Genomic DNA, 230,686 nt, shown 5'->3' on the forward strand with positions numbered 1-230,686 from the left:
GCCTTTGATGAATAAATTTTTTAAAATAACCCAAAAACACAGTTTAAAGCCCCATTTCAACGAATATTAGGGTATTCATAGCAGATTTATCGCTAACCAGCATCCCCATCTTATTCTTAGCTAAGGACCAAAGCAGTCCTGACAGCATATAGCTAGGCAAACTATCGAAAATCTTTGGAGTTCTTTATTACAGTAGCCGTATTACATCCATTTGCAGCAAGATCCCGATAAGTAAATAAATAGCAGCTATACTTCGTGCTACAATTATATAGGTAAACCCAACAGAAGAACTCCAGGAAATTGATAAACCAATTTCAGTACACTACAGTACTTCTTTGGATCTCCTTAGGATCTCCTTCGGATATCAATCAGATATTCACCGAAAATCAGCGAACAAGATCCAAAGGAGATCCGACCCAGGTTCTATGAACTATATAAGGAGCCTATAATAACAAGAGGAGCCAGGAAAAAGCATGCATTAAGATTATAAAAAGCAGATTAAACGCCATAAATACGCTTTTAGCCGTAAATCGGCCAATTTGAAAGCCAATAAACAAGCAGCACAAACGGTTAATTAGTAATCATTTAGTGAAAAAATGTTAAAAAATTTGCATTGTACGAAGAGCTTCGTACATTTGAATACGAAATAATTCGTAGATACCAATAAGAAAAGATATGAAACCGACAGAAAGCGAAATGGAAATTCTACAATTACTATGGAAACATGGTGAATTAAGTGTAAGAGAAGTGCACGAACAATTACTTAAAAAAGATGTCGGGTATACCAGTACGCTAAAGCTCATGCAAATCATGCTTGAAAAAGGATTAGTGCAACGAGATACCAGTTCTAAAACACATGTATATAAAGCACAAATAGAAAAAGAAGATACCCAAGGTCAATTTTTAAATAGAATGATCGAAACGGTATACAATGGAAATACAGCACGGCTAGTCATGCAGGCACTCGGGAATGAAAGAACTAGTCAAGAAGAAATAAACGAAATAAAAGATTTCTTAAAAAAACTAGAACAACAGTAATTATGGAAAATACCCTATTTACACTAATAAATGCCATAGGTTGGAGTATCCTACATTCCATATGGCAAGCCGCAATCATCTATATACTCTTGTCCATGTTAATATTGCTTTATCCAAAGCAATCGGCAAGATCTAAACATCGATTGGCTTTTATGGCTATGCTGAGCATCTTCTTAGGGTTTTGCATCAATATAAATTATTATTATACGCTCAATAAGGACTCCAACTTAGCTGAAACCATTGGAAACGAATTACAATTTGCACATTTTAGTCATTTGATCAATCAAAGTACATATATGGAGCAAGTGATGCCCTATATCGTATACCTATATACAATAGGATTGATCATTCAAGTCATCATACTATCCAACAGCTTTGTAAAACTAAAAACATTAAAATATAAAGGGCTACACCAAGCTCCAAACCCTTGGATGGAACAATTTATACGTGCAAAACAGCAAGTCGGAATAAAACGAAAAGTAAAATTCTACATCTCGGACTTAGTTTCAATCCCATTAACATTGGGTCATTTAAAACCGGTGGTTTTATTTCCAGTCGCCTATGTCAATTTAATGAGTATACAACAGGTGGAGGCCATATTGGTCCATGAATTAGCTCACATTAAAAGAAACGATTATTTAATCAATTTAATAAAAATCATTATTGAGTCCCTATTATTCTTCAATCCATTTGTATGGAAGATTTCCAGAATAATGGAAATAGAGCGAGAGCATGCCTGTGATGATATCGTTGTGAATGTCGCGCCGGCTATCACCTATGCCCATGCCTTAGTCGAATGTGAAACCTTAAGAAACAAAGTCAATAGCCCGCTCACTTTAGCAGCAAGCAATTCAAAACATCAATTATTGAATAGAATCAAAAGAATAACAAAAATGGAAAAGAAATATCTTAATGTAAAGCAACAGTTAGTTGCTATCATGGTCAGCGTATGCACCATTGTAGCGGTGTTATGGATAATACCCGTAAGAGCACAAGCACAAGAAATCATTTATGAGTGGGTGGAAAAAACACACAGCACTCCATCAACATCACCTGAAAAGGTAATAAAGATTAACAAAATAATAAAAGCGCCTAATCCACCTGCGCCCGGTCAAACTCAGGCCGCGCAAACTATGCCAGCATTAGCCCCTGTGATGGTTAGCCAACTAGACAGTTCCCAACTACCCAAGCATGTCAGAAAGCTAATGGACGATATTCAAAAAAATACCGCTGAGCTTCAGAAATATTATGAATCTCCAGCATGGAAAAACAAAATCAAAGAAATTGAACAACAATCCAAGGATATCGCAAAACAATTTGAATCAACCGAATGGAAACAAAAAGTGACCGATATGTCAAAAAGTGCCCAAGAGGTCGAAAAGTATTTTCAAAGCGACGATTGGAAAAACCAAGTAAAAGCCATTGAAAAACAAAGTCAAGAACTGCATAAGCAATTTGAATCTGAAGAATGGAAAAGCAAAATTAAAACCATTGAATCAAATGGGGAAAAACTGGAAAAATATTTTAAAAGCGAGGAGTGGATTAATAAATTAAAAAAAATTAATAAATTTGACCAATCTTCGGAATCGGCAGAATTACAAAATGAAACCGTACTTCCACAAGATTTAAACCTATAAAATCAATCAATACAGTATAAATAGATAAGACATTCCTCCCAAAGGGATCTATAAACAAATTCATTTTGTTTCGTTGTTTAGTTAAAGTGGGCTCGTTCAAGCCCACTTTTTAATTTTAAGAAGCCATGATTTCTAAGCTCGCCTTTGGGAAATAAAAGTAGAAAATACGTATTATTGTTGCACAAAAGATCAGGTACATGGAATTGATTTATTCTATCGATTTATTAGGAACAATGGTATTTGCTATTTCGGGTGCTATGGCGGCGAATAGAAATGATATTGATGTTTTTGGTGCAACCTTTATGGGTTTTGTTACCGCTATTGGTGGTGGATCGTTAAGAGATGTTTTTCTAAACATACGGCCTATTTGGGTAGCAGATGGAAACTATTTAATTGCTATTCTGGTGGGGGTATTAATCGCATTATTATTTAATAAGCGCTTAGATAATTACGCACGAACCTTATTTCTATTTGATGCTATCGGGATAGGATTTTTTACCGTGGTCGGAATACAAAAATCATTAAGTTATGAAAGCAGCGCAATCGCAGCGGTGATGTTGGGTATGTTTTCAGCTTGTATGGGAGGGGTGATACGAGATACCTTGATGAATGTAACTCCCTTAATATTACGTAAGGAAATCTATGCTTCGGCCTGTTTAGCTGGAGCAATATGCTATGTATGTTTACGAATGATTCCAATACCAGATAACGTGAACGCCATCGTAAGTGCATCCCTGGTATTCATAATCCGGTTTATATCGGTAAAATACAACCTTTACCTACCTAGCGTGGGAAAAGTAAATTAAAGCCGCTATTGGACCTATTGATAGAAATCTGATCCAGAGCTGTTACAAATTCTTTTTTTACTCGTTGAAGATCAGGTTTCACATGAACAAAATTCACATTCACTCATTTTTCTAAGATATCCAAAATTAATTGTTGTTTTTAGATTTGCCAGCATACAGTCCTGGCTATAAACGATTTATACTTAACAACAATTATTATGAAAGATGCTTCCCCACAGCCTATAGCCTCCATTACTATTCAAGGAAAAACAGTTTTAGAGGAAACCAATGAACCTGTAGCAGGAATTGCCATAGCGTGGTCATTCCAAACGTCGAGTGAGCTTTACAAACATCAAAAGCCAATCATCATTGCCGAAGGGCGTAGTAATCAGGCAGGAGAATTTAGCCTATCCTTTCATCCACAAGAAGGGCAGGAAGAAATTTCAAGACTCATCCATTGTGGCTCCTCTTGGAAATCATATATCACAGTCCTTGACAACATGTTCGAAAATGAACCTTATTTGTTGAATTTACAACAGGAGTACTTGAGTATTCCATTAAAAATAGTCTCTGAAAAAGAGTCTAAAATGGAACAAGAACTTCCTGCATTAGCAGAATTCATGATGGTAAATCGATTATGGAGTATACAAGATTTTAGGAAACAACTACTCAGTCCTTGGGAGGACAGTCCAAGTTATGATTGGGACATGCAAGACCGCATGGCTATTTTATTCCAAACCGATCAAATGCTACTGAATAAAGAAAAGCAGACGAACAATCTGCAGGAAATTCCTATAAACTTCAACCTCATAGAAATTGGCAAATGGCGTGAATCTTTTGAAGGCCCTACTTCCATTCCTGATTACGAATTTATCCCGCTGAAAAGATCAAATTTACAGCTCTACAGAGATTATTTAAGGGGAATCTGGGTGAAGGCTGCAAGATTGATGCATAAAAATCTCCCCTTTAATGGCAATTCACAGGTAAAAAAAGCGGATTTAGAAGCACAATTAAACAATCGTCTGCATCAAAATTTCAGGTATGCATTTGAAACAGAAAGCTCTAAAGCAGAATTATTAGGCCATGTCTTATCCGCGGCACTTATTGTACCTAAAGATTTAGGGGGATTTGGTAAAACTCAAGATCAGCTGCCCCCAAGACAAGTCAATCAAACATTTGAAGAATATTTAGACCAATTAATCGCATTAACTAAACAAAGTAAAAAAGAACTGTCCCAACGTTTCCGTGTTTCTTTTGAGCCAAAGGCAAATGAAAAATCTTCAGTTATCAAACTAAATATAGAAGCATTAATTGGTTTTTTGGCCGATAGTTACCAATCCGAGTTAGATCCTTTCCCTGCGAATCCACAGATTCATGAAAAACGACCTAAACCAATTATCATGGCCAATTTCCTTGGCAAAGCTCCCTTTTTTCTTCACTACAACGAATGGTTAGACCGGAGGCAACCCTTTTATGCTGAAAACTACTTTGATATCCGAAGAACCAGCCCTTATTTTGAACCCTCATTTAGACAGCTTTTTGCGACACGATTTGAAAAGAAAGATGTAAACCTAAGTAAAACACTCGATCATTTTGATGAGGTTGAACATCCAATCATCGAACAGGAAAATGGTTCAGGATCAAAAGTGGTCGCATTATTTGAACTGACAGATAAATTAAATCATGCCTTATGGCAATATGATCATGGAGATTACCGCGGATCATCGACCACCTTTTACGAACTGGAGGAAATAGCTAGAACCATTCAAAAATTTTTAATAGAAAAAGGCTGGAAGAAAAATCAATTTGCTTTTCAACCCAGGAACTATGGAATGGAATACCGGGAAATCTCCTTAGCTCAGCGCGGAAAACTTGTAACCGATGATTTGAACGGATTAAAATTGTTGGAATCCTTTTACAGTTGTCCTAAGTTTCCTCCCTATGAATATGGCGACACAACCAATGTGATGGTTAGAGAAAAGTCTATATATGAATCCTGTGCCTTATTTGTACATTGGTTGACTTATTTTAAAGAGGTTTTTGTCCCCGTCTTACGCGCTAGAATTTCTAGAAAAATAGGGGATTATGCCAGTAGCTTAAATTATCTAGCGTTTTTATCAGGCACTCATGTGGGCATCGCTAATCAGGATACGAGTGTTGAATATGCAGCGAATGAAAATTCAGCGAACTTTTACCCAACTAAAAACCTACATCACCTAAATGATTTACCCTATACGACTAGCGTAGCATACCATTACGATACGGGTAAAAAAGAATTCCAAAAGCTAAAGCCTAGCACCATATCAGATTGCGAATGGAAGGCTTTAAGGATAGAGCAGGGCCAAATTATGTTAGAGTGGGCAGAGTTATTGCAAAGAAATGATGATGAAGCTTCCAATGCACGAGCGAGAGAGTTGTTTAAGGGCGTCCTTATTTTACATGGAATCGATCCTGCTATAAGCCCTAGTTATCCACAAGAAGGAACATTTTCCCTATTTATCATCGGTTACTTTGGTAATCCAGCAATTATGGCTCAATTATCCAGGGCTTGGTATGGGCTTTACTTAATTTCTGAAGGATTAAATGTGTATGGTTGGAGTGAAGATATGGTACCTTTATTACGCTACAGTACATTAATTGACCAAGCCAAATCATTAACTGCTTTTGCAAAATCAACACAAAATGATTTTATAGCTTATACTTCGCAATTGGAACAAGCACAATTAAATCGACTTCAGGCTAGCAATTTACTGGAAAAAGCCTTAGCTACCGTTCAAATTGCCGATGAACAAATTGCTATACAGCAGCATGAAGTCAAACTGGCACAAAATCAAGTGAAAGAGGTAGAAAAATTAATTCAGAAAAAACGAGCAGAGCTACAAGATAAAGAGAGCTTTTTTGGGCAATTCAAAAGCTATTTATCTGGATTGAAAGACGTAGCAAAAAGCATGGGCGGCGATGGTAAAAAAAATCCTGTAGAAGGGCTTGCTAGTAAAATAGGTGCAGAAAAAGCCTTGGCAACCTTAGGTAGTGGTGCGATGGTGCTGGGCGGTATGGCATTATTTGCCTACGCATCCTATGTCACGATGCAAGGAATGGAGACGGCTTTTAATTCGCTAGGCTCTGAATTAAAAGCCTTGGAAAATCAAGCATTACCAGCTGCAAAGGCACAAGTTGTCATCAAACAACGCTTTGTAAAGATTGCCGAATTTCAAAAACAAATAGCTTCATCCGATTACCACTATGCGAAAACTATAAGTACGTTTCAGCAAGATCGTTTCTTAAGCGCTGAAACCTGGGGTAAATTGGCCCTACTTGCAGAACAAATGATGCTTTACTATGTAGATGCTGCTGGTAGAATGGCTTGGTTGGCAGAACGTGCATTGGCCTTTGAACAGATGCGTGAAATCCATATCATCCGTAAAAACTATATACCCAAATCATTACGAGGAATATCCGCAGCCGATGCCTTGCAAGTCGATTTATCCAGTCTGGAGATGAATAGGTTAATGGGCCTAAAATTGTCCTTACCATTCAAGCAACGAATCTCGCTTTCCCAACACTTCCCGATGGCCTTTGCAAATTTAAAAAACACTGGTTCTTGCAGCTTTTTCACGGATGAAAATTATTTAAAAAAGCGGTACCCGGGATTATATGCTTGTCGAATTCACAGTTTATCTGTTGATCTACCTTCCTTTGGAAATTCAAAATTGACAGGAACTCTTCGCAATCGAGGCTTATCCATTGTACAAAATTTAAATGATGAGGCTGTACTATTAATACGCTTCCCAGACGCTACACTATTATCAGATTTTAAGATGCAACAAGATATGGAACTGTTTGGATTACCAGGAGAAACATTATTGTCCTTTGAGGGGAGTGGATTTACCAGTTCTTGGGAATTAAATTTGAGTCAGGTGGATGAAAATCTGAATGAATTGGCCGATGTATATATAACTTTCCATGGCTGTGGTCAATATAGTGATACCCTTTTCAGTTCAACAACAATTGATCCGCTTCAAGAACAATTGAGAGCAATCAATAGCTTGGTTTCTTATTTATCTGTGGAAGATATAGCTAATTTTAGGAACGGTCTAAGCGATGAATTGATATTCAACTTTCTAAAAATTAAAGAAGATATCGCATATACCCAACGCTCTATTAGTAATATAGCCCTGGTGGTATTGGGCGAAAGCCCCGGTCAGGCAACCTTAAAAACAAGTGTGGGCAATTCAGAAATTACGGTATTGTTTGATGAGGAGGGTATAGCAGCTTCGAATAACGGTGTTTTAGCCGGTAATCAACTGGCAGAACCGCTCAATGAACTTTTAAATCAAGCCTTGGATCAAACATTCACCCTTTCTTTTGATTCCCTGGCGGCGAAAGGGATTAAAGATGTGATGCTGTATGTAGAATACAAACTCAGTTAAACAAAAAAGCCGGTTAATTTAACCGGCTTTTTACCTTATCTTTTGCGTTTAAGTTGAGGGAAACTCATTTTATAGCTCACCCTAACCTGTCCCTTCGATATATTGTCTAGCTTACCTTTCAACATGGCCTTTTTTAAGGGACTTAGTTTATCCAGGAATAATTTACCTTCAATATGATCATATTCATGCTGTACAACACGAGCAGCTAAGCCGGTAAGTGATTCTTCTTTTTCCTCAAAGTTTTCATCCAAATAATTAATGATTACGTCTTTCTTTCTAGAAACTTCTTCATTAATATGAGGTATGCTTAAGCATCCTTCAGAAAAGAGCCACTTTTCACCAGATTCTTCCACCATAATGGGATTAATAAATACTCGTTTGAAGTCCTTAGCTGTAAGGTCACCAGGTCCATCTTCATCATCTTCACCAAAAGGGGAAGCATCAATGACAAATAAACGAATGGGTAAGCCAATTTGCGGAGCTGCTAAACCCACCCCATTTGCGGCATACATGGTCTCAAACATATCCTCTATCAGTTTCTTTAATTCTGGATAATCCTCTTCAATTTCCTCGGTCTTTTGACGTAAAACCGGATCGCCATATGCTACTATAGGTAATTTCATTTAATTCTATTTTCTGTACAAAGTTATTAATTATTTTATTGCGTTCGGTATCGAACTAATTAAAGCTATTTTTGTAAGATGAAAAATGAGTCGTTGAATACATTAATTGAATTTCTCGAAAAAGAACTTGCGGCAGATGTACTCAGCATACCACATCCAAATTTCTATTACCTACAGTGTCGCAACTTAGTGTTTGACTTGGTCTACATCACACATGCACCGCCAGAAGCAAGTTATCAGATTGAAAAAAAATTGATCAGTATAGATGAAATAATTTTTCAAAGCGCAACCCAAAAAATTTACGATCGACTCAAGGTACAAGCTGGCCTAGCCAGACGCATATATGCCCGCCAAACGGTTGTTGCTAGGATAGATAAGCGAACCTCATTAAATTTTCTAGACGAATATCATGTACAACCAAGTATTCCGGGAAAATACCGGTACGGTTTATATTTCGAGGGTGAACTTTATGCCATAGCTGTTTTTAGTGGCGCAAGAATAATGAGAGAAATTTCTGACAGCCATCGATCATTTGAATTACTTCGATTTTGTCAGAAATCCAATTATATTGTTGTCGGTGGTTTATCCAAATTGCTTAAGGAATTTGCGAAAGACTTTCATCCCCAAGATATCATGACCTATGCAGATCTATCCTGGACCCAAGAATCTTCCCTGCAAAAATTAGGCTTTCAAATAAAAGGGATGCTATCAGCACAACGATTTTGGTGGGATGGAACCAAACAAGTCCCGATTAAATCGGAAGCAGAAGAGCTCGAACTTAGAACGCAACAGCCAAATGGCTATGTTATTCACAGCAATGGAAGCATAAAAATGGTGTTGGATTTATAAATCGACATTAAATTTACTATATTTAAAACTTAATCAATCGAAATTTACTTCTTATGAAACGAAAACTACGCATGGGCATGGTTGGTGGAGGAAATGACGCCTTTATAGGTGCCGTTCACCGTATAGCCGCCTTTATGGATGGTAAAATAGAATTAGTGTGCGGGACATTTAGTATAGATAGGGAAGTGTCCTTGCAATCCGGAAGAGACTTATTTGTTCCTGAAAATAGGGTTTACGAAAGTTATCAAGAGATGATTGAAGCAGAGTCCAAATTACCTGATGGTGAACGCATGGATTTTGTAACGATCGTAACTCCAAACTTTTTACACTTTGGCCCTGCAAAGTTAGCCTTAGAATCGGGATTTGATGTTGTGGTAGAAAAACCTATGACCGTATCCTTGGAAGAGGCATTGGATTTAAAAGAAACAGTAGAACGTACAGGTAAAACCTTATGTTTAACGCATACGTATTCAGGCTATCCGATGATCAAGCAAGCAAAAGCAATGGTCAAAGAAGGTCATTTTGGAAAAGTTAGAAAAATCGTGGTAGAATATCCTCAAGGTTGGTTAAGCAGAATGACGGAACGCGAAGGAAATGCAGGTGCCGCATGGCGTGCAGACCCAAAACGTTCTGGTAAATCATTGGTAATGGGTGATATTGGAACACATGCTGCACACCTTGCAGAATATGTATCTGGATTAAAAATTACGGAGTTGAGTGCAGACTTAACCACTTTTGTGGAAGGCCGCTTATTAGATGATGATGGCTCCGTATTATTACATTTTGAAAATGGTGCTAAAGGTGTATTAATGGCCTCACAAATTTCTGCAGGAGAAGAAAACGCAGTGCGTATTCGTATCTATGGAGAAAAAGGTGGTTTGGAATGGGCAAACGAAGATCCTAACAATTTAATTATTAAAATGTTAGATCAACCAAGACAATATTACCGTACTGGTAATGCATATGCGGCTCCATTTACTTTGAGCTCTTTTGCTACTCATAATACTAGGGTACCAGCAGGACATCCTGAGGGGTTATTGGAATCTTTTGCGAATATTTACAGAAATTTTGCCTTGACTGTATCTGCTAAAAGAAATGGAGAAACTCCTTCTGCAGAAGCGCAAGATTTCCCGAATGTTTACGATGGAGTAAGAGGTATGGCTTTTATTGAAACGGTCGTAAAAAGTAATGAAAGTAATGAAAAATGGACCAAGTTCGTGATTTAAACACTTTTAAAGAACTTATATCTTACATAGATCAGGCGAAGGAATCTCTTTCGCCTGATTTTGTTTTAATCATTTTAGGACCTACAGCATCTGGAAAAACAAAGCTTGCGGTTCAAGTGGCTAAAGCATTAAACGGAGAGATCATCTCCGCAGATTCTAGACAAGTCTATAAATACTTAGATATAGGAACAGGCAAAGACTTAATTGAATATCAAGATATACCTTATCACTTAATCGATATTCGAGAACCTGATGAGCTATACCAAGTAGACCAGTTTAAGGAGGATGTACAAAGCAAACTGGAAGAGATTCGAAGGCGCGAAAAATTGCCGATCATCTGTGGGGGTACTGGCTCCTACATAGAAAGCCTTTTGTTGGAGAAACCCTTGAGTGCCGTTCCTAAGCATAAAAAACTTCAAGAAGATTTAGCTCGAAAAAGTAAAGAAGCGCTGATACAAGAGATTAAGGAAATAGGAGTGCCGGAAGGAATGAGCATCGACTGGAATAACCATAAACGCCTAGTTCGCGCACTAGAAATTGTTAGATTCCTTCAATTTAACCCTTTACCTAAAGCCCATGAATGTATTGTAAGAAATTACCTAATCGTTGGTTTAAATCCGAGTTTAGCACAAAGGAGATTACGGATAGACCTAAGGTTGCAAAATCGGATGGCACAAGGCTTATTGCAAGAGGTGGAAGATTTGTTGGCCAGGGGAGTCCTTCATGAACAATTGCAATGGTTTGGTTTAGAATATAAATATGCTTCTAGCCATATATTAGGAGAATTGACCGTGGATGAGTTTCTTACAAAACTCCGAACTGAAATCCATCGTTTTGCCAAACGTCAGATGACCTACTTTAGAAAAATGGAAAAGGAAGGATTGTACATCCATTGGTTAAACAGTTGATGTTGTTTGTGTTGATGTAGGCCTAAATATAAAAACAAGCACTATTGCTAGTGCTTGAATCTAAATTAAGATACTTGATAACAACACATTATTTATTTTTAATAACTTCCTCCACCTGTAGCTTTATACAAGGCAATCAAAGCTAAACATTGTTCTAATTGATCATAAACACTTCCTATCTCTGCATTCAACAAATTTTGTTCGGAGGTCAGTACATCAATGTAATTAGTGCTTTCGCTATACTTTAACAGCTCTTTGGTAAATTCTACAGCCTTATTAAGCGCCTCTAACTGTTTTACTCTACTCAATTCTTTCGCTTTCGTGGTTTCCAAAGCGAATAAAGCATCTGAAACTTCTTTTCCTGATTGCAGGACAATTTTTTGAAACTGATAAAAAGCTTGCTGTTGTTGAGCTTCAGCTATTTTCAGTTTAGCCTTATTAACACCTTTGTTAAAGAGGGGTTGGCTCAGTCCACCTAGTATATTAGCGAAAAAAGATTCCGGACTAAACCAATTTGAAAAATCTAAACTCGAAAAACCTGCTGCAGCGGTAATCCGAAAGTTAGGATAAAATGCGGTTCTAGCGATGTTAGTCAATTCAAAAGATTGACGAAATGCAAATTCAGCTTCTTGCACATCAGGTCTGAATCGCAGTAAACTAGCGGGCAGTCCTACGGCTACTTGATCAAATGATTGACCATTCATCTGCTGAGATCGTTGAATTTTTCCAGAAGGTTTTCCTAGTAATAAACTCAACGCATTTTCTGTTTCTCGAATCTGCTTGATCACATCTGGTACTGACACTTCTACCGTATGCAAATTGGCTTCACTTTGAACAACGGCAGCTCCATTTACGATTGCTGATGCTTTCAAAGCTTTCATCGTGACAACATCGTCTTTCCTATTGTTGACGGTTTTTTTCAATACTTCTAATTGTGCATCTAAGGCAAGTAAGGAATAATAATGAACCGCGATATCCGCAATTAGTTGACTTTGGATGGCTCGTTTTGCGGCTTCGGTTTGAAGAAGCTGTGCTAACGCGGCTTTCTTAGCACTACTGAGCTTCCCCCAGATGTCTGGCTCCCAACTTGCTTGCAAGGCTAGATCGTATTGGGTAGAATTTTTTATTAATCCAAATCCTTGCGGAAATGCCAAACGAGATTGACGAACCGACAGATCCGCATTTAAATCTGGGAGGTAGGCTAGCTTACTCTGTTTAAAAGATGCTTGGGATTGGACGATTCGTTCCAAAAGAATTTTCATATCCAAGTTTGATCCAAGGGCCGTATCAATCAATGTCTGCAAGTTTTTATCTTTGAAAAATGCTTTCCAATGCAATGCAGCCATACTATTGGTGTCCGAAATAACCGTATCTCGATACAAATTATTATTTTCAATTCGGAGTGCCTGATAATCTTTGGTGACGTGACAAGCACTCAACATGAATAAAATAAAGAAGGCAAAGTATGTAAATTTGAAGTTCCTTTTCATTAGTTGTTATTTAAATTTTTCGCTGCACTGATTTCTTCAAGTCCCTCCAGTTCAAGAGCTACAGGCTTTCCGCTAAATTTTTCATGTATTCGTTGGAAAATGACAAATAGTGCTGGAATAACAAGTACCCCGAGCAATGTTCCTATTAACATCCCGCCCACAGCCGCTGTGCCTATGGATCGGTTACTTAATGCCCCTACACCAGTAGCAAACATCAAAGGGAGCAATCCGAAAATGAAGGCCAAGGAAGTCATTAGTATAGGCCTTAATCGAGCTGCTGCTCCAGAAAGTGCCGCTTGCAATAAATCCATACCTTGATTTCTTCTTTGCAATGCAAACTCGACGATCAGAATGGCATTTTTAGCCAGCAAGCCAATGAGCATGATAAGACTGATTTGTAAGAAAATATTATTATCCAATCCCGTCATTCTGGCAAACAAGAATGCTCCTGCAAGTCCAAATGGCAAGGATAATAAAACAGAAAAAGGAAGTATATAACTTTTATATTGTGCACTGAGTAGGAAATAAACAAAGATCAAACAAAGACTAAAAATTAATATGGTTTGATTTCCACTTAATATTTCTTCTCTAGTAAGTCCACTGTAATCGTAAGAAGTTGACTTTGGCAAGTTCTTACTGGCTTCTTCTTGAATGGCGCGAATGGCATCTCCAGAGCTATAACCCGGATTTGGAGCTCCATTTACCGCGGCAGAGGTATATAAATTAAATCTGTTAATAAATTCGGGTCCACTGGTTCTTTCCAATTTTACAAAGGTAGATATGGGTGCCATTTCCCCTTTATTATTGCGCACATAAATCTTCTCCAAATCCTTTTCTTCTTTACGATCTTCGGGACTGGATTGAATAAACACTTTATATTGTTTTCCGAATCGATTAAATTCCGAAGCATACATTCCTCCGAAGAAACCTTGCAAGGTTCTTAAGATGGATGTGACTTCAACCCCAGCCTCCTTGGCTAAAGGAACATTTACATTTAGTCTATATTGGGGCAAATTGTTATTGAAAGAGGTTGCTGCATACATAATTTCGGGACGTTGATGCAAGGCGGTCAAGAATTTATTTATGTTTCCTTCAAAATCGACAAAGCTACCACCTGTTTTATCCAAGAGCTGAATTTCAAATCCACTGGTATTTCCAAAGCCTTGTAAGGTAGGAGCAGGGAAGAATATGATATTTGCGCCTTTGATATGACTGGTCTTTTCAAATAATTTGGCCACTAGACTGTTTACATCCTGACCTTCCCCTTTACGGGTGTCCCAAGGTTTTAATGCGATAAAAATAGCGCCATAAGATCCTCCATTTCCACTGATTAAATTCATCCCAGAAACTGTTGCACTCACCTTAACCTCAGACATGGCTTGTGCAATACTATCAATTTGGGCTACAATTTTTTTGGTTTGTGATAGGGTACTTGCCGGTGGTAAAATAACATCCCCGAATATGGCTCCTGAATCCTCATTAGGCACAAACCCTGTTGGGGTAGTTCGCATAAAAAAGACAAGTAAACCTATAAAAAAAGCAATACTGCCTAGCGCTATCCATTTTCTGTGGATAAGAAACTTAACTGCAGCGATGTATTTTGATGTCAATGATTGAAATCCAACATTAAACGCTATAAAAAATCGCTTTAAAAAACCTCTTTTCTCCGTTTTTTCATCTGAATGGTGGGGTTTTAAAAGTAAAGCACTAAGAGCAGGGCTTAAGGTTAAAGCATTGACTGCCGAAATGATAATTGCCACGGCTAATGTAACACCAAACTGCTTATAAAATATTCCTGCTGATCCTTTAATAAAGGTTACTGGAATAAAAACTGCCGACATAATTAGTGTAATTGATATGATGGCGGTACTTATTTCGTGCATGGCAGAAATAGTTGCCTGTCGGGAAGATTTAGCTCCCTCATCGAGTTTGGCATGTACAGCCTCGACGACGACAATAGCATCATCAACCACAATTCCGATGGCAAGAACCAATGCAAAGAGTGTTAATAAATTTAGGGTATAGCCAAATAAATTTAAGAAGAAAAAAGTTCCAATAATGGCTACCGGGACTGCAATGGCTGGTATTAGCGTGGATCTAAAGTCCTGAAGAAAGATAAATACCATTAAAAACACTAGTAAAAATGCTTCAACCAAGGTTTGAACTAATTTACTTATGGATGCATTTAAAAAATTATTAGTATTGATAAAGGTATCCCATTTCACCCCTGGTGGAAAGTCTTTTTCTGCGAGGTGAAGGTACTCGATAATTTGATTGTTAATTTCATGCGCATTTGAACCTGCGGTCTGCATGACACCGCCACCTGTGGCAGGAAAGCTATTTAAGGTATTATCCAAATTATAACTCATCGCCCCAAGTTCCACTTTGGCCACATCCTTTAATCTCAAAATCTGTCCATCGGCATTTGCCTTGAGTACGATATCTTCAAATTGGGATTCTTGTTCCAATCTTCCGGTATATTTGAGTACATATTCAAATGTCTTGTTGCTATTTTCGCCAATTTTTCCAGGCGCAGCTTCAATATTTTGTTCGGCTAATGCAGCGGTAACATCCTCAGGCATCAATCCGTAGGCTGCCATGACCTCCGGTTTTAACCAGATACGCATGGAATAATCCATGATGCTCCACATCTGCACATCAGCCACCCCAGAAATACGTTTTAATTCCGGCACAATATTAATTCGCATGTAATTGTCTAGGAACTTACTGTCGTAGTCTTTGTTTTCACTGTAAATTAGAAATCCTACCAACCAGGAGTTAAGCATTTTTGTGGTGGTAATTCCGGAACGGATTACCTCAGGAGGCATGACTCCATTGGCCTTTGCAACACGGTTTTGCACATTGACAGCGGCAAGATCTGGATCAGCATCTTGTTCAAAATTTATGGTAATGACTGCTGTTCCATCGTTACTGGCTTTGGAGGTCATATAGGTCATTTTCTCTACTCCATTGATTTGCTCTTCCAATGGAATAATGACACTCTTCATCAACACTTCGGCATTTGCTCCAGGATAGCTTGCAGTTACTTGAACAGTTGGTGGTGCGATATCTGGATATTGTGAAATAGGTAAAGTCGCCAAACCCAGTAGTCCGAGAATAACAATAATGATGGAAATGACGGTAGAAAGTACCGGGTTATCTATAAATGTTTTAAGCATATAAATGTTGTTAAAAAGCCATAGCAAAGCGAGGGTAGTTATTTTGAACTACCATAATCAAAGCTACATGCATATAATTCTGTTATTTCTGACTCAATGCCTGAGTGCCTTTTGGATTTATTTTTGTTCCATCTTTAATTGCGGTTACATTCTCCGTAACAATACGATCTCCTGAACGCAATCCTTTAGTCACTAAAAAAGAATCATTGATCGGCAAATCTGCAACTTCTATGGCAACTGATTTGGATAGTCCTGCAGAGTCTACCAAGACGGCAAACTTATTGCCTTGTATTTCGTATGTAGCAGTTTCGGGAATTAAAATAGCATGATCTACAGCTCTTGCTATCCTAATAATCGCACTACTGCCGCTTCGGATTAATCCTTCAGCATTCGGAAAGACAGCGCGCATACTAATGGCACCGGTACCCGTGTTAATCAGTCCTCCCGTGGTTTCAATTGTACCCTTTTGAGGATAAAAATCTCCAGATGCTAAACGCAATTCTACCGGAGGTATGTTATTGATCGCATCATTAATGTTCTTTTTATCGCTGTCGGATATTAGGGATAGGAATTGGCTTTCCGAAAAGGAAAAATAGACATGAACTTTAGATATATCCGAAAGGATAGTGAGTGGTAATTCATTCATGCTGCTTACTAAACTTCCTATTTTGTAAGGAATGGTACCAATTACCCCAGATACGGGACTAGAAATGACCGTATACCCTAAGTTTACCTGTGCATTGTGCAATTTTGCCTTACTTTCTTCCAGTTCAGCTAACCGCGCTTGAAGTTCGAGATTTTTTGCTTCGAGCTCAAACTCACTGATAATTCCCTTTTCTACCAATGGGCTTGTTTTCTTCACATTAATATTCGCTGTATTTACCGCAGACTCTGCTCTTTTAATCGCTGCTTTAGCGGTTATTACTTCTTGTTCATACAATGGATTATTGATGCGAAAAAGTACTTGACCCTTGGAAACTTGAGCCCCTTCATCGACTAAAATTTCGGCAATATAACCATCCACTTTTGGACGTATCTCTACGTTTTGCTGACCTCTAATTGTTGCAGGATATTCAAAAAACTGTTGGGTGTCCTCCTCATATAGTTGAAGGACGGTTACATCAGCAGTAGCAATATCTGTACTAGTTTCATTTGCTTTTCCCGTACATGCCATCAAAGTGCTGGAGGAGGCAAGCAAGAAAAGATAATATAGCAGCTTGTTGTTAATTAATTTCATGGGGTTGTTTTCCGTTTAAATGTTTAATTGTAAGTATCTCTATTTAATAAACTAATATGGCGTATGGAAGGACCTTATTTGGCCAATACTACTTGATATCAAATTGACCGCTATAGTACTTCGCTACTGAGTTCATTCATGTTTCTAAAAAAATAGTATTTGTGCTCATATTTTATTTATCATTCAAAACTAATTGCTAACGGGATATTAAACCAAATAAACACTTGGTTTATTACTTTTAAATTACAATTCATGCCTAGTTGGGTATAGAGTAGGATAGATGACTTAAAAATGTCTTAAATGAAAGCTTATTTTTGTATATTAACTTATTGTGAATAATAAGCATCGATTCAGATCATGGAAAACGATAAAGCTCTAGTGGTATTAAAGAAAAAAGGGGCAATGTCAGTCATTGAATTGGCAAAAGAGCTGGGAATTACAGTCGAAGGCACACGATTCAACTTAATTAAGTTGGCCAATGAAGGATTTGTAGAATCCACTAATGAGGTAAAAGGGCGAGGTCGTCCCCAACAAGTATGGACCCTAACAAGGGCTGGACATGATCAATTTCCAGCGTCTTACAAAGAAGTGTCTATTGGATTGATTAAAAAAATACAGGATATATTTGGAGACCAAGGCATGTATGCCGTACTGGCTTCGGCAGAGGAAGAATTATTAAAAAAATATTCGGATTATATCAAAGACGGGAAAAATTTAGAAGAGCAATTGCAATTGCTGGCGGAAATTAGGAGTCAAGAAGGATATATGGCATCTGTTGAAGCAAATGATATTGGTTACTTATTTATAGAAAATCACTGTCCCATATGTGAGGCGGCAAGAGTTTGCCAAAACTTCTGTTCAGTAGAATTACAGGTTTTTCAAAGTCTATTTAAAGAGGAAGTAAGACGTACGGAGCATCTGATGAATAAAGGGCGACGATGTGTCTATCAAATTTATAAATAAAAAAGGCGACCATAGGTCGCCTTTTTTTATAATTTTATTTCTTCGTCTTTGGAATTAAAGAAATGGAATTCTGTTAAATGATAAGAACTCACTTCTTTGACTTTAATCCATTTGACGTATTTGAAAAACCACTTTAATCGTCTAGAGATGATGCCGGAAGTAATGTAGGCGGCAATATAAGGATGTACACATAGTGTAACTCCTTTTTCATTCTGCTCTAATAATATAAAGCTTAAATTATTTTCAATATCATCAAGCAATACAATACTTGATCTGATTTCACCAGTGCCATCACAAGCAGGACATTTTTCATTAGTCACAACGCTCATTTCTGGTCTTACCCGTTGCCTAGTAATTTGTACTAAACCAAATTTGCTAGGAGGGAGAATGGTATGTCTAGCGCGATCACTTGCCATACATTCCTTTAAGAAACCATATAGTTCCTTACGATTATTAGGTTTATGCATATCGATAAAATCGATGACTACAATTCCACCCATATCTCTCAACCGAAGTTGACGAGCAATTTCTTTAGCCGCTTCCTTATTTACGAGGAGGGCATTATCTTCTTGATTTTCTTTATTGGCAATACGATTGCCGCTATTTACATCGATAACGTGTAATGCTTCGGTATGTTCAATGACCAAATACGCACCACCTTGTAAATTGACAGTTTTGCCAAAAGACGCCTTAATTTGCTTTTCTACTCCATAATGGTCAAAAATAGGCTCTTTATGCTTATAAAGCTTGACTATTTTTTCCAGGTCAGGAGAAATCTCTTGGATATAAGATTTAACCTCTTCGTAAATATCCTGATCGTTTACATAGATATGTGTAAATTCATCGGTAAGAATATCGCGTAAAATGGTCGAAGCTCGATCCATTTCGCCTAATACTTTTTGAGGTGGTTCTGCTGTTTTAAGACGCTTAGTAAACAATTCCCATTTAGAAATCAGATCTAGTAAATCTTTTTGGAGTTCATCAACTCCTTTACCTTCAGAAACTGTACGAATAATAACTCCAAAATTTGCAGGTTTAATACTTTCTACAATTTTCTTCAGTCTATTCCGCTCAGAACTTCCTTTGATTTTCTTGGAAATGGATACCGCACTTGAGAAAGGTACAAGTACAACAAAGCGACCAGCAATGGATAAGTCCGAACTAAGTCTAGGCCCTTTGGTAGAGATAGGTTCTTTAGCTATCTGTACGGGCAGCAACATATTTCTACTTAAAATATCTGATATTTTTCCAGCCTTGTCAATGTCCTTTTCAAGTTTCAAACTATTGAGCAGTTTCTCTTGATAACTGCCGTTCTTTACTACTCTAGTAAGTTTTATAAGAGATTGTACCTGAGGACCAAGGTCGAGATAATGGAGAAAGGCATCTTTATCGTATCCTACATCTACGAATGCAGCATTTAATCCGGGCATGATTTTCTTTACTCTCCCTAAGTAAATATCACCTACCGCGTAATTATTGCCCGCCTGTTCTTTGTTAAGCTCAACAAGTTGTTTGTCCTGTAGTAAAGCAATAGTCACCCCTTTATCAGGGACTGAATCGATAATTAATTCCTTTACCAACAGCTACTTAAATTAAGGACGGTTGGGGACTCGCTCCGCAACCCATGTGTCCGATTAAACAAAAAACCGTTTAATGAAAAAACAATCTATGATGAATTCATCGATCATAGATTGTATCCACATAATTTTAAAAGGGATTGAATCCCTAGAAAAACTATTTTTTCTTGTGTCTATTTTTTCTTAAACGTTTTTTGCGTTTGTGAGTAGCCATTTTGTGTCGTTTTCTTTTTTTTCCGCTTGGCATAGCTTTAATGTTTTTAAATGTTAAAATAATTTGTTAATTACTTACTCAGTTCAGCGATTTGTCTATCAATGAACTGGGAGAAACTAGGATCTGTTGCTAATTCTTTCGCTTTATTAAAAGCGGCAATAGCTTCGTTCTTCATTCCTATATTTTGATAACCTGTTGCAAGAAAGAAATAAGATTCTGCATCAGGCTTTTGTTCAATCACAGTCTTAAACCGATCGATAGCACGATCAAATTGACGAGATTGTAAAGAGAATAATCCCAAGGTCTTATTCGCTTCTAAATTTTTTGGGTCTGTTTGTACAACTTCACGCAAGATAGCAATTCCTGCCATAGGATTGTTAGTTCCTGTAACCATCGCTGCACCTAATCCTGTTTTAGCATCCAAATTCGCTCCATCTAAGTCTACCGCTTTTTGATACACATCAATCGCTTTTTGATTTAACAACTGAGCCATTGTGGTATCTTGAAGGTTAGTATATGCTTTACGATATGCATTTCCTGATTTCAACCAATAATCGAATTTAGCGTCTAAATTTGCCATTTCTTCATAAAGAAAGGCTTGAGGAGCAAATTTCTCGACATCGTCCCATTTATCTGCTAATTGCTGATAAATAGAAACTTTCTCAAGTCCATCCGCTTCTTCGGCTTTTTGTTCTAATTCGGTGATTTCGTTGACAAGAGCAGGATTTAATCCTCGTTTAGCAACTTCAGAAACATCGCTAAGTTTGATTTGAGGTGTAGAAGCTTCTGTGGAAGAAGCTTCTGCATTGACATCATCTTTGGTCACCAAGCCACGGATTGGTTGCGCAACAAGAAATCCCATGATAAGAACAACTGCTAGGACAACTATAATCTGAATTTGCTTGGTTTTCTTCATGTTGATGTTTATTTTTTATTACCGTTTTTAACTTTCTCTACAAAAACTTTTGCAGGTTTAAAACTTGGAACATAGTGCTCAGGAATTATAATAGCGGTATTTTTTGAAATATTACGCGCTGTTTTCTCAGCTCTCTTTTTAACCACAAAGCTTCCAAAGCCTCTTACATAAACATTTTCGCCACCAACCATAGCGCTTTTAACAACTTTGAAGAATGCTTCAACGGTCTCTTGAACATCAACCTTCTCTAAACCTGTCTTGTTAGAGATCTCTGCAATAATTTCTGCTTTAGTCATATCTATTTTACTCTAATTAATCTAAACCCTAAGCCTATCAATCCTTTTGGGGTTGCAAAAGTATCTTTTTAAATTGAGTATTGAAAATATTTTTGCGTTTTTTTAATTAGCAACCTATTACTATTCAGCTCATTAGTAGCCGCTACCCCAAAATTACATTTAAAAAGGCTTGCAAAGCTACAATTATTTTATTGACAATCAAAGAATTAATGCCCTCCAATTGTCAAAAGTTCGGCAATTTTTTGAATATCTTCCTTTTCATGAACTGCAGAAATCACAATTCTATTTAACAAAGAACTAGTTGCTAATGGATAGGGAAAACTGGAAATTAATACCCGCTTACTAATTAAATATTGATATAAATTGGGATCTAGGGACGTGAAAACGGGAAATTTTGGGATATTTTTTAGCGGATATGAACGAATTAAGGCTTCAAATTGAAGTATATTTTGATGTAATTTGTGGTAGGCATACTCATAAATATCCCCTGCATTGACCATGGCATATAGTGCTGCAGGATTTGCCGGTGAAGCCCCAATAAATATGGGGTGATTTTTAATTTTTACGATCCGTTCTTTGTTTCCTAAAATCACGCCAGCATCTGTCCCTAAACCTTTCGCTAAAGAAGCTAATACAAGGACTTCTATATTACTTCCCATTTTACTGACATCAATAGAAACACGATCTTTTTTTAACACGCCAATTCCATGAGAATCATCTAAGATCAACAAGATCTTTTTGGAGGAATCTATCTTATTGAATACCGAAAAATCATACCTTCTTGGGGTCAAATTATCTAGTGCATTCGCGACAATAACAAACTCATCATCAAGAGATTGGTTAATCCTTTCAATCACATCATTCGCCCAGATTTCAAAGTCTTGAGTATGGTTTGGATTTTCGGTTAACCATAAAGAAGGATGGGTATCTGGAGCATAAAAAACAGGGTTATTATTTGCAAAGGTTTTAACCACCACCTGAGCCGCCAAATAACCGCTAGACAACAAGGCTGCGGAGTCAAAAAGAAAACGATTCGCTAAATATTCTTCCGCTTCATCATATATACCCAATTGAATGTTATTCGTTCTGGAAGTTCCATTATTCAATCCATAGATATCAATACCTTTTTTATATAATTCTGTGTATTGAGGATTTGTCAATAGCCCTAAATAGGCAGTTCCACCTGCAAAAAGATAATTTATATTCTCAACTGTAATAAACCGCCCCGTGGCTTGATGTAGATTTCGAAAGTTTTGCATGTACATGATCTAATTAGACAAATATAAAAAACCCTGTCGAGTATCGTTTTTCCCATTCATCTATGTTTTTTAACTACTCATCCAAAATAAATTGAATCCTTATTGGATGAATGGGATTTTTACAAAAAAAAGAAAGTTATGAAAATTACATGGAGTTTACTATTGATCTTATTTAGCCTGAACAGTTTTGGTCAAAAGGCTTATGAACAAAAAATGACCGAAGCCTTAAAGGAATGGAAAACGGGAAAAAATTTGGAAGCTATGCGCTTATTTGAAAAAATTGCAACAGACGAGCCTCAAAATTGGATACCCAAATATTACCTCGTACTCAGCGGAACGAGGGCTAGTTTCCACATGAAAGATGCTCAGAAAAAGATAGCATTAATCGATAGTTTGACAACATTACTGCCCAAAGAACCTCAAGAACAAAATGCAGAATGGCACATCTTAAGCGCCTTACTATTAACCTCTGAATTAATTTCTGATCCCATGGCCAATGGAATGAACCTAACTCCTCAAATCGTTTTTTATTATTCCAGGGCACTCGCCTTAGAACCAAATAACCCTAGAGCACTTGCAGGATTAGCAGAATTTAACTTAAATTACAAAAGATATATGGGCGGAGATACGCAAGAAGAATGTAATCAATTGAAGAAAGCGATTTTATTCTTTGATGAAGTTAATAACAAAACCCTTTTCTATCCTTCGTGGGGAAAAGAACGAGCCTTGGAATTACTAGCAACATGTAAATAACCATGAGAAAATTTTTAACAATTTTACTTCATGCCTTTTTATTAAGTTCTTGCATTTATGCGCTATTTGCACTGTATTTTCTCTTTAAAAATGGCAGCATTGAAATCGCCTTTTTCAAGTCTATAGAATCCTTTAAAGGGATCCTTTATGGAGTTACCCTTTACTTAAGCGGATCCTACACCGGTGAACTCTTGCAAAAAAATTTCCCCAAGGAAACACAGTCTTTTAAACGCCTATTTTACTACATCGTAATCACAATCATTGTAAATCCTATAATGATCTTCATCATTCATTATAGCAGCTATTCCATTTGGTACAATGCAAGTTTTAAAGAATTTATTGAACAAGAAAATTGGTTCAGGTATATTCCTTTGGTTTTGTTTTCACTCATCATTGGACTGATCTTTTACGCTATTTATTTTTACAAATACTTTAAAAACAAACAGATTAATCAACATAAACAAATTGCTGGGGAAGCCACGGCTAAATTAAGCTCCTTACAAAGTCAAATTGATCCTCACTTTTTATTTAACAGTTTAAATGTATTGATTGGATTAATCGAAGAAGATAAAACCAAAGCAATTGCTTATACCAAATCGCTGTCTTCAATTTATAGATATATATTGGAGCAGAAAAATGATGAAAAATCAAGGGTAATTGATGAACTTAAATTTGCAAAGAATTACATCAATCTTATGAAGCTACGTTTTGAGGAAGGGTTGAATTATTCCGCCAAAGAAGAGGATTTCGAAGCAAGTTTATATGTAGCTAGCCTATCTTTACAATTGTTATTAGAAAATTGCATTCAGCACAATAAAATAAATGAAGAAAGCCCACTCCATATCCAATTGTATCGTGAGACGAATTACCTTGTGGTCCAAAACAATTTACAGCTCAAAACCCTAGGTGTACAATCCACTCAGATTGGTTTAAAAAACATTAAAGAAAGGTATGCTTTTTTAACAAAAATACCTGTTCAGTATTATCAAACACCAGAATTTTTCATCGTTAAAATACCATTATTAAAAACATGAGAAGTTATAAAACCATCATTATAGAAGATGAGAAGCCTGCTGCAAGATTATTACATAGAAAGCTTACCTTATTAGGTTTTCAAGATGTTGATTTACTTCATTCCGTAGCACAAGCAAAGAAATGGTTTGAAACTCATGAGGCCCCAGCACTTATCTTTATGGATATACAGCTTTCTGACGGTTTATCCTTTGATATATTTGAAGAATTGGAGATAGAAACCAATATCATTTTCATTACCGCCTATGATGAATACACCCTGAAAGCTTTTAAATTAAATAGTGTGGATTATTTACTCAAACCTATTCTGGATGATGAACTCCAGTTCGCGGTGGAAAAATTCGAAAAATTTAACAATCCACTTCCTACCCAAGCCTTATTGGATAAGAAAACAATGCTTTTTCCAAACCAGCTACCTTATAAGTCAAGATTTACTGTCAAAATTGGCTTACAGATAAAGTTGATTGATTGCGATGAAGTGGAATGCTTCTATGCCCAAAATAAAGGAAACTACCTGTTCACAAAAAACAAAGAAGAATATCTGATTGATTATAGTTTAGAAAAATTGGAAACAGTACTTGATCCAAGGTTGTTTTTTAGAATTAGCAGAAATTACATTATACAGGTTAAGGCTATAAAAAACATCAATATTCATAGCGCTACACGCTTAAAAATTACCCTAAATCATTGCCCTTTCAATAATATCATTGTGAGCAGAGATCGGGTAAGTATATTTAAAAACTGGTTAGACTAATTAATTTAAATGGAATTTCAATGGAATATTAATAGACAACCCTGCAGTAAAACCGTCAATAGATTTAAAACCTTCCTTTATTTTTAACGAATGTCCATAGCCTGCAGAAAATTCCAACAGATTAAATAATCCGATCCCCGCCTTTGCATTCGCCGTATAAGGGGTGATCTCAGCTTTGATAAATGGCCATATCGCGACGTTATTGAGGTAATAAGTTATTCCTAATTCAGGAATAACAGTGCTTTGATTTATCATCCAAGTAAAATTGGCTCCAGCATCTATTTTCATAAATTGGGATTCATTAAGGGCGAATAGCCCCCAACCCGATGCTTTTAAAAAACTTCCTTTTTGATATTGATATCCGATAGAAGGTCCCCAAATCCAATTCTTAGAAGTTGATTTATTGCTCTGACTAAACGCCGTAAAAGTCATAGCAATAAAAAGCATGAATACAACTAAAATTCTCTTCATATTTTTAATTCATCTTTTTACAAATTACAAAAAAAGCTATTCAAATAAACTATCTAACAATCTTTATTAAGTAAAGTTTAAAACAAAATCAATTAGCTATTCTAGACCTTTTAGCTATTACCTTGTCACTTAAATAATTAATGATATTCCGCGCATATTTTCAATAATATTTCCTACCTTTAATTATCATAAAAAGATAACAAAAATGTGTTTAGAGCTAAAAAATAAACTGTTAATAAAATTTCCAACTAATCCAATTTTACTCAAATACCTACCCTACAATCATGAGAACGTGCTTTTAACTATAAATAATTCCGTTCCAGTATATTATGAAAATTATAAATTTTAACTTAAAAGAATCCGATCAACTCTACCCTTTATGTCCACATTGTAATAAAGCATTTCTATTTAGACGAATACATAGAGCTCCAATGGTCAAAGTATTATTATTCCACCTACCTTTAAAAAGATTTAAATGCAATCTTTGTAATAAATCCACGTATGTAAAAATGGAATAGAACATGACCTATTAAGGCCATCCAAATTTTCATTTGCCCAGTAAATTAATCCTTGAAGTACGCATTTAATAATATTTTGTGTATTTTAAAGCTTACCTAAATCTTGCGGAAATGAAAATTTGGTTTATTCTTTATCTACTTTGCTATTCATTTCATTCAAACCTATACGCACAGACCCCCCCTTCAGCTATCAACTTTAGCAGACAGGCAGTAGAACGATTTGTTTTTGATCATAGGCATACGCTCCCATTGGCTAAACTTGATCCCGCAAAAATTGTAGGCATGGAGACCATGCACCCTGTCACCCATTACCAAGCTGATAAAGGGTCCATTAAGTTAAATCAGCAACAAATCCAATTCGCTACAACAGCGCACGCCGAATCATCCATTTGGTTTGCAGGCTTTAATCCATTTGCTAGCTACCTTTTGGATTTTACATTCAATGCCAAAAACGCATCCTTTGGATTTGAATTTTCGAATCCTGAAAAAACAGAACAATTCTTCGTCAGTCTACTTACCCAAGAACAAGAAATCAAGGGCGTTCAATTTAGCATTAAAAACAATCAGAAAGTCCTGGTAGATAGTATCCAAAAAGTAACGAATGAGGCAGTAAAAATCTTTGAAGGAAAACTCATTGTTCAGCTATTAGGATCAGGCGTTGTCGTGTACTTACAAGAGAACGACTTGCCAAAAGTTATTGCACAATTTAATTTCAATCAATTTTTAGAATTAAGGTCCAAGCAAAGAATTCAAAAATTCCAATCAAATGTTTATAACAAAATCGAAAATGGAGAATTTGCCATTAAATCAGCCGAATCCATACTCAGCACCGGAACAGGTCTTGCCGATATACGTGCGATCACGTATGAAAACGGAGAGCCTATATTAGATCAAGGAAGGGTATGGTATACCATGACTTCTCGAGGATGGGGTCTACCACATCCCATTCAAGCGGTAATGAGTATGAGCCCGACTATTTTTGATTTAAAACTGGAAGGTATAATCGTCTTTGATCAAGGTGATGGTTTATGGCGCAACGAAGTTGCTTCTCATCTTTTTTACGATAGAAAAGAACAACTGTGGAAAGGGATTACCACAGGCTTCAGCGCTTATGCAAATCCAAAAAAAGAGAAAAAGCAGTTATTAACTATTGAAAGCAAAAAAGATCCAAGATTTGGCTTTTCTATTATGAAATCTAGTCCCTTCGGTATTATTGGAGACATCGAAGATCCCCATCTTTTATTTGATGAAGATGCCAAAAAATGGCGATTGCTAACCTGTGAAAATAAAGACGGTTATAAGGCTATTCTTTTAGAATCAGATTTTTGGAATAAGGAATTTAAAACTATAGCTGGTCCAGTCCCGTATAATTCGACTGGAACATCCATGCAACGAATCAATGGAAAACTGTATTGCTTTTCCGGCAGCTCCGATCGAAAGATCTACATTTATAGCTATCCAGATTTAAAATTATTAGGCCAATTAATGATGGATCTTCCACCTTGGGATGAAACATCAAACACGCGTGTTTGGCCAAATGTCATTGAGTTGCCGGAAGGTTATCCTAATCGATACCTTGCCTTAATGATGGATCGGCATAATTACCCCGGTATTCAAGGACCAAATTGGACCTATGGCGCATTATACTTATATTATGGAAATTAAGTATATTGTAATTTAATCATACCATTAACCTATCCGAATGAAAACTTTTAAATTAATAAGTTTACTAGTCTTAGTAATCCTTAGCACATCCCTACATGCGCAAATCAAAATTCAAGTACAATGCGATAAATCAGATTGGAATTACCTTCTAGGCGAAAAAGTCCAGTTTTCTTATCAAATTTCAGACAATGGGAAACCCGTTAAAGCAAGTAACATCAAATACCAAATTGGCGAAGAAAAGCTTACTCCTAGCAATTCCGGAACGTTAAACGAAACTTCAGGAAAATTATCAGCAGAAGGAATGTCTAAGGCTGGATTCCTACGATGCATTATTACAGCAGATGTAGACGGAAAATCTTTTAAAGGCCTAGCTACAGCCGCTTTTGAAGCTGAAAAAATACAACCAACAATACCATACCCAAGCGATTTCAATGATTTCTGGAAAAACAATATCCAAAAAGCAAGAGAAATACCATTAGATATTAAAATGGATCTTATTGCTGAAAAATCCACCAATAAAGTGAACGTTTATCATATCAGCTTTCAAAATGAGCATATTGGAAGTCGGATGTACGGGGTATTAGTGGTTCCCAAAAAAGCAGGCAAATTTCCCGCTATCTTAAATGTTCCTGGAGCTGGAACTAGACCATATGCTGGTGATTTTGGTTTTGTAGAAGAGGAAATTATTACTTTACAAATAGGTATACATGGTATTCCAGTCAATTTACCAGCGAATCTCTATACTGAAATGGCTGCTGGTCCGCTATCCGGATACCCATTTATTCATATGCATAATAAAGATCAATATTATTACAAGCGGGTGTATTTAGGCTGCGTAAAGGCTATAGACTTTATTTTTGCATTAGAACAATTCGACGGCAAGAATGTCGCTGTCAGTGGAGGTAGTCAAGGTGGTGCATTAGCGATTGTGACCGCAGCATTAGACGATAGAATTGTTACTTTAAGATCATTATACCCTGCACTTTCCGATGTTACAGGTTATTTAGCAACTAGAGCCGGAGGATGGCCTCACATTTTTGATTCCTACAATGGCCCCCATTTCAATAAGCCTGAAAATAGAGAGACTATGTCTTATTATGATGTTGTCAATTTTGCACGAAATATCAAAGTTCCTGGGCTATATTCTTGGGGATATAATGATGAAACATGTCCAGGCACTTCCATGTATGCTGCTTACAATGTAATTCAAGCCCCAAAAGAATTAAAAATCTATAAAGAAACTGGACATTTCACCGTTCCAGCACAAGGAGAAGATTATAAAACGTGGATGTTAGAAAAACTAAAACAGCCTAATAATTAGACCAAAAATAAACCACCTAGAATGAACTTATCCCATCAAGCTCCTTCTAGGTGGTTTAAAATATTCCTGCGAACTACAGGGTTAAAAGCGTCCTTTTAACTTTAAGTAATTGATCAGCAATTGTGGCCGATCTGTTTGAATCATGCTTACATGATTATTTAAATACCAATCATAAACAGTTGGATCTATCGCCGCCATTTCATCATCATGCCCTGCATTAAGCCTTGACCATAAAGAATTTACCCAAACCTGAACGCCTTGATTTCTATACCCTTCAAACTCCTTCAGAATACCCTCTTCGCCTTTTTTAATTGTAAATTCAATCGCTATCGGTTTATAGTGTTTCATATAACCTTCCAAAATCTTCAAACTTTCTGTAGATCCAGCAGCTATAATCGGCATAAAAGCAACCTCATTAAGTTGATCGCCTAATTTTGTTTTAACCTCTTCATATGGTTTCCCCGTTTTTAAGACCAGCTGATTGAGAGTACCCGTTTTCTTCGCTAGTTCATAGCATTCCCGGAAAATATCAAAGCCCTTATCAATATTTATTAAAATTTTTCCCTTACAAAGAAGCAATACTTCTTCCAAAGTAGGAATTTGATGAAAAGTTGGAATCCCTAATCCATCTTTCAATTTAAGCATCTTAAGACTATCTAAGGTCCAGTCCTTAACTTTTCCTTTGCCATTTGTCGTGCGGTCTATGGTCCCATCATGCATCAAAACGACCTGAGCATCCTTCGTCAGCTGTACATCAATTTCCACCATATCCACCCCCATTTGAATGCAATTTTCAACAGCTTGTAATGAATTCTCGGGCGCATTTCTCCAATCTCCACGGTGAGCTACCACCCAAATTTTGTCTTTAGGACTATCCTTTAGGCTTTGAATCGTATAATTCGTTGGATATTTTACCAACGCCTTCTCTTGCGCATAGGAATTCGCCGTGTAAAAGAGAAAAATAAAAAGATAGAGGATGTTTTTTGTCATGATTGTAAACTCTGTTTAAATGCCAAATCTAGTTATTGCATGTTAATTTATTTTAAAGAAATCATATCCTTAATTTAAACATTTAGAAACCTCAATGGCTTAAACATAAATGGAGCCCAATAAATTAAATTAATCAGGCTCCAATTGTCAACAACTAATTATGAAAAACTTAGAAACTATAACCCCTTAAAATACTCGGAAAAGCTTTCCCTCTCCAGGCTTAAATGTAGACTCAAATTGCTGATTACTAAGTCCGATGGAAACTTCACTTCCATTGACTTTTGAAACCTCCGATATTGATTTTTGACCATTCACCGATAAAATCAATTTCTCTTCCTTTTTTAAAGATTTATTTACCAGCATAACATACTGTTTTGATCCTTTGAGTTCTTTAAATTCAGCAATTATTAAAGAGATATCCTGATTATTTGCCTGAATCAAGCTATTATTTCCTGGTCTAGAAGTTCCTTTTGGAATCTTTTTCCCGGTATGATATACACCCGTGGTATTCAAATTAATCAATACAGGCCCTAATTGCATCAGTTCCGCATTGATTAATTTAAAAGGCTCATACAAATCAGTCTTATTTCCTTTTGTATCAACGATAGCATTTAAAAACTGTTCATGTTCACCACCCGTTGGGGTCCAATAAGTGAACCATACTGGAAATTTAATGCCATAAGCAAGATTCGTGTATGCACTATATCGCAATTCATCTGCATTCGGTCTCCTTAATCCTATCGAAGTACCTATGCTTTGCAAATAAGCAGACGTTTTAATATTATACTTTAAACCCATCCGACGAATAACATCAAGATCGTGATAGTATAAATCTTCTCTTAAAGAGTCTTGCGTCATAAATGGATAATTATCAAATGATAAATACTTCAGGTTTTTAGGGCCTACCATTTGAATCCACTTCTCCACATAATCCTTTTCATAATCAATTCTACCCAAAGCACCCGTCGCATAGCTTGGAAATAAGTTAACATGCGGAATCGTATAAGGATCGAAATCTAATGCCTTTTGATAACGGTAAGCAGCATCGGCTAATTCGGACAAAACAGGTTCATCTTTAATATAATAACCAATCGTTGATTCATACGCATTGTATTGCTTAATCATACCACTAATATCAGCATCCGAACCTTTCATTCGTTGGTCTGCAACCATCATTTTTATCCCATACTTCGCTGCCATAACCAACATAGCCGTTTTCTCTTGAGGGGAATAATGTTCTGAAATATCTTGAATAACATTTATATGCGCATCACGTATAGCCTCATAATGTCGGTCTATCGTATATTCTCTTGGTGGCGCAACGTACATTCCCAACATGAACTTTTCTAGGGTGTCTACGACATGAATTGGTTTATCTGGCACTTTATTTTCGATGGGTTCCGCAGACTTATTACAGCTAGCATGTCCAAAAGAAATCAAAACGCAACAGAGGCTATAGCCTAAGAATGAAATTAATCGCTTTCCTTTAGTTAAATTGTAAATCATAATTTTCAAAAATTACAGTTAATCGCTATTGGTATTCATTAATTTTGGAGGTAGGTAGTCCTACCTACCTACCTCCAAAAAAAATCATCTATTCAGAAATAATTTTTCTGATTTTTAAATTATCACGATCCAATACATATACCGCTCCTTGATCATCCACAGCAATACCGGTAGGCACATTAAACCTAGCTTCACCAGCAATACCATCCTTATATCCCATTGGGCCACCAGCTATGGTGCTCACCTTATTGGTGCCCGCTTCAATCATACGAATATTAGAAGCCGTCGAGGCAATGGTAGGCCCTTCAAAACGATGCCCACAACCTGCAACATAAATATTATTGTCTTTATCGACTGCTACTCCCCATGGATATTCAAAACGCGCAGCTTGACCAATTCCATCCACCCATCCATGTTCATTTTCCAAACCCGCCAAGGTCTCCACGGCTTTGGTACTAGTATTCACGCGATAGATTACCGATTTATGGTTGTCTGCAATAATTAAATTGCGGTCATTATCCATACTAATCCCTCCCGAAGCAATTGGAACACTGAGGGTATGCAATGTCATCGCTCCATTTTGCTCCAAAGCGAATATTTGGTTATTACTCACCGCAGGCAATGCACTCACCCCATATATTACCCCTGTTTCAGGATCTACTGTGATTCCTTGTGGAAATGGCACAATCCAGCCCCTCACAGTACTCACCGTACCTTGTGGATCAATTTTTCGAATCGCCCAATTCCAGCTATCTGCTACATATACATTATCCTCTGCATCCACCGCAACATCCGTAGGATGATTAAAAAGTGCCTTTGCTCCTGGACCATCCACATTCCCTTCAACGCCTGGTACCCCGGCAAACGTTGTCACTGTGCCATCAGGGCTAACTTTCCGAATACAATTATTAAAATTATCCGTGAAATATAAATTCCCTTTGGAATCAATGTCCATTCCAGCATTAACTAAAAAATTAAACGTTGCTGCAGGACTAGAACTTGCTAAGGTGCTTACGGTACGCTTTACCGCGTATATAAATTCATCCGTACTTTCCACTGTATGATCGCCAACAGTAACAGTCCATTTACCAGAACCAAGCCCTTGAGGAATCTTGACGATTATTCGACGCTGACTAGCACCCAAAACAGGGACATCCGTTCCATTTATTTGAACTTTAACCTCCGATGCATTGCTGCTAAAATTATCGCCAAACAAAGTTATTTCAGCAGATTCACTCGCTTCCATTGGAGCAAATCGATTCAAAATTATTGGCGCATTTTTATCATGAACATAATCGCTCACTACCTGTTGAAAAACCTGTTCCTCACAACTTGAAAGTGTTGCCAAAAACACGATACCTAGGATATATATCTTGAAATTTATTGTTTTCATCATTTGAATTATTAAGGGTTTAACCATTAATTATAGCCCGGATTTTGCCCTAATTGATTATTACGATTCCGTTCCGATTGAGGAATTGGAAATAAATTAAAGGCCTCATCATAAATTCGATCTTCTACACGAAAAGTCTGGTAATTAAATCCATTAGCTCCCCTAGTAATACGCATACCGTAAGCGGCATCCATCGCAGCTGAAGCAATTTCCCACCTTCTGATATCCCAAATACGGTGGCCTTCAAAGGCTAATTCAACACGACGCTCATTACGAATTCGCTCGCGCATTTGTGCTTGGTTTAATCCCTCCGATAAGGATGGCATTTGAACACGATTCCTAACCTGATTAATCGCCGTATAAACCGCGCTCGTAGGTGAACTTTGAGCTTCATTTTCGGCTTCAGCATACATTAACAAAACATCTTCATAACGCATGTAAACCCAATAATGATCCCCTGGACGATAATCAGGAGATACACTCGCATTTTCATCTATCAGTTTTCTTAAATAATATCCAGTTTGTGTTAACCCACCTTCTGCTGAGGTTAAACCATCTAATCCACCAACGAATGTTTGGATATTTTCACCCTTCCATGTACTTCCATTGTATAAAATCGATTGGTAAAAACGAGGGTCGCGCCCTACATATGGATTGTTCGCATCATAGCCTGACCCGGCTTCTTCAATTCCTTTGCCATTTGCCATTTCATAGGCATCTACCAAATTTTGTAAAGGTTGAATCCAAGCATTGCCATTCATGCTAGGTACCAGCATATTCCTCACCCATCCGGTATGATTTACGGTCGATTGATAAATTAAGTTCGAAGCAGATCGCTTATGGAATAATCCTTTATAATCAGCATCCACATCATACAATTGCATATCGATGATCGCCTTCGCTGCAGCTGCTGCCAACTCCCAATGCGTTTTTAGATTACTCGGATTGTGCAATGGGCTCGCCACAAGCAATAATGCCCTAGCTTTTATCATCATTGCAGCTCCTTTCGTTGCTCGACCAATGTTTGAGGAACTATTTACAGTTTCCAACAAAGGAACTGCCGTATCACAATCTTCAGCGATAAAGTTAGCCACCTCTTCAGCGGTATTCCTTGGAATATTTAAATCATCTGTTATCTGCAAAACACGGTCAATGATTGGAACTCCTCCGTAGCGCTTAAATAATTCCTGATAAAAAAAGGCTCTTAAAAAATAAGCTTCCCCTTTCATCCTGGTTTTTCCACTCAGTTGACTCACATTCACTGCAGGAACGTCATCAATTTTCTCAATTAGTCTATTCACCTTCCGTATCGAGGCATACAAACTGCCCCAATTGTCTATTGGGTTAAAAGTGGGTGATAATAAACCTCGAGTGTACACTTGTGGACCATTATAATAAATTACAGGACACTTCGCTTCATCCGAAGCGGCAGCATAGGTAAAACTATTTACAGGCATCCATTCAAATGGTAGTCCAGAATAGATATTAGCAAGATAGCGTTCGGTTTGAATATAATCACCAAACACTTCATCTTCAGAGATCCCTCCCGTTTCTGCTTTGTCTAAGTATTCGTTGAAATTACAGGAATACAGCAATGTAGAAAACAGTAGGTAAATAAATATATTAAATTTCTTCATGATAATGTTCAAATTAAAATCCTACTGAAAGTCCAAAATTCAAAACTCGTTGTGCAGGATAGATGGCACCAATGGTATTTCCTGCCCAATATTCTGGATCCAGCATTTTTTGTGCTCTAGTCCAGGTGTATAAGTTATTCCCGTTGGCATATACTCGAATGGAACTGAATTGAGCTTTCTTCGTTACCTGTACATTTCTGAACGTATAACCTAACTCCACATTTTTCAAACGGATATAGCTGTTGTCTTCTAAAAAGAATGAAGACATCCGGTGATTATTACTGTTTCCACCATAATGTAATGCTGGCCATGTGGCAGTTTCTGCCGTTTCAGGAGTCCATCGATTCAAATGTTCTCTCCTCACTTTTCCCCCTTCATAAAATTCCCAAGCTAAGCCGCCAACTATGGTTCTACTACTTTTAGCTGCTCCTTGGAATAAAAAGCTCATATCGAAGTTCTTCCAATTAAATCCTCCAGATATACCAAAGAACACTTCAGGGATATTACTATTCCCTATCGGCCCCATATCATTATCATTGATAACATCATCCCCATTACGATCCAGGTATTTTACATCCCCAGGAATAACACGACCAAACTGAGTAGGGCTCAAACGAACATCCATTTCATCCTTAAAAAATCCAATAGCCGTTAATCCCATGATTTGACCTAAACGTTGACCGGTAATTCGCATATAATCATGAGGCTTGCTTTCCTCATCTAAGAACCTGATGATATTTCGTGCATAAGACATATTTCCTTTCACAAAATAACTGAAGGCATTAATTGATTTACGATGCCCTAATTCAATTTCATAACCTTTATTATCCACTTTACCCAGGTTACTTGGTGGAAGATTTCCACCAGACATACCTATGATAGCTGGCACTGAAGACCGAGTAATTAAAATTCTTTCCCGCTTCTCATTGAAAAGATCTGCAGTAATGCTAAACAGGTCTCCCCATAGTTTTACTTCCAACCCAAGATTGGATTTTTTTGCAGTCTCCCAAGTTACCCCCGGATTAGCCATTGCTCCTTCATAAACCCCCTCTACACCATACAGCTGATCGCCATATAAATACCCCGCGCTCGGGTTACGAATATATTCGGAATTAAATAACCACCTTCTGCCGGTCAATTGGTCATTTCCAGTTAATCCGTAAGAGCCTCTTAATTTCAAGAAACTTAACCAGGTATTATCCTTTAAAAAGGATTCCTCTGATAAAACCCAACCTGCTGAAAACGCAGGGAATAATCCATAACGCTTATCTTTTGCAAAGTTGTCCGTGCCGTTATAGCCCGCATTCATCTCCGCAAAATATTTATTTTGGTAATTATAAGTGATCCTAGAAACAATCCCTTGGGATACAAATGGAATGGTATTTCCCAATACTTTTTGTGTGCGATTCACTAAAACTAATCCGGTTACTTCGTGTTGACCAAACTTACGTTGGTAATTCAAGGAAGCATCCATCCAAATATCTCGGTTTTGCGTATACGATGATGAAGGTGCAGATAATGGAATATCACTGCCTAAATAGGTATAGTTGCTTTCATCATCATAGTCCCCAGATCCTTTATAAACGGCCCTTCTAACTTGTTTAGATCGATTAAAATTATTTTGGAAATAACCATCAAAGGAGTAGTTTCCTTTCACAGAAAGACCTTCCGTAATAAAGTTCAATTTCCTCGTTAACGAAAGCATTCCGGATAAAGAAGAATTAAATGCCTCTCGATAACCCGTTTGGTTTAATAATCGTGCAGGATTAAGAAATAATCCATTTTCACCATAAAATCCAGTTGGATATTGTACAGGAAATGAATTAGGCGGCAGTTGATTTAACGTCCAGAACAAATCAGGAACGGAAACATTGGGATCGCGTTTATTTTCTATCGCTCCATACAAGTTCAAGCCAATACTGAAATTCTCATCGAAGTCTACATCAATATTCGAGCGGAAATTATACCGCTTAAAGTTTGACGCTGGATCGTATTGCTTATTTTTTTCCGTTTTATAAATACCGCCTTGATCGGTATAACCCACATTGACAAAATATCGCGCTAATTTACTTCCCCCACTAATATTGAAATTTGCTTGCGATTGTCTAGCGGGTTTCATCATTGCATCAAACCAATCCACATTGGGGTATTTAAGTGGATCTGAACCTGTGCGGTAAGCCTCTAGAACCAAATCGCTATAGGGAACTGTTCCCCCTGGGTTATCATTTAAATATGCCTCATTCGCTAATAATGCATACTCGTATGAGCCCAAATAATCTGGCAAACGAATGGTATTTTGTACCGCCGATTGCAGACTTGCAGAAATAGATGGAGTACCTTCTCTACCCCGGCGGGTGGTTACAATAATAACGCCATTAGCCCCTTTAACCCCATAAATAGCTGTAGCAGATGCGTCTTTTAATATCGTGATATTTTCAATTTCATTGACATCCAATAGGCCAATGGCGGCATAATCCTTCTGAACACCATCAATCGTAATTAACGGCTCAGCACCATTCACGGTCGCACGTCCACGAATTAATAATTGGGATCGATCATTCCCTGGCTCACCACTAACTTGAATAGCGGTTAATCCTGGCAACCTTCCGGCTAATGCATTTGTCACATTTGCTGTAGGACTTTGCTTTAGTTCCTTAAGTCCTATAGAAGCTGTGGAACCCGTTTGAGCAATTTTTCGTTGGGATTGACCAAATCCAAGCACCACTACTTCATCAAGATTTGCTTGCTCTGCTTGTAAAATGATATTTCCTAATTGATAGTTACTAAGCGATATTTCCTTCTCATAATACCCAACAGTTCTGAATATCAAAACTGCCGATAATGGGGCTTCTAATTTAAAACGTCCATCTTGATCGGTAGCAACCCCAATGGAAGTTCCTTTAATAAAAATCGAAACGCCTTGTAATGGATTATTGAGCGAATCGATCACTCTTCCTTCCACCAATTGTTGTTTCTCTTCCATTGCTAAGGCTGTAGAATTGGACGTTGAGGTATTTCCCACTTGCTTTTTAGCTTTGACAACAATGATTTTATCATGTATTTCAAAACCCAAGGGTTGGTTTGAAAACAATATCGTTAAGGCATCAGCAATTGCTGCATTTTTTAGGGAAACAGTAATTGGCTTTAACGATTGCAGGTCTGCTTTATTGTAAAAAAAAGTATAGCCTGTTTGTTTCTCGATACTACTAAAAACTTCTGCCAGTTTAACCTGTTTATTAGACAAACTAATCCGCTGTCCAAACACGCCCCCTGAAACTTGCATGTAAGAAATTAATAATAATACAATTATGATTTTCATCCTCATAATTAAACTGTTGATTTGTGGTTTTTGGAAGAATTGGTCAACCATATGCATAGCTTGAGGTGGGACTTTCATTTTCCCAACCTTGACCAGTAAATTAAAATTCATACTTTTGTTAGGTTTTGGTAATCAATATTGTTTACACTCAATAGACCCGATTTATCGGGTGGAGATCCAGAACGCTGCCAGATGTGTTACGACCACATCTGGTTTTGTTTTTTCTTGGACTTTCTTTTATCCTTTAGTTCTTCATAATGCCATTATTTAGTTATTAATCGGTTTTTATAATAAGTTTTCTGTTTTCCAATTCAAATGCAACTCCCGAAGATTTCAAAACCAGCAAAGCCGTTTTTAGACTTGTGCTTCGAGGAAATTTCCCCATAAATTCATACTTTTTAATTTGCGTTGGAATTTCCACTTCAATATCATACCAACGACTAAATTGCGCCAATACCTCATTCAGATCTGCACTTTCAAAATAAAACAATCCATCTTTCCATGCTGTATACTGGTCAGCAGAAACCGCTTTTACGTCAATAATATCGGAACCTTTCTGAACAAGACTTTGCTCTCCTGGAATTAATAACCTACTGCCTAAAGTTTGTGTATTTCGTATTTCTACAGAACCTTCAATTAAGGTAGTCTGAGTTACATTGGATGAATACGCATTAACATTAAATTTTGTTCCTAAAACCGCAATTTGTTGTGTCGAAGATTTCACATAAAAAGGGATTGGTTTGTTGTTTTTACTTGCCTTATTAATTTCAAAATAAGCTTCTCCATGTATGACGTTTACTTCACGATAATCCTCCGCAAAAGTTATTGGATACTGAATGGTTGTTGCTGCGTTTAACCATATTTTAGAGCCATCCGAAAGCACAACTTGAAATTCACCTCCCTTGGGTGTACTTATGGTATTAAAAATAGGCGCTTGTCCTTCTGCAACTTGGTTTTGCAAGCTGTATACAATCTCCCCTTCAGTAGTTTTCGTAATTTGAAGCCCTCCGTCAAGAACGACACTTCCTGCTTTTATGCTGTCCAGGTTCAACTGCTGTCCATTGGATAATTGTAAGATGGCTTTATTTCCCCCAGGTAGAATAGAAGCGTAGTGGTCTTCCTTCGTATATGTTTTGTTAACGCTGTACCACAGCAGACCCGAAAGACAACAGATGAGCGCTATTGAAGCCGCTATTTTTCTCCAAGTAAAAAATGGATATCGCTTCAAATCCTCTTCCTCAACCTCATCTATACGCTTTTTAATGGTTAAAAACATACGTTTTTCCAATTCCTCCTCACTGATCGCAAATTCTTTGGGTATGTGAACTTCTTCGTCTTGTTCTTGCTGATACCATGCCGATAGGATGACTTTCTCTTCTTCCGTTATGGTGCCTTTTAACCATTTAGAAGCTAATTCTACATAATATTGATCCTTATTCATAATACGGCTTTAATTATAGGTACTCAAAAAGACAGCTACCCCTTAGTCCATATTAAAAAAATAAAAATTTTATGCCGAACGACTACTTACAGCAACAGGTGAATAAATTGAGATAATCGGGTGCGCAGGTGTTTTATCGCTTTTGTAAGATGGGCTTCTACTGTTTTCTCCGCGATTCCAAGTTGATCTGATATTTCCCGATGTGAAAGTCCCAAATCTCTACTCAGATGAAAAACGAGCTTACATTTCTCCGGCAATTCCTGTACATATTTCGCCAACTCCTGCTGGAGTTCTTCGAAAGCTAAATAATCTTCTGTTCCATGATCTACTTCAGATTGGTTAACTAAAGAATTGATGAAATTGGCTGTCTTATTTTGATGTTGAAGGGATTTTAATACACGATACTTGACTGAAACTGCGAGATATTGATTTAATCCGCTTGTTATTTCCATCGATGCGCGGCGGGTCCACAAACTGAAAAAGATGTCTTGAACGATCTCTTCCGCTTCTTCCATTCGCTTCAGTTTATGGGTGGCAATGGCAAACATTTTTTTCCAATACCGCTTGTATAAAACAGCAAAAGCTTGTTCATTACTATCCTTTAATAGCAACAACAACTCTTGATCAGTTTTATCAAGCCAGTTGGACATTTGTATTAGGTTTTGTTTAGAATAAGAAAAAACAAATATGAATTATATTTTTTAGATAAACTAAAAGCTCGTCCAAAAATATTTTTTTCACTTTCATAAAAGGGCTGCCACAGGAAATAAGCAATTCGACTAAATCCATTTTTCCAATTTTACGTTCAGATATTTACGAATAGTGTCTTTCATTTTTTCAAAAAACTTTATTTTGAACCTTAGATTGGAATTGTGCTACAACTATTCAGTCCATATCTTTATATTTGAGTTAACCTAATACCTTAATCATGTTGAAAAACCTAGTAATTTTTACTTTTTTATTATTATTTGGCCATAATTTATCGGCTCAAAATAAAACAGATTCCGTTTATCTTTTTACATTCTTTAGAGGTAATGGTGAAGACGGCCTTCATCTTGCCGCCAGTAAAGATGGATTGGATTGGGAAATTTTAAAAAATGATCAATCTTTCTTAACACCAGTTTTAAGCCCCGATAAATTGATGCGAGATCCTTGTATCATAAAAGGCGGCGATGGTTTATACCACATGGTCTGGACAGTAAGTTGGACACAAAAAGGAATTGGCTATGCTAAATCTAAGGATTTAATCAATTGGTCAGAGCAGCTTTATATTCCTGTGATGGAACAAGAGGAAAATGCAAGAAATACCTGGGCTCCAGAAATTACCTACGATCCAAAAACAAAAACATATTTAATCTATTGGTCGACGACCATCACTGGTTCATTTCCAGAAACGCAAATTGAAGCTGAAAATGCATACAACCATCGGATATATTATACCAAAACCAAAGATTTCAAATCATTTGAACCAACCATGTTGCTGTATGAGCCAGGCTTTAATTGCATCGATGCGACGATAGTACCCTACAAAAACAAATGGATGATGGTAATTAAAGATGAAACACGAGAACCCGCACAAAAAAATTTAAAGCTCGCATTTGCGGATCATATGGAAGGCCCATATGGCCCTGCATCGAGTGCTATCACGGGCGATTATTGGGCTGAAGGTCCAACTGTAAATTATAAAAATGGGGAGTGGTATGTTTATTTTGACCGTTATATCGACAATTACTACGGACTTATTAAATCCAAAGATTTGAAGCAATGGGAAGACCTTACACCGCAGCTTAATTTTCCAAAAGGAATTCGTCACGGCACCATTTTTACGGTATCACAAAAAGAATATCAAAAATTAAAAGCAGTAAAACCTAATTAAAAAAAGGTTTAAAACTTGACTATTAAACGGAAAAGCAAGGCCTTTACAAGCTAATAATTCAAATTAAACCCTACAAAGAAAGGAGCTGAATCTCCTCTAAAGATTCAGCTCCTTTCATTATTAACGACGATTCAACGCTTATTTCGAGAATCTAAAATTTGCAAAATAATATATTAAATTCGGGTTCGCCGTATAGCCTGAAATAGAAGGCTCCCCTCCGATATTCATGGCGATTACTCGATTATGCCTATCTACAGAACTACTTAAATCAACTGACACATCAGTCCATTTACCTAGTTGATCATCCGCTATCCGATATTGATCTGCATTATTGGAAAACACCTCTTGTCCAAATGAACTTTCGGTATTAAATGCCCATAAATAATTCATAATACGAGGCCACAATCGTTGATATGGAGTGTACATACCACTTAAGGTCGCTTTCGATGGCATATAAACCTTAAATTTTAGGTATTTATACTCAGCAATGTTAAAACGATATTCTTTCGGTATGGTCAGCACGAAGGTGGCATTTTTACCTGTTACTGTGGCCTTAATAGCATTTTGTATATCAGTACCCGCTGGTACAGTCGCTGGGTTAAGATCAAGATCCATTGCCCAAGCATTCGAATCTTGAATCTTTCCATCCAAAAGGAAATTGCTGATAGGAATCAACGACTCCGCAGGAGTAGTCACATATTCTATAGCACCACTGGCCTCAAATGGTTTAAGTAAATGGTCAATTCCTAAGGAATTAGGAACATATTTCACCTTCTTAATGATCCCTAAATTCAACAAATCAACCATCGTTTGAGCATTGGCATTGGTGATTGGGGAAACTTTACGTATAAACGGTAAATACGGTCCTCCACCAATCGTTTTTACAATGCTATTCCGATTGTAATTTAAGGTTGTTAATGGGAATATGGTTCCACCAGTTAAATCTAATTCCTCCACATTTGAAAAATAAAACAAATCTTGTAAGGTGTTGGTATGTACAGGAAATGTTAATTTTTTAAAGGAGGAAACCGCATCCGCTGTAAATGTGGTAATTCCATTGGATTCCAATATGGCTCTTTCCGCAGGATTAAAGGTGGTTGAACCTGTAGGCATATTGATCGTCACCGGCGTTGTTAACTGTACAGAATCCAATATGGGCACGCCATTTACTTTTGGAACGACATTATACTTTAATTGAATATTAAATGGTTGGCCCGCATTCAAATTAGCCGCAAATATGCGGGGGTTCACATTTCTCTTTCCAGATACCTTAGCTCCATTTTTATCGGTATACTCATATTCTAAACTATTATAATTTAATAAAATAGAAGATAGTGCAGAGGTCCAATCCAATACCGCTGCCGAAGGAGAGGTCAATACCCTAGGCGAAGAGACCACGAGGTTGGATATATCTCCCTTTGTATATGGGATAACCGCAATAACCTGTGGAACCGATTTATTATTGTATTGATCAATCGTGTATATACGGATACGGTAAAGTTTAGGTTGCGTCAAATTTTTAACATTCACCCAAGAAACTAAGGAGTCAATAACGATTTGCTCATCATCGTACTCTACAACGGTCTTGGTTGATTTACCCATAGAAATTTGTTTGGATGGAATCCGTCCCGCCTTCATCAAATCAATTTCTACACGTTCAAAACCTATTTTACTTACTATGGTATCGTATTTTGCTGGGTAAACAACCTCATCGGCATAAGGCTCTATATTTTCATACATCCCTTTACAGGAGTATATGCTCGCAAGAATACCTATAAGAAATAAGTACCTGCTAAATTTGCTTGAATTTCTTTTCATGACTCAATGTTAATTACTTTTTCTACCATAAAGTGTGATCTCCGAAAGACAATTTGCATCCTCCAAGGTATAATTACCATTAAAACTTTTTACAGCCTCATAGCGGAACCATCGGGTCTTCTTGGTATAGGCAGGCTCATCTGGGTACATATACGCCATGTCTCCAGCCTCCCCCTTTTTCACAAATTCCAATTCACTTAACCCTAAGGGAACAACAATCTTATTTTGCGATACATATTCCCAGGTTTCAGACGCTTCATCCCAGATATACATATTGTAAACACCTACATTCTCATCACGATAATATTGGCCACGGGAAATGTTGGCTAATCCCCCTGAGTGACGCTGAACCGTGATGATTCGGCTCAATTCGTAATAATCGCCCAAATCAATGATAAAATTCCAAGGCATATTTCCATCAGCAGTTCTACCGGTTTTTCCACGGCTATTGGTGTGCATGAAATTCAAATTATCTCCTCGGTCAATGATATCATCGATTACGTACCGATTCCTTCCTTCCAAACCATTTCCAAAAGCCATCGGAATACCGCCTATGGAATCATTCGGATTAGGCAATACCCAACCTGCTTTGGGAATCTGAACATCTTCGTAAAGCGATATTTGACCTTTATCGATAGATTCTGTTATATTTCCATAAATATCTTCTACTCGAACTTTTACGGCTACTTTTTCCGATGGCGACAAAAACAAATCATTTACAAAACGACGATCTTTTTCCAAGTTGGAAGAAAATACAGATGTCAACGTTCTTGTTTCCCCATTTTGATTGAAGGTAAAATCAACATATACATTGATATTTTGTTTCAATTCATTCGTCCAATCTAAAAAGAAAGAACTAAATCCTGGTTTCACAAGCAATGAATTGGCCACCCTACTGAAGGCTGGCTCCATAGGTTTGACTTTCACATCTGTCGCTTCAGAACGATTTCCTGCCCGATCAACGGCAAATATCTGTACTGTATACTCATCTGTACTCGGTAGCCCATACACATCTAATGAATCCACAAAATAGGACGCAGAAAATGTAAATGTCTTTCCTTTCGGATTGGTATAAACGGCCTCCACATTCATTAAATCTTCATCATTAGGAAGATCATAGAAAAACCTTGCCCCACCAAATAAAGGCTTGTATTCCTTTAAGGTAATTTTGCCGGGAGCTTGGCCATCGTCACTATTGGGTTTAAATCGATCCCCCTCCTTACAGGAGCTGAATACAGTGATCGCCAATAGGATATATATAAATTTTAAATATGTTCCTTTCATAATTTTACAATTATTTCTATACAATAAATTACCAACCTGGATTTTGAATTAATTGACCATTTGTATTCATTTCATTTAAACTAATTGGCCATAAACAGTCCGTAATAGTAAATCTACGTTGTTGTTTAACTTCCAATACGAAGAATGATGTCGCATTTGTTCCCGTATGTGTCCATCCCCAAATCGGTGATGAAAATGCCGATGTTGCGCGTTTGTGTCTCCACATATCCCAAAAATGAATTCCTTCAAATGCAAATTCCACTCCTCTCTCTTGTAAAATGATATCTCTAAGCCCTTCTTTAGTCCGGTGTTTATTGACCGTTCTCGTTAAGGAAGCATCCGCCCAAATTGTTTCTACATCGGGTACCCCAGCACGCTCTCTTACTTTATTGATTTCATCATAAACCGCTTGAGTAGGTCCAGCGTATTCATTCATCGCTTCAGCTTTCATTAAATATAAATCAGCCATACGAACAATAGGGTATGGGAATTTGATGGTCCGTTGCCAAGCGCCAGATTGGGATTCAGGGTGTACAAATTTTTGTGTCCCAATACCTGTACTCAAGAAATCGGTTGTATGTTGAGACGAGTTATAGCCACCATGAGAATTTCCAAACATCATCGTATTTATACGTACGGCATGCGCTCGCCAATATCCTGCTGTTATTCCCAAGTTTGCATAAAAACGAGGCTCTCTATTCATGTACAATTTGATGGTTTCTGCTCCTGGCTGCATATATCCATTCCAATGGGTATAGGTAGGCTCTGCTTGACCAGGTGTACGAATTATTTCGTGGCGATTATTATAGTCATAAGACAAATCTTCTTCAATAGGCAATCCATTTTCCGTGTAATAGCGCTCTGCCATTTGATAAGTTGCTGCCATCCATTGCCATGAATATGCTGCGGTATTCACCACCCCGTCTCCATAACCTTCAGGAAGACGAATATTGGAAGAATGCGCTAACTCACCTTGATCGTAATAATTCAAGTTCGAATTTCCCCATACCAATTCCTTATTCCATGGATCCACAATGAGCATGCGTAAGTCGTATAATTTTTTCATGCGGTCAGGGTTCGCTGTAAATGCTGCACGATCGTAAATGAACGGCTCTTTTTCAAACTTATACAGACCCAGTCCATTGGCCTCACATAGCGCGATGGATTCATTTAAAGCATCTATGGCTTCTTTCCATTTTTCTTTATTCTCTTCCAATGGGAAAAATGGCTGTCCATCTTTATCCATAAAATCACCGAAATATTCCCGGTTTCCATTGAAAAATGGGCTTGCTCTAAAGAATAACACCCTCGCTTTAATCGCTTTAGCGGCAACCTGATCGATCTGCCCTAAATTATTTGAAGTCGCCCGTTCTGTTAAATCTGGAATAGACTCATTCATCAAGTTTAGGATATACGTAAAACACTCTTCCACCTTCGTTCTTGGCAAGAACAACTCTTCTTTGGTAGATTCAGGTGAAGCCGTTTTTTGAGGAATAACGATGGGGCCATATTGTTGTACCAATAAGAATGCAAAGTAGGCTTTCAAAAATTTAACTTGAGCTTTCCAATCCGCTTTCTCGCCTTCGGTCATATCTTTAACCCGATCAATATTCGCTAAAAACACATCCGCTTGACGGATCGCAATGTATAAAGGTTTTCCACCTTCAGATCCAGACCAAAACCCTAATTGTGGGCTAGTTTGGGATTGCAACCCGCGCATAATACGAATGGCACGTAAATTCGAATTCGTATTGTTTAAATCTAATCGACCGATCCATTCATCACCTAAAGTCCATGTAGAGACATGGGTTCGCTCATCATTAGGTAAATAACTATATACTTTAGCTAATGCATTGTATGCATCGATCTTTAAATTAAAAATATCCTCTAGCTTTAAGGTATTATCTGGAACTACATCCAGGTACTTCGTACAAGAACCCAAACATAACGTAGTTGCAAGTAAAATATATTTTAATAATTTCATTTTCTTGGTTCTTTAAATTAATACACTAATTGAATTCCGACATTAAACCGTTTATTTGGAGGATATCCTAAACCGTTTCTACCCATTTCTGGATCCCACAATTTAAAGGGTGAAGTGACAAACATGTTTTCTCCACTGAAGTAGATTCTACTTCCTTTATTCAAACCAAAACGCTTTAAATTTTTAGGACTAAATCCTAATTCCAAGGACTTCAACCGTAGGAATGATCCCTCTCTCATCCACCAAGATGATTGCTGAACATTGTTATTGATTGGATCTGTCGATAAACGTGGCCAAAATGCATGTACATTTGGATCTGTTTCACTCCAATAATCATCAGCAATCATGGATAATGCATTTCTACGATTAGCAAATGGGGCAATACCAAATGATCCTGTAGATAAATTAGACTCACTCGTCGCATTGATAAAGAAAGATACATTGCTATTTCCTTGTAAAAAGAAAGAAAAATCAAAGGCTTTGTAGCCTACAGACATACCAAAACCATATTGAATTTCTGGAACAGTAGGGAAGCCCATCGGTATACGGTCATTACTATTGATAAGACCATCACCATTAATATCCTTATACTTAATGTCTCCAGCCATGTATTCACCAAAATCTTGTCTTGGAGAGTTCAAAATCTCCGCTTCATCCACAAATAAACGCTCTGCTAATAAACCCCATTGTTGATTTAAATTATAACCACGGCGTTTCAAATACTGATCTGGGTAATCACGCTCATCCAATTCCAACAATTTATTGGTAGCAAACGTAAAGTTTGCCCGAGCTGATAACCACATATGTTCATTGAGGTTTTTCATATAGTCTAAGGATCCGTCGAATCCTTTCGAACTTGCTTTACCCACATTTCCACTTACGCTGGCTTCAAGACCTGCTGATGCGGGAAAGTTCTCCCTGTTCATATAGATTTTACTACGCACATCCTTGAAAAAATCTCCGACTAGTTTCAGCGATTCATTCATAAAGTTCATTTCAAATCCTAAATTCCATTTTTCCGATTGCTCCCACGTAATATCAGGATTCGCATATCGATTTACGGAATATCCATTATAGGAGTTCATAAAACTCGTACCCCAACGGTATAGCCCACCGCCCATGGAGATGTCGGACAAATAGAAGAAACGTGCTTCGCGACCTGCAATGGCATCATTTCCTACTAATCCCCAAGTACCTCTAAGCTTCAAGGAACTAATTGCTGGCTTCAATGGCTCGAAGAATTTTTCGTTCGACACCATCCAGCTTAACCCAATAGATGGGAAAAATCCATATCTTTTTTCACCAGTAAACTTCTCAGAACCGTTAAAACCGTAACTGGCTTCCATAAAATAACGATTGTCAAAGTCATAAGTTAAACGACCTGAATTACCCATGTTTTTTTCGGGTAGGGTTTCATAGATGTTTCCACTATTTCCCGCAGTTAATAGCTTCTCTTCCATCATGCCCACAGTCATCGCTCCCAAACTGTGCAATCCAAACTTCCGATTCCAGTTTAACCGAGCTTCAAAATAATAATGACCATTGGCATCTCTGCCTGGTAACACATTGCCTAAATAGGCTTGCCCTGATGTAGGGTTCAAAGGGTACAATTTATATTCCCCGGTAATTTGATTGTAATTTTCTAAATCATAATAAAATGGATTATAGGTTCTTCTACTTGAATACAAACTCCATGTGCTTACGGAGGCTCTACCTTGAATTTTTAAGCCTTCTGTTAGAAATCCTAAATCTTGCGATAGAGTTGCCTGTGCGACAATACTGCTCTCATTTCTATCCTCAAATCCACGAACCATTTCGGCATAAGGATTTGATTTTAAAGACCCTGTAACAAAGGTATTTCCAAACAAAACATGTTCTGTAAATTCATTGGCCGCATCAGGTTGATATACAGCAGGAAAATCAACCGGATTGCTATTCATCGTCATTCTGAAAATATTCGATGCCGATTCGTATGGCCCGGTATAGCGTTCAAATCGACCTTGAATACGGGTATCTAAGGTCGTCGTTTTCGTTAATTTGAAAATAACGTTGGAACGAATGAACAGCCGATTGATGTCAATATTATTGTTAAAATTGTTTCGATTATCCACTTTCAACAATCCTGTTTCTTTATCAAATCCGGTTGATACATAATAGGTCGCCACCTGCCCTCCTCCAGACAAATTTACATTCGCTTTGGTATTGGTCGTAGATGGATTAAATAAGGTGTTGTACCAATCTATATTGGGGAAAATCATAGGGTTTTCGCCATCTATCGTAGATTGGATCTTTTGTTGCGTGTAGTAGGATCCTAAGATTGGGTCCCTTGTCAATTGCGCTTGATTATATAATTGCATGTATTGTACACCACCAATCATATCAATCATTTTCGTTGGCATTGCGGTATTCACATCGATCCTCGCGTTCAATGCTACAGGACCTTCGCGACCAGCCTTGGTGGTCACCATGATAATACCGTTTGCTCCCCGAGCACCATACAATACCGTCGCCGATGCATCTTTCAAAATAGAAAAGCTTTCGATATCATCCGGCTGTAAACGAGCCAAGTTGTCGGTCGTGGCTTCAAATCCGTCAATCAAAATCAATGGAGAAGTTTGATAACCGAAAGTTGTAACCCCACGAATAAAAAACTGTGCGTTATCTGCACCAGGCTCTCCAGAAGTCTGATAGGAAATTACCCCTGGAATCTTTCCGGCAAATGATCCTGTTAAGTTCGACGCAGAAATCTTCAAATCTGATGCTTTGACCGTCGTAATTGCTCCGACAACACTCGTTTTCTTCTGCGTTCCGAATGCTACGACTGTTACTTCATCGATGTTGCTCCCGTCTTCATACATGAGCACATCCAGGATGTTTTTTGACCCTACGACTTGAGAGATAGGCTTATATCCAATCGCTGTAAATTGGATACTATCACCAAGGTTGGCTGATAATTGAAATTCACCATTTGCATTACTTGCTGTAATTGGAACTCTGTTTTTTAGTACGCTCACCCCTTCTATTGGCTCGCCATTAGCGGCGTTTTTCACCACTCCAGTAAGTTGCTTTTGAGCAATGGATAGAAAAGGGAACACTAAAAAAAGAAGCAAAATAAACAGCTTTTCTTTAGGTTTTTCCATAAGAGTTAGTTGTTAGGTTAAATAATAATTGTTATAAAAAGTTAAGTTGTATTAATTAAAGATATACATACTAATCAAATTTCCAACTAAAATATTTAACATAATTTAACATGTTTTAACAAATAAATTATCCAATTTTTATCCTATTATGTAATTATTAAGGAAACAATGAAATCTTCTAAGAAAAATTAATGAATAAATTTTAATAGTTCGAACAAACAAAAATTATTACTCAAAAACCTATACGTTAAAATTACATTTTCTAAAAAAATGAGAATAAATGGAAAATACGGATAACATAGGAATACAGCCTATTCCAGCGCGTCAAATATTAATTGAGCCGACAAAAAATTTTTATCTGTATAGCTGGGCCAAAATTAAATTGACGCAAATTGTAACAGGAAAACTTTGGGCAAAGCAAATTCCTGACAATACCAATTTAGTTTTCCAGAAGAAATAGGAAAATTAGAGTTTAGCAAAGAATTTTAGTTTACTTGTCATGATGAACATACACAAGCCAAATAAGGAGAATAGTGCAAAGGAATATTGTAAATTGAATAACTCAGCGACGTAACCAATTAAGGGAGGGCCTACCAGAAAACCCATAAATGATATGCTCGAAACCATGGCTATTGCCACACCTGCGGGGATACGTTCATGTCTGCCCGTTAAACTATATACCGTTGGAACATTACAAGCTACGCCTAAGCCTACCAGCATAAAGCTCACAATTCCGACATAGAAATTAGGAAATAATACCGATGCCATCATTCCGGTAAACATTAATAAACCACTTGCTTGTAAGGTTCGCTTTCGGCCAAATTTTTCGATAATCCAATCGCCAATAAAACGTCCTGAAGCCATCATAATCATGAAGGAAGTAAACCCAATCGTTATCCACTCCAAGGGTGCATGTATTACATCACTGAAATATACGCCACTCCAATCGAACATTGCACCTTCTGTGGCCATACTAAAGAAGCCAATGATTCCCAATTGAACAATAATACTATCCGGCTTAAACTTTTCCTTTTTCTCCTTCGCCTTGTTGGTCTTCGCATCTAATATCAAAAACCTTTTGTTAATGAGTATAAGGCCTATTAAGAGCACAAAAATAATGGCAAAGTGCATGATTGAGGATAATTGCAGGTTCAACGTCAATAAACCAATAAGTGATCCCGCAAATCCCCCTAAAGACCAGGCGCCATGAAAAGAGGACATAATGGATTTTCCGTATTGCTCTTCAACTAAAACCCCCTGGGTATTGATCGCAATATTGGAAATGTTACTTGCTATTCCATATACAAACAAGGCTCCACCCAGCCACCATGCATTGCTCGATAAGCCTATGAAAATTAATAAAATCGCATACGCCATCCCGGCTATAGGTAATACCAATTTACTCCCCAAACGATTAACAAGGGCAGCAGCTAAAGGCATAGTCAATAATTGACCTGCTGGAAGCATTAATAAAATAGTACCCAATTCTGCTTCAGATAAGCCTAAACCCGATTTTAAGATTGGAATTCGAGAAGCCCAAGTTGCAAAACATAGCCCTAAAGCAAAATAAAAAAAAGACACCGACAACCTTGCTTGTTTTAACTCCACGGGGATAACATTCATTTCAAGTGTCTTAGCGATTTTCATAGTGTTTTTTTGTACAAAAATAGGATAAAATAACTGCTAATTATATTAAGTTAGTGTAAATAATACACTTCTATGATTTTTCTTAATAGTAAGTAAAACTTCCTTTATCATGCATTTGTTACTAAAATATGTTGATTATAACTATTTCTTGCTTTACAATAAGCACAACATATTAAACCAATTGTTAAATTTGCGTTATCAAAAGAAAGAATCTTGACACCTGAAATTATGAATAAATCATTTTTGACCTTTGCTATTTCTATTTTAGGATATAGCGCTATGGCTCAAGTCCAGCCTACATTTCTATCCAATCCAACCTTAAGTCCTGATGCTAAAACTATTGTATTTAGCTATGAAGGGGATTTATGGCGCGTACCTAGTGCCGGAGGAACAGCTTTACGTATTACAGCGATGGACGGCAATGAAATTGCACCTCGTATCTCTCCAGATGGCAAATGGCTCGCTTTCTCCTCCAACCAAAATGGAAACATGGATGTCTATTTGACCCCTTTAGACGGAGGAGATATTAAACAAATCACGCACCATGAATCGGCTGACTTGGTAGAAAGTTGGAGTTGGGACAGCCAACAAATCTATTTTACTTCAGGAAAAGAAAATAGCATGAGTAGTTATAAAGTCAGTAGAAATGGGGGTACTGCAGCTCGCATCATCCCACATTATTTCAACTATATTCACAATATGGTCGAAACCCCACAAGGAGAACTCCTGTTTACAGACAGTTGGGAAAGTTTTTCTTCTGCCAATAGAAAACGATATAAAGGAGCATTCAATCCAGATATTAAAGGCTACAATCCGAAAACCAACAGCTTTAAAGAATATACCAGCTACGAAGGGAAAGACCTTTGGCCTACTGTAGACCGTAAGGGTACAATTTATTTTGCTTCCGATGAGGATAACGATGAATACAACCTGTACACATTAACTAATGGCAAGAAAAATGTCCTTACAAAATTCAAAGAATCCATTCGTTCACCTCAGGTTGCGGCCGATGGGCAAGCTATCATTTTTGAAAAAGGGTATCAACTATTCGTTTATGATGTCGCTAGTAAAAAAGTTAACCAGCCACAAATTACAGTGAGCAGAAATCAAGTACTAGGAAAATCTAAGGAATTTGATGTTCGTGGATCCTTGTCCAATTATGATGTATCACCAGATGGCAAAAAACTAGCTTTTGTTTCACGTGGAGAATTATTTATCTCGGATATAGATGGCAAATTTGTCCGTCAAATGCCTTCTCAAGGGGAACGCATCACTGAGGTTAAATGGCTTAAAGACAATAAAACTATTTTATTTAATCAGACTAAGGAAGGCTACTTAAATTGGTTTACAAGACCGGCAGATGGTAAGGGCGAAGTGAAAGCCCTAACGAGCGATAAAAGAAACAACCGGGATATCGCCTTTAATAAAGACCGCAGCAAAGCGGTTTACTTAAGTGGTCGTGATGAAGTTCGTCTATTGGATTTAAATAGCCTGAAAAGCAATGTCATTGTTAAGGATGAATTGTGGGCCTTTCAGAATTCTTCTCCTTCATTCTCCAATGATGGTGAATATGTATTATTTACTGCCATTCGAAATTTTGAACAAGACATCTTTGTTCACCATATTGCCAATAATAAAACAACTAACTTAACCAATACCGGCGTTTCAGAAACATCCCCCGTATTTTCAGCAGACGGTAAATACATTTTCTTTGCGAGCAATCGAACAAAACCTTCCTATCCTACAGGAATGGGTGACGCTAAAATCTATCGGATGGCCCTAGAAAACTTTGATGAGCCATACCGCATGAGCAAGTTTGACGAACTTTTTGCTGATCCAACAAAGGATCAAGACAAAACCAAAACCACGAAAGATTCTACCAATAAAAAGACTGACGACAAGAATAAAAAACCGGCAAGTCCTGCCTCAACGCCCCCAGCAGAGAAAAAGGACCTTGTAACGATTGATCTGGAAGGTCTTTCGGACCGAATCGTACAAGTTAGTCCTCAAGCAGGATCTCAATACAATCCAAAAACCTTTACAAAAGGGGAAAAATCATTTGTATTCTTCCAATCCAACCATGAAGGAAACCCCGCGGTATATAGAATAGTGTATGAGCCATTCAGTCCAATAAAAACGGAGAAGGTTACTGATGGGGGTATAGGCTTATTCAGCGAAGTCAATGGAAACGTATATTTCTTAGCTGGAGGTACATTCGTTAAATATAATGTTGATTTCAATAGACTAGACCGCGTAGATATTGGGCACAAATTTAACCGCGACTTAGACCAAGAATTCAAGCAAATGTTTTATGAAACATGGGCGAATATAGAAGAGAATTTTTACGATGAAAAATTCCATGGTTTAGATTGGGAGGCAACAAAAATCAAGTATGCAACTTATCTTCCAGGAATCAATAACCGCAGTGATCTTCGTATACTATTAAATGACATGCTGGGTGAACTCAATTCTTCCCACTTAGGTTTTAGCAGTATGGGCGCTGAAGAATCTAAAAAATTCAGTGCAACTACCAATGAGCTTGGGGTAATCTATGAAGCCAATAATCCGTACAAAGTTGCTAGAATCGTTAAAAATAGTCCTGCATCTAAAAAAGGTGTTGATTTGCAGGTTGGGGATGAAATAACGGCTATCAATGGAAATGCCATCGACAAAAACACAGATCGTGATTATTACTTTACCAATCCTTCCCTAGCAAGCGAACTCCAACTTACAGTATTGAGGGGCGGAATAGAAAAACAAGTACACATCCGTCCTCTACCGAATTTTGTTTTCAAAGATTTGCTTTATAATGAGTGGATTAAAGGAAATAGAACTAAAGTGGATGAGTGGAGTAATAACAAGATAGCCTATTCGCACATGAAAAATATGGGTGGGGCTGAGTTGCAATCCTTCTTGCTGGATATGGCAGAACAAGAAAACAATAAGCAAGGAATCATTCTAGATTTACGGTATAATACAGGTGGAAATGTGCACGATGAAGTCCTTCGGTTCTTAGCGCAACGTCCGTATTTGCAATGGCAATATCGGGGAGGACAGAAATCACCACAAAGTAATTTTGCTCCCTCTGGTAAACCAATCGTGTTATTAGTGAATGAACAATCCTTAAGCGATGCCGAAATGACTGCCGCAGGTTTCAAAGAGCTTAAACTAGGCAAAATAATTGGTACTGAAACGTATCGTTGGATCATATTTACCTCTGGTAAAGGTTTGGTAGACGGATCCTTCTACAGACTTCCTTCTTGGGGATGTTATACATTAGATGGTAAAGATTTAGAGATGACTGGAGTTGCTCCTGATATTTCCATTAAAAACACTACTGCTGACCGTATCGCCGACAAAGATCCTCAACTCGAAAGAGCTGTACAGGAGATTCTAAAAGACCTAAAGTAACCCAAGTAATGCTGGTACGTCTGGAGGACTTTGCTTTATTAAGCTCCCCCAGGCGTACTGGCATTTATTACTTAAAAGGCGTACCTCAAGCCCAATTGCACTTGGTATGGATTTCCAGAAAATCCTTTCGCACCTACGCTACCCACATTGTATTTAAACTGTTTGGTCGCTTGATCAAATCCAGAAACATTGTAAAGCGATTGACTACCTAAAGATCTGTTAATTCCTTTTTCTTTATTAAGTAAGTTTGCAAAGTTGAAGAGTTCCGCAGAAACTTCCAATCCATGCGTTTTATAGAACCTAAAGTTTTTACTTACCCGAATATCCACAGTTCCAAAGAAATCATTGATACCCGCATTTCTTGGCGCGATTTGTCCTGCATACGTACGGATCAGGTCTTTCATACTTGCACTTGCTTCAGGATTATCCAAGATCGCTTGAATACCTTGTTTAATCGCATCGGAAGTACCTGCATGATTTGGATCAAAAATATATGCTAGATCATTGTCTGAGGTTACAAAATCCCCATTGGTATTTCCACCAGATCTCAAGGTATATCTTGTACCACCTAGTCCAGTATAACGAAGTCCTACATTCACCCCATAGAAGCTCGGTAAGGTTCCATAAACCACCACCTTATGTCTAAATTGATTATCAGAATACGTGATGTTGGAAAGGTTTCTAGGATCATCTATTACAGGTTGTGATAAGGTCGCTGAGTTGGCAACATTACCATTAAAGGAAGTATTATCTTTGCTGTCATTCCAGGTATAGCTTGCCGTAATCGAGCCATCTTTGAAGTACTCGTAAGTACCATCCACAACAACAGCAAATTGATTAATTTTTCCTACACTGGTTAATTCAAGAACACGAGCTAATTTAGTTGATATGCGACTATCTTTCCAATCCGGTTGCCCATTATTCGCTGGAATTTTATCTGCCGGCACATACACTCCACGATTTCCCTCATTGGATAATTGGAAAAACGGCGTCGCTACCATATTGCGGTCTACATACGTATAATTGTTTCTAGCTAAAGTCATATAACCTGTAATTCCTAACTTCAATTTTTCCGTCAAGAATTTAGAATAGGATAGATTGGCTTTATAGATGGTTGGCACCTTCGCATCTTTACCGGTATAATTGATCGTCGGCAATTGGTACTGCGCCAAGCTCGGAATACTGTTTTTATCTTTTCTATAAGCATTAAAATCCGGAGTTGGAACAAGATTACCCCGAACATCTATGGTTGCCAAATTAGATCCGTCAAAGGTTAAATTGTTAATAATCATATAATTATTTATATCAGAGGCAAAAATACCAGCACCAAATCGCAAATAATCCGTTTGATTTTCATTAATATCCCAGGTAAATTGTAATCTAGGTTGAAGGATAAAGGATTTCAAGGCGTTGTCTGTTCGGATCCCTAATTCATCAAAAACGAGTTGATTAAATGTCGCTTTCGGATAACTTGCATAATCCATACGCAAACCTGCAGTCATTTCCATTCCTGGAGCAATCGTTTTTCTCATTTGACCATAAAGCCCAAAGTTCATAATCAATCCACGTACAGCAATATCATCCTTCAAAGGAACCTCACGGTAATAACGATAAGGTTTGAGGTTATTAAAATTATCTAAAGCTGTAATGGCATCGCCTGTATTACTAAAATGAAATCGGCCATTCACTTCCGAACCATAAATTGACTTCGAATCCGTAGCTAACACATCGAGTCCGAAGGTATATTTTGCAAAATCTGTGTCGTAAAACAAATTATTTGTCAATTGAAAAACATTGTTTTTAAAACTTTCTTGAGCAAATCGATGTCCTCCTAACTGAATGGAAGTTGCTAATTTATCGGTTTTGATATTTTCAACAATCGCTCTAGGAATATAAGGATTATTAATTTGATCGCCTTGGGTAGAATTCTGATACACATACAGGTGTTGAACTTTCAGTTCATTTGTAATTCTTGGAGAAACTGCGGTCCGCAATGTGGCTAATAGACTATTATCAAAATTCTTATCATTTCCATACGATTCCAATAAGTTAATTGCTGTATTATCCCCTAAACCTAGCGGATTATAATCGTAGGTTAAGTTATTTCGGATGGTTAATAAATTCTGTTCATTTAATTGGTAGTCTAACCTTAAAAATACCGCATCGGAAGTTCTTTTTTTGGAAATATTACCTGTTTGTTGTTGATTGGAAACCCCATATTTTGATCTTGCAATCCCCAAATACTGATCGATAGTTTGTTGATTAATTTTATATAAAATTTCATCCTTTTTGGACCGTACATCGGCAATCAATAAGGAGCGGTTATCTTGTTGTCTATCCCAAACCAAAAAATAATGCAATTTATCTTTAATAATTGGGCCACCTAACGAAAAGCCAAATTGGTAAGTCGCATAATTTCCAATCCGTTTATTCCCACGAATATCATAAGGACTAGTTAACCAATCGGTACGGCCAAAGCCAAAAACAGAACCTGTAGTGGTATTTGTTCCTGATTTCGTTGCTGCAGAAATAGTACCCCCGCCACTTCGTCCAAAAGTTACATCATATTGGTTAGTCACAACTTTAAATTCCCGAACCGCTTCCATAGATAAGGAATAAGGCGCACCTGAACGACTGGTGGTAGATCCGGATGATGTTGGGTTTTTGGCATTCATTCCGTCTATAGTAAAATTCGAGGACGAACCTAACTGACCAGAAATACTTCCGCCTCGAGCTAAAGGTGATAAATCAGTTAATGAGGAGAAGTTTCGGCCATTTACAGGCAAGGATCGGATATCTTTTGAGGAGAAGGCTGTTGCCGCACCAAAATAGTCCTTGCTGTTTTTTAAAGCATTTGCCCGAATCTCGACCGCGTCGATCTGCTGGCTATTACTGATTAGATCGATCCTAATTTTAGCCACGTCTCCTTGATTCAGATAAATCCCCTTACTGGAGCCACTACCTTTTTCCAAATGACTTGCCGTAACGGTGTAGGGACCCCCAAGCGGCAATTGTTTTACTTCAAAATTGCCTCTTTCATTGGTTACCGAACTCGTGCTAAAACCTGTAGACTCATTACGTACACGAATCGTTACTTCCGTAACCGAATTGCCTCCTTGATCTTTGATAGAACCGGCTATAGATGCCTGAACGCCCTGACCGTATCCCAATTGACTAATTAGCACATAGCCAAGAATCAAGATCATCTGCCGTTTAAATTTGTAAACGTTTATACTCATAAGCTTATTTATTTTTGTAACAAAAGTATTGCGACGATATAAACTCAATGTGCATTCCTGCTTAAACTTATGTTAATATTTGATTGAATGCTATACAGATACTTATCAATTTGTAAACAACGGATGTCATTTGTTTAATTTTTTAAAAACCTTAACCCGCTTCCCCAACGGCCTTTCATAAGCAACTAGTTATCAGGGTAAATAGAAGGGTATAATAGAATTCCGGGCATAGACTTCGCATCAATGGAGCTTCTTTGGATCTTGTTTGGATCTTGTTTGGACCTTTACAACGCATTTCCAATGGAAGTCCAAAGAAGATCCGAAGGAGATCCGCATTTAACCGATCAAGGCTTGGGTAAAATATCAAAATAAGCTAGGAAGATTAATAAAATTTAGGGCGCATAGACCAGCTGCCTATTCCATGGCTAATTTCTTTTTAACAATCCATTGATAGCCACTTGTGGAGGGAGGACATTCCTTATTGTGGGAACAAGTAATCCAAACGATGTTGTTAAAAAAAGAAAACCAGCTTTGTCGTAATTAAAGCTGGTTTTTCGCATTATAGAAATTTCTTAAATATGGCGTACAGTATTTTCAAATCATCCGGATTTAGGTTCGCTGAAGTAACGTCTTTTTGTACATAATGGTACTTAAAGCCCTTTATTGCAGCATCTAAATTTTTTATATCAAACCCAATGATTCGAAGGGCCAATTTAGGATCAAAGCCTATTGGGGGTTCTTCCAAAAGATCATCGTACCAAAAACCAAAGCCTTGGTCGGCTAATGTTTTCCAAGGAAAGCGTGAAGGGTCATTTTTACGCGTTGGGGCATAGTCCATGTGCCCAATAAAGTTGGCCTGGGGAATTTTATAGGATTCTTTGAGGTACTTAAGCAGTTGAACGAGTGCCGTAATTTGCACTTCAGGCCAAGGGTCTGTCGTTCCATTGTTATCCAACTCTATACCTATAGACGAAGAATTCAAATCGGTGTCATTCCCCCATTTTCCTGCACCTGCGTGATGTGCACGATAATAATCATTGACCATTTGCACGATTTGACCATCACGACCTATCACATAATGCGAACTAACACCCACTTTTTCATTATGAAATGTTTTAATGGTTTGTTCTGTCGATTGTTGCGCGGTATGATGAATCATCACATAATTCGGCTTACGAATTCCAAAATTAGTGGATGCTACCCATTCTTTATGATTTGCGGCTATTTTCTGAATTTGTGTTTCTATAGGTACTTGCTTATATACTTCAGCAAATTCCTTAGCCTTTTTCTTATACACTTTTTCCGTAGCAGCATACTTTCCGCCAGCACAAGCGCTAAATAATATGGCTATAGCCATATAACTGATGTAATTCTTTACCATGATATCCACCTATTGTTGTACACAAATATACCGGGATTATAGGGCGTCCACAACGAATTCTGGTCGTTCTACTCCGGGCTCTAATTCTATAATTTGCAAATTCCTAAATTCCATTAACGCGCCTTCCGCTTCTAGGCATAAATATCCTTTACGTTTGGACGCTAAACGAATGCTATTTACAAATTTACCATTAACGGCTAACTTCACCGTTCCATCTATACAAACGACGGTATATTTATTCCATTGTCCTACACCCAAACATCGATTTTCTACCGACTTACTGCGTGTCCCCCGTGGATTATCCGGTGATGCGGTCATTCCACCAGCACCAAACAGCTCTCCATGCACATAAGCAATAGGCTGCTGAACGCCGTCCTTGGCATGAATATTCACCCAATCCAGTTCCAACATTTGAACTTCCATACCCATAGGTAAACGGGATGCCGGCTCGGCTATGGCATCACACCAAACAAAAATACCGGAGTTTCCGCCTTTTTCCATATGCCTCCATTCTACATGCATAATAAAATTTTCATACATCTTTTCCGAACGGACAACACCGATAGGGTTTCCAGAATTAATTAACAAGTTTTTCTTGACTTTCCAAGTGCTATCTGACGTATTTACATCAAACCAAGTAATGGCTTTTCCTTTGCCTCGAGCGTTTAATATGGACTCATCAAAACTCTTTTCAACACCAAATTGAAAAAGCTTTTTTTGAGCAAATACAGAATGATGTTGAATCAGTAACAATAGTGCTATTAAAAAGATGTTAAAGGTTGATTTCATGGGTTTATAAATTTGTGCGTGTTCTAAGATAACAATAAAAAAATAGGAATAAAGAGTTCGCTAAAAGGGAAACCTCCAATAATTTGTTCCATTATTGGAGGTTTCTACCTCATCAAAAAGGCTATGCTTAGAAATGCAATTCCGCTAAAACCGCTCGATGATCTGTAGGCCATGGATTTATGACGATATCAGCCATTTCCTTATGCTCTCCTACAATCCACTGTTTCTTTGATTTAAAGTGCTTGGTCGTAAAAATTAAGTCAATTCGATCATGAACCTCATTGGGAATTGACCCGCCAGGAATAGATGTCCAGGTATAAGCGGGTTTTTTTTGCACATTTTTATGGTTAATACGGTAGCTATCCTGAAATCCAGCCTCCACTAACAAATAGGTACTCGGCCATTGGACTGGAAATGTTAATCGATCATCTTTTCGTTGTTGGATAGCTTTTGCTGACCAATCGTAATAACTGGGTTCATTAAAGTCTCCTAGCACAATCATAGGCAATTGTTCATGCCCCTTGCGCTCAGCTAACACCGACGCTATTTGTTTTCCTCGGGCTGCTTTTGCGGCCATTACCGCATCTGCTGCATTCAAAATCTTTCCATCGGCGATGTCGTATGGTTGATAAGGATAGGCCGGTAAATGGACATCGGCCACTATAAACTCTTTTCCGTCTAAATTAAACTTCAGCAGTTGCGATTCATCTCCGTTTAATCGTTGCATGGGATGCTTACTGATTACGGCTCTACTGCGGTCTATAATGATGCAATTCCAAGAAAGACTATCCGCCAGCTCTTGCGCTCTAGAGCTGATGCCAAATTTATGGCTCGTTTGCTCTTGAAAGGCGACAATATCGGAATTTGTTTCCCGAATCGTTCGTAATTGAGCGGCAACACTTTTAGACTTTTCGAAGCCTGAACCATCACCACCAACCCATAGATTAAAGGTTAATATTTTAAAGGAGGTTTTTGCCGCTGGCTTATTCGCCGCTGTCAAGCTGGAAGAAATGGCCATGAATAGGAGGATGAAAATACTTGATATCTGTTTCATAGGTTAAGGTTTCTGAGGGAATAAAAAGGTGCTCATCACTGCCGCATGATCGGAAGGGTATTTTTCCTTACTAGCATCAATAATGCGGGAATCAATAAGTTGAAGCCTTTTATTTTTAAGGTAAATATAGTCAATCCGATCTTGATGCACTTTCGGATGAATAGGAGACCATGTCGTCCCCGGATTTTTTACTGGATCTGGATACCGTTCCCGGTAAGTATCTCTAAATCCAAGTGAATCTAAATATAGAGATGTAGGAAATGGCATATTATAGCCGCCGTTCCGATAACGAGTTGCTTCTACATAATCCAAATGGGAGCCTGAATTGAAATCGCCACAGATAAAGACGGGAATATCTTCGCTACGCTCCAATGGAGATTTCAAGGCCTGAATAATGCCCCGCATGCTGTTCGTGTTGCCCAATTGCAGTTTCTGCCATTCCTGAATATCCATTTTCTTATTGTTTTCAATATTCGCCCAATAATCAATTGGATAATTTAACCACACACAGGCCACCGCTATGGTATCTCGTCCGAGTTGTATATAAGCATTTCCATTATTGAAGGGTTTATAAGCAGCTAAGGTCTCAATAATAGGGTACCTGCTTAAAATAGAAATATTTGTACTGCGTAGGTAAAAATAATAGCCTAATTCAGCGGCAATTTTTGCACCTGAGCCATAGGTTTCTTGCATAGCTACAATATCTGCTTTAGCATCTTTAATTAATTGAGCGATGCGCTCGTAGCCGAAAGCTTTACCGGTTTCATTTCCTCCGTGCCAAATATTGAAGCTCATGATTCTTAAGGTATCTGTAGGAGTAATAGCCTCTTTTTTAAGATATCCTTGCTGATGTTTCTCGTAATACGCCTGAATAGCTTCTTTGCTTAATAAACCTGAATATATATTCACCTCATCTATTTGACCATTAAAACTTTCCCATTCTGACAATTCCCCTCGTGTTTCCCCAGCAATTGTTAGTTGCACCTGTTGAACTGTGCCCTTTTTCAATACCCCCTCAAGGGAATATATGGCTACTTGTTGTTGGTTATAATATAAGGTAACCTCTTCTTTATTCAGATTAACGAGCATAGCCAACAAATTCCAATCCTTATGGATGGGTTGAGATTTATGACTACCTTCATAAAGGAGCTCTTTTTCCCCTTGCTGATACTTCCATGCCCAACTTTGATTTACCTGTTTCTGTATAGACCAGCTGGCTGTTGTAGAGTCCGGGTAAGTAAACAAAAGATCTATAATCGAATACCGCTCAAAGTCCGGCTCTCCTTTTACCCAACACGTTAAGGAAAAGGAATTGCCAAAAGTTGAACTTGGTAATGCAAAACTCAATGGAGTTCGTTTAGATGCGGTACGGGTTAAATTCAATGCTTGACCGACCTTCCCAGGAATGGTTCGGCTTGGGTCGAAATGCTCAAAATTTTCTGACCAAACTGGTTTTTCCTGTGCCAATACCTGATCATGAAGGATATGACAGCAAAAAACAAGTAAAATTAAATACGATCTCCAATGGATTGCCATAGGATTAGTTGTTTACCGTCCAACCATAATCCACATATTCCCAATCGAAATCATTGCCTTTCAAATTAACTTTTAAAAAGCCTTCTTCGGTGCCGTGGAAATCTCCTCCCCACCAATTCGCACTAATCGCTCCAGCAGTAATGTATTGAACCCCCTTAACTTTAATTTCTTCATAAAGATGCTGATGTCCTTGTAACACTAATTTTAAGTTATGCGCATCAAATAAGCTGCGGACTTCCTTTTGATTGACGAACGTATCTGCATCGGTATATCTGCCTTCTAAAACTGGATAATATAAGGATAAGAAAGGCACATGTGTAGCGATAATAATCGGTTGAGTTTTTGAGGTTTTCTGTAATTCTTCCTTCAACCATTGCTGTTGCTTATCACTGATGCAGTATTTTCCATCGCAGATTTCTGTACTATTTAGGACGATAAATTTCCATCCTTTATGTTCAAAGCTGTAATAGGTTTTTCCAAAAAAAGAACTAAATAATCCTGATCCGTATTCGCCATCGCTATGCCAATATCGGTCATGATTGCCAATAGTCAAATACCATTTCATCTGACTCTGTTTAATAATCTCCTGATATCGCTGATACAAGCTCATTGCTTTATCTTTCTGGTTTTCTTTCAGCGCATCTACATCTACATTATCTCCTCCGGTTAACACAAAATCTACTTTTTGTTTTTTAGCTACTCCAATAGCCTTTTCTAAGCCTTCATATGATTTTGCTTGTTCATGAGCATTCATATGCAGATCGGTAAAGAAAGCAAAAGAGAATTTTTCTTGCGCATTGGCATCAATTAAAAAGAAGCAAACTGCGAATAGTACTAGGTATTTTTTCATTTGTATATATTTTCTTATTTCCAACCAAAGGGTTGTTTCAAATTACTATTTAATAACATTTGTGTTTCCGGTATTGGGCGATAATAAAACATGGGTTCATGAAAGGTCCGAGCACGAATTTCGGTAACCATGGTCCCGCCACTGCTGCCATTTTTCAGGTAAACCCCTGCGGTACCATCAAAACGACCAATGCTATAATATACTAAATTTACTCCTAATGCGTTTTTTTCACGTACCGTAGGGATAGTCTCTCCTTCAGGAATAAGTTTGATATCTGGAATACCATCACCTGTCATATCGTAATTTCCTACGCCTTGAAAATACATCCCCTCTGGAATTTTCTCCAATAATTTACCTGCATTCCAACGCATCAGATCGTCATATCGACTATTTTCAAAAGCCATTTCTACTCTTCTTTCTCTTCGAATTTCTAAAATAACCCCGGTCAATGCTCCGGAAACCTTTGGAAAATCAGTTCTTAACTTAGCGTCTGGATTTGCATTGGCTGTTAATAAGCTCAAATCGGGCATATTTACACGTTTTCTTAACAGGTTAATGGTCTTATCCAAGTCTGCTTGCGTAAGCGTTCCTAATTCTGCTTTTGCTTCAGCATGAATCAACAATACCTCCGCGTAACGGTACACGGGAAAATCAACCCCATTTAACACCTCTTGAACAGTACTATTCACATAGCCTTTTCTTTGGTGGTAGCCTGTAAAATTTTTATTTAATCGCTGCACATAAGCGGCAGTTTCAGGAACTCGTATCCATTGTGGATATACCACCGTCTGCGCTAAACGGGGATCTCTGTTTTCAAATTCTTGAACAAAACCAAGGGTTTGATAATCGGCTTTATCCGTAAAACGACTACCGTCCTTCATCAGGTAGGATTGAATCAAATCCCTAGATGGGGATTGTTCATAGTCTCCAAAGACCACCCCATTTACATTTTGAGAGATATTTTTGGATTGATCAAAGGCATTGATTAACATGACTTCCTTATTAGCTGTTAAATCTTGCGATTCAAACAAACTGGCATAATCCTGATTGGGATTTCCCGTAGTAAATAAGCTGTATTTTGTCGATGAAATAATCGCCAGCGACGCTTCTTCCGCAAGCTTCAAAAACGGATCGGCGGTAGCTTTTAAGTTTAACTCATCATGGTATTTCCGATAGGTACCTTCATGCAACGCAATTTTTGCCTGCATCAAGCGAACCACCCATTTTCCAGGAGTTCCTGTAGGCACCGATTCGCGTACATTTTCGGACGCAAAAGCTAAATCTTCCATAATGTGGTCCAAAACTTCTTCACGCGGAGCTTGTGGATCTTTCAACTCCTCATCACTTGGATTTAGGGTATTTCCATACCATGGCACATCGGAATAACGTTTGACCATGTTGTAATAAAATATAGCTCGATAATACCTAGCAAGGCCAACATAATGATTTTTTATTTCATCGGAAACTTTGGCCTTTTGGTAGTTTTCTAGAAAGTAATTGATATTCCTTAAGCGTGACCAAGACCAGCCTGAAGTGATGGTTTGGGAGGAAGGATTTCCAACCATCATCGTTTTAAGTTCTACCGCTGCTGTCGTGGCGGCATTGTCGGTACTTTGGTCATTTAAATAACTATTCCTATTGGGCATGTCCAATAGTCCGTACATGTATAGGGCTAAATCCTCTTCGGAGTTGAAGAACACTTCTGGCGTAATTGCAGTCTGCGGATTTCTATCTAAGAAATCATCGGAACAGGCCGATGATATCAGCAGCAAACCAGAAAAGGAAATATAGAGTATGTTTTTATAGAGTTTCATGACATTCTTTTTTGATGGATTAAAAATCTAGGTTTAAACCTGCCGCAATTTTACGTTGGAAAGGATAAGCCCATGCGCTATTATCCGTGCCATTATTAATGGACTCAGGGTCTACATATTGTTTGATTTTTGAGAACTCAAAAACATTTTCCCCTGTTATAAAGAATCTTAATCGACCCATTTTCCATCGTTGCGTGATCTGTGAGGGCAAGGAATACCCGAGGGTGATGTTCTTCACCCGTAAATACGCTCCATTAAGCAGGTATTGGGTATTGGGTATTGCTAAACCCTTACCATCATTGGCATCTGCTAACCAGGATTGCAATACTGGGTAGGTAGCATCCAGATTCGCGTCGGCTAAGCCTGCTTCCAAGTAGGCTGCGGAATGCTTGGCTCTTTGTTCCTCTGAATCCGCGGTTTGACGGTAATAATCTAAGTGCCAAGGATAAATGTTTGCATAGGGCTGCTGATATGGTCCCCAAAACAGGTAATGACTCGGGTAAAAATCCCTTCTTAATACTCCTTGCAAAAAGATAGAGGCATCAAATCCGTTCCAATCCATATTTAAATTGAAACCAATACGCATTCTATCGGAGGAATTACCAATGATTTTACGATCCTTCATTTCCGACTCTGTTAGCCCTAATTCTATTTTATTGTTACCATCCAAGTCTTTGAATTTAGGCCAACCGTTGACAACACTTAATGCTCCCCAAGGAACAATAGCGGAATGATCCAACTGGTCTATTTCTTCCTGACTATGAAAAAATCCATCGCTCACTAAACCGTAAATAGTTCCAAACTCATAACCTTCAAAATAATCAGCAAGTCGACGTTGATCATTTTTAAACTTAGTGATTTTTGCTTTGGAATCGGAAAGCACCACTTTGGCATCAAAACGGAAGTTTTTATTCGCCAATTCAAATTGGTTTTTATAGGAAACCGATAGCTCCCAACCTTTGGTTCTCAAATCTGCCACATTTTGCCTCGGAGGATTGGACCCTAAAACCCCTGGCAACTCTTGCCCGGCAGTTAACATTCCTGTGGTCTCCCGAACATAGTAATCGAAGCTAGCAAAGAATTGATCATTCATCAAACCAATATCAGTTCCTACATTGACTGTTGCGGCTTTTTCCCAAGTGTAGGTTTTCGGATCTATTGTTAATGGAGGGGCCGATTGGATCACTTGAACACGATTACCATTGACTAAATAGTTGGACAATCCTGTTCCCATGGTTTGTATATATGAAAAATCTCCTACACTCTGATTTCCCAAACTACCATAGGAAGCTCTAAATTTCAAGTTGGAGAAAACCGGTTTTAACGATTCAAAAAATTGTTCTTGGGAAGCGACCCAAGAACCAGAAATGGAAGGAAAGAATCCCCACCTCGATCCTTTCGGGAATCGGGATGATCCGTCATAACGACCGGTGCCTTCCAAAATATACCGATCTAAAAAGGTATAGGTAAAACGTCCAAAAGCACTTCGGGTAGCATAGGAACTATAGCCCGAATTGATAATGGCATCTCCAGTAGTTAAACCCAAATAAGGTAAGGATGAGGAAATTAATTTATCGCGCTGAGCCGTCGTAGTATCCCATACGTACTCTTCTTGATTTCCTCCTAAGGTTAATGCGATATGGTGATCGTTTATTTGTTTATTGTAATTGGCATAAAGATTAAAAACATCGTTGCTGATTTCTCCTCGTCGATCGGAAACAAAACCATTGCCCCCTTCTTCCCGAATATCATCTGGCCCATAACCAATTTTATAGCGTTTTGTAAATTGAGGATATCGCCAATACTCTCGTTTAAAACTAGCATCCGCAGTAACCGTCAAATCTCCATTTAAAAAGGTTCCTACGGCATTAAAGATGTTCTGAAATCCGAACATCTTTTCATTCATCTTTCCGCCATCCACTAAACTTGCGGCTAAGCGACCTGCAGCATTGTTTCCCCAGGTTCCATCTGGATTTACGGCCACTTGCGTGGGTTGCAAATAGTATAGATCTGTCAAGCTTGCATTTGGACGATCCCGATTGGTTTGATAAACATTCATATTATTATCAATTTTTAACCAGGAAATTGGCGCTACAGAGAATCTTCCCCGTAAACCTTTACGTTGCCAAAAATCAGAAGCCAATTTATTTAAACCGTTTTCTTTGGTATAGTCTGCAGATAGGTAATAATTTAAAGGTCTATTGTTAATTTCTGCTCCACCAGAAAAAGTTAAGGAGTGTATGTGCGAAAAGGAAGAATTTTGTAGAAAATAATCATTCCAATTAGTATTCCCCATATATTCCCATTGGGCAGAATTATCAGGATTGATTCTGACAGAAGGTAAGGAGGGGTTCTCTGAACGCTCTTTGGCCCATTGGTAATAGGATTCGTTGAAATTGACATAATCCCAAGGTGTATTATCGGTAGCCGTTTCCAAAACACGGGAAAAGATATAAGGATCTGTCACCGCATCGGGCATTTCTGTCGGTTTTCCCCAGGCTGTATTTACGTTGTAAGTGATGGATTGTTTGCCTTGTTTCCCCGATTTAGTCGTGATCATTATAACCCCATACGTTGCCCTAGCTCCGTAAATCGCTGCAGAAGCTGCATCTCGTAATACGGTATAGGTTTCGATATCACTGGGGTTTAAGCGAATCATGTCGTAGGTGTCGGACACTGGAATACCATCGATAACGATTAGAGGTGAGCCTCCATTAATGGATGTTGTGCCTCGGATATTGATGTTTGGAATACCGCCAGGACTACCATTTCCATAAGTTATATTTAGACCAGGACTGGCTCCTTGAAGTCCTTGCATCACATTAGTGATCGGTCTTGACTCCAATTGTTTACCAGAGATCTGATCAACGGCACCTGTCACATTTATTTTCTTTTTCGTTCCATAACCAATAACGATAACTTCATCTAGATTGCTCTCATCTGCCACCATTGTTATGCGTATAGGCTCGGCCGATTGAATTTGCTGCTCCTGACTCTTATAGCCCAAGAAAGTAAATACAAGAATACTGTTTCTTGAAGCTGCAGTTAAAGAAAAATTACCCTCCTTGTCCGTAGATGTGGCTATACTGCTTCCTTTGACTTTAACACTGACCGCTTCAATTGGCTTGTTTGAAGCATCCATTACTTTTCCGCTTATCTTAAGTTCTTGGGCAGAGAGAAAAACAGGTATCAGCCAAATCATAATTAGGATTAATTGCTTGTTCAACATGCTGCATCTTGAACTTTTTTCTATTGGTTCTAAAATCATATCATAATTAATTGAATATTCATTCAAAATATAAACTTACAACTTCGATATTATTTTAAAATTACTTGTATGTAATCTTAATATTATCCTTTTTGAAGGTAAGTTTAAACGATTAGTTTATTTTGGTTACAATGTATTTCTTATTCACTAAATTATGTGATTATCTTTTGGTTTACAAAGCTTTTAACAAAAAATATATTTAATTTTAACAATTTATATAGGTTTAGTATATTTATTGAATACTCAATCAATTAATGTCAGGTTATGGGAAGAAATAGTATCAAGGACGAACGAAGAAAAGAAATCATTGAAAAGTATTATGCTGTAGCGAAAAAAGAAGGAATGGAGAATACTTCTATTGCAAAAATAGCTGCTTTTATGGACATCAATCCAAGCCTGATCATGCACTATTTCAAAACTAAAGATGACTTAAACTATGAACTGGTAGATTATATATTAAGTAAATATTTAAACATCTATCGAAGACCCCGATCATCAGGTTACGATTTAAAAGATTATTTAGTCGAATTGATTGCAAAACTATTCTCCAAAAAATGGAACGCCTTATTCAACGATAGCATATTTTACAGTTGCTATGCTTTAGGGTTTCGAGATAAAAAGATTAAAGGAAAATTTAAAGGTTTACATGATGGCCTCCGGTTTCACTTGAAGATCGTGTTGGAAGCTTGTCAGGAAGCGAAGATTATTCATATCGAATCAGCAGAAAAAACGGCCGATTTAATATATGTTTTAGTAGATGGAGCTTATTATTACTTAAGTTTAATCAGCGAAAAAGAGGAATACGACATTAAACTTAAGGAATATCGAAACTATGCCTTCCAATTATTGAATCTTCCGAAAGAAGTTTAACCTATGGGTTGGCATTCTTGCTTTTTTTCTTACGTACTAAACCATAAATAGCGATCACAACCCAAAGGCTATTGGCGGCAATATTGGGCTGATCTCCAAAATAAATGGCACTGCTAACTAAGCAAATACCACCAAACATGTTAATTAATTGATACGCGGTAGCATCAAATCTTAATACACGCATATTGAGTAATAAGAACCCCAATGTACAGGTAATTACGCCTATCCAACCAATAATGGATACGATATTTTCTTTAATAAGCATATAAATTAAAACATCTTAAAACGAATATAGCCTTTGTTTTCCAAATAGAAAACAAAGGCTATACGTACTTCTTATCAAGGAATGGATCGAAACCCTATGCTTCCGCGTAAGCTTCTATCGGAGGACATGAACAAATCAAGGTTCTATCGCCTTGCGAATCATTAACACGACCTACAGAAGGCCAGAATTTATTCATGCGCAAGTACTCAACCGGATAGGCCGCAGTTTGACGAGAATATGGTCTATCCCAATCATCACCAGTAACGGTTCTAGCGGTATGAGGAGCATGTTTCAATACATTGTCTTTTTGATCTGCTTGACCTTGCTCTACAGCAGCAATTTCCGCGCGGATGGCAATTAAAGCCTCACAAAAGCGATCTAGTTCCGCTTTCGATTCAGATTCCGTTGGTTCCACCATCAAGGTTCCAGCAACAGGGAACGATACGGTAGGCGCATGGAAACCATAATCCATTAAGCGTTTTGCAATGTCAGCAACTTCAATACCTACTTGTTTAAATGAACGACAATCTAGAATCATCTCATGGGCACAACGACCATTTGAACCAGCATACAATACCGGATAATGCTTTTCTAAATTCGCTTTAATGTAATTGGCATTTAGAATTGCATATTTCGTGGCATTGGTTAAACCTTCGCTACCCATCATCGCTATATAAGCATGAGAAATAACCAAGATGGAAGCCGAACCAAATGGAGCCGCCGAAACTGCTGATATACCTTCTTCACCAGATATTTCAACTACTTCATGGTTTGGTAAGAAAGGAACCAAATGCGCTGCAACCCCAATAGGGCCCATACCTGGACCACCTCCACCATGTGGAATACAGAAGGTCTTATGTAAATTTAAGTGACAAACGTCTGCACCAATGTAACCCGGACTTGTTAATCCTACTTGTGCATTCATATTTGCACCATCCATATAAACCTGTCCACCATTATCGTGAATAATTTGACAGATCTCTACAATAGGTTCTTCAAATACCCCATGGGTAGATGGATAAGTCACCATCAAGGAGTTTAAGTTTGCCGCATGTTCAATGGCTTTTGCTTTCAAATCTTCCACATCGATATTACCACGCTCATCACATTTTACAACCACCACTTTAAGCCCTGCCATAGAAGCAGAAGCCGGGTTAGTTCCATGTGCAGATGCAGGAATTAAACAGATATTACGATCGAAATCTCCACGGCTGTGGTGATAAGCACGAATGACCATTAATCCAGCATATTCCCCTTGCGCACCAGAGTTTGGTTGAAATGACATCTTAGCAAAGCCTGTGATTTCACATAACCAATCATTCAGCTCATTAATCAATTGCATATAGCCTGAAGTTTGATCTACAGGTGCAAATGGATGAAGACATCCGAAACGTGCCCAAGTAACAGGTACCATCTCAGTAGTCGCATTCAATTTCATTGTACATGATCCTAATGGAATCATGGAATGACATAAGGAAAGATCTTTTGCTTCTAAAGATTTAATGTAACGTAACATTTCACTTTCCGAATGGTAGCTGTTGAATATTGGATGAGTCAAGTACGCACTGGAACGTTCCAATTCTTCCGGAATAACCACTTGAAGTTTAGCTGCCAAGGCATTTAAATCAACATCGTGTGCTGTTTTTCCTTTTATCTTAGCAAATACTTTAACTATGGTTTGAATATCTTGGAAAGTAGTTGTTTCATCAATGGAAATTCCTACAATTTGATCTAAGTAGAAGAAATTAAATTCATGATTTAATGCTTCACCTTTTAAGGTGCCAATTTGATCTCCTGCATCAAAACGTAGTGTATCAAAATAAGCTTTATTATGCTGTGTATAGCCTAAGGCTTGAATAGCGGCATCCGCCAACTTGGTTAAGTCGTGAATTCTAGAAGCAATCGCTTGAATTCCTTTAGGGCCGTGATATACCGCATAAAACGATGCCATAATAGCGAGTAACGCTTGTGCAGTACAGATATTTGAGGATGCTTTATCCCGACGAATATGTTGTTCACGAGTTTGCAAAGCCATACGCAATGCGTATTCACCATTAGCATCTGTGGTTACCCCAATAATACGTCCTGGAATATTCCGTTTGAAACTATCTTTGGTGGCAAAGAATGCGGCATGGGGACCTCCAAAGCCCATAGGTACACCAAATCTTTGGGAGTTTCCAATGACCACATCGGCACCCCATTCTCCTGGAGGAGTTAATAACGCTAATGCCATTAAGTCCGTCGCTACACAAATAGTGATTTCCTTATCATGCGCATAAGCGGTAAATTCTTTATAGTCGGCAATCGTACCATCTGCTGCAGGATACTGAATAAACGCAGCAAATACGTCATCTGTTAAATTTTCTACAGCGATATCTGCAACACGTATCTCAACTCCAAAAGGTACTGCTCTCGTTTGAAGTACATCTAATGTCTGCGGAAAAATATGAGGCGTCACTAAGAAAACATGAGCATCTTTGTTTTTACGAGCACTATACAACATGAACATTCCCTCAGCAGCTGCTGTAGCCTCATCTAATAAAGAGGCATTGGCAATTTCCAATCCTGTCAAGTCCGAAACCATCGTTTGGAAATTCAACAAAGCTTGTAAACGTCCTTGAGCGATCTCTGCTTGGTATGGCGTGTACTGGGTATACCATCCTGGATTTTCAAACACATTTCGTTGAATAACTCCTGGTAATACCACATCATGGTAGCCTTGCCCGATAAAAGATTTAAAAACCTTATTCTTCTCCGCTATTTGCGCAATTTTTTCTAAATAAGCAACCTCACTCAAAGCCTTTGGCAGCTTTAAAGGTTCTTTTTTACGAATTTGAGTTGGAACGGTTTGTTGGATTAATTCTTCTAAGGAACTCACGCCTAAGGCGGTTAACATCTCCTCTACTTGTGCAGAACTTGGACCATTGTGACGGTCTTCAAATTTTTCTTGATAAAATACGTTACTCATGTTAAGTATTTGTTGTATATCTGGATACGATAAAAATCTAATACCCAAATTCTTTATTCAGTTGGTCTATTATAAATTTAGATGCGCAAAGATACGCATTTTAAGAATAATTTTAATGGAGGTAGCTAGTCCATAAATTTTTATTAGAACATCAATCGTTTGCGTGATTTTTTAAACGAACAGCAATAAAACTTTTTGAATTTTAGAAAATATGTAGAAAGCCTTGAATGGTTTTCAATTTTCAATAATGACTAATTTTAGATTAGCCCATCTCTTAAACTATTTCAAGAATTTATTATTTAACAAATTGACAATTAACTGTGAATAAAATTTTCTTTTCTACAGTTTTTAAGCAGAATAAAGCCTAGATTTTCAGTCTTAATTCATTAAAAATTAATTATTTATAAAAATATTACGCCAGCCAAAGGAGGACAAGAATCTTTCTTAATTTTGAAAGGAGCCAATCATCTTGAATTATATGCTGAGACTACACATTGATAGTGAAACCAACAAGTTGCATACTGTCCTATTAGGAATTGCGAATTCCAATGGTCCAACCCCCAAACCCGAAGAAGCCTATGATCCTAAATCCTTGAAACATATACGGGCAGGAACTTATCCGCTAGAAGAAGATATGCTTCTCGAACTGGAAGCCTTCCATCAAGTCCTTTTAAAACATCATATTAACGTATTAAGACCGGAAATAATTCCAAATCTTAATCAAATATTTACCAGGGATATTGGCTTTGTCATTGATGACTACTTTATAAAGTCGAATATACTACCTGACCGCGCACAAGAGTGGGAGGCTATTCAGGCTATTATAAGCCAGGTTCAATCGAATCAGTTGATCAACCCTCCAAGCCATGTACACATTGAAGGTGGCGATGTTTTACTCCACCATGAACACCTGTTTATAGGTACGTATACAGGCTCAGATTATTCCTTATTAAACACGGCTCGAACCAACCAACATGCGGTGGCATTTTTACAAGAATTATTCCCGCACAAGATCATTAAAGCATTTGATCTGATAAAATCCATGAAAGATCCTAAAGCAAATGCACTGCACCTGGATTGTTGTTTCCAACCCGTCGGGTCGCATTACGGCATTATTTATAAGGGTGGTTTCCGCAACGAGCAGGATTATGAATACCTAGTAGACCTATTTGGGAAAGAAAACTTATTTCATATCGATGCCACCGGCATGTACGAAATGAATTCGAATGTCTTTTCTATTTCAGATACTGTGGTCGTTAGCGAGCGACGATTTCATGCCTTAAATCAATGGCTCAGGAATCGCGGTATTTTAGTAGAGGAAATCCCGTATTATGAAATTGGTAAACAAGAAGGCTTGTTAAGGTGTTCTACATTACCATTACTAAGAGATTAAACATGCAAACAACGGATACGATTTTTATGGTTAGGCCCTTTTCCTTTCGAAGCAACGAAGAAACGGCAGTCAACAATTTTTTTCAATCACAGGAAGTAAATCAAGATAATATTGCTGACTTAGCATTGGCGGAATTTGACAATTTCACACGCTTATTGAAGAGCGCAGGCATTAAAATTATCTCCCTTCAAGATCAGGGTTTAAAAAACACGCCAGATAGTATATTCCCAAATAATGTCATTTCTTTTCAACCCAATCAGGTGATTTTATATCCTATGTTTGCCAAAAACAGACGTTTAGAACGTTCGCTGAATTACCTTGGGCAATTGGAAAACTTAGGCTATCATTTCGACAAGGTAATTGATTACAGCATTTATGAGGATCAGAATAAATTTTTGGAAGGAACAGGCGTTTTAATCCTAGACCATACGTATCGAATTGCCTATTGCGCTATTTCAGATCGATCCAATCTAGAATTATTAAACATTTATTGTGAAGATCAACAGTATAAACCCATTAGCTTTCATGCGGAACAAACTGTACATGGGAAATTATTACCTATTTACCACAGTAATGTGATGATGTCTATTGGCACAAATTTCTGTTTAATCTGCATGGAAACCATCAAATCAGAAGATGAAAAAAACATGCTGTTACAAAGCTTCAGCAATACGCGGAAAGAGGTGATTGAAATCTCTGAAGATCAAATGAATCATTTTGCAGGGAATATATTGGAAGTTAAAAACAGAGAGCAAGAACCCATAATCTGTATGAGTACTCAAGCATTTGAGTCCTTAAACGAAGAACAAATAAAACAATTAGAAAAATTTGGTGCCATCCTTCATGCTCCCCTTTATACTATTGAAAAATATGGTGGAGGAAGTGCAAGATGCATGATGGCAGAGCTATTCCACCAGTAATCTATGGATTATTGAATGTGTCAATAAAAAGCAGTAATTCTTCAAATTTCTCCTTATTCCCAAAATCTGCACTCATATTTCTTGAAATAGAGAACTCATTGGACTTATCGTCCATTGTCAACTTAAAGATATAGTCGACTCCATCAGTACAACGTGCACAAGAAGAATTCTTAAAGTTCATTAAGTTTAATGTACTTACATATTGCTTCATACGGTTAAATTTCTCTGTTGACGTTTCGCGTTTTATTAACGCTTTATTGGTTTGACAAACCAATTTTGTTGAATCTAATTGTGTATTCAAACTATCTATTTTCAGCAAAATCGTACCACACATCCCTGAATAAGTTAGCACTTCCACCTTCAATGTCGAAAGGTTCAGTTCTTCTTTATTACAAGAACTTAGTACAAATACGCAGAACAATAAAATGAACAAAGGTTTAGTCATAGCTTATAGGTTTTAATAGTTAACGAGCATAATCCTATAAGTGCGACAATGTTTTTTGCATATGTTGAGAATAATTCGTGAATTGCAATTAAAAACTATCTTTCGCTATTTCCCTACGTACCCTACTTAAGCTCTCTGGTGTGACTCCTAAATAGGAAGCAATCATCCATTGAGGAACACGCAATAGCAAGTTTGGATACAGTTTCAAAAACTCCAAGTACCTTTCTTTAGCTGTCATTCCTAGCAAGGAGTTGATTCTCCGTTGCATAAAATAAATACTTCGTTGCAATGAATTCTCATTAAAACAAGAAAAACTACGGCTCAAATTAGAGGCATTTTCAAAAAAAGGAATAGCCAAAAAGACTACGATTGATGGCTCAATGGCTTTAATATAGTAATCGGAAGGTTCATTAAAATATTGACTAGCTCGATCAGCGACAAGCCAATTTTCAGGCGCAAACTGCAGGATATGTTCACCGCCCTTTTCATCAATTGAAAAAGATTGTAATAAACCCTGTTCAACAAAAAAAACATGTTTACAGACTTCCCCAGTTCTTAATAATAGTTGATTATGCTTGAGTTCTTTAAATTCAAAATACGGAAGGAGCTGTTCAAATTCAGCTTCAGTTAAGCCTGCTTTTTCCGTATAATATCGGTAAAAGTTACTCTCATACAATTGTTTTTCCTTCATAATCGTTAATAAAGAACGGTAAATTTAAATGCTAATGGGTTAAAGTTTTTGATTAGCTCTTCCATGAAACCCTCCCCATGTTTCAAATACAAAACGGCAAAATTATCTGTCCGCTCTTGCAATCCACCATTGGGAAATAAATTATCTTTTAAGCGCTCAATTTGAATTAACGCATCTTCATGGTTGCGCTTTTCAGCCTTTAACAGTTTTTTCTCCAGGTTATTCATCGCTTTTTTCAATCTCGCTTTAACCGCTTCTGTACTTGGACCTAAACTGGGATCTATTTTATGAGTTCTTAATTTTATTCTAGCAAATATAGCATTCATCTCCATCCATTCATCTTGCAAACTTAGACGATGCTTGGTTTGACGCTTCACATATTCGTTCTTTAGGGTATTTAATGGTTTAAAAACACTCTTAAACGTCAAATCTAGTCTAAACACTTTACCTGCAACTTGATCATCGGTAATTAAGGCCGAGTTGCGCGGTATTAATAGGGGAAAGTCTACCCCATATTGATCAAAATTCGCTTTCAATTGCAGCCAATAAACAATTTCCGCACCTCCGCCAATATAGGCTAAGTTAGGCAGAATGATTTCTTGATATAAGGGCCTCATGACCACGTTTGGACTAAACCGTTCTGGATGATTACGAATCTCCTCCACTAATTCCGCAGGGGTAAAGAAGATCTGCTGGTGCAGCACCTCATACCTGCCATCCAAGGTCTGAACAATTCGTTCGCGAAACGCATCAGTCAAGTAAAAGAAATTGATCTCGCGAGCATGAACCTGGGCATTAAAACCTAGGGATTCCAGGGCTTGCGTACTTTGTTGAATTGCCGCAAAACTCTTTTGTTCCAAGATGTCTTGTTCGATGTACGAAGCAAATACTTGTTTCAACGATCGATGATCCGCATCTAGAATCAACAAACCATAATCCTTAAATAAACTGTGCACGAATGTCCGTGTTGCCTTAGCAAGTGTATATCCTTGGGAATAGGCGTCCTCTACTTTTTTTGTCAGCTCCGTCGCGATCTCCGACAGGCCGAAGGTATTACAGTATTGCCTTACCACATCCAGCATACTACTTGTATCCATGCGGCCAGTAGCCGATTTACCTTCCTCTTCCCAGGCTATTCGCTTTCCATAGACCCTCGTATGATTAATCTCCGCAAAATCATGATCCTCGGTAGCCATCCAATATACTGGAACAAAATCTTGTTCCGGAAACTTACTTTTCAAGTCCCTTGCAAGTTTAATCGCCGTAACAATCTTAAAAATAAAGTATAGAGGTCCGGTAAAAATGTTCAGCTGATGACCCGTTGTGATGGTATAAGTGCTAGGTTTGGCTAATAAGTCAATGTTATTGGATACTGCGGACGAATCTGCTAGTAAATCCCCATACTGTAAACGCAGCTGATTAACTAAAAGATCCCGATGGGCAAACTGCTGTTTAGCACCTATCAATTTGGCAAATCCTTCAAGATCTGGTCGATGACCATAGAATGGGGCCAGTTCAGGTTTATTTCCTAAATAGGCCAATAATGTTTTAGAAAAACTAAGGGTATCGTTGTATTCTATGTATGTGGCTTTCATCTACCTTTTTTAATGTTTTACAAATGTATACGCATTCAGTATACAAAATACAAAAAATTAAAAAAAGGCAGTGAACTGCCTCTTATTTGTGTGAATTATTTAACAATATGTCCGTATAAATCGAAATCTTCTGCTCGATTTACTTCTACTTGAACAAAATCGCCAATTCGAGCGTAGTCCACTTTAGCATCGAGGATAACTTCGTTATCTACTTCTGGAGAATCAAATTCCGTACGTCCTATAAAGTAATCTCCATCGATACGATCTACCAACACTTTAAAGGTCTGACCTACTTTTTCTTGATTTATTTCATAAGAAATCCCTTGCTGAACTTCCATAATTTGTTCTACCCGCTCTTGTTTTACTTCTTCTGGCACATTATCCTCCAAATTATGAGCGTGCGTTTTCTCCTCATGCGAATACGTAAAACATCCCAAACGGTCAAAACGGGTCTCTTCCACCCATTCCAACATTTCGTTGAAATCTCCTTCTGTTTCCCCAGGATAACCACATATTAAGGTCGTTCTTAAGGCTATTTCAGGAACTTTATCTCGTATTTTATTAACTAGATCTATCTGTTTTTGTTTACTTGTACCACGACGCATGGACGTCAACATGTTATCACTAATATGCTGTAAAGGCATGTCCAAGTAATTACAAATATTTGATCGCTCATTCATGACATCCAATATATCCATAGGAAAACCCGATGGATAAGCATACTGCAAACGAATCCAATCGATTCCGTCCACATCAGATAAATGCCTTAATAAATCTGATAAGTTACGCTTACCATAAATATCCAACCCGTAATAGGTTAAATCTTGCGCAATTAATATCAATTCTTTGGTGCCATTTCCTGCCAAAAACTTAGCTTCCTTTACTAAATCATCGATAGATTTTGACACATGCTTACCACGCATTAAAGGAATAGCACAGAAAGAACATGGGCGGTTACAACCTTCCGCAATTTTAAAATATGAAAAATGCGATGGCGTTGTAAGTAAACGTTCCCCTAAAAGTTCATGACGATAATCCGCACCAATGCTACTTAATAGCTCCGGAAGATCATTCGTTCCAAAAAAAGCATCTACATTGGGGATCTCGGCTTGCAATTCCGGTTTATAGCGCTCCGAAAGACAACCTGTAACAATCACTTTGTTTACCTTACCCTGATCCTTAAGTTCCGAAAATTGCAAAATAGTATCGATAGATTCTTGTTTTGCATTATCAATGAATCCACAAGTATTGATCACAATAATATCATCCGATTGAATATTTGTTGCCTCATGAACTACGTTCATATGGTTTCCTTTCAATTGACCCATCAATACTTCACTATCGTGAATATTTTTTGAGCAGCCTAATGTTACAACATTCACACGTGGCTTTCTTACAGTTGCTGCTGCTATTGTTTGCTTCGTTTTCATATATACTGTAGCCTATTTGAATAGGGAGTCTACAAATTCCTTCTTATTAAATAATTGCAAATCGCCGATTTTTTCTCCAACACCAATATACTTCACCGGTATCTTGAATTGGTCGGAAATTCCGATAACCACACCACCTTTTGCGGTACCGTCTAATTTTGTCAATGCCAAAGCATTCACATCTGTTGCTTGCGTAAATTGGGTCGCCTGCTCGATCGCATTCTGACCTGTGGAAGCATCTAATACCAACAAAATCTCATGTGGAGCATCAGGAATAACCTTTTGCATCACATTTTTAATCTTGGTAAGCTCATTCATCAAGCCCACTTTATTATGCAAACGGCCAGCTGTATCGATGATTGCAACATCATCACCATTCATTACGGCCGATTTAACCGTGTCAAAAGCTACCGAAGCGGGATCTGAACCCATCGCTTGTGCAACCACACGCACTCCTACACGCTCACCCCAAAGTTTTATTTGATCTACCGCTGCTGCCCGAAAAGTATCTGCAGCACCCAAGACCACTTGATTTCCGGCCTCCTTAAGCTGATGCGCTAGTTTTCCAATAGTCGTCGTTTTACCAACACCATTCACCCCAACCACCATGATCACATAAGGTTTCTGTTGTCCGTATTCAAAGTTCTCAAAGTCGTTGCTATTATTTTCTGCCAGCAAACCTTGAATCTCATCTTTCAACAAACGATTTAAATCATCTGTATTCAGGTATTTATCTTGTGCTACTCGCTTCTGAATTCGATCCACAATTTTCAATGTTGTCGTTACTCCAACATCGGAAGTTACTAAAACCTCCTCCAAATTGTCTAAAACATCGTCATCTATGGTAGACTTCCCAACAACAGCTTTCGTAATCTTAGAAAAAAATCCTTCTTTCGTTTTTTCCAATCCTTTATCTAGAGCTTGTTGTGATTCACCAGTCTCTTGCTTCTTCTTAAAAAAATCAAATAATCCCATGATGTTATAAATTATACTGGATAGTTAAATAAACCAAATATAAGGAAATGAGTGATACTAAAAAAGCCCTTTTGGCGATACCAAAACGGCTAATTTATGTTATTTTTAAAGAAAAACTTTAAAAAAAGGAATATCGTTCTGCTTATTTAGAAGCTTCAGCAACAACGTCTTTTACTTTATCGTTGTGTATCATACTTTCTTTGAAAGTATAAGCGCCAGTTTTTGCAGATTTAGCTGTAATAACAACTTTAGTGTATTCTTTACCACCACCTTTTTGTAATGATGCAACCGCTTTCTTTGCCATGGTATAATCTTATTTTATGGATAAAAGTATCCGTGAATGTTTTATTTAATTTCTTTATGAACAGTAACTTTTCTCAATACTGGATTGAATTTCTTCATTTCCAAACGTTCAGTTGTGTTCTTTTTGTTCTTCGTGGTAATATAACGAGACATTCCCGGAAGTCCACTTTCTTTGTGTTCAGTACACTCTAAAATTACTTGTACTCTATTTCCTTTTTTTGCCATTGCCTTTATTATTAATACCCTCACGGGTGAATTTCATGATTCTATGTTATGCTGATAAAACAGGGGCGTATCTAATAATTAAATACTTCCAGTTTTGATAAATTTATCAATAGCTGCTGTTATACCGTTTTTGTTTATTGTTTTGATAGCTGACGTAGATACTTTTAAAGTAATCCAACGATCTTCTTCAGGAATATAGAAACGTTTAGTCTGTAAATTCGGGTAAAATTTACGCTTAGTCTTAACGTTCGAGTGAGACACGTTATTTCCTTTTAATGCCGTCTTGCCTGTTAAATCACAAATTCTTGACATGATATTCTTTTTTTATTGTTGTCCTTATTTATAAAAACGTCTCCTTAGAAACGAGTGTGCAAATATCTATATTTCTTTTGGGAAATACAATAAAAATTAAGGAATTATTTTTTAATAATTGCTAGAGAGGGTAGAAGTCCACAAAAATACTGTAATTTGCATCATTATTAATACGAGTTAGCTAATAATAGTTTTCAACAATTCACAAATGAACAAATATCTAATCCGTGGAATTATCAGTATCATCCTTGCAATTGTCTTGATTTTAATATCCTACCAATTGATGAAGAATGAAAATAACAGTTACAAATTCCTCATGGCATTTGGTGTAATTGCTTTCGGCTATGGTTTCATTACCATTGTATACAGTTTCTTCCGATCCATTGATCGAAACACTATTTTAAATTTTAGAAACAAAAGAAAAAACAAGAACTAGCTATATGCTTGTCAAAACAAAAGGTATTCCCTTAAAAATCACGAATTATTCCGAAAGTAGCGTTATTGCACAGATCTATACCGCAGAATTTGGATTGCAATCCTATATGATTAATGGGGCTAAAAAACCTAAAGCTAAAATTCCATTCAATATGTTACAACCGTTTCATTTGTTGGATTTATTAGTTTATCAAAAAGAAAATGCGACTATTCAACGAATTAAAGAAGCCCATCAATATCCGGTCTTAACCTCAATTCCTTTAAACATTATAAAAAGTTCTTTGGCCTTATTTATCAATGAGGTTTTATATAAAGTCTTAAGACATCAGCATCCTGACCCTCAATTATATCATTTTTTAGAAAGTTCAATCATCTGGCTGGATGAGGCACAAGACGGCTTAGCCAATTATCACCTGATCTTTCTATTAAAGCTTAGCAACTTTCTAGGATTCCACCCGCGCGTCGAGGCTTTACCCTATTTTGATTTACAAGAAGGGCGGTTTACCAAGAGTCTTCCCCAGCATTTACAGGTCATACAAGAACCCTATAGCGGATACCTTAGAAACCTGCTGTCCTCCAACTTCAGCGACTGTAGTAACATCAAACTCCAAAAAGATGATAGGACCTACCTCTTGCAAAAAGTTATCGACTACTATAAACTGCATACCGATAATTTTAGCGATATCAATTCCTTGTATATCTTGGAGGAGATCTTTGGAAATTAAACATAAAAAAGCCCATTATTCGTAATAACGGGCTTTTCCACAATAAATATATATTGAATCTATTCTATTAGATAAGCTTTACATTTACCGCGTTAAGACCTTTGCGGCCTTGTTCAACTTCGTAAGAAACGTGGTCGTTTTCACGAACTTTGTCAACTAATCCTGAAACGTGAACAAAAATTTCGCTCTCGCCGGAATTTGGAATGATGAAACCGAAACCTTTGGCTTCATTAAAGAATTTTACTACTCCTTCTTGCATGTTATTAATTATTGTTTTTTTTAAAGGTATCAAATATTTTCTAAATATGAATTAATTATTATCATCTTGCTATTAAACAATATTCGTTTTCTTTTGTCTATCTATTTAAATTTTTTGGAAAGATTTTTGACAATTCAAATAAAATACATAAATAATATGAAAAAGATTTTATCAATTCTAGCGCTTTGTACCTTTTTACTTTCAGCCCAGGCTCAACAACAAACTATGGAAAATTCAAGAAGAATATCTACCCGTGGGTATGCAGAAAAGGAAGTAACTCCTGATATCATTTACTTATCCATCTCTTTAAAAGAATATTTCATCGATGGAAATACGAAGAAAAAAGTTCCTGTAGAAACTTTGGAAAAACAACTGTTCGATGCAGCCATCAAAAACGGCATAGAAAAAGCCGATATTACCATTCAAAATATCTACAGTTACAATTACCAAACAAAAAAGAAAAACACAGAGCTTTTGCAGTCTAGACAGTATCGTATTAAAGTCAGTAACTTAAACAAACTGAACGAAATCCTTGATGCTGTGGATGCTAAAGGATTACAAAGCACAAATATTGACGGCTACGATCACTCCAAAAAGGTAGAGATAGAGAAAGAATTGAGAAAACTAGCAGTTAAAAATGCCAGAAACAACGCAGAAATTCTAGCTGAAGCAGAAAACGAGCAATTAGGGAAAGTGATCCTTATTAATGACAATAGTTCGTTGAACTGGAACGATATCATGCCACAACCAAGAATGTATAGCATGGCTAAAACCTCAAATTTGGAAGAACAAGCCGTTGCTGATGGTATAGACTTAGACATTAAACCGATCAAACTCATTTGCAACTTAGACGCAGTCTTTGAAATCAAATAACATGACTAAAAATCACCAAATTCAAAGTGATAATATCTCAAAAGATTTTCTTTGGGTGGAACGGCTATCAAATTTACTTGATAGTCGTTTTCGCATTGGTAATTTTCGTTTCGGTTTAGATCCCATCCTCAATTTCATCCCTTTTGCCGGTCAAATAACGACTTTCTTCGTCTCTCTATGCCTCGTCATAGTCATGTACAGGAATGGCGCAAGTAGCAAGCTCGCGGTCAAAATGCTTTTGAATATAACCTGGGATGCGCTATTGGGTTCCATTCCATTATTCGGCAACATCTTCGACTTTTTTAATAAAGCCAATAACAAAAATATTAACTTATTAAAAGAACATTATTACGACAATAAACATCAAGGAAGTGCCAAAGGAATACTTTTAGTGATACTCGCAGTCTTTCTTATTTTGATTACCGCATTCATTTACCTCATGTATCTGTTAACCATTTGGCTAATACAATTCATATTTTAATAAATACAATTACCTTTGTATAATGAGTAAAAAAAGAATTTTTTCCCTATTAACTATTGCCATTCTTTTACTTGCGGTATTCACCAATCCCTCAAAAGAAAAGATGGAAAATGAATTGACCTTGAAAGCAAAGGAGATTTTAACGAATCAACTGAAGTATAAAGATAAAGATGCCTTAGATCTAGGAATGATGCTATTTGGTGACCAAGTCATCAATCAGTTTGTTCAAAACTATACCAGCACCCATAATTATTTTTTATTTTCCCTTTCTAAAATCAATTGGAATGGCGAACAGATTATCATTGGTGGAGGCGCATTCAATCAGGTGTGGATCAGTTCCAAACTCGATGAAAAGGCCGATCAATTGATCGAAGTTATTAAACAACAGTAATGCTCGAAATACTATTTGAATCAGAGGACCTCATTGCAATAAATAAGCCTCATGGCCTTTTAGTGCATCGTTCATTCATTGCTGCTGATGCCTCGGAATTTGCGCTTCAACTTTTAAAAGAACAAATTGGCAAAATGGTGTATCCTGCACACCGCATCGATCGCAAAACATCAGGTGTATTATTATTTTCGCTCAACAAGGAAATGGATAGCCTTATTCAACAAGCCTTTGCTCAAAATTTAATTCAAAAAGAATACATAGCAGTCTTAAGAGGCCATTCTCCTTTGGAAGGATCCATTGATTATCCCTTAAAAAAAGAAAATGGAACAATTCAGGAATCTCTGACACATTTTCAGACCTTAAGACATACCGAAATAGATCTTCCTTTTGGGAAACATCCCACATCCCGGTATTCCTTAGTCAAGGCAAAGCCCCAAACTGGCCGTATGCATCAGCTAAGAAGGCATTTTGCCCACATCATGCACCCCATAATCGGGGATAGACCCCATGGCTGTAATAAGCAAAACAAATTGTGGAAGGAAACCTTCGAACACGATAGCATGCTGCTTCATGCACAGCAATTGGCCTTTTTACACCCGATTACCAAAGAAGAAATACGCATACACGCCGATATACAACCTGAGTTTAAAAGAGCCTTGGAAATCCTACAAATTAAGCCTGAAGATCAATTTTAATTTCATTTTGCCCTCCTAAGAAATCGATTGCACATTATTTTGTTAACATCAACAGGATAAACCCGCTTTTACAGCGGAATTTGCTACTTTTGTATGAACTATAAATCATTGAATTAACATGAAAAATACTGCAATTACAAATGTGCATATTGCTCTTGGTGCTAAAATGGTTCCTTTCGCCGGATTTAATATGCCTGTACAATATTCAGGTATCAACGACGAACATGAAACTGTAAGAACTGGAGTGGGCATATTTGATGTGAGCCACATGGGAGAATTTATTCTTAAAGGCGAAAATGCGCTTGAACTTATCCAAAAAATTTCTTCTAACGATGCGTCGAAACTTTACGACGGAAAAGTTCAATATGGCTACATTCCCAATGAACAAGGTGGAGTTGTAGATGACTTCTTAACGTATAAAATTGATGATTTAACCTATTTATTAGTTGTTAACGCGTCCAATATAGACAAAGATTGGGACTGGATAAGTAAATACAATACTTACGGTGTAGAAATGAAGAACATCTCCGATGAAACTTCACTTTTCGCAATCCAAGGACCAAAAGCAGCCGATGCATTGCAGAGCTTAACAGATATCGACTTAGCCCCTATGGAATATTACTCGTTTAAGAAGAGTGTCTTTGCAGGTGTAGAAAATGTCTTAGTTTCTGCTACGGGTTATACTGGTGCTGGTGGTTTTGAAATTTATGTTGCCAATGAACATGCAGAACAAGTTTGGAATGCAATCATGGAAGCAGGAAAGCCTTTCGGAATTAAACCTATTGGATTAGGTGCTCGTGATACTTTACGTTTAGAAATGGGTTTCTGTTTATACGGAAATGATATTGATGATACGACTTCCCCATTAGCCGCTGGATTAGGTTGGGTAACCAAGTTTACCAAAGACTTCGTAAACTCCGCCAACTTAAAGGCTGAAAAGGAACAAGGAGTGAGTCAAAAACTAGTAGGTTTTGAAATGATCGATCGAGGTATTGCTCGTCACGATTATGAAATAGTAAACGCTGAAGGAACCATCATCGGACGTGTGACTTCAGGAACTCAATCTCCATCTCTTAAGAAATCAATTGGTCTTGGTTATGTCGATAATGCCTATAGCAAAGAAGGCACTGAACTTTTTATAAGCATCAGAAACCAACCCATCAAAGCAGTGGTTAAGAAACCACCGTTTGTTAAATAACATATCATAAAAAAAGGGCTATTTTTTAGCCCTTTTCTTTTGACTATTATCCAGCTTTTGCGCTTCATATTTTTCTCTCGCATCCCGATTTACTTGCTTTAATAAAACCACTTTTAAGTAAAGCAAAACAACAAGCAAGGCAATGGATATGCCTACAAAAAGCATATTACCACTATTATATCCTGCTAAACCACTCAACACCAAAAATACGATCCCTAAATTTAAGACGATATTTAATATAAACTTTTTTGTCATTTGTTCTTAATTTCTCTATAACCTATTACTCGTTCCCGAAGGAAGTAAAAATAAACGATTCCCGCTAAAATATTGCAGGTAATGATAAAAACGCATAGCATCAATCGTTCATAAGAAAGGATGCGATTGGACCGCATGACCTCCAATAGAACCATTACTACCCAAATCATCGAAATCACAAGTGAAATGCTTAATAGCATAGGGGCAAAGCTTACTTTGAAAAGTAACAATAAGATTGACCCTACATAAAAAATCAGACTAAACAAGAAGGCTTGTTTAGTCTGATGAAATACCTTGTTCATGAAACAAAGTTAAGGATAATATTTAGCTCAACCCTATGGGAAAATACCTAATTCTTTATAAGATTCACCAACCTTATTAATTGCGCAAATAAATGCCGCTGTACGTAAATCTTCAACCCCATCTGTCTTTTTCCAAATTTGATGTATTTCTTGGTAGGAACCAATCATGGTATCTTCCAATCCAGAATACACCAAATCCACTTCATCAGGTCCACGCAGTATAATCTTCCGTTCTAGTTTAGAAACCTGCTGATTGGTCATGGACTCAATAATATTCAAAATTTCAGCATACATGTTTTCACTAAAACGCTTTTCCAATCGACCATAGCGGACATGACTTAAATTCTTCAGCCATTCAAAATAAGAAACGGTAACTCCTCCTGCATTTAAGTATATATCAGGAATTACCAAAATTCCTTTTTTATTAAACACCTCGTCGGCATCCGGCGTAATGGGCCCATTTGCTGCCTCTCCAATAATTTTAGCTTGAATACGATCCGCATTATCGCCATTAATAACCGATTCTAAAGCCGCAGGAATTAAGATATCACAGGGATATTCCAATCCCTTGGCAGATTCTTCTATTGTGGTTGCTCCCGGAAAATTTACTATTGATCCGCTTGTTTTACGGTGCGCCACGACCTCTTCAAGATCCAAGCCTTCTTCCTTGTAAATAGCGCCTTCATATTCAATCAAGCCTACGATTATAGCGCCTGCTTCTTGAAAATACTTTGCCGCATGGTAGCCTACATTTCCCAAGCCTTGCACAATTACCTTTTTTCCTTCTATACCAACACTTAATCCTAAGGCATCCATATCTTCTTTCACCTTACAAGCCTCCCTTACACCAAAAAACACGCCCAAACCTGTTGCTTCCGTACGACCACGAACACCTCCTTGAGAGATTGGTTTCCCAGTAACACAAGCCTGTGCATTAATTTCATTCGGATTTAAGGTCGTATACGTATCTACAATCCAACTCATCTCCCGAGCACCCGTTCCATAATCTGGTGCAGGCACATCCGTACCTGGGCCTATGAAATTCTTCTTCACGAGTTCAGTAGTATACCGACGCGTAATTTTTTCCAATTCATATTCCGAATATTTCTTCGCATCAATCTTGATTCCACCCTTCGCTCCACCGAAAGGCACATTTACAATTGCACACTTGTAAGTCATTAAGGAGGCTAAAGCCATCACTTCATCCTGATCCACTTCCATACTAAAGCGAATACCCCCTTTACAAGGTAACTTATGATGAGAATGCTGTACGCGATAAGCTTCAATAACTTCTATACCATCCCCAATTTTAACAGGAAATTTAACCCTCAAAATCGAGTTACAAGCTTTAATTTGATCTAAAATACCTGGGGAGAATTGGGTGAATTTTGCCGCTTTGTCGAAGTTCCTCGCAACTCCTTGAAAAAAACTGTACGTGTTGTTGTCTTGATTGGACATAAAAATCTTTTTTATTTACAATTGGTAACCTATTGTAAAGGTAACTCTTTTATCAATTCAATAATAGCAGAGTCTTACAAAAGAAGATTTTTAATATTTTTATAATAAAAAAGCAATAACAATGGGATTATCGCAAAAAACGCAGGCGCAAATAAAAAGCTCAAATTTCTTTGAGCTTTTTATCTTGAATTGCTTAACCTAATAAACATCCATATCTTGGTCAAACTCGTCCTTCCAAGCTAAAATTCCGCCGTGAAGGTTAGAAAGATTGGTATATCCTTCTTGTTCCAACAGCATAATCGCCTGAGCACTACGCTTGCCAGAGCGGCATTGAACCACTACAGGAATGTCTTTAGAAATTTTATCTTTTTCAATAACTACTCCTGATAAAGGTATATTTAACCCATTTAAATTAGATACTTCATATTCAAAAGGTTCACGAACGTCGATTAATTGAAACTCAACATTATGATCCATCATATCTTTTAATTCGATAACACTTATTTCTTTCATGCGCTTCTTTTTATCAAATATAATTAATTTTAACCTGAAACACTGGTATACTAATTACTAAAATTGCTTAACTTTCCACAATAAGTACATGAATATGAAAAAACTTTTTATATCCTTTTTGCTATTAGGATGTTCTTTAACGATTTCTTTTGCCCAAAAGAATGAAGTGACTACTACTGAAAATATCACAAGAATCCTAAACACATTGGCCTCTGATGAGATGAAAGGTAGATCTGCATTAAGACCTGAAATCTGGAAGGCTGCAGATTTTATAGCCTCTGAATTTAAAGCCATTGGTTTAAGCCCATACGCAGACAAAGATTTCAAACAAACATTCGAAGTAGAACAAAAAAAAGAAAAGAATCAAATTGTAAAAATTGATGGAAAGTCTTTACCGGCAGAAGAATTTTTGATGCTAGGCAACCCCATCAATCCGAAAAACAAATCAGTCATCCTTTCCATTGGACCTGATGAAGATTTTTCCGTGCGATTCCGTGAAATCATGCAAAATGATTCTACAGAAGCCAAAGTACAAGTAGACCGCAAGCATGCCGCATTTTTAGCAAGATTTAAAAGAATTTATAGCAGAGATCAAATAACATTAAAAAGTGAACCAGCAAAAAGCCTAAAGTCCAAATTGTTCTATATTGCTAATGCGGGTGAAACGCCTAATGAAACCAGTCAAAAAACTTCCACATTAGATTTAAAAATGTTTAATGTGGCCGCCATATTACCCGGAAAATCTAAACCGGATGAATATGTCATTTTTTCAGCTCATTACGATCACATTGGCGTATTGCCTGCAGTAGATCAAGATTCTATCGCCAATGGGGCGGATGATGATGCCTCAGGAACAACCGCTATGATTGAATTGGCGCGCTATTATAAACAACTTAATAATAATGAAAGAACGTTAATCTTCGTTGCATTTACTGCCGAAGAAATAGGCATGTTTGGTTCTAAGTATTTTTCTAACAATATAAACCCAGAAAAAGTTGTTGCCATGATCAACATCGAAATGATTGGAAAAGATTCTAAATTTGGATTGAACAGCTTATATGTCACTGGATACGACGCTTCCAATTTGGGAAAATTAATGCAAGAAAATGTAGAAGGTACGCAGTTCACGTTCCACCCAGACCCATATAAAACACAAAACTTATTCTATCGGAGTGATAATGCCGTATTAGCCGCTTTAGGTGTACCTGCACATACTTTTTCCACCTCGCAAATAGATAAGGATCAATACTATCATACCGTAAAAGATGAGGTAAGCACCCTTGATATTCAAAACATAAAATCCAGTATTGAAGCAATTGCTAAAGGTGCGATTGGTATTGTTCAAGGAAAGCAAACACCAACACGGGTAGAAAAGTTAAGAAATTAAGTTTTTCTTCATGATGTAATCATTCAGCACATATTGGTAGTAGGGAATATCCACCGTCTCTACTACCTTAAATCCTTGTTTAAGGTAAAAATCATAGGCCTTATTCCCACGATTCACATTCAATTCCAAAACCGAGAGACCTTGACTTAATGCAAGATCCTTAGCAAATTCGATAAACTTTTTTCCCAATCCTCGACCTTGCACCTTCGGGTTTAGATATAATTTTTCAATCCGTAAAATAGGCTCTCTTACCGTAATGCCCATAAAACCTTCCGCAAGTCCTTCCAAGAAAATCAAATAAAATAACTGGCCTGTATCCATGCTCTGGAGGATGGCTTCCCTCGAATAGGATTTATCCAACATAAAATCAATTTGATCCTCGGAGATTACTCCTTGATAAGTTGGGCGCCAAATGGCTATGGCCAATTCTTGGATTAATGGAACTTCTTCTTTTTCTGCAGGACGTATCTCGATCATAGTTCTTCAGAAATTACAAGATAGTCCAACTGCTTGGCAATCTTCACAAATCCATCGGTCAAAACCTCAAAACGAGCGTCACCTAAATAATGGAGGTTGGAACCAGAAACCAAGGATTCATCCTGATTAAGGATTTCTAAGCGAAATCCTTTAGGAAGCCATTTATGATATTCTTTTTGAAATAACACCTTGCGGTTCCCTCTAAGCACATTAATTGTGAAAAGCTCAAGCCAAGGTTCCAATGCTTTAAAATCTAACTCTTGACTCAGAATATGAAGGTTAACGTTTTTCTTCTCTTGGAGGTATGTAAAAAGGGTCTGCCAATACGAGTTGCCATAATAAATTATTTCCGTATGCTCTTCCAGGTCATCAATTATAGTCTCCGAAGGGGCTAATAATACATCGACTTTAATTCCTGCGGATTGCAAAAAATCATATTGACTTGCCAAGGCAAGCAGGGTAGGACTCCACTCCAAAAGCTGTCCCAAATGCTCTGTAGATAGACTAAAATAGTCTGCTATAAATAAAGCAGGTTCTTGATTTTCTCGTATGATGTGATGGGAAGACATCCTTTATTCGGATAAACTTTGCAGGGTTATGTAAGCCATAAGTCCTATGCTGATTTCAAGCGCATTTTCATCAATATCAAAGCTTGATGTATGCACTGCTGAAGTAATTCCTTTGGATTTATTTCCAGTTCCTAAACGATAGAAACAAGCATTAATTTCTTGAGAATAATAAGCAAAATCTTCGGCAGCTGGCCATAAGTCCAAATCCAACACCTGTTCTGCGCCCAAATAGTCTACCGCACATTGACGTGCATGTTCCGTAACCTTTGGATCATTTATCAAATACGGATAGCCTTTTCTGACTTCAAAATCGCAGCTTGCACCCATACTTTCGGCGATACCAACAGCGACTTTTTGCATGCGCTCATGAGCATCAGCTCGCCAGATTTCATCAAATGTCCGAAATGTGCCTTCCAAATAAACTTCATCTGGAATTACATTCGTAGCACCATTTCCGATAATCTTCCCCCAAGATAATACCGAAGGTATTCTAGGATCAGCAAATCGGCTAACGACTTGTTGCATAGCCGTAATTATTTGTGCCGTTATAGCAATTGGATCTATATTTTGATGAGGTTGAGCCGCATGCCCTCCCTTTCCTTTCACGGTCATAAATAACTCATCACAAGAAGCCATGTATTTTCCTGAGCGAAAACCGACCTTTCCGGCTTCTATAAAAGGCATCACATGTTGTCCTATAATCGAAGAAGGAGTAGGGTTAGTCAATACGCCTTCTTTAATCATTAAAGAAGCACCTCCTGGTAAACGTTCCTCTCCCGGTTGAAAAATTAACTTAATCGTTCCTCCGAAAGTAGATTTTAGTTCATTTAAAATTTTTGCAACGCCCAATAAGGAAGAGGTATGTACATCGTGCCCGCAAGCATGCATCACGCCTGGATTTTGAGAGCCATAGGCTCGTCCTTCCACTTCTTGAATAGGCAATGCGTCCATATCTGCACGCAAAGCAATTACTTTGGAAGAAGCTAAATCACCCTTTATGATTCCAACCACACCCGTATTGGCCATGGATTCGAATGGTATCTCTAAGTCTGTCAATATTTTCTTAACAAAATCAGAGGTATTATATTCTTCAAAAGATAATTCAGGATGTTGGTGTAAAAATCGTCTATTGGTTACGGTGTCTTGAAAATAAGACTTCGCGAGATCCTGAATACGTTGTTTGATGGTTGACATGTCTTCGCTACTATTGCCAAGTCCAAACATCTTCTACAAAGACAAAAACATTGCGATAGGTTCCTCGCAACTGTCTCATATAATCTGTTGCTTGTGATCGGCTGGTGAAATCTCCTACTTTGACCCGATAATTTGGTTCTACATAATCCAAATACGCGCCTACATCTGGGTTTTGACGAATAAAACTGTTCTGCACATTCGTAGCTTCATTTCTATTCGATCCAGAAAATATTTGAACCCTAAAACCACGAACTTTCACTCGGCTTGCCCGAGATTTATCAATGGTTTTAGGCTCCAAACTCACAACCTTACTGGTTGTTGGATTTATAGCATAGTAAGCCCGGTATTCTTGTAGTAAACTTATTAAACTATCTTTTACCACTTCTACCTTACCTTCTTGCGCCTTCACGAGGGTGATGCTCAAGAAAAATAAACAGCTTACAATAAATCCTTTTTTTATCATTTCTTATCTATTTACCGTGACAGTTCTTGTATTTAAGACCTGATCCACAAGGACAAACATCATTTCTACCGACGGTTTGCTCTTTACGGATGGGCTGAGTAACTTGAGGTTCGCTCGTTTGCAAATCTTCCTCAGATACACCTGTTGGAGAACTTAACTCTTCCTTCGTTTCCTTCATTTTTACTTTAGGAGCCTCTGGACGTGCCGCTTGAATATTTTGTGGTTCTTGTTGTTGTCCAGGTATTTCACCTTTAAACAAGAAGCTCACAATATCTTTGTTCATTGCTGCCAACATTGTTTTGAACAAATTGTAGGCTTCCATTTTGTAAATAATAATTGGATCCTTTTGCTCATAAACTGCATTCTGAACCGATTGTTTTAAATCATCCATCTCACGCAAATGCTCTTTCCATGCTTCATCAATAAGCGCTAGAACAATGCCTTTTTCGAAAGATTTAAAAACTTCTTTCCCTTGAGTCTCCACGGCCTTCTTCAAATTGGTAGCAACTTGAATGCCACGAATTCCATCAGAGAAAGGAACTACGATATTTTCGATCATGCCACCGCGCTCTGCCAATACATTCGTTAATACCGGTAAGGTTTGAACCGCTATATTTTCCGCCTTGCGATGGTAATAATTAATTACTTGTTCGAATAATTTCTCCGCAAGATCATTGGCACTTAATGAAGCAAACTCTTCCTGCGTAACTTCTGGATTGATCGCAAATACACGGATCACTTCAATTTGGAACTCATCAAAAGAATTATCTTCTTTTGCTTGAATCACCACATCTTCGACTACATCATAAATAGTATTGTTCAAATCAACATCTAAACGTTCGCCAAACAACGCATTTTTACGTTTCGTGTAGATTACTGAACGCTGAGAGTTCATAACATCATCATACTCTAATAGACGCTTACGAATACCAAAGTTATTTTCCTCTACTTTGCGTTGTGCACGCTCAATAGATTTCGTCAACATGCTGTGTTGCATTACTTCACCTTCTTCAACACCCATTTTCACCATCAGGTTAGAAATCCGCTCTGATGCGAACAAACGCATTAATGGATCTTCTAGGGATACAAAGAATTGTGAAGATCCTGGATCTCCTTGACGTCCTGCACGACCTCTTAACTGACGGTCAACACGACGAGATTCATGACGTTCTGTACCAATAATCGCTAGACCTCCGGAGTTTATTACTTCTTCAGCCAATTTAATATCCGTACCACGACCCGCCATATTGGTGGCAATAGTTACCTGACCTGGACGGCCTGCCTCTGCAACAATGTCTGCCTCTTTTTGGTGAAGTTTAGCATTCAACACATTGTGTTTTATACCTCTTAACTTCAGCATACGGCTCAACAATTCAGAAATTTCAACAGATGTTGTACCTACCAATACGGGACGGCCAGCTTCTGTTAATACTTGTATTTCTTGTGCTACAGCATTATATTTTTCACGTGCAGTACGGTAAATAAAATCCTGACGGTCATTTCGTTGAATCGATTTGTTCGTCGGAATTTCTACCACATCCAATTTATAGATTTCCCACAATTCACCCGCTTCTGTAGATGCAGTACCTGTCATCCCTGACAATTTATGGTACATACGGAAATAGTTTTGTAAGGTAATGGTTGCGTATGTTTGAGTCGCATCCTCTACTTTAACATTTTCCTTCGCTTCAATTGCTTGGTGCAATCCATCTGAATACCTACGGCCATCCATAATACGACCTGTTTGTTCGTCTACAATTTTTACTTTGCCTTCATCGACAATGTATTGATCGTCACGCTCAAATAGGGTATATGCTTTTAATAATTGATTGATGGAATGAATACGTTCTGATTTCACAGAATAGTCACGCATTAATTCCTCTTTTTTAGCCGCCTTCTCTTCCAAAGGAGCTTCCATTTTTTCAATCTCAGCGATTTCTGAACCAACATCCGGTAAAATGAAGAAACTAGCATCTTCACCAGTAGCAGTGATTAGCTCAATTCCTTTTTCCGTTAATTCGACTTGGTTATTTTTTTCATCGATTACGAAAAACAATTCCGCATCTGCCTTTGGCATTTGTCGGTTTTGCTCTTGCATATAATAGTTTTCAATCTTTTGAAGTATTTGTCTATGGTTACTCTCCGAAAGATATTTGATTAATGCTTTGTTTTTAGGTAATCCACGATAAGCACGCAATAATGCTAATCCACCACCTTCAACCTCCGAATCACCTTCCGCAATCGCCTTCTTCGCTTGGTTTAGAACGGTATTGATATACGCTTTTTGCGCATTGACCAAACGCTCAATCCTTGGTTTCAACTGGTAAAACTCATGTTGGTCTCCTAAAGGAATAGGTCCTGAAATAATCAATGGGGTACGAGCATCATCAATCAATACCGAATCCACCTCATCGATCATCGCAAAATGCAGTTTTCGTTGAACCATCGATTCTTTCGTGTTGGTCATGTTATCTCTTAAATAATCAAAACCAAACTCATTGTTCGTTCCATAAACAATATCGTTCAGGTAGGCCTGTCTACGTTGGGTAGAGTTCGGTTGATATTTATCAATACAATCTACACTCATACCATGAAACTCGAATATTGGACCATTCCACTCCGAGTCACGACGTGCCAAATAATCATTCACTGTGACAATGTGAATTCCTTGACCAGACAATGCATTCAAATAAGTAGGCAATGTTCCAACCAATGTTTTACCTTCACCAGTAGACATCTCGGCAATTTTTCCTTGATGTAAAACGATACCACCTATTAATTGAACATCGTAATGAACCATGTTCCAAGTTACCTCAACCCCTGCAGCGGTCCAAGTGTTTTTCCAAAGTGCTTTATCCCCTTGTATGCTCACATTGGCTTTACGAGTCGCTAAACCGCGGTCGAAATCCGTTGCTGTAACTTCAATTTCAGTACTTGCCGTAAAACGACGTGCGGTGTCTTTTACAACAGCAAAAGCCTCTGGTAATAGTTCTAATAATATTTCCTCTAGCTTTTTATCACGATCTTTGCCTAGTTTATCAATCTTATCGTAAATGGAAGTTTTCTCTTCCATATCCTCCGTCACTTCAGCTTGCTCCTTTAAGGAACTAATTTCAGTGTCGATTTCTTGCAAAAAACTGCTAATTCTATTTTTAAACTCTAAGGTCTTCCCCCGAAGTTCATCATTGGAAAGGCTTTCTAATTTTGCATACTCAGCCTTGATTTTATCTACAATAGGTTGTACTCCTTTGATATCTCTTTCGGACTTACTACCAAATATTTTGCTTAAAAACTTTAACATAATTCTTTATTTCTCTATTCGAATGTACAATAATGACTCCAAAACCAACAAGCAGACATTTTGACATTAGTCGGGCAAATTTAATTATTACTGATGATAACTTACAGTTTCACAGTCCTTTTTTATCAATTATTTTTCTAAAAAAATATTATGCGCACTTGTTGGGATTAAGTTTAGTGCTCTTGCCTTGTCAAACAATTGATTTATAGCTTCTTTCCCTTTTTCGCCCAAGTCTATGGAATATTGATTTACATACAATTCAATATGCTTGTACATCACTTCTTCTTTCATTTCTTGTGCATGTGATCGGATATAATCCAAACCTGATTTAGGATGATCAAATGCATATGTGACGCTCTGACGAATCAATTGATTGACTAATAATTTCACTTCTTGCGGCAAAGATCGTTTTACAACGATTCCTCCCAAGGGAATAGGAGACCCGGTGGTCTTTTCCCAGAAATCACCTAAGTCCACTAATTTAAATAAACCTTTGTCTTGGTAGGTGAATCTATTTTCATGAATAATTAAGCCCACATCAATTTCATCATCCAATAATGCTTGTTCAATGGATGAAAACAGCATTTCTGTTTTATTTTGCCATTGAGGATAGGCCATTCCCAACAAGAAATTAGCGGTTGTAAATTTTCCAGGAATCCCAATCCGCAAATCATGCCAAGAGGCAGGAATATCCTGACCTGCCAAACTGCCCAATTCTGCCGCTATTGATGGGTTCTTACAAATCAATAAAGGGCCCACCCCAAATCCTAAAGCACTGCCCGCGTCCAAGAGTTCGTACGCTTCTACCGCATAAGCAAAGGCGTGGTAGCTTAATTTAGTGATTGCTAAGTCTCCACGAAAAGCTTTCGAATTTAACGTTTCTACATCGTGGTATTCCACGTGAAACTGAAGCCCTTGCGTATCAATTTTATTATGAATTAAAGCGTCAAAAATAAAGGTATCATTTGGACAAGGCGAAAACCCCAATGTTAATTCCATATTCTTCTCTATCTATTTGTTCCCTGTATTATAAGGTAATGCTTATGTTTTTAGTCAGTACCAACAAGATCATGCCTAAAAAAGCGGCTAATATGAGCCCATTTGCCAACTTATCCAAGCCTTTTTTATAACAAGACCAACAGCCAATCACATTTACTGCCGCAGCAAGTATATAAAATGCTGTGGGTTTGTCCGGAAAAAGTTGAGTGACTAAATCGGTATGTTTTGTCAAAAAATAGGCGAGTACTGGAGCGATAAGCCCTAAGCCAAAACCAATCAATAAGTTGTTTTTCATGCCTCTTTAAACTTCAAAACTCCAAGAATTCAATTCGGGTATGGCATGATGTGCCGTCATATCAAATTGCGTAGGTACAATAGATACATAACCATGTGTAATGGCAAATGCATCCGTATCTTCACCTCGATCATTGAGTTGAAATTTACCAGTCATCCAAAAATATTCTCTATTATAAGGATCTACTCGTTCGTCAAATTCTTCAAACCATTTCGCATTTGCTTGCCTACAGATTTTTAAGCCTTTTATTTCCTCTCGTATATTAGGGAAATTGACATTCAATAGGGTGTTCTTCGGCAAACCGTGTTCCAACACCTGCAAAGCGATGGCCTTAATGTATTTTCTACAATGTGAAAAATCCGCCGTATGTGAAAAATCATCCAATGAAAAACCAATGGAAGGAATGTCTTCAATAGCACCTTCCACCGCTGCTGACATGGTTCCGGAATACAAAACATTAATGGAATAATTTAATCCATGATTGATTCCTGATACACATAAATCTGGTTTTTTGCCTTTAAAAATCTTGTTGACAGCCAATTTTACACAATCCACAGGTGTGCCAGAGCATTTATACATCTCTACCCCCTCATAAATGCTGATTTTATCAAGACGCAAGGGTTTTCCTATAGTAATTGCATGCCCCATCCCGGACTGTGGACTATCCGGCGCAACAACAACCACATCACCAATCTCTTGCATTACCTCCAAAAGCACCTTTATACCTGGGGCCGTTATCCCATCATCATTTACAACCAATATGGTTGGTTTTTTCTTTGTCATGATGCTAAGTTAGTAAATTATGGTCTGAATAACAGCAAAGTTAGCCCCATGATGAATGAACTTAACATTAATATTTTGTAGTCATTACACGTTGGCGCTATGAAGCGCCTTAAAGCTCATTTTACGCAGCCTCGCCTTCGGCAGAAAATCTGACTCTTGGGGAACTACCCTGGATCTTGTTCGGACCTCATTCGGATCTTGTTCGGAAATCACCAATCAATGTCCGATGGAGATCCGAATGAGATCCATTTAAAATCCATTTATTATTGCTGATTGATAAAAAAAAGAAGGACCAGCTTAATAAATAAGCTGGTCCTCTATACTAAGATGCAATTCGTATTAGCCTAAATTATTCAGCCAATTCACTACATCTTCTCGAGTTTTTCCTAATTTTTGTTGGATCCGACCTAACAATTCTTCATCTTTTCCTTCTTCATACTTCAAATCATCATCTGTCCAGTCGGCATATTCTTGTTTAATTTTTCCCTTCCATTCGTTCCACTTCCCTTTTAAATCTAATTTATCCATCGTTAATCCTCCTTGTTAAATGTTATGTGATTTATAAGAAGAACAACGGTAGGAATAAAAGGTTTTAAAAAAATTGAAAAAAATATAAATTTATACTGCTGAAATAGGGGAATAAACCCTAAGAAGAATACAATCCTTTCTTATCAATAAAGTCAATAACCGGGTCCGGAACAAAGTATTTAATCGATTTGTTATCCTTTATCGATTGCCTAATAAATGTGGACGAAAGTTCCATAATAGGCGTGTCCGTTAAGGTCACTGAGGGATGATTTCGCAAATCCAAGGATTCATATCCAGGTCTTGGGTAAACCATAATATGATAGTCTCTTAAAATGAGTTCCGCATTTTTCCATTTCAATAAACCTTGCAAATTATCCTCGCCCATAATCAAGACAAATTCTTTCGTTGGATATTTTTCTTGCAAATAAGTCAAGGTGTCAATGGTATAGGAAGGTTGTGGCAATTTGAATTCGATATCACAGGTATTTAAGTGCAATGCACCTTCAATAGCTAAATTCACCATCTCCAATCGATCGTACATATTACCCAAGCTCTTTTTGTCTTTGAAGGGATTTTGAGGAGAGACTACAAACCAGACTTCGTCTATACTTGTATAATTAGCCATGTAATTAGCAATAATCAGGTGCCCAAGATGCACCGGATTAAATGATCCAAAGAATAAACCAATTTTACGTTTTGCCATCAACTAAGCATTCATGAAATTTAACACCAATTCTTCTGCTTCCGCACAGGCAACTTCTAAATCGTTGTTTTGTAAGACGACATCAAATTTATCAGCAAAACTTAATTCGTGGGCTGCTTTTGCAAACCGCTCTTGAAGTTTTTCTTCCGAATCGGTTCCACGTCCTGTCAAGCGTTCTTTTAACACTTCCAGGGAGGGTGGGTTCACGAAAATTGCTAAGGCTTGCTCTGGAAACTTAGATTTTAAACGTAATCCACCTACGACATCTATGTCAAAAATGACATGTTTTCCCTGACTCCATAAGCGTTCAACCTCAGACTTTAGCGTACCATAGAAAGTGCCAGAATACACTTCTTCAAATTCTATAAATTCATGTTTGGCAACCTTATGTAAGAAATCATCTTTGGATATAAAATAATAATCTACACCATCTTGCTCATTTCCTCGAGGTTGTCGGGTACTCGCAGAAATGGAAAAGGCAATTTTATCGCCATGTTTTTCAAGTAAGTTCTTTACGATCGTTGTTTTTCCTGCACCAGAAGGGGCAGAAAATATAAACAATTTACCACTCATCCTACAATACGTTTAATAGTTGTTCTTTAACTTTTTCTAATTCATCTTTCATCTTTACAACAATTTGTTGTATCTGCGCATTATTTGCTTTTGAACCTAGGGTGTTGATTTCTCTACCCATTTCTTGTGATATAAAGCCTAATTTTTTACCGTTCGAATCGGGACTACGCAACGAGTCTACAAAATAACTGCAATGACTACGTAAACGAACTTTTTCTTCGGTAATATCTAGTTTTTCAATATAAAACACGAGTTCTTGTTCAAAACGGTTCATATCGACATTTTCTTTCCCTACAGCATCTTCCATATACTGATTGATGCGTTCACGAATCAATGGAATCCGGCTGCCTTCCACCGATTCTACCTCGCTTAAGTAGGTTAAGATCAACTCTACTCGGTATTCTAAGTCTTTCTTTAGTGTTGCCCCCTCGTCCTCACGAAATTTATTAAACTGCTTGACTGCAGCATGAAAGGCTTCTACCAACACTTTGCCCTCTTCTTCATCGACCTCATCGTTATTGCTGATTACCTCCGGCATGTTCAATGCCAAATCAAATATATTTGATTTCGTTTCTCCTAGTTGCAAAGCTATTTCTTGCAATTGATGATAATACGACTTTAAAAGTTCGGCATGGATACTGGCTGCTTTGGCGGTTTGGTTCGCGTATTCAGTGCTTATTGAAATATTGACCTTTCCTCGTTCAATTAATTTGCTGCATTCTCCACGAAGGAAAAGTTCCCGGTCGGAAACAGCCTTTGGTAAACGAAGATTTAACTCTAAAAATTTAGAATTTAAGGATTTTATTTCAACGGTATATTTTACGGCAGCATTTTCAAATGTACCCATACCATAGCCAGTCATTGATTTTATCATATGCAAAGGTATAAAACTTCATTTAAAGTAAATACCCTAATTACCAATCGTGTTTAGCAATTAATACACAGAGATAAGTTTTATACGTAGCCCCCCTAGGCACCCTTACGAACCCGATGCCAATATCTTTCAACGATCCATTCCATTCATCTAAACCCAGCACATGTTTTCTATGCATAAATCCCGGCGAGCCTTTCCCTATGATAAAGGCCTGAATACCGGCAATGGCCGTTTCGTGATTTGCCGCGATGGATTCAAAATTATTTGTGGATTTGTTTTTTATCCAATCTTTATGGAGTGAATATCCCGCTTTATGAATATAATAATTGGGGCCGAATCCTTTAGGATCCACATGGTCAAAGTAATTGCGCTTAGCCATATCTAAAGCCTTCTCTTCGGCTGCTTTCGCTAAGTCCTCGTTCCAAACTAAAGGAAACTCACTGACGTTTTTAATGGATCGAAGGCCCAGCTTTCTAGCCTCTCGGTTAGGGTTTGTGCGAAATTCATTCAGGTAATGAAAGGCCTTTTTAGCTTCTTTACGATCTAGTTGTACTGATTTTTGTGCAAATAATGGATTTATCCAACATAAAGTGAATATCAATAGGTATCGCATAGGCAAGTGTTTCTTTTAAAGACTAACTTTTGGTGGAAGCGTTTAAAATTACTTGGTAATATTATTCTTTTTTTTGAGCTTGCCTTTGAAAACTTCCAACAATGGAGGAAGGAGTGATATGAAAATGATGCTGACAATCACAATGGAAAAGTTATCGTTAACCAATGGAATCTGACCAAAATAATACCCCGCAAATAAAAACAAACTGACCCATAAAAAACCGCCAACAATATTATAAATCCCAAATTTTGCATAAGCCATTTTTACCAGCCCTGCAACGAAAGGAGCAAACGTACGGACAATGGGTATAAACCGCGCATAAATTATCGTCTTAAGACCATATTTCGTGTAAAAGCTTTGGGTTTTCTCTAAATATGCAGGTTTAAATATGTTAGACTCTTTTCGAAAAACCCGCAAACCAAAATGCTTCCCAATTTCATAGTTTACAAAATCGCCTAAAATAGCCGCAAAGACTAAAATTCCCCACATAAACAGTATGTTCAATGGGGTTTCAGGTTTTGCAATTAAAGCCCCCATAGCAAATAAAACAGAGTCTCCAGGAAGAAATGGCGTAATGACTAAACCTGTTTCAGCAAAAATGATTAGGAATAAAATGAGGTAAGTCCATGTTTGATAGTCTTGGACGATGTCGATAAGGTATAAATCGATATGAAGAATGAAATCGATTACTGTTTTTAATAGTTCCATATTCCATTAAACAAAAGAAGGAAGCTTTTAGGCTTCCTTCTTTTTAAAATATTTTTCTCTGATTACTTCGATCACTGGAGGAAGTATAGAAAGTATAATAATAGCAAATATTACAATAGTAAAATTGTCTTTTACCCATGGTAAGCCACCAAAAAAGTAACCTATAAAAAGAAAAGAAGTTACCCATACAATAGCACCTATGACATTATAGGATGCAAACTTAGCGTAGGACATGTTTCCAACTCCGGCAACAAATGGTGCAAAAGTTCTTACGATAGGTACAAAACGAGCGTAAATAATCGTCTTTCCACCATATTTATCGTAAAATTTCTCGGTACGTTCCAAATATTCTTTTTTCAAAAAGGGCAGTTTGCCACTGAAGGCCTTGGGGCCAATGTATTTACCAATATGGTAATTTACCATATCTCCAATAATCCCTGCAAAAATTAACAGGATGCACATCACAAAGATGTTTAAATCTGTTTCCGGTTTTGCAATAATTGCACCTGCAGCAAATAGTAAGGAGTCTCCAGGAAGGAAAGGAGTAACAACAAGACCTGTTTCTGCAAAAATAATGAGAAATAAAATCAGGTATGTCCAAGTCTGATAATTATTGACAATTTCTACCAAATGATCATCAATATGGAGAATAAAGTCAATAATAGCGTAAATAAATTCCAATGTTCTTTTTTATTAAATATTGTTCAACATTACTGGCATAACCAACATTAAAATCTCTTCGTGATCTGCCTTGATAGCAGGTACTAATAATCCAGCACGGTTAGGCGTGCTCATTTCCAATACCACCTCTTCACAGTTTAGGTTATTTAACATTTCGACAAGGAATTTCGCATTGAAACCAATCTCCATGTCTTCGCCTTCAAATTGACAACTTAAACGTTCGTGTGCTTCATTGGAAAAATCCAAATCTTCCGCAGAGATATGTAATTCGCTGCCAGAAATTTTTAAACGAACTTGATGAGTCGTTTTATTTGCAAATATAACGACACGACGTAAGGTGTTTAAAAATAAATTGCGATCTACTGTTAGTTTATTCGGGTTTAATCGAGGAATAACCGCTTCATAATCCGGATAACGCTCATCAATTAAACGGCAAATAAGATTAATGTTACCGAATTGGAAAAAGGCATTGGTGGTATTATATTCTATTGAAACCGTCACATCATCAGATGGCAGCGAGGATTTCAATAAAGAAAGTGCTTTTTTAGGTAAAATTAAGGAGGTCGGTTTTTCAGCTCCTACATCTGTACGGCGGTAGCGAACCAATTTGTGTGCATCTGTAGCAACAAAAGTGGTACTTTGCTCAGACAACTGAACCAATACTCCAGACATTGCAGGGCGTAATTCGTCGTTGCTGACTGCAAAAATAGTTTTGTTGATTGCTTCTAATAATGTTGGTGCAGCGATGCTTACTGTAGAGATGTTATCGATCACAGGAATCTTAGGAAAGTCATCCGCATTTTCACCACTTAATTTGTATTTACCATCCCCAGCAGAAATTTCTATTGCCAAGGTGTTGATATCTACTGAAAAGGCAACGGGTTGATCCGGTAAGGTTTTCAGCGTTTCAATTAATATTTTGGATGGCATGGCTACCCTTCCTTCTTCCTTTGCTTCAATTTGCAAATTGGTCACCATGCTGGTTTGTAAATCCGTCGCAGAGATCGTCAAGATGTTATCCTTGATTTCAAAGAGAAAATTTTCCAATATTGGGAGCACGGTACTAGAGCTGGAAGCGCCACTAATCGCTTGTAATTGTTTAAGTAAAATAGAGGTGGATACTATAAATCTCATTTCCTGTTGTTAATAGATTTTATATGCAATAATACAGAAAAGAATCTAAAGTTTTATCATGCTGATGCCAGTTCGCAGTACAATGTTCAAAAGCAGTAAGTATAAATTCGTACATTTGCATGAAGAGCTATGCAGTTTAGAAAAATTATTGGCCATGAGGAGCTGAAACAACATTTATTGGATACTATTCGGGATAACCGAGTAAGTCATGCACAACTGTTTTTAGGCCCTGAGAGTTCTGGAAGTCTAGCCCTTGCCGTGGCTTATGCACAATATATAAATTGCGAGCAAAAACTTGAACAGGACAGTTGTGGTACCTGTTCTTCTTGCAATAAATACGAAAAGCTTATTCATCCGGATTTACATTTCTCCTTTCCATTTTTTGCAAAAAAAGCAGACGAAACGGCAAGCCATTACATGGATGATTGGCGGAAAACGTTTATCAATAATCCTTACTTAAACTTAAGCTATTGGCGAAGCCAGCTGGATGTTGAAAATAAGCAAGCGAACATAAATATTGCTGAGGCGCATAGCATCATAAAAAAACTGAGTTTAAAATCTTTTGAAGCAGAATATAAGGTTTTAATCATGTGGTTGCCGGAATATTTGGACAGCCAAGGGAATGCTTTATTGAAGTTAATAGAAGAACCACCAGAGAAAACCTTGTTTTTGTTGGTGGCCGAAAATCAAGACAAGATTTTAAATACCATCATCTCCAGAACCCAATTGGTCAAAGTCAATAAATTGAAGGAGGAAGATTTATTGAAATACCTCATTCATCAAAGGCATATTCCTGAAGCTAGAGCTCGAGAAATTGCATTTATTGCCGATGGGAATGTACAGTCTGCCTTGGAGCAACTGGAAGATGAAATAAATCCTAACTTTGATTTGTTAATTCGCTGGTTACGCTGTATTGTGACCGATGCCGGATTAAATATTATACAGCTCTGTGAAGAGGAGTTTAGTAAACTTGGAAGAGAGAACTTAAAGTTATTTATTGTCTATTCGATTAATATGCTTAGACAAATCGTACTTTTGAACCAAGGATTAGGCCAAATGGTGTTTTTAAAAGGTGAAGAACTGGATTTTGTGAAGAAATTCAGCGAGATCAGCAGCTTAGAAAAATTAGAAACAGCCATAGATCAGTTGGAAAAAACACATTATTCTGTGGAAAGAAACGCTAATCCTAAAATATTATTTTTAGATTTATCTTTGCAGTTAGTTTTATTATTCAAATACAATACGTTTCCTAAGGGAACTCAATATATATAAAATAGAAAATATGGGATGTGGCAGTTGCTCATCCGGTGGAGGTTGTGGAAGCAAGACACTTGGTACAGTGCCTGCTGGTTGTAATAACAACGGGACCTGTATGACCAGCGGATGTAATAAATTAGATATATACGATTGGCTTGTCGACATGGACTTGCCCTCAAATTATAAACCTTTTGATATTGTTGAAGTTCGTTTTAAAGGCTCTAGAAAAGAGTTCTTTGTAAATAGCGACAATTTGTATTTGGAAATGGGCGAAATGGTCGCTGTTGAACCAAATACAGGTGGATACGATATCGGACACATCGCGTCTACGGGTGAATTGGTTAGGCTTCAGTTAAAGAAGAATAACGTCAAAGCGGAAGATGTTGTCAAAAAAATCTACAGAAAGGTTAATGAAAATGACATCGCTAAGTATCAAATGGCGAAAGACTTGGAATGGGAAACCATGCATAGAGCAAGAAATCTTGCTTTAGAATTGGGCTTATCCATGAAGATCTCAGATGTCGATTATCAAGGTGATAAAACCAAAGCGACATTTTATTATACCGCTGAGGGTCGTGTGGATTTTCGTGAATTAATTAAACGAATGGCCGAGGCTTTCCGCATACGTATTGAAATGCGACAAATCGGGATGCGCCAGGAGGCAAGTCGTCTTGGAGGTATCGGATCCTGTGGTCGTGAGCTTTGTTGCTCTACTTGGTTGACGGACTTCAAAACGGTTTCTACATCGGCAGCCAGGTATCAGAACCTGTCTTTAAACACCTTGAAACTTGCGGGTCAATGTGGTAAATTGAAATGCTGTCTCAACTATGAACTGGATAGTTACATGGACGCATTGAAGGATATACCCAATAATGTGGATCGCATAGAAACGGAATCAGGCATAGCATACTTACAAAAAACGGATATCTTCAAAAGAATCATGTGGTTTTCTTATCCGCGTGCCGAAAGTTGGATTCCGCTGACTGTAGAACATGTTAGAGAACTTGCTGAACTAAACAGTGCTGGTAAAAAAGCACAGGATTTGACTGCGCCGGAGAAAGATGAAGAAACATCTGTTGCAATTCCAGATTATGAAAATGTGGTCGGGCAGGATAGTTTAACGCGATTGGACGACAGAAATCGTAAGAAAAAGAAAAAGAAAGTTAAAAAGCCTACTCGCGATAAAAACGATCAACAAACGGCGGTAGTTAAACAACCGTCTGCTCCAACAGCAAAGGTTAAAACGGAACAAAAAGCGCCTCAAAATAAACCTCAGGCTCCAAAACAAAAGGAGGGAGAAGGTCCTGCTGAACAAAATAAAACGAATAAAAGAAGACCTCAAAATAGAAATAGAAGGAATAATTCGAATAATAAACCAACAGAAGGAAATCCGCAATAGTTCAATTTAATCTGATTAGAAATGAAAGCTTTATTCATTTTAGGTATGAGCATAATTTTATTTGCATCTTGTGAGCAAAAGGCTTTCTATGAAGAAAATACCGTAATCCCAACCCAAAAATGGGATTACGATTTTACCCCAGAATTTGCCGTTCATATTAGCGAAAGTCAGAAATCTTATGATCTTTTTATTAATTTAAGACATACGGCATTTTATCCTTATGCCAATTGCTATGTATTACTTCGTCAAGAAGGGGCTGGACTGAAGGATACCGCAATCCGTTATGAATTAAAACTTGCAGAACTTGACGGTAAATGGACTGGTAATTCGGCAGGCAATCTTTACGAACACTCCAATTTAATTCAAGAAAATATCACGTTTCCCGATACAGGGAAATATGTATTTACGATAGAACAAAATATGCGTGATAACCCTTTAATTGGCGTTAATGATATCGGAATCAAGTTAATATCCAAATAGCGATGCAATTGTTGCGATGGTTTCTTTTTCCTTTTACCATCTTATATACCTTGATAATCTTGGTAAGAAACAAGATGTACGATATCGGTATCTTTAAATCAAAGACTTTTCCTGTTAAAACTATTGTTATCGGCAATTTAGCTATTGGTGGAACTGGCAAAAGCCCGCTAACTCAATTGCTTCTCAAGCATTTTGGAAATAAATTTCGAATAGCCACCTTAAGTCGGGGATATGGTAGAACGACCAAGGGGTTTAGACTTGTTCAATTGTCTGACCCTGTTTTAGCCGTAGGGGATGAGCCCTTACAGTTCAAAAAGAATTTTCCGAACATGACCATAGCGGTGGATGAAAATCGCGCAGAAGGCATTGAAATACTTCAAAAGGATCATGACTTAATTGTTTTAGATGATGCTTTTCAACATCGTAAAATTACAGGAAAGTGTAATATTCTAGTTTTTGATTTTACAAGCTTGCAAAAACCCATGCTTTTATTGCCTACCGGTAATTTGCGCGATACGATGAATCAAACAAAAAGAGCCGATATGGTGGTGATAAGCAAATCGCCCCACGAAATTAGCGATTTACAAAGAGTGGCTATTGCGCGGAAAATACGGCGGTATAACCCTTCTGTGAAGCTTTATTATTCGTTTATAGCATACTTAGAACCAATAGCTTTAAATAGCTTTTCTAAGCTCCCTTCCATCGATTCTGATCTACAGATACTCTTAGTTACAGGTATTGCAAACCCTCAACCTCTGCTGGATTACCTGGGAAATAAATCGACTATTCTACAACACCTCAAATTTCCGGATCATCATCTTTTTACAGAAGCTGATTATCATAGGATCATATCTGCATTTGAGGCTTACCAAAACCCGCATAAAATAATCTTGACGACAGAGAAAGATGCCCAACGTCTGGATGTCTCTAAACTCGCTTCGTATCCCCTATATTATTTACCTATTCAAACGAAAATTGAAATGGAAAATGATTTCTTTCAACACATTATTACCTGTGTTAATAAACCTTAACATAGGTTAAACTCTGCTAAACATGAGTTAGTTACGTTTTTTTTACTGATTTTTAGTGAAGATTATAAATGAACAGTATGAAAAATTTCCTTTTTACAACCATCATGTTGTGTTTGGCTATTAATTTAAGTAAAGCACAAGATAGGCCAAATCGTCAAAATATGCCTTCTCCTGAAGAAAGAGCTAAGCGTATGATTGAAAATTTAGATAAAGAATTAAAATTAACAAAGATTCAAAAAGATTCGATTACGAAATGGAGTACAAGCTTCTCGAAAGATCAGCAGGCTTTATTTTCCAATGATAAAGAATCAAGAGAAGCTAGAATGGAAAAATTTAAAGCAGTTAGAGAAAAACAAACCGCAAAGATTAAATCAATTCTTACTCCTGAACAAGCTAAAAAATACGAAGAGCTTAACAAAAAATGGGGGGAAAGAGGCCCAAAAAGAGATAGAAACTAATCTATCTGTGTAAAACATGTGAAGCATCCTAAACCGGGATGCTTTTTTTATGGGGTACATCCTTCCTTTTTAGATAAATGGTGAAACATATAGCTATACGCATGATAATTTAATTAATAATACGCTTTATAGGGTCATAGAGCCTCTTTTAATAAAAACATAAGGCCTAGAAATAGAATGTTTATCTTGTTAAGAAATGTTAAATAGTAACAAACCTGATACAAATAATACAATAAAATTAAATATCAACTGTTATTAGTGTAAAGAAAACGGAGTAATCATAAATAGTTAAACAAAATTTTAAAATCATGAAAAAGTTATTTTTAGCAGTATCCGCAGTTTTATTTTCACTAACTCTGACATTTGCACAAGACATCAATCCTGAAGAAAAAGCAAAAGCAACAGTGACGGAATGGACAAGCCAATTAAAGTTAACGGAAGAACAACAAGTTCAAGTTTATAATATTGTTTTAGAGCATAAAAAAGCAAAATTAGCAATCAAAGCAGACACTGCTCAAACAGAGGAAACTAAAAAACAACAAATTCAAGCGTTAACAGCAGATTTAGATACTAAAGTAGTAGAGCTATTGACGGAAGAACAAAAACCCTTGTATCTTAAAATCGTAGAACAACGTGAGACTAAAAAGAAAGAGCCTGAAGCAGAACCTGCGGTTCAATAATTAACAGATCTTTAAATATTCACAAGTAAAAGGGTCAACCAGCTGGTTGACCCTTTTACTTGTGAATTTATTAGTTCATAAAAAAGGAGTGCCAATGTAATGGCACTCCTTTTTTATGCTGTTTAAGATAAGTCTTTAAGAAGCTTTTAATTTCTTTTGAATATCTTGAACGTATGTTTTAAACTTCTTGTCAGTCTCTATTAAATCTTCTACTGTTTGACAAGCATATATAACTGTAGAATGGTCCCGTCCTCCAAAAAAATTACCTATTGATTTTAAAGATGATTTCGTATGGTTCTTCGCCAAGTACATTGAAATCTGTCTTGCTTGAACAATCTCTCGTTTACGTACTTTCGATTTGACCATTTCTACCGGTACTTCAAAATATTCACAAACAAGCTTTTGAATATATTCCATAGATATTTCCTTGTGCGTATTCTTTACAAAGTTCTTTAACATAGACTTTGCTAGATTCAAATCGATTTCACGCTTATTTAAGGTTGATTGCGCAAGTAATGAAACCATTGCTCCTTCTAGTTCACGTACACTGTTATCGATTTGATTGGCAACATACTCTACGACATTCTCCGGCAACTCAATACCATCGGAATACATCTTTTTCTTCAAGATTGCCATTCTAGTCTCTAAATCTGGAATCTGAATATCTGCAGATAAGCCCCATTTAAATCGACTCAACAACCGCTCCTCTAAACCAGACAAATCTTTAGGTGGTTTATCCGAAGTCAAGATAATTTGTTTTCCTGTTTGGTGTAAATGATTAAAAATATGAAAGAATATATCTTGTGTTTTTTCTTTTCCCGCGAAATTATGTACATCATCCATAATGATGACGTCCATAGCTTGATAGAAATTTACAAAGTCATTGATTGTATTATTCTTTAAAGAATCTACAAATTGTTGACAGAATTTTTCACAAGAAACATATATCACTAATTTATCGGGTAGATTACGTTTAATTTCATTACCGATTGCTTGAACCAAATGCGTTTTTCCTAATCCCACATCGCCATAAACCATCAATGGATTAAAAGAAGTACCTCCCGGTTTATTCGCTACAGCATAACCCGCTGAACGCGCTAAACGATTGCATTCTCCCTCAATAAAATTATCAAATGTATAATTTTGATTCAATTGAGGATCTACTTGCATTTTCTTTAACCCTGGAAATACAAATGGATTCTTAAAATCTTTATTGATTGCTACTGGAATTGGAATAGATTGTTTTTTACCTTCAGCACCATTACCATTAGAAGGAATATTTGTAGTATAAGGAGTATTGGCTGATGATTTTTCGACAACAATGTTATACTCTAATCTGCCTTGCTCACCCAAAAACTTCTTTACTGTTTTTCTCAGTATACCCACATAATGCTCTTCCAACCACTCATAAAAAAATAAGCTTGGCACTTGAATAGTTAAAACGTTTCCTTCAAGACGTACAGCTTTAACGGGCTCGAACCATGTTTTAAAACTTTGCGTTGGAATATTATCTTTTATTACTGAAAGACAATTTTCCCAAACACTTGTACACGTTTTTTCCATTCTTATTTTGTTAATAACTTGATAACCAATATTTGACAAAAAATCTGTTTATAACTTTTGCCTACAACGAATATGACAAAAAAAATTGAGCTAAAAAATTAAAAAATCAAAAAAAAGACAGCTTGTTGATTATTAATGTTTTAAGTGATAATTTTAAGTAAAAATAGTCAAATTATTAGCTCAAAATTATTTTATTAACAATTGAATTTAGCTCATTTTTGTAGCCTAATTTTTAAAGCAAAAATTAAGCAAGCAAAACTGATTGTGGAAAACTTTTAATAAAAAAATGGAAGCTGTATGGCTTCCATTTACTTTATATAAAGGTCTTTGACAAACCACCCATAAAGAGCAATTATCCGACCAAACTTTCTGTTTTAATTCCTTTTGTTAATTTTCGAATTTGTTGTTCGATGCCATTCGCATCATAACCACATATAGACCACAATTCTTTTTGCTCCCCATGTTCGACAATGGTATCTGGAATACCCAAACGAATAACCTGTGCTTGATACTGATGGTCACCCATAAACTCCAATATTGCTGAGCCTATACCACCGATTAAACAGCCATCCTCTACCGTAATAATTTTAGTATATTTCTTGAAAACCTCATGCAGCAACTCTTCATCCAATGGTTTAGCAAAACGTAAATCATAATGTGCTGGATGTATACCATCTTCTCGTAAATTCAATATCGCTTTACTGGCTTCATTACCTATGTGTCCAAAAGTCAATACAGCAATCTCTTCACCATCACAAATTTTTCGGCCTTTACCAATAGGAATTTCTTTGAAAGGAAGCTTCCAATCCGGCATCACACCGTTTCCTCTTGGATACCGAATGGTAAACGGACCTTTATCTAATAATTGAGCCGTGTACATTAAATTACGTAGCTCTTCTTCGTTCATTGGGGATGATACCACCATATTAGGAAGGCAACGCATAAAGGAAATGTCGTAAGCGCCGTGGTGTGTAGGTCCATCTGCTCCAACCAAACCTGCGCGATCTAAACAAAACACCACATTCAGGTTTTGCAAGGCCACGTCATGAATTACTTGATCATACCCTCGCTGCATAAAAGAGGAGTAGATATTACAGAATGGCACTAAATCTTGCGCAGCTAGGCCCGCACTGAATGTTACAGCATGCTGTTCTGCTATACCCACATCAAATGCACGATTAGGCATTGCTTTCATCATGATGTTTAATGAGGAACCACTAGGCATTGCCGGCGTAATGCCCATAATTTTATCGTTCTTTTCCGCCAACTCCACTAATGTATGTCCAAAGACATCTTGATATTTTGGTGGTTGGGGTTTATCTGGTACCGTTTTCTTAATTTCTCCCGTTATTTTATCAAACAAACCTGGTGCATGCCATTTCGTTTGATCTTTTTCCGCGAGCGCATACCCTTTACCTTTTACGGTAACTACATGCAATAATTTGGGACCATTGATGTATTTAAGATCTTCTATGGTCTTCACCAATTTATTCACATCGTGTCCATCAACAGGACCAAAATACCGGAAATTTAAGGATTCAAAAAGATTTGCGTTTTTCAGCAATGTACCTTTAATACTTTGTTCTATCTTTTTAGCCCAGCCATAAGCATTCGGACCATTCTTAGAAATTTTAGCAAGTACCGAGACTAATTCGTCACGAAAACGATTATAACTCTTTGAGGTCGTTATATTCGTTAAATATTCTTTCATAGCTCCTACATTAGGATCTATGGACATACAATTGTCGTTCAGAATAACCAATAAATTGGATTTTTCTATTCCAGCATGATTAAGCGCTTCAAAGGCCATGCCTCCAGTAAGAGCTCCATCACCGATAATAGCTACATGTTGTCGATCTTTCTCCCCTTTATATTCAGAAGCCACAGCCATACCTAAAGCTGCAGAAATAGAAGTCGATGAATGACCAACTCCGAAAGCATCATATTCACTTTCAGATCGTTTAGGAAATCCAGATAGACCACCTAATACCCTATTTGTATGAAAAAGTTCCCGTCTACCCGTAAGTATTTTATGACCATAGGCTTGATGGCCAACATCAAAAAGAATTTGATCATAAGGAGTCTTTAGTGCGTAATGTAATGCAACAGTTAATTCTACTACGCCTAAACTAGCAGCAAAATGTCCACCATTTACCGAAACAATATCAATAATATATTGCCTCAGTTCTTTACAAACCTCCTCAAGTTGTGAATCCTTCAGATTTCTTAAATCTTCCGGATACTGTATTTGCTTTAATAAGGGTCCCGCTTCTATCTGCATAACTTGAAAAATTTCCAAATGAGATACAAAGTAACAATTTATTCTTTTAACTCTAGAATATATATATACAATTTTAATTGGCTATTGTTTGCTATTTAGCCACTAAAAACCTAATTATTATGGCTATTAATACTTATTTTTGACCTGTTTTATGGAATCAGAAAATTATCAAATAAAATTGGAACAATTCGAAGGTCCCTTTGATCTTCTCTTATTCTTTATTGAACGAGATGAATTGGATATACATGAAATTCCTATTTCTAAAATTACCGTCGATTTCCTAGCGTATTTACAGCTTATGCAATCCCTCAATATTGAATTGGCTAGTGAATTTATTTTTGTAGCATCTACCCTGATGCGTATCAAAGCTAAGATGCTATTGCCTAGACCAGAATTTGATGAGCATGAAAATGAAATCGATCTTAAAAAAGAATTAGTACAAAAACTATTACTCTACAAACAATTTAAAGAAGTTTCTGAGGAACTTCGGGTCTTCGAAGAAAATAAATCCAAGCTATTTGAAAGGGGCAATATCAATTATGATTTAAAACAAGCCCATACAGGAACAAGAACACTGGAAGAAGAACTTTCTTCATTTGATCTTTACAAACTCATGTTAGTGTATGAACGGTTGATGTACAATTACAATAATCGAATTCAAGAAGTTAAACATACTGTAATTAAATATCCTTACACCATTGAGCAACAAAAAAAAGCCATTGCTGACTTAGTGGAAATTAATAATACCCTTGATTTTAATGCGATTGCTAAAAATTCTCAAAATAAAGTTCAATTTGTCTACAACTTCCTGGCGGTATTGGAAATGCTTCAGCAAAAGCTACTGAATATTCAAGTAGGCTTAGGATACAATAATTTCTGGATTGAAAAACGAGTATCCTAATTTATTTTTCCAAGGTTTTCTTTAAGCTATTTTCTTTAAGTTGATTCAAGCACGATAAGAGAAAATCATACTGCTTGCTATATTCCATCGTTCGCAACTCTTTTGTAGCCTTGAACCCAGCGACTACTGCCAATAAATCCAGATTAGCAAAACTTGCAATCAGCTCATCCAAAGATTGCCTATCCAATTCTGTGTCTACTATACCAAAGGAAATTGCCTTTTCAACATTAAAATATTCGGTATTCAAACAAAGCTGTAAAGCCTTTTTTTCAGGCATTACGCGTAATAAACCAGCCATTACTTGAAAAGGAAATAATCCCAATTCAATTTCAGGAAGTTTAAATCGAACATTCTTTCTTGCAAATACATAGGTACAACCCAAAATAAACAGAAAACCCCCAGCAATAACATCGCCTTCGACCACAGCAATACTCGGTTTATTAAATTGATCTAATAGTGCCGCTAGCGATAACTGATCCGATTCAGCCCTTTCATCTGCAGAAGACGATTCGTGGAAACCCTTTAAATCCATACCAGCACAAAAAACCTTTCCCCTAGCTTGAATGACCAATACTTTTACATCCTCATTCTGAGCTGCTTCCTTCAGTGCCTGTGCGATTTCTTCCAACATTCTAAGATTAAAAGCATTTCGCTTTTCATCCCGGTTTAAAATCAAATAATACACATGATTTTGAACTTCCGTTTTAATCAGTTTATACAGCATGGCTTATCAATTTTTGAAATTCCTTCACTAAAGGTCCAGTTTCAGCATCATCTGCTAGATTAAAATGTTTCAATAATAATTCGGAGGAAATATTACCTACCAATTCATCCTGGGCAAATGGACAGCCCCCATATCCTAGAATAGCCCCTTCAAAAGACCGACAACCCGCATCATAGGCTGCTTCTATTTTACTTAATGCCATCGCTGCTGAAGAATGAAAATGAGCACTTACATCCAACGTTGGAAAATCTTGATGAATTCGACGAAATAGTTCATTGATCTGCGTCGGGTTTGCTTCCGAAGTTGTATCGGCTATCGAAAATCTATTTACCCCCATATTTTTTAACTGATGTATCCAGGATAATACCAAGTCATAGCTCCAAGGATCCTCGTAAGGATTTCCAAAAGCCATGGAGATATATACCACTAAATGTAGTTTATTCCTCGTCGATAATACTTCTAAGATGTAGTTAAGAGTTTCAACCGCTTCAACAATACCCTTATTGGTATTTCTTTGTTGAAAGGTTTCTGATATAGAAAATGGAAAACCTACCCTATCTAGAGAATCATAAGTAACAGCAATATCCAATCCTCTTTTATTAGCAATAACTGCAGATAATTCTACGCCATCCCTTTTTATCAAGCCCTCCAAAACTTCCCCAGAATCTTTCATTTGAGGTACTGCATGTGGAGAGACAAAACTTCCAAAATCAATAGTAGAAAACAATCCAGATGCGATTAATTGGTTGATATAGGCTATTTTATTTTCCGTTGGCAACCAGGTTTTAATACCTTGTAAAGCATCCCGAGGACAATCAATTATCTTTATTTCAGAATTATTAGACATCTTTTTTTATTTCTCTTGCAATAACCATGCGTTGAATAGAACTTGTTCCTTCTCCTATAGTACATAATTTGGCATCCCTAAAAAATTTCTCTGCCGGGAAATCCTTGGTAAACCCATAGCCACCTAATATTTGCACAGCATCATTTGAAATTTCAACAGCTATTTCTGAGGCATAAAGTTTAGCCATCGCACCTTCCTTCGTAACTTTCTGATGATTATCTTTCAATGATCCCGCTTGACGAATCAGTAACTCAGCTGCATTTATTTTCGTCGCCATATCTGCTAAATTAAAACCAACCGCTTGAAAATCAAAAATTTTAGTTTTAAATTGTTCTCGTTCATTCGCATATTTTAATGCACATTCATAAGCTCCTCGGGCAATTCCTAAAGAAAGTGCCGCAATCGATATTCTTCCCCCATCCAACAATTTTAAAGCTTGAACAAAACCATCGCCTATTTCCCCTATCAGTTGGTCCTTATGAATCCTACATTGATCGAAAAACAAACTACCCGTTTCTGAAGCCCTCATGCCCAATTTATTAATCTTCCCACCTGCGGAAAATCCTGCCGTTCCTTTTTCGACGATAAACGCCGAAATACCCCTTTTATCACCTTTTTCACCTGTTCTTGCCATAACCACAGCGACATCACCAGAAATAGCATGCGTAATGAACATTTTTGATCCATTCAAAATAAAATAATCCCCATCACTTACAGCAGTCGTGCTTAATCCACCAGCATCAGACCCAGATTCCGTTTCTGTCAATCCCCAAGCACCAATCCATTCTGCAGAAGCCAGTTTTGGAAGATACTTTTGCTTTTGTTCCTCATTTGCAAATGATAAAATATGATTACTACATAAAGAATTATGTGCAGCAACAGATAAACCTATGGAACCACATACCTTAGAAATCTCATCTAGAATAGTAATATAAGCCTGATAACCCATACCGGAACCTCCATAATTTTCAGGAATAAGAATTCCCATAAATCCTTGATCTCCTAATTTTTTAAATAATTCTATAGGAAATTTTTGGGATTCATCCCATTCCATGATAAAGGGTTTGATATGCAAATGAGCGAAATCACGAGCAGTCTCTTTAATCATAGCTAATTGTTCGTCAGAGCTTACGTATAGCATAATTTAATTTTAAAATGTTTATTCTTGGGTTAGCAAATTATTTTACAAATATTATAAAAAACTAATATTATTTTATGATATTTAAAATAATTTAACAGATATAACCAATAAAATTTACATAATATTAAATTAACATGATCAACTTACTTCATGAGTATTACCAAAAATATGATCTCTTAAAACAAGGAGGAGGTTTAGATAAGTTGGAAAAACAAAAGGAAAAAGGAAAAATGACTGCCTGGGAGCGAGTAGAATACTTATTGGATTCCGATAGACCTGCTATTGAAATTGGTTCCTTCGCTGCAGATGGTCAATATGAAGAACATGGAGGCTGCCCAAATGCTGCTGTATTGGTCGTCATGGGTTATGTAAAAAATAGATTATGTATCGTAGTTTCCAATGATGCATCTGTAAAAGCAGGAGCGTGGTTTCCTATGACCTGCAAAAAAAACCTTAGAGCACAAGAAATAGCAATTGAAAATCATATTCCCATTATCTATTTAGTCGATTCTGCAGGCGTATTTCTTCCTTTGCAAGATGAAATATTTCCAGATAAAGAACATTTTGGAAGAATATTCAGAAACAATGCACATATATCCTCTTTAGGAATACCACAATTAGCTGCAATCATGGGTTCCTGCGTAGCAGGTGGAGCCTATTTACCCATCATGTCCGATTATGCCCTTATTGTAGAAGGTACTGGATCTGTTTTTCTCGCAGGTTCCTATTTGGTGAAATCATCCATTGGCGAACAAATAGATAATGAATCCTTGGGAGGTGCAACAGTACATAGTGAAATATCAGGAGTAACAGATAATAAATACCCAAACGATCCAACCTGTTTAGATGCGATTAAAAATATCGTTGATAAATTTGCTGAAAATCCTAAAATTCAATACAGTAAAATAGCTGCCCTTGAACCAGAATATCCTATTTCACAGCTATATCAGTATTTACCCGAAGATCGATTAAAACCCTATAACATGCTCGAGGTGTTAAAAAGTATTGTAGATAGGGATTCCTTAGAAGAATATAAAAAGGATTACGGAAAAACGATTATATGTGCATTAGCACGCATTGATGGATGGGCTGTAGGCATCGTGGCGAATCAAAGGGAAGTCGTAAAAGCGAAAAAGCCAGGTAATACTACTGAAATGCAAATGGGAGGGGTGATCTATTCCGATTCTGCAGATAAAGCTGCTCGATTCATTATGAACTGTAATCAACAAAAAATACCCCTTGTATTTTTCCAAGACATCACAGGATTTATGGTTGGATCACGTGCAGAACAAGGCGGAATTATTAAAGATGGTGCTAAATTAGTGAATGCTATGGCGAATTCCATCGTTCCAAAATTTACCTTTATTATTGGAAATAGTTATGGCGCTGGTAATTATGCCATGTGTGGTAAAGCTTTTGATCCAAGATTTATCTATGCTTGGCCTACTGCACAAATCGCCGTCATGAGTGGAGCATCTGCAGGAAAAACACTAGTTCAAATCCAAGAAGCTACTTTAAAATCAAAAAATATAAACCTATCACTTGAAGATAAAAACAAATTATTACAAGAAATAGAAGAAACCTATAAAAAACAATTGAGTCCTTACTATGCAGCATCTCGACTATGGGTAGATGGGGTAATTGATCCCATAGAAACTAGAAAAATCATTTCCATGGGTATTGAGGCGGCAACCCATCAGCAACACTTAGCAAAATACAATGTAGGTGTTATTCAAACCTAATCATAATTAACTTACAGTACCAATTAAAGAACATTAAGGCTTTTTACCAACTTTAACAATTCAATTGTATTATCACAACCAATTTTCTTTAATAAATTTTTACGATGAGTTCGTACCGTATGTACGGAAATGAATAATTTTTCAGCTATTTTTTCACTAGTCCAAGCTTTATCCAATAATTTTAAAATATCCTTTTCTCTTTTTGTAAATTGAATATGTTGCAAATTAGTATTCAAATAAGAAACCTGAACTTTATACACCGATTCATTTCCTACTAAATCAATAAAATGCAATTCCGATTCACCTGAAGTCTTAATCGTGCTAATATCGGTATGTTGAATGATGGTTTTTAAAACACAGCTTTCATTAATTTCATAAGCTACTGTTTGTTGTAAAACACGAATATAAGTACCATCTTTTTTCTTCAGTCGATAATCATGAACTATTTTATAATTCTTTTGCTTCCCTAATGGAAGCTTTAAACAAAAGTTCAATGCTTCTTGCTCATGACGCATGAATATATCCTTATCCTCCGGATGTATACTATTAAAAAATAAATGTATGGTGAAATCCTCAGATTGATAACCTAATACTTTTGGTAAATCCTCAGATACACTCAATATTTTAGGATCGATACAATCGAAAATAAAATAGTAGGTGTCTAATTTTAAATTTAGATTATTATTAAATGCTTTATTACCTTGAGAACTTAGGTCCTTCAATAATAAATCAGCTGAATTCAAAAAGTCCTTCCAGTCCAATGGTTAATAAAATTTTGGTTAACCAAATATAATTAAAAATCTAATCAAATATATCTGAGTTAATTTTATTACGCTTGAAAAGCGTTCCATCCTTGTGATTTTATTTCATGAACATTACCAGATTTAGAAATTAACTGCAATCCCTCATTCGCTTCAGTAATATGCCCAATTATCGTAAAGTCCAATTGATTTTTAACTTTATCGTAATCCTTTTGATCAATGGTAAATAATAGTTCATAATCTTCACCACCATTTAATGCACAAACTGTTGGGTCTAATCCAAATTCTCTAGCCGTTTCGTAAGTCATTGGATCAATAGGAATTTTTTCCTCATAAAGTTTACAACCCACTGCAGAAGCTTTGCAAATATGTATTATTTCAGAAGCTAAACCATCAGAAACATCAATCATAGCATGTGGTTGAACCTCTAAAAATGCTAATAACTCGACGATATCTTTTCTTGATTCCGGTTTTAACTGTCTTTCCACAATGTAATCCTTTCCTTCTAAATCGGGTTGAATATTCGGATTTTCCAAGTATATCTTCTTTTCCCGTTCCAATAATTGAAGACCTACGTAAGCAGCTCCTAAATCACCAGAAACACAGATTAAGTCCCCAACCTTTGCTCCCGAACGATAGGCTATTTTATGTTCTTCAGCATGACCAATACTAGTCACCGATAATACCAAACCTTGGGTAGAGGAGCTGGTATCACCACCTACAAGATCAACCTGATATTTTTCGCAAGCGATTAAAGCTCCTTCATATATTTCTTCGACTGCTTCAAGTGGAAATTTAGAAGACATGCCTATGGAGAGCGTTATTTGCGAAGCCATGGCATTCATGGCATAGATATCACTTAAATTCACTTGAACAGCTTTATACCCTAAATGTTTTAAAGGAACATACCTTAAATCAAAATGTACATTTTCAAGTAATAAATCAGTAGATATTAATGTTTTTGTATTCGAAAAATCCAATACTGCAGCATCGTCTCCGATACCTTTTATAGAACTAGCTTGCTTTAATTCAATATGTTCCGTCAAATGTTTGATTAAACCAAACTCACCTAATTCTTGTATATCTGTTCTATCTTTATTATCAAACATATTCTTCTTTTATAATCCTAGTTTAGCCGAAATATCAAGCATGCGCTCGATAGGTTTTTGGGCTCTTTGTATAATATCAGCAGGTAAATTAATTTCCGGTTGTTCAAAAAGTAAACAGTTGTATAATTTTTCCAAGGTGTTTAACTTCATGTGCGGACAATCATTACAAGCACAAAGGTTATTTGGAGGTGCTGGAATGAATGTTTTCGTTGGACTAGACTTTTGCATCTGATGTAAAATTCCAGATTCTGTAGCAACGATAAATGAATTTGCCTCATTTTCAATCGTATATTTCAACATACCTGAAGTAGATCCAATATAATCTGCTTGAGCTAAAATATGATCTTCACATTCAGGATGTGCAATGAACTTTGCCTCCGGATATTCCAATCGAAGTTGTTCAATGCGTTCTTGTGAAAAGATCTCATGAACCATACATGCTCCATTCCAAAGTACTAAATCTCGGCCCGTTTTCTTTTGTACATATGCGCCAAGATTCCGATCTGGACCAAATATAATCTTTTGATCTAGGGGTAAACTTTCTACGATTTGTACTGCATTACTGGAAGTACAAACTATATCCGACAAAGCCTTTAATTCGGCTGTACAGTTCACATAGGTAATCACCAGATGATCGGGATATTTCTCCTTAAATTTAGCAAACAAATGTGGTGGACAACTATCTGATAATGAACATCCTGCTTTTAAATCTGGTAGTAATACCTTCTTGCTAGGTGATAATATTTTTGCTGTTTCTGCCATAAAATGTACACCAGCAAAAACAATAACATCGGCATCTGTTTTCGCGGCTTGCTGCGATAATCCTAAACTATCACCGATATAATCCGCTATATCCTGAATCTCTGATTCTTGGTAATAATGCGCTAATATCACGGCATTTTTTTCTTTTTTCAGCCGCTTGATTTCATCGACCAAATCCAATGTAGGATCCACAGGGATATCGATAAAACCTTTAGCTTCTAAGTCTGTTTCAATAGTTGTATTCATCTGGATTTTCTAAATTGATATCTCAAGTTTGACTGATCGAGAATACAAAAGTAAACAAAGAAAATGAAACGAATTCCACATTCCTTTTTTTCAATAATTAATAATTCTTTTTTTAAAAAGGAATCTTATTGTTTATTAGTGTGTGGATAATGGGGATAAAATGAGAGAATTTAATTTTTTTTAGTGATTTTTGGGTATTTATTAACAAGTTATCCACAGTTGCTTATAGCTTTTATACTGATTATCAAGCTACTCTCATTTGGCCTTTTATTTTTTCCATAATTTTATGTGTATGATTTATTAGTTGGTAATTGTTAATATAGTCCTCATTTTCTCTGAAGAGATTATAGAAACTTGTGTGGAAATTGCCAAATGTGTGGAATAAAAAGAAGTTTTCAATTTTAATTAACGAGTTATTTACATGTTTTGCACATATTTTGTTAATTTGTTGGCTTATTAGTATTTAATCAAGATTTAGAATAATAGAATTACATGTTGGATAGAAAAGTAGATTTTTTAATTGTAGGGTCTGGAATTGCTGGTTTAAGTTTTGCCTTAAAGGCTGCTAAATTAGGAAAGGTCTTAATCGTGACGAAATCCAATGAAGATGAATCGAATACAAAGTATGCCCAAGGTGGAGTAGCTGTTGTGACTGATGAAACTGATAGTTTTGATAAACATATTAATGATACTTTAATTGCAGGAGATGGTTTGTGTGATACACAAATTGTGGAAAACGTGGTGAAAGAGGGTCCAGCTCGTATTGCTGAATTAATCGAGTATGGTACTTCATTTGATAAAGAAGATTCCGGAGAATATGATTTAGCGAAAGAGGGAGGACATTCCATGCATCGTATTCTTCATTATAAAGATATCACTGGTTATGAGATAGAACGTGCCTTATTGGAACGTATACATGCCGAACCTAACATTGAGATTTTAACCCATTACTTTGCGGTTGATTTAATTACCCAACATCATTTGGGTATACATGTGGATAAACGCTCGGAAAATATCAATTGCTATGGCATATATGCCTTAAATTCCCAAACTAAACAAGTCGAAAAGATTCTTTCTAAAATAACCTTAATGGCAACGGGTGGTGCTGGTCATATATACAGTAGTACCACTAATCCAACGATTGCTACTGGTGATGGTATTGCGATGGTTTACCGGGCAAAAGGTAAGGTAAGAAATATGGAATTTATCCAATTTCATCCTACTGGATTATATAATCCCCGGGAATATCCAGCATTTTTAATTTCTGAAGCGGTACGAGGCTTTGGTGGCATTCTTCGTCGTGCGAATGGTGAATCCTTTATGGAGGAATACGATGAAAGAGGATCATTAGCGCCAAGAGATATTGTGGCTCGTGCGATAGATGCTGAAATGAAGATTTCAGGTTTAGATTATGTTTACCTAGATATTACCCATCGTGCCAAGGCAGATTTATTATCGCATTTTCCTAATATCTATGAAAAATGCCTTTCCATTGGTTTAGATTTATGTAAAGATTTTATACCGGTATCACCTACCGCACATTATTTATGTGGGGGTATCTTAGTGGATGAATATGGTGCCACTACAATAAAAAATTTATACGCATGTGGAGAATGTTCTTCTACCGGACTTCATGGTGCTAATCGTTTGGCATCCAATTCTTTACTTGAAGCAGCAGTCTATGCGCACCGTATTTTTGAAAATGCGAAATTACATATTGCTGCTATTGATTTTCAAGATCATGTTCCTTCTTGGGATGATTCTAATACCCAATTATCAAATGAAGATATCCTGGTAACTCATAATTTACGTGAAACTCAAAAATTAATGAGTGATTATGTAGGTATTGTACGTTCTGATTTTCGTTTAGAGCGAGCGATGCGTCGATTAGGTTTATTGTATGAAGAGACGGAAATGTTTTATAAAAACACCAAATTATCCATTAAACTTTGTGAGCTTAGAAATGTTATTCAGGTCGCGTATTTAGTTGTTAAATCAGCCATGCAGCGTAAAGAAAGTAGGGGATTACACTATACTACGGATTATCCTAATCACTCACAAACTTTAGAAGATACTATTTTATAATTTATGGCACTGATATTACCCGTTAAAGGAGTTTATCCAAGTATACAAGAAGATTGTTTTATTGCTGATAATGCAAGTATCATTGGCGATGTGCAAATAGCGGATCATTGTTCTGTATGGTTCAATGCCGTAATTCGGGGAGATGTGAATTATATACGAATTGGTTCATATAGCAATATTCAAGATAATGTAACGATTCATGGAACTTATTTAAAAAATGGAACGGATATCGGTAACTATGTAAACGTAGGACACAATGCACTAGTTCATGGTTGTAAAATAGATGATTATGTGTTGATTGGTATGGGAGCTATTGTGATGGATAAAGCACATATTCAATCCCATGTAATTATTGCTGCTGGTGCTGTTGTATTGGAAAATACGATTTGTGAGTCTGGGTTCCTATATGCTGGCATTCCTGCAAAAAAGATTAAACCCCTCAGTGCAGATCAACTTAATTTATTGCAGCAATTACCCCATAATTATGTACTCTATAGTTCTTGGTTTAACGAGTAAATTATTTAAAGCTTACATCAATAGTTTCATTTTGTTCCCAGTTTGCACGTATAGTGAAGGTTCTATCCAAATACCATAGTCTTTCGGCCTGTACGCGCTTATAAACATCACCAGAATCCCATTTACCATTATTATTACGGTCCTCAATTATTCTTAAGCTGTATTTCGCTCCAGGATACTGAAGATAGGCTATTTTTCTAGATGCTGGAATAATACGTTTATCGTAGATTGTTTCTTTTTTCTCATCGATTAATTCAATAAGGTAATGGCTACTGTCGTTTAATCCAGTGAATGTCAGGTTAATATCGCCATAATTAGCAGCATCATTTAAAGTAAATAATGTTTTAAATTCCTTATTGCTTTCATTATATGGACCTAAAATTGCTTTTTCTTCTAATACGAGTTCGTAATTAGTTTTTGCTTTCCAATTATAGCGTACATGGTATAATTCTTTGTTGACCGAATCTTGTTGCAATTGAAAGTTTCTTTTGGATACCGAATCTTCTTTTAAGATTACTTTATTCTTATCAATGCTACTGATGGGGTAGGAGGAACTTATTTCTATGTGTTTTACACGATCTACTTTATTGCTAATATTTAGTTTAGGTACAATCGTTTGATCTGTCTTTAAGTTTCTAGCTTTTTTATAGATGATGGTATCTAGGATTTGATTTAATTCCGTTAATTCTAACTTTAAAGAATCAAAATCCAATTTTTCAAAATATAACCGAGCCGTATCTTTATTCGTGTTAAACCTTAGTAACTTTTTGCTATCATAATCTACCGGGTCGATAATCTTAATGCTGGGATCTTCTATTGGTCTATTGAATACGAGCAATAATGATCCATCTTGATCGATTTTCTTTTCTAAATTTCTATATTTCGCATTTGTACCTTTTGTATACGATAGATTGATATTGCTAATATTCTGATTTAAGAAAATACTATCATTTAAAAATCCGATCCATTCATCACCACCATTATAAATTTTATCATTATTGATGTCTTTAAGCGCATAGATTCTATACGTATCTTCTCTTAAATTATTAAACTTAAAGTTTCCAGTAGAGTCAATTGCCGAATAGTAGGAAGCCTTTTTCTTACCAAAGGTACTGTCTTTGCTCGTTGGTATTAAGATAGCTATTACGTCTTTATCTTTGGCCAAATCAAATGTTTGTGTATATCCATTACTTACTTTTCCTGAAATACTTAAGGAATCTAGTTCAGGTCCTGTAGCAAAAACATAGGTATAGTTTAATAATGGATTACCCTCATTATAATCGACCAAGCCTTTACCGAGGTTGATGGTATAGGTTGTATTGTTTTCCAAGGAATCGGGCAACAAGATATGTAGACTTTTCTTTTTGATTTTATAAGTTAAAGGCAAACTAACATCAGGAGATATGGTAAATTCTTTTTGTTGATTGGTTGTTTTAATAAACTCATCAAATGTTAAGACGATAGTTTTCTCCTTAAAATTTGTTCCCAGGTTTAATGGCGTTTCTCCCAATAGTTTAGGTGGTAAAGAATCTTTTGGACCTCCTGTAGGTTTTTGCATATTGGCACATTGGGTGAAACTCAAGCAGATTACCAAAATAATAGGAAATATAGCCCACTTTTCTTTTAATATGCTTTTTAAGCGATTTAAGCTATTTGATAATTTTTTGGAAGTTCTAATCATAAAAATAATAATTGTTTCTTATACCGCTTTATATTAAACCTTTTTTATATTTTACTAAACTATTGATATACAGTGTTTTAACTAATATGAACCATCAAAACACTAATATCTGCTGGTGATACACCTGAAATTCTTGAGGCTTGTCCCAAAGTTCTAGGTTTTACCTTTAATAATTTTTGACGGGCTTCTATGGATAATGAAATTAATGAATTATAATCAAAATCAGGATTGATTTCTTTATCCTCCATTTTTTTCATTTTATTTACGATTTCCATTTCTTTTTCAAAATAACTATCGTATTTAACTTTTATTTCTGCCTGTTCTATCGTATCAGCATCAAATTGCGTTAAGTAGTTTCTGAAATTTAAATCAGCCTCTTGTAAATCAGCTATACTTATTTGAGGTCTACTCAATATATTGAATAACCTTGTTTTTTGATTTATACTAGACGAGCCTTTTCCTTCTAAAACAAGATTCATCTCTTCTGCAGCGACCGAATTATTTTTTAAGTAATTTACAATTTGATCCGAATTTTCAATTTTCTCTTCAACGATTTTTAAACGTTCATCAGAAACCAATCCTAATTTATGCGCTATAGGGGTGAGCCTAATATCCGCATTATCTTGACGTAGCAGTAGTCTATGTTCAGCACGAGAAGTAAACATTCGATAAGGTTCTTCTGTTCCTTTCGTAACTAAATCATCAATTAAAACTCCGATATACGATTCGGATCTTTTTAATGTTAACTCATGTAAATCATTTATCCGTTGATGTGCATTAATACCAGCTACGAATCCTTGTGCTGCGGCCTCCTCATAACCGGTGGTACCATTTATTTGACCGGCAAAAAACAAGTGTTTTATACGCAATGTTTCTAATGTCAAATCCAATTGCATAGGAGGGAAGTAGTCGTATTCGATGGCGTATCCTGGTCTATACATTTTGGCTTGTTCGAAACCTGGTATTAATTGCAATGCTTTTAATTGTACATCTTCTGGAAGGGAAGTGGAAAATCCATTGACATAGATTTCTACCGTATTGAACCCTTCGGGTTCGACAAATATTTGATGACGATCTCGCTCTGCAAATCGATTGATTTTATCCTCTATGGATGGACAGTACCTTGGGCCTAAACCTTTGATTCGTCCCGTAAACATGGGAGACTTTTCGAAACCTGTTCTTAATATGTCGTGAACTTTCTCATTGGTATAGGTGATCCAACAACAGCGTTGTTCTGTTGGCATCTTTACATTGGTATAAGAAAATTTTCCTTTATTCGTATCGCCCCATTGTTCTTCCATCAGGCTATAATTTAAACTCCTTCCATCGATTCGAGGGGGAGTACCCGTTTTCATACGGCCTGATTCAAAACCCAAGGATTCCAATTGTTCAGTTAAGCCGGATACAGACTTTTCACCTGTACGACCTCCGCCAAACTTTTTCTCACCGATATGTATTACGCCATTTAAGAAAGTACCATTGGTTAGTACCACGGCATCTGCCTCTATGCGTATACCTAGTGAGGTTACCACTCCAGCTGCTCTATCGCCTTCTACAATAACTTCTTTTACGGTATCCTGCCACATATCTAAAGTAGGGATGGATTCCAATTGTAATCTCCATTCTTCAGCAAAACGCATTCGGTCGTTTTGAGTTCTTGGACTCCACATAGCCGGTCCTTTAGACAGGTTGAGCATGCGGAATTGTATAGTTGATTTATCTGCAATTATTCCAGTATATCCACCCATCGCGTCTATTTCACGAACGATTTGTCCTTTAGCTACACCACCTATGGCTGGGTTGCAACTCATTTGTGCAATTACTCCCATATTCATAGTGATCAACAAGACGGATGAACCTAAGTTTGCCGCCGCAGCTGCTGCCTCACAGCCTGCGTGTCCCGCACCAACGACAATAACATTATATCTTTTAAACATATTCTTTGTTCTGGTTTCACGTGGAACTCTTTTGGAAGTTTCACGTGAAACTATCTTACATTAATTCTGCCAAAGCAAGCCAGCGCTCAGACTTTGTTTCTAAATTGTTTTTTAATAATTCCACCTGTTCAGCGATTTTTTGTAACTCAATGTGGTCGCTGGATTCAGATAGTTTTATCGTATTTTTTTGTATCTCTAGTTCTAGATCTTCTATTTCTTTTTCTAAATTTTCAAATTCTTTTTGTTCTTTAAAACTGATCTTCTGTTTTTTCTCAACCGGTTTTGGTTCTTCGACTTTCTTTTCCGGTTTTTTATTTAAAACTTCTTGTTCTAATTTGAAATCTGCATAATTACCGTTGTAAATGATAACCTCTGCATTGCCTTTAAAAATAAATAACTGTTCAGTAAGTTTGTCTAGTAAATATCGATCGTGTGAAACTAAGATTAGGATACCTGGAAAGTTTTCTAAAAATTCTTCCAGTACATTTAATGTGTCGATGTCTAAATCATTTGATGGCTCATCGAGTATAAGAAAGTTAGGATTCGCCATGAGCACACGCATTAGCTGTAATCGTTTTCTTTCTCCACCGCTCAATTTCTGAACCATACCAAATTGTTTTTCCGGAGGAAATAAAAATTTGGTTAACAATTGGGAGGCTGTAATTACTTCTCCATTTTTCATTTCGATGTAGTCAGCTATATTCTTTACCACATCTAATACTCGTTCGTTGTTTTTAGCAGCTAATCCCTCTTGTTTATAGTAGCCATATTTTGTTGTTTCCCCAACATCGATCGTTCCTGAGGTAGGGGAGAGATGGCCCGTAATTAAGTTTAAGAACGTTGTTTTTCCACTACCATTTTTACCGGCTAAACCAATACGGTCTCCTTTTTTAAAGATGTAACTAAAATCTTCGATAATCAGTTTGTCTTGCAGTATACAAGATACCTGATCCAATTCTAATATTTTGTTTCCTTGACGGGAAACTTTAACACTTAGTTCAACCAGATCTTTTTTGCGAGGACCTTTAGATTTTTCCTCTAAGTCGTAAAACGATTCTATCCGAGCCTTTGCTTTAGTTCCTCTAGCCTGGGGTTGTCTGCGCATCCAATCTAATTCTTTTCTCCAAAGATTTCTAGCCTTATCAGCCGCTAAAATATTGTTAGCTTCGCGTTCGGCTTTTTTCTCTAGAAAATAGGCGTAGTTTCCTTTGTATAGAAACATTTGAGCCTGATCTAACTCCCTAATTTCGGTACAAATATTATCTAAGAAGTAACGGTCATGGGAAACAAGTAGAACTGTTTTTTTTCCGGTAGTCAGCAATTTTTCCAACCATTCTATGGTCTCAATATCCAAGTGGTTGGTTGGCTCATCTAATATATAAATATCAGGTTCATCAATAAGTAATTTCGCTAATGCTAATCGCTTTTTCTGACCACCACTCAATGTTGCTATAGATTGATTGAAATTGCTGATTTGAAAACGATTTAGAATCGTTTTGATATTATTTTCATATTCCCAAGCGTTCAATGCGGTCAGTTTTTCAGTGATATCTAAAAAACGTTTTGTGTCAACTTCTTGGTTTTCAATAAGTTGTTCATATTCTTTGATTAATTGCTGTTGTTCATTTTCAGCACTGAATATGAAATCATTTATCGTATTCAAATTGGAAAAATCAGGATCTTGATGTAAGTATCCTACTTTTAGGCCTTTTTCTTTTACGACCCTGCCCTTGTTAGGAACAATAATTTCAGCCAATATCTTTAATAAGGTAGATTTACCTGTTCCATTAATGCCTACTAAGGCTACTCGATCTCCTTTTTGCAATGCAAAATGTAAATCTGTAAAAAGCCATTTATCATTAAATGAATGACTAACTTGTTCTGTGCTTAAAATACTCACGTTATCGTTTTGACGTAATAATCCAAGCACAAAATTATTAAATATTTGTTAGGATGCGTTCTATTATACAAAAAGTATACAGTAAATTGACTAATATGGGCTTAATTATGCCTGTAAGAAGCAATCAGATTGAATCTGGGGATATGAACATGAAAAATGGAATGGTCTATTTCACGAATCATTTCATAGTATCCTTCCATAAAACCCATCTCACTTTTTAAATTACAACCAGAAACATATTGGTGGGTATCACCAGGCTGTAATATGGGTTGTTCTCCAACCACCCCATCACCATCTACTTGACTATGAGTACCTATGGAATCAAAGATGTTCCAATGCCGTCTAACGAGTTGTACCGTATGCTCACTCAGATTTTCAATGGTAATCCGATAGGCATACATAAAATGACCCTGATCCGGATTGGAATATTCCGATTGATAGGTGGATTCAACTGAAATCTTTACGCCTGAGGTAATCTGTGTAGTCATAGTCAGCCAAATATATTAATTGTATAATTTTGAGCAAATTTTATAGACTATTCTTTACTCGAATATAATGTTTTTCGACATAAATATTACATTAGGGTTAAAAATAAAAATTTTCGACTTTTTTCAGCAAAAGCGCTTCTTGTATTATGATGGATAGGAGGAAGTAATTTTAGCTCATAATTTCAATGTCAATTATAAATAGGTAAAAATTAGCTAGGTTTGTAAAATGGCAAAAGGTTGTTTGTATCTCATTCCTGTTCCCTTAGCTGAACATTCAGAAAAAGCTTCTTATACTTGGTTGCACCAAGACATCATTCAACAAGTAAAAGAATATATTGTTGAAAATGAAAAAACCGCAAGAAAATTTTTAAAAGAAGCTGGCTTGAAAACGCCTCAAAGTGAATTGGTTTTTCATGACTACGGAAAACACGCGAGAGAAAAATTAGATTTTAATCAGGTTTTTAAATCCATATCAGCGGGCTCAGACCTTGGGCTCATGTCGGAAGCGGGTTGTCCTGCAGTGGCAGATCCTGGGGCAGATGTTGTAGCAGAAGCACATCGAAGGGGGATACAAGTTATTCCTTTGGTAGGCCCAAGTTCCATTATGTTAGGGTTGATGGCCTCGGGCTTCAATGGACAATCCTTTGCTTTTCATGGCTATTTACCAATTGATAAAGCCGCTCGCAATAAGAAAATAAAAGAGTTAGAATCCCAAAGTACTAAAGATCAGAGTGCACATATTTTTATAGAGACGCCTTACCGCAATAACCAAATGCTTATTGATCTGATTAAAACAGGCAAACCAACGACGAAACTGTGTATTGCTTGTAATTTAACAGCGGAAGATGAATACATTTTTACCCAAACCTTAAGTATGTGGTCAAAAACGAATATAGATTTACATAAAAAACCATGTATATTTATACTTTCTGCGAGTTAATCTCCTAATGCTATTGCATGAAAATGATCAAATATGTCCTGTTAATATGCCTACTTTCCATACAAATGGTTTGGGCAAAACCACCGACCTATGTACTTGTGCATGGGGCATGGGGAGGATCATGGAGTTTTAAGCAAACAGCATTAGCCTTACAAGAAGCAGGAGCAGAAGTTTATCGGGTAAATCTTACAGGCTTAGGGGAACGTGTTCACTTGGCTAATCCACAAGTAAACTTAAGTACTCATGTTAAGGATGTCTTGAATACCATTTTATTTGATCAATTGGAGGATGTAATTTTAGTAGGTCATAGTTATGGAGGGATGGTCATTACAGCAGTTGCGGACCGTATTCCAGAACGAATACAACGATTAATCTACCTAGATGCCTTTCTTCCTGAACATGGAGAAAGCATCGATTTTTTTGTCAGTAATGGCCCCAATGCCGCACTTATGCACAGTAAGGACCAAGTATATGTGGAGCCATTTTGGGAAAAAGACAACAATTCATTTCCAAGAGATGTGCCCCATCCCTTAGCAAGTATGAAAGAAAAAGTCTCTTTAAGTAATCCGAAAAGAAAACAAATTCCGAGTACTTATATCCTAACTTATGAAAAGGATATAGAAAAAGATGATTTCTATTATTTTTACCAAAGGGCAAAATTATACCAATGGAAGACGTTGACCATGTTGGGCGATCATAACCCACAACGAAGTCAAACAAAAGAATTAGTAAGCGTGCTATTAAAAGAAAAATAAATGTCAGAAGAAATGTCCCCAGAGCTCCTAGAAGAGCTTAAACGGTTGAGTGTGTTTATATATGGAATAATTCTATTGATGTGGTTGTTATTTGCAAATAGCATACGAAAAACCCTCATGCTTATTCATAAAGACAATCAAGTGATGATACCCAATCAAGCTTGGTTTTTAGCAATTCCTTTATTTAATATGTATTGGAATTTTGAAGTGGCTAAGCGATTGTCCTATTCGTTAAATAATGAATTTTTTGATCGTAAAATTGCCGTCGAAGAAAATCCTGGGTTTTCATCGGGCATGTTATATTCTTGGGCATTTTTGGTTAGTTTCTTTCCCTTCCCCAATTTTGTGCAGCTATTGTGTTTAATCGTCGTTCTTGTTTATTTTATCCTTTATTGGATTAAAATAAACCAATTTAAAGATTTAATTGTAGAACACAATATCTGGTTAAATAATCAACAAAAAAATCAAGTAGAAGATGAAAATTAGTGAGTTAACTAATTATTTAGAAACCATAGCTCCATTAGCTTATCAAGAGAGTTACGATAATTCCGGTTTGTTGGTCGGTCATCCGAATCAAGAGATTGAGAAAGCATTAATCGCATTGGATTGTACGGAAGCGGTAATTGATGATGCGATAGCAAAGGGCTGCGATCTAGTTATTGCCCACCATCCCATTATTTTTTCAGGTTTAAAGCGATTGAATGGATCGAATTATATCGAACGTACGATTCTTAAGGCTATAAAAAATGATATTGCAATCTATGCGATACATACGAATTTGGACAATATTTATGGGGGAGTTAGTTCTAAAATCGCTGAACGTTTGGGACTGCTGCAACATGCAGTACTAAAACCGAAGAAGAACTTGCTTAAAAAACTGGTTGTTTTTGTTCCTAGAGCACATGTAGAAGCGGTAAGAAGCGCACTCTTTGATGCCGGGGCCGGATCAGTGGGTGCTTATGATGAGTGTTCTTATAATACAGCGGGCTACGGTACTTTTAGACCATTGGCAGGAGCGAACCCGAGCATTGGTGAAATAGGTGTTCAAGAGCGCGTAGAAGAAACTAAAATAGAAGTCATTTTCCCTTCCAACCTAGAACGCAAACTTATTTTGGCACTGTATGCCTCCCATCCTTATGAGGAGGTAGCCTATGACCTGATTAGCTTGGAAAACAGCCATGCTCAAGTTGGATCAGGTGCTATTGGGAATCTGCAGTCGCCCATGCAAGAACAAGATTTCTTAGCCTTGTTAAAAGATAAACTAAAAGTTAATGTCATTCGACACAGCAAATTATTTAATAAACCAATCCAACGGGTTGCCGTATGTGGTGGGGCAGGTGGATTTTTATTAGCCGACGCTAAGCGATCTGGAGCGGATATATTCATTACGGCCGATTATAAATATCATGAATTCTTTGATGCTGAGGAGGATATTATCATCGCAGATATAGGACATTATGAAAGCGAACAATTCACACAAGAATTATTGTTAGAGATAATTCAGAAAAAATTTGCTAACTTTGCTGTCTTATTGACAGAAATAGACACAAATCCAATAAAATACTACAGTTAATGGAACAAACCGTAGAACAAAAATTAAAAGCTTTATGGGCATGGCAATCTATCGAAACGAAGATTGACAAAATACGCCAAGTACGTGGAGAACTACCGATTGAGGTAGCAGATTTAGAGGATGAAATCGCTGGTCTTGACACCCGTATCGAAAAGATTCGTAATGAATTAGATGAATTGGAAGATTCTATTGTTAAGCGCAAAAACATGATCAAAGATGCGCAGGCGGCAATTAAAAAATACGAAACACAATTAAATGAAGTGAAGAATAACCGTGAATACGATGCAATTTCGAAAGAAATTGAAATTCAAGGGTTAGAGATTCAAGTATGTGAAAAACGTATTCGTGAAGCTGAATTTGAAATCAAAAGTAAATCAGAAGCTTATGAAGCAACTGTAAACAATGTAGATTTCAGCAAAAGCGAATTGGCAGGCAAGCAAAAGGAATTAGAAACCATTACTTCAGAAACTCAAATTGAAGAAGATCAATTAGTGAAAGAAGAAACGGATTCTGAAAAATTAATCGAAGATCGTTTGTTAAAAGTGATCAAGAAATTACGTAGATCTTTCCGTAACGGACTTGCTGTCGTATCTATTGAACGTGATAGCTGTTCAGGCTGTCATAACAAAATACCACCTCAGTTGCAGTCAGAAATTCGTCAACGTAAGAAAATTATTATTTGCGAACATTGCGGTCGTTTATTAGTTGATGAAGAAATTGCTTCAGAGGAGGCATAGAAAACTTCTTAAAAAATTTGTAAAAGCCAGTATCTTACTGGCTTTTTTTGTGCCCTTGTATGTAGGAATGAGGTAAATAATCATTTTCTTTTTGACACATCTCCAATGAATCTCCTTCGGATCTTGATCGGATCTCATTCGGAGAAATAGGTAGGAGATCCGAAGGAGATCCGCGGATCATGCATAGAAGGGGCGATGAAATCTTCAAGCAGATGCTGCATAGCCTTATTTGGAAAGGAGAGTTCGGCTAACGTTTATTTTTTAGCTATTTGCAGGATAAACCGTATATATTTCGTAAAATTTGAGTGATTATGGAATAATATTTTATCGCTTATCAATTTATTTCTATTTTTATTTTAAATACCAATTCAAGTTTATGCTAAAAAATATATTCACCATTCTTGCCCTAGCGGTGGCACCCATGAGTTATGCTCAGCCGACAGGTGAGACCTTATTACTTCGAAACCCCAGTATTAGTGAAAACCACGTGACATTTGTGTATGCTGGTGATATTTGGGTGGCAGATAAAAATGGTCAAAATCCAAGACGTTTAACGGTAAATCCTGCCGTAGAACAAAATCCAATATTTTCTCCTGATGGTAATCAAATTGCTTTTACTGGAAATTATGATGGAAACACAGATGTTTATGTCATTCCTGTACAGGGAGGTACACCAAAACGGGTAACCACCCATCCTTCTGCGGATGTTCTTCGCGGATGGATTTCAAATGAGGAAGTTTATTTCACCACTACCCGAGAATTGACCTATTCCCTAGGGTCTAGATTGTACAAAAGTAAATTGGACCCATCATTTAATCAACCATTGATGATGCCTGAAGCCTATCAAGGCTCTCCTTCGGCAGATGGAAGATATTGGGCATACATAAAAAACACCGACCCTACGGAACGCGATCGAGTAGCTTTCAAACGTTATCGTGGTGGTGGTATGCCATCTATTTGGATTTTTGACACCAAAACTCAAGACATTGAAATTATCCCGGGTGAAAATTGCAATGATGTAAAACCGATTTGGTTAGGAGATCAGGTCTATTTCTTGTCCGACAGGGAAAAAATAGTCAACATATTTCAATACGATACCAAAAGTAAGAAAATTGAGAAATTGACGAATTTCAATGATTACGATGTCCGTACATTGCAAGGAAGAGGAAATGAATTGGTGTATGAGCAGGCAGGGAAAATTCATATACTGAATACAAAATCTAAAGATAAAAAGACCTTAGCTATTCAAATTCAAGCGGATGCGATGTATAAAAGACCGCATTATGTCGATATGAATAGTGATATTCGAGGATATGGTATTTCAGCAACCGGACAACGCGCCCTGTTTGAAAGTCGAGGAGAGATTTACTCCGTACCTAAGGAAAAAGGGGATGCTAGAAATATATCTAACGCTCCTGGAAGTCATGAGCGATATCCTTCCTGGTCTCCAAACGGAAAGTGGATCTCTTATTTATCGGATAAAAACGGAAAATTTGAATTGGTACTAAGGGACCAAAAAGCGACGGATGAACCTCAATATTTTAGTTTGGGGAATGATTTCTATTATTTTTCGCCTTCTTGGTCTCCAGATAGCAAGAAATTATTTTTTAACGACGCGCACCTAAACTTGTTTTATATCAATATTGAAACCAAACAAGTGGTAAAAGTGGATTCGGATCTATTAGGCTCAACCACCGGCAGATCGTATAATGCTTTTCAAGGAAGTTGGTCTCCAGATTCTAAATGGATTTCTTACATCAAAACCTTGAAAAATGGCGTGAGCGCTGTGTTCATGTATAATTTGGACAGCAAACAGACGCATCAGATTACCGATGGAATGAGTGATGTGGGTAATCCAGAATTCAGTAGAGATGGAAAATACTTGGTGTTTAGCAGCAGTACAGATGTTGGATTGACCAATTCGGGCCTACACATGACTGCTTATGATCGTAGACCACAGTATAATACCTATGCCTTTTTATTGTCTAGCGAAACCTCTTCGGTGTTTAAGAATGAAAGTGATGAGGAAAAAGTAAAGGAAGAAGAGCCGAACAAAGAAAAGAAAGAAGATAAGAAAAAGGACAGCAAGGACGAAAAGAGTAAAGAAGAAAAAGATAAAGAAGAGGCGGCTGCAAAAGAAAAATCTAAGGATATTAAAGTAGATTTTGCAAACATCAATAGCCGTATTCAGGCTTTACCAATACCTACGGGATCGTATGGCTTTAATGGTTCTGTAGAGAATCAATTGATGTATATGCGTTCAGGTACTATTTATTCCTTCGATTGGAATAAGCTGGAAGAGAAATCTTTAGTTGAAAATGCGAATGGCTACGGAATCAGTGCAGATGGTAAGCAAATGATATTTTCAAATAGACAAGGTTACTTTATCGTTAACGCGGGTCAGAAGGCTTCGGGTGAAATGGGTAAATTGAAACTTGATAATATCAAAGTTTTGGTAGACCCAGCGCAAGAATGGAAACAAATATTTCATGAAGTGTGGGCGATGCAAAAAGACTTTTTCTATGTAGAGAACATGCATGGAGCAGATTGGAACGCTGTGAAGAAAAAATACGAGAAGTTTTTACCTCATGTCAACCATCGTTCGGATTTAAGTTATTTAATGAATGAAATGTTGGGGGAACTAGTGGTTGGTCATAGTTATATTTATCCTGGGGATGAACCTTCAGCCCCTTCTGTGAGTGCGGGAGTTTTAGGTGCTGATTATACCTTGGAAAATGGCAGGTATAAGATTCATAAAATATACCATCGTATGGATTGGAATCCTTCCTTTAAAGCGCCATTAGATGAGCCAGGGTTGAATATTCAAGAAGGGATGTATATTCTTGCGGTGAATGGCAAAGAACTTACGGCAGACATGGATATTTACAGTTTATTTGATAATACCGTGGATAAACAAATCAGCTTAAAGGTAAGTGATAAGCCGACAATGGCTGATGCCAAAGATGTGGTGGTGAAACCGATTTCTTTCGGTAGTGAAGTGGCTTTACGCCGTCAAAATTGGGTAGAAAGCAATCGCAAGAAAGTAGATCAACTAAGTCAAGGACAAATCGCTTATGTGTATATGCCAAACACAGGAAGGGATGGATACACCTCTTTTAATCGCTATTACTTTTCGCAAATGGACAAGAAAGCCTTGTTGTTGGATGAACGGAACAACGGCGGTGGATCCGTGGCCGATTACGTAATAGATTTATTGTCTAGGGAATTGATTTCCGGATGGGGCATTCGAGATGGAAAAAGTTTCACGACCCCAGGGAATGGGATTTTTGGGCCAAAAGCGATGATTATCAATGAAAACGCAGGATCTGGAGGCGACATGATGCCTTATATGTTCCGATTTAAAGGCTTAGGAAAACTAGTAGGAAGAACCACAATGGGGATATTAGTGGGTATCTCGGGCTACCCTCCACTATTAGATGGGGGTTCAGTAACCGCACCAAATTTTGGGGTGTTTGACCTGAAAGGAAACTACATTATCGAAAATGAAGGAGTTGCTCCTGATGTATTCGTAGAACAAACGCCTAAAGAATTGTTGTCGGGTAAAGATCCACAATTGGAAAAAACGGTTCAATTGTTATTGGAAGAAATGAAAACCTATCCATATCAGGAATTGAAAAAACCGGCAGATCCGGTTCGTGTAAAATAAAAACATCTTCGAAGCTCCTACTAAACTAGGAGCTTCGATTCGTTTTAATGGCATTAAAAGATTAATTTTGAACATGCAAATTGAAATATGGTCAGACATTATGTGTCCCTTCTGCTACATTGGGAAACATCATTTTGAAGATGCTTTACAGGAAGTTTCATTTCGTGAAGAACTTCAGATTACCTATCGTAGTTATCAGTTGAATCCCGAATATCACTATTTTTCTGGGGATACCGTTTATGATTTATTAAGTCGAAGTAAAGGCATGTCTGTAGCGGAAGCAAAGGGCATGACGAAACAAGTGGTAGATATGGCTGCAAAGGCTGGATTGACCATTAACTTTGATACAAACCAACCTGCCAACACGAGAAAAGCACATGAATTAATTCATTTTGCAGCGAAATTTGGAAAAGCAAGTTTAGTAAAAGAGAAATTATTTGAAGCACATTTTGTTCTTGGCTTGCAGATTGAAGATCTATCGGTGCTTAAGCAAATTGCCAAAGATGCTTCTTTGGATAGCGAATTGCTAGAGACAGCTTTAGTCCAAGGAACCGAAACCTATGCCTTTAATCAAGACATTCAAGAAGCAAAAAACATAGGTATTCGAGGGGTGCCTTTCTTCTTGTTTGATCGGAAATATGCGCTGTCTGGTGCACAACCAACACAAAATTTTGTGGAAGTGCTAAGCAATGCTCATAGTGAATGGAAAGCGAGCAATCAGCCCATTCAAATTATTCCTGCTGGGAATTCCGAAAATACCTGTTCAGATGATGGCTGTCAGCTAAATTGATAAATCGTACACCTGTTATGAGACAATCAATAGCTCCCTCTCCTTGGTATTCTTTCATGTTATTACTGGTTCTTACCTTAGTATGTACCTTTTTAAGTCAATTTCTTTTTGTAATTAGTTACTGGTTGTTAAATGGGGGCTTGCAACAGGGACTTTCGGGTATAACGGATTTGTTGCAAACGGACTCTAAAACTTTTTTATATGGCTCTTTATTGACAGGGAGTATTGGGACTTTTTTATTACCATCCCTGTGGCTTCAAAAATTGGAAGAACCCCATGTGCAATATTTTAAGGTTCAAAAGAAGCAAATAGGGTTATACGCCCTAGTTTTATTCTTCTTTTTGCTGGTAAGTAATCCATTTATGGAATTAATAGGTTTATGGAATCAACAGTTGAGTCTTCCAGAGGCTTTCCAAGACTTAGAATCTTGGATGTATGAAAAGGAACAAGCGATGGCCTTGGTGATTGAAAAAATGGTCATGGTCGGGGATATCAAGTTTTTATTACTTAATATCTTGGTAATGGCGGTGGTTCCTGCCATCGTGGAAGAGTTTTATTTCCGAGGGTCGATTCAAACAATATTTAATTCCTTGTTCAAAAATCCTCACCTTTCCATTTGGTTTACTGCAATCGTATTTTCTGCTATACATTTGCAGTTTTATGGATTTTTACCCCGGATGTTTTTGGGGGTAATTTTTGGATATAGTTTGTATTGGAGTGGGAATATTTGGCTGGCTGTTTTTGGTCATTTTGTCAATAATTTTTCCGTCACCTTAATTGCTTTTTATTATTTTAAAAATGGAAAATCATTTTCCGAATTGCAACAATCAGCGCCTTATTCCTTTTGGATCTATGGTATGAGTGCCATACTGATGATTGGTTTAGGATATTATTTTTATACGATACGCCAAAAAAAATTAACTTATGAATAGTAACTGGATTAAAGCCGCCACGTTTAAAGATGCTGTTAGAGCAGAAATTATCAAACAAATGTTAATTGAGAATAATGTGCCTGCTGTAGTATTAAATAAACAAGACTCTTCGTATTTCTTTGGAAATATAGAATTATACGTTGATCAGGAGCATGAATTGGAGGCGATAGCCTTAATGGATAGTTTTGGAGAGGAAGATTTAGAAAATGAAAACTAGAGCGATTACGGGGATATTTTTTGTTTTAGTATTGGTTGCAGCAACGCTTTACAATGGCTATGTATTTGCTGCCTTTTTTAGTTTAGTGGGTCTATTTTCGACCAAGGAGTTTTACGATATTAGTAAGAATAATCAGACAAAACCGTTAATGGCCGTCGGCTTATTGTCCTCTCTGCTGTTGTCCTTATTAGCGAGTGCTTATTTTTTAAATGCGATCAGTAGTAAATACCTCTTATTAAGTATTCCTTGTCTTAGTTTAGTCTATTTGTGTTCTTTATTTTTAAAACGAGAACAGCCTTTTCATGATATTGCGTATACTTTTTTGGGCGTTTTATACGGTACAGTTCCTTTTATATTTTTTATCGGCTTGGGTTTTATTTCAGGAACGTTTAATCCTTATTTACCCTTGGGATTTTTAATTATGCTTTGGTCAAATGATACAGGAGCCTATTTGTCTGGTAGGGCCTTTGGGCGAACTAAGCTATTTGAACGGATTAGTCCAAATAAGACCTGGGAAGGTTTTGTTGGTGGGCTTGCTTTAGCGGTATTAGTGGCTTTAAATTTGCAGCAGTATTTTGGCACATTGACGAAAATGGAATGGGCCACAGTTGCTGTGCTGATAGGTGTTTTTGGGACTTTAGGTGATTTGGTGGAATCCATGTTGAAAAGAAGCCTGGGTATAAAAGATTCTGGGCATATTCTTCCAGGACATGGAGGATTTCTTGATCGTTTTGACGGTTTGTTAATCGCCGGACCTTTGGTATTTGTGCTTTTAAATATGCTATAGAATTATGCAAATAAATAAATCGACGTTTGAATTTTTAACTTCATTGAAGGAAAATAATAATAGGGACTGGTTTCAGGAACACAAGGGTGAATATGATGCGGCTTTAGCAAATGTGCTTCAATTTATTGAGGGACTTATTCTTGGACTTTCTAAATTAGACCCGCATATTACCGAGGAAATTCCAGCAAAGAAATGTTTATTTAGAATCTATCGGGATGTACGTTTTTCCAAAAATAAGGACCCGTATAAAAATTGGTTTGCAGCGGGTATTTCTTTAGACGGGCGTAAGTTAGCAGGGCCTGAATACTATATTCACATAGAACCTAGCGAAACGTTTGTTGCAGTAGGCTATTGGAGGCCAGAGAAGCAACATTTGGATTCCATAAGGCAAGAGATTGATTACAATGCTGCGGCGTTTTTGGAGGCCTTAGCTAAAGGAGGGTGGAAGACTTCAGATCTTTCGTCGGAGGATAAACTTCAGCGACCACCCGTGGGTTATGATGCCCAACATGAGCATATTGAGCTGTTGAAAAACAGAAGTTTTATTTTGCATAAAACCTTTACTAAACAAGAAATGGAATCTTCAAACGCATTGGAGCAGGTGATCCATGAATATGAACGGATGATTCCTTTCAAACAATACATTCATCAAGCATTAGATCAATAGGGCAACGAAATTTTGCCCATACATACTGCTGGAGCATTGTGTATTTGTGTGACATTTGCTGGGGATCCGACCAGGGTTTCATTGGATAGTATAGCAAACAAGCAGGCTTCTTTTGCATCCGGGTTTATCCCTAAATGTTCAAAGGAAAGTAGCGCATGGGGAAATGCCTCCTTTAATTGTTTCATCAACAGGGGATTATGCAATCCTCCTCCACTTACATAGATCTTGAAGTTTTTAATAGACTGAATAGCCCTTTGAATAGCTTGTGTGATGGACTGCGCTGTAAAGGCATTTAATGTCGCCATAATATCCTCAGGGCTAAGGGAGCTTAATTCGGTCTTTGCTAATATTTCCTCGAAATATTTAATATTAAAAAGTTCGGGACCAGTTGTTTTTGGAAAATCCAAGTTTAAAAAAGGCTCTTCCATAAGTTGATTTAAAAGGAGTTGATTAATCTTTCCTAGGGAAGCGGTTTCTGCGTTTTCATCCATTTCTTTTCCATAATGCATATGCATATATTGATTCATCAAGGTATTTCCAGGTCCTAAATCGGTGGCATAAGTCTGCTGATTTAGATCCTTGGATGGAATATAAGTGAAATTGGAAATTCCGCCGATATTTAATAGGATTCGGGTTTCTGTGGGATGCCCAAATAAGAGGTAATCACCATATGCCGCTAATGGGGCACCTTCGCCACCAGCAGCTATATGTTTTTGTCTGAAATCTGAAAGGGTGATAATTCCCGTTTTTACTGCGATATGATCACCGTCGCCTATTTGTAAGGTGCTGTTGGGGTAAGTTTCGTCATGCGTTAAGGAAATAGGCGCATGATAAACGGTTTGTCCATGACTAGCAATACAATCGATGTTTTCGGGCGCTATTCCCCATTCGTCTAGGGCTTTTAATACAAGTTGTGCATGAACTTGACCAATTTGTGCGTGTAAGCCGGAAAAGACTTGTTGGTCTATTGTTCTTTTGGCAAATATTGTTCGGATTCGATTTCTAAAATCGGATTCAAAGGGCATGGTAATAAAGTGTAGCAGCTTTATTTTTGAGGCATGGCCTGCGCCTGAAATTTGACATAAGGCAATATCTAAGCCATCTAGCGAGGTCCCAGACATTAATCCTATAATTAAACGTTCGTGCTTTTGGGTAATATGTTGAAGTTTGGCGATAGCAGGATTCATTATATAAAAATACAATAACTTTTGTAATCTCCTTTCTTAATCCTATTTTTGGGCGTAAATCAAATAAATAAAGATGAATTTTCCTTCTGAATTAAAGTACACCAAAGATCACGAATGGATTCGTGTAGAAGGTGATGAGGCTGTAATTGGTATTACAGATTTTGCTCAACGTGAACTAGGCGATATCGTATTTGTAGATATTAATACGATTGGTGAAGAAGTTGTGGCAAATGAGGTATTTGGTACAATCGAAGCTGTAAAAACAGTTTCTGATTTGTTTATGCCAGTTAATGCAACAGTTCTAACGGTTAATGATGCGATCGATGCTTCCCCAGAATTGGTAAACTCTGATCCATATGGTGAAGGTTGGATAATCCGTGTAAAATTAACAAACCCTGCAGATGTAGATGCTTTGTTATCTTCGGAAGCATACCAATCAGAAGTTAATGCTTAATATTTGTAATTAAGCTAGTATATAAGCGAATAAAAAGCCCCAATCGTTTGAATTACGATTGGGGCTTTTTGCTGGACGTATGAATTGTATTTCAAGAATATTTTTACTTTTTAATGGCAATTACTGAGGTCAAATCTTCTTAATGGGGATCCTATTCCTCGTTTTACGCTAGAGGAAGTAGCTGGGCTTCTCCGCTAATAATTCTTAAAAAAAAGCCCTTGCAATATATATTGCAAGGGCTTTTATATCTTATTTTATAAAAAGATTACTTTTTGATATAAGCAACTTCTTTAATGGCTTTCACCACTTTTTCTATACTTGGCAAAGATGCTTCAACTAATGTAGGTGCATAACCTAATGGTACATCTGCTGAAGTAACACGAGTAATAGGCGCATCTAAATAATCAAAAGCATGTTTTTGAACATGGAAAGTAATTTCTGAAGAAATGGAAGCTAAAGGCCACGCTTCTTCAACAATTACTAAACGGTTTGTTTTCTTAACGGAATCAATAATCGCAGGAAAATCAATAGGACGTACCGAGCGTAAGTCAATCAATTCTACATTAATCCCTTGTTTGGTTAATTCTTCAACTGCTGGAAGAACAACACGAGAGATCATTTTCCCAAAAGATACAACCGTAACATCGGTACCTTCTTTAATGGTATTTGCTTTTCCAATAGGCAGGTAATATTCCTCTTCAGGAACTTCTCCTTTATCGCCATACATCACTTCAGACTCCATGAAAATAACCGGATCTGGATCTATAATAGCAGATTTCAATAAACCTTTAGCGTCGTAAGGATTGGAAGGAACTACTACTTTTAATCCCGGTGTGTTGGCATACCAATTCTCAAAGTTTTGGGAGTGTTGAGCTGCTAACTGACCAGCATTACCTGTAGCACCTCTAAAAACGATAGGACAAGAAAATTGTCCACCGCTCATTTGGTGTAATTTAGCAGCAGCATTGATAATTTGGTCAATGGCTACTAATGAAAAGTTAAAAGTCATGAATTCGATGATAGGTCTTAAACCGTTCATCGCAGCACCTACACCAATACCCGTAAAACCTAATTCGGCAATTGGGGTATCGATAACGCGTTTAGGGCCAAATTCATCAAGCATACCTTGACTTACTTTGTAAGCACCATTATATTCCGCGACTTCTTCGCCCATTAAAAATATAGTGTCATCTTTGCGCATTTCTTCGTTCATAGCTTCACGAAGCGCTTCTCTGAATTGTATTTCTCTCATCAGTATTTCAGATAATGTCTTTGTTTAGATTAGGCAAAAGTACTATATTTTCTCGAAAAAAAGTAGCTTTCAGCTAGGATTTTATACGTAAACTATCGATTGCAATAAATTTTAGAAGTTGGCTTTGGTTTGTGTGGCTAAAACAAAGGACTGAAGCCAATTGTTGAGATTAATTATGGCCATAGGGATATTCCAAAGGGAGACATTCCGCTCTTCGACATAATTAGAAATTGCACGTATTTGGATGGCCGGTATTTTACGGGTATTACTGGCATAGAAAAATGCAGCACCTTCCATACTTTCGAGCAAATCCTGATCCATCGTCTCTAAAATTTTATGGATGCTTTGGGTGTTTCCATGCACGGTATTGACTGTAATGGCATTGGAATAGGGCATCTCGTAAAAGGAGCTAGGTAAAGTCTGGGGAGGTAAAAGTTCATGGAATAGGGCATGACCAAAACCCAAATGTTCAATAGAAATAAATTCCTCTTTATTTTCTGCCCCAAATTGAAATATTTGATCGGTTTTAATCTTATAAAGTTCACCAATTTGATGAGCAACTGAAAAGCTGCCCGCTATGCCTACATTGACGAGTAAATCATAGGATTTTTTTGACAATTGGGAACCTAATGCAAATGCCGTTGCAACCATTCCTACTCCCGTAATTAAGTAATCTACTTGATGCTCAAGCAGTAATGGAATGGAGGGGGTGATTTCTAATTCTGTGGCAGCAACAATGAGCAACTTCATAATCATGGGATAAAATACTAATTTACGTTTATTTGGCTTATCTTTGTTCATATGATTTATATAACACGACGAGAACGCTTTAATGCAGCTCATAAACTATACCGTGAGGATTGGTCAGCAGAAGAAAACGAACGAGTTTTTGGAAATTGTTCAAACCCGAATTGGCATGGTCATAATTATGATTTGTTTGTGACCGTTAAGGGCCATGTTAATCCGCAGACGGGTTTTTTGATAGATTTAAAGCGAATGAAAGAAATTATTTTGCAAGAGGTCATCGATAAATTGGATCATAAAAATGTGAATTTGGATGTGGATTTTATGAAAGGTAAAATGGCTTCTACGGAAGTGATTGCTATCGAGATATTTCACATTTTGAAACCATTTTTTGAACAGGAAAACGTACTGTTACATGCGGTAAGACTGCACGAAACAGAGAATAATTATGTCGAGTACTTCGGGGAATAATTTATTGCAAAGTAAAAATATGAGCAAATTACATCAATTTGAAGACGAGGAACAAGAGGGCTATCTGAAGATCGATCAATATAATCAAAAGAATGTCGAACGGATTGCCTCTCATTATAAAGATATTTTATCCGCTTTAGGGGAAGATCCTAATCGCGAAGGTTTATTGAAAACTCCCGAGCGCGTGGGAAAAGCTTTGCAGTTTTTAACGCACGGCTATGATGTTAATCCAGCAGAGGTGCTGCGTAGCGCGATGTTTGAAGAGGAATATAGCCAAATGGTGGTCGTGAAAGATATCGAGGTATATTCGATGTGTGAGCACCACATGCTGCCTTTTTTTGGAAAGGCACATATTGCCTACATTCCAAATGGACACATCGTTGGATTAAGTAAAATTCCTCGGGTAGTGGATGTTTTTGCGCGCAGATTGCAAGTGCAAGAACGCTTAACCAATGAAATTAGGGACTGTATTCAAGATACATTGAAACCGGCTGGTGTTGCTGTGGTGATTGAATGTAAACATATGTGTATGGCGATGCGTGGGGTTCAGAAGCAAAATTCTGTAACGACGACATCTGCTTTTACCGGAGCTTTTCAGAATGATGTAACCCGATCTGAATTTCTTCGTTTGATTACGGCATCTCTGGATTAAGGCCTTCCAAAAATATTGATAAATACTGCGATACGATTAGAGAGCTGGAATTCATTCCGGTATTACAGCTCTCTGATACAGCAGAATTTTATTTATTATTCATTAGCGTGTGCCTGCCTAGGCTCAGAATTGTTCGCTATATACTAATCAATCCAAGTTCAGGAGAAAGAATTCCATTTTAACAAAAGCAAATTGTACGTTTATTTTTTTTTAAAATGAGGGTGGAATATGGTGCGTTTTGATATCAGTAATTTACTGAAAAGAGATAGTCCTACTCAATAAATAGCGGGTAATTTAGGCGTTTTTGCCACAAAACAACGAAGGTTGTTACTTATTAAAGGACTGTATATCAAGTAAATGATATAAAACTGTATGGTTCTTTACATTTGAATACTTATCTTTGCAGACTATGTTTGAGGAATCGGAGCGTTTAAATGCTTACTTAGAAGGTAGCACGGATATAGAAAGTAGCTTGTTGAAAAAGATAAATAGGGAGACTTATTTAAAGGAAACAATGCCACATATGTTATCGGGGCATTATCAAGGTCGGGTGTTATCAATGTTGAGTAAATTAATTCAACCGAGATTGGCACTTGAAATTGGCACTTTTACAGGTTATGCGAGTATTTGTATAGCGGAAGGTTTGCATCCAACAGGTTTACTGCATAGTATAGATATTAATGAGGAATTAGCCGATCGTGTACAAGGGTATTTTGACGAATCTGATTATTCAGCGCAGATAAAATATCATATTGGAGATGCAGCAACGTTAATTCCAAACATAGCTGGGATATTTGATTTCGTATTCATAGATGCAGATAAAAAGAGAAATCTATATTATTTTAATCTATTAATAGATCGGGTTAGACCGGGAGGATTACTTTTAATTGACAATGTTTTATGGAAAGGCAAGGTTTTTGATAGTAATCCGGATAATCAAACAAAACAGATTATAGAGTTAAATCAAACATTGGCGAAGGATGATCGGGTAGAGAAGTTGATCTTGCCAATTCGAGATGGGCTTTTTGTGCTACGCAAAAAGTAGTGTTAAACGAAAATTAGTTTTATGCTAGAAAACTGTAGAAAGATTTTTGTGGTATGTATACTTACTACATTAGGAACCTTGGGCGTATTTGCTCAAGACTACACAACAAAAACGTATATAGAACAGCACAGCACGGCTGCGCAATCTTTAATGCGAGAAACAGGAGTTCCTGCATCTGTGATATTAGCAGTTGCAATTCATGAAAGTGCGTATGGCAATAGCCGAATCGCACGTTACCTGAATAACCATTTTGGGATAAAAGGTAAAAATAGCAGTAAGAAAATTCGCTCTGCGTATAAAGGGTATGGTTCGGTCATGGACTCTTATCGGGATTTTGTAGGTCTTTTACAACGAAGGAAATCAACAAAACCGCTATTTGATAAATATGATTCGCAGGATTACCTTTCATGGATCAAAGGAATCGCTAAATCAGGCTATTCAGAAACGGGAGATTGGTCTAGAAAGGTCATTTCTACGATAGATAGGTACGATTTAGAGAAGTTCGACGAGAAAACCAATCTTAATTAATTTCATAATTGGAATAATGAAGAAGATCTTTTTGGCCAGTAGTTTAATATTGGCCATATTTTTTGTTTCCTGTGGAACAAAACAACAAAGCACATTACGACATCCTGGTACATCAACGGGTAATACAAACGTAGATCGTACAGGAAATACCAATAATACTTCTAAGAATAAGGGGGGCACCTCGGTTACGGGTATAGCGTATATCGATCGGTATAAGGAAATTGCTATCGACGAAATGAATCGCTTTGGTATTCCGGCAAGTATAAAATTGGCACAAGCTTTATTGGAGTCTGGGAATGGTAACAGCTATTTGGCGACTAATGCGAATAATCATTTCGGAATAAAATGTGGCGGAGTCTGGAACGGTAAATCAGTGACTAGGCCCGATGATAGTTTGAATGATTGTTTTCGAGTGTATGAAAATCCGGAACAATCGTTTAAGGATCATTCTCAATTTTTACTCCGAAAACGCTATGAGAAGCTGTTTCAATTAAGTAAAAACGATTATAAAGGATGGGCGAAAGGCTTAAAGGAAGCGGGATATGCAACAAATCCTCGGTATCCGGAACTCTTAATAGACCTCATCGAACGATATAACCTACAACAATACGACCGAGCTGAAAAACCTGTGGAGTTGATTGCACGCGCAGAAAAGGTCGATCAGATCATTGAGCATAAGGCAGAGGTAGAACCTGCCGCTTCGGTTGAACAAATAAAGAAACCTATAGCAATGCAAATATATGAGGTAAAATCATCGGATACTTTAACTGCTATAGCGAGTAAATACAAAATGGCTGTAGGAACATTGAAAGATTTGAACGGTCTTACTTCGGAAACGATTTATGCTGGTCAACTTTTGGTCGTATCAAAATAGTTACAACAGGCATTAAAAGATGTTAAATATTAGCAAGCTATTCAACTAAGATGTAGTTTTATAGTATTGAAAAATTTTGCATTAATATGGATTTTTTGTTGGCTTCTCAGTCCACATTGGGCACATGCTCAGCGTGACCTGGAAGGCCTGGTATATGATGTGGTCACCAAACAACGTCTAGGAGAAGTGTATGTTAAGAATTTACGTACTCAGGAAGCTATTTATAATAATTCCAGGGGGGAGTTTAAAATTCAAGTTTTGCCTGGGGATCGATTGCAATTTAGAAAACTGGGTTATAATGCAGATACGGTAGAAATAAACAACCAAGTTGCCTTAATAATCAACCTAAAAGAAACGATTAAACAAATCCAAACAGTACATATTTACGGACGAAGAAATCCGGATGATGTACGTGATGAATTGAAAAGAGATTATAAAAAAGCGTATGATATCGCTGCTCCTAAAGAATTATTGTCAGTCGGAATGGGCGGAGCTGGTTTAAGTATAGATGCCTTATATAATATGGTTAGTAAAGAAGCTAAAAATGCAAGGCGTTTCACACAGTTTTTAGACAAATTGCACCGAGAAAATATAGTAGATTATTATTTTACACCAGAATTAGTACGGAATTTGTTAGGACTTGAAGGTGAGCAGTTAAAAGTGTTTATGCGGTTATTTAGACCAACCTATGATTTTATTGCGAGCAATGATCATTATCAATTGGTAAAATATATAAAAAGTAAGTACGAAATATTTAAACTACACCCAAATTTACGACCTTTGCGAGAATTACCGGATATAAAACTAGATGTAAATAAAGAGAAATAGCATGAATATAAAATTTTACCTATTACCTATTTTTGTTTTTGTGCTATCCACGCTGGATACACATGCCCAAGATTTGCGCGAATTTCGTGTAAAACCTGATAGTACTATCAGCCAAGAATTGAACGATAAAGCGCTTGCGGTCAAGAAAATAAACGTTCCTATTCCGAAATTGGAGTTGAAAGTGAACTATTGGAAACACTGGACTAGTTTTGGTATTAATTTTAATCAAGCGCAATTTAGTGAGAACTGGAAACAAGGGGGGGTAAACTCCTGGGCTATATTGGGATCCTTATATCAAAAATCGGAATACAATAGGAGTAATTTTAATTTTACTACTGTAATGGATTTCAAATACGGTAAATTAAAAAGTGAAAACCAAATTGCAAAACCAAATTATGACCGTATATTTTGGGATAATAAGCTTTCTTATAAAGTGTCAAAAAGTTGGGCGATCTATACATCGATAACTTTTGAGTCGCAATTTGATAATCGTTTTACCTATGGTAAGGATCAGGGGGGGCGTGATTCTGTGACTGGTGTTATTTCCTCATTTATGGCTCCTGGATATTTCACGGAATCATTCGGTTTGGAGTACAAGCCAGATCCAACATTCTCCTTACGCTTAGGTACAGGTACTGCACGTCAGACCCTCGTATTGGACAATCGCTTAAAGCCATACACAGGAGCACAGTATTTTGAACGCTATGGCAGATATTTAGATCCTAATAATCCAGATAAAGGTACTGGAGTTAAGTTTGGCGTGGAAGAGGGTAAAGTAGTGAAGAATGATCTGGCTTTTCAGATTACCGCTGATTTAAATAGAAATCTTGCTAAAAACTTAAACTTGAAGGCTAGGTATAATTTGTTTGCGGATTATCGGGACATTAATGACCCAAATCATCGTTTAGATGCTACTTTTAGTTCTAAAGTGACTTCACTTATTAACGTTTCTTTGAGTGGAACTATTTTGTATGATTCTGCTTTGGATGGTAAGGTTCAATGGAGTGAACAATTAGGGGTAGGGGTATTATTTAATTTCCCTAAATAATAGAGATGTTGCGGGTTTGGCTGCGGTGGGTAGGCGTATGTGGTCTTTTTGTGTTTGTCGCTTGTGGCACAGCTAAAAAGACCAATGTATTGCAGAATCCCCAAGCGATGGTCATAACGCCTGTTCAAAGTATCGAACAAGCTATCGTGCCTTCGGATACCCTATTGCCCACAAGTACTGTAACAGAACAAGCCAAGGTTTCTCAATCCTTGCAAGTGGTTCTAAGTCCAGAGCAATTAGCTTGGAATATGTTGCAGGATGGTAATCATAAGCAATATGATTTTGCAACGGCCATGCATTACGATATTCGTAAACCCCAATTTGTGATGTTGCATCACACTTCTCAAGCCAGTATGGCACAAACTATTCGAACATTTCAATTGCCACATACGAAAGTAAGTAGTCATTATGTGATTGGACGAGATGGGCGTGTGGTACAAATGTTGAATGACTACCTGCGGGGTTGGCATGCTGGTCGTGGTAAATGGGGTAATATTACAGATATGAATTCTGTATCTATAGGGATTGAATTGGATAATTCTGGAAATGAACCCTTCCCGGATGCGCAGATTAATTCCTTGTTGCAATTATTAGATACGTTAAAGACCAAATACGCGATACCTCAAAAGAACTTTATTGGCCATAGTGATTTCGCTCCAGGAAGGAAGGATGATCCAAGTATGTTTTTCCCTTGGGAGAGGTTAGCGGAACGAGGGTTTGGTATTTGGTTTAATGCAGATCATTTAGTCCCTGCACCAGCAAACTTTAACCCGATGGACGCGTTGAAGTTGATGGGCTACGATATGAATAATCCAGAAGCGGTGATTCGGGTATTTAAGAAGAAGTTTTTAAAAAGAGATCTTCCCGCGCAATTGTCGGATCAAGAGAAAGCCGTATTGTATGATTTATATCGGAAATTCTATTAAGAACCAATGGCCTTCTTCCGGTTCGCATTGGAATTTATAATCTCCTGAAGCAGGTATCCTATTAACATCACTAAGACGCATCCGATTAAATTGAGCCAAAGGAATGCAACAATGTCAAGTTTCCAAATGATGATAATGATGCATTCTGATAATAGGGCCGCTATGAATACCGCTTTTCCTTGAATGCGTTTGATATAAAAAGCGACTAAAAATATTCCTAAAATAGTACCATAAAACAAAGATCCTAAAATATTTACGGCTTCTAATAAATTACCCAGTTTATTGGCAAATAGCGCAATAATGACCGTAAATATACCCCAAAACAAGGTACAATATCGAGATGCTCTAAGGTAATAAGCATCAGTTCCATCTTTCTTTATAAAGCGTTTAAAGATATCAATAATGCTTGTGGAAGATAGGGAATTGATTGCACTTGCTGTTGCGCCCATGGATGCCAAGAATATAATGGCAATGAGTAGGCCTATTAGCCCCTTAGGGAAAGTATCTTTAACAAACTTTAGAAAGATATAGTTATTGTCATTGGTGTCGGCATTGGCATCATTTTTCTTGATTAATTGAATAAGTTCATCCCTCAATACACGATCTTGCTGATCAAAAGTGGATAATTGCTTTTTGATGTCCTGAATGGCGTCTTCGTTGTTTTGATTTAAGGCTGCAGTAAGTTCATTTATCACAAGCACCTTCTCTTGACTGAGCTGTTCGTGCTTGGAGATGATCTGTTTGTAATCTTCATTATAGATACTGTTCTCCAGCTTTAGCGTTTCTTTCTCGTTAAAGAACAAGGGTGGAGTATGGTATTGATAATAGGCAAAAACCAAAATTCCAATTAACAGGATACAGAATTGCATAGGAACTTTTAACAATCCATTCATCATCAAGCCTAGTCTGCTTTCTTTGATAGATGCACCTGTGAGATACCGTCCAACCTGACTTTGATCCGTACCAAAATAGGATAATTGAAGGAAAAATCCACCGATTAAGCCTGTCCATACCGTATATTGATTATTCAAATCAAATTTAAAATCAATTGCATTCGCTTTGCCCGATTTTCCAGCAATATGTAATGCTTCTTTAAACCCGATATGTTCCGGTAGGAGATGTATTACTAATATTCCTGCAAGCAGTAAACCCGCAAATATGATAGACATTTGGAGCAACTGTGTGTAGGATACCGCTTTTGTACCACCGTAAACTGTATATATGATGACTAAAGCACCAATGCCAAGGGTGGTAACCGTTAAATTTATTTGAAGAATGGAGGATAATATGATGGCTGGAGCAAAAATGGTGATTCCAGTAGAAATGCCTCGTTGAATTAAAAAAAGGATTGCCGTAAGTACGCGTGTTTTTACATCAAATCGATGCTCCAGAAACTCATAAGCTGTGTATACTTTGAGTCGATGAAAAATCGGAATAAAGGTGATGCAAAGGACAATCATTGCTAAGGGGAGTCCAAAATAAAATTGGACAAAGCTCATTCCAGAGGAATATGCTAAACCAGGAGCCGATAAAAAAGTGATGGCACTAGCCTGGGTCGCCATGACCGACAGCCCCACCGTATACCAAGGAAGGGAACGATCACTAAGGATATACCCGTCAATTGTATTGACGTTTCTGCTTTTATAGATGCCATAAACAACGATAACAAGCAGGGTAAGGATGAGTACTATCCAATCGATACTACTCATCCAAAGTATTTAGTAAAAACAAACATGAAGATAATACATACAATAAGCCAGAGGACAATTAGGATGTAAAATTGTCTCCAACTTCGTACAAATGGAGGAAGTCCATTATCTGTCATGAGGTTTATTAGGTAATAATGCGGTTATGAATACGATAGCAAACACCAATCCTCCAACAGCACCACCAATAAGACCTAAGAAAGTTCCTTTAGCTATCCAAGCTGTTAAACCACCTAGTATGATACCTGCTAATAAAATAATTCCCTTTACGTTGATTTCGTTTTCTTTTTCGAACTGTTTTTCCATGATATAATTTCGTTATTTAACTTCTTTACTTAACAAATTTACAAATAATCTGTAAGCTCCCGGTACTGCAGCGGGTAATTGTCTGAAAAAGGATAAAGATGTGTACACAAATTTTCCTTGACCATAGCTTGCAATAAGTAATGATCCATCATGAGCTTGTTCATTCTTATCGGCAAAAGATAGAGGTTTTCTATAATTGGAATCCGCATTATCAGCAAAATATAAGCCCCTTTCTTGCACCCAGTTGTCAAAATCCTTTGCTGTTATTTTATTTGGATACTGCATAGAAGGGTCGTTTGGAAGGTTAAAGACCACTTTTGCATCTTCTTCCGTCACCCGGCTACGTGTCAATTCAAAAGGATACGGGCCTAATAGTTCACTAGGAATTCTAGTATTCACATTGTACTGTACCAATACTGTTCCGCCTTGTTTCGTGTATGCTAACAATTGAGGCATCCATGATTTTAGGTTTTTACTTACATTGTAAGCTCTCACACCCACGACTACCGCATCGTAAGGTATTAAATTATTTACAGATAGTTGGCTTTCTTTTAGTTGATCAACTTGTATTCCAATGTTCTCTAAGGATTGTGGAATCAAATCTCCAGCACCTGATATATATGCGACACGTTTGATTGCATGGTTTAATTCGATGTTTTTGACTTGAATAGCTAAAGGAGGAAACCACGTTATTTTAGGGATATGAGGGTAAGCTATTTCTCGGATTCCTGTTAATTTTTGATTATTGATAAGGAGTTGAATGTTCGAAAGGTCCTTGTCATTTAACTTTTCAATTGTCAGCGTTTGATTAAGCTCTCCAAAAGCAGGAATTTCCAAATTAGGATTATCTAAACGTACTTTTACATCTGCATTATCCATAATTGTCAAGGTCGCTTTTTGAGCGATACTGCTGTGATTTTTAATTTTTAGGGTAAGTTCTTTTTTTCCATTCGCTGCCAATAATACATTATTGTTTTCTAGCTCAGCGGTAAAAATAGGGGTAATACTGATTGGTTGTAAGATTTCACCATCTACAGGATCTACGTAACGGTATTGAATCTCTTTATTGACTGTGATAGGTAATCCTTGTACCGAAATTTTAAACTCAACAGAAGGGGTATTTACATTTTCTGGATTCCCAAAATCCTGCTCTTGTACATCAAATTTACCTAAGCTATTCGGTTTTTCTAGCCAATATGGTTGTGTCCAAGCTCTTGCCTCTAACGAACTGTTAAATTTACTGGTCTCATTGAAAGGAATAGTCTCGTTGATGGCTTTGTCATTAATCGCTAATAGAATAACTTTGATCTCTGGATTTCGAACAATAATTTCATTGCTCACATTGATTGATTCTTGAACTTGGAAATTTGGTTTTGCTGTTACGGATTCCAGTAGAATTCCTGCACATTGTAGGATGATCGTCTCAACAGCTCGTAGTTTCCTATCTTTCCAAAGGGAAGGCTTCAAGCTGTTTATCGAAGCATGTAGCTCATTTAATTGTGCAATACTTTGTTCAGGATGTTGAACCCTGAATGTTTCTTGAATAGCCTCAATTTGTTGTTTAATTTTATTCGTTAATTGGGGTTCATTTAAGCGATCCCAAGAACTATTAATACCATCGAATAAAGATTCAGTTGCTTTCGTTCCAGTGACATGCTCAAAATACTCCGTGGACTTACCTCGGTTGGATGCTGCACCAAATCCTTGACTTTTATGCTGTGATCTACTTTTGGCTGCAATTTCTCCATACGAGTATCCCAACAATGGATTGTAATCACCTATTTCTATTTTCAGTTGGTTATCATTCGTGTTGTTCATTCCTCCAAAATTTGCCGTATTCCACACTAAGCGTTTAGCTTTCCAGGGTTTTAACAGTTTTAATTGTTCAGGGAATTTATTAGGGTCTGCTGCCGCATCAAATGCTTCATGTGCAAGCATGGCAGAGGCTTGGTGATGTCCATGACCTCCTCGAGTATCGGGAGGAAAACGTGTAATGATAACATCGGGTTGTAGCTTACGTATGAGATAGACGGCCTCTTTTAAGGTTTCTTCTTTTTTCCAAAAATTAAATGTTTCTTCATGTGTTTTCGAGAATCCAAAGTCATAAGCCGAGGTAAAGTATTGCTCACCTTGATCAATGTTGCGGGCAGCTAATAGTTCTTGTGTCCGGATTAAGCCTAACTCTATACCGATTTCAGTACCGATTAAGTTTTGACCCCCATCTCCACGAGTTAATGAAAGGTAGCCTGTTTTATAATGTTTCTCGTTAGCGAGCCAGGCTATCAGTCGGGTGTTTTCATCATCCGGATGTGCCGCAAAATACAATACGGTACCTAATGTATTTAACTTATCTATAGCCAGTTTTATACTAGCCGAGTTATTACTTTGGGCAATGGAAAAATAAGGGAAGAGTAGATAGATAAAGGCGATAATCTTGTACATGTGATGCATCATACATAAATGTAACGAAGTTTGCTGAAATAATAAAAGGAATCAAAATAATTTGATTCCTTTTACCAACAATTAAAAATCTTTGACTTAAAACCTTTGTGCTTATCCACTGGTTCATGTTGCAGGATGAACTGCGTTTTTTTTGGTCTAACCTTCAATAGATATAAAAGTACTATAAATAGATTTATATATAGAGACTTGAAATAAAAAACTTTTCCACAAAAACACAGTTATAAACAGGCTTCCGTGGAAATAGATTTTTTATTGTATGCAAGATGGGTATTAAAAGGGATGATTATTTGTCTATAGATCCCATCACGCGCTTCATAAAGCCGTTAAGAGCATCTTTTTGACTTGCGCCTTCTTGAATAAGTTTATTTACTTCAATAGCGCCATACATATTGGATATTAATTCACCAATTACATCTAATTCCTCATCTTTCAATTGAGAAACTTCCGTTAATGACTCCAATGTTTCGATCGTCTCTAAAACAAAGTCAGCATCATTCTGTGCAATGAATTCGGTGAGGTGTTTAATTATTGGTAACTTCATTTAATAAATCTGTTAATCCTTCTATCTTATTTGTTTGTACTTGATTTACTAAACTACCTTTTTTGAATGCAGCAAAAGTTGGTAGATTATTAACATTAGCTAATTTTCTTGATTCCGGGAATTTCTCCGCATCGACGATGATAAAAACAACACCTTCGTTTTCACCAGCTAATTTTTTGAATTTAGGCTTCATGATACGGCAGTTTCCACACCAAGATGCAGCATACTGAACCATCACCTTTTCATTAGAATTGATGATATCTTGAAGGTTATCTTCGCTTAGTTCTTGTAACATAGTTTTTGAGATTTGAAAAAGAGGAGGTTGTTACCCCCTCTTTAGAATGGTTTTTAGTTTTGTGCTAAGTATGAAGCTACTCCTTCACGAGTTGCATTCATCGCATCTTTTCCTTCTTCCCAGTTTGCAGGACAAACTTCGCCGTGTTTTTGAACATGCGTGTAGGCATCTACTAAACGGATATATTCTTTAACGTTACGACCTAATGGCATATCGTTTACTGATTCATGGAAAACTTTTCCAGTTTCATCGATTAAGTAAGTCGCACGGTAAGATACAGCCGATCCTTCAACTAAAGTACCATACTCTGGGTGCTCTACTTCTTTCATTTCAAGAATTCCTAACACACTAGAAAGATTGCGGTTGGTATCAGCAATCAAAGGATACTCCACACCTTCGATACCACCGTTGTCTTTCTCTGTATTTAACCATGCAAAGTGTACTTCTGCGGAGTCACAAGACGCACCAACTAAAAGAGTGTTTCTTTTTTCAAACTCTGCTGCAGCCTCTTGGAAAGCATGTAATTCAGTAGGACATACGAATGTAAAGTCTTTAGGATACCAGAATAACAAGATTTTTTTGTTCTCTTGTTGTGCTTTTTCAAATAAATTTAAAGTGATGTTGTCACCTAAATAGTCAATAGCATCTACTGTAATGTTCGGAAAATTTTTACCTGTAAAACTCATAATGTGATTATTCTTTTTGTAATGCAAAAGTACGGTTTTTAAAGGTCAATAACTATCGATAAATTTTATTCCTTATTGGTTTTCTCTATACCTTAGGCAAGATTTTTAATTGTTTTTAAATAAGCAAGTTCATGTTTTGATGGAGGTAATTATTAAGAATAGTATCACGCTTGAACTGTTGTTTGCTAAGAGCCTGTGTAAATTGTACATTCCCTTTTTAAAATAAAATTTGTACAAATAGCGTAAAATAGTAGTTTTGCAGGACGGCCCCGTAGTTCAACGGATAGAATAGATGTTTCCTAAACATTTGATAGCAGTTCGATTCTGCTCGGGGCTACAAATTTCACTGATTGATTATTAAGCTATATTAGCAATTATCTCCCCAATATAGCTTTTATCATTTCTCTGTTAGGTTTAGAAACAGGAATTTTATCACCATTAATCATCAATAGTATTCCGCCATCTTCTTTTAGCCAACTTTTAACATATTTAGGATTTACTAAATGACTTTGATGTGCCCTAACAAACCCTTGGGGTTTAAGTAAATCGGAGTATTCTTTGAGTGGTTTTGATATTAAAATTTTTTCACCATTAGATAGATAAAAATAAGTATAGGTATTGTCAGCAATGCAGCGGACAATATTATCAACAGACACATACCGTATTTCATGTTGCTGTGGTAAGGCAATTTTTGGAATTGCAGGTTCTGTACGTTTGATTTGATTGAGTAAAAAGTTCAGTTGTTGTCCATTTGATTTACTTTCAAGCCTACTTTCTGCTTTGGAAACGGCTAAAATCAATTCATCAGGATCTACGGGCTTTAGTAGGTAGTCAAGGGCGGCAAATTTTACAGCTTGTATGCCATAATTATCATAAGCAGTTACGAAAATTACTTCAAAGGTTTTTTCTTCAAGCTGATTAAGTAAGTCGAAACCTGTGGTCTTACCCATTTGAATGTCCAAGAAAAGTAAATCAGGACGATGTAAGTTTACTTGATCAAAAGCAGTTGTTATATTATTTGCTGTGGCAACGACTTTAATTGCAGGACAATAACTTGCTAGCATGACCTGTAAATTATCTAAATTCGCTTGTTCGTCATCTACTAATATTGCCCTCATTTTATACCCAATCTGTTAATGTTATTGAAACGGCTGTACCATTTATGTCAGAATTAATATCTAAAATAATTGGTGTCTCCTTATAAATGTTGTTTAGTAACATGATTCTTTCTTTACTTAGCGCTAATCCCAAGCCTTTGTAATCTATATCTGATTGAAAGCCCTGTCCGTTGTCTATTATTTGTAAAATAAGATTTGCTGATTGCTTTTCGAAATTGATTTCGATTTTGCCTTCATTTCCCTTTTCGACAATGCCATGCTTTACTGCATTTTCTACAAAGGGTTGTAATAGCATAGCTGGGATTTCTGTATTTTCAGCATCAAAATCTTTCGATGAAGTAATATTGTATTGAAATCCAAATCGTAACTGTTCCATTTGAAGGTAATCATCGAGTAATTTCTTTTCTTGGTTGATGCTAATAAGCGCTTTGTTGTCTAGTATATTGCGAGTAAGGCGCGCAAATTTGCTTAGATATTTGTTGGCATTATCGGTTTCATTTTTATTCATCAGATTTTGAATACCAGCTAAAGCATTAAACAAAAAGTGGGGGTTCAATTGTGAGCGCACGGAGTTTAGTTGAATATGCGAAAGTTGTTTTTGATGCAGCTCTGCCGCAAATTTCGATTTGTTTTTACGTTTTATAGCGGTCATTGTAAAACCTGCAATAATACCTACAAAGGCGCAAGCAGCGCCCATGTAGATCCCTAACTCTTTTGCAGTGAATGTAATTTCTTTCTCCAGATCGATAGTCATTAAATACTTTGTTGAATACTTGTCGATTTCTTCTGGTGACATATCACCATCCAGCCTATTTTCCAAAGAAATCATTGGCTGAATTACTATCTCATAGTCACCTGACTTTTGGAATATACTTTTATCAAATTTTAAATAGGGTGCTAATTGATTAGATTCATCAAGATGTGCACCATATTGCCATGCCGTAGATTCATAAATTATTCTGTTAGACTGAATATCTTTTATAATAACATTATAGAGGTAATCGATGTTGGTTCTATCTTTTACAATTGTAATTTCGTCATCCTTAATGGTAAGATTTAGAGTTGTTTGGGCTTTGAGATCATGGAAATACTTGTATTTTACACCGTTTTCAACTTGAAAACGTTTTCCTAGTGATATTATTCTAGCTTTTGGAATAGGCTTGGCGTAAAAAACAGATTTATAAATAGCTAATGGTCTCTCGATGCTGTAAGTTAATACCGTAATGACTTTGTTTTTTATTAGAAAGTTTCCGAAAGTAATAGCGCTTATTACCTCTAGATCATTACCGAAAGGTGAGTCATTTGGATGTTCGGTGTTAAAAATTTTAGCTGTGTCAAAGGTTCTATTTACTTGTATGGGTTTGTCATCTACTAAAATGCTGTATCGATAATGTTCTATATTAGTTGTCTTTTTAAAATTAAATCGAATATTAATATTGCTTACATCAGGTAAAAAACTAAAGGCTGTATATGGCTGATTGGGGAATTGTAATGTGTAATAAACATTTTTGGCTGCACTGTCTACAAACATGTTCAGATTTCTCCCTCCAGGGTACTGAACGGAGAAGTCAATTCCTTTTTGGCTATATAATGTAGCTATAGCAAACATAATACTGAGGATTGTGAGAATTATCTTTTTCATAAGATTTAATTTTTTATAAACCTCCAATAAAATGTTGAATATGAAAATACTAAAATAGTAATTGAATTCAATCACTTAGTATTTGTAGACTTATTGGCAGAATTTTTATCTTTTTAAGATAAGTAAATCTTATTTGACGGTTGCTTCAATTTAGAGAAAGCATTTTCAGATAAGCGTTAAATGACTTGAAGTAAAATCGAGTATAATTTACAAGTTATAGTTAGTTGTTTTATATACATAACTTATGCTTTTTTCATATTTTGGTTTTTTTTACATACAGAATTCCATACAAGTTCTTCAAGGATCAATTGAGAAGCAAATCTATTTAATTGGAAAACTTAAAATATTAAGGCTTCAGCGATTTTCATATTCTACCTTGCTAGGTAAAAGTATGCTGTGCAAATAGCACCTTTCATTAAATATAATTAATTGGACTTCAATTCTAAAAGCATCCCAACCCAAATTATTTCCTGGAATTTATCCTTCAATTCGCTTACCTTCTATTAATTTCCTTACCCTCCAAATCGAAATCAATATATAAATCCTTCCTAGCTCCTGTCACCGAGCTATACCAATAGTATCGTTTAGTTTTTCCCAGGTTGATATAGTTGAAATAAACATGAGTAGATGCGGTACCACCTTCCATGCTTTTGGCTTCTTCCAGCATTTGATCATGAACAATTTTGGCAACAGAAAACTTGACTTTGTTCAGCGGGAATAAGGAGTGTTCCAGAGGCACATTACCTGTAATTTTCACAGGGATAGGTTCTTGCCATTTATTCTCCGTATAGATGTATTCATCGATGTTTTCTAGTATATCAGGATTTTGTATTTTCAAAGAAATGTGACCATTCCGAAAATCATAAAAATATAAACCTTGGTAGGCCATTAGACTTTTACCTTTAAACAGCGGTAGATTTAACAATTCCTGTTGAATTTGATCTAGCCTTTCTGCGCTAGCATACAAACTGATATCCAGTTCTTTTTTTTCTTGCGGAGGAATAGCAGCACGATTTATTGACCTAGCGTTCTGGTCTGCATGGCTATTAGGGTTCGGATTTACTGTTTCATGATAGCTCTTTTTAATGGGTTCACAAGAACTAAAAATAAGGACCATCAAAAATGCAAATGCTATGTTATTCATACGATGGAAGTTAATCATTAGGCTCAACATGCTGAGGGTTTTTGGAATCATAAATGATCTTAACTTTTTCCCCTGGAATTAACTTAGATAAGTCGAGTAAGCTATAGATTTTTTTAAAAGAGGCAACAATTGTTTTCCCCTGATGTTCGAAGGCTACCTGAACAACTATCTGAGGCTGATCATTGATAGAGAGGCCTGTTTCTGACGCGCTTTGTATCGTTGCTTCGGCAGATTTACCAAAGAGCAAAAGCTGATGATCGTTTGCTGGAGCATCAACTAACTTGCGGAAAAACAACAATACCGCGGTATATATTAAGCCTAAAATAGGACACAAAATAAATGGATGCCAAAACGAAAGATACCGCCAACCGTAACCTTGACTTTCATACAGGTATCCATAGCTTAATAAGCCTATCGGCAATACAATTAATACCAATTGGACAAATAGGATAAGCCTTAATATAGGCTTATTGAAAGCCACCTTTCCAGCCTCTAGTGTGATCAATTGTTTTTTAGCATTTTCATCTACCAATAAGGTCACTTCTTTACCTACGTCAAATCGGCGCTCTTCAGGTTTGCTATCATACAAGGTTAAGGAATAATTGACCATCGCTTGAGCGAAATTTTTGAAGCTTAATTCAATACGGATAAGTTCGCCATTTTTAGTGTTATTTTGAAAAAGCTTTTGCATTACTTTCGCCCGTATTTGTTTTCCAGACTGATGCAGGTTCATCAGTTTGGTTCGATTACCAATCAAGCGAAACAAGAAATTAGAAGAGAATAGCACAATTAGTAAAACCCAAAGCACCAAACCTAATCCCAGAAAAAAGAAAGCCATGTTCGCTGATTGGTCATAAGATTGTTGCCAATCCTCCTGTTGAAGATGAATGAAAATAGGTAGCCCAAAACCCATGATTAACGCAAATATTGTCCAAAAGCCAATGGCATTTGCACCCCCTGTGGATTGATGGATGGCTTTCATATTTGTTGCATTTATAATAAATCGAATATAAATAAATTTATTTAAAATTAATGTTTGCTGATTTTAGGACGTAATAGCGTATCCTCCTCCATTCTTTTCTGACCAGGTCCTATACGATGTACACCGGTTTATTACCCTGAACAATTAAGTCTCGCGGTCGATTCATGGCTAAATTTCACACTTTTGTTTCCATTTATTCCATCATTTGGATAGAATTATTGCGTTAATTAACAATCTTAAGTTTAGGAATTTTTGTTGTCATATGTTTGAATACCAAACTGTTATGTTGCATATTCTTGCTAAAAATTTCAATTCATTTCAATAAAAAATTCTATCTTAGCCAAATATTTACTGTAGACCAATTTATTTTGTTTTCTGAGACTTAGATTGTAAGGCATTTTTCATAATAAAATCACACGATATCGTTTTTCATTTCCTGCTATGAGCATGAATTGGGTATAGGATATCCTTAATTCATTTTAAACCTAAATAACCTAGTTTATCGCCGAACTATTTTCTATTGTTGCGCCATTTACTTTGGCTCACCTGTGAATTACTAGCTGTAAATCGGGTTTCAATATTTTAAATCAAACCAACAATAATAATCATATGAAAATTTTAAAAGTTTTAGGAGTCATTATCGGTGTAGTCCTCGCATTAGTCGTCATTGCTGGATTATATGTTCAATTAGCACTTCCTAAGGTTGAAGTAGACTCCAGTATTTCCATTATTCCAGATTCTACAAGGGTAAAACGTGGGGAATATCTAGCGAATCATGTTGCGGTATGTATGGATTGCCATAGTAAGAGAGATTGGACAGCATTTAGCGGTCCAATAATTGAAGGAACAGATGGTGGTGGGGGTGAGAAATTTGGTCGTAACGAAGGGTTTCCAGGAACGATCTATTCCAGCAATTTAACGCCTTATGGATTAAAATCCTGGACAGATGGGGAAATTTACCGTGCTGTAACCTCTGGCGTAGGAAAAGATGGTCGTGCATTATTTCCACTTATGGCTTACCATCGATTTGGTCAAATGGATAAAGAAGATATTTATTCTATCATCAGCTATATAAGAACCTTAAAAGAAGTGGAAAATGATGTGCCTGCACCTGAATTGGATTTTCCAGTTAACATCCTTAATCGCTTAGGTCCTGGACCAGCAAATCATCAAACGAAACCTGCAACTGGGGACAGCGTATTATATGGAGCCTATCTAATTAATGCGGCTGGCTGTATAGATTGTCACAGTAAAACGGACAAAGGAAATATTGTAGAAGGTAGTGAATATGGAGGAGGTATGGAGTTTTTGCAACCAGCAGGAATCATACGAGCACCAAATATTACTTTTCATAAGAAATTTGGAATTGGATCTTGGACCAAAGAGTTTTTTGTCAATAAATTTAAATCTTTAGCAGATAGTAATGCTAGGGCAATCCATGTCAAACCGAATGAATTAAATTCTCCAATGCCTTGGGCAATGTATGGAGGAATGACGGATGAAGATTTGGAATCTATATATGTATATCTAAGTAGTTTAACGCCAAAAGATGTGCAAATTGAAGTGAGAACTTTTAACAAATAATTAGCCCTCTGCTTGTTAACTTCATTAAATTTTTGTTATCATAGCTGATCTTTAATCAGCATAATTACAAAATGAAATTTGGAAAAGTAGTAGACAGTTCAGGTATAGATTTTACATTGCCAGAAACTAAAAGAGAAACTATAGCGCTTCTCCAAGGAACGAAGGGCAATCAAGTATTTCAATTATATGTTGGATGTGCGCGATGGGGTAGGGCGGATTTAAAAGGCTTTTACCCCAGGGGCACCAAAGACGATCTACAGTATTATTCTGAACAGTTTAATGCCATAGAATTTAATACTACATTTTATCACTTACCGAGCAAAGAGCAGGTAATCAGTTGGTCTGAAAGGACGGTAGATGGATTCAAATTTTTCCCTAAACTGCCGCAATCGATAAGCCATTATAGTCGACTCCTGAATACCGATGAAAAGGTTCTTCAATTTGTGGATACGACGGCTTTATTCGAAGATAAGTTAGGTATGGCCTTTTTACAATTGCGAGAAGATTTCAAACCCAAGCTTTTTGAACGTTTATTTCATTTTTTGCATCATTTTCCCAAAGGATTTCCTTTGGCAGTTGAAGTTAGAAATGAAGCCTGGTTTAATGCCGATATTTCAGCCGACTATTTCCAACTCTTGCAAGATACCCATATGACAAATATGATCGTGGATACTCCAGGTCGACGCGATATTTTACATATGCGATTAACCACTCCTACTGCATTTATTCGTTTTGTAGCGACCAATACAGCGGTTGATTTTGAACGATTAGATGCTTGGGTAGCGGTTATTAAGTATTGGAGGTCCATCGGTTTATCCAATTGTTATTTCTTTATTCACCAACCTATGGAAAAAGAAACAGCATTTTTGGCGAGTTATTTTGTAAAACAACTCAACGAGCTTCTTGATTTGCAGCTACCCATAGCTCAAAAGGTATAAATTAAGAAACGTGTTTAACATGGTTTCCAGTTTTTAAGGCATATTTTTTTGGTTTAATACCCATATATCGGTCAAACAACCTAGAAAAATGACTTAAATTCAGAAATCCCATCCGATATCCTGCTTCACTCACGGAAAGGCCTTCCACGGCGATTAAATGTGCAGCTTCTGTTATTCTCATTTTGAGGTAATAATCGTAAATGCTAAAGCCAAATATTTGCTTAAAAAGCCTTTTCAACTTGGTCTCGCTCATTTGAGCCAATTCGGATAAGGATAGCAAGCTTGGTTGTACACTCAAATCTTCTAGTATTCTTTCTTTAACTTGGTAGATGGATTTAATGTCTTTCGGGTGAATGGCATAGGTTTTTAATTGATCTCTTTTAATTAATCCTTGAAAAACTAAAAATAACAACTCTTTCCCCTTCATATCCACGTATAAGTTTCCCAATTCCTTGGGAACGTTATTTTCAAAAATTTCTTGCAGGACTTGTTGCATAGCTGGATTTAGATCTTCTTCGTAATAGTAGGTTTTGTTTTGGGGCAAGAGAATCTCCTGGTCTATTTCTGAAAGCAATAAACTTAACTCTTTTGGATTGATGGTAATTACCAACATTCGTTGTGAAACAGCATTTTTGAACAGAACCTCATAATCAATATTGGCCGTAGTGATTTTGACATAAGAAAGCCTTCTTAGTTCATGCCTGGTTAATGTATTGTTCTCCGAGTTTGTTGGAACTTCAAAAAATGAAAAGCTGATGTTATGCTCTTGAAGTGGGTCTGCAATTCTTCTTATTATAAATGGCTCTTTGGGATTCACTTGTAGACTAAGTACCTTATAAGAAGAAGCAAATTTATACCCTTTGATTCTACCAAAACCTATATTTTCTTGCAGTATAATTTCCTGATTATGTAATGGGCACTCTAAAGTTTGAGCTAATTTTTCAAGAAAAGTTAACGATTCAAATCCTGTATGGTAGGTAAATATCATAGCAATTCTGGGTTAAAAGTAAGGAGGCCTATATCACATAAATTATGTCGGATAAGACTATTTTTAGGACTAATATACGTATTTATTGCAGTTTTGAGCATTAATTTTGTCCGTATAGTTCAGCATTAAATGGGCGCTAGCTTTATTAATTAAAGGAATATAAAATGAAAACATCACAAAGAAATCCGATAAGCATTACGAACGTCAATTTATTTGATGGTTATACGATGCGAAGAAAGATCACGGTAGTTTTTAAAGAAGGATTGATTACAGCGATTTCAACGCATCAGGCAGTTGAGGGTGAGGTTATCGATGGCACAGGGAAGACATTATTACCTGGATTGTTTGATGCTCATACGCATACTTCCGTAGATAGTTTGCGAAATGCGTTAAAATTCGGCGTAACCACCGAACTGGAAATGATGGGTGGTTTTACAAAGAAAGGTCGTGTGGAGCAACTGAAAAACAGGGATGATATCGCAGACGTTCGTTCCGCGGGAATGGCATTAACAGCTCCAGGAGGCCATCCGGACGAATTGATTCCAAAAGGGGATGGAATTCCAGATTTTGTTTTGGTAGAGCTGGAAAAAATGACAGATGCAGAACGTGAAGTTTTTCTGGAAGCACATCGTCAGGAAGAGGAAGATGCCGAAAACGGCTTGGACATCACTACTGCGGAAGGAGCGATACGGTTTGTACAACGACAGTTTGAAAACGGAGCCGATTATTTCAAAATTATGATTGAGGATGGAAAAGTTATGAATTGTCTTGGATTGCCAATGATTAGTGAAGCAGTAATGCGTGTTGCGGTAGATGAAGCACATCGATTGAACATGTTGGTTATTGCACATGTTTTAACTGCTGAGGCGGCGATGACAGCTGTTCGAATTGGAGTCGATGGGCTTGCACATTTATTTATCGATCGACCAGATTGGACAGCTAAACTTATTGATGCGATCGCTGAACGAAATATATTTGTGATACCTTGTTTAGTTTTAAATTCATCAATTATCGGTAAAGATGCTTCAGAAATGGCGTTTGATCATCGGGTGCGGTCAAAGTTAGATCCCCTTTGGATGGACACGATGTGTTCTTGCTTTAAAACGTTTCCACAAGGAAATATGGAAGATAATTATCGCAATGTTTTGGATTTACATCAAGCAGGTGTACCAATTTTAGCAGGTACCGATGTTTCTGTTCCAGTTCCACAATTAGGAGGCTTGGCGCATGGTGTCAGTGTGCATCACGAGATGCAATTATTGGTGAAAGCGGGCTTATCAAACTTGGAAGCCTTAAAAGCAGCAACCTCTGTTCCGGCAAATGCTTTTAATCTGTTAGACCGAGGATCTATTGAAGTGGGTAAACGTGCTGATCTAATTTTGGTCGATGGGGACCCTTCTGTCCATATTTCAGACAGTTTATCACTTGTTCATGTTTGGAAAGCGGGGGTAAGCTACTAATCTATAAATTCTTCCATGCAGCCTGATGATTCATTCAATCAAAACCTTAATAAAAAAAGGAAAAGAGTGTCGTAATCTGGAATTTGAAACTGATCTTCTTCGGATCTTCTTCGGATCTCTTACAGATCATCAATGGATCTCACAGGGTAAAATGCGATTGAGATCCAATGATGATCCGCATTTCATGCAATAAAAAATAATTCTTGCGTACAACTCGAATGCTGTTTGAATGTAATCGCTGGGGGAAAAAGTTTTTTCAGCTATGGGCATTTTAAAATGCTACAAAATACAAGGGAAAACTAGGGCAATCTGTTGGCGATGAAATGGATTGCTTTAGTTAATTTTCCTGCGGTATTTTAAATAAAACAACGCTCCTTTTTTTATTTTTGTTTAACGATTAAGTTCTTTATCAAGAAATATTTTTGCCCTAAAATGCCTATGAAAACCGTGATACAATCAATTTTTTGCCTTACTTTATGCCTGATGCCTATTTATGGTTTTAGCCAAAAAGTGCCTGGAAATGTCGTTTGCTTTAGTGCTGTTGATGAACAGAAATACATTGGATCGCCTAGTTTAGTTGTTATGCCCAATGGGGATTATGTGGCATCTCACGACTTTTTTGGGCCTCAAAGTTCCGAATGGCAGCAAGCTGAAAGCCGAATTTTTATTTCCAAAGATCAAGGGAAAAAATGGAAACAGGTAAGCACGATAAAAGGAGCTTTTTGGAGTTCTTTATTTGTGCATCAAGGAGACTTGTATTTTTTAGGGCCAGATCGGCATCATGGGACGGTATTGATTCGTAAATCGAGCAATGCTGGGAAAACCTGGACTCAACCTACCAATAGAGAAAATGGCGTTTTATTAACAGGTGAATTTCATTGTGCACCCATGCCTGTCGTATCCTATGCTGGTCGGTTATGGAGACCAATGGAAACGGCTCATGGACCCGTGTTGGAATGGGGAAAGCGATATGCTGCAATGGTGATGAGTGCTGATGAAAATGCCGATTTATTGAATGCGAAATCTTGGCAAGTGTCCAACGCTGTTCCATATCAATCGCACTATCTTAGTGGAAACTTTGGAGGCTGGTTAGAAGGCAATTTTGTAGTCGGGAAGGATCAGCAGTTGTGGAATATTTTGCGGGTAGACGATCGTTCAACGCAGCAAGAGAAGGCCGCCTTTCTTAAGCTTAGCAAAGATGGTAAGCAACTGAGTTTTGATGAGTCTACGGGTTTCCGAGAATTTCCTGGAGGAAGCAAGAAATTTGTGATCAAATACGATGAGCCTTCAGCAATGTATTATACCCTTGTGAATGTAATCCCTGAAAAATATGCTAAACAATTTCCAGACCGGAGTCCAAGTACCTTTAGAAATGTGCTAATGCTGCGAAAATCTAAAGATTTAACCGATTGGGTAGATGTGAAAATTATATTGGAACATGAGGATGTCATCTATCATGGGTTTCAATATGTAGATTGGCTAATCGAAAATGATGATCTGATATTCTTATCCAGAACGGCCTATTTTGATGGGAATAAAAAGGCGAAAAACAATCATGATGCAAATTATTTAACCTTCCATCGAATTGAAGATTTCCGAAAGTTATAAGACTTATTTATCCGTATGATTTTCCCAGCAGCTTGGATTGTGTAAAACCAGGATCTCTAAAGTGTATCTATGGAAAAAGGCTTATCCAGCAATAGCAAATTATCGTTCCCAATGGATGTCTCTTTTCGTTATTTTTCCGGGGTTTCCGGCGATAATAACATGTTCTTCTTCAAAACTTTTAGTTATTAAGGCATTGGTGCCAATAATATTATTACTTCCGATTATGACACCTTTTAGTATTTTGACATCATAACCTACCCAAACATGATTTTCTATGCTTATACTTTTTCCTTGATTGATTCGATCTCGGTTCATGTTATTAATTGGATGCCAATCTTGTGGCCAAATAAAAATGTTGCTGCTAAACATACAATCCTGACCTACTGCTATCGTTAAATGATCCTCTGCAATTTGAAAATTTACATTTTCTTCTATCGTTGTATTTTCTCCAATGCTAATACGGCCATGGTTACACACTTCCCAAAGTAAACCACTTTGATAGGTAACATTTGAATCTAAAACGATCAAATTGTGATTCCCACGGATGTAAATTTTCACCTCATACAGACGACAATTTTCATTAATGATAACTCGATTATGGTCTCCTTCCACATCTATCGTACAATTTTTAAGGATAGCGGATGGATGAATCTCGAAAATGTTGTCTACTCCATGTATTTGTTTTGAAGAAGACCGGTTTGTTTTATTTAAATAATATTTTGCACGTTTAAGTTTTTCCGTAATTGATGGATATTTATTTAAAAATTGTTTAATGGATTGTTTCATAGCATATTTTAGGTGGCGTTCAAAAAATAATAGCAACGAGTCAATTGACCAAACTATTCTGATAACTATTCTTTATTCATATTATGAGATTCAGGGGCTAATGGGATAAGCGGCATTAATTCAAAATTTAATTGTTCTTTAAAATACGTATTGCAGTTTGCTACATAAATATCATTTCTTTTTAAACTGGTATTGTCGCTCCATAAATTAACCACTTGAGAATCTGGAATAACGTACAATAATTTTGTGTTATTTTTTGGGCTTATATATTTCACATTTAACTTATTGTAATAAGTGCAAAACCATAACCAAACGTCATCTGCTTTAGGTGTAATTTTCATAAATACTTCTTTATTAAACACCTCCTTGGTCAATTTGTTTTTTAAGAATAGTACGCCACCTACACCTTCTGCATATAATGTTTTTCCTTCCTGCTGGTTTCTTGTTAAATGAAACCAATTGTCATATGGTTCTATGGCGTCATCTGTACGATAAACTTGTACGGCTTTATAGGCAAAAACATCGAAATCTGGATGGTTATGTTTACCTTGAATAAGATCTTTTAACCAATCCACATAGTATACAACATCATCATCACAAATTACAATATCTTTCTGATCACCATAAGCCTTAAAGGCATAAAAATATTTACTATGACAACCTAAATCTTCTTCCATTTCAATTAATTCTATAATTCCCAATTCCAGATGATCCAATAAGATGGAGTCTGTTTTGGCATAGAGCAGATCTTTAAATCCTTTTGGGACATAAATTAATATTTTTTCGGGCAGTATACTCCCCGCTAGTATGGATAGAACGGTATATTCGAAAATATGTACCCTCGGCCCATAGGTGGTAAAGGAAACATATAGGTTTTTTTCCACAGGTTTTTCACGATAGGTTTTTAAAATGTGGTTCCGTCTGTATTTTAAGTTTTCATAGGTGCCTTTCACCAATATTCTTAGCAGACTCTCTACTTTATGTCTTAAGTTAATTTGTTTCATACTTTTATCGGTTAAGAATCTTGGATAGTTTGTTGATAAACTTCCTCATATTCAGAAGCGGCCTTATCCCAATTAAATTGTTGAGACCAAGCAGTTATGGCTTGTTCATCAGTTGGCCTGTTTAAAAGCGCTGGTAGTTCTTCTAATGCGAAATTTTTTAAGTATTCTGCATCGTCTGATTCTAAATAATACGCAAAATCACCACCTATTTCTGGTAAAGAACAATGTTTAGACAGTAATGTTTTTTTACCAAATCTCATGGCTTCCACGACAGGTAATCCAAAGCCCTCTGCATAGGATGGAAAAGCAAATAAAGAACAATCGCGATATAACCTATATTTATCTAGTTCAGTAACTGGACCTGTAAGCTGTACTCGATCACTAACACCTAATTGTTCTGCAATGCGTAGAATTTGACTATGGTACGTTTCATCTTGGATAAAACCTGAAATTACAAGGTGTAGGTTATTTCCCAATAATAAATAGGGTAGAATATGGAAATTCTTCTTGCGAGCGATAACACCTATACTAAATATATAATTGCCCTTGGTGAAATACTTGTCTTGATCTAATTGATTAATGATTTCGGGATCAATGGAACAGCCATTGTGTATGACTTTAACAGACTTTCCATTTAAATCGCAATATCTTTCAATGTCTGTTTTTACATAATGGGATATTGCAACAATTTTAGTAGATATATCAATATTATATTGGAGAATAGCTAAATCTTTCGCGATGTCAGCTGCTGTTTTTTCTTTTAAAAAATTTAAATCATGTATGGTTAATACAATTTTTGAATCTTTTTGTAAGGGTAATAAATCCGTTAATTGATAAGTTATGTGCCAAATTTGGAATTTAAACAAATGTCGGTACAAATAAGTGTACCAGCGATAGGAAATTAAGTTGATCGGGCTGTCAACTTTGAATACATGATTATGATTCATGCGAAGAAAATAAAAGCTATATTTTTTGCTAAATAATCTTCCTAAAGCCTGACTCAGACTTTTGCAATAATTAAAGTGTCCATTAAATGGATTACCAGTTAAACCAGCTTCAACTATGATTTTTACTTTCATGATTATGGGTTGGTAAGGAATAATGGCATCCGTTTTTGGATAAGCCAGCATGAATATAGCGCAAACTTCATTTATATGAAAAGTAAAATGTAAGATTGTAAGTTATTAATGACGACAACAAATATTATTGTCTGGAATGTAATTCAATTGCTACACATCCATGGTTTGAATAGGAATATTTCTTTATTCATAATTGGTCATGTAAATATAGAATTCCATCATTAATATTCGTCAATAAGTCCAATTTTTTTTCTTTTTGTTTCAATAAAATACATTGAATATTAATTTAAGTGCTCGATGTGGTAATTTTCAGTGAAATTCAACTAATAAATTTTTATTTTTTGGAATAACTTAATAGCTTTACACTCATAACTATTATTAAAATTAAACCAATTATTTGGATACTCGACCAGAACCGAGTTGTTTCCAATTAAATTTATTTTTTGTCAAGAATTGATAGAGCTTCCATAACCGCTGTGTTAGGTAATGGTCTTTTATGATTTTTAAAATATAAGTTTGTTTTTAAATAGACAGCCGAGAGAATTAACAATTAGAAAATAAATTTTGCACGTTAAGAAATGAAATTTAGAGAGAAGATTGGGATTATTCAGCCTTATTTTTTTCCTTATTTAGGGTATATAAGTTTAATCAAACATACCGATCGATTTATTTTATTAGATAGTGTTCAATTCATTAATCGAGGATGGATTGAAAGAAATCGGATAATTAAACAACATGAAGGTTGGCTGTATATTCAAGTTCCTTTGATTAAAACCAATGGAAGTCGGAGTTTAATTAAAGATTGTTTAATTGATAATTCAAAGCCGTGGAAAGAGAAAATATTAGCTCAATTAGAGGTTTATAAGAGAGTGGCGCCTTATTATCAACAAACTATTGATTTTATTAAAGGGATCTTCTCCAAAGATTTTGAGGACATCACTTCCCTGAATAAGCATATTCTTATAGAACTTTGTAATTACTTAAATATGCCTAGGGAAATTTCTGTGTTTACAAAAATGGATTTACAAATTGATCAACCTCAAGAGGCTGATGATTGGTGTTTAAATATATGCAAATCCTTAGGAAGAAAATTGACGTATGTTAATCCGATTGGTGGATTGAATTTCTACAATCGGGAGAAGTATCATCGAGCGGATGTTGGCATATTTTTTCATTCCATAAAATTGAAAGCGTATAAACAAGACAACCGTAATTTTGAACCTGGCTTATCTATATTAGATGCGCTGATGTTTAATTCTAAAGAGGAAATTCATCAGATGCTGGATCAATATGAGTTGAATTAGCATAATAAAAACCACTATCTAAGTTAAACTCATAGCATTTTAGACCTTTGCTGGATTACGCTTTTCTAATGGAGCTATCCTAATTCTTGCAGATCAAGGAGAAGAGTTCCTAAATTTTAATATTTTTTTGGGTAAATTTTCGATAAAAAAGTAGGAGGATAGGGGGGATGATCATAAACAATACTTCCTTTATTGATTTCTTTTCACCTTGGTTTTTACTTTTTTTAAAGAGCTGGTATTTCTCTTTATATTGATCTTCTTGCTCAAGGATTTGCTTAAACTTGGTTAAGTTTATGTCCATCACTTTATTATTGCGCATAAGACTAGATTGATGTAATCTGATTAGGGTTTTTGTTTCCGGTAAATAGCCTATATGTTGCATAACATATCCGTTTATACCACATCTTAAGTTAAATTCCCAATCTTCAAGAGCGGAAAGCCGTTCGTCAAAACCTCCAATTTCTTTAAATATTGAAGCTTTATATAGGGGTGAGCTAATTACGAAAGGGTTTTTTTCAAAAAATAAGGCTAATCGATCTGTTTGATCTGTCCGATCGATGCAGACTTCAGGTAAAAAATTGTTTCTACCAATAATCCTAGTAAATTTAGGGCCTTCAAAACTTTCAAAATATCGATAGCCGGATAAAATAAGATCAATATCTTGATCAAAGAATTTTGAGGAGGCGAGTAATTTATTTTTCTCTATTAAATCATCACAGTCTAAAAATTGAATCCAATTTCCTTTTGCCGTTTGCAAACCTGTATTTCTAGCGCTAGATATTCCTTGATTTTTTTGTTTGATGTAAATGAATCTACTGTCTTTCAAAAGCCATTCCTTCACGATTCGATCCGTTTCATCTGTACTTCCATCATTGACAATGATGCATTCCCAATCTGTAAAATTTTGGTTTAAAACAGAATCTAAACATTCTTCCAAATATTGCCCTTGCATATAACAGGGTACAACGATGGATATTTCTGGAAACATATAAATTAGTTTATGTGATTTTTATAATTAATAAATTTTCTATTCTACTGATTTTATAGAAAACGGTTTGTCGAAAGAATTGTTTGTGCAATTTCGTCAACCCCCTTATTTTCATGTATTAAGTGGGTTTTTGTGTTTTGAATATGATTCTTTACCGTTGTGTTTTTAAAAATTTTCCGAAGATAATGATTATTATTAATTGAATGTTAATTTTTAACAATCCATTTAATCAATAGGATATTGTTTGCACACTCTTTTGATCAATATAAACTAATTTGTCTCATTTTGTACTATAAGGTTAGTTGCTTGTTGTTTTAGTGCATATTGTTGTAACAATGCCTTTCAGGTGTACCTAGGGGGAAGTATTTTATCGCTGAAACGCGTAAGGTTTCATAAGGACGGTTGCAGGGACTAACAACAGCTCGAAAAATGTAGAACAAAAAAAGCTTCTCTAGAACAGAGAAGCTTTTTTTAAGTAATCAGTTGCTTGAAATAAGAGCACTTTGTTAAACTACAAGCGTTCTGATATTTCGAAGCAAATTATTCTAAAGTAATTTATTTTTTTTAAGACTCAGCCAAGATTTTCATATCATCGATACCAACTGTTAATGTTTGTGCCCCCTCTTTGGGGAACATATAGAGTCTAAAAAACTTTATCGCATTAAGGTCTATATTTCCACCGGTTACTCCCGCATCTTTAAACTTTAATTTCATCTGATTCCATCCAGCTTTTAAATTAAAATTGCTAGGAATAATAACCCAAGTAAGCTCTTCTTTATCGGGCTCTCCAGAACTTGTAAGTTCTATCTGACCTATACTTGCATTTGGCTCTAACTGATCTGGATCTGAAATATACAACCAGAAGTGTAGCTCGCCTTGCGCAATTCCAACCTTAGCATTTAAAGGCGTGGCAAGATTATGTTGCATAATAACGAGACCATCAACCTTCGTTTTTATGGACGATTCGCCTTCTTTCTTATCGGTATTATCGAGAAAGCTGGCTCCTGAAAGTCCCCAACCGGACAAGCTTTCAGCCAAATTGAAGACCGCTGGAGGTGGAAGGATCGCAATGACACCTAGGGTAATTCGATTTCCGCAACCTGGATTTCCAATCATTGCTTTCCTAACGGTATACACGCCAGGAACACTAGCGCCAACATCCACTTGACCAGTTTGTTTGTCTAAGATTACCAGGCCTTCGGTGGAGGTAAATTCACCAGCTATTTCCTCTCCTGATTCAAATTTGGGTGTAATTACCAAATTATCTCCTTGTCGAAATGGTGTGCCCTCATAATAAAATTGAGAAACACAAGGAGCAATCGCCTCTTCTTCTGCACAGGAATTAATGGTTAAAAAGCTGATAATAAACAAGCTTTTTACCGTGTATTTTTTGATATGCTTTAATAGATTATTCATGATTATAACGTCTTAGTTAGATAGATCCCATCCGGGGTTTTGTATTGGATTTTTGTTTTTATTAACTTCTGATTGTGGAATAGGGAATAAGTGTCTTTTATCATCAAAAACTCTGTTCTTAATTTGTAAACGCTCATAGTTTAGGGTATTGCCTATTTTCGTAATCCGCATTCCATGGATAGGCTTTCCAAATAGAGCAACTCCTTCTTTCCAGCGTCGTACATCCCAAAATCTATAATCCTCAAATGCACCTTCAATTAAGCGTTCCTGATGGATTTTCTTTCTCATTTCCTGTTGGGTTAATCCTTCTGGGAGAGCTGGCATTCCTGCACGTGAACGAATAGCATCTACAGCGGCATATACTTCATTGTCAGGGCCTGAAAATTCATTTCTTGCTTCTGCAAAATCCAACATTACCATACCTAATCGGAAAAGATTCCAAGTAGCCGATCGGCGTTGTGGACCATTTAGGACTAATGATTCATCTAAAAATTTCTTTAGAAAATAACCCGTTTGGCTTCTTGTGTGCGCACCGATGGCTATACCATCTTTGCCATTTACAAAAGATTCTACCGCTCTTCCTTGCCAATTGGCACCATTATACAAGATGGAGGCGTAAAATCTTGGATCCCTGTTTTCATAAGGATTAGCAGCATCATAGCCTGACAAGGGGTTTATACTGCCATTTTCTAAAAATGGAGCCACACCATTTTTCATTTCATAGGCATCCACCATTTCTTGTGTTGGGGATAGACCACACCAGCCGCCATAACCTGAAGGACCATTAGCAGCTTCCATGGCATTGGTACTAGAGCCAGCCATGTAGGCAAAAATGATTTCTTCATTGTTGTTTTCTAAAAACAGTTTCTGATAGTTATTATGAAGCTTGTATTCAAATTCTGGATTGGATAAGATTGCCATTGCAGCATCTGCCGCGTTTTTCCAACGATCTTTGTTGGTTGTTGGGTTATGCAATGGACTGGCAAAAAACAATAGACATTCGGCTTTTAGCGCCATTGCTGCTCCTTTGGTTGCCCTTCCTAAGTCTGAAGGATCATGTGCAATAGGTAGCTTTGAAATAGCCTCATCGCATAAGGATGTAATATAGGTCACACATTCTTCTATGGAATTTTTTGGCAACTCTAAATCATCTGTAACCGTCAATACTTGGTCTACAATGATAAATTGACCATAGTATTTGAAAATTTGCTGATAAAAAAAGGCTTTTAAAAACTGAGCTTCACCTTTTAAGCGCTCTTTTTGCTCCGCATTACCGGGAACAACATCTATATTCCTTAAAAAAATATTTGCTTTTCGAATTGCACTGTAATAGATGTCCCAATAATTAGGAAGTGGATTGGTCATGGGACTTAAAGAGCCCATATTGAAATGATAGGCACCTGTGGTAAAATTGGCGGCATCTCCTTCATCTGTGGTACTAGCCAATAGGTAATTGGAGGTTCTATTGTATAAACTGCCATACAGTTCAGCATATACATTGTTTAGAAATTTATCGGCCACCAATAAATCTTCAAATGCCTCTAATTCGGTCATCTGATCATTGGGCTGTCGATCCAAAGCACTTTTGTCACAGGCCTGAAAGAATGGAATAATAAAAAGAATTAAAAAAATCTTCCTTATCATTTTTGTATTTAAAATCTTCATAATCTTCGGTTTAAAAATCAAGGTTTAATCCAGCATTTATCACACGTTGTTGGGGGTAGTTATCATTCCCTGCCCATGCAGGGGCTTCAGGATCTACTATTTTAGCTTTATCCCATGTAAATAGATTAAATGCATTTGCATATATTCTGACTTTCTGAATTTTGATATTTTTTAGGAATTGAGCTCCAAATGTATAGCCCAATTCTATATTTTTAAGACGGATATAATCTCTAGGTCTCATCCAAAAGGTTGATAATATCTGGTTGTTTTGATTGTCTGCACTTGATAATCTTGGGTAAGTCGCAGTATTGGCAGTTTCTGGAGTCCAGCGGTCTAGGTGCCATTCATTCACTTTCCCTGCACCACCTCCACGGAATTCCCAAATAGCGAAATTATCCATGAAAACGGATGATCCTCCAGAACCTTGGAATAACAAGCTGAAGTCAATGCCTTGGTAAGAAATTCTAGACGATATGCCGTACATCAATTCCGGTATTCCGGTATTATATCCAATTGGAACTTGGTCATTCCCATCGATTACGCCATCATTATTGATGTCTTTATATTTAATATCTCCAGGCCTTAAGGATTCTTGAGTTACGAAAGAGTGAGCAGGGCTGTTTTGAATATCTTCGTAAGAGCTAAAGAAACCGATGGCTTCATAACCAAAAGGTTGTCCCACTCGATGTCCTGTGCGGTATTGATAATCGAATTCTCTACGCTCCTCATCCATAAATAAGACCTTGTTTCGAGCAAAGGAAAGATTACCACTGATGCTATAATTGAATTTTTTTGTTGCCGAATTTCTATACGTTAGTTCGAAGTCAAATCCTTTATTTTCTACGATACCCACATTGGCTGGAGGTAAATCGGAACCGGATCTTCCTAAGATGCTAGAGATAGTTCCTCGTGTGGTAAGGATATTATCTCTTTTTTCCATAAATGCGTCAGCAGTTAAGGATAATCGATCCTTCCATAAGCCAAGTTCTAAGCCTATATTGGATTTTTTTGCGCGTTCCCATGTAATATCCATATTGGCTAATGCGCCTTCGGCAATACCACCATAATTCACTTGGCCTGATCCAAACCTATAGCCTGAGGCTCCCTGAAAGATTTGTTGGTACAGGAAACGGCGTGCGCCTAATCGGTCATTTCCTACTTCTCCATAGGAAGCACGAAGTTTTAAGAAGTTTACGAAAGAGTTATCTTTATTAAAGAAATTTTCCTCTGAAACTACCCAACCCGCACTAAATGAAGGGAAAAATCCGAATCGTTGTCCTTTAGGGAACTGCTCCGAACCATTGTATCCAATGTTAACTTCACCAAATAATTTGCTTTTGTACGCGTAAGTTAACCTGCTGACAAATCCTAAATAGCTAAATGGAATATTGTAGGAGTCATTATGAACGACTCTTTTGTTTAAATTATAGAGCAAAAGTCCAGAAACGGCATGATCGTCAAACGTACGATTGTAATCTAATGCCCCTTCTAAGTTTACGGTACGGTTGTACGAATATCCTTTACCAATTCCTAATTCTGAATCATTTCCAAATTGATTATAGCCACCATCTTCCCGCAGTTGATATACAGCATACCCTTTTGAGGCATTAATATTGTAATCAAATCCTCCATCAAATGAAAACGCTGCTCTAGCAGACAATCCTTGAGTAATAAAATTTAATTTATGGCTCATCTTGTAGGTTCCTTGCAAGAAGTTTCCATACAAATCTCTATATCCACCATTTGCAATTAAGCCTAGTGGATTTTCTGGATTTGGACCATCTCCGGCAAGTGTCCCATTTGCATTTCGAATAGGAAATGTTGGTGGTATACGGTTTAGAATAGTAAATATCAACCAGGTATCACGACCTGGATAGTTTCTGTTTTCCACACGGCCTGCTAGGTCAAGACCTACCGTAAAGTTTTTGTTTAAATCGATGTCAATATTCGATCTGAAATTATATCGGTTAAATTTTGCATTGGAATCATACTCATTTAAATCTGTAAAGTTGTACATCCCTTCTTGCGTCAAGGCACTTGCAGAAACAAAATACCTAACCTTATCTCCACCGCCACTGATATTTAGATTCGCGCGATACATTGGGGTGTAGGGTTTTAAAAACTCGCCAAACCAATCGGTGTTTGCATATAAGTAAGGATCTGCACCTATTTTATAATATTCCAAATCTTGTTCGGAGTATTTTGCGGGCAAGTTGTCATTTGACAACGCTTCATTATACAGTTGCGCATAGTTATAGGAATCTAAAAATTTCGGTAACCGTATTGGGCTTTGGTAGCCTAATTCAGAGGTGAAAGAGATTTGAGGGGTACCAGATTTTCCTCGACGAGTCGTAACCAAAATCACACCATTAGCTCCTCGCACACCATATACGGCAGTGGATGAGGCGTCTTTTAAGATGCTGATACTTTCAACCTCATTGGGATCCAACTGAGCAAAGTCTCTTCCTAAAACACCATCTACGACCACTAATGGACTAGCGTTGTTAAAGGTGGAAACTCCACGGATAAATATTTGCGAAAGATCATTTCCCGGTTCTCCACTGGGTTGGTAAGCCATTAAGCCTGGCAATCGTCCTGCCAATGCATTACTTAGGTTTGCTGTTGGACTCTGTCTTAATTCTCTAGTACTAACGGATGAAATAGCGCCTGTTAAACTAATTTTCTTCTGTGAACCATAGGCTACGACGACTACATCGTCCATCACATTTAGTTTTTCTTGGAAAACAAGATCAATTCTTGATCTTCCATTTACTGCAACTACGATAGATTCGAATCCTATAGAGCTGAATCTTAACGAGTCTGTAGGGTTAACAATTATTTTGTAAATACCTTCGGTATTACTAATTACGGAGCGAGAGGTAGCCCCAATAGCATTTACGGTTACATTTTGAATGGCTACACCATCAGGAGAGGTGATTTTTCCAGTAACCTCGATTTGTTGTTGTAAAATACCTGATGAATGAGCGGAAGCTTTATTTCCAAATATTAACATAAAGCATGTTAATATGGGAAATAAAGCAAAATGGACAGCCCGTAATCTTAGGTTCCCACGTTGAAATTTGTCTTTATAGGCCATAAAAATTTAAATTGGTTGTTTTTTACTAATCTTATTAATATTTATTTAGTGTGTAAGTCTTGCATTTGTTTACTGCTCGTAATAGGTTCGGAAGCTTAAGGTTGATGATTTATAGGGCATAAAGTTTTGTCTACAGGGTAGATAAAACGAGTAAATAGCACGTAAATAGATGGCAGTGAATAAATAGTATTAATCACAAATAATCATTTGTTTATGGGTTAGGATTTTTTTAAATGCGGTATCGGCAAATTATAAGCGTCTTGATGTGACCGTTTGTGCTGCTTTACTTGATTCAAGTCAATTATTTAATTTAATAAATGAATACCTTGAATATGTGCGAGAAACACATTTTTCACATCAATTTTTAAGATTTATTTTCTATTGGTTATTTTTCCTAAAACAAATTTAATTAAACTTCTTGTATATACAAGGTTAAATGGCGTTGAGATTGCTTTTTATTTATAAATACTATTATATTTAATTGTAAATCAATTATATATAAAATATATTTATATGCATGTCTCGTGTAACACGTATATACAAGTAGTTATTATTTAGGGGTTTTCAGGGGTGTTGGATTATTTTGTTTTTTGTTTAAACAGGGCTCCTCTATCGTATTGACTTGTCTTTTTTAAGATTTTATTCTGAATAATCTAGGTAATTCAATGACTAAGGGAAAACAATAGGTTCTTCTCTTTTGCGATTGGTATTTTGATTTTTTATGGGATGTTCGATTTGCCTTAAATTCCATTTCATAGAAGGTATGAGTGATTTCTTTTTACTAATTTCTTGTTGACCTATTTCTAATGTTTCTATTGGTTCCGTTGAATGTCTTTCTAAAAATTTATTTAGGAGGTTGTTAAATCTGAAATTCGAACATACTAATTTTTTTTGGTAATAAAATTAGTAATCCATCTTATCCTATTGTTTTAAGACGAGTTCTTTTGTGGCTTAATCGATTATAAATCAATAGATTAAGCTTGTTGTAATTACTTGTCAAAATAAGTTGCAGTAATGCAGTTTTAGATTTTTTGGTTGACTTTCCAACCATCTCAGAAAAATTTGAAAAGTAATTAAATATATTTTCTTGCAACTAAATTTGCAGGACAAGTTTGAAATGGCTGAAAGAATTAAGTTAAAGTTCATGACCGAGTTCAACCATTTTTATAACCTCAAGGTTTCACTGGAAATGAGTTATCGCGAAAATGTTAAGATTATTCACAATTCTTGGATAATTTAACTTATTCAAGGGTAAATTCATTATTAGCGCAGTATCTCGTGGAGTTAATAGATATCAGTTTACAATGCCAGCGCAATAGTGATTTTAATGGTCGAACTACTGAAATTCTGGCATCATTAATACATATGTTTTTAAACAGAGTTTTCCCTCAGAAACAGCGAGAACAGGAAATGGTAATGTTCCAATACCTATCTAACTATCTTTTAACAGAGATCAAAAAAACTAGGCATAAAGTTTAATCATTTCCGTTTAAACCTAATTTCCTGAAAAGCTCTGCCCTATACTGCCCGCCAATCGGAATGTCAGGTAAACTCCCTCGCATCTTTATCACATTTCCTTCCAGTCTTTTCGCAAAATCCAAGTTTACGATATAAGATTTATGAACGCGCACAAATTGTTTAGCATTAGAAAGCGTCTCTTCCATATCTATAAGCTTCTTCCACACGTTATATTTTTTATCATGAGTTTCAATAATTACATAGTCTTTATCTCCCTTAATAAAATAGACTTCGTTAAAAGGAGAAATTATAATATTGGACCTATCTTTAATAATTAAAAAATCACGATCAGCAGTTTTATTCCGCTCCATATTCATAATTGCCCGAGCTTTCTCGATAGTTTTCACCAAACGGTCAATACCGAATGGTTTCAATATATAATCCAGAACATTTAGCTCATAGCTTTCAATTGCATAAGAAGGGTCTCCTGTTACAAATACAAATAGTGGTGGTTTCCATAAGCTTTTTAGGAATGTAATACCACTCATGTCTGGCAATTGAATATCACAAAAAACAAGGTTGGCTTCATTTGAGTTTAAAGTTTTCATTGCCTCAACTGCATTAACAAAAACGCCCAAAATTTCAACGTCAGGGATTTTTTTTAAATATGCCACTAGGATTTCCTGTGCCGGTTCTTCGTCATCAATTACTATACATTTAATCATTGGCTTTTAAAGTTTAATTTTAAAAATACAGTATAACTGTCTGTTGTTTCAGAAATATCAAACGTGTGTTTCTCGGGATAATAAATTTCTAATCTTCGTTTTACATTCTGTAAACCCAATCCTCCATGCTTATGCTTCTCTGCATGTTGGTTCAAACTATTAGCTATACGAAACATTAGTATCCCGTCATCGATCTCCAAATCGACTTTCACCCATGCTTCTTTGCGGCTACTTTCAGGTCCATGTTTGATAGCATTTTCGACAAAGGGAATTAAAATAAGTGGTACGATTTGATATGGTTCTTGGGTGTTTCTTTCGCTAATTTCGATCAATACTGTTTCTTTGTACCGCAGCTTCATCAGACTTAAATAGTCTTTAATAAATTGGATTTCGTGGCATATATAGATTAGGTCATCTTTTGTTTGATACAAAACATATCTCAATAGATTTGACATATTCAAAATAGATTCTGGAGTTTGGGGATCTTGTTTCGAGGCCATGCCATAAATACTATTCAATGTGTTAAATACGAAATGAGGCGATATTTGAGATTTTAATATGTCAAGCTCCATTTGTAGAATATCACGCTCTAACCTAGTCTTATCCCGTTCTAGAACGATAAGCTTATTTGCACCCTGAAATATTACTTTTGTAAGTTTAGGAGCTAATGGTAAGGAAATTAAAAACAAAAAATCAAGTATTAGATCGGAAAGATTGTTGAAGGAATAAATTCCCAAATAACCTTCGGAGGTAAAAATGTCTAGGTAATTATGGATATCCTTTTCGGATAATGGAATAAATGACGCTGCAATCAAACTATTAATATAAGCACAAGTAACCCACCAAATGAAAGCAAAAAATATAAAGGTTAAGGGGCCAACAATATTTCCTTTGATGATCCACTTTGGCAATATCCAAGATGCGGTATAGAATAGTGTAATTGTGACTAAAAGATCTTTAATCATAAAAATCCAGAAATATTCTCCAACTAGCCTATTGTATGCTAAGTAATACAATAGAGAGACTGCAACCCAGAATAGTAAATGGGAGAAAATTCTTACTTTTTGTGTATACCACTCACCCCAAAGCATCTCACTTTTCATTAACCAAAGGTTTAGTAAATAATTAAATCGAAAATAACTTGCTGTATAATTGTTTGAATAAATATAACAAAGAAACTTTTGGTTATAGATAGGTAATCAATGTATTGCAAAAAATTCTTTAATAAAAAATTACAACACTCGCATAACAAACCATTAAATATGAAAAAACAATTAATCCACTATAAGATCTATTTTATCGATATATGTCAGAAAAAAACTGTAAATCGAGACTATTTAATAGAATATATAGGTAATAACATCGTTGGTCGAAAAAATTTCATGAGCGTAACATTATATATTGGTAATTATTAAGTATTAACTTGGGGAGCCCTTGCCATATAATTTCTAGTAAAAAAGCTAACCTAGTTATGATAGAAACCTCTTTGAAAATAAGTGGTCATGGAAGAGATTGTTATAAATGAAACATGTCAGATTAGTTTCCCACGTTCCAGATTTTTAGTTGTCAAACATAAGCCTAATCACTGTAGATTTCCAGTAATTAGTTTATCGTGGGAACTAATTAATCTGCCCGATATTACTATTTCTAAACAAGCGAGGAGCCTGTTGGGCGCAAATATGCAATTGTTCGAATTCTATACTTTTAAGGGAACTAAAGTTACCTGCCGGATTTTAAAGCCTACTATCTTTGTTTTCTTTCCACTTTGCGGGGACATAACCACTCGGAAAACGGTCTACCGATTACAAAAATTAATAAGCCAACATACTACTTGACCTATGGTCCTTCAATCTCGTTTAATATGGACTATGGGAATGGTTACCATGCTATCCTTGCAATCGCCCTAGAAAAGAAATGGCTAACCAACATGGATGAAGAAGATATGGCCTCTATATTTGCCTATGATATCCCAAGTTTAGCGTTAGAATCTTATCCCGTATACACATTACGTGGATGTCCAACACGGCCAGACGGTAGACATCGTTATGAACCAGCATTTGATGGACGGGTAGGCTTGCCGCTACTCGGGCATGATGACCCTCAGCAAGCACTTTTTTAGTGGAGTTATAGTCCAATTTATATATAAGCTTATGACCTGATTTTGTAAAGATCAAGCGTAATTGATTTTTGATTCCGTAATGAATTGTTCGATTATCACTGTAGCAATTCAATAAATCTCGCCGTATTAATCCAAAAAAACACTAATTATCTTTAGGGAAGGAGTAGGCGGGAGTCTCTCCGATTTTTGGAACACATCTTTCATAAGATATACCGAAAATCAACAGACTTACTATTTTGGCAAGGGTGATATCAACTTTACATATTTTGATAAAAGTGCTGGACAAAGTAATACTAAAGGAGAGGGGACTATCGCGTTTTCAGTTCCAACTGATAGTGGAGGAAGATCTACTTTCAATGGTAGTTTTAGTATCCGGTGATCTACAAAAAAATTATGAATATGAGAACATTGTGGGATTCTCCATGCCGACTAAGTACCCCTTGGCAACTACAAAGGTTTAATACGGGTAATTTGCCAAACATTTCAAAATAACAAATCTGTCCGACTGTCTTTATACCAATTTTAAGTCTTATAGTAATTTAAATATAAGTCATCAGGCTCAGGTATGAAACACGTTAGGCCTGAAAAATAATTAATTGGCTTACCCCAAAAAAAATCAGTAGCGTTTTTATGAATTATTGTCCTAACCAATTGATTCCTGATCGGACCTAGCTGCGATGAAGGGAAGTTAAGCTCTAAATAATTCCTAAAATCAAATGATGGTACAGGAAAATCTTCGGTATAATCTAATCGCTGTACATTGCTCCTACTTGGTATGCCAATAGACTTATTGTAATGATATAAATCTGCACACAAACTTGAAAGTTTAGTGAGCTCCGAAGTATTGAGTAACGTGACTGAAGCAGATTGCATTTGTCCCGTATAAGATTTAAAATGGATCCTTATTTTTAATTACTAAATCTTTTGGTTAAAAGATATTTTCCGAAAACCATTTCCATTATGAACTGTGAAGTCTAAAGACCTTACTTTATCTTTATTTTCATCAATATAAACCTGAATTCTTTTATTGTCTAATTTTTTTAGAGTGAACCATTCACCTTTGATAAGGTAAACTATTTCGTTACCAGAAGGAGTCTTTTGTTGTTCCGTTTCTAAGGAACTATCACTTAATAAAAGTTGCTTACCATTAACGGTTAAATCCAAGAATTTCCAATCAACATCATTTTTAGCAATAAATACCGAATCCAAACCCTTGCTATCAATTGTAAAAGGTCCAGAATCAAAATTTGGAGCATCAGCATATCCATCCTTGTCATCACAGGATATAATAACAAGCATCAAAATAAATGCAATTGATAAGCTGGTCAAGATTGAAGTTATTTTCATTTTATTAAATTTATTTTTATTTATAAATACAATAGAAATCCCAATCATGTGGAAATGTCGAAGGTGCATCAGCTGTAAAATGTGGGGACGACAAAACCGTGAGATAGTATCCATTCAGGTTACCGGCACCTGGTCCCCAGCCATAATTTACATGGATAAGATCAGATCCGTTAGAATATAGCTTGTAACCATCTGCGATGTATGCATGTCCCTCTCCTCTAGCAATTCCCAGGAAGGGCTTTTTGGTTCTCGAGCTAATAATGATTATACCATTGGAATAATTTTTTAGCGTATTTCTTATGGTTGCCTTGTTGGTATTGACGTTCATCAAGCCGAAGTTACTAAATAACTTTACGCCATCTGAAGTTTTTGCGCCACTTCCAGAGGCGTCGTAATCCATTGCTACCGCAGCACCTATCTGCCTTACAAATTGGCCCGCTATATCTGCTTGATTTGGGAATAAATATTTATAGCTGTAATCCCTAAATTGAATCAAATCATTATAATTAAGATATATACCATTGAATGCTCCTACGTGTCTTGTCACAGTAAATGCTTGTGCAACAGCAACTGCTACACAACCCGCAGGATAATTGTTTGGTGTATATCTATTAAACGGATCTTGTGACTGACTCCATTCGACACGAACCTTCGGAAGAACCTCATCAACTAAAGTAACCGGAACATATCCACCTCCTCCGCCACCATCATCTATCGGCATTTCTGTCTGCTCGATACTAAAAGATTCAGGAGAAATGTTGTAGTCAACGGCTGATAGTATAAACGAAAGTGCTCCAAGATTCATATCCGTATTTTGCAGAACATTTTGAAAAGAAAAATTACCTTCGTCAAAAATGGCTAGTACCGGTTGACATTCCGTATTTCTAGAAAGGATCATTCCTCCCTTTGCATCGGAAAAGTTCACATAATAAAGTAATGTATCACCAGTAGAGCTATTCTTTGTTCTAGCATAGGTTAAACCATTTGAGCTTAACATATCTGATGTTAAAACTTGGACATCATCTATAGTTGGTACTACTTCAGTAGAAGCCTTTGTCCTTGCCTTAGAATTTATGCTACTTTTATAATACTGGAGCGCTATGTTTTTTGCATCAGTGACTGATCTGATAGCAGGCCTATCAGTTTGGTTTGTGATTATACTTACATTTTCCTTTTGGCATGAAGCAAATAGAGTTAAGCCAATTATGCCCAAAAATGATAACGGTTTGTGGTTAGTTAATTTCATAAAAAAGATTCTGTTGAAAATTTGATTTTAAAAAAGTATGCTGTTGTAAGTAACTGGAGACTAATTTGAAATTTAGTTTTGTCTAAAGTTGAGAACATATTATTCAGATAATTCCTTACCGCTGCATTTTCTTCTACTCCTTGAGCAAAAAGCAAATTGACAGGCACAATCAGTGTAAGAAGAAAGGCAAAGATCTTAATTTGGAATCCTTTCATAATAATTTCATATTTAGGCTAAACGGATAGAAATCTAGAAAAATTTCCATCATCAAATAAATAATCTCGACGAACGAGATTTCGACCTATAGAAAAGTGGACGTTTCCTCGACGTAGTTTAGGCGATTTTTTATAGATTATTGGATTTCAACAAATTAATTTAAAAGGTTAATATAAGTTTCTTTAAAAAATTGAAGAAAAAAAACCACCGTGGCTATTTGCTGCTGATGGCACATTATCAAAAACATATTGTGTTATTTTTTCAATTTTAACAACTTACATGTTTTTTGGAAGATCTTGGCTGTTGTTATTTTTTAATATCTATTCCGCCTTTAGGGCCAACTATTTCAAGGACAAAAGGATCTTTAATATTAAATTTTTTTTCCCATTTAACTTTGGTGAGTTATTTTAGGGATAGGAAATGAGGTGTATCAATAAATTTTTTCTCCTCTTTGTGATAGACTCTAATTTTTACATTGTAAGTTCCATCTGCTTTTCTGTGCTGTTCATAAACCTTTGCGCCATATTTGTGACGGTTTTACGTGAAGTTCAACAAAAAATTATGCAAAACACAGCGCTTTGAGGGTTTTCAAAACGGATAGGGAGGAAGTTCCAAAACTCCTTAAGGAAAGCAGAAAAGCCGTTTTACGCAAGTAATAACGGCTTTTTTCTAAGGTGACCCCGCTGAGGCTCGAACTCAGGACCCACAGATTAAGAGTCTGTTGCTCTACCAACTGAGCTACGAAGTCTTGCATTAACTAAAGATACAATACATTCATGTAAATTCAAACGGGAAGTTTCTTATGTCTATCGCTATATAGATAAAATGCATATTTTACGTTTTTAAGGTATTTAATCTATTTTATAACTAAAATAGATTTTAATAATTGCGAGAACAGATAAAGGCAAAAAGTACAAAACACTACAAACAAAACACCATGTTTATCTTAAAGCTCATACATCTATATTAGGATCAGTGAGAGAAAAATTAGGGTATACTCAGGGCAGAAATCAGGATGAGACATACGTCCGAATTCAAGTCAAAGCCTAAAGTAAAGAGTTGAAATTTTAGTATTACTTGAATATGAATTTAAAAAGGCAATAGAGTTTGATAAATACCCAAAATGCCATTCTTCTTCTTTATTAATTCCAAAAACAAATAGCTTGATTAATTCAATCAAGCTATTGAAGCTAGGGAGGTGTTAGGAATAATTTATCGCTATTTATTAGATAGTTGGAACCTTAGTTAATATGGCGTAATTGTTAATAGTCAACTATTATGAAATAGCATAAACTATACAAAAAACGAACCTTCGTAGATTAAGATGATTTTTATGGACTAGTAAAATGTAAATAGGAGGGAATATACCCTGTTGAATGGCTGCACTTCCCTTTAGATTTAAATGATTTGCAATCTATGTGATGAATTATAGTTCCGAGGTATTTATCTACCTTTGTAAACAATATCCAAAGATCACTAATAATTCCTCAAGAGATTAACGCATGAATACCATTCGGGTCATAAATGAAAAAGTATACCAAACTGATTTATCATTTAGTGAACCCTATTATATCATTTTACTGCTAGAAGATGCTATCAATTTTTCAATTGATTTGCAAGATTATCAAATTTTAGGACCCTCCTGTATTTTTCTTAGTCCATACCAACATTTTAAATTGAATAATGCGGACGATTTAAGAATAAGTGAATTGGGATTTCACGGAGATTTTTACTGTATTGAATACCATAAAGAGGATGTAGCTTGTAATGGCATTTTATTTAATAATATATACGCGACTCCTTACGTCTTGTTAGAACAAGAACAGTTTGTCGAAATAAAATCATTGTTCACTAGAATCCATAAAATTCAACAGCGTAATGAATCGTACGAGTTGTCTATTATGAAAGCTTCCCTGCAACTGATATTAGCGATCAATAGTAAGGAGAAACAACTAGTAATTACAGCGAAGGAGGATATACAGCAGAAAAGTGCATTTTCTACTTTTCGTGAATTACTAGAAAGCAATTTTATAAAGGAAAAATCCATTCAGTTTTATGCAGATTATTATCATACAACAGCGACGGTATTTAGCAAGAAAATTAAGGGGATATACGGAAAGCCTGCATCGAAACTAATTAAAGAGCGGGTAGTATTAGAAGCTAAAAAGCGGTTGCATTTGACCCATAAAAATGTCAATGAAATTGCATTCGAATTAGGATTTAGTGATGAATTTTATTTTAGTCGATATTTTAAAAATGAAGTTGGTGTATCCCCCAAAACATTTAGAGAAAAGGTTGGTATAGCAAAAATTGCAAAATAGTACATGCAATTGCAAAGAATGTCCATGTGATACCATCCCGGTTTAGCTGATCTTTGAAGGAAATTAGCAGAGATGAAGAATATACTATTTCAACTGGCAACACGACAATCAACATTTATTCATTTTTTAAGAATTTCAATTTTTTTAGTTATGGCTTGGATAGGAGGGCTTAAAGCCTTTCCGTATGAAGCCGATGGTATAGTGCCGTTTGTTGCAAATAGTCCTGTCATGAGCTTCTTTTACAGCAACGCAAGCCAACATAAGTTTAATGATCAAGGGCAGTTGGTTTCAGAATATCAATTGTATAAAAATCCTGAAGGAAAAGTCGTTCAAAAAAATATAGAATGGCACAAGGATAATGGAACTTATGTATTTTCATTTGGACTAGGGTTGGTAATTGTAGTCATTGGGCTTTTGGTAATGCTGGGAATCTGGTATCCGCAATTGGGATTATGGGGAGGGATATTGACTTTCGGAATGGCTATAGTCACCTTATCTTTTTTGATAACTACTCCGGAAACATTTGTTCCAAATCTAGGCGGAGATTTTCCCACTGCCCACTATGGGTTTCCATATCTTTCTGGAGCTGGTCGACTAGTGATAAAGGATGTTATAATGATGGCAGGGGGATTAGTGATTGCGTCAGATTCTGCAAATCAATACATTAAACGGAAAAAAACTAGAGGATCCAAAATTTAGGATGCCTCTAGTTCTATTATAGGTAGGATAAACTCATTGATAATTAATTAGCTAATAAAAGCTAAAATGTCCTTATTGATCACATCCGCATTAATCGTAGGCATCCCATGTGAAAAGCCGGGATACAGGATCAGCTTAGCCTTTTTCACGATTTTTTCAGCCTTTAATGCTGTTGTTTGATAAGGAACAATTTGGTCATCATCTCCATGAAGAATTAAGACTGGGACTGCAATTTTTTTAAGATCTTCCGTAAAATTTGTCTCAGAGAAAGCTTGAATGCAATCATATTGAGCTTTTATACCCCCCATCATTCCTTGCCTCCACCAATTATCTTGAATTCCTTTTTTGATTACTGCACCTGGTCTATTATATCCGTAAAAGGAGATCGGCATATCTTGATAAAACTGTTGCCTATTGGTTAACGTATTATGGCGGATGTCATCAAACACTTCTTTAGGGACTCCGTCTGGATTATTTTCGTCAGCAATCATATATGGCGTTACTGCAGCAATTAAAACAATGCTTTTTACATGATCTTTTCCATACTTGGCCGCATACCGGATGACTTCTCCACCTCCTGTAGAATGCCCAATATGAATGACATCTTTTAAGTTTAGGTAATCCACTAATTGTGCAATGTCTGATGCGTAAGTGTCCATGTCATTTCCTTCTGAGGTTTGCATGGATCGACCATGCCCCCTACGGTCAGGCGCTACGACGCGGTAGCCATGGCTTAGAAAAAACATAATTTGTGCATCCCAATCGTCAGATGAAAGGGGCCAGCCATGGTGTAAAACGATCGTTGGTCCCTTTCCTAAATCCTTGAAATAAATTTCAGTACCGTCTTCAACGTTGAATCTGTTCATGATTTTATTGTTTAAATTGTTATCCATAAATAGATATAACAATGTTGAAGCAATTTTGATGGCTTAATCAGTCAATGATTTTCATTTTAAGTGTATTCAGCTTCTCCGATTGATTTCAAATCATCAGCTAATAACGACCTTTATCTAGGATAGATTAACTAAAGCCCTTTACTTCCCAGCCTTTTCTATATTTTCTTTTTAAATATTTTTCAGCAGCAGGATTATTAGGAATTTTCATGTTTACCGCATCCCATTCCAACAAGGTGTCCGGAACACGAAGTGCAACAGTGCCTAATAAAATAGCTTCTGTCATAGGTCCGGATTGAGCAAAGTGAGATTCTGGTTTGGCTTTTCCTAAACAACCATCTACGTAATGATGATAATGGTTTCTTTCCTCTAGCTTTGGATGATTATATGTTGAAAATTTACTTTCAGGTAGAAGAACTGGAGTTCCCCCATGTGGAATCAATAATGCACCTTCTGTTCCGATTAACATGGCAGCTTCTTCAGGATATTTTTCACCATTGTTAAAAAGTGCTCGTACTTCTTCAGGTGGATAAAATTCACCATCAAACCATTCTAGAGGTAACACGGAACCTGCTATTTTGGCGTTGCCAGGAAAAGTCCAAGTAATATGGTTACTCTGTGGCCAAGTATCTCCTTGACGAGCTGCTGAATCTTTCCAGGATTGTTGAACCTTCGCTTTGACATTCAGTGGTGCTTTTAATCCCAAACCTTTCCATACCGCATCAAAGATATGACATCCGATATCCCCTGACCAACCTGTTCCGAAATCTTGCCAAGTACGCCAAATACCTGGATGATAGACATGCGTAGCGTAAGGTCTTTCAGGAGCGGTTCCTAACCACTTTTCCCAATCTAAAGAAGCTGGTATCTCTTGTTTATTAGTAGGTCGAGGACCCTCTAGTCGGTAACCTGCAATTCCAGATCTGTTGGAGCAGAGGTAAGCATGTTTTACTTTCCCAATAATTCCTTCTTTAATCCATTGAACGGCTGTTCGATCGCCAATAGAAGAAGCTATCTGTGTTCCCAGTTGAGTGACAACTCCTTTTTTAATAGCGGCCTCCGTAAGTACACGGACTTCAGCTACATCATGGCACATTGGTTTTTGGCAATAGACATGCTTGCCCATTTCAATAGCCGCCATGGCAATGATAAAATGATTATGATCTGGAACTGTTACATTCACCGAATCAATATTGTTTTTTTCCTTTTTTAGCAAATCACGCCAATCACGATAGATCCTCGCATTTGGAAGTAATTCTGCTGCCTTTTTTAAATGATTCTCATCGACATCACATAAGGCAACGATTTCCACATTCGGATGAGATATGAAATTTTGCAAGTCATGTCCTCCCATACCACCAACGCCTATACAAGCATGGCGCAGTTTTTTTGCCGGAACTGCGGCAAATACAGCGTCTAATAGTAGGGGCGCACCGACCGCAACACCTGTGACCGTGCGAATAAAGTTTCTTCTGCTGGTTAGATTTTTTTCATTCATCATTCAGATAGATTTAGGGTTCAAATATTAATTGGGAAGTAGTTTTACGCGTATGTTTTTGAATAATACCTTGCTGCCTGGATCATGTCCTTGTAAAGCAAATGTTCCGCTTGAGATGGATCTTCCTGATTTTGGGGCTGCTTTTAATTCAGGTTCATTATATTCATATAATAATTTTCCATTGATTAAAATTCTCACATTCTTTCCTTTTACTATGATATGTTGGGTATACCATTCTTTATCCACAGCAGGAACCTTGTCGACATTAATAACGTCGTATAAACTTCCAGACTTTTTCCAATCGGTATGCGAAATATTGACCTGAACCTCATGGCCAATGGACGGAAATCCTTGATCTTGGTACTCGGTATGAAAATAGATGCCTGAATTGGAATTTGGGAAAGTCATCACGTCGACTTTTAATTCGAAGTTTTTGAAATCATGGTTTCCTACCATTCCTGTGTAAAATAAGTGGGAGCGATCGCCATTTACTTGTATAGCTCCATCTTTTACGCTGAATGTTTCGGGATTTTCATTGGCTTTCCAACCATTAAGTGTTTTTCCATCAAAAAGTGAAATCCAACCATCTTCCGATTCTTTGGGTTGGCCAGTTGCTGTAAGCACAGCAATTAATAATGGAAGTAAGGTCGTTAGCCTTTTGATTATAGGAAATTGACTTCTTAAAGTTAACATAGTTTATAATTGTTAAAGGTCAGATATTCAGGTTTAAACAAAAATAGAAAGATTTTTCAAACTTGTATATACAATCGGAATTCTATTTGTTCGAAAGATTGATTTTGCAATCCGTTTATTGTAATTTACGACTTAAACTCTGCTATTTTCGCCATTTCCAAACAGTCCATAGCCTGACGAATACCATCAGAACAGGTGACACTTGAAAGGCTAGTTGCCGCTGCACTGACACCTAATAGCAAGCTTTTTTCCATTTCCCAATTTTCATGTATACCATACAGAATTCCAGCGGCTAAGGCATCTCCAGCTCCATTAGCACCAACTATCTGATCTTGCGCTAGACATAAACTTGCTTGGAATATGCGTTCCCCTGAACGATGAGCTGCCCAAACTCCTTCGGGTCGATGTAAGATGATCCACTGACGTACGCCCATCTTAAAAATTTGTTGAAATACATCTTCTCCTAAGGTATCCATTTGCTGGATGCTTGCATCATCTCGTATATCTATTCCGGATAATTTTGAAGCTTCTAATTCATTTAGAAATAGAATATCTACAAATGGTAGGGAAGAAGGGATAATTTCCGTAAATCGCTCGGAATCCTCACTCACTAAATCCACAGTCGTAATAAAACCGAGTTCATTTGCTTCTTTTAAGACTTTGGCTGCATTTGTTTCTCCATCATTTGTTTTTTCATCTAGTTTATCAAGTAACAGCAAATAACCTAAGTGAAGAATTTTGGCATTTGAAAGTTTTAAGTCGAAATGTTCTGGACCCAAACAGGAATTAGCTCCTCGATGATGAAAGAAGGTTCTTTTGCCGGTGCTTTTTGCAGAGGTGACGATGGTATAGGACGTTGGCGCTTCACTAGTGACATGCAATTGATCAATATTGATGTTTAACGTTTTGCATTGATCAAGAATAATGTTTCCGTTGAGGTCATTTCCCACTAAGCCTATAGCTTCCAACTGGAACGGGGCATTTAATTTAAATAAACCCACCAAGATGTTATATGCAGAACCACCATTACTGGAGAATTCAGATATTATATTGGATAAAGATTGTTCTTCAGGAAATTTATCAATAAGTTTTACATCGTCGACAATCCAATTGCCTGCAGCAATTATCCCAGTTCTTTTCTTTTGATTTTTCATTTAGGTATGATAGGTTACAGGCTCACTATTCACTCAACAATTTTAATAATGCAGGCTCATCTTCTAGGATTTCAGGATACCGACCAATGTGTTCATCCAAAAAGAAATTGTCATTGACATCATCATTTGCGGTAGATACTTCGCCAATAATACACTCCTCTGATATTGGATAAAATTTATGCCACTGATAGGGGTAAATCGTAATTCGTTCTCCCGCTTTAAGAATTATTTCTGTACCTGCTTCAACTTCACGTTTTTCTGCATTAATTTGAACGGTAATTTTATTGGTTTGTGTATCCTTAATATCTGTCCAAAGTACAACGGCTAATTCGCCCACTCGACAGATAATATCTTCTTTTTTCTGCTTATGATAATGTTCAGGTGTCACCTGATTTCTTTTTGCATACATTAATTTTTCGCAGTATTCAGGCTCATTAGCCAAGTTGATAAGCACTAGGCCTTTAGAATCAAATGATGCAAGGCCAAAGTCTGTAACATCCCAACTAGGCTGAGGCGGCAAAGACCAACAATTTGAAGCAAAATAATTGCTAGCATCTACGATGGCTTTGTTTATTTGTGATCTTTTCATAATGGTTTATTGGTTATTGTTGGTGCTATACAGTTTCAAATTTTCCTGATTGCTGAGATTTTAATGCTGCAGCGAAAATTTGATGAGACAATACCGCCTCTTTTGGTGTAGCACATCCAAATTTATTTTCAAGCAAGCCCTCTCTTTCCAAAACATAGGCGGCAAACATTTGCATAAAGCAATCGGGGAAACCAGCTTCAAATATACCACCAGTGATTGTTTCAAATGGCATTTGAAAGCCTAAATCAGTTCGTTTCCACCATTGTTCAGCATCATTTGTGAATTGCCAGAATGCTTTAGTATCTTTTGTGCTGTAACGTACCCCTCCTTCAGTTCCAAATACCTCGATATACCAAGTGTTTGTTTCTCCAGGAGCTAGTCTTTTCATTTCTAAGGTCATTGGTACGATTTCTCCATCGATGTTAAGCTCCGTACTCAAAGTTGCATTGTTCCAAGTATCGCATACGGCCATCCCCCCTTTACCATCTGGACGCTCCGTAATAATTTTCTGAAGCTGGGCAAATACACGTGTAGGAATCCAACCCAGTCTTAAGGGAACATGTAGCGCATGCATTCCTAAATCTCCCATTACGCCAATTTCACCACAGAATTCAGATTGTCTTTTCCAGTTAATAGGCTTGTTGACATTCATATCGCTGGCATGAAGAAAGCCCGACTTAATTTCAAATATCTTTCCTAAACTGCCGGATAGAATTTCTTTGATTACACGTTGCGGTCCCGGTAGAAATGGCATTTCAGAACTACATCTTACGAATCTATTCAAGCGTTTTGCTTCTTCACTTATTTCTTGAGCTGCTTCAAGGTCTATACCAAAAGGTTTCTCACCAAGCAAGTCTTTGCCTGCCCTTAAAATATCAAGATACAAGTTTTTGTGTAAATTGTGAGGGACAGCAATATAGACTATGTCAACATCCTCACTGTGAATTAATTGTTGATAATCAGTAGTTAAAAGCTTTACCGAATCGATTTGCTCATACCAAGATAAAATATCCTTATTTAGATCACAAACTGCCGTTAGCTTAACTTTAACTGGAAAATCTTTAAGAGCAAACCATCGACCAAATGCACTAGCCGCTTCTCTACCCATCAATCCACCACCTATAATACCTATTTTTACTGTTTTCATTTACTTTTTATTTTAAAAGACCTATTACTTCTTCTGGCTTTGCTCCTTCGTGAACGATGGCCATCAAAGCTTTAGTCATTGCTGCTGGATTTGCATGTTGCACAACATTTCTTCCGTAAACTATACCTCTTACTCCTTGTTGCATTAAGCCATAGGTACGTTGCAGAATTTCTTCATCACTGGCTTTTCCTCCACCTCGTACTAGTACTGGAATATTGCCAGCAACCTCAACCACTTTATGGTAATCATTAACATCGTCTGTAGGATCAGCTTTGATAATATCTGCTCCAAGTTCTACACCTTGGCGTACTAAAGGAATAATTTTAGAAGGATCTCCGTTTACCATGTATCCACCCGCTTCACTGTTTGGTCTGAACACTAATGGTTCTACCATTAGAGGCATTCCATAGCGCTCAGTTTCGGGTTTAATTTTTAAAATATTCTGTATACACTGATCCATCACTTCCGGTTGATCAGGGATACTAAACAAGTTCACAACGACACATGTGGCGTCTAATCTTAGTGCTTGCTCTACTGGATTTTCGATCATGCGACTAAATAAGGTTCTTGGTAGTTCTTTTCCGTATACATTCGCTACATCAGTTCTTAAAACCAACGATGGCTTTGCTCTTCCAACGACGGATTGAAGATATTGCGCTTGACCAATGGTCAATTGTATAGCATCAGGAGCAGCGTCAATTAATACTTGAACAGCTTGTCCAACATTTTCAATTCCATTTAAAAAGGAATATTCATTAAAAAATCCATGGTCAATTGCTACATCAAAACAATTGCCAGATGCACTATTAAATAGTCTATTTAATCGGTATGTTTTCATTTCTATAATTTTTGTTGTTTGGTTTTTTTCTTTTACTTTTTGCAACGATGCAAATATAATAAATTATTATATACTTGTATATACAAGTATGATTGCTTTGATTTATAAACTAGAAATATCCTACTTTGAAATTTGTATAAAAAGGTTTATATCATTTGTTTAAAAATCATTTGGATAAAATAATTACTCAATTAACTGGATAGCTCTATCATTCTGTAATATCCGCGAAAAGCCGGTAATGAAATAATTTGGTATACATCCTGATGCTTGGTAACTCTATTCTCATGATGATGTCCTGTAAAAACACATAAAAGATTTTCTGCATGCTGTAATTCTTCAACAAATCGCTTTGTCCAGGTAGAATTTCCCGTAGCACTCCATCTTTCCCTGCGCTCAATTTCATGCCCCCCATCGGCGCTTTCTCCCCAGTTGGGATGTCCACAGGTGCTCACTGGAAGTCCAGGCATATAAATTGGGATATGGACAAAAAGAATCATTGGTTTGCCTGTTAAGCGCTGCTGACGAAAGAAATTATATTGTTCTTCTGAAATTTGGTAAGTGGAATTATCTATCACGATCATATTAATTCCTTTTTTCTCTACACTGTAGTAGTAAGGATTTAAGGAGCCATACATTGGACTTAAAGCTTGATTAATCCAATCTTTTCGCAGTTTTTCCATAGGCCCTAACATCCCTTCATAATGCCAATCATGATTTCCAGAGGTATAGTAAAATGGAATATTCGTTTCTTTTAAAACCTCTATAAGTTTAGCTACTGCTGGCTTTGATGGATAATTAAAAATGTCACCTGTAAGCATGAGTAACTCTACCTCATTTTTTACCGCATGATTTAATATTCCTTTGAAGAGATCTAGCGTATTGGTTTCTTGATTGTTCTTATAATGTCTTACGCTTTTATACGCATTGTTCATTCTATCGCTATAATCACTAAAACCCGGATCATCTAAATTAGAATCGCTAAAATGCAGATCAGTTATCTGCATGAACTTAAGTTTTTCCTTAAAATTGCTCAAATACAATTGAGTTGTCGTATCGCTTGAATTAAGCGAATTTACTCGAATTTGATGAGCCGGATTTATTTTGGTGACAACGTGATCTATTGGTTGTGATAACGATATCAATGCACCTGATTTCAAAAAATCTCTTCTTTTCATGCGTATAACCTTAATGATAGTTCGCTTAATAGTTTTGTTAATATGGCCTAAATTTCCTCTGAGCTATTACTTGTATGTGGTATAGATTTTTTCCAACCAGGTATTCCAATGATCATCAACTGCGGCCATCGGCTTTTTAGGACTCCAATCGTCGTTATACATACTAAAACTTCCTTTCGTATTGTTTTCAATAGACACGAATTCCCAACCAAATTTATTTCCTTGATTTAATGTATTCAATAAGATTTCATTCAATCTTTCTGTAGAAAAATGATTAAAATCACTTCCATTAAAAGTCATATGTTCAGCTATTGACCAATTCTTGTTGTATTTCTTATTGGCGTAATGAACCCGATCATAAGCTTTTTGATTTGGTTTATCTTCCGGGAAATACCAAGTCCAGTTGATTTGAATGATGTTTGCCGCATTAATATTTGCAAGAAACTCTTCCGGATTCCCATTTCTTTTAATCATGGATTCCTCATCAGCATCTAAATAATCTACAGCGATATAGGCATCTTTTCCAGCAACTTCTCGAAATGCTTGGGCATCTTCATTAATCCATTTGGCTAAGAATTGTGCACGGAACTTATTCCAGATAGGATCTTCGATAAATGATTTAGGAATAGGAAATGTTTCAGGCATAGCTTTGGCATTCTGAATTTGATTTTTGCTGATCCATTCCGCATAGGCTTTTCGAGCATGTGTGCTGTAGCATAAATCGATGGTTCCCATATACTGCGGTTCAACCGTAGTTTCAAAAAACAGCACTTTTTTATGGTCAATTCCTTTAGTTAAATTTTTTATAAATTCTCTTGCCGTCTTCCGATAACCATCATGAAAAATGGATACCACTCGAGAACCAAAACCATATTCCGTATCATTTACTGGTTTTCCAAGGGCATTTATTGCATCCGAATCAGGATACCTAGTCCAAAATCCCTCTGGAAGTTGACCACCTCCGACCGCATAAGTTTCCACAGATAAGCAAGGGATCATATCCAAATGGTAGATGCTGTCGATTAGTCTTTTTAAAGGATTTAATGAAAAGTCAATTTGACCATCCCCATTAATGTCAAAATGATGCCAATAACAATTCAGTTCTATGGTTGTGAATCCTTTTTGCTTGAGTATAGGTAAGTCTTTGATTAACCCTTCAACAGCTTTTGCATCAGCAAAATTGCGCAATGGCTTACCTATTTTTTGAAACACCCATTTACCATTTTTATACAGTTTGCCATTTTCAATTTTCCAATCCTGTACGATGGTTGGAATAGGTTGATCGGCTTTTGATTTCTCGTTGCAGGATAGGATTATCGCAAGACCACAGAATGCTAAACTTAATCTTTTCGTCAAATTCATGTTTTCTTAGTTATTTTTCGTTACTCAGTGAGTAGGGGAAATCTTGTTGATTAATACCTCGTTTTTTATTTTCTTTTTCAGACATCACAAAGTTCAACTGAACACCTTGCAACAGTTCACTATGTTTTATCCAATTTCTAGACAAGTTTTTTCCATTTAAGGTTGCGGATTGAATGTATCTGTTCGCTTTTTTATTTTGTGAAGCCTGGATTACTGATGTTTTTCCATTTTCCAAGGTCAGAGTCACTTTATTAAATAAAGGCGAGCCTATTACATATTCATCCATCGTTGGACAAACGGGATAAAAGCCCATTGCAGAAAAAACATACCAGGCAGAAGTTTGCCCATTATCTTCATCCCCACAGTATCCGTCTGGACCGGAATGATAGAGTTTATCCATTACTTCGCGAACCCAATATTGCGATTTCCATGGTTGACCAGCATAGTTATATAAATACGTCATATGTTGAATGGGCTGATTACCATGCGCATACTGTCCCATATTCATAATTTGCATTTCGCGAATTTCATGAATGACTATGCCATAATAACTTTCATCGTAAATAGGCGGCATAATGAAGATGGAGTCCAATTTGTTGGCAAAAGCTTCCTTTCCCCCCATCATATCGGACAGTCCTTGGATATCGTGGAAAACAGACCAGGTATAGTGCCAGCTATTACCTTCGGTAAATGCATCTCCCCACTTAAAAGGATTGAATGGAGATTGAAACTCGCCATTTTTATTTTTTCCACGCATTAATCCCGTGGATGGGTCAAACAACAATTTATAATTCTGAGACCTCAATTTGAACCTGTCAATCTCTTCTTTTGGTCGGTTAAGAGCTTTGGCAAGTTTATAGATCGAGAAATCATTGTAAGCGTATTCTAATGACCTAGCCGCATTCTCATTAATGCCAACATCATATGGCACATAACCCAGTTCGTTATAGTATTTTACACCTTTACGTCCCACGCTACTTAAAGGCCCCTCATTTTCCGAATTTTTAAGAAGTGCTTCATACAAGGTTTGAATATCAAATTTTTTGTCTCCTTTTAAGTAAGCTTCAGCAATCAAAGAAGCTGAATTTGACCCTATCATACTTTCACGATGACCAGGACTAGCCCATTCAGGTAGCCAACCACTTTCTTTATACGTGTTTGCTAAGCCTTCCATGATTTCTTTGGTCATCTGTGGATAAATCAAATTGAAAAATGGAAATACTGCTCGGAATGTATCCCAAAATCCATTATCAGTAAACATATAGCCAGGAACAACCTGTCCATTATAAGGACTATAGTGAACCATTTGACCTTCCTTATTGAATTCATAAAATTTGCGAGGATACAATAACAAGCGATATAAGCAGGAATAAAATGTGCTAATTTGTTCGTCTGTTCCACCCTCTACTTTCACTTTACTGAGCTCTTTATTCCAAGATTGTTCTCCCTTCTTTTTAATCGTTTCAAACGTATCATTCCCTAATTCTTTCAGGTTGATTTCCGCTTGCTCGTGGCTAATAAACGATGAAGCTACCCGTGCATGTACTTTCTCTGATTCTTTCGTGTCAAAAGTGATTGATGCAATGGCATGTTTACCTTTAAATTCTAATCCTTGCTGTTTTTCCTTGTGTTCGTATAAAGAAGATGTGGAGAAATCTTTATCAAAAATGATTACAAAATAATTTTTAAAATTTGTTGGAACCCCACCACTATTTTTGGTTGAGTAGCCAATTATTTTTCGCTCTTCAGGCAAGATCTTGATATAAGATCCGTCATCAAAAGCGTCAATAATTACATGCGATTGCTTTGATTTTGGAAATGTAAACCGAAATTTTGCAGCTCTTTCTGTTGGAGTTACTTCGGCTGTTGTGTTATAATCTGCTAGATATACACTGTAATAATGTGGTTTGGCAATTTCCGATTTATGTGAAAACCAACTCGCTCGTTCATCTTCATCCACTTTGATTTCTCCAGTCGTAGGCAATAAAGAAAACTGGCCATAATCACCGATCCAAACACTCGCTTGATGGGTTTGCTTAATGCCTCTAATTTTATCCGCCGAATACTGATACAACCATCCATTTCCCATTTTTCCTGTTTGCGCTGACCAAAAATTCATTCCCCATGGCAAAGCGATTACGGGGTATTGGTTCCCATTAGACAATTCAAATTTTGAATCGGTACCCATAAGTGGATTGACATAGTCAACGGCATTAAAGGTTGTTTGCGCTTTAACTATGGAACTGTATAGTTGTATGGCAAATAGGGAAAGGGTTATTAATAAAACGTTCAATCTCATAAGTGCTGATGTTTGTTTTTTGTTATTTTGAAAACCAATCGCTACGAGCAGCAGTAGGGTTTTCTAATAAATATTTTTTATAAAGTGCAAAAAATGTAGGGGCATCCAATAGTATTGCATTTGGATTCTTCGCTTTTACTTCATCCACCACTTGAACATACCAAGTCGGAGTTTTCAATATATTTCTAAACCAATGGAATTTGATGGGTCTATTGGCGATTCTGTTGACAATAACAGTAGCAGCATCTTTGGGATTTTCTTGATTGACATCCTCATCAGATTTCAAAACAGGCATTTCCTCATATAAAAGACTAAGCGGAACTTTTTGCGGTACAATGCCATTAGGACTGAATTTGGCATAGGCATCCATGCCCGCTTTATTGAGGCCAGGAGCCTCTCCATCAATAATAAATCCGGTGATACTCATTCCCCACTGTTTATAAAATGGGATATTGTGTTCGGCCCATTGGTCGGTAGCATCTGGAAGATTGGATATAGGTCTAGGAATTTGAAGCATTCCCGGCATTAAGTATCCCGCGCCGTTATCTGCAGCAGCAAAATAATCATTAGCTGTGGCCGATTCCCAGCGATACTCCATAGCCATGGGAACTCTACGAGCCAAAATAGGACTAATGGACCACATCAGTGGTACTTTCCCACGGTTAGGGTCGTCCCAGATCCAAGCTGTTGTTTGGGAAAGCCAGGATGAAGCATCATAATCTCCTACATAAAAAAGGTAATAATCTTTTCCGTTATCGACTAATTTCCCTTGTTCATCTAGGTAACCTTTCGATTTTAATTCCTCATCAGTAACCCATTTTTGGGGATATTCCTTTTTAAGCGGATAATGTTGCCAGAAGGAAGCATTTGCTAAGGCGCCAAAGCCAATGGCATCCGCATCTTTAAAAGCATTATAGGCACTTATAATTCGAGAATATTCCCACTCTGTAGGAACATCTTCATGTTTTCCACCCGCATGCTTGGTGTATTTATAAGCCCATGGTGGGAACCCTCCAATATGCGTGAATTTTTTGCCATTTTCATTTTGTTTATAGGCCAATAACAAAAATTCTTTTAAAGTATTTAAGTCCGTACCTAGTGGTTGCGTCAAATCATCTGTCGCTGACTCATCTTGCCATGGACTTAAATCAAAGAAGAAAGCACCTTTACTAATAAAATAGTCGTGGTTGGATAATGTATGATGGTTCTTCCCAACAGCAGTTGGCTTGTTTAACCAAATTTGATCAATGTAATAGGCTCCAAATTCTGCATTTGTTTTTCCTTTTTTGAAGTAATTTTCAATATACCAGATGTATGCATCATTTTTTGCAGAACCTGTAGACATACGTTTCGTTTTAGGGATGATGCCTTTCCCTTTAAAAATAGACTTGCCATTGGGCTCAACTAACCAAACTTTTACCGGTATTTTAGGCCCAGACTTAACCAATTTGGAATAAACACTATTTGGGTCAAGATCGAAACGAATAGCCACCAAATTGTCTGAACCCGCTACTGCAGAGGCCACATTACTCGTGGAGGCTACCAATGGATCATAAACGACTGCTCCTTTTATATGATTTTTATAAAAGTGAACTAAGGATTCTAAGTTGTTAAATTCGATAGTATCTCTATTGGCTAGCCAATTATTCTTTTTCCGATATTTTGACCACCAATAGCGATCTATATCTACCTCGCCCGTTTTTATGAGGTGAATGTAAAGATTGGGTTCCTTTTTATTCACGACCCCTTGAAGGGAAGCAATAAAATGGGTATGATCCCATGCCGTTTTGGCTTTCTCTTTATCGTTGAAATCAGGTTCTAGGGTATACCCTAAATCAAAAATCCCAATGGGATTTTTAGATTGAGCGAATCCATGCTGATAATTAATCAGCATGGAAACAACCCATATAAAAATGAAATTATTAACTACTTTCATTGTCTAAACTTTAATCTACAGCCAAACGTACAGCAGGAGCATAATTAAATTTGGCTTCAGGAATATTGATTACAGCACCAATTTTAAAAAAATACTGCTGTCCAGATTTGAATACGGAAGAATTCTCTTTTACGTTAATTTCTAAGGTCATCACTTCGCTTTCATCCACCGCTCTATTCAGATTCAATTCTGAGGCAAATAAGCGGATAGGCTCGCCTACAATTGGCTCTGTATGCGCATACAATCCGATTTTCCGAACATTTTCGCTTACCGTTTGATCGATATGGAATGTTGCGGTAACCTTATCCCCATTTTTTACGATTGTTGCATCCTTCACCCGAATGTAAGGCTGTACTTTAAAATCCAATTTACTATTGGCGGAGATGACCACTTCTTGTTCATCAATCTGTACAAAATTCCGCTGATCAGGTTGTACCGTATAGGTGTTTGCGAACAACAAGGTATTTGCATAGGTGCCATCAGTTTTAACGCGCAGGTATTGTGGGGTTACAGGATCATAACCGTGTTCAATGAGTTTAATCGTCGTACCACGTATAATATCTTGTTGAATCAACTCATTGGTTTCAATATCAATAATTTGACCTACTAGTTGTCCATTCGGTGCGTCATAGTTGTCTAGCTTACAAGCGTTAAATAAGAATGCTAGACCAAGTGTTAAAAGTATTAGATTTGATTTTCTCATGATCGTTAGGTTAATATTGAGGATTCTGAACTAAACCATTAGACCCAATGCCAGGAATGTGGCAATAATAAAAATTGGTTGGGAATGTCAATGGATGCTCCCTAGAAAGGTTTTTGCGAACAAAAATATATTTTGCTGGACTAACCCTTAAATCCAAAATAGGTACAAGGGACTTCCGTATAGAATTATTGAATTTTTCATGGAAATCTCTTCTACGGATTAAATCCCAGTAACGGAGATTCTCAAAAGCCAATTCCACTCTTCTTTCCCTCAAAACATTGGTTAAATCCAAATTAATATCAACGGTATGTCCAGCTCTTTTGCGAATAGCATTCATGGCATTTTTAGCCTTTGTCTTAGCGTCATCTAGTGAATAATTACTTTCAACAACAGCTTCTGCATAGTTCAATAGAATTTCAGGATATCTAAACTCGATCCAATCGTTGGTCGAAGCCAATAAATTTGGTGGTAAAGCGGAAGGAGTTAGAAACTTTTTAAAACTAAATCCGGTACGTGTCATATTCCCTAGGTAGACTTCAAAACCTGAATATCCAGTCCATTCGGCAGCACCATAAGTATAATAGGTTTTTCCATTTACGGAAATAGACTCTTTGGTTTCAATCTTAGCAGCACCATCTGGTTGAATATAACCACCTTGGATGACAATGGTTTTATTTTTCCATTCTGTTCCTGGTAAAATAACAGTAGCCCATAGTCTTGCGTCTTTACCTTTGAAGATATCATATGGGGTATCAAATCGCAAATAATTTTTGCTCGCATTGTATCCATTATAATCATTGATATTTCCATCGGCTGTGGTTACTACAGGTGCACTAAACCCAGGATTATCGTAGCTTTCATACAAGTCTACAAATTCTAAGGTTGGGTTCATCCTTCCTGGATGTGGAGCACCGTCTGTCGTCTGATTAGGGTTAAACCAAAAGTCATAACTATGACCTGAAGAACCCTGAATGGCATATCCTTTTAAAAAGATGATTTCGTTAGATGCATTATTAGGATTCTGGAAAATCTCCATATAATTCTTTGTTGCCTCTTCTGGAGAACTTGGACTTGGCTTATGTAAACCAAAACCACCTTGATCCATTATTGCTTTGGAAGCTTGGATACATTGTTCATAATAGGAATTAGCATCGGAAGCATTTAGTCCCACCAAACCTTCAGTTACTGCTGGCCCAGATAGGGGAGCTTTAGACCAATATTTAGCGATTGATGCTGCATGTAATGCTACCCTAGATTTTAAAGCATAAGCGACCCACTTATTGGCTCTGCGATTATCTGCAGTTCTCGAAGTCGGTAGGCTAGAAATCGCGGCATCACACTCTTGCAATACAAAATCCCAAGTTTCTTTTTCTGTACTTCTAGGAACTTGTAGGCTCGCTACATCCGGCGTATATTGTTGTACTGCGCTAATAATAGGAACTCCTCCATAACGTTTTGCTAATGCAAAATAAGTGTATGCACGCATAAAATGGCCTTCACCAATAATTTGTGATTTATCAGTATCTGAAAGGCTTGTTATCGTCGGAATCGTTTCTAATAGTAAATTAATGTCTCGAATTAATTTATAACCTTGATCCCACCATTGAAAATTTCCACCGCCATCCAACAGATGGCTAAATTCTGAATTAGCCGCATCGTCAGTTTGTGTGGACGGTGCAATACCGCCCGTATTTTGATTTGCGGTATTAAACCCTAACCTGCCGTAAGAAAAATCCTCAATGGGTAATTGTCCATATAAATTTGCAAGGTAGATTCTTACTCCATCAGGTGTAGAAAAGAGAGTTTCAGAATCAAGTTTATCTAATGGTTTCAAGTCTAGCACGTCCCTACAACTGTAGAAAGACATCGATAGAATGGCCGTTAATAATATGATATGTTTTTTCATGATTTCAGATTTAAGGTTAAAAGGAAATGTTTAAGCCTACATTGTAGCTCTTGCTTAATGGATAAACCCAGCCCGTATTTAATGCCCCTTCAATTTGTTCTGGGTCAAAAGCTTTTACGAATGGATCGGTGATTGTAAGAAGATTATATCCGTTAAGATATACTCGCAATCCCTTTATACCTGCCTTTTTCAATAATTCTGGATTTATGGTGTAACCTAATTCTAAACTTTTAAGTCTTAAATACGAAGCATCTCTTCTCCATACCGAACTTTCATTATACATGGCTCCCATGTCCGATATTCTTCTGCTTGCAGGCCATTCTCCTGGAATCCATTCACTTGTGGAGTCGTAGGGATCTGCTTGATGCCAACGATCATTAAAATAAGCCGGGTAGTTTCCACCGCCCCACATTACTTCCGCGTAAGCATGCGTAAATCTGACAGAATATTTAGCAGAACCTTGCCATAGCATATTGAAATCAAATCCTTTATATTTTGCGCCGATGGTTAAGCCGTAAAACATTTTTGGCGTTCCGCCCCATGCTAAAGGCATTACATCATTGCCATCGATTACTCCATCGTTATTCACGTCCCTATAGATATAATCTCCAACCATTTCTCTACTATTACCTAGGTCGCCATTTTGAATAGGAGCATAAAGAATTTCATCCTCTGTTTGGAACTGACCTATTTTATCATACATCCATGCGACATCATTCCAGCGTTCTATGTTACTACCTCTCCAACGGTCCATACTATTGGTAAAAGGACCTCTTTCGATATAGACATTCATGGTTCTAGCAAAGTTGAAATTCCCGCCAATATCCAATTTAAATTCACCAAATTGCTGCGTATAACCCACACCGAATTCCATACCGCGTACGCGATCGCTATTTAAGTTTTCTTCCGGAAGACTACCTCCGAAGGTATTAGGTAGGGAAATATTTCTTACCGCCAAAAGCCCTGTACGATCTCTTTGATAGATGTCAAATTCTAAATTGAATTTCCCGTCCAATAAACTTAAGTCCATTCCCACATCGGCTATTTTAGACTCAAACCAAGTTAACTGCTCATTCACAATACCTGGGGCAGCTACTCCAGACACATAGGTTCCATTGGAAAATTCATATCCGCCACCACCGCTGGTTGAAAATCCTGGTACATACTGGAATGGGTTTCCAGCATCTTGACCAATCATACCATACGAAGCTCTGAATTTCAAGTTAGATATGAAGTCGATGTTTTCTTTGAAAAATTTCTCTTCAGACACACGCCATCCTGCAGATACCACTGGAAATAATCCCCATTTGCGATCTGGATGATAACGGTAAGAACCGTCATATCGTGCCGCGGCCTCAAACAAGTATTTACCTAAATAATCATACGTAACACGACCAATTACAGATCTATTTCCCCACTGACTTTCCATGCCGCTTGTGCGTTGGTTGTTTTGGTCTCCTAAATCAATTTGATCGTTGGTGAAAAACTGAAACTCCCTCGAAAGACCCGATGAACGATTCCATCCGTGTCTTTGCTCATAAACTAATGTTCCTCCAAGATTGTGTTTTTCGTTAAATAGTCTATTATAATTGGCTTGAAGCTGAATATTAACTCTGTTCATATCATTGTAACCATTATAAAGACTGGTAGGATGTCTTAAAACCGCTGGATTGTACACATCGTTAGTTGCATCATAGGAATACAGTTTATAGCTTTTGGATAGGTTTTTCGCTAAAAAATTATTACCATCAAATGCAGCTACTCCTTTAAGTTGTAATCCTTCTACAAATGGAACTTTATAAGTTAGGTTAACGGAAGATTGAAATTGTTTATTCACATCTTGAGTATACCCCGAGATATTCGGATCTGAAATTGCTACCGGGTTAGAACTTTGTCCATCTGTGATATGGGTTGGATATCCTGGATTACCATTCAAATAAGGTTTATTCATCGGCAAGGCAGAAATTGTTCCCCGAATTATTTCAAAGATGCTGAAACCAGCCCCATCCTTACGGTCATAGCGGCCAGCTAATTCAACACCAGCTGTAAGATGTTCGGTAAGTTTAGCGGTAAGGTTTGTACGAAAGGTATATCGATCATAATTTATTGCATCAGACCGTAATAAACCTTTGTCGTTCACAAAACCAAAACTGCTAAAATAGTTGATGGATTCATTTCCTCCTTGTGCAGAAATGGTATGCTGTTGTTGACCAGCCCAAGGTTTCATTGTTTCTTTATACCAATTGGTACTCTCATACCCAGGTGCTCCAGCTTGGTATTTTGCTAATTCTTCTTTCGAAATAAATGGAGGTAAGCCCACATTTACATTGGCATCATTGCGTACCTCCATCCATTGCGCTGCAGTAGCTACTGCAGGCATATCTGTAGGAGATTGCATACCCAATACTGCATTGTATTGAAATTGTGCACGGCCAGATTTACCTTTTTTAGTTGTTACAATAATAACTCCATTCGCAGCATTTACACCGTATATCGCTGCAGATGCATCTTTTAAGACAGAAATACTTTCTATATCTTCAGGATTTAATCGCTGAAATTCATTTCCGCCATCACGCACAATCCCATCGATAACATATAGCGGAGATCCAAAACCCCGGATGTTGATCATTGCATCAAAATCTCCAGGACCACCGGTGTTTTGACGAATCTGTAAACCAGGAATTTTACCTTGAATTTTTTGTGCTAAACTAGTATGTGTAGTGGTTTGAATTTCTGAAGCTTGGATAGTACTGACCGCTCCAGTCAAATTTGCTTTCTTTTGTGTGCCATAGCCAACCACAACAATCTCTTCAAATGTTTCCTCTGAAGTTTGAAGTTCTATATTAATTACTTTCCGGCCTTGAACAGCAATTTCTTGCGGTTTGAAACCAACAGAAGTGATAATTAGCGTATCGTTAGCGCTTATTGTTAGGTTATAATTTCCACTTTGATTCGTGGATGTTGCATTGTTAGGGTTTTGCTTTGAAGTAATAGTAACTCCAGATAATGGACCTTCTGCAGTTTTTACTTGTCCGGTTACCTGATGCTGTTGCTTTTCTATAAGCAACTTTTCTTCAGCTTTTGTACGTTCGACATGACAAAATAGACAACATAGTAGCATCAAAACCAGTTTAATGCTATGGCTAGAAGCTGTTTCTATAGTTTTGTTCATTGTGTAATAGGTTTAAAAGGGTTTTCATATATTATGGTTATTATCTCCTGGTTAGAAATTCTGGGAATGCCATACAACCAATTGTTTTTCCGAGACTCCATGTTTTTTTTGCTTTTTACTATTCCGCTTGTTTTACTGGTTGTTAGCGCGGATGTACCTCGTGTTCCCATGGTAAAAACATCAATTGCTTGCTTATTTGTTGAATTCCGAAATTCAGAATTCTCCATTCCAAAACGTATTAAGGCTGTAGTTTCTGCTTTAAAAGCAGAAACTAGATCTATGCTATTCATTATGGATAGTATATTAATAAAACAGGTTGAACAGGTTTATATGTTGATCAACGGTTATAGTTTCGGTTTATCGGACATTTCTAATTCCAATGTTCCTCCTTGAAGTAAATCATCATGTGTAAAAAATGGCCTGTCAAGCAGTTTCCCATTGAGCTTTGCACTAATTACATAGATATTTTCATCGGAATTATTCTTTGCTAATATTCTAAATGTTTTTCCATTGGCTAATTCAATAGCAATATCATTAAATAATGGACTGCTTAAACTATACTCTGGAATTCCTGGAGTGACTTGGAAAAAGCCCATCATTGAAAAAACCACAAACGCCGACATTCCTCCGCCGTCATCATCTCCAGGTATTCCAAAAAGACTGTTGGTAAACCAAGTGTCCATTAACATTCTTACCCTTTTTTGGGTTTTCCAAGGACTGTTTAAGTAGTTATATAAGTAGGGGATATGAAAACTAGGTTCGTTACCCATCACGTATTGACCGACTAAACCAGAGGCATCGGGTTGAATTGCCCAAAACTTCCATTTTGGCAATCCCAATGGCGTTCTAAATAAATCATCTAATTTTTGTTCAGCAGCATCTTTTCCACCCATCATTTGGAATAAGCCATTTAAATCATGCTTCACATGCCAGTTATAGGTATATGCATTATTCTCCGTAAAATATTCACGTCCCGCTAGACTTGGGTCATACGGTTCAATCCAATTGCCATTTTTATCTTTAGGCCAAACCATGCCTTTATCTTGTCTAAAGACATTTCGGAAATACTGGGAGCGTTTCATGAACACCTCTGCCTCTTTAGGTAATTTGATATGGTTGGCAAGTTGTGCAATACACCAATCGCTAAAACTATTTTCTAAGGTTACCGATACGGCCTGTCTTTTTTCCCAATTTGGATCTACTCGTTCTACTGTTTCTGGTTCATTAGGAGCTAATCCTGGCATATAACCATGCGCATTGTAAAAATCGTCTAATTCTGACCTAGGGCCATTTCTCCAAGGCAATAAGGTGGCTTCGAGTGAATTTTTGCTAAGCCCTTCAAAAGCCGTTTTGATGTCAAAATTGGTAAGGCCTTTATTGTAAGCATCAAGCATCCATGCCGATGCATGATTGCCTACCATGGCTGGCCAATCCCCAAATGTTACGGCAAAGGATGGCATCCAACCCGTTTGTTTGTACATTTCAATATACGATCTAATCATGGCCTGATCCTTTTCAGGCTCCAAAATCATATTTAATGGGTGATGAGCGATATAAGAATCCCAAACCCAGTTATCTACATAAAAAGGTTCTTTGGACTCATGTATTTGATGATCATATGCACTGTAGTATTTCCCATATTCATTAATGTCTACCATTCTTTCATAAGTGCGGTATAATGAGGTGTAGAAAACGGTTTTCTTGTTTTCATCCCAACCATTTACTAAAACCTTAGATAATTTCGAGTTCCAAATCTTTTTGGCATTCGCTTTTATAGTTTCAAAACTTGGTTTTTCAGACTCCAATGCAAGATTGTTTTTAGCCTGCGCTACACTTATATAGGATATGCCATAACGGAATTCCAATTGCTCAGTGTCTCCGTTGATCTGGATAATTAATTGATCAGAATCTCCTGTCTTTTTGGAATTTTTAGATTTAATTTTCCCATTTAGTTTTCCATAGAAGTACACTTTCATTCCTTGAAAATCTTCCTCGCCTTGCACACTATGGTCATCATTGCTGGTAATTATTCCTTTAGGGTTTACATTTTGAAAACGTAATTTGAATTCTTTGGATTTATTGCCATTTTCAATTTTAAAAACGGCACTTTTTGCATTGGGAACCAAGGAGATCTTATCGTAAGTCTTTTCCTTGGTTATTTCCATATAATAAGGGTGAAATTTTTGGCTATGTATGGCCCATTTTTCTGGCAATGAATTTTCCTCAGGACTCATTGGCAATATATTGAATGCCGTACCAACACGATGTGTGATGACCGTTAATGGAAATCCGGATAATTGATCATCTAGTTCATCCACTTTAAATGGATGGACGCGAAGCATGCTGTTGGGTAGATGTACTAAGGGCCTCGTTGGTTCTAAAATGAGGCCAACACCTCCAATTTTTGGGTTCACATAATCTACAATATCTTTCTTTTGCGCATAGATTGGAACTGCGCAAAGTAAGCAAAGGAATTTAAGAACATATTTTTTTAGACGCGCCATTAGGTGGTTGTTAGAATTGGTTAATGTTTTTCGATTTATAAGTTTGTATTCCAAATATAATAATTAACTTGTATATACAAGAATAAATGTCAAAAAATTAATTACATTTATATAATACAGCTTTAATCAAGTAATTATGAATTTTTTGCCTATTTAAAATAAAGTGTAATTGTATACACAAGTTTTCTAAATTATAATTATACCTGCTTAAAAGCGCAGTTATGCTAATAATTGGTTTCACTCGCTATTATTTAGAGTTGATGAGCAGTCAGGAAAACAACATCTAAGAATTTAGGTTGTAAATACGACCTAAAATGATTTAACTTTACAAAAAAATTTATTAACCGTAATCTATGGGAAAAAATCAGCATACCCCACTGTACAAGGCATTATTTAATAATTTAAAAAAACAAATAGATGCGGGTCATTATAAGATTGGTGAGTTATTGCCGTCGGAAAATGAGTTGTGCAAAGAATATGGAACGACCCGACCTACGGTGCGTCAGGCATTGAGTGAGCTTATTAAATTAGGTTATATCAATCGAAAGCATGGCAAAGGAAGTATCGTTTCAGAGCCTAAAAACGGATTAGGAATTTTGTCCATTAAAGGTTCAACGGCAGGTGTTGGAAAGAATAATTTTATGACCAAGATTCTGGAAAAGAGTGTTAAAATGGCTTGGCCAGAAAATTTTCCCTATGAACTAAATGATGTACAGAAACAGGCAGGTTGTATATATTTTTCTCGCTTAAGGTATGTGAACAATGCACCTACAGTATATGAGGAAACCTACATTACTGATATTGATCTTCCGCGTTTTGTCTCACACAATTTAGAGAAAAACTCCCTTTTTGAAACCTTAACTAAATACCATAATATCGAGATTAAGGAAGGGGAACAAAAGATTTGGGCGATTTCAGCAAGCCAAAAGATTTCTAAAATCCTAACCTTAAAAAAGAATCTACCTGTTCTGCATATGAAAAGAAGTCTTAAAACTAATCATAATGATGTGATCATTTACTCTTTTCTGTATTGCAATACCGAAGAGTATTTCATTCAAGATTATTTTTAATGTAGGGATTGTCCTCGATTTATTGGATTCTGTTTTAGTATCTTTTTGGTATAGAGTCCATACCCAATAATATAGGCATAGCATATAATCGGCATGAAAAATGAATTTCTCAAGCCAATGGAATCCGCTAACCATCCTTGTAGCAAAGGTAAAAGTGCCCCTCCTAAAATCCCCATAATTAATAAGGATGAACCTTGCCCAGTATAACTTCCTAAACCTGTTATGCTCAAGGTAAAGATGTTGGACCACATGATGGAATTGAACAATCCGATAGATAATAGAGTCCAAATGATTATGGTTCCAGATCCAAATAAGGTAACTAATAACAAGATGATATTGATCAATGCAAATAAGACCAACACGAAAGATGCATTACTTTTACCGATGAAAAAGGACAAGATATTTAAGATAATGAATCCTATAAATGGAAGTATTTGATTAAAGGATAAATCAACAAAGGCATAGATTAAAAGAAAAACCAAAATAGAGGTTGCAAACATCAAACCTATTTTTTTAGTGGATTCAATTTTGTCACTAAGGGAAATAGCTCCTAAAAACCGGCCAATCATCGCTCCACCCCAATACAAGGCTAAATAATTTTTAGCGATATGCTCATCAACACCCAAAATTTCAGGAATTGCCAAGAAATTAATAATCAAACTACCTATAGCAACTTCGGCTCCAACGTAAAAGAAAATAGCCAATATACCTCCGCGAAGTTGAGGAAAGGCCAATGCACCTAATTTATTGCTGCTGTCTTCTTTCGAAATTAAGCTTGGAAGATGAATTGCTTTGACTAAAATGGCCGCCAATAAAAATAGCCCTCCAAAAATTAGATAGGGAATTTTCGTGCTCTCTGCAGATACTTTTCCATCGATGGCAAAAAATTCAAAAATTAAAAATCCGCCTACCACAGGGGCAATCGTCGTTCCTAAGGAATTAAAACCTTGAGCTAAATTTAATCGACTGGATGCGCCTTCCGGTGCCCCCAAAGAAGATACGTAGGGGTTGGCCGATATTTGCAATAAAGTAAATCCTAGTCCTAAAGTAAATAGGGCAAATAAAAACAAGGAATATTTACTATATATTTCTGCGGGATAGAATAAAAAACAACCCAGCGCAGAAATGATTAATCCAATGATAATCCCCATTTTGTAACCAATTTTATTGATTGGATCACCTTTCACATAGGAGATGATAAAATAGATTAATGAACCAATAAAGTAGGCCCCAAAAAATGAAAATTGAACCAGCATTGCTTGTAAATAGCTTAATTCAAATAAATTTTTTAAATGAGGTATGAGGATATCGTTCATACAGGTAATAAAGCCCCACATGAAGAATAATAATGTCAATACAGTCATTGGAACCCCATATTTCGGGGTATTAATAGCGTGATTTTGCATAACTTAGGTATATCCAACAAGTATATAAAAAATAGCTTGTATATACAAGATGAAATATATTTTTTTTCATAATAGCTGTAAATCCCTAGATCTCTTTCACTCGCTACTTCCATGAGTCAAAGATGAATAATACCATCGGGGCCTTCAATTGAAACTTGGCCGATTTAATTTAAAATTAATTTGGCGTTCTACTTCAGTATCAATCCTTCAAGATCAAAAAACGAAAGGCAAACATTTCCTAATAAATGGAAGGGGGCTTGTTTCTAAATTCTAATAGTCAATAGCTTACAGATCTAACCCTGTTCCTGTACTTCTTTGCAAGCGAATAGCGGCTTAATCTACTATTTAATTGTGTCTCTAATACGAGCTGTTTTTAAAAAGACAGCACGAAATAATTTTTCATTTGAGGAGGTGTTACTAAAAAAGAGGCAAAAAATGTCAATATAGTATATATTCCAGTTAAAATAGTTTAGGTTAATAGTCTATAACGAAGTTAAATTTGTTTTATTACATTCTGAATGAAATAGCTTCAGGGTATTATCAACTATAAACATCAACTAAATTATGAAAGTCCAGTTAATGGAAAAAATCCAAAAAAAGATTTTGACCTTAATGCGATGGAATCTTATTGTGGTCTTAGGACTGCTATTGTTTTCCAGCATGGGGTTTGCTAGAGATTTTACAATTCCGGCGACTTCGTTCCAAGATTCTCTTGGTATTGAGGTAAAAGGAACCACGAGAGACTCTTCAGGTGTATTACCTAACGTGACTATCTCGTTAAAGGGAAACACAAAGGTTGGTACGGTCGCCGATCAAAATGGTCGCTTTATTATTGAAGTGCCTAGCAAAACATCAATCCTTGAATTTCGTATGGTCGGTTATCAAACCCAAGAGGTTGTGGTCGGCAATAGTTCGAATCTCGATGTAACGATGAAGGCTATGGTCGCCGACTTTGAAGAGATTGTGGTCACAGCATTTGGTAACGTGGTCAAGAAGGAAGCAGTTGTGGGAGCTGTTACTTCGATTTCACCGGACGAATTGCGCATTCCTTCTAGTAACTTAACCACTGCTTTAGCTGGAAGAGCTGCAGGTATTATTGCTTATCAACGCTCTGGCGAACCAGGTCGTGATAATGCAGAATTTTTTGTGCGCGGGGTAACCACATTTGGTTATAAAAATGGGCCATTGATTTTGATTGATGGTATTGAGTCTTCGACGACTGACCTTGCGCGGATTACGGTAGATGATATCTCTTCCTTCTCGATTCTTAAAGATGCTACTTCTACCGCGGTATATGGTGCTAGGGGAGCAAATGGCGTTATTCTAGTCGAAACCAAAAAAGGAAAGGAAGGCCAGGCTAAAATTTCATTACGCGTAGATCAGACATTTTCTGCGCCGACATCAAATGTAGAATTTGCAGATCCAGTGACCTATATGAAAATGGCAAATGAAGCCGTGCTTACTAGGGATCGGTTAGGGTCTATTCTATATTCCGATGATAAAATCAACCGAACAGGACAGCCAGGGGCTGATCCTTATATTTATCCTTCAAATGATTGGCGTGACATTCTTTTTAAAGATTACACAAGTAATCAACGATATGCCCTAAATGTGAGTGGTGGTGGTGGTGTAGCTCGTTACTTTGTATCGGGTGGAATGAACCAAGATAATGGGGTACTTAAAGTTGATCCGGTGAATAACTTCAATAGCAACATTAACTTAAAGAGTTATTCTTTACGTTCCAATATTGACATTGATCTTACGAAGAGCACCATGCTGACCGTCAGATTATATGGTAATTTTGATGACTACCGTGGTCCGATCTACACTGGAGAAGAGGTGTATCAAATGATGATACGTACCAATCCAGTACAGTTTCCGGCGACCTTCGAAAAAGACGATGACCATAGTCATGTAAAACATATCCTTTTTGGTAACAACGTGACTAGGAGTAATAGAGGATCTCTGTATGTAAATCCTTATGCCGAGATGGTACGTGGATATCGTGATTGGAATCGCTCGAAAATGATGGCTCAAATGGAAGTCTCCCAAAAGTTGGGTGATTGGGTGGAAGGCCTAAACTTTAGAGGGATGTTTAATATTGAGCGTTTTGCCTACAATGCAGTGACACGCTCGTATTTGCCATTCTATTACGAGGTTACGAATTACGATCCTATTACACAAGATTATTCTTATCGTGTTATCAATTCATCGGCTAACCAGCAGCCAATAGGTCCAATAGGTCGGGAGTATTTGGATTATTGGGGGCATCCAGAACTTAGGGAGGTGAATTCTAATTTTTATGGACAAGGGATACTTTCTTATGATCGAACTTTTGATGAGAAGCATTCCATCAGCGGAATGTTAGTTGGAATAATTCAACAACGCCTTAATTCGTCGGCCAATACCTTACTTAATTCCTTGCCTTTAAGGAATACAGGGATTTCAGGTCGTTTTACTTATGGTTTTGATACCCGCTATCACGCAGAATTCAACTTCGGATATAATGGTTCAGAACGTTTTTATAAAACAAAGCGATTTGGTTTCTTCCCATCGGCAGGTGTGGCTTGGACGATCCACAACGAAAAGTTTTTCGAATCATTGAAAAACACTGTTAACACATTTAAAGTACGCTATACCTACGGTATTATTGGTAACGATGCCATTGGAGAACCATCGGATAGGTTCTTCTATATGTCTGAAGTTAATATGAATTCTGGCATCCGAGGTGCTCGTTTTGGTAGAGATCTAGGTGCTGGAGGTTCAAGATACTTAAATGGCGTATCGATCTCTAGATACGCTAATGAAGAAATTACTTGGGAAAAGTCGTACCAACAAAACTTAGGCTTGGAGTTAGGATTTTTCCGTGCGATTAACTTAAATGTAGATTTTTTCAAACAGCATCGTACAAATATCCTAATGACCAGAGCATTTATTCCTGCAACCATGGGTTTATCTGCTCCAGTAAGGGCGAATGTTGGGGAGGCTTCCTCACAAGGTGTCGATGCATCATTAACATTGAACAAGACATTTGATAATGGATTGTTTTTGTCAGCGATGGCCAATTTTACTTATGCAACCAATAAATTCTTGGTTAATGAAGAACCTGTTTATCAAGAATCTTACCGTACACGTGTAGGCCAAAACATCAATCAATCTTTTGGCTATATCGCTGAACGATTGTTTGTGGATGATGAGGATGCATTAAACTCTCCAGAACAGAATTTTGGGCGTAAGGTAATGGGTGGTGATATCAAGTATTTGGATGTGAATAATGACGGAAGAATAACGCAAGCGGATCAAGTGCCTATTGGATACCCAACGGTGCCTGAGATTGTTTACGGTTTTGGTCCTTCGGCATCTTTCAAAGGCTTTGACCTTTCCTTATTCTTCCAGGGTTTGGCTAATGAGTCTTTCTGGTTAAATTATTGGACAATGAATCCATTTGTGGGGGAAAGACAGGCGCTTAAAGTGATTGCTGATGACTATTGGAGTGAGCAGGATCAAAATATCTATGCCTTATGGCCTAGGCTAAGTAATTATGAGCATAACAATAATGCCCAACACAGTACTTGGTTTATGCGGAGTGGTGCTTTTATTAGGCTGAAGACAGTGGAGTTTGGATATACTTTACCAGCCAAAACGGTGAAGAAGATTGGCGCATCTAATCTTAGGGTATATTTTAGTGGAAACAACTTGTTTACCGCTAGCAATTTCAACTTATGGGATGTTGAAATGGGCGGGAATGGCTTAGGCTATCCTATTCAAAAAACCTTTAACCTTGGCTTGCACCTTAATTTCAATTAATATCATGAATATACACACTATAAAAAAGCTTTCTATCGCTAGCCTTATCGCTATTGCTTCGTGTTTTACTTCATGTACACGATACTTAGACATTATGCCAGATAATGTCGCAACATTAGAAAATGCCTTTGCCATGCGTGGAGAGGCTGAGAAATACCTATTTACCTGTTACTCTTATATGCCTAGAGATGCCGATATTAATGGTAGTCCGGCTTTATTTGGGGGTGATGAAATTTGGGAATTACCTGATATTGGAGAGACTAGCATGTACAGGCAGTTGGCTGAAGGAAATCAAAACATAAATAGTCCAATAGGTGGTAATTATTGGAATCATCTTTATTCCGGAATACGTGATTGTAATATCTTTCTGGAAAATATAAACACCGTACCTGATATTGAAAATGAGGAACGCTTACAGTGGATCGCAGAAGTAAAAGTATTAAAGGCTTATTATCACTTTATGTTGGTTCGTATGTATGGTCCAATTCCATTAATTCGTACAAATAAGCCTATATCCGCTGGTGTAGACGAGGTAAAGGTTGCTAGAGCGCCTGTAGATGAGTGTTTTGCCTATATTGCCGAAATACTGGACGAGGCAAAAGATGATCTATTACTGACCATTGTAGATCCTCAATATATGGGGAAAATTACCAAAGCGGTGGCTTATAGTTTAAAAGCGAAAGTGCTGACTTTCGCAGCTAGTCCTTTATTCAATGGCAATACTGACCAAAGTAGTCTAGCTAATTTAGATGGCACCACATTGTTTAATGCGGAGTATTCCGTAGCCAAATGGCAATTAGCGGCTGATGCCTGCCGAGAAGCGATAGCTATGTGTGATAGTGCAGGTATTTCTCTTTTTGAACATCCAGCGATCAAAGCTGCTTATTTAATTAGCGATACTACCCAAAACGAACTCAGTCTTCGCATGTCCTTTTCCGAAAAATGGAACACTGAAATCATTTGGGCAAATACCCAGAGCTGGATTAATCGGGTTCAAGTGTTAGCTTCACCGGATTGGGCACCTAGTCCACAAGCGCGAGTGTGGATGGATAATCGCTATAATGCACCTTTAAAAATTGTTGAACAATTTTATTCCAATAATGGAGTCCCAATTACCGAAGATAAAACGTGGGCTTATGGCGATCGTTATACGACGAAGACAGCAACCCATGCGGACAATCATAGGTTATACATAAAAGATGGATTTACGACAGCTGTCCTGAACTTTAATCGGGAACCTAGGTTTTATGCATACCTCGGTTTTGATGGCGGGATTTGGTATGGACAAGGTCGATTTGATGACAATCAACCAAGTGGACTTTTCTACCTTCAAACCAAATTAGGAGATCCAATAGGAACACAATCTTCTTTTCAAGGACCAATAACAGGTTACTCTATTAAAAAATGGATCCATCCTGATAATGTAAGAAGCCCGTCAAATTATACAACAGTGGATTATCCATGGCCATTGATGAGGTTGGCAGATTTGTACTTGCTTTACAGTGAATGCCTTAATGAGGTAAATGGCCCGAATGAGGAAGTATACCTTTATTTGGATAAAGTGAGAGAACGTGCAGGATTGAAAGGCGTGTTGGAAGCATGGACAGAATATTCCGTAAACCCTGCAAAAGCGACTAATCAAAATGGACTGCGTGATATTATTCGTAGAGAGCGCTTAAATGAACTTGCATTTGAACAACAACGATTCTGGGATTTACGCCGTTGGAAGATGGCAATGACTGAAATGAATAAAAGTGTCGTTGGTTGGAATGTACATGGTTCTACCACAGATTCATATTATAGACCTACAAATATTTTCCAGCAGCGATTTAATTCAAAAGATTATTTCTGGCCTATTGCAGAATACGAACGAAATGTAAATACCAATTTGGTACAAAATATTGGATGGTAACAGACTTCGTACAATTATAAAATAAAAAAATATGAAAAGGATATTACAACTTTTTATTCTCGCACACCTATCAATGATTTTTTGGAGTTGTGACCAGAATGAAAATTACATAGACTATACAGATAAAAATTTACCCGCTCCAAAACAGGTGTATGATGTTAGGGTTATCCCTAAAAATGGTGGAGCAGACATTGTCTATAAAATCCCCAAAGATCCTAACTTAAGTTATGTGAAGGCGGTGTATGAGACTTCCGTTGGAAAAACTTGGGAAGTTAAATCTTCTTATTATACGGACACACTAAAAGTAGAAGGTTTCGGTGACACCAATGATTATGAAGTAAAGTTGTATAGTGTGGGGAAAAATGAACGGGAGTCAGAACCGTTAATTGTTGCAGTAAAACCATTAATACCGGCTATTCAATCTGTTTACGGAACATTAGCTATTGCTGCAACTTTTGGGGGGATCAATATCAAGCTTCAAAACCCTGAACGTGCTGACTTAGCCGTAGTCGTTATGGTAGACTCTTTAGACAATGGGCATTTTGAAGAATTAACCACTTATTATACTGCCGCCGATAAAATTAGTTTTTCCTTGAGGGGCATGAATACCAAAGCCAAGAATTTTGCAGTCAAACTAAGGGATAGGTGGAATAATCAGACGGAACAACAATTGACAACATTGACGCCTCTGTTTGAAAAGGAATTAGATAAATCCAAATGGCGAGCAGTTGAACTGCCTGGAGATAACTTTCAGTATGTGGAGAACTATCCCCTACGAAAAATATTTGATGGAGGGTTTGGATATTGTTGTCTATTTGCGACGGATAGATTCCTATTACCGCATACGATAACCTTAGATTTAGGATCTCCAGTGGTTTTGAGTCGGATGAAAACATGGTTGCATCCTGAAGGCGCATATCAAAGTTCCCACCCGAAAGATTTTGAAGTATGGGGAGCGACAACCATTAACCCCGATGGGGACTATATTGATGTCACCAGTAAAACCTACCGAGACAATTGGGTGAAATTAGCTTCGTTCTCTTCTTTCAAACCTTCGGGTCCAGGAGAAATCACTCCAGAAGATCGGGATTATGCACTCAATAGGGGTGAAGATTTTGAATACGAACCCGGTATTCCAGCAGTGCGTTATATTCGTATCAAAACCCTTAATACTTGGGGAATTCCTAGCGGCAGCACGCAGGTGGTTATCCAGGAGCTTAGTATATGGGGGCAAGATGCGAATAACTAAAATGATAAATCAATTAAATTACGATGAAAAATAATATATATTTTCTTCTCATACTCCTTGTGGTAGTATCGGGATGTAAAAAAATGAACGACAGCTTTATTGAATTCGTAAAACCCGGTGGTATTACTTATGTAGAAAGAGCTAAATTGGTCAAGACTTATTCTGGTTTTAACAGAATCAAATTTGTATGGCCTGCTCCTGTAGATCCCAATGTTACTAAAGCACATATTTATTGGAACAACTTTTCAGATTCGGTAAAGATTGATATATCATCAGATTTGGATTCCGTAAAGTATTTCCTCGATATTCCAGAAGGAACTTATTCCTTTACGATCAGGACCTATGATGATGCTGGAAACCGTTCTGTTCCTGTGGAAGTTCAGGGGAGATCGATTGGTGAATCGTTTTTATCCAACATGTTTAACCGTCCTTTAGTTCGTGCTTATGTGGATAACACGGATGGTCGTCTTGAATTAAACTGGGGTGGTGCTGATATCCACAATGGTAGTGTGGGGCATCTATTGCGTTATACTACGGTTTCAGGAGCTGAAAAGAAACTATTTATCAAACCTGAAACTTCAGTTTCTTTACTTACGGATTATAAAAATGGGACCGACCTTATTTACGATACTTGGTATTTAGCCGATACAACTTCTGTAGATACACTTAAAACCGAATTAACATCCTTTTCATCAGAGGCAATTCGTTATAAATTGGATAAATCTAAGTTTAGGGAATATGTTCTTCCAACCGATGCAATTGCAAGAGCGGATATAGGTTGGCATCTTCGTAATGCATGGGATGGCAGTAGAAATCCAGATCCAGGCTATCATAGTTATAATGTGATCAAACCGGCACAAGTAACTATCGATTTGGGAACGCCTGATTATGGGCTTTATTCCTTTCGATTATGGCAACGTACAGATTGGGGAAGTTCTTACTCGCACGGAAATCCTAAAAATTTCACGCTATGGGGAAGTAACGAACCATCGTCCGATGGCAGTTATGTAGGATGGACAAAATTGGGAGATTTTACATCCAACTCGCATGTTCTTGCAGATGGGGAACTGTTTATTATTCCACCTGGAGCTCCTGCATCAAAGTACTTACGAATTCAAGTGGCCTCTACCTGGGGATATGGTACGGCTGCGGATCCCATTGTGATTATGGAGATCGAGCTTATGGGTAATTTTATTGGCGCGAATTAAGGGCTTTTTAATTGCGCTAGCTGAAATTGCGCATGAAATTATAACTATTCGATTGAGGTATTCGATTATTGGTTAAGTTGCGTTGTTTACTCGCTGGGAAACTTACTTATCCCAGCCCATTCAAAACAATGAACAACCAATGGTCGAATACCAAATCGTTATCTACAACAGCCCTATCTAAAAATGGGCTGTTATTGTTAAGTTTAAGAGAGTCAAGCTCGGCTAAATCTTCGATTTTCTTCCATTCATCCTGTTTATTTAGCATTGTTGCGAGCAAGAAAGTGAGTTATCAAATTCTTGATCTTGCCTCAGGCATAGTATTTGCCTCAGGAGGGATTTCCTATGGACTCAGGTGCATTCAACGGTAAATATTGATTTGATTGTTCAATTAAATAAGTCGAGAATTTAATCCGGATTGCCTTCCTAATGCCTATTTACTACCTGATGATAACAGGAGTGAATCAGGTCAAGTCACTAGATTCATCATTAGCCATGGATGTTTAAAGGACCACGTTTTGTTGTCCCTGTTTTAAAGCAGCGTATTTCCTGCATCTTGATATCAAAAAAAAGAGGTTGTTATTGCTAACAAACCTCTTGAATACGCATATCAATTTCAAACTATTCTACGACTTCGATCGTTTTACTTGCCAGATGCGTTCTGCCGAACATATCAGTTGCTTCCATTTCCACAACATGTTTCCCCGCTTTCAATTTAGGCAATTTTAAACGCCATAGGTGATCCGACTCTACAGGGTCGCTAGGTCTCCTTCCTGCTAAGAATTCGGTGGCACCATCGTAAGCAAGCAATTGTTGGGTATAGGCAGGATCTGGAGCATCAATGCGTTGCATTTCTTTCCATTCCCCTTGACTGATGCGGTACCTTATTTTATCGCTTTTCGAACCCAAAAAGAAGTTTGCATACATGTAATAGCGGCCACTGTACTTCTCTGCTATAATAGCAGGTGCGAAGACAGCAATTTGATAGTCATCATTTTTATCGACTACTTTATAATCAAAATTATATTGATTGCCATTGATGTTTAGAATAGCATATCCTTTTGGAGTACCATCACGCATCGTAGATGTAGGAACACCCGCAGCATTCAGTATTCCGGAATACCAATCGCCAGAAGTGGTCCCTACGTTATATTCATGCAAGGGTTTTATTCCATTCCAGCCATGTTCCTTTGTATAAAAAATTTGTTGTTGGTAATGGGTATGTGCCGAAAGTGCTAAGATATTTGGATAGTCTTTCAATAAATCAAACAAGACTTGACGGTCATCATTTCGGAATCCTTTACCATTTGATGGATTCAGTGGAATATGGAACGCCAGCACAATCAATTTATCCTTAGGAACGAATTTCAAATTATTAGCGACAAATTCCAGCTGATCCTTACGAAATCCCCCTTGATATCCTTTTCCTGTTTCAGGATGCGGATAGATAATATTATCTAAAACGATAAAATGTGCATCTCCCACATTGAAGGCATAGTTTGCAGGACCAAAAATCCGTTCAAAGCCTTCGTCTGCTAAGGAATCTTGCTCCACATCAAAGTTCATATCGTGATTTCCAATAACATTGAACCAAGGAATTTCCATTTGTGCAATCGTGCTTTTATAGCTTGGGTGTAAGGTTAAATTGTCCCCAACTAAATCGCCCAAACTAATACCGAACAATGGGCCTTTTTTGTTTTTTGCTTCATCAACAACAGCCTTCTTGAAATAAGTTATTTCAGCTTCGTTATAGGCTTGTGGATCTCCAAAAACAAAGGCCGAAAATTGCTTCGTATCCTCTTGAGGGGTCAATGCAAAATCTATGGCTTTGGGTAATTTACCAGTAGGAGAGACTCCTGCATATTTTAATTCCGGAGAACCTTTAGGCTTGTGAATATAATAGGATTTGTTTTGATGCTCAGCATCCAAGGTCAATTGGTAACCTGAGGGTTTAATGACAAAAATAATTTGGTCATCCCCAACTTCCAATTCATACCTTCCTTTGCTATCGGTTTGTACCACCTGTCTCCCGTTGCTGACACTTACAGCCGCTAAACCAATTTCTTTTTTATCAAATTTCCCATTATTGTTCGCATCAACGAATACGGTTCCTTTGGCTATTTCTTGTCCGTATGCTGTGCCAGTTAACAAACATGCGATCAAAGACCAGTATAGATTTTTCATGTAAATGTGTTTTATTTAGGTCAAACTTATATCTTCTACTTTACTCAAATATTAAGAAAATGTTATTTATGTAATTGTAAGCGCTGTTTTCTAGGTTTTGTATACCTGCTTAACGAAACAAATAGGCGGGCAATAATTTGCTTACTCAGGTCTAAATTTAAAAATAACTATTTTTTCTTAGCAATCCAACATGTGCCCGGTATTTAGCAAAATCAATTACACGCGTTTTTTTCTTACTCATTTTCATCGATGTTTCAGGGAATCAGCTTTGCTATTTCAGCGCATTTCCTTCGGATTTATTCGTGTCAGTTCCATGGAAGATCCGAAGAAGATCCAAAGGAGATCCGCTTGAAAATAAAATTTATATGGGATAAACCCCGAGTTTAATAGCGTAATTTTTGGAAATTCAAGGCTTAGTTTTCCTGTTAATAGCTAAAATACTAGCTAAGTTTATGGTTATAGTTAGACAGCAAAAAATGAGAAGTTGCAAAACTGCAACTTCTCTACCGCACTTCTGCGAGTTGAATAAAGTTTTGTTAAAAATGTATAAAATTTACCTCAGCTTGATGACTTCGGAATAGATTGCTTGATCAGCGGCTGTCGCGCGAACACCAATCCGAGCAAACAAGGCATGAGCTGATTTAACATTCGTATTGCTAGTTAGATCTTCAGCAACAGCAATAGGGTTTCCAGGTGCTGCTGTATAATCTTTACGGTAAATATTACTGACATCATCGACAAAAGCAGTTTTACTAATCAAGATCGTGTAATACGATAAATTGGCTGCCGGAAGGTTCTTTACCAAATTAAAACTTCCACTCAGTTTATAATCTGTAGATAAGGCTAATTGTGCGTTTTCAATGATATAATAAGGGTCAACTTCATAATTTACCGTTGCCTTACCTTGCAGATTGATTTCTACGGTATCTGTTGCATTTAGCCAAGGGCCATTGTTGTTTCTGCCGACCAATTTATATTTTCCGTCAAATATTTTAATGCTGAAACTGCCATCTTGTTTTACAAATACAGGTACTTCGGCCTTTAGGGCGTAACCCGGCTGGTATAATTTAAGTTGTACCGCTTGATCGGTCCCTTTTACATTTAAAGGGGCGCCATTAAAAGTGATTTTCCCCTCAATGATCGAGGTCGGTTCCTCGTAATTATCTTTACCGCAACTTTGAAAGAGCAACATAGCAGCCAAGATGTGATATATTAATTTTTTCATGTTCTAATCGGTTTAAATTATTGAAATGGATTTCTTACAATTTTAGGATTATTATCAATCCAACTTTGATCGATGAAATTATAATAATGCCTCATCTGAAAAAACCGAGGGTTAGGAGAATTGCTAAACAGTTGTTTGTCAAAGACCCATTTGCCATGGTTTGGCGTTCCAGGAGCAACTACCCGATAGGGGAATAAAGCATATTGCATTGCTTCGGGATTTTGATTGACACCATTCCATACTTTGTCCGCGAGTCTCCAACGTTTTAAATCCCAGTAGCGATGATTTTCAAAAGCAAATTCTACGCGTCGTTCTTGCACAATATCCGTTAGGCTCACACTTGTCAAGTTGGGAATACCTGCTCTAGATCGCACCTGGTTAATATATAAGACAGCCTTTGTTGGGATGTTTAATTCCATCGCGGCTTCAGAAGCGATTAACAAGGCTTCGGCAAATCGAAACCGCGGAAACCAAAGGTCACTATTTCGACCTCGAGTCGAAGCTAATGGGGTTTCATCAAGAAACTTTCGGTAAAAGAATCCGGTTTTATTCACGTACTGCACATTGGAAGTGATAGGCCCATTGACTGCGGTAATTAAACCATTGGCATCGGAAGCGCCTAAATCTCCAGTTTTGGTTACATATACTCCATTTTGTAATATTTTTTGTCCGGCTTGTAAAACCACCTCTGTGCCTTTAAATAGGGAACCAGGTAGGATTACTGAAGCTGCTAAACGAGGGTCTTTATCTTTGAAGAGCTCTAGGGGTGTGCTGTAAAAGATGTAATTTCCTGCTGCATCCTTCGTTTTTAATTCGCCATTTCTGGAATTGCTATATTCGAAATCTTCTACCAAATTTAAAATGGGACCAGCATACGCACGATCAATGTCTTCGGCGTGGGAGGCGGGAATATTTTCTCGGGTAAATCCTACTGTTTGTCCAGGATAAATGTAATCCTTTGCCCAAATGATTTCGGTATTGTTTTCTTTAATATTTAAAGCTTCATAGAAATTACGGCTTCGGTCATCTGGTTTTTTCAACATCAATTGGTATTTACCTCCATTGATAACTTCTTCCGATGCGGCTAAAGCGATTTCATAAAACTTAGTTGCTTCAGCAGCTGGAATTCCTACTTCGGCGTTGGCTGTGCGAATAGGACTAGTCATTTTATTGTTGTAATTGGCGATGGATCCGGCATAAATAGCAGACCGAGCTTTCAACATCAAGGCGGCCCATTTATTGGCCTTTCCAGCATTGACTGTTGGTTCTACACTTAGACTGGCATGGATGGCATCCATTTCAGAAATGATGTATTCATATATTTGGGATTCTGTAGATCGGGGATATTGTAAAGCCGTAATATCCATGCCTACAGCATACTCAAATACCTCATCGCCCACAATAGGCATACCACCAAGGCCTTTAGCCAAGTGGAAATAAATCCATGCTCTCAAAAAGCGAGCTTCTGCTTCATAGCTTTGCGTTTTTTCAGCAGGAAGGCTGGAGCGTTCTCTTAATCCTTTGAGAAACTGGTTGATGTTTCGGATTAAGGTATAATCATATACGCGCCACTGCGTATCCGAAAAGGTTTGTATATTATCAGGTCCACCGTCAGATTTTCCTGCTTCATCCAAGATCGTTAAGGAATAGGAATCTTGTGTGCTTTGCCCCCAATGTACGCGTCCATAATAATTGGCGAGGACAGATTTTATCATCACTTCATCCGAGTATACCTGATCTTCCGTCAATATTTGATCTGGATTTTGATCCAATATTTTACTGCAACTTGCGGTACCCAAGGCAAGAAAAATAATGGCTATATAGGTTTTTGAAATAATTTTCATCGTTCATCAAATTTAGTTTACAACGCTATTTATAAGGTTAAATTGATTCCAAAATTCATAATTCTAGTTGTTGGATAAGCTAGACCATTAGTCGCTTGAATCTCAGGATCTAAACCCGGTAGGTTGGAAAAAGTCAGTAAATTTTGTCCAGAGAAATACAGTCGGATTCGTTTAATATTGATCTTGTTGGTCCACTCGGATGGAATGGCATAGCCAAATTCGAGGTTACGTAATTTGATATATTTAACCGTCGTTTTCCAGAAGTCACTGTTCCAATAATTACTATGATTGGAGTTTCCAATTAACAACATCGGATATTTACCTGGAATTAGCTCACTGTTGGCATCGTAAATGTCGGCTAATTTCCAACTGTTTTCCATGTAGTATTGCGCATTGTTTCCACCATCATGAAACGGATTTCTTTGTTCCCATTCCATAAAATAGGTGTTTAATGCACTTCCCGAAAGATCAAAAGCGAGGTCAAAGTTTTTCCAACTGAAGCTGAAATTTAGTCCATAATTGAAAATTGGCGTAGAATCTTGTCGATATCCAATAGGTCGTTCATCAAGGCCATTGATGACACCATCGCCGTTTTGATCCACATATTTTACATCACCCGGGCGTAAAGTTTTATTGCCTTGCCTATCATTATCGATTTGCCAATTGGCAATTTCGTCCCAAGTTTGAAACTGACCATCTGAAACTAATCCCCAATTTATGTAACCGTAACGTTCATTGATGGAGTTTCTATAGACATTCCAAGAGTTGCTAAAGCGAGGTTTGTATTGATTCCAATCGTAAAATCGGGAATAGGTCACATTGGCTCCGACACTATAGTTTAATTCGCCGACCTGATCTGTCCACTTAATCATACCATCCATTCCTTTGATGACATCTGAATTTAGATTTTCAGAGGGTAATGCAAATCCAACCTCAGAAGGCAGTAAGATGTCATAGCGAGAGGCCGGTAAGCCTGTTCTAATGCGACGGAAGTAGTCAATAGTTCCGCTTAACTTGGAGTTGATTAGCGAAAAGTCTAGCCCAATATCAAAGACTTTTGCGCGGATCCAGGATAGGGTCGTCACTGGTAGACCTCGGGGTTGAGAGCCAAGAACATATTCGCCGTCTATGACCGATCCACCAGTTTTATAGTTAAAGCCAGGCATATAGCCGAAAGCACTGTATCCAGCCACTTCATCATCTCCTAATAAACCATAAGAAGCTCTGATTTTAAAATCGTTTAAAACCTGGAGCGCACTGTTTTTCCAAAAGTTTTCAGCAGACATTCTCCATCCTACAGATGCGGCAGGGAAGAAACCCCAGCGATGATTTGGCGGAAATTTCCAAGAACCATCATATCGACCAGATAATTCCACTAAATATTTTCCTTCATAGTCATAATTGGCTCTAGCCATATATCCAATTCGACCTTGCGTATTGTTTCCTATATCATCATAGGTATCCATCGTTTGGTAATCGATTAATGTTAATGAGTTCGAGGTAGGAATGGAGTGTACCCATGTGGTTGGGGTATTTCGTTGAATGGTTTCAAAACCAACTAAGGCATTGATGCTGTGGCTGTTAAATGTTTTAGCGTAATTTAATTGAATATTGGAAGTCAATTCCTCCACATAGCCCATTCGGCGTTCACGCCAAGGATTGTTGTTCTCAAAAATAACAGGATACGTATCATCCGATTCCCTGTACTCATAAAGTTTGTAGGTGAATTCGTGATTATCTAATTTTTGGTTAGCAAAATAATATCCTATTAATGCTTTGGCTTTTAAACCATCCATGAGGTTATATTCGGCATTGGCATTTAATTGAGCCACTCGCCAGGTATCGGTATATTTTCCCGATAAGTCATAGTTTAACCAACCAAAATTAGTTCCTGGATCGGTTGATGTACGGGTAGGGTATAGGGGGTTGTCGTTGGCAAAAGGCCGCTTGGTCGGAAGATTGCGGTAGGTGGCAAAAATTGGTAACCAATAATCATCCGATCCAGGTACTCCAGGATTCGTTCTGTTTTCATAGCGGCCATTGACAGAGGCTCCGACTTTTAGTTTACTTGTGATTTGGGATTCTACATTCATTTGAATATTGGATCGTTTAAACCCTCCATAATTCACAATCATGGCATCTTGATTGAGATGGCCTATACTGAAGTAGTAATTGATTTTTTCAGATCCACCGGAAGTATTCGCTGAAATATATTGTTGTGGCGATGTCTCCCAAATGTAATCGTACCAATCAAATGGACGAAATCCTTTTTCAGTCCCTTGAGTCCATTTTTCAAAATCTTCTTTGCTATACGTATAGGAGCTTTTGCCCTGTATAGTTTCTGACTGAATGTAATTTTGAATGTAGGTATTGACTGAAGCAGGTTTGGCAAAGGCTGCGAGATTTTGAAAACCATAGTTACCAATGATATTGATGGTGTTTTCAGCATTGAGTTTTCCTTTTTTGGTGGTGACCACGATAACTCCATTAGCCGCACGTACACCGTAAATAGCGGCAGAAGCATCTTTCAATACGGATATACTTTCGATATCGTTAAAGTCTAGGTTGTTGAATTGTCCGGCATCTTTCTGAACACCATCAATGACATATAATGGATTACCCATGTTTCGAATTTGTAAAGCAGTTCCAGCGCCTGGGCGACCGTCTACTTGGCGTGAGTTGATCCCAGCAATTTTTCCGACCACTGCTCCGGAGGTCGTGGATGAAACGGAACGGCTTAGATCTTGCTCGCTAAGGGTAGAAATAGCTGAAGTAAGGGATTCTTTCTTTTGACTCAAACCGAATCCTGTCACGACAACTTCTGATATGGTTTGCGAGTTGTTGCTGACTAATACGATGTCGAGGCTGTTTTGGTTTGCATTTATAGTGATTTCTTGAGTTACATATCCTTGGTAAGACACTACTAAAACAGGGTTTGCTGTTGTTGAAACTAAAGAGAAGGATCCATCTATATTGGTAGAAGTACCTTGGCTAGATCCTTTAATCATAATAGATGCACCCTGAAGCGCTTGTCCTGACTCCGTTTTGACGGTTCCAGTGAGGGTTCGATTTTGTGCATATAGGGTGGAATTCCATAGGAATTGAATACATAGAACACAAAAAAAGTAGCAGATCTTTTTTCCA

189 protein-coding genes and 2 tRNA genes (1 of these 191 cut by a window edge) are annotated in these 230,686 nt (G+C 37.0%); 72 read left to right on the forward strand and 119 right to left on the reverse strand.

Translation table 11 applies throughout. The features are described from left to right. Window positions 1–675: 675 nt before the first annotated feature. From ACFRAE_RS04880 to ACFRAE_RS04895, 4 genes are all read left to right on the forward strand, one after another. Window positions 676–1,038, forward strand: coding sequence for a BlaI/MecI/CopY family transcriptional regulator (locus ACFRAE_RS04880; RefSeq protein ID WP_422796005.1), 363 nt, complete (start codon window positions 676–678; stop codon window positions 1,036–1,038). A gap of 2 nt (window positions 1,039–1,040) precedes the next feature. Beyond that, window positions 1,041–2,675, forward strand: coding sequence for a M56 family metallopeptidase (locus ACFRAE_RS04885; RefSeq protein ID WP_422796006.1), 1,635 nt, complete (start codon window positions 1,041–1,043; stop codon window positions 2,673–2,675). 197 nt (window positions 2,676–2,872) lie between these two features. After that, the gene (locus ACFRAE_RS04890) at window positions 2,873–3,481 is read left to right on the forward strand and encodes a trimeric intracellular cation channel family protein (protein ID WP_422796007.1); all 609 of its coding nucleotides are present in this window, start codon (window positions 2,873–2,875) and stop codon (window positions 3,479–3,481) included. A 197-nt stretch (window positions 3,482–3,678) separates the two neighbouring features. Beyond that, window positions 3,679–7,890: a hypothetical protein gene (locus ACFRAE_RS04895; protein ID WP_422796008.1), complete on the forward strand. Its 4,212-nt coding sequence runs from the start codon at window positions 3,679–3,681 to the stop codon at window positions 7,888–7,890. Window positions 7,891–7,925: 35 nt separating this feature from the next. Here the strand turns inward: ACFRAE_RS04895 and def are convergent, their stop codons facing one another. Continuing rightward, window positions 7,926–8,513, reverse strand: a complete 588-nt coding sequence (gene def / locus ACFRAE_RS04900) for a peptide deformylase (RefSeq protein WP_422796009.1) — start codon at window positions 8,511–8,513, stop codon at window positions 7,926–7,928. A gap of 78 nt (window positions 8,514–8,591) precedes the next feature. Here def and ACFRAE_RS04905 point away from each other — a divergent pair, with 78 nt between their 5' ends. The 3 genes from ACFRAE_RS04905 to miaA are packed head-to-tail and all read left to right on the forward strand — an operon-like array spanning window position 8,592 to window position 11,496. Then, window positions 8,592–9,362 carry a hypothetical protein gene (locus ACFRAE_RS04905; protein ID WP_422796010.1) on the forward strand — a complete coding sequence of 257 codons (771 nt, stop codon included), beginning with the start codon at window positions 8,592–8,594 and terminating at the stop codon, window positions 9,360–9,362. Between the two features lie 53 nt (window positions 9,363–9,415). After that, window positions 9,416–10,588, forward strand: coding sequence for a Gfo/Idh/MocA family protein (locus ACFRAE_RS04910; RefSeq protein WP_422796011.1), 1,173 nt, complete (start codon window positions 9,416–9,418; stop codon window positions 10,586–10,588). Then, window positions 10,567–11,496 (forward strand): tRNA (adenosine(37)-N6)-dimethylallyltransferase MiaA, encoded by a 930-nt coding sequence (gene miaA, locus ACFRAE_RS04915; protein ID WP_422796012.1) that lies wholly within the window; start codon window positions 10,567–10,569, stop codon window positions 11,494–11,496. The genes ACFRAE_RS04910 and miaA overlap by 22 nt, the downstream gene beginning before the upstream one ends. Window positions 11,497–11,594: 98 nt before the next feature. Here the strand turns inward: miaA and ACFRAE_RS04920 are convergent, their stop codons facing one another. From ACFRAE_RS04920 to ACFRAE_RS04930, 3 genes are all read right to left on the reverse strand, one after another. Beyond that, window positions 11,595–12,986, reverse strand: a complete 1,392-nt coding sequence (locus ACFRAE_RS04920; RefSeq protein WP_422796013.1) for an efflux transporter outer membrane subunit — start codon at window positions 12,984–12,986, stop codon at window positions 11,595–11,597. Then, window positions 12,986–16,165, reverse strand: a complete 3,180-nt coding sequence (locus ACFRAE_RS04925) for an efflux RND transporter permease subunit (RefSeq protein WP_422796014.1) — start codon at window positions 16,163–16,165, stop codon at window positions 12,986–12,988. Before ACFRAE_RS04925 ends, ACFRAE_RS04920 begins: the two co-directional genes overlap by 1 nt. Window positions 16,166–16,247: 82 nt before the next feature. Next, window positions 16,248–17,402, reverse strand: coding sequence for an efflux RND transporter periplasmic adaptor subunit (locus ACFRAE_RS04930; protein WP_422796015.1), 1,155 nt, complete (start codon window positions 17,400–17,402; stop codon window positions 16,248–16,250). A 357-nt stretch (window positions 17,403–17,759) separates the two neighbouring features. Between ACFRAE_RS04930 and ACFRAE_RS04935 the strand changes: the two genes are divergently transcribed. Beyond that, a complete protein-coding gene (locus tag ACFRAE_RS04935; RefSeq protein WP_422796016.1) occupies window positions 17,760–18,365 on the forward strand; it encodes a helix-turn-helix transcriptional regulator in 606 nt (201 codons plus the stop codon). Window positions 18,366–18,391: 26 nt separating this feature from the next. Here ACFRAE_RS04935 and ACFRAE_RS04940 read toward each other — a convergent pair whose 3' ends face one another. The 4 genes from ACFRAE_RS04940 to ACFRAE_RS04955 all read right to left on the reverse strand — a co-directional run bounded on the left by ACFRAE_RS04940 (window position 18,392) and on the right by ACFRAE_RS04955 (window position 22,627). Continuing rightward, a complete protein-coding gene (locus ACFRAE_RS04940) occupies window positions 18,392–19,945 on the reverse strand; it encodes an Rne/Rng family ribonuclease (RefSeq protein WP_422796017.1) in 1,554 nt (517 codons plus the stop codon). Window positions 19,946–20,226: 281 nt separating this feature from the next. Further along, window positions 20,227–21,072 carry a tetratricopeptide repeat protein gene (locus ACFRAE_RS04945; protein WP_422796018.1) on the reverse strand — a complete coding sequence of 282 codons (846 nt, stop codon included), beginning with the start codon at window positions 21,070–21,072 and terminating at the stop codon, window positions 20,227–20,229. Between the two features lie 8 nt (window positions 21,073–21,080). Further along, entirely contained in the window at window positions 21,081–21,368 is a 288-nt protein-coding gene (locus tag ACFRAE_RS04950) for an HU family DNA-binding protein (protein WP_099366071.1), read from the reverse strand. 206 nt (window positions 21,369–21,574) lie between these two features. Next, on the reverse strand, window positions 21,575–22,627 hold the full coding sequence (locus ACFRAE_RS04955) for an aminotransferase class I/II-fold pyridoxal phosphate-dependent enzyme (RefSeq protein WP_422796019.1): 1,053 nt from the start codon (window positions 22,625–22,627) through the stop codon (window positions 21,575–21,577). Window positions 22,628–22,765: 138 nt separating this feature from the next. Between ACFRAE_RS04955 and ACFRAE_RS04960 the strand changes: the two genes are divergently transcribed. From ACFRAE_RS04960 to ACFRAE_RS04970, 3 genes are read left to right on the forward strand one after another with little or no spacing between them, the layout of a single operon-like run. Next, a complete protein-coding gene (locus ACFRAE_RS04960) occupies window positions 22,766–23,380 on the forward strand; it encodes a hypothetical protein (RefSeq protein ID WP_422796020.1) in 615 nt (204 codons plus the stop codon). Between the two features lie 2 nt (window positions 23,381–23,382). Continuing rightward, on the forward strand, window positions 23,383–24,414 hold the full coding sequence (locus tag ACFRAE_RS04965; RefSeq protein WP_422796021.1) for a sensor histidine kinase: 1,032 nt from the start codon (window positions 23,383–23,385) through the stop codon (window positions 24,412–24,414). Further along, window positions 24,411–25,166 carry a LytR/AlgR family response regulator transcription factor gene (locus ACFRAE_RS04970; RefSeq protein WP_422796022.1) on the forward strand — a complete coding sequence of 252 codons (756 nt, stop codon included), beginning with the start codon at window positions 24,411–24,413 and terminating at the stop codon, window positions 25,164–25,166. The genes ACFRAE_RS04965 and ACFRAE_RS04970 overlap by 4 nt, the downstream gene beginning before the upstream one ends. Here the strand turns inward: ACFRAE_RS04970 and ACFRAE_RS04975 are convergent, their stop codons facing one another. Beyond that, complete coding sequence (locus ACFRAE_RS04975; protein WP_422796023.1) at window positions 25,167–25,637, reverse strand: hypothetical protein; 471 nt, start codon at window positions 25,635–25,637, stop codon at window positions 25,167–25,169. Between the two features lie 629 nt (window positions 25,638–26,266). On the opposite strand from ACFRAE_RS04975, the gene ACFRAE_RS04980 reads away from it, so the two are divergent. Together ACFRAE_RS04980 and ACFRAE_RS04985 are read left to right on the forward strand one after the other, a co-directional pair. After that, complete coding sequence (locus ACFRAE_RS04980; protein WP_422796024.1) at window positions 26,267–27,820, forward strand: hypothetical protein; 1,554 nt, start codon at window positions 26,267–26,269, stop codon at window positions 27,818–27,820. A gap of 37 nt (window positions 27,821–27,857) precedes the next feature. Then, a complete protein-coding gene (locus tag ACFRAE_RS04985; protein ID WP_422796025.1) occupies window positions 27,858–29,141 on the forward strand; it encodes an acetylxylan esterase in 1,284 nt (427 codons plus the stop codon). 81 nt (window positions 29,142–29,222) lie between these two features. Here the strand turns inward: ACFRAE_RS04985 and ACFRAE_RS04990 are convergent, their stop codons facing one another. The 7 genes from ACFRAE_RS04990 to ACFRAE_RS05020 form a co-directional block, all read right to left on the reverse strand. Continuing rightward, entirely contained in the window at window positions 29,223–30,131 is a 909-nt protein-coding gene (locus ACFRAE_RS04990) for a glycerophosphodiester phosphodiesterase family protein (protein ID WP_422796026.1), read from the reverse strand. Between the two features lie 186 nt (window positions 30,132–30,317). Further along, the gene (locus ACFRAE_RS04995; protein ID WP_422796027.1) at window positions 30,318–31,637 is read right to left on the reverse strand and encodes a hypothetical protein; all 1,320 of its coding nucleotides are present in this window, start codon (window positions 31,635–31,637) and stop codon (window positions 30,318–30,320) included. Between the two features lie 88 nt (window positions 31,638–31,725). Further along, window positions 31,726–33,033 (reverse strand): IPT/TIG domain-containing protein, encoded by a 1,308-nt coding sequence (locus ACFRAE_RS05000; protein WP_422796028.1) that lies wholly within the window; start codon window positions 33,031–33,033, stop codon window positions 31,726–31,728. Window positions 33,034–33,056: 23 nt separating this feature from the next. Further along, window positions 33,057–34,667, reverse strand: a complete 1,611-nt coding sequence (locus tag ACFRAE_RS05005) for a RagB/SusD family nutrient uptake outer membrane protein (RefSeq protein WP_422796029.1) — start codon at window positions 34,665–34,667, stop codon at window positions 33,057–33,059. Between the two features lie 13 nt (window positions 34,668–34,680). After that, window positions 34,681–37,986, reverse strand: a complete 3,306-nt coding sequence (locus ACFRAE_RS05010) for a TonB-dependent receptor (protein WP_422796030.1) — start codon at window positions 37,984–37,986, stop codon at window positions 34,681–34,683. A gap of 274 nt (window positions 37,987–38,260) precedes the next feature. After that, window positions 38,261–39,427: a FecR family protein gene (locus tag ACFRAE_RS05015; RefSeq protein WP_422796031.1), complete on the reverse strand. Its 1,167-nt coding sequence runs from the start codon at window positions 39,425–39,427 to the stop codon at window positions 38,261–38,263. An 86-nt stretch (window positions 39,428–39,513) separates the two neighbouring features. Next, the gene (locus tag ACFRAE_RS05020; protein WP_422796032.1) at window positions 39,514–40,077 is read right to left on the reverse strand and encodes an RNA polymerase sigma-70 factor; all 564 of its coding nucleotides are present in this window, start codon (window positions 40,075–40,077) and stop codon (window positions 39,514–39,516) included. A 278-nt stretch (window positions 40,078–40,355) separates the two neighbouring features. Here ACFRAE_RS05020 and ACFRAE_RS05025 point away from each other — a divergent pair, with 278 nt between their 5' ends. Further along, window positions 40,356–41,303, forward strand: coding sequence for a glycoside hydrolase family 43 protein (locus tag ACFRAE_RS05025; protein ID WP_422796033.1), 948 nt, complete (start codon window positions 40,356–40,358; stop codon window positions 41,301–41,303). Between the two features lie 138 nt (window positions 41,304–41,441). Here ACFRAE_RS05025 and ACFRAE_RS05030 read toward each other — a convergent pair whose 3' ends face one another. From ACFRAE_RS05030 to ACFRAE_RS05045, 4 genes are read right to left on the reverse strand one after another with little or no spacing between them, the layout of a single operon-like run. Continuing rightward, window positions 41,442–43,121, reverse strand: coding sequence for a DUF4998 domain-containing protein (locus tag ACFRAE_RS05030; protein WP_422796034.1), 1,680 nt, complete (start codon window positions 43,119–43,121; stop codon window positions 41,442–41,444). Between the two features lie 9 nt (window positions 43,122–43,130). Next, window positions 43,131–44,405, reverse strand: a complete 1,275-nt coding sequence (locus tag ACFRAE_RS05035) for a DUF4959 domain-containing protein (protein WP_422796035.1) — start codon at window positions 44,403–44,405, stop codon at window positions 43,131–43,133. 28 nt (window positions 44,406–44,433) lie between these two features. Continuing rightward, window positions 44,434–46,389: a RagB/SusD family nutrient uptake outer membrane protein gene (locus ACFRAE_RS05040; RefSeq protein WP_422796036.1), complete on the reverse strand. Its 1,956-nt coding sequence runs from the start codon at window positions 46,387–46,389 to the stop codon at window positions 44,434–44,436. A 17-nt stretch (window positions 46,390–46,406) separates the two neighbouring features. Further along, window positions 46,407–49,529 (reverse strand): SusC/RagA family TonB-linked outer membrane protein, encoded by a 3,123-nt coding sequence (locus ACFRAE_RS05045; protein ID WP_422796037.1) that lies wholly within the window; start codon window positions 49,527–49,529, stop codon window positions 46,407–46,409. A gap of 280 nt (window positions 49,530–49,809) precedes the next feature. Here ACFRAE_RS05045 and ACFRAE_RS05050 point away from each other — a divergent pair, with 280 nt between their 5' ends. Continuing rightward, window positions 49,810–49,989, forward strand: a complete 180-nt coding sequence (locus ACFRAE_RS05050; protein ID WP_422796038.1) for a hypothetical protein — start codon at window positions 49,810–49,812, stop codon at window positions 49,987–49,989. A 5-nt stretch (window positions 49,990–49,994) separates the two neighbouring features. Here the strand turns inward: ACFRAE_RS05050 and ACFRAE_RS05055 are convergent, their stop codons facing one another. Further along, on the reverse strand, window positions 49,995–51,176 hold the full coding sequence (locus ACFRAE_RS05055) for an MFS transporter (protein ID WP_422796039.1): 1,182 nt from the start codon (window positions 51,174–51,176) through the stop codon (window positions 49,995–49,997). A 228-nt stretch (window positions 51,177–51,404) separates the two neighbouring features. Between ACFRAE_RS05055 and ACFRAE_RS05060 the strand changes: the two genes are divergently transcribed. Beyond that, window positions 51,405–54,587: a S41 family peptidase gene (locus ACFRAE_RS05060; protein ID WP_422796040.1), complete on the forward strand. Its 3,183-nt coding sequence runs from the start codon at window positions 51,405–51,407 to the stop codon at window positions 54,585–54,587. A gap of 71 nt (window positions 54,588–54,658) precedes the next feature. On the opposite strand, the gene ACFRAE_RS05065 is transcribed toward ACFRAE_RS05060, so the two are convergent. The 8 genes from ACFRAE_RS05065 to ACFRAE_RS05100 all read right to left on the reverse strand — a co-directional run bounded on the left by ACFRAE_RS05065 (window position 54,659) and on the right by ACFRAE_RS05100 (window position 68,452). Then, entirely contained in the window at window positions 54,659–57,826 is a 3,168-nt protein-coding gene (locus ACFRAE_RS05065; RefSeq protein ID WP_422796041.1) for a carboxypeptidase regulatory-like domain-containing protein, read from the reverse strand. 559 nt (window positions 57,827–58,385) lie between these two features. Further along, a complete protein-coding gene (locus ACFRAE_RS05070; RefSeq protein WP_422796042.1) occupies window positions 58,386–59,207 on the reverse strand; it encodes an N-acetylmuramoyl-L-alanine amidase in 822 nt (273 codons plus the stop codon). 36 nt (window positions 59,208–59,243) lie between these two features. Continuing rightward, window positions 59,244–59,996, reverse strand: a complete 753-nt coding sequence (locus tag ACFRAE_RS05075) for a 3-keto-disaccharide hydrolase (protein ID WP_422796043.1) — start codon at window positions 59,994–59,996, stop codon at window positions 59,244–59,246. Window positions 59,997–60,123: 127 nt separating this feature from the next. Beyond that, window positions 60,124–61,050 carry an endonuclease/exonuclease/phosphatase family protein gene (locus ACFRAE_RS05080; protein ID WP_422796044.1) on the reverse strand — a complete coding sequence of 309 codons (927 nt, stop codon included), beginning with the start codon at window positions 61,048–61,050 and terminating at the stop codon, window positions 60,124–60,126. Between the two features lie 3 nt (window positions 61,051–61,053). Then, window positions 61,054–62,586, reverse strand: a complete 1,533-nt coding sequence (locus ACFRAE_RS05085; RefSeq protein WP_422796045.1) for an endonuclease/exonuclease/phosphatase family protein — start codon at window positions 62,584–62,586, stop codon at window positions 61,054–61,056. A gap of 4 nt (window positions 62,587–62,590) precedes the next feature. Next, window positions 62,591–63,436, reverse strand: a complete 846-nt coding sequence (locus tag ACFRAE_RS05090) for a metallophosphoesterase family protein (protein WP_422796046.1) — start codon at window positions 63,434–63,436, stop codon at window positions 62,591–62,593. A 14-nt stretch (window positions 63,437–63,450) separates the two neighbouring features. Further along, complete coding sequence (locus tag ACFRAE_RS05095; protein ID WP_422796047.1) at window positions 63,451–65,250, reverse strand: RagB/SusD family nutrient uptake outer membrane protein; 1,800 nt, start codon at window positions 65,248–65,250, stop codon at window positions 63,451–63,453. A 19-nt stretch (window positions 65,251–65,269) separates the two neighbouring features. Further along, window positions 65,270–68,452 (reverse strand): SusC/RagA family TonB-linked outer membrane protein, encoded by a 3,183-nt coding sequence (locus tag ACFRAE_RS05100; RefSeq protein WP_422796048.1) that lies wholly within the window; start codon window positions 68,450–68,452, stop codon window positions 65,270–65,272. A gap of 330 nt (window positions 68,453–68,782) precedes the next feature. Between ACFRAE_RS05100 and ACFRAE_RS05105 the strand changes: the two genes are divergently transcribed. After that, window positions 68,783–69,388, forward strand: coding sequence for a TetR family transcriptional regulator (locus ACFRAE_RS05105; protein WP_422796049.1), 606 nt, complete (start codon window positions 68,783–68,785; stop codon window positions 69,386–69,388). A gap of 1 nt (window position 69,389) precedes the next feature. Here ACFRAE_RS05105 and ACFRAE_RS05110 read toward each other — a convergent pair whose 3' ends face one another. Next, window positions 69,390–69,653, reverse strand: a complete 264-nt coding sequence (locus tag ACFRAE_RS05110) for a CBU_0592 family membrane protein (protein ID WP_422796050.1) — start codon at window positions 69,651–69,653, stop codon at window positions 69,390–69,392. 94 nt (window positions 69,654–69,747) lie between these two features. Next, window positions 69,748–72,621: an aminomethyl-transferring glycine dehydrogenase gene (gene gcvP / locus ACFRAE_RS05115; protein ID WP_422796051.1), complete on the reverse strand. Its 2,874-nt coding sequence runs from the start codon at window positions 72,619–72,621 to the stop codon at window positions 69,748–69,750. Between the two features lie 478 nt (window positions 72,622–73,099). Here gcvP and ACFRAE_RS05120 point away from each other — a divergent pair, with 478 nt between their 5' ends. Then, window positions 73,100–74,014, forward strand: a complete 915-nt coding sequence (locus ACFRAE_RS05120) for a dimethylarginine dimethylaminohydrolase family protein (protein ID WP_422796052.1) — start codon at window positions 73,100–73,102, stop codon at window positions 74,012–74,014. Between the two features lie 2 nt (window positions 74,015–74,016). Then, window positions 74,017–74,934 (forward strand): citrulline utilization hydrolase CtlX, encoded by a 918-nt coding sequence (gene ctlX, locus ACFRAE_RS05125; protein WP_422796053.1) that lies wholly within the window; start codon window positions 74,017–74,019, stop codon window positions 74,932–74,934. Window position 74,935: 1 nt separating this feature from the next. Here ctlX and ACFRAE_RS05130 read toward each other — a convergent pair whose 3' ends face one another. The 8 genes from ACFRAE_RS05130 to rpmB all read right to left on the reverse strand — a co-directional run bounded on the left by ACFRAE_RS05130 (window position 74,936) and on the right by rpmB (window position 80,910). Further along, window positions 74,936–75,379: a hypothetical protein gene (locus ACFRAE_RS05130; RefSeq protein ID WP_422796054.1), complete on the reverse strand. Its 444-nt coding sequence runs from the start codon at window positions 75,377–75,379 to the stop codon at window positions 74,936–74,938. A gap of 88 nt (window positions 75,380–75,467) precedes the next feature. After that, window positions 75,468–76,070 carry a Crp/Fnr family transcriptional regulator gene (locus tag ACFRAE_RS05135; RefSeq protein WP_422796055.1) on the reverse strand — a complete coding sequence of 201 codons (603 nt, stop codon included), beginning with the start codon at window positions 76,068–76,070 and terminating at the stop codon, window positions 75,468–75,470. 5 nt (window positions 76,071–76,075) lie between these two features. After that, the gene (gene bshC / locus ACFRAE_RS05140) at window positions 76,076–77,665 is read right to left on the reverse strand and encodes a bacillithiol biosynthesis cysteine-adding enzyme BshC (protein WP_422796056.1); all 1,590 of its coding nucleotides are present in this window, start codon (window positions 77,663–77,665) and stop codon (window positions 76,076–76,078) included. Window positions 77,666–77,760: 95 nt separating this feature from the next. Next, a complete protein-coding gene (gene rimO / locus ACFRAE_RS05145) occupies window positions 77,761–79,095 on the reverse strand; it encodes a 30S ribosomal protein S12 methylthiotransferase RimO (RefSeq protein WP_422796057.1) in 1,335 nt (444 codons plus the stop codon). Between the two features lie 12 nt (window positions 79,096–79,107). Then, a complete protein-coding gene (gene ftsY, locus ACFRAE_RS05150) occupies window positions 79,108–80,070 on the reverse strand; it encodes a signal recognition particle-docking protein FtsY (protein ID WP_422796058.1) in 963 nt (320 codons plus the stop codon). A gap of 142 nt (window positions 80,071–80,212) precedes the next feature. Next, on the reverse strand, window positions 80,213–80,374 hold the full coding sequence (locus tag ACFRAE_RS05155) for a DUF4295 domain-containing protein (protein ID WP_422796059.1): 162 nt from the start codon (window positions 80,372–80,374) through the stop codon (window positions 80,213–80,215). Window positions 80,375–80,415: 41 nt separating this feature from the next. Then, window positions 80,416–80,598: a 50S ribosomal protein L33 gene (gene rpmG / locus ACFRAE_RS05160; protein WP_085474106.1), complete on the reverse strand. Its 183-nt coding sequence runs from the start codon at window positions 80,596–80,598 to the stop codon at window positions 80,416–80,418. Between the two features lie 78 nt (window positions 80,599–80,676). Further along, entirely contained in the window at window positions 80,677–80,910 is a 234-nt protein-coding gene (rpmB, locus tag ACFRAE_RS05165) for a 50S ribosomal protein L28 (RefSeq protein WP_422796060.1), read from the reverse strand. Window positions 80,911–81,118: 208 nt separating this feature from the next. Here rpmB and ACFRAE_RS05170 point away from each other — a divergent pair, with 208 nt between their 5' ends. Both ACFRAE_RS05170 and recO read left to right on the forward strand, forming a co-directional pair. Further along, window positions 81,119–81,346: a signal peptidase gene (locus ACFRAE_RS05170; RefSeq protein WP_422796061.1), complete on the forward strand. Its 228-nt coding sequence runs from the start codon at window positions 81,119–81,121 to the stop codon at window positions 81,344–81,346. Between the two features lie 4 nt (window positions 81,347–81,350). After that, entirely contained in the window at window positions 81,351–82,070 is a 720-nt protein-coding gene (recO, locus tag ACFRAE_RS05175; protein ID WP_422796062.1) for a DNA repair protein RecO, read from the forward strand. Window positions 82,071–82,137: 67 nt separating this feature from the next. Here the strand turns inward: recO and ACFRAE_RS05180 are convergent, their stop codons facing one another. Further along, a complete protein-coding gene (locus tag ACFRAE_RS05180) occupies window positions 82,138–82,329 on the reverse strand; it encodes a cold-shock protein (protein ID WP_422796063.1) in 192 nt (63 codons plus the stop codon). A gap of 156 nt (window positions 82,330–82,485) precedes the next feature. Between ACFRAE_RS05180 and ACFRAE_RS05185 the strand changes: the two genes are divergently transcribed. The 5 genes from ACFRAE_RS05185 to gcvT all read left to right on the forward strand — a co-directional run bounded on the left by ACFRAE_RS05185 (window position 82,486) and on the right by gcvT (window position 85,967). Continuing rightward, complete coding sequence (locus ACFRAE_RS05185; protein WP_422796064.1) at window positions 82,486–83,202, forward strand: SIMPL domain-containing protein; 717 nt, start codon at window positions 82,486–82,488, stop codon at window positions 83,200–83,202. A 1-nt stretch (window position 83,203) separates the two neighbouring features. Further along, entirely contained in the window at window positions 83,204–83,683 is a 480-nt protein-coding gene (locus ACFRAE_RS05190) for a DUF4112 domain-containing protein (RefSeq protein WP_422796065.1), read from the forward strand. A 22-nt stretch (window positions 83,684–83,705) separates the two neighbouring features. Then, the gene (locus tag ACFRAE_RS05195; protein WP_422796066.1) at window positions 83,706–84,074 is read left to right on the forward strand and encodes a hypothetical protein; all 369 of its coding nucleotides are present in this window, start codon (window positions 83,706–83,708) and stop codon (window positions 84,072–84,074) included. Next, on the forward strand, window positions 84,074–84,769 hold the full coding sequence (locus ACFRAE_RS05200) for a pseudouridine synthase (protein ID WP_422796067.1): 696 nt from the start codon (window positions 84,074–84,076) through the stop codon (window positions 84,767–84,769). The genes ACFRAE_RS05195 and ACFRAE_RS05200 overlap by 1 nt, the downstream gene beginning before the upstream one ends. A gap of 118 nt (window positions 84,770–84,887) precedes the next feature. Continuing rightward, window positions 84,888–85,967: a glycine cleavage system aminomethyltransferase GcvT gene (gcvT, locus tag ACFRAE_RS05205; RefSeq protein ID WP_422796068.1), complete on the forward strand. Its 1,080-nt coding sequence runs from the start codon at window positions 84,888–84,890 to the stop codon at window positions 85,965–85,967. A gap of 18 nt (window positions 85,968–85,985) precedes the next feature. Here the strand turns inward: gcvT and ACFRAE_RS05210 are convergent, their stop codons facing one another. The 4 genes from ACFRAE_RS05210 to ACFRAE_RS05225 form a co-directional block, all read right to left on the reverse strand. After that, on the reverse strand, window positions 85,986–86,222 hold the full coding sequence (locus tag ACFRAE_RS05210) for a DUF6358 family protein (protein ID WP_422796069.1): 237 nt from the start codon (window positions 86,220–86,222) through the stop codon (window positions 85,986–85,988). Next, complete coding sequence (locus ACFRAE_RS05215) at window positions 86,219–86,524, reverse strand: hypothetical protein (RefSeq protein WP_422796070.1); 306 nt, start codon at window positions 86,522–86,524, stop codon at window positions 86,219–86,221. Before ACFRAE_RS05215 ends, ACFRAE_RS05210 begins: the two co-directional genes overlap by 4 nt. Window positions 86,525–86,557: 33 nt before the next feature. Beyond that, entirely contained in the window at window positions 86,558–87,982 is a 1,425-nt protein-coding gene (locus tag ACFRAE_RS05220; RefSeq protein WP_422796071.1) for a Glu/Leu/Phe/Val family dehydrogenase, read from the reverse strand. A gap of 198 nt (window positions 87,983–88,180) precedes the next feature. After that, window positions 88,181–88,495 (reverse strand): rhodanese-like domain-containing protein, encoded by a 315-nt coding sequence (locus tag ACFRAE_RS05225; protein ID WP_422796072.1) that lies wholly within the window; start codon window positions 88,493–88,495, stop codon window positions 88,181–88,183. Window positions 88,496–88,589: 94 nt separating this feature from the next. Between ACFRAE_RS05225 and ACFRAE_RS05230 the strand changes: the two genes are divergently transcribed. Next, window positions 88,590–89,882 carry a M28 family metallopeptidase gene (locus ACFRAE_RS05230; RefSeq protein WP_422796073.1) on the forward strand — a complete coding sequence of 431 codons (1,293 nt, stop codon included), beginning with the start codon at window positions 88,590–88,592 and terminating at the stop codon, window positions 89,880–89,882. On the opposite strand, the gene ACFRAE_RS05235 is transcribed toward ACFRAE_RS05230, so the two are convergent. The 16 genes from ACFRAE_RS05235 to dnaN form a co-directional block, all read right to left on the reverse strand. Further along, window positions 89,871–90,359, reverse strand: coding sequence for a GNAT family N-acetyltransferase (locus tag ACFRAE_RS05235; protein ID WP_422796074.1), 489 nt, complete (start codon window positions 90,357–90,359; stop codon window positions 89,871–89,873). The genes ACFRAE_RS05230 and ACFRAE_RS05235 overlap by 12 nt on opposite strands. Then, window positions 90,356–90,928 (reverse strand): hypothetical protein, encoded by a 573-nt coding sequence (locus ACFRAE_RS05240; protein WP_422796075.1) that lies wholly within the window; start codon window positions 90,926–90,928, stop codon window positions 90,356–90,358. Before ACFRAE_RS05240 ends, ACFRAE_RS05235 begins: the two co-directional genes overlap by 4 nt. Before the next feature lie 3 nt (window positions 90,929–90,931). Beyond that, window positions 90,932–92,122, reverse strand: coding sequence for a M20 metallopeptidase family protein (locus tag ACFRAE_RS05245; RefSeq protein WP_422796076.1), 1,191 nt, complete (start codon window positions 92,120–92,122; stop codon window positions 90,932–90,934). Between the two features lie 10 nt (window positions 92,123–92,132). Next, on the reverse strand, window positions 92,133–92,585 hold the full coding sequence (locus tag ACFRAE_RS05250) for an SPOR domain-containing protein (RefSeq protein WP_422796077.1): 453 nt from the start codon (window positions 92,583–92,585) through the stop codon (window positions 92,133–92,135). A gap of 7 nt (window positions 92,586–92,592) precedes the next feature. Continuing rightward, a complete protein-coding gene (gene secA, locus ACFRAE_RS05255; RefSeq protein ID WP_422796078.1) occupies window positions 92,593–95,886 on the reverse strand; it encodes a preprotein translocase subunit SecA in 3,294 nt (1,097 codons plus the stop codon). Window positions 95,887–96,015: 129 nt separating this feature from the next. Further along, window positions 96,016–96,885, reverse strand: a complete 870-nt coding sequence (locus ACFRAE_RS05260) for a menaquinone biosynthesis family protein (RefSeq protein ID WP_422796079.1) — start codon at window positions 96,883–96,885, stop codon at window positions 96,016–96,018. 28 nt (window positions 96,886–96,913) lie between these two features. Then, a complete protein-coding gene (locus ACFRAE_RS05265; RefSeq protein ID WP_422796080.1) occupies window positions 96,914–97,180 on the reverse strand; it encodes a hypothetical protein in 267 nt (88 codons plus the stop codon). 6 nt (window positions 97,181–97,186) lie between these two features. Beyond that, the gene (surE, locus tag ACFRAE_RS05270) at window positions 97,187–97,963 is read right to left on the reverse strand and encodes a 5'/3'-nucleotidase SurE (protein ID WP_422796081.1); all 777 of its coding nucleotides are present in this window, start codon (window positions 97,961–97,963) and stop codon (window positions 97,187–97,189) included. Between the two features lie 339 nt (window positions 97,964–98,302). Then, window positions 98,303–98,491, reverse strand: coding sequence for a CsbD family protein (locus ACFRAE_RS05275; RefSeq protein WP_422796082.1), 189 nt, complete (start codon window positions 98,489–98,491; stop codon window positions 98,303–98,305). Window positions 98,492–98,609: 118 nt separating this feature from the next. Further along, window positions 98,610–99,194, reverse strand: coding sequence for a nicotinate (nicotinamide) nucleotide adenylyltransferase (gene nadD, locus ACFRAE_RS05280; protein ID WP_422796083.1), 585 nt, complete (start codon window positions 99,192–99,194; stop codon window positions 98,610–98,612). 3 nt (window positions 99,195–99,197) lie between these two features. After that, window positions 99,198–99,767 (reverse strand): guanylate kinase, encoded by a 570-nt coding sequence (gmk, locus tag ACFRAE_RS05285; RefSeq protein ID WP_422796084.1) that lies wholly within the window; start codon window positions 99,765–99,767, stop codon window positions 99,198–99,200. A 1-nt stretch (window position 99,768) separates the two neighbouring features. Next, entirely contained in the window at window positions 99,769–100,641 is an 873-nt protein-coding gene (locus tag ACFRAE_RS05290; RefSeq protein ID WP_422796085.1) for a YicC/YloC family endoribonuclease, read from the reverse strand. A gap of 40 nt (window positions 100,642–100,681) precedes the next feature. Further along, window positions 100,682–101,254 (reverse strand): CAP domain-containing protein, encoded by a 573-nt coding sequence (locus ACFRAE_RS05295; protein ID WP_422796086.1) that lies wholly within the window; start codon window positions 101,252–101,254, stop codon window positions 100,682–100,684. A 48-nt stretch (window positions 101,255–101,302) separates the two neighbouring features. Then, window positions 101,303–101,962 (reverse strand): DedA family protein, encoded by a 660-nt coding sequence (locus ACFRAE_RS05300; protein ID WP_422796087.1) that lies wholly within the window; start codon window positions 101,960–101,962, stop codon window positions 101,303–101,305. Between the two features lie 27 nt (window positions 101,963–101,989). Further along, entirely contained in the window at window positions 101,990–102,643 is a 654-nt protein-coding gene (locus ACFRAE_RS05305) for a DedA family protein (RefSeq protein ID WP_422796088.1), read from the reverse strand. 12 nt (window positions 102,644–102,655) lie between these two features. Beyond that, the gene (dnaN, locus tag ACFRAE_RS05310; protein ID WP_422796089.1) at window positions 102,656–103,777 is read right to left on the reverse strand and encodes a DNA polymerase III subunit beta; all 1,122 of its coding nucleotides are present in this window, start codon (window positions 103,775–103,777) and stop codon (window positions 102,656–102,658) included. Window positions 103,778–103,906: 129 nt separating this feature from the next. Between dnaN and ACFRAE_RS05315 the strand changes: the two genes are divergently transcribed. The 6 genes from ACFRAE_RS05315 to ACFRAE_RS05340 all read left to right on the forward strand — a co-directional run bounded on the left by ACFRAE_RS05315 (window position 103,907) and on the right by ACFRAE_RS05340 (window position 109,082). Beyond that, window positions 103,907–105,049 (forward strand): ATP-binding protein, encoded by a 1,143-nt coding sequence (locus ACFRAE_RS05315; RefSeq protein ID WP_422796090.1) that lies wholly within the window; start codon window positions 103,907–103,909, stop codon window positions 105,047–105,049. A gap of 10 nt (window positions 105,050–105,059) precedes the next feature. Further along, window positions 105,060–106,433, forward strand: a complete 1,374-nt coding sequence (locus ACFRAE_RS05320; protein ID WP_422796091.1) for a PSP1 domain-containing protein — start codon at window positions 105,060–105,062, stop codon at window positions 106,431–106,433. Window positions 106,434–106,454: 21 nt separating this feature from the next. Continuing rightward, window positions 106,455–106,913, forward strand: a complete 459-nt coding sequence (locus ACFRAE_RS05325) for a gliding motility lipoprotein GldH (RefSeq protein ID WP_422796092.1) — start codon at window positions 106,455–106,457, stop codon at window positions 106,911–106,913. Window positions 106,914–106,915: 2 nt separating this feature from the next. Continuing rightward, window positions 106,916–107,944 (forward strand): tetraacyldisaccharide 4'-kinase, encoded by a 1,029-nt coding sequence (lpxK, locus tag ACFRAE_RS05330; RefSeq protein WP_422796093.1) that lies wholly within the window; start codon window positions 106,916–106,918, stop codon window positions 107,942–107,944. 77 nt (window positions 107,945–108,021) lie between these two features. Then, complete coding sequence (locus ACFRAE_RS05335) at window positions 108,022–108,402, forward strand: hypothetical protein (protein ID WP_422796094.1); 381 nt, start codon at window positions 108,022–108,024, stop codon at window positions 108,400–108,402. Between the two features lie 308 nt (window positions 108,403–108,710). Next, on the forward strand, window positions 108,711–109,082 hold the full coding sequence (locus ACFRAE_RS05340; RefSeq protein ID WP_422796095.1) for a hypothetical protein: 372 nt from the start codon (window positions 108,711–108,713) through the stop codon (window positions 109,080–109,082). 135 nt (window positions 109,083–109,217) lie between these two features. Here the strand turns inward: ACFRAE_RS05340 and dnaA are convergent, their stop codons facing one another. Beyond that, on the reverse strand, window positions 109,218–110,645 hold the full coding sequence (gene dnaA / locus ACFRAE_RS05345) for a chromosomal replication initiator protein DnaA (protein WP_422796096.1): 1,428 nt from the start codon (window positions 110,643–110,645) through the stop codon (window positions 109,218–109,220). A 352-nt stretch (window positions 110,646–110,997) separates the two neighbouring features. After that, the gene (gene dxs, locus ACFRAE_RS05350) at window positions 110,998–112,926 is read right to left on the reverse strand and encodes a 1-deoxy-D-xylulose-5-phosphate synthase (RefSeq protein WP_422796097.1); all 1,929 of its coding nucleotides are present in this window, start codon (window positions 112,924–112,926) and stop codon (window positions 110,998–111,000) included. A gap of 151 nt (window positions 112,927–113,077) precedes the next feature. On the opposite strand from dxs, the gene ACFRAE_RS05355 reads away from it, so the two are divergent. Beyond that, window positions 113,078–113,827 (forward strand): segregation and condensation protein A, encoded by a 750-nt coding sequence (locus ACFRAE_RS05355; protein WP_422796098.1) that lies wholly within the window; start codon window positions 113,078–113,080, stop codon window positions 113,825–113,827. Window position 113,828: 1 nt separating this feature from the next. On the opposite strand, the gene ACFRAE_RS05360 is transcribed toward ACFRAE_RS05355, so the two are convergent. From ACFRAE_RS05360 to ACFRAE_RS05370, 3 genes are read right to left on the reverse strand one after another with little or no spacing between them, the layout of a single operon-like run. Beyond that, entirely contained in the window at window positions 113,829–114,551 is a 723-nt protein-coding gene (locus ACFRAE_RS05360) for an enoyl-CoA hydratase/isomerase family protein (RefSeq protein ID WP_422796099.1), read from the reverse strand. Beyond that, window positions 114,541–115,398, reverse strand: a complete 858-nt coding sequence (locus tag ACFRAE_RS05365) for a hydroxymethylglutaryl-CoA lyase (protein ID WP_422796100.1) — start codon at window positions 115,396–115,398, stop codon at window positions 114,541–114,543. The genes ACFRAE_RS05360 and ACFRAE_RS05365 overlap by 11 nt, the downstream gene beginning before the upstream one ends. Continuing rightward, window positions 115,391–116,539 carry an acyl-CoA dehydrogenase family protein gene (locus tag ACFRAE_RS05370; RefSeq protein WP_422796101.1) on the reverse strand — a complete coding sequence of 383 codons (1,149 nt, stop codon included), beginning with the start codon at window positions 116,537–116,539 and terminating at the stop codon, window positions 115,391–115,393. The genes ACFRAE_RS05365 and ACFRAE_RS05370 overlap by 8 nt, the downstream gene beginning before the upstream one ends. A gap of 134 nt (window positions 116,540–116,673) precedes the next feature. Here ACFRAE_RS05370 and ACFRAE_RS05375 point away from each other — a divergent pair, with 134 nt between their 5' ends. Beyond that, a complete protein-coding gene (locus ACFRAE_RS05375) occupies window positions 116,674–118,281 on the forward strand; it encodes an acyl-CoA carboxylase subunit beta (protein WP_422796102.1) in 1,608 nt (535 codons plus the stop codon). A 23-nt stretch (window positions 118,282–118,304) separates the two neighbouring features. Here the strand turns inward: ACFRAE_RS05375 and ACFRAE_RS05380 are convergent, their stop codons facing one another. The 3 genes from ACFRAE_RS05380 to nadA all read right to left on the reverse strand — a co-directional run bounded on the left by ACFRAE_RS05380 (window position 118,305) and on the right by nadA (window position 121,159). Then, on the reverse strand, window positions 118,305–119,042 hold the full coding sequence (locus ACFRAE_RS05380; RefSeq protein ID WP_422796103.1) for a LuxR C-terminal-related transcriptional regulator: 738 nt from the start codon (window positions 119,040–119,042) through the stop codon (window positions 118,305–118,307). Window positions 119,043–119,110: 68 nt separating this feature from the next. After that, on the reverse strand, window positions 119,111–120,151 hold the full coding sequence (thiL, locus tag ACFRAE_RS05385; RefSeq protein WP_422796104.1) for a thiamine-phosphate kinase: 1,041 nt from the start codon (window positions 120,149–120,151) through the stop codon (window positions 119,111–119,113). 9 nt (window positions 120,152–120,160) lie between these two features. Further along, a complete protein-coding gene (nadA, locus tag ACFRAE_RS05390; protein ID WP_422796105.1) occupies window positions 120,161–121,159 on the reverse strand; it encodes a quinolinate synthase NadA in 999 nt (332 codons plus the stop codon). A 492-nt stretch (window positions 121,160–121,651) separates the two neighbouring features. Between nadA and nadB the strand changes: the two genes are divergently transcribed. Further along, window positions 121,652–123,244 (forward strand): L-aspartate oxidase, encoded by a 1,593-nt coding sequence (nadB, locus tag ACFRAE_RS05395; protein WP_422796106.1) that lies wholly within the window; start codon window positions 121,652–121,654, stop codon window positions 123,242–123,244. Window positions 123,245–123,247: 3 nt separating this feature from the next. Then, window positions 123,248–123,760, forward strand: coding sequence for a gamma carbonic anhydrase family protein (locus ACFRAE_RS05400; protein ID WP_422796107.1), 513 nt, complete (start codon window positions 123,248–123,250; stop codon window positions 123,758–123,760). Between the two features lies 1 nt (window position 123,761). Here ACFRAE_RS05400 and ACFRAE_RS05405 read toward each other — a convergent pair whose 3' ends face one another. From ACFRAE_RS05405 to apaG, 4 genes are all read right to left on the reverse strand, one after another. Next, complete coding sequence (locus ACFRAE_RS05405) at window positions 123,762–125,441, reverse strand: Ig-like domain-containing domain (RefSeq protein WP_422796108.1); 1,680 nt, start codon at window positions 125,439–125,441, stop codon at window positions 123,762–123,764. Between the two features lie 77 nt (window positions 125,442–125,518). After that, a complete protein-coding gene (gene mnmG / locus ACFRAE_RS05410) occupies window positions 125,519–127,378 on the reverse strand; it encodes a tRNA uridine-5-carboxymethylaminomethyl(34) synthesis enzyme MnmG (protein WP_422796109.1) in 1,860 nt (619 codons plus the stop codon). 55 nt (window positions 127,379–127,433) lie between these two features. Beyond that, on the reverse strand, window positions 127,434–129,278 hold the full coding sequence (locus tag ACFRAE_RS05415) for an ABC-F family ATP-binding cassette domain-containing protein (protein ID WP_422796110.1): 1,845 nt from the start codon (window positions 129,276–129,278) through the stop codon (window positions 127,434–127,436). 101 nt (window positions 129,279–129,379) lie between these two features. Then, a complete protein-coding gene (gene apaG / locus ACFRAE_RS05420; protein ID WP_422796111.1) occupies window positions 129,380–129,766 on the reverse strand; it encodes a Co2+/Mg2+ efflux protein ApaG in 387 nt (128 codons plus the stop codon). A 226-nt stretch (window positions 129,767–129,992) separates the two neighbouring features. On the opposite strand from apaG, the gene ACFRAE_RS05425 reads away from it, so the two are divergent. The 11 genes from ACFRAE_RS05425 (at window position 129,993) to ACFRAE_RS05475 (ending at window position 140,831) form a co-directional block, all read left to right on the forward strand. Next, the gene (locus ACFRAE_RS05425) at window positions 129,993–130,706 is read left to right on the forward strand and encodes an SAM-dependent methyltransferase (protein WP_422796112.1); all 714 of its coding nucleotides are present in this window, start codon (window positions 129,993–129,995) and stop codon (window positions 130,704–130,706) included. Between the two features lie 17 nt (window positions 130,707–130,723). Beyond that, window positions 130,724–131,461, forward strand: a complete 738-nt coding sequence (locus ACFRAE_RS05430; RefSeq protein ID WP_422796113.1) for an alpha/beta hydrolase — start codon at window positions 130,724–130,726, stop codon at window positions 131,459–131,461. After that, complete coding sequence (locus tag ACFRAE_RS05435; RefSeq protein ID WP_422796114.1) at window positions 131,462–131,947, forward strand: hypothetical protein; 486 nt, start codon at window positions 131,462–131,464, stop codon at window positions 131,945–131,947. Beyond that, complete coding sequence (locus tag ACFRAE_RS05440) at window positions 131,937–133,034, forward strand: Nif3-like dinuclear metal center hexameric protein (protein ID WP_422796115.1); 1,098 nt, start codon at window positions 131,937–131,939, stop codon at window positions 133,032–133,034. The genes ACFRAE_RS05435 and ACFRAE_RS05440 overlap by 11 nt, the downstream gene beginning before the upstream one ends. Then, window positions 133,034–133,771: a zinc ribbon domain-containing protein gene (locus ACFRAE_RS05445; protein ID WP_422796116.1), complete on the forward strand. Its 738-nt coding sequence runs from the start codon at window positions 133,034–133,036 to the stop codon at window positions 133,769–133,771. The genes ACFRAE_RS05440 and ACFRAE_RS05445 overlap by 1 nt, the downstream gene beginning before the upstream one ends. Before the next feature lie 376 nt (window positions 133,772–134,147). Beyond that, a complete protein-coding gene (locus tag ACFRAE_RS05450) occupies window positions 134,148–137,438 on the forward strand; it encodes a S41 family peptidase (RefSeq protein WP_422796117.1) in 3,291 nt (1,096 codons plus the stop codon). A 73-nt stretch (window positions 137,439–137,511) separates the two neighbouring features. Next, a complete protein-coding gene (locus ACFRAE_RS05455) occupies window positions 137,512–138,228 on the forward strand; it encodes a DsbA family oxidoreductase (protein WP_422796118.1) in 717 nt (238 codons plus the stop codon). A gap of 17 nt (window positions 138,229–138,245) precedes the next feature. Then, window positions 138,246–139,160 (forward strand): lysostaphin resistance A-like protein, encoded by a 915-nt coding sequence (locus ACFRAE_RS05460; protein ID WP_422796119.1) that lies wholly within the window; start codon window positions 138,246–138,248, stop codon window positions 139,158–139,160. Next, window positions 139,153–139,377 carry a putative signal transducing protein gene (locus tag ACFRAE_RS05465; protein WP_422796120.1) on the forward strand — a complete coding sequence of 75 codons (225 nt, stop codon included), beginning with the start codon at window positions 139,153–139,155 and terminating at the stop codon, window positions 139,375–139,377. The genes ACFRAE_RS05460 and ACFRAE_RS05465 overlap by 8 nt, the downstream gene beginning before the upstream one ends. Then, entirely contained in the window at window positions 139,367–140,164 is a 798-nt protein-coding gene (locus tag ACFRAE_RS05470) for a phosphatidate cytidylyltransferase (RefSeq protein WP_422796121.1), read from the forward strand. Before ACFRAE_RS05465 ends, ACFRAE_RS05470 begins: the two co-directional genes overlap by 11 nt. 4 nt (window positions 140,165–140,168) lie before the next feature. After that, window positions 140,169–140,831, forward strand: coding sequence for a DUF2461 domain-containing protein (locus ACFRAE_RS05475; protein ID WP_422796122.1), 663 nt, complete (start codon window positions 140,169–140,171; stop codon window positions 140,829–140,831). On the opposite strand, the gene ACFRAE_RS05480 is transcribed toward ACFRAE_RS05475, so the two are convergent. Then, a complete protein-coding gene (locus ACFRAE_RS05480) occupies window positions 140,825–142,018 on the reverse strand; it encodes an anhydro-N-acetylmuramic acid kinase (RefSeq protein WP_422796123.1) in 1,194 nt (397 codons plus the stop codon). The two genes, ACFRAE_RS05475 and ACFRAE_RS05480, sit on opposite strands and share 7 nt — an antisense overlap. A gap of 73 nt (window positions 142,019–142,091) precedes the next feature. Between ACFRAE_RS05480 and gcvH the strand changes: the two genes are divergently transcribed. Continuing rightward, the gene (gcvH, locus tag ACFRAE_RS05485) at window positions 142,092–142,472 is read left to right on the forward strand and encodes a glycine cleavage system protein GcvH (RefSeq protein ID WP_422796124.1); all 381 of its coding nucleotides are present in this window, start codon (window positions 142,092–142,094) and stop codon (window positions 142,470–142,472) included. Between the two features lie 265 nt (window positions 142,473–142,737). On the opposite strand, the gene ACFRAE_RS05490 is transcribed toward gcvH, so the two are convergent. Further along, the gene (locus tag ACFRAE_RS05490; RefSeq protein ID WP_422796125.1) at window positions 142,738–143,724 is read right to left on the reverse strand and encodes a pyruvate dehydrogenase complex E1 component subunit beta; all 987 of its coding nucleotides are present in this window, start codon (window positions 143,722–143,724) and stop codon (window positions 142,738–142,740) included. A gap of 111 nt (window positions 143,725–143,835) precedes the next feature. Next, complete coding sequence (gene mqnB / locus ACFRAE_RS05495) at window positions 143,836–144,525, reverse strand: futalosine hydrolase (protein ID WP_422796126.1); 690 nt, start codon at window positions 144,523–144,525, stop codon at window positions 143,836–143,838. Here mqnB and ACFRAE_RS05500 point away from each other — a divergent pair, their 5' ends adjacent. The 8 genes from ACFRAE_RS05500 to ACFRAE_RS05535 all read left to right on the forward strand — a co-directional run bounded on the left by ACFRAE_RS05500 (window position 144,526) and on the right by ACFRAE_RS05535 (window position 150,840). After that, on the forward strand, window positions 144,526–144,939 hold the full coding sequence (locus tag ACFRAE_RS05500; protein ID WP_422796127.1) for a 6-pyruvoyl trahydropterin synthase family protein: 414 nt from the start codon (window positions 144,526–144,528) through the stop codon (window positions 144,937–144,939). 19 nt (window positions 144,940–144,958) lie between these two features. Next, window positions 144,959–145,591, forward strand: a complete 633-nt coding sequence (gene folE, locus ACFRAE_RS05505; RefSeq protein ID WP_422796128.1) for a GTP cyclohydrolase I FolE — start codon at window positions 144,959–144,961, stop codon at window positions 145,589–145,591. Window positions 145,592–146,000: 409 nt separating this feature from the next. Next, window positions 146,001–146,636, forward strand: a complete 636-nt coding sequence (locus tag ACFRAE_RS05510) for an O-methyltransferase (protein WP_422796129.1) — start codon at window positions 146,001–146,003, stop codon at window positions 146,634–146,636. Between the two features lie 21 nt (window positions 146,637–146,657). Then, window positions 146,658–147,164: a glucosaminidase domain-containing protein gene (locus ACFRAE_RS05515; protein WP_422796130.1), complete on the forward strand. Its 507-nt coding sequence runs from the start codon at window positions 146,658–146,660 to the stop codon at window positions 147,162–147,164. Between the two features lie 16 nt (window positions 147,165–147,180). Then, a complete protein-coding gene (locus ACFRAE_RS05520; protein WP_422796131.1) occupies window positions 147,181–148,038 on the forward strand; it encodes a glucosaminidase domain-containing protein in 858 nt (285 codons plus the stop codon). A 66-nt stretch (window positions 148,039–148,104) separates the two neighbouring features. Further along, window positions 148,105–148,866, forward strand: coding sequence for a hypothetical protein (locus ACFRAE_RS05525; protein WP_422796132.1), 762 nt, complete (start codon window positions 148,105–148,107; stop codon window positions 148,864–148,866). A 1-nt stretch (window position 148,867) separates the two neighbouring features. After that, complete coding sequence (locus ACFRAE_RS05530; RefSeq protein ID WP_422796133.1) at window positions 148,868–149,914, forward strand: DUF3078 domain-containing protein; 1,047 nt, start codon at window positions 148,868–148,870, stop codon at window positions 149,912–149,914. A gap of 5 nt (window positions 149,915–149,919) precedes the next feature. Then, window positions 149,920–150,840 (forward strand): N-acetylmuramoyl-L-alanine amidase, encoded by a 921-nt coding sequence (locus tag ACFRAE_RS05535; RefSeq protein ID WP_422796134.1) that lies wholly within the window; start codon window positions 149,920–149,922, stop codon window positions 150,838–150,840. On the opposite strand, the gene ACFRAE_RS05540 is transcribed toward ACFRAE_RS05535, so the two are convergent. The 6 genes from ACFRAE_RS05540 to ACFRAE_RS05565 form a co-directional block, all read right to left on the reverse strand. Continuing rightward, a complete protein-coding gene (locus ACFRAE_RS05540) occupies window positions 150,837–152,549 on the reverse strand; it encodes a sodium:solute symporter (RefSeq protein WP_422796135.1) in 1,713 nt (570 codons plus the stop codon). The genes ACFRAE_RS05535 and ACFRAE_RS05540 overlap by 4 nt on opposite strands. A 105-nt stretch (window positions 152,550–152,654) precedes the next feature. After that, complete coding sequence (locus tag ACFRAE_RS05545) at window positions 152,655–152,852, reverse strand: hypothetical protein (RefSeq protein ID WP_422796136.1); 198 nt, start codon at window positions 152,850–152,852, stop codon at window positions 152,655–152,657. A gap of 12 nt (window positions 152,853–152,864) precedes the next feature. Then, complete coding sequence (locus ACFRAE_RS05550) at window positions 152,865–155,294, reverse strand: PIG-L family deacetylase (protein WP_422796137.1); 2,430 nt, start codon at window positions 155,292–155,294, stop codon at window positions 152,865–152,867. A 304-nt stretch (window positions 155,295–155,598) separates the two neighbouring features. After that, window positions 155,599–155,856, reverse strand: a complete 258-nt coding sequence (locus ACFRAE_RS05555) for a DUF6952 family protein (protein WP_422796138.1) — start codon at window positions 155,854–155,856, stop codon at window positions 155,599–155,601. Continuing rightward, window positions 155,837–156,151 (reverse strand): thioredoxin family protein, encoded by a 315-nt coding sequence (locus ACFRAE_RS05560; protein WP_422796139.1) that lies wholly within the window; start codon window positions 156,149–156,151, stop codon window positions 155,837–155,839. The genes ACFRAE_RS05555 and ACFRAE_RS05560 overlap by 20 nt, the downstream gene beginning before the upstream one ends. 53 nt (window positions 156,152–156,204) lie before the next feature. Further along, window positions 156,205–156,837: a peroxiredoxin gene (locus ACFRAE_RS05565; RefSeq protein WP_422796140.1), complete on the reverse strand. Its 633-nt coding sequence runs from the start codon at window positions 156,835–156,837 to the stop codon at window positions 156,205–156,207. Window positions 156,838–157,102: 265 nt separating this feature from the next. On the opposite strand from ACFRAE_RS05565, the gene ACFRAE_RS05570 reads away from it, so the two are divergent. Next, window positions 157,103–157,174 (forward strand) — tRNA-Arg (locus ACFRAE_RS05570). Window positions 157,175–157,211: 37 nt separating this feature from the next. Here ACFRAE_RS05570 and ACFRAE_RS05575 read toward each other — a convergent pair. The 4 genes from ACFRAE_RS05575 to ACFRAE_RS05590 all read right to left on the reverse strand — a co-directional run bounded on the left by ACFRAE_RS05575 (window position 157,212) and on the right by ACFRAE_RS05590 (window position 161,723). After that, entirely contained in the window at window positions 157,212–157,955 is a 744-nt protein-coding gene (locus ACFRAE_RS05575; protein ID WP_422796141.1) for a LytR/AlgR family response regulator transcription factor, read from the reverse strand. Window position 157,956: 1 nt separating this feature from the next. Continuing rightward, window positions 157,957–159,597, reverse strand: coding sequence for a sensor histidine kinase (locus ACFRAE_RS05580; RefSeq protein ID WP_422796142.1), 1,641 nt, complete (start codon window positions 159,595–159,597; stop codon window positions 157,957–157,959). A gap of 493 nt (window positions 159,598–160,090) precedes the next feature. Continuing rightward, window positions 160,091–160,741, reverse strand: a complete 651-nt coding sequence (locus ACFRAE_RS05585) for a hypothetical protein (RefSeq protein ID WP_422796143.1) — start codon at window positions 160,739–160,741, stop codon at window positions 160,091–160,093. 10 nt (window positions 160,742–160,751) lie between these two features. Continuing rightward, the gene (locus ACFRAE_RS05590) at window positions 160,752–161,723 is read right to left on the reverse strand and encodes a hypothetical protein (RefSeq protein ID WP_422796144.1); all 972 of its coding nucleotides are present in this window, start codon (window positions 161,721–161,723) and stop codon (window positions 160,752–160,754) included. Between the two features lie 609 nt (window positions 161,724–162,332). Between ACFRAE_RS05590 and ACFRAE_RS05595 the strand changes: the two genes are divergently transcribed. After that, window positions 162,333–163,307, forward strand: a complete 975-nt coding sequence (locus ACFRAE_RS05595; protein ID WP_422796145.1) for a c-type cytochrome — start codon at window positions 162,333–162,335, stop codon at window positions 163,305–163,307. A gap of 71 nt (window positions 163,308–163,378) precedes the next feature. Further along, entirely contained in the window at window positions 163,379–164,245 is an 867-nt protein-coding gene (locus ACFRAE_RS05600) for a DUF72 domain-containing protein (RefSeq protein WP_422796146.1), read from the forward strand. A gap of 1 nt (window position 164,246) precedes the next feature. Here the strand turns inward: ACFRAE_RS05600 and ACFRAE_RS05605 are convergent, their stop codons facing one another. Then, window positions 164,247–165,233, reverse strand: a complete 987-nt coding sequence (locus ACFRAE_RS05605; protein WP_422796147.1) for a helix-turn-helix transcriptional regulator — start codon at window positions 165,231–165,233, stop codon at window positions 164,247–164,249. A gap of 164 nt (window positions 165,234–165,397) precedes the next feature. On the opposite strand from ACFRAE_RS05605, the gene ACFRAE_RS05610 reads away from it, so the two are divergent. Together ACFRAE_RS05610 and ACFRAE_RS05615 are read left to right on the forward strand one after the other, a co-directional pair. Beyond that, entirely contained in the window at window positions 165,398–166,693 is a 1,296-nt protein-coding gene (locus tag ACFRAE_RS05610) for an amidohydrolase family protein (RefSeq protein ID WP_422796148.1), read from the forward strand. Between the two features lie 447 nt (window positions 166,694–167,140). Then, on the forward strand, window positions 167,141–168,301 hold the full coding sequence (locus ACFRAE_RS05615) for a sialidase family protein (protein WP_422796149.1): 1,161 nt from the start codon (window positions 167,141–167,143) through the stop codon (window positions 168,299–168,301). A gap of 99 nt (window positions 168,302–168,400) precedes the next feature. Here ACFRAE_RS05615 and ACFRAE_RS05620 read toward each other — a convergent pair whose 3' ends face one another. From ACFRAE_RS05620 to ACFRAE_RS05630, 3 genes are all read right to left on the reverse strand, one after another. Continuing rightward, window positions 168,401–169,087 (reverse strand): acyltransferase, encoded by a 687-nt coding sequence (locus ACFRAE_RS05620; RefSeq protein WP_422796150.1) that lies wholly within the window; start codon window positions 169,085–169,087, stop codon window positions 168,401–168,403. A 65-nt stretch (window positions 169,088–169,152) separates the two neighbouring features. Further along, window positions 169,153–170,091: a hypothetical protein gene (locus ACFRAE_RS05625; protein WP_422796151.1), complete on the reverse strand. Its 939-nt coding sequence runs from the start codon at window positions 170,089–170,091 to the stop codon at window positions 169,153–169,155. 11 nt (window positions 170,092–170,102) lie between these two features. After that, the gene (locus ACFRAE_RS05630; protein WP_422796152.1) at window positions 170,103–171,221 is read right to left on the reverse strand and encodes a glycosyltransferase family 4 protein; all 1,119 of its coding nucleotides are present in this window, start codon (window positions 171,219–171,221) and stop codon (window positions 170,103–170,105) included. A 527-nt stretch (window positions 171,222–171,748) separates the two neighbouring features. On the opposite strand from ACFRAE_RS05630, the gene ACFRAE_RS05635 reads away from it, so the two are divergent. After that, the gene (locus ACFRAE_RS05635) at window positions 171,749–172,474 is read left to right on the forward strand and encodes a WbqC family protein (RefSeq protein WP_422796153.1); all 726 of its coding nucleotides are present in this window, start codon (window positions 171,749–171,751) and stop codon (window positions 172,472–172,474) included. 109 nt (window positions 172,475–172,583) lie between these two features. Here the strand turns inward: ACFRAE_RS05635 and ACFRAE_RS05640 are convergent, their stop codons facing one another. The 4 genes from ACFRAE_RS05640 to ACFRAE_RS05655 all read right to left on the reverse strand — a co-directional run bounded on the left by ACFRAE_RS05640 (window position 172,584) and on the right by ACFRAE_RS05655 (window position 179,556). Continuing rightward, the gene (locus ACFRAE_RS05640) at window positions 172,584–173,462 is read right to left on the reverse strand and encodes a glycosyltransferase family 2 protein (RefSeq protein WP_422796154.1); all 879 of its coding nucleotides are present in this window, start codon (window positions 173,460–173,462) and stop codon (window positions 172,584–172,586) included. Window positions 173,463–174,026: 564 nt separating this feature from the next. Continuing rightward, window positions 174,027–174,878, reverse strand: a complete 852-nt coding sequence (locus ACFRAE_RS05645) for a hypothetical protein (protein WP_422796155.1) — start codon at window positions 174,876–174,878, stop codon at window positions 174,027–174,029. A 12-nt stretch (window positions 174,879–174,890) separates the two neighbouring features. Then, window positions 174,891–176,543, reverse strand: coding sequence for a RagB/SusD family nutrient uptake outer membrane protein (locus tag ACFRAE_RS05650; protein ID WP_422796156.1), 1,653 nt, complete (start codon window positions 176,541–176,543; stop codon window positions 174,891–174,893). A 10-nt stretch (window positions 176,544–176,553) separates the two neighbouring features. Next, entirely contained in the window at window positions 176,554–179,556 is a 3,003-nt protein-coding gene (locus ACFRAE_RS05655; protein ID WP_422796157.1) for a SusC/RagA family TonB-linked outer membrane protein, read from the reverse strand. Window positions 179,557–180,867: 1,311 nt separating this feature from the next. Here ACFRAE_RS05655 and ACFRAE_RS05660 point away from each other — a divergent pair. Then, complete coding sequence (locus ACFRAE_RS05660; protein WP_422796158.1) at window positions 180,868–181,119, forward strand: lantibiotic dehydratase C-terminal domain-containing protein; 252 nt, start codon at window positions 180,868–180,870, stop codon at window positions 181,117–181,119. Here ACFRAE_RS05660 and ACFRAE_RS05665 read toward each other — a convergent pair. Continuing rightward, complete coding sequence (locus ACFRAE_RS05665) at window positions 181,116–181,823, reverse strand: LytR/AlgR family response regulator transcription factor (RefSeq protein ID WP_422796159.1); 708 nt, start codon at window positions 181,821–181,823, stop codon at window positions 181,116–181,118. The genes ACFRAE_RS05660 and ACFRAE_RS05665 overlap by 4 nt on opposite strands. Further along, window positions 181,820–182,926 carry a sensor histidine kinase gene (locus ACFRAE_RS05670; protein WP_422796160.1) on the reverse strand — a complete coding sequence of 369 codons (1,107 nt, stop codon included), beginning with the start codon at window positions 182,924–182,926 and terminating at the stop codon, window positions 181,820–181,822. The genes ACFRAE_RS05665 and ACFRAE_RS05670 overlap by 4 nt, the downstream gene beginning before the upstream one ends. Before the next feature lie 758 nt (window positions 182,927–183,684). Here ACFRAE_RS05670 and ACFRAE_RS05675 point away from each other — a divergent pair. Then, window positions 183,685–183,942: a hypothetical protein gene (locus ACFRAE_RS05675; protein ID WP_422796161.1), complete on the forward strand. Its 258-nt coding sequence runs from the start codon at window positions 183,685–183,687 to the stop codon at window positions 183,940–183,942. Window positions 183,943–184,857: 915 nt separating this feature from the next. Here ACFRAE_RS05675 and ACFRAE_RS05680 read toward each other — a convergent pair. The 3 genes from ACFRAE_RS05680 to ACFRAE_RS05690 form a co-directional block, all read right to left on the reverse strand. Then, window positions 184,858–185,289, reverse strand: coding sequence for a hypothetical protein (locus ACFRAE_RS05680; RefSeq protein ID WP_422796162.1), 432 nt, complete (start codon window positions 185,287–185,289; stop codon window positions 184,858–184,860). A 16-nt stretch (window positions 185,290–185,305) separates the two neighbouring features. Beyond that, complete coding sequence (locus tag ACFRAE_RS05685) at window positions 185,306–186,535, reverse strand: C10 family peptidase (RefSeq protein ID WP_422796163.1); 1,230 nt, start codon at window positions 186,533–186,535, stop codon at window positions 185,306–185,308. Window positions 186,536–187,426: 891 nt separating this feature from the next. Continuing rightward, window positions 187,427–187,499, reverse strand: a tRNA-Lys gene (locus ACFRAE_RS05690). Window positions 187,500–188,253: 754 nt separating this feature from the next. Between ACFRAE_RS05690 and ACFRAE_RS05695 the strand changes: the two genes are divergently transcribed. Together ACFRAE_RS05695 and ACFRAE_RS05700 are read left to right on the forward strand one after the other, a co-directional pair. Further along, window positions 188,254–189,072, forward strand: coding sequence for a helix-turn-helix domain-containing protein (locus ACFRAE_RS05695; RefSeq protein ID WP_422796164.1), 819 nt, complete (start codon window positions 188,254–188,256; stop codon window positions 189,070–189,072). Window positions 189,073–189,144: 72 nt separating this feature from the next. After that, a complete protein-coding gene (locus tag ACFRAE_RS05700; RefSeq protein ID WP_422796165.1) occupies window positions 189,145–189,771 on the forward strand; it encodes a DUF417 family protein in 627 nt (208 codons plus the stop codon). Window positions 189,772–189,818: 47 nt separating this feature from the next. On the opposite strand, the gene ACFRAE_RS05705 is transcribed toward ACFRAE_RS05700, so the two are convergent. The 16 genes from ACFRAE_RS05705 to ACFRAE_RS05780 form a co-directional block, all read right to left on the reverse strand. After that, window positions 189,819–190,637: an alpha/beta fold hydrolase gene (locus ACFRAE_RS05705; RefSeq protein WP_422796166.1), complete on the reverse strand. Its 819-nt coding sequence runs from the start codon at window positions 190,635–190,637 to the stop codon at window positions 189,819–189,821. Window positions 190,638–190,791: 154 nt separating this feature from the next. Continuing rightward, window positions 190,792–192,165 (reverse strand): Gfo/Idh/MocA family protein, encoded by a 1,374-nt coding sequence (locus ACFRAE_RS05710; protein WP_422796167.1) that lies wholly within the window; start codon window positions 192,163–192,165, stop codon window positions 190,792–190,794. Window positions 192,166–192,189: 24 nt separating this feature from the next. Next, the gene (locus ACFRAE_RS05715; RefSeq protein WP_422796168.1) at window positions 192,190–192,855 is read right to left on the reverse strand and encodes a 3-keto-disaccharide hydrolase; all 666 of its coding nucleotides are present in this window, start codon (window positions 192,853–192,855) and stop codon (window positions 192,190–192,192) included. A gap of 125 nt (window positions 192,856–192,980) precedes the next feature. After that, window positions 192,981–194,009: a carbohydrate kinase family protein gene (locus ACFRAE_RS05720; protein WP_422796169.1), complete on the reverse strand. Its 1,029-nt coding sequence runs from the start codon at window positions 194,007–194,009 to the stop codon at window positions 192,981–192,983. A 25-nt stretch (window positions 194,010–194,034) separates the two neighbouring features. Then, on the reverse strand, window positions 194,035–194,598 hold the full coding sequence (locus ACFRAE_RS05725) for a D-lyxose/D-mannose family sugar isomerase (protein WP_422796170.1): 564 nt from the start codon (window positions 194,596–194,598) through the stop codon (window positions 194,035–194,037). Between the two features lie 25 nt (window positions 194,599–194,623). Further along, complete coding sequence (locus tag ACFRAE_RS05730) at window positions 194,624–195,745, reverse strand: Gfo/Idh/MocA family protein (protein ID WP_422796171.1); 1,122 nt, start codon at window positions 195,743–195,745, stop codon at window positions 194,624–194,626. A gap of 7 nt (window positions 195,746–195,752) precedes the next feature. Then, entirely contained in the window at window positions 195,753–196,583 is an 831-nt protein-coding gene (locus tag ACFRAE_RS05735; protein WP_422796172.1) for a class I fructose-bisphosphate aldolase, read from the reverse strand. Between the two features lie 191 nt (window positions 196,584–196,774). Further along, window positions 196,775–197,758, reverse strand: a complete 984-nt coding sequence (locus ACFRAE_RS05740) for a metallophosphoesterase family protein (protein WP_422796173.1) — start codon at window positions 197,756–197,758, stop codon at window positions 196,775–196,777. A gap of 66 nt (window positions 197,759–197,824) precedes the next feature. Beyond that, window positions 197,825–199,120: a hypothetical protein gene (locus ACFRAE_RS05745; RefSeq protein ID WP_422796174.1), complete on the reverse strand. Its 1,296-nt coding sequence runs from the start codon at window positions 199,118–199,120 to the stop codon at window positions 197,825–197,827. A 10-nt stretch (window positions 199,121–199,130) separates the two neighbouring features. Next, on the reverse strand, window positions 199,131–201,419 hold the full coding sequence (locus tag ACFRAE_RS05750; RefSeq protein WP_422796175.1) for a GH92 family glycosyl hydrolase: 2,289 nt from the start codon (window positions 201,417–201,419) through the stop codon (window positions 199,131–199,133). A gap of 22 nt (window positions 201,420–201,441) precedes the next feature. Continuing rightward, a complete protein-coding gene (locus ACFRAE_RS05755) occupies window positions 201,442–203,355 on the reverse strand; it encodes a GxGYxYP domain-containing protein (RefSeq protein WP_422796176.1) in 1,914 nt (637 codons plus the stop codon). 10 nt (window positions 203,356–203,365) lie between these two features. Further along, window positions 203,366–204,058: a DUF3823 domain-containing protein gene (locus ACFRAE_RS05760; RefSeq protein ID WP_422796177.1), complete on the reverse strand. Its 693-nt coding sequence runs from the start codon at window positions 204,056–204,058 to the stop codon at window positions 203,366–203,368. Window positions 204,059–204,068: 10 nt separating this feature from the next. Beyond that, on the reverse strand, window positions 204,069–205,964 hold the full coding sequence (locus ACFRAE_RS05765; protein WP_422796178.1) for a RagB/SusD family nutrient uptake outer membrane protein: 1,896 nt from the start codon (window positions 205,962–205,964) through the stop codon (window positions 204,069–204,071). A 16-nt stretch (window positions 205,965–205,980) separates the two neighbouring features. Beyond that, window positions 205,981–209,136: a SusC/RagA family TonB-linked outer membrane protein gene (locus tag ACFRAE_RS05770; RefSeq protein WP_422796179.1), complete on the reverse strand. Its 3,156-nt coding sequence runs from the start codon at window positions 209,134–209,136 to the stop codon at window positions 205,981–205,983. Next, a complete protein-coding gene (locus tag ACFRAE_RS05775) occupies window positions 209,133–209,426 on the reverse strand; it encodes a hypothetical protein (protein WP_422796180.1) in 294 nt (97 codons plus the stop codon). The genes ACFRAE_RS05770 and ACFRAE_RS05775 overlap by 4 nt, the downstream gene beginning before the upstream one ends. A gap of 54 nt (window positions 209,427–209,480) precedes the next feature. Next, window positions 209,481–211,640, reverse strand: a complete 2,160-nt coding sequence (locus tag ACFRAE_RS05780) for a glycoside hydrolase family 92 protein (RefSeq protein ID WP_422796181.1) — start codon at window positions 211,638–211,640, stop codon at window positions 209,481–209,483. Between the two features lie 353 nt (window positions 211,641–211,993). Here ACFRAE_RS05780 and ACFRAE_RS05785 point away from each other — a divergent pair, with 353 nt between their 5' ends. Beyond that, window positions 211,994–212,710 carry a GntR family transcriptional regulator gene (locus ACFRAE_RS05785; RefSeq protein WP_422796182.1) on the forward strand — a complete coding sequence of 239 codons (717 nt, stop codon included), beginning with the start codon at window positions 211,994–211,996 and terminating at the stop codon, window positions 212,708–212,710. On the opposite strand, the gene ACFRAE_RS05790 is transcribed toward ACFRAE_RS05785, so the two are convergent. Then, window positions 212,707–214,116, reverse strand: a complete 1,410-nt coding sequence (locus tag ACFRAE_RS05790; RefSeq protein ID WP_422796183.1) for a sugar MFS transporter — start codon at window positions 214,114–214,116, stop codon at window positions 212,707–212,709. The two genes, ACFRAE_RS05785 and ACFRAE_RS05790, sit on opposite strands and share 4 nt — an antisense overlap. Before the next feature lie 564 nt (window positions 214,117–214,680). Here ACFRAE_RS05790 and ACFRAE_RS05795 point away from each other — a divergent pair. From ACFRAE_RS05795 to ACFRAE_RS05810, 4 genes are all read left to right on the forward strand, one after another. Next, a complete protein-coding gene (locus ACFRAE_RS05795) occupies window positions 214,681–217,923 on the forward strand; it encodes a SusC/RagA family TonB-linked outer membrane protein (RefSeq protein ID WP_422796184.1) in 3,243 nt (1,080 codons plus the stop codon). 4 nt (window positions 217,924–217,927) lie between these two features. After that, complete coding sequence (locus tag ACFRAE_RS05800; RefSeq protein ID WP_422796185.1) at window positions 217,928–219,835, forward strand: RagB/SusD family nutrient uptake outer membrane protein; 1,908 nt, start codon at window positions 217,928–217,930, stop codon at window positions 219,833–219,835. Between the two features lie 31 nt (window positions 219,836–219,866). Beyond that, entirely contained in the window at window positions 219,867–221,084 is a 1,218-nt protein-coding gene (locus ACFRAE_RS05805) for a DUF4959 domain-containing protein (RefSeq protein ID WP_422796186.1), read from the forward strand. 83 nt (window positions 221,085–221,167) lie between these two features. Next, window positions 221,168–222,292 (forward strand): DUF4998 domain-containing protein, encoded by a 1,125-nt coding sequence (locus ACFRAE_RS05810; protein WP_422796187.1) that lies wholly within the window; start codon window positions 221,168–221,170, stop codon window positions 222,290–222,292. 618 nt (window positions 222,293–222,910) lie between these two features. On the opposite strand, the gene ACFRAE_RS05815 is transcribed toward ACFRAE_RS05810, so the two are convergent. From ACFRAE_RS05815 to ACFRAE_RS05830, 4 genes are all read right to left on the reverse strand, one after another. Continuing rightward, window positions 222,911–224,473, reverse strand: a complete 1,563-nt coding sequence (locus tag ACFRAE_RS05815) for a calcineurin-like phosphoesterase C-terminal domain-containing protein (RefSeq protein ID WP_422796188.1) — start codon at window positions 224,471–224,473, stop codon at window positions 222,911–222,913. A 553-nt stretch (window positions 224,474–225,026) separates the two neighbouring features. Then, window positions 225,027–225,698 carry a DUF3823 domain-containing protein gene (locus ACFRAE_RS05820; protein WP_422796189.1) on the reverse strand — a complete coding sequence of 224 codons (672 nt, stop codon included), beginning with the start codon at window positions 225,696–225,698 and terminating at the stop codon, window positions 225,027–225,029. 17 nt (window positions 225,699–225,715) lie between these two features. Continuing rightward, window positions 225,716–227,542: a RagB/SusD family nutrient uptake outer membrane protein gene (locus ACFRAE_RS05825; protein ID WP_422796190.1), complete on the reverse strand. Its 1,827-nt coding sequence runs from the start codon at window positions 227,540–227,542 to the stop codon at window positions 225,716–225,718. 29 nt (window positions 227,543–227,571) lie between these two features. Next, window positions 227,572–230,686, reverse strand: the 3' portion of a protein-coding gene (locus tag ACFRAE_RS05830; protein ID WP_422796191.1) for a SusC/RagA family TonB-linked outer membrane protein. Its footprint extends 65 nt past the window's final position; only the last 3,115 of its 3,180 coding nucleotides appear in the window; the start codon falls outside the window, past its right edge; the stop codon is at window positions 227,572–227,574.

The sequence above is a fragment of the Sphingobacterium sp. HJSM2_6 genome (assembly GCF_049316305.1).
In the GTDB taxonomy this organism is placed as follows: Bacteria; Bacteroidota; Bacteroidia; order Sphingobacteriales; family Sphingobacteriaceae; genus Sphingobacterium.

Bases quoted from the DNA above. Each gene is read 5' to 3' on its own strand.
- ACFRAE_RS04880 (WP_422796005.1), top strand. From the start codon at position 676: ATGAAACCGACAGAAAGCGAAATGGAAATTCTACAATTACTATGGAAA.
- ACFRAE_RS04885 (WP_422796006.1), top strand. From the start codon at position 1,041: ATGGAAAATACCCTATTTACACTAATAAATGCCATAGGTTGGAGTATC.
- ACFRAE_RS04890 (WP_422796007.1), top strand. From the start codon at position 2,873: ATGGAATTGATTTATTCTATCGATTTATTAGGAACAATGGTATTTGCT.
- ACFRAE_RS04895 (WP_422796008.1), top strand. From the start codon at position 3,679: ATGAAAGATGCTTCCCCACAGCCTATAGCCTCCATTACTATTCAAGGA.
- def (WP_422796009.1), bottom strand. From the start codon at position 8,513: ATGAAATTACCTATAGTAGCATATGGCGATCCGGTTTTACGTCAAAAG.
- ACFRAE_RS04905 (WP_422796010.1), top strand. From the start codon at position 8,592: ATGAAAAATGAGTCGTTGAATACATTAATTGAATTTCTCGAAAAAGAA.
- ACFRAE_RS04910 (WP_422796011.1), top strand. From the start codon at position 9,416: ATGAAACGAAAACTACGCATGGGCATGGTTGGTGGAGGAAATGACGCC.
- miaA (WP_422796012.1), top strand. From the start codon at position 10,567: ATGGACCAAGTTCGTGATTTAAACACTTTTAAAGAACTTATATCTTAC.
- ACFRAE_RS04920 (WP_422796013.1), bottom strand. From the start codon at position 12,986: ATGAAAAGGAACTTCAAATTTACATACTTTGCCTTCTTTATTTTATTC.
- ACFRAE_RS04925 (WP_422796014.1), bottom strand. From the start codon at position 16,165: ATGCTTAAAACATTTATAGATAACCCGGTACTTTCTACCGTCATTTCC.
- ACFRAE_RS04930 (WP_422796015.1), bottom strand. From the start codon at position 17,402: ATGAAATTAATTAACAACAAGCTGCTATATTATCTTTTCTTGCTTGCC.
- ACFRAE_RS04935 (WP_422796016.1), top strand. From the start codon at position 17,760: ATGGAAAACGATAAAGCTCTAGTGGTATTAAAGAAAAAAGGGGCAATG.
- ACFRAE_RS04945 (WP_422796018.1), bottom strand. From the start codon at position 21,072: ATGAAGAAAACCAAGCAAATTCAGATTATAGTTGTCCTAGCAGTTGTT.
- ACFRAE_RS04950 (WP_099366071.1), bottom strand. From the start codon at position 21,368: ATGACTAAAGCAGAAATTATTGCAGAGATCTCTAACAAGACAGGTTTA.
- ACFRAE_RS04955 (WP_422796019.1), bottom strand. From the start codon at position 22,627: ATGCAAAACTTTCGAAATCTACATCAAGCCACGGGGCGGTTTATTACA.
- ACFRAE_RS04960 (WP_422796020.1), top strand. From the start codon at position 22,766: ATGAAAATTACATGGAGTTTACTATTGATCTTATTTAGCCTGAACAGT.
- ACFRAE_RS04965 (WP_422796021.1), top strand. From the start codon at position 23,383: ATGAGAAAATTTTTAACAATTTTACTTCATGCCTTTTTATTAAGTTCT.
- ACFRAE_RS04970 (WP_422796022.1), top strand. From the start codon at position 24,411: ATGAGAAGTTATAAAACCATCATTATAGAAGATGAGAAGCCTGCTGCA.
- ACFRAE_RS04975 (WP_422796023.1), bottom strand. From the start codon at position 25,637: ATGAAGAGAATTTTAGTTGTATTCATGCTTTTTATTGCTATGACTTTT.
- ACFRAE_RS04980 (WP_422796024.1), top strand. From the start codon at position 26,267: ATGAAAATTTGGTTTATTCTTTATCTACTTTGCTATTCATTTCATTCA.
- ACFRAE_RS04985 (WP_422796025.1), top strand. From the start codon at position 27,858: ATGAAAACTTTTAAATTAATAAGTTTACTAGTCTTAGTAATCCTTAGC.
- ACFRAE_RS04990 (WP_422796026.1), bottom strand. From the start codon at position 30,131: ATGACAAAAAACATCCTCTATCTTTTTATTTTTCTCTTTTACACGGCG.
- ACFRAE_RS04995 (WP_422796027.1), bottom strand. From the start codon at position 31,637: ATGATTTACAATTTAACTAAAGGAAAGCGATTAATTTCATTCTTAGGC.
- ACFRAE_RS05000 (WP_422796028.1), bottom strand. From the start codon at position 33,033: ATGATGAAAACAATAAATTTCAAGATATATATCCTAGGTATCGTGTTT.
- ACFRAE_RS05005 (WP_422796029.1), bottom strand. From the start codon at position 34,667: ATGAAGAAATTTAATATATTTATTTACCTACTGTTTTCTACATTGCTG.
- ACFRAE_RS05010 (WP_422796030.1), bottom strand. From the start codon at position 37,986: ATGAAAATCATAATTGTATTATTATTAATTTCTTACATGCAAGTTTCA.
- ACFRAE_RS05015 (WP_422796031.1), bottom strand. From the start codon at position 39,427: ATGAATAAGGATCAATATTATGTAGAATTAGCTTCTAAATGGTTAAAA.
- ACFRAE_RS05020 (WP_422796032.1), bottom strand. From the start codon at position 40,077: ATGTCCAACTGGCTTGATAAAACTGATCAAGAGTTGTTGTTGCTATTA.
- ACFRAE_RS05025 (WP_422796033.1), top strand. From the start codon at position 40,356: ATGTTGAAAAACCTAGTAATTTTTACTTTTTTATTATTATTTGGCCAT.
- ACFRAE_RS05030 (WP_422796034.1), bottom strand. From the start codon at position 43,121: ATGAAAAGAAATTCAAGCAAATTTAGCAGGTACTTATTTCTTATAGGT.
- ACFRAE_RS05035 (WP_422796035.1), bottom strand. From the start codon at position 44,405: ATGAAAGGAACATATTTAAAATTTATATATATCCTATTGGCGATCACT.
- ACFRAE_RS05040 (WP_422796036.1), bottom strand. From the start codon at position 46,389: ATGAAATTATTAAAATATATTTTACTTGCAACTACGTTATGTTTGGGT.
- ACFRAE_RS05045 (WP_422796037.1), bottom strand. From the start codon at position 49,529: ATGGAAAAACCTAAAGAAAAGCTGTTTATTTTGCTTCTTTTTTTAGTG.
- ACFRAE_RS05050 (WP_422796038.1), top strand. From the start codon at position 49,810: ATGGAAAATACGGATAACATAGGAATACAGCCTATTCCAGCGCGTCAA.
- ACFRAE_RS05055 (WP_422796039.1), bottom strand. From the start codon at position 51,176: ATGAAAATCGCTAAGACACTTGAAATGAATGTTATCCCCGTGGAGTTA.
- ACFRAE_RS05060 (WP_422796040.1), top strand. From the start codon at position 51,405: ATGAATAAATCATTTTTGACCTTTGCTATTTCTATTTTAGGATATAGC.
- ACFRAE_RS05065 (WP_422796041.1), bottom strand. From the start codon at position 57,826: ATGAGTATAAACGTTTACAAATTTAAACGGCAGATGATCTTGATTCTT.
- ACFRAE_RS05070 (WP_422796042.1), bottom strand. From the start codon at position 59,207: ATGGTAAAGAATTACATCAGTTATATGGCTATAGCCATATTATTTAGC.
- ACFRAE_RS05075 (WP_422796043.1), bottom strand. From the start codon at position 59,996: ATGAAATCAACCTTTAACATCTTTTTAATAGCACTATTGTTACTGATT.
- ACFRAE_RS05080 (WP_422796044.1), bottom strand. From the start codon at position 61,050: ATGAAACAGATATCAAGTATTTTCATCCTCCTATTCATGGCCATTTCT.
- ACFRAE_RS05085 (WP_422796045.1), bottom strand. From the start codon at position 62,586: ATGGCAATCCATTGGAGATCGTATTTAATTTTACTTGTTTTTTGCTGT.
- ACFRAE_RS05090 (WP_422796046.1), bottom strand. From the start codon at position 63,436: ATGAAAAAATACCTAGTACTATTCGCAGTTTGCTTCTTTTTAATTGAT.
- ACFRAE_RS05095 (WP_422796047.1), bottom strand. From the start codon at position 65,250: ATGAAACTCTATAAAAACATACTCTATATTTCCTTTTCTGGTTTGCTG.
- ACFRAE_RS05100 (WP_422796048.1), bottom strand. From the start codon at position 68,452: ATGATTTGGCTGATACCTGTTTTTCTCTCTGCCCAAGAACTTAAGATA.
- ACFRAE_RS05105 (WP_422796049.1), top strand. From the start codon at position 68,783: ATGGGAAGAAATAGTATCAAGGACGAACGAAGAAAAGAAATCATTGAA.
- ACFRAE_RS05110 (WP_422796050.1), bottom strand. From the start codon at position 69,653: ATGCTTATTAAAGAAAATATCGTATCCATTATTGGTTGGATAGGCGTA.
- gcvP (WP_422796051.1), bottom strand. From the start codon at position 72,621: ATGAGTAACGTATTTTATCAAGAAAAATTTGAAGACCGTCACAATGGT.
- ACFRAE_RS05120 (WP_422796052.1), top strand. From the start codon at position 73,100: ATGCTGAGACTACACATTGATAGTGAAACCAACAAGTTGCATACTGTC.
- ctlX (WP_422796053.1), top strand. From the start codon at position 74,017: ATGCAAACAACGGATACGATTTTTATGGTTAGGCCCTTTTCCTTTCGA.
- ACFRAE_RS05130 (WP_422796054.1), bottom strand. From the start codon at position 75,379: ATGACTAAACCTTTGTTCATTTTATTGTTCTGCGTATTTGTACTAAGT.
- ACFRAE_RS05135 (WP_422796055.1), bottom strand. From the start codon at position 76,070: ATGAAGGAAAAACAATTGTATGAGAGTAACTTTTACCGATATTATACG.
- bshC (WP_422796056.1), bottom strand. From the start codon at position 77,665: ATGAAAGCCACATACATAGAATACAACGATACCCTTAGTTTTTCTAAA.
- rimO (WP_422796057.1), bottom strand. From the start codon at position 79,095: ATGAAAACGAAGCAAACAATAGCAGCAGCAACTGTAAGAAAGCCACGT.
- ftsY (WP_422796058.1), bottom strand. From the start codon at position 80,070: ATGGGATTATTTGATTTTTTTAAGAAGAAGCAAGAGACTGGTGAATCA.
- ACFRAE_RS05155 (WP_422796059.1), bottom strand. From the start codon at position 80,374: ATGGCAAAGAAAGCGGTTGCATCATTACAAAAAGGTGGTGGTAAAGAA.
- rpmG (WP_085474106.1), bottom strand. From the start codon at position 80,598: ATGGCAAAAAAAGGAAATAGAGTACAAGTAATTTTAGAGTGTACTGAA.
- rpmB (WP_422796060.1), bottom strand. From the start codon at position 80,910: ATGTCAAGAATTTGTGATTTAACAGGCAAGACGGCATTAAAAGGAAAT.
- ACFRAE_RS05170 (WP_422796061.1), top strand. From the start codon at position 81,119: ATGAACAAATATCTAATCCGTGGAATTATCAGTATCATCCTTGCAATT.
- recO (WP_422796062.1), top strand. From the start codon at position 81,351: ATGCTTGTCAAAACAAAAGGTATTCCCTTAAAAATCACGAATTATTCC.
- ACFRAE_RS05180 (WP_422796063.1), bottom strand. From the start codon at position 82,329: ATGCAAGAAGGAGTAGTAAAATTCTTTAATGAAGCCAAAGGTTTCGGT.
- ACFRAE_RS05185 (WP_422796064.1), top strand. From the start codon at position 82,486: ATGAAAAAGATTTTATCAATTCTAGCGCTTTGTACCTTTTTACTTTCA.
- ACFRAE_RS05190 (WP_422796065.1), top strand. From the start codon at position 83,204: ATGACTAAAAATCACCAAATTCAAAGTGATAATATCTCAAAAGATTTT.
- ACFRAE_RS05195 (WP_422796066.1), top strand. From the start codon at position 83,706: ATGAGTAAAAAAAGAATTTTTTCCCTATTAACTATTGCCATTCTTTTA.
- ACFRAE_RS05200 (WP_422796067.1), top strand. From the start codon at position 84,074: ATGCTCGAAATACTATTTGAATCAGAGGACCTCATTGCAATAAATAAG.
- gcvT (WP_422796068.1), top strand. From the start codon at position 84,888: ATGAAAAATACTGCAATTACAAATGTGCATATTGCTCTTGGTGCTAAA.
- ACFRAE_RS05210 (WP_422796069.1), bottom strand. From the start codon at position 86,222: ATGACAAAAAAGTTTATATTAAATATCGTCTTAAATTTAGGGATCGTA.
- ACFRAE_RS05215 (WP_422796070.1), bottom strand. From the start codon at position 86,524: ATGAACAAGGTATTTCATCAGACTAAACAAGCCTTCTTGTTTAGTCTG.
- ACFRAE_RS05220 (WP_422796071.1), bottom strand. From the start codon at position 87,982: ATGTCCAATCAAGACAACAACACGTACAGTTTTTTTCAAGGAGTTGCG.
- ACFRAE_RS05225 (WP_422796072.1), bottom strand. From the start codon at position 88,495: ATGAAAGAAATAAGTGTTATCGAATTAAAAGATATGATGGATCATAAT.
- ACFRAE_RS05230 (WP_422796073.1), top strand. From the start codon at position 88,590: ATGAAAAAACTTTTTATATCCTTTTTGCTATTAGGATGTTCTTTAACG.
- ACFRAE_RS05235 (WP_422796074.1), bottom strand. From the start codon at position 90,359: ATGATCGAGATACGTCCTGCAGAAAAAGAAGAAGTTCCATTAATCCAA.
- ACFRAE_RS05240 (WP_422796075.1), bottom strand. From the start codon at position 90,928: ATGTCTTCCCATCACATCATACGAGAAAATCAAGAACCTGCTTTATTT.
- ACFRAE_RS05245 (WP_422796076.1), bottom strand. From the start codon at position 92,122: ATGTCAACCATCAAACAACGTATTCAGGATCTCGCGAAGTCTTATTTT.
- ACFRAE_RS05250 (WP_422796077.1), bottom strand. From the start codon at position 92,585: ATGATAAAAAAAGGATTTATTGTAAGCTGTTTATTTTTCTTGAGCATC.
- secA (WP_422796078.1), bottom strand. From the start codon at position 95,886: ATGTTAAAGTTTTTAAGCAAAATATTTGGTAGTAAGTCCGAAAGAGAT.
- ACFRAE_RS05260 (WP_422796079.1), bottom strand. From the start codon at position 96,885: ATGGAATTAACATTGGGGTTTTCGCCTTGTCCAAATGATACCTTTATT.
- ACFRAE_RS05265 (WP_422796080.1), bottom strand. From the start codon at position 97,180: ATGAAAAACAACTTATTGATTGGTTTTGGCTTAGGGCTTATCGCTCCA.
- surE (WP_422796081.1), bottom strand. From the start codon at position 97,963: ATGACAAAGAAAAAACCAACCATATTGGTTGTAAATGATGATGGGATA.
- ACFRAE_RS05275 (WP_422796082.1), bottom strand. From the start codon at position 98,491: ATGGATAAATTAGATTTAAAAGGGAAGTGGAACGAATGGAAGGGAAAA.
- nadD (WP_422796083.1), bottom strand. From the start codon at position 99,194: ATGGCAAAACGTAAAATTGGTTTATTCTTTGGATCATTTAATCCGGTG.
- gmk (WP_422796084.1), bottom strand. From the start codon at position 99,767: ATGAGTGGTAAATTGTTTATATTTTCTGCCCCTTCTGGTGCAGGAAAA.
- ACFRAE_RS05290 (WP_422796085.1), bottom strand. From the start codon at position 100,641: ATGATAAAATCAATGACTGGCTATGGTATGGGTACATTTGAAAATGCT.
- ACFRAE_RS05295 (WP_422796086.1), bottom strand. From the start codon at position 101,254: ATGCGATACCTATTGATATTCACTTTATGTTGGATAAATCCATTATTT.
- ACFRAE_RS05300 (WP_422796087.1), bottom strand. From the start codon at position 101,962: ATGGAACTATTAAAAACAGTAATCGATTTCATTCTTCATATCGATTTA.
- dnaN (WP_422796089.1), bottom strand. From the start codon at position 103,777: ATGAGATTTATAGTATCCACCTCTATTTTACTTAAACAATTACAAGCG.
- ACFRAE_RS05315 (WP_422796090.1), top strand. From the start codon at position 103,907: ATGCAGTTTAGAAAAATTATTGGCCATGAGGAGCTGAAACAACATTTA.
- ACFRAE_RS05320 (WP_422796091.1), top strand. From the start codon at position 105,060: ATGGGATGTGGCAGTTGCTCATCCGGTGGAGGTTGTGGAAGCAAGACA.
- ACFRAE_RS05325 (WP_422796092.1), top strand. From the start codon at position 106,455: ATGAAAGCTTTATTCATTTTAGGTATGAGCATAATTTTATTTGCATCT.
- lpxK (WP_422796093.1), top strand. From the start codon at position 106,916: ATGCAATTGTTGCGATGGTTTCTTTTTCCTTTTACCATCTTATATACC.
- ACFRAE_RS05335 (WP_422796094.1), top strand. From the start codon at position 108,022: ATGAAAAATTTCCTTTTTACAACCATCATGTTGTGTTTGGCTATTAAT.
- ACFRAE_RS05340 (WP_422796095.1), top strand. From the start codon at position 108,711: ATGAAAAAGTTATTTTTAGCAGTATCCGCAGTTTTATTTTCACTAACT.
- dnaA (WP_422796096.1), bottom strand. From the start codon at position 110,645: ATGGAAAAAACGTGTACAAGTGTTTGGGAAAATTGTCTTTCAGTAATA.
- dxs (WP_422796097.1), bottom strand. From the start codon at position 112,926: ATGCAGATAGAAGCGGGACCCTTATTAAAGCAAATACAGTATCCGGAA.
- ACFRAE_RS05355 (WP_422796098.1), top strand. From the start codon at position 113,078: ATGGAATCAGAAAATTATCAAATAAAATTGGAACAATTCGAAGGTCCC.
- ACFRAE_RS05360 (WP_422796099.1), bottom strand. From the start codon at position 114,551: ATGCTGTATAAACTGATTAAAACGGAAGTTCAAAATCATGTGTATTAT.
- ACFRAE_RS05365 (WP_422796100.1), bottom strand. From the start codon at position 115,398: ATGTCTAATAATTCTGAAATAAAGATAATTGATTGTCCTCGGGATGCT.
- ACFRAE_RS05370 (WP_422796101.1), bottom strand. From the start codon at position 116,539: ATGCTATACGTAAGCTCTGACGAACAATTAGCTATGATTAAAGAGACT.
- ACFRAE_RS05375 (WP_422796102.1), top strand. From the start codon at position 116,674: ATGATCAACTTACTTCATGAGTATTACCAAAAATATGATCTCTTAAAA.
- thiL (WP_422796104.1), bottom strand. From the start codon at position 120,151: ATGTTTGATAATAAAGATAGAACAGATATACAAGAATTAGGTGAGTTT.
- nadA (WP_422796105.1), bottom strand. From the start codon at position 121,159: ATGAATACAACTATTGAAACAGACTTAGAAGCTAAAGGTTTTATCGAT.
- nadB (WP_422796106.1), top strand. From the start codon at position 121,652: ATGTTGGATAGAAAAGTAGATTTTTTAATTGTAGGGTCTGGAATTGCT.
- ACFRAE_RS05400 (WP_422796107.1), top strand. From the start codon at position 123,248: ATGGCACTGATATTACCCGTTAAAGGAGTTTATCCAAGTATACAAGAA.
- ACFRAE_RS05405 (WP_422796108.1), bottom strand. From the start codon at position 125,441: ATGATTAGAACTTCCAAAAAATTATCAAATAGCTTAAATCGCTTAAAA.
- mnmG (WP_422796109.1), bottom strand. From the start codon at position 127,378: ATGTTTAAAAGATATAATGTTATTGTCGTTGGTGCGGGACACGCAGGC.
- apaG (WP_422796111.1), bottom strand. From the start codon at position 129,766: ATGACTACACAGATTACCTCAGGCGTAAAGATTTCAGTTGAATCCACC.
- ACFRAE_RS05425 (WP_422796112.1), top strand. From the start codon at position 129,993: ATGGCAAAAGGTTGTTTGTATCTCATTCCTGTTCCCTTAGCTGAACAT.
- ACFRAE_RS05430 (WP_422796113.1), top strand. From the start codon at position 130,724: ATGAAAATGATCAAATATGTCCTGTTAATATGCCTACTTTCCATACAA.
- ACFRAE_RS05435 (WP_422796114.1), top strand. From the start codon at position 131,462: ATGTCAGAAGAAATGTCCCCAGAGCTCCTAGAAGAGCTTAAACGGTTG.
- ACFRAE_RS05440 (WP_422796115.1), top strand. From the start codon at position 131,937: ATGAAAATTAGTGAGTTAACTAATTATTTAGAAACCATAGCTCCATTA.
- ACFRAE_RS05445 (WP_422796116.1), top strand. From the start codon at position 133,034: ATGGAACAAACCGTAGAACAAAAATTAAAAGCTTTATGGGCATGGCAA.
- ACFRAE_RS05450 (WP_422796117.1), top strand. From the start codon at position 134,148: ATGCTAAAAAATATATTCACCATTCTTGCCCTAGCGGTGGCACCCATG.
- ACFRAE_RS05455 (WP_422796118.1), top strand. From the start codon at position 137,512: ATGCAAATTGAAATATGGTCAGACATTATGTGTCCCTTCTGCTACATT.
- ACFRAE_RS05460 (WP_422796119.1), top strand. From the start codon at position 138,246: ATGAGACAATCAATAGCTCCCTCTCCTTGGTATTCTTTCATGTTATTA.
- ACFRAE_RS05465 (WP_422796120.1), top strand. From the start codon at position 139,153: ATGAATAGTAACTGGATTAAAGCCGCCACGTTTAAAGATGCTGTTAGA.
- ACFRAE_RS05470 (WP_422796121.1), top strand. From the start codon at position 139,367: ATGAAAACTAGAGCGATTACGGGGATATTTTTTGTTTTAGTATTGGTT.
- ACFRAE_RS05475 (WP_422796122.1), top strand. From the start codon at position 140,169: ATGCAAATAAATAAATCGACGTTTGAATTTTTAACTTCATTGAAGGAA.
- ACFRAE_RS05480 (WP_422796123.1), bottom strand. From the start codon at position 142,018: ATGAATCCTGCTATCGCCAAACTTCAACATATTACCCAAAAGCACGAA.
- gcvH (WP_422796124.1), top strand. From the start codon at position 142,092: ATGAATTTTCCTTCTGAATTAAAGTACACCAAAGATCACGAATGGATT.
- ACFRAE_RS05490 (WP_422796125.1), bottom strand. From the start codon at position 143,724: ATGAGAGAAATACAATTCAGAGAAGCGCTTCGTGAAGCTATGAACGAA.
- mqnB (WP_422796126.1), bottom strand. From the start codon at position 144,525: ATGAACAAAGATAAGCCAAATAAACGTAAATTAGTATTTTATCCCATG.
- ACFRAE_RS05500 (WP_422796127.1), top strand. From the start codon at position 144,526: ATGATTTATATAACACGACGAGAACGCTTTAATGCAGCTCATAAACTA.
- folE (WP_422796128.1), top strand. From the start codon at position 144,959: ATGAGCAAATTACATCAATTTGAAGACGAGGAACAAGAGGGCTATCTG.
- ACFRAE_RS05510 (WP_422796129.1), top strand. From the start codon at position 146,001: ATGTTTGAGGAATCGGAGCGTTTAAATGCTTACTTAGAAGGTAGCACG.
- ACFRAE_RS05515 (WP_422796130.1), top strand. From the start codon at position 146,658: ATGCTAGAAAACTGTAGAAAGATTTTTGTGGTATGTATACTTACTACA.
- ACFRAE_RS05520 (WP_422796131.1), top strand. From the start codon at position 147,181: ATGAAGAAGATCTTTTTGGCCAGTAGTTTAATATTGGCCATATTTTTT.
- ACFRAE_RS05530 (WP_422796133.1), top strand. From the start codon at position 148,868: ATGAATATAAAATTTTACCTATTACCTATTTTTGTTTTTGTGCTATCC.
- ACFRAE_RS05535 (WP_422796134.1), top strand. From the start codon at position 149,920: ATGTTGCGGGTTTGGCTGCGGTGGGTAGGCGTATGTGGTCTTTTTGTG.
- ACFRAE_RS05540 (WP_422796135.1), bottom strand. From the start codon at position 152,549: ATGAGTAGTATCGATTGGATAGTACTCATCCTTACCCTGCTTGTTATC.
- ACFRAE_RS05545 (WP_422796136.1), bottom strand. From the start codon at position 152,852: ATGGAAAAACAGTTCGAAAAAGAAAACGAAATCAACGTAAAGGGAATT.
- ACFRAE_RS05550 (WP_422796137.1), bottom strand. From the start codon at position 155,294: ATGTACAAGATTATCGCCTTTATCTATCTACTCTTCCCTTATTTTTCC.
- ACFRAE_RS05555 (WP_422796138.1), bottom strand. From the start codon at position 155,856: ATGAAGTTACCAATAATTAAACACCTCACCGAATTCATTGCACAGAAT.
- ACFRAE_RS05560 (WP_422796139.1), bottom strand. From the start codon at position 156,151: ATGTTACAAGAACTAAGCGAAGATAACCTTCAAGATATCATCAATTCT.
- ACFRAE_RS05565 (WP_422796140.1), bottom strand. From the start codon at position 156,837: ATGAGTTTTACAGGTAAAAATTTTCCGAACATTACAGTAGATGCTATT.
- ACFRAE_RS05575 (WP_422796141.1), bottom strand. From the start codon at position 157,955: ATGAGGGCAATATTAGTAGATGACGAACAAGCGAATTTAGATAATTTA.
- ACFRAE_RS05580 (WP_422796142.1), bottom strand. From the start codon at position 159,597: ATGAAAAAGATAATTCTCACAATCCTCAGTATTATGTTTGCTATAGCT.
- ACFRAE_RS05585 (WP_422796143.1), bottom strand. From the start codon at position 160,741: ATGAATAACATAGCATTTGCATTTTTGATGGTCCTTATTTTTAGTTCT.
- ACFRAE_RS05590 (WP_422796144.1), bottom strand. From the start codon at position 161,723: ATGAAAGCCATCCATCAATCCACAGGGGGTGCAAATGCCATTGGCTTT.
- ACFRAE_RS05595 (WP_422796145.1), top strand. From the start codon at position 162,333: ATGAAAATTTTAAAAGTTTTAGGAGTCATTATCGGTGTAGTCCTCGCA.
- ACFRAE_RS05600 (WP_422796146.1), top strand. From the start codon at position 163,379: ATGAAATTTGGAAAAGTAGTAGACAGTTCAGGTATAGATTTTACATTG.
- ACFRAE_RS05605 (WP_422796147.1), bottom strand. From the start codon at position 165,233: ATGATATTTACCTACCATACAGGATTTGAATCGTTAACTTTTCTTGAA.
- ACFRAE_RS05610 (WP_422796148.1), top strand. From the start codon at position 165,398: ATGAAAACATCACAAAGAAATCCGATAAGCATTACGAACGTCAATTTA.
- ACFRAE_RS05620 (WP_422796150.1), bottom strand. From the start codon at position 169,087: ATGAAACAATCCATTAAACAATTTTTAAATAAATATCCATCAATTACG.
- ACFRAE_RS05625 (WP_422796151.1), bottom strand. From the start codon at position 170,091: ATGAAACAAATTAACTTAAGACATAAAGTAGAGAGTCTGCTAAGAATA.
- ACFRAE_RS05630 (WP_422796152.1), bottom strand. From the start codon at position 171,221: ATGCTGGCTTATCCAAAAACGGATGCCATTATTCCTTACCAACCCATA.
- ACFRAE_RS05635 (WP_422796153.1), top strand. From the start codon at position 171,749: ATGAAATTTAGAGAGAAGATTGGGATTATTCAGCCTTATTTTTTTCCT.
- ACFRAE_RS05640 (WP_422796154.1), bottom strand. From the start codon at position 173,462: ATGTTTCCAGAAATATCCATCGTTGTACCCTGTTATATGCAAGGGCAA.
- ACFRAE_RS05645 (WP_422796155.1), bottom strand. From the start codon at position 174,878: ATGAATAATCTATTAAAGCATATCAAAAAATACACGGTAAAAAGCTTG.
- ACFRAE_RS05650 (WP_422796156.1), bottom strand. From the start codon at position 176,543: ATGAAGATTTTAAATACAAAAATGATAAGGAAGATTTTTTTAATTCTT.
- ACFRAE_RS05655 (WP_422796157.1), bottom strand. From the start codon at position 179,556: ATGTTAATATTTGGAAATAAAGCTTCCGCTCATTCATCAGGTATTTTA.
- ACFRAE_RS05665 (WP_422796159.1), bottom strand. From the start codon at position 181,823: ATGATTAAATGTATAGTAATTGATGACGAAGAACCGGCACAGGAAATC.
- ACFRAE_RS05670 (WP_422796160.1), bottom strand. From the start codon at position 182,926: ATGAAAAGTGAGATGCTTTGGGGTGAGTGGTATACACAAAAAGTAAGA.
- ACFRAE_RS05675 (WP_422796161.1), top strand. From the start codon at position 183,685: ATGGACTATGGGAATGGTTACCATGCTATCCTTGCAATCGCCCTAGAA.
- ACFRAE_RS05680 (WP_422796162.1), bottom strand. From the start codon at position 185,289: ATGAAAATAACTTCAATCTTGACCAGCTTATCAATTGCATTTATTTTG.
- ACFRAE_RS05685 (WP_422796163.1), bottom strand. From the start codon at position 186,535: ATGAAATTAACTAACCACAAACCGTTATCATTTTTGGGCATAATTGGC.
- ACFRAE_RS05695 (WP_422796164.1), top strand. From the start codon at position 188,254: ATGAATACCATTCGGGTCATAAATGAAAAAGTATACCAAACTGATTTA.
- ACFRAE_RS05700 (WP_422796165.1), top strand. From the start codon at position 189,145: ATGAAGAATATACTATTTCAACTGGCAACACGACAATCAACATTTATT.
- ACFRAE_RS05705 (WP_422796166.1), bottom strand. From the start codon at position 190,637: ATGAACAGATTCAACGTTGAAGACGGTACTGAAATTTATTTCAAGGAT.
- ACFRAE_RS05710 (WP_422796167.1), bottom strand. From the start codon at position 192,165: ATGATGAATGAAAAAAATCTAACCAGCAGAAGAAACTTTATTCGCACG.
- ACFRAE_RS05715 (WP_422796168.1), bottom strand. From the start codon at position 192,855: ATGTTAACTTTAAGAAGTCAATTTCCTATAATCAAAAGGCTAACGACC.
- ACFRAE_RS05720 (WP_422796169.1), bottom strand. From the start codon at position 194,009: ATGAAAAATCAAAAGAAAAGAACTGGGATAATTGCTGCAGGCAATTGG.
- ACFRAE_RS05725 (WP_422796170.1), bottom strand. From the start codon at position 194,598: ATGAAAAGATCACAAATAAACAAAGCCATCGTAGATGCTAGCAATTAT.
- ACFRAE_RS05730 (WP_422796171.1), bottom strand. From the start codon at position 195,745: ATGAAAACAGTAAAAATAGGTATTATAGGTGGTGGATTGATGGGTAGA.
- ACFRAE_RS05735 (WP_422796172.1), bottom strand. From the start codon at position 196,583: ATGAAAACATACCGATTAAATAGACTATTTAATAGTGCATCTGGCAAT.
- ACFRAE_RS05740 (WP_422796173.1), bottom strand. From the start codon at position 197,758: ATGAAAAGAAGAGATTTTTTGAAATCAGGTGCATTGATATCGTTATCA.
- ACFRAE_RS05745 (WP_422796174.1), bottom strand. From the start codon at position 199,120: ATGAATTTGACGAAAAGATTAAGTTTAGCATTCTGTGGTCTTGCGATA.
- ACFRAE_RS05750 (WP_422796175.1), bottom strand. From the start codon at position 201,419: ATGAGATTGAACGTTTTATTAATAACCCTTTCCCTATTTGCCATACAA.
- ACFRAE_RS05755 (WP_422796176.1), bottom strand. From the start codon at position 203,355: ATGAAAGTAGTTAATAATTTCATTTTTATATGGGTTGTTTCCATGCTG.
- ACFRAE_RS05760 (WP_422796177.1), bottom strand. From the start codon at position 204,058: ATGAGAAAATCAAATCTAATACTTTTAACACTTGGTCTAGCATTCTTA.
- ACFRAE_RS05765 (WP_422796178.1), bottom strand. From the start codon at position 205,964: ATGAAAAAACATATCATATTATTAACGGCCATTCTATCGATGTCTTTC.
- ACFRAE_RS05770 (WP_422796179.1), bottom strand. From the start codon at position 209,136: ATGAACAAAACTATAGAAACAGCTTCTAGCCATAGCATTAAACTGGTT.
- ACFRAE_RS05775 (WP_422796180.1), bottom strand. From the start codon at position 209,426: ATGAATAGCATAGATCTAGTTTCTGCTTTTAAAGCAGAAACTACAGCC.
- ACFRAE_RS05780 (WP_422796181.1), bottom strand. From the start codon at position 211,640: ATGGCGCGTCTAAAAAAATATGTTCTTAAATTCCTTTGCTTACTTTGC.
- ACFRAE_RS05785 (WP_422796182.1), top strand. From the start codon at position 211,994: ATGGGAAAAAATCAGCATACCCCACTGTACAAGGCATTATTTAATAAT.
- ACFRAE_RS05790 (WP_422796183.1), bottom strand. From the start codon at position 214,116: ATGCAAAATCACGCTATTAATACCCCGAAATATGGGGTTCCAATGACT.
- ACFRAE_RS05795 (WP_422796184.1), top strand. From the start codon at position 214,681: ATGAAAGTCCAGTTAATGGAAAAAATCCAAAAAAAGATTTTGACCTTA.
- ACFRAE_RS05800 (WP_422796185.1), top strand. From the start codon at position 217,928: ATGAATATACACACTATAAAAAAGCTTTCTATCGCTAGCCTTATCGCT.
- ACFRAE_RS05805 (WP_422796186.1), top strand. From the start codon at position 219,867: ATGAAAAGGATATTACAACTTTTTATTCTCGCACACCTATCAATGATT.
- ACFRAE_RS05810 (WP_422796187.1), top strand. From the start codon at position 221,168: ATGAACGACAGCTTTATTGAATTCGTAAAACCCGGTGGTATTACTTAT.
- ACFRAE_RS05815 (WP_422796188.1), bottom strand. From the start codon at position 224,473: ATGAAAAATCTATACTGGTCTTTGATCGCATGTTTGTTAACTGGCACA.
- ACFRAE_RS05820 (WP_422796189.1), bottom strand. From the start codon at position 225,698: ATGAAAAAATTAATATATCACATCTTGGCTGCTATGTTGCTCTTTCAA.
- ACFRAE_RS05825 (WP_422796190.1), bottom strand. From the start codon at position 227,542: ATGAAAATTATTTCAAAAACCTATATAGCCATTATTTTTCTTGCCTTG.